Below are 223,841 nucleotides of genomic sequence, written 5' to 3' on the forward strand. Positions count from 1 at the left end.
GTGCGCTTGCCAGCCGCGGCCGGGACGGAAGAAAATTGTGGCGGAATCGGCCGTTTCTGGAACCACCCGGGTAACCACACCGCGCAACTGGCGGGCGGAAAACACAGGATTGAACAGCGACAGAATGTCTTCTGGAGCCAGTGGGGTGGTCAGTACAGATGCGGCGCGCGCCAGCTTACGGAGCCGGATCATTTATCAATCTTATGTCAAAGGGGGCCACAGTTCTTCATCCAAGGCATACGATCGGTTCGAAGAAACTATCTCCCCGAAACAACTTATGGGACCGCCTAATGAACGCCTCCTCGGCCAGCACCGCTTCGTCACCCGCCTATGACCCTCCGTGGCTGGCACTGCCGCGCGAGGTCAGCGACATGCTCCGGCCGATGATGCCCGGCATTGTCGAGGCAATCATCGACGCAGTGCCGCAGCTCGTGCCGGCCTATGCCAGGCCGATCGAGGGCCGGTTCGGGCGGGGCCTGCGCCGGGGCGTGGCTGCCGCGCTGGACCGCTTCCTGCAGCTGCCCGGAACGCGGCTGCCAGCCTTGTCGGAGGAGAGCCGGCAGCTCGTGGCGGGGCTGGGGAGCGGGGAATTCCGGCAGGGCCGGAGCATGGATGCGCTTCTGAGCGCGTACCGGATGGGCGCCCGCGTGACCTTCCGGGAGATGTCCCGGGTGTCCGTGGAGCACCACCTCGGCCAAAGTGTGGTGGTGGATCTTGGCGAGTCGATCCTCGCCTACATCGACGAACTTTCCGCTGTCAGCGCCGAGGCGTATGCCTTTGAACAGTCGGAACGGGCCGGCGCGGTGGACCGGCGGCGCACCGAACTGCTGGATCTGCTGCTCCTGGGGCAGGCGGATGAGGCGGCCCTGCGCCAGACGGCAGCAATGGCGGACTGGTCCCTGCCGCAGCGGATGGTCGTGGTCACCCTCCCGTTGGACCGGTCCGCGGGGCTGCGGCTCAGGCTGGGGCCGGGCACGCTGGTCATCGAACGCGAGACCGACGCAGTCGCCCTGGTTCCGGCCCGGACGTCAAAGTCCGCACGTGCGGACCTGGAAAAGGCGCTGCGCGGCCGGGGAGCGGCCGTGGGGCCGGCCGGAGGCTGGGAAAAAGTCCCCGAGTCGCTGCGCCTGGCTGTGCTCGCAGCCTCGGTGCTGCCGCCCCGTGAAGGTCCGGCGGACCCGCCGATCTGGGCCGACGAGCACTTGGCCGAGGTGATCCTCGGTGCGGAGCCGTCCGCGATCGCGGAACTGGCCAACCGCCGCCTGGCGCCACTGGAGGGGCTTCGCCCGGCCCAGCGGGAGCGGCTCGCAGAGACGCTGCTGTCCTGGCTGCGGCACTGGGGCCAGCGGGCCCCGGTTGCGGCTGAGCTCGGGATCCACCCGCAGACCGTGGGTTACCGGGCGGCGCAGCTGCGCGAGTTGTTCGGCGATACCCTGGAGGACCCGAAGGCCCGGTTCGAACTGGAACTGGCGCTCCACGCCGGCAGGCGTTGAACACGGCAGGCGTTGAACACGGCAGGCGTTGAACACGGCAGGCGTTGAACACGGCAGGCGTTGAACACGGCCGGCTAACTGGCGATAGCTTCCCGGCTCTGCAGCCGCATCTCCAGGTCGTTCATCACGATCGCGGCCAGGTCCTGCAGCGTCCGGGCGTCCTCGGCGCTGAATTCCCGCGGTTCCCGGTCCAGGATGCAGAACGTGCCCAGGTTGTAACCGTCAGGTGTGCGCAGCGGGACGCCGGCGTAAAACTGCAGGCCGAACTCGCCTGCCACCAGCGGGTTGGCGAGGGTGCGGGGGTCCCTGGCCGCATCCTCAATCACCCAGACGTCGTCCTGCAGGATCGCGGAGGCGCACAGCCCCGGGTCGCGGCCGATCTGGCTGACCTCGGTGCCGTGGTGTGCCTTGAACCAGATCCGGTCATGGTCCACCACGCTCACGATCGCCACCGGCACCGAGAACATCCGCGCCGCGAGGCCCGCTATCCGGTCGAAGGCCCCGTCCGCCGGGGTGTCAAGGATCCGGTACCGTTCGACGGCGCGCATCCGGCCTTCCTCGTCCGAGGGTGCCGGTGCCGGGTCCATGCGGTGGCGCGCCGCGGTGTTGATCACTTCCTGGCGCAGGGCCAGTGATACTTCCCGGGCCGGGGGGCGCTGCGCCGGGTCCCGGGCCAGCATGGAGGACAACAGCGCAAACCACATGGGGGCGAGCTCCTCGGGAATCTGCGGGTCTTTGAGCAGCCGCGCGACGGCGGACTGGATCGGCGCGCCGGGGTACGCCATCTTTCCGGTCAGGCCTTCCAGCAGCACCAGGCCAAGCGAGTACACGTCGCTGAGCGGTCCGACGGGTTCGCCGGCCGCCTGCTCGGGGCTGAGGTAGGCAGGTGTCCCGGAGGTTCCGCCGTCGTCCGATACCGGGCCATTGCCCATCACGACGGCGACGCCAAAATCAGTCAGCTTGGCCCGCGGGCGCCGGTCGTCGTTGCTGTAGTCCACTAGCAGGATGTTCGCGGGTTTGACGTCCCGGTGCACGATGCCGTGGTGGTGGATGTAGGAAAGCCCGTCCGCCAGGTCGTAGCCGATGTGGGCCATGTGCGCGGCCGAGAGCGGGCCCTGGGCCCCGCGGTGGCGCAGGTCACGTCCGTGCACCAGTTCCGTCACAAGGTAGGTGAGCCGGTCGGCCGGGTCGCTCAGGTCGGCGCCGGCGTCGAAAAGCGTCACGAGGGCGTGATGGCTCATTCCGGCCAGGATCCGGATTTCCTCGCCCTGCCGGCGGGTTTGTTCCAGATCATCCGAGACGTTGCGGAAAAGCTTGACCGCCACCTCGCGCTGCAGGAGCTCATCGTAGGCCCGGAAGACGGTGGATTGGCTTCCCCTGCCAAGAAGGTCCGCGATCCGGTACCGCCCGCTGAGCAGGTAGCCGGGTTCCATGCGGTGCTTTGATGCGGCCGGTATGGAACTGGCCGGAGGTGAAATGAGCTCTGTCAACTGGTGTTCGCTGTCCCTTATAGCGGGGCCCGCCGGTGGCGGATCAGTCCAATACCGGAATCAGAAGAAGGTCCGGCGCCCGCATAATTAGCAAGGTTACTTATGATACCGCGATTCCCGGATTCAGGAAGACCCCCGGGCGATCCTTTTGTCCCGCCCGCAAGCCCATCCCGGCCACTACTTTGCGGGATTGTGCGTGCCAATCGGCAGGAGCGTCAGGTCCGGATGGTTCTTCTCAATCCGGCGCAGGGCCCACACATCGTTGAACAGCGCGAGGTATTCGCCGTCGGAGCGCAGCAGGACCTCGGCGCCGGGAACGTTGGCCAGTGCCGGCATGGCATCCGCCGTCGAAATCCTGGCGATGGAATAAGGCAGGCGCTCCAGCCGCATCGGCGCGCTGAAATCGTGGGCCATGCGGTCCTCCACGACTTCGAACTGCATGGGGCCGACGGCGGCCAGCACCGGGGCCTGATCGCCGCGGACGTCCGAGCGGAGCACCTGGATGACTCCCTCATGTTCCAGCTGTTCGATGCCGCGGCGGAACTGCTTGAACCGGCTGGGGTCCTTGGACCGCGCCACCTGGAAGTGCTCCGGGGCGAACAGCGGGATGGCGGGGAACTCCACCGGCTGCTCAAGGAAGAGGCTGTCGCCGACCCGCAGCGAAGACGCGTTCACGAGGCCCACAACATCTCCGGGGAACGCTTCGTCGATGACCTCGCGTTCACGGCCGAAGACCTGCTGGGCGTACTTGGTGGCGAACGACTTGCCGGTCCGGCCCTGCGTCACCACCATGCCGCGTTCGAAGATGCCGGAGCAGACCCGGATGAAGGCGACGTGGTCGCGGTGGGCCTTGTTCATGCCGGCCTGGACTTTGAAGACGAAGCCGGAGAAGGGCGCATCGACGGGCCGCGCGGCGCCGTCGACGTCGGGCCGCGGGGCGGCCGGCGGGGCGAAGTCCACGAGGGCGTCGAGGATCTCCTTCACGCCGAAGTTCAGCGCGGCGGAGCTGAAGAGGATCGGCGTGGCTTTGCCGGCATGGAAGGCGTCGACGTCGAACTCCAGGTTGGACTCGATGACGAGGCCGGCCTCATCGACGGCGTTGGACCAGTCATCCCCCTGGCTGGCCGCGGCCTGCTCCGGTGTGAAGTACTCGGTGAGGGCGATGTTGGCGCCGGCGTTGTTGCGCTTGAACTGGGCGAAGCGGTCATTGCGCAGGTCCCACACTCCGCGGAAGTCACCCGAGATGCCAACGGCCCAGGTCAGCGGCATCGGCTGGAGGCCGGTGCGCTCGGTGAGCTCATCCATGAGGGCCAGTGCGTCGAGGCCGGGCCGGTCCCACTTGTTGATCACGGTGATGATGGGCAGGTTGCGCTGCTTGCAGACCTCGAAGAGCTTCATGGTCTGGGTTTCCAGGCCCTTGGCGGCGTCCACCAGCATAACGGCGCAGTCGACGGCGGCCAGCACCCGGTAGGTGTCCTCGGAGAAGTCCGCGTGGCCGGGGGTGTCCAGCAGGTTGATCACGGTGTCCCGGTAGGAGAACTGCAGGGCCGCGGAACTGATCGAGATGCCGCGGTCCTTTTCCATCTGCATCCAGTCCGAGACCGTGTCCTTGCGGTTGGCCTTGCCGCTGGAGGCGCCGGCGGTGCCGATCACCTTCGCGTGCAGCGCGAGCGCCTCGGTCAGCGTGGACTTGCCGGCATCGGGGTGTGAAATGACCGCGAATGTCCGACGCCGGGCCGCCTGCTTGTGAATCTCCTGGACTCGGGCGGGGCTAAGGACTTCTTGGGACACGGTGCTACTTTCGCTGCGGCTTTGAGTGGTTGCGGTCCCGGGCCTGCGGGAATCAGGCTGGCCCGGCGGGGTCGCTGGTTGTTCTGCTGGGAGTTCTGCGTGACTGCTGGGGCGATTGTGGGGGCGCGGCGGCGGGGAGCCGACGGTACACCCCAGGATTCAAGTTTATCGCAGCCCGCGCCGCCGCCGCGATGTCGGTGCAAAGCCAGGGCAAAGCCGGACCCCTGCCCCTCAAAAATGCAGCCCCGGGGCGGGACCTTCGGGGGCATTCCCGAGGCGTTCGCGCGAAGGTACTAATGGGCCACTTTGGGGCTTGTCCGTGCGGAAGTTGGCCCGCTTTACCTTTACTATGGTGAGAGCGGGGAACCGAGTACTTTTGATCCTGCCGGGAAACACTGGAAACCGGCGCACTTGCAGGCTGAGGCCTGCACCTTTGAAGGGAAGATCTATGGCTCGGAGCCCTGAAGATTCACTCAAGGCGACCTTGGGCCGAGTGGCACCGGGCACCCCCCTCCGGGACGGCCTGGAACGCATCCTCCGCGGACGGACCGGCGCCCTGATTGTGCTGGGCATCGACAGGACCATCGAGTCCATCTGCTCCGGAGGCTTCGACATCGGAATCGATTTCTCGCCCACCCGGCTGCGGGAACTGGCCAAAATGGACGGCGCCATCATCTGCGACAAGGATGCCAGCAACATTCTCCGCGCGGCCGTGCAGCTGGTCCCCGACTCCAGCATCGAGACCCAGGAATCCGGCACCCGACACCGGACGGCGGAGCGTGTCGCCATCCAGACCGGCGTCCCGGTCATCTCGGTCAGCCAGTCCATGCAGATCATCGCCCTCTATGTGAACGGGCTGCGGCACGTCCTGGAGGGCTCGGAAAAGGTCCTGGCCCGGGCCAACCAGGCCCTGGCAACGCTGGAGCGCTACCGGTCCCGGCTGGACCAGGTGACCAGTTCCCTCTCGGCCCTGGAAATCGAGGCCATGGTGACGGTCCGCGATGTTGCGGTCACCCTGCAGCGCCAGGAAATGGTCCGCCGTATCTCGGAAGAGATCTCACAGTATGTGCTGGAACTCGGCGAGGACGGCCGGCTGCTTTCACTGCAGCTGGACGAATTGACCGTGGGCCGCGGCCCCGGCAGCGATGTGATCATCCGCGACTACTCCGGCCCCGATACCTCCGCCGAGGATGTCGATAAGGCCGTGAAGGCGCTCGTGAGCCTGGGCCCCACGGAGCTGATCGATCTGGGGAAGATTGCCGGGATTGTCGGTTTCGCCGGTGGTGAGGCCAACCTCGACGCCGTCGTGCAGCCGCGCGGATACCGGCTGCTGTCCGGGCTGAAGGCCGTACCCAAGGCCGTCGCTGACCGGCTGGTGGACCACTTCGGCGGCCTGCAGTTCCTGATGGCGGCCACGATTGATGACTTGATGACGGTGGACGGGATTGGCGACCAGCGCGCCCGGACGGTCCGCGAGGGCCTCAGCCGGATGGCGGAGGCGAGCCTGCTGGACCGGTTCCTCTAACCACCATGGGGGTCAGTTGAGCTGGAAGACGGCTTTGGCACTGGTTTTGTTCGCCAGACGCGCAGTAAAGACGTAATACGCGCCGCCCGCTCCGGGTTTGGCGTCGATCGCCGCGCAGCCCTGGACCGTGCGGTTGCGCTGCCAAGGGAAGTTTGCCGTCTCGCTTTGCCCGGGCGCGATGGTCTTCACCAGGTCGGTCGGGTCCGTCTGGCAGTCAGTGGAGGAGAAGATCCGGTCCGAGCCGCTCGTGACCAGGAATTCCATCTGCGAAGTCCCGATATTGACCTCGCACGGCACCTTGTTGCCGTTCGTCACCTTGAGCGTGAGCAGCGGGTTCTCGCCGGCGGCGTAGGCGGGCTTGTCCGTGGCGGCCGTGACGGTCACCAGGTTCTGCTCGCAGCCGTTGCCGGTCGGGGCAGCCGAAGGGGAAGCCGTGGGTTCCGGGCTTGTGGCCGTCCCCGTTTCCTGGCCCGAGGGAGCCGTTCCCCCGCCGGAGCCGGACTGACCGGCATTGAGGACGCCCGAGGCAGCGGCAAATCCCCCCAAGGCGACGGCGATGACGAGCAACAAGGCGGCGCCGACGAAAAGCCGCCGGCGGCGGTAAACGGGGCTGACCTTTTTTCGGGCAGGCTTGCGCGCAGGTTTGCGCTCCGAATGGCTTACGGAATTGCGTCCCGCGGGTGCTCCGCTGCCGGAAGCCCTCGGCCGGGAACCCTGGGTTCCGGAATTATCTTGCCTGCCCATCCTTCTAGGCTAGAGAACAGCGCCGGGTATGCGGCCCTCCCACGCCGCAGGCGGAGTGTGGCCCTCATCTATTACGCTGAATCCATCAAAGCTCTCGCCGATTCCCCCGCCGCCCCAGCAGCCGCCCGCGCGGAAGAAGCTTCCGCTGCCCTTCCGCTGCCCGCCCTCCATGAGGCCCTCGCCACCTGGTTCGAGTCCAACGCCCGGGAACTGCCGTGGCGGGCCACTGAATGCACCCCGTGGGGTGTGCTGGTCAGCGAAATCATGCTGCAGCAGACGCCGGTGGTTCGTGTGCTGCCAGTCTGGCGGGAATGGCTGCGGCGCTGGCCGGAGCCTGCTGACCTGGCCCGGGAACCCGCCGGGGAAGCGGTCCGGGCCTGGGGACGGCTCGGCTACCCGAGGCGCGCGCTCCGGCTGCACGCGGCCGCCGTCGCCATCTGTTCCGACCATGGCGGAGAGGTTCCCGGAACGCACCCGGAACTGCTGGAGTTGCCCGGAGTGGGCAGTTACACGGCGGCAGCCGTCGCCGCCTTCGCCTTCGGGCGTCGCGAAACCGTGGTGGACACCAATATCCGCCGCGTGCACGCCCGCCTGTTTTCCGGTTCAGCCCTGCCTTCGCAGTCGCTGACCGCCGCGGAGATGCGGCTCGCCGCGCAGGCGCTGCCGGACGGGGCCGGCTCCTCGGTCCGTTGGAACGCCTCCGTCATGGAACTGGGCGCCCTGGTATGCACGGCGCGGTCGCCCAAGTGCGGGCAATGCCCGGTCAGTGGCGCCTGCGCCTGGCTCGCAGCGGGTGAGCCGCCGCCAACGTACACGCCCAAGGGGCAGTCGTGGCACGGAACGGACCGCCAGGTGCGGGGAGCGGTGATGGCGGTGCTGCGCGCGGCCGAGTCGCCGGTGGCCCCGGAACTGTTCCAGCGGGCCCCGGCGGACCTTGGCTTCGAACCGGCCGGGATCGGAATCCCGCTTGCCGCCCTGCACCGGCTCAACGCCCCTCCCGAGCAGCTGGAGCGCGCGCTGGCCGGACTGCTGGGTGACGGGCTGGCCGAACTGCAGCCCGCGGGCTTGCAGCTGCCCGCCTGAATCCGGCGCCGCGCCCTAGCCGGAAAGGCCAGCCGGAACTACCCTGAAGGATGCGCACGTTCGCGGCGCTCGTGGGCATGGCTTGCACCGCACTGCTGGCCACCGGGTGCCAGCCCCAGGAGGTGGTGTGCCCGGCAATCGCCCAGGCACCGGTGGTTGCGCTGACCGTGGCCCGGGAGTACGCCGGTTCGGTCAAAACACTCCGGCTCAAAGCCTGCCAGGACGGGCGCTGCAAAGAGGCTGATCTTGAGCTGCTCCCGGGGACTACCACTGTGGATCAGGGATGTGGACAAGGCGCGGACAGCAACGACGGTCCCTGTTCCGCAACCGCCTCACCTGACGGCACCCTGACGGGGATGCTCATGCTGGATCAGCTCACTGAATCCCCCATTGAGGCCACCGTGGGCGGCACCGGCGCCAGCGGCCTCCCCCTGCCGGTCCGGACCCTGACGTTTACCCCGCGGGTTGCGTACCCGCACGGCGCGCAGTGCGGCAGGTTCATCTCAGCCGGGGTGCTACTGGACGCGGACGGGCTCCGGCAGGCAGCCTAGACCGCGTGGAGAAAGGCGAACGCGGTGAACCCGGAAAACATCAGCCGCTGGATCCGAACCATCTCAGCCATTTGATCGGCGTGCTGCCGGAGCCCGGCGGGCCCCGGTGGCATCTGATCTGACCGCGGCCGGCACGGTGTGAACGTGGCTTAGGGTTCGCCGAAGCCGGCCGTGATCAGTCCGCGCAGATAGTCCACGGCTTTCGCGGCGTCCGGGCCGCTTGCTTCAACGTGCAGGACCGTTCCCTTGGCCGCTCCGAGCATCATGAGTTCCGTCATCGACGCTCCGTCGACGCCGTTGAGGGTCACCTCGGCGTCCATGCCGGACAGGCCGCCGGCAATCTTCGCGGCTGGACGGGCATGCATGCCGGCCTGGTTAACGAGTTCAAAGTCCCCTGTCGCCTCGGGGGGCCGGTGCTCGTGCGCGTGCTGCGGCGCTGCCGGCGGCCGGTACACGGCTTCCGCGGCTTCCTTCACGCCCTCGGCATCGGCTCCGGCCTGTGCCGCCACTGCAGCAGCGACCAGGCCTTCGACGAGGGGCGCATCTGCCAGCAGCACGGAGGAGGGGTCCGCCATGAATTCCCTCGCGGACTCGGCTGTCATCACCGCCGAGCCGAGGTCTGTCAGGACGACGACGCCGTCGCTGTTGGCGTCACCTGCCTGTTCCAGCGCGGCCATGACCCGCTCCAGGCTCGTGCCGATCCGGCCGTCGTCGGTGCCGCCGGCAGGAAGGATCAGCACGTCGGGCGCCATCTCGGCGGCAAGCTCGGCGGCGCCGTCGGCGATCTTGTCGCTGTGGGAGACGACGACGAGATTGACCGTCATTCGGCTGCCCCGGCGGCGGCGCGCAGGATCAGGGCGCTGGAGACCGCGCCGGGATCCCGGTGGCCGATGCTGCGTTCCCCGAGGTAGCTGGCGCGCCCCTTGCGGGCGAGCATCGGGTCGGTGGACACGGCCCCGGCTTCGGCCGCCTCGGCGGCGGCCGCCAGGACCTTGTGCACATCGCTGTCTCCGGCGGCGGCAGCGGCCGCGTCAACCGCCGGGGTCCAGGCGTCCACCATCGTCTTGTCGCCAGATTCGGCCTTTCCGCGGGCCACGATCCCGTCCCTCGCGGCCTGGAAGGCCGAGGCCAGGGTGGCTGCGTCGATGTCGGCCGTCTCGCCCAGCGCCGTGGCCGCCCGGAGGAAGGCGGTGCCGTAGAGCGGCCCGGCGGCTCCGCCGACCTTGGACATGAGGGTCATGGCGGTAAGTTTCAGCGCCGCCCCTGCAGTTTCCGGTGGCGCCTCGGCGAGCTTGGCCATGACCGCTTTGAAGCCGCGGTCCATGTTCTCGCCGTGGTCCGAATCGCCGATCGGCCGGTCCAGTTCGATGAGTTCTTCCCGGTGCTCCGCCATGGCCTGCGCCGAGAGGGTCAGCCACCGGAGCGCCCAGTTGACGTCCAGCCCCACGGTCAGACGCCCCAGCGGAGGGCCGGCGTGTGGACGGGCGCATCCCAGAGCGCCGTCATCTCATCATCGAGGCGCAGCACGGTAATGGAACAGCCCTGCATTTCAAGCGAGGTGATGTAGTTCCCGACCAGCGAGCGGGCGACGGTGATGCCCTTCTCGGCCAGCTGCTGCGCGGCGCGGCGGTAGACAATGTAGAGCTCGCTCTGCGGAGTGCCGCCCATGCCGTTGACGAACAGGAGGACCTTTTCCCCGGAAGCCAGGCCCAGGTCGCTGACCACCGGCTCAAGCAGCCGGTCGGTGATGCCGTCGGCGTTCTCCATGGGGATCCGGTGCCGGCCAGGTTCCCCGTGGATGCCAATGCCGATTTCGATCTCGTTTTCCTCCAACACGAAGCTGGGCGCCCCCGCGTGCGGAACGGTGCAGGCAGTGAGCGCGACGCCCATGCTGCGCACATTCTGGTTGACGCGGTCACCGATTGCCGCGACGGCGTCCAGGTTGTCTCCCCGTTCGGCGGCGGCACCGGCGATCTTTTCCACGAGGACGGTTCCGCCCACGCCGCGGCGTCCGGCGGTGTAGAGCGAGTCCTGCACCGCCACGTCGTCGTTGACGAGCACCGTGCGGACCTTGACGCCCTCCGCCTCTGCCAGCTCGGAGGCCGTCTCAAAGTTAAGGACGTCGCCCGTGTAGTTCTTCACGATGTGCACGACGCCGGCACCTGAATTGACGGCGAGAGTGGCGGGAAGGATCTGGTCCGGTGTTGGCGAGGTGAAAACGGCGCCCGGCACGGCGGCGTCGAGCATTCCCAGGCCAACGTAGCCGCCGTGCAGGGGCTCATGCCCGCTGCCGCCGCCGGAGACCAGGCCGACTTTCCCTGCCACCGGAGCATCTTTGCGCACGATGTATTTGGGGTCCGCAAAGACGGTCACGAGGTCGGCATGGGCAAGCCCGAAACCCTCCACTGACTCGTCAACCACGGCGCGGGGATCATTGATGAGCTTCTTCATGGCGGTGCTCCCTGGATGGTGTCCTGGCTGCTTGCTTAGACCCTACTACCGGGCCCCTGCCAGCGGTAGGCTCCGGTTTTACGAGCCCCGAAGCGGAACCGGGGTGCGGCCGGACGGCACCCCGGGACCCGGATCCGCGGACCGGGGAGGTCAGGAACGTTTGTCCGTCCCCGACGGAAAGCTCGGCCAGGCGTCGCTGCCAAGCCAGGAGAACGGTGGCGCGGCCTGCCGCCCCCGGTCGATCCCGGGGGCCGGGCCGGAAACGACGCCGGCGACCGGGCCCGGCGCCGGGTCCGCGGCTGCACCGTTCCCGGCCGATTGCTCCGGGCCGCGGAGCAGTCCGGCGGCGCCGCTGATGGTCATTTGGAATGCGGAGAAATCTGGAAAAATGGCGCGCTCGTGCAAAGTTTTTGCCTTTGGAAGTCGGGGGGTCCGCCGCCTTGAACCGGGATTAGTTTATCCATCAAATTTACGGATGGGAAGACCCCGCGTTGACTCATAGAAAACCTCCGCGTAGCCGGATACGTTGCCTCAGTTGAAAACCTCCGCGTAGCGGCGTGGTTCACGGCGGTGGCAGCGGATGAGGGTTATGCCCGTTTTCATGGAGCTAACGATGGCCCAGCGCCAGGCTGTGACGAAGAAGAAAGCCCTCGCCTACAAGAGCGTCGATCGTGCAGGGAAGACCCGGATCCTGAACGAGCTGGTCGAGTTGACCGGTTGGCACCGCGACTACGCCCGGACGGCCCTGCGGGAAGCCCTGGTCCTGAAGATCGTGAAGCCCAGACCGGGCAGGACGCCGGTCTACGGTCCGGATCTGCTGCCGCCGCTGATCAAGTGCTGGGCGGTACTGCGCGCCCCTGCCGGCAGGCTGCTGGCACCGATGCTGCCGGTCCTGGTGCCGCTGCTGCGCCGGGACAAGGAGCTCGCGGTCACCGATGACCAGGCCGCACTGCTGATGCGCATGAGCGCCGCAACCATCGACCGCAAGCTCGCCGGCGAACGGGCGAAACTCTTCCCGCGGGGACGCTCACACACCAAGCCCGGCACCCTGCTGAAATCCCAGATCCCGGTCCGGACCTGGGCCGAATGGGACGACGCCGTGCCGGGATTCGTGGAGATCGATCTGGTCGGCCACGAGGGAGGCAACAGCTTCGGGGAGTTCTGCTTCACCCTGACCGTGACCGATATTTCCACCGGATGGACGGTGAACCGGTCCGTGCGGAACAAGGCGGCCAAATGGGTCTTCGAGGCCCTCGAGCACGTCACCGCCGTGTTCCCGTTCCCGATCATCGGAATCGATTCGGACAACGGCTCGGAGTTCATCAACGACCATCTGCTGGCCTACTGCCGTGCGCACCAGATCACCTTCACCCGGTCCCGGCCCGGGAACAAGAACGACGGCGCCCACGTGGAGCAGAAGAACTGGGCCAGGGTCCGTGAACTGGTCGGATACCTGCGCTACGACACCCCCGCGGAGCTGGAGAAACTCAACGAGATCTGGGAACTGGACCGGATCTTCACCAACTACCTGCTGCCCCAGCAAAAACTCATCGAGAAAGAGCGGCACGGCGCGAAAGTGACCAAAAAGCACGACGCACCGGCCACACCCCACCAGCGCGCGGTCCGGCACGAGAAGATGAGCAAGCGCCCAATCATCCGGATGAACGCCGCCTTCAAACAGATCAAACCCGGCGCTCTCTCACGCCAAATCATGGCACTCACCGCCCAGCTGGAAACACTGGCCAGAGCCAAACAACCGGCCACCGTCAAACCCGTCAACACAGCTTGGAACAACTGAAAGTTCCGGAAGTATTGCAATGAGGCAACGAAGCACTCATCCGGAGGTTTTCAGATGAGGCAACGAATCACCCTTCCCGGAGGTATTGCAATGAGGCAACAGGGACCCCGTGCCGCCCAATCTCCCGGCGTCGTTTTTAGGGCCGGAACTACAGCGTCTTGATCATCCGGGTGTTGCCGAGGGTGTTGGGCTTCACCCGGGCGAGGTCCAGGAACTCGGCAACGCCCTCGTCATGGGAGCGCAGCAGTTCCGAATACACCACGGGGTCGACGGCGGTCTGGTCGGCCATGACTTCGAAGCCGTGCTTCCTGAAGAAGTCCACCTCGAAAGTCAGGCAGAACACACGGGAGACCCCGAGCGCCCTGGCCTCTTCCAGCAGGCGCTCCACCAGCAGGTGGCCCACGCCCTTTCCCCGCCAGGCATCCGATGTCGCGAGCGTGCGTACCTCGGCGAGGTCTTCCCACATGACGTGGAGCGCTCCGCAGCCGATCACCGCACCGTCGGGTGATTCGGCGATCCGGAACTCCTGCAGGCTTTCGTAGTACGCCACGGTTTCCTTGGCCATGAGGATCCGCTGCTCCGCCAGCGGCGCCACGAGTGTCTTGATCGCCCCGACATCGCTGGTGCGGGCAGGGCGGATGCGGATTGTCTCAGTCACAGCCCAATCCTACGGGGACCGGGATCGCTGACCCGTTATGCGGGCCCGGCGGACGCAGCCTCCGGGCCGGCCGGCAGGCGCCTAGAGTCCCAGCTCGGCAGGGACCGGCAGGTCCTTGTCCAGCAGGTTCTTGGCGAGGAAGTGCTCGACGACGCCGTACCAGACCTTGGCGTGCTGCGGCTGCAGGATCCAGTGGTTTTCGTCCGGGAAATAGAGGAAGCGGTGCTCGGTTTCGCCGTTCTCGTCGGCCGCAAGCTGGGACTTGGAGAGGAGTTCGTACCAAAGACGCAGGCCCTCGCCGATCGGGACGCGGTAGTCCCTGTCGCCATGGATGACGAGCATCGGGGTGCTGATGTTCCCGACGTGCAGGTGCGGGGAGTTCTCCAGCGCCATCTCGGGCGTCATCTCCCTGAGCCAGTACTGCGCATCGTCGGTGGTGGGGCCGAACTGGTCCAGCGCCCAGAGGCTGGCATGGGTGATGATCGCCCGGAACCGGTCCGTATGCCCGGCCACCCAGTTGGCCATGTAGCCGCCGAAGGACCCGCCCATGGCAGCCGTGCGGGTCTCATCGATGTCAGGGCGCTGCACAACTGCGTCGGTGATGGCCATCAGGTCGGTGAATGGCGCCTGGCCCCATGCACCCCAGCCGCGCTGGATGTGGTGCTGGCCGTACCCCGTGGACAGGGCCGGGTCCGGCAACAGCACGGCATACCCCCGGGCGACGAGCAGCCAGGGGTTCCAGCGCCAGGTCCAGGCGTTCCAGGACCCGAGCGGGCCACCGTGGATCCAGAGCAGCAGTGGCGCCGGGCTGCCGGCCGAGGCACCTTCGGGGAGGGCGAGGTATGCCGGCACGCGGGTGCCGTCTGCCGCCGTCGTCTCCACGCGTTCCAGCGAGCCTTGGTAGTGCGGGCGTTCGGCGGGGGCGGGGAGCCGGACGACGTCGCCGCTGGCGAGGTCGATCCGGACGGCTTCGGCCGGGAACTCGTAGGAGCTGCGCAGCGCATAGGCGGTGCGACCGTCCGGGGCGACCACAACGTCGGTGTACGCGGCGGTATCGGCGGTCAGGCGGGTGACGCTGCCCGCTGTGTCATCGCCGTCGCCGTCGCCGGACAGTCTGATCCGGAAGACGGGTGAGGCGCCGTCCTCGTCGGCGGTGACGAGCAGGGCCGATCCGTCCGGCAGCCAGGCGGCGGGCCGCGGCCAGCGGTCCCAGCCGGGCACGAGCGGCTTCAGCGCGGCTTCCCCTGCCGTCCCTGGTCCGGACGAAGCGCCGGAAACGTCGAGCAGGTGCAGCCTGAGCTGCGGGGCCTGCTCAGGAGTGGTGTCGCTTTCGCTCAGCACGGCCAAGGTCCTGTTGTCGGGGCTGACCGGCCCGGGGAAGTAGCTCATGCCCTCGGTGTCCAACAGCACCGTGCGCTTCCCGCTGGCCACGTCGATTGCGACGAGAACAGACCGGGAATTCGCGTACGCGAGCGGCTTTGCAAAACTGCTGTAGATGGTCCTGCCGTCGGGGCTGACGACCGACTCTGCATCGCGAAGGCCGGCGCCGGCGTCGGGCGTGAGGTTGCGGAGCTTCAGCGGCGCGGCGGCGTCAACCGTCGTGGGTTTGCCCGGCTCCTTCTCCTCGCCGGGTTCGACGACGAAGAGTCTCGGCTGGGCGGGTCCCAGATCGGCGTCCCAGTAGCGGACCGGATACCCGCTGTGCAGGATGGCAGCAACTTTGTTGTCCTTGCGCGACTTGCGGCGCTCCTCGTCGCCGTCCTCGTCCGTGGCCCCCGCCAGCACGGAGGCGTTGACAAAAAGGGCGCCGGTCTCCTTCGCGGCCAGCAGGCCGCTGACACCGCCGGCCCGGGTGAGCACAACACGGGCCTCGCCGCCGTCCGCGGGCAGCGCCCACAGGGCGTTGACCGGATCCGCCTCGGGGGTTTCCGGGTCGGGGCGCGCGGAACTGAAGTACAGCTCACCGCCGGCGGCAAACACGGCCCCGGCCTCGCCCTTGGCGCTGCGGGTGATCCGGCGGGCCTGCTTCCGCCCTTCCGGGTCCAGCTCCCACAGGGCGGTGCGGTATTCGGTGCCCTTGTCGTTGAGCGTGGCCACGGTGGTGACCAGCCTTCCGCCGTCCGGACTCAGCGCCAGTCCGCTGACCCTCGGGATGGCGAGGTAGTGGTCCATGTCGTGGAAGGGTGTCTCGGGTTTTTCACTCAGGGTCTCTGAATCCGTGGAAGCCATGCACCGATTCAACACCCACCGTGGCCCGCATCACACCCCGTTCACTCAGAGTGAAACACTGCTTTCACATTGGATGGCCACGCATTGCAGGCGGCTCTCAGGGACTGTTGGCATGATGGGTCCATGAACCCTGAAAAGTCCCTGCCTCGACGCTCGCTGTTGCTCGGTGCCGGCGCCGTGGGCGGCAGCGCCCTGGCCCTCTCCGCCTGCGCCGTCTCCACGACTGACACCCCGGCTTCCACGGCCTCGGCCGGCACCTCCGTTCCGGCCGGCACTCCGGTCAGGGTCGGCAAGCTCGGCGACGTGCAGGTGGGCGGAACGGCCACCGCGAAAATGGACGGCAAGACGGTGGTGATCTTCCGGAAGGATGAGACGACCGTCCTGGCGTACGACGCGACTTGCACGCATGCCGGCTGCCCGGTGGCCCCCGCCGGAGAAGACTTCGAATGCCCCTGCCACGGTTCCTCCTTCAAGGGATCCGACGGCAGCGTGGTCAACGGGCCCGCAAAGGCGCCGCTGGCCAAGCTGAAGGCCACCATCGACGGCGAATGGATCACCGTCAGCGCCTGACACCGCCCGCGTGCCAGCGACAGAAGGCCCCGGCCGCTTCCTTGACGGAAGCGGCCGGGGCCTTCTGGCACCGCGCCTTTGGCTTGACTGCCTAGACGCTCGGAGCGATCTCCGGGATGCGCGGCTTGGTGTTGCCTGCGAAGGTGAACTTGGCGTCGTCGCCTTCGCCGTCCACATCCACTACAACAATGTCGCCGGCGTGGATTTCGCCGAAGAGGATCTTCTCGGAGAGCTGGTCCTCGATCTCGCGCTGGATGGTCCGGCGCAGCGGCCGGGCACCCATCGCGGGGTCGTAGCCGCGGGTTGCCAGCAGGATCTTGGCCGCGGGCGTGAGCTCGATGCCCATGTCCTTGTCCTTGAGGCGCTTCTCCAGCCGGCCGACGAACATGTCCACGATCTCGATGATCTCGTCCTGGGTCAGCTGCGGGAAGACCACAACATCGTCAACACGGTTCAGGAACTCGGGACGGAAGTGCTGCTTGAGCTCCTCCGTGACGCGGGCGCGCATCCGGTTGTAGCCGGTCTGCGTGTCCGTGCCGGACTGGAAGCCGGTGGCAACGCTCTTGGAGATGTCCCGGGTGCCGAGGTTGGTGGTCATGATGATCACCGTGTTCTTGAAGTCCACCACGCGGCCCTGGGAGTCCGTCAGACGGCCGTCTTCCAGGATCTGCAGCAGCGAGTTGAAGAGATCGGCGTGAGCCTTCTCCACTTCGTCGAACAGGACCACGGAGAACGGACGACGGCGGACCTTCTCGGTCAGCTGGCCGCCTTCCTCGTAGCCCACGTAGCCCGGAGGGGCACCGAAGAGGCGCGAGACCGTGTGCTTTTCCGAGTACTCGGACATGTCCAGCGTGATCAGGGCGTCTTCCTCACCGAAGAGGAATTCGGCCAGGGCCTTGGCGAGCTCGGTCTTACCGACACCAGTGGGGCCAGCGAAGATGAACGAACCACCCGGACGCTTCGGGTCCTTCAGGCCTGCACGGGTACGGCGGATCGCCTGGGACAGGGACCTGATGGCCTCGTCCTGGCCGACAACGCGCTTGTGCAGCTCGTCTTCCATCTTCAGCAGCCGCGAGGACTCTTCCTCGGTCAGCTTGAACACTGGGATACCCGTGGAATTCGCCAGCACTTCCGCGATCAGGTCCTCATCAACTTCGGAGATGTCGTCCATGCCGCCGGTCTTCCACTGGCGTTCCTTCTCGGCACGTTCGGCAATGAGCTTCTGCTCCTTGTCGCGCAGCGAGGCGGCACCTTCGAAGTCCTGCGCGTCAATCGCGGATTCCTTCTCCAGCTTCATGGCGGCGATCTTCTCGTCCATGATTTTCAGCTCCGGCGGAGCGGTCATCCGGCGGATGCGCAGCCGCGCGCCGGCCTCATCGATCAGGTCGATGGCCTTATCCGGCAGGAAACGGTCCGAGATGTAGCGTTCGGAGAGGCTCGCTGCCGAGGCGAGGGCGCCGTCGGTGATGGTGACGCGGTGGTGCGCCTCGTACCGGTCACGGAGGCCCTTGAGGATCTCGATCGCGTGAGCGACGGAGGGCTCCTTGACCTGGATCGGCTGGAACCGGCGTTCCAGCGCGGCGTCCTTCTCGATGTGCTTGCGGTACTCGTCCAGCGTGGTGGCGCCGATGGTCTGGAGCTCACCGCGTGCCAGCATCGGCTTCAGGATCGAGGCCGCATCGATGGCGCCTTCGGCAGCACCGGCACCGACCAGGGTGTGGATCTCGTCGATGAACAAGATGATGTCGCCACGGGTGCGGATCTCCTTGAGAACCTTCTTCAGGCGCTCTTCGAAGTCACCGCGGTAGCGCGAGCCGGCGACGAGGGACCCAAGGTCCAGCGTGTACAGCTGCTTGTCCTTGATGGTCTCGGGAACGTCGCCGCGGACAATCGCCTGGGCGAGGCCTTCGACGACGGCGGTCTTGCCGACGCCGGGCTCGCCGATCAGGACGGGGTTGTTCTTGGTGCGGCGGGACAGGACCTGCATGACGCGTTCCATCTCGGATTCGCGCCCGATGACAGGGTCCAGCTTGTTTTCCCGGGCAGCCTGGGTCAGGTTGCGGCCGAACTGGTCCAGGACGACGGAACCCGCAGGGGTGCCCTCGGCCTGGCCTGGGCCAACGCCGGCACCGGTGGTTTCCTTGCCCTGGTAGCCCGAGAGCAGCTGGATGACCTGCTGGCGGACCCGGTTGAGGTCCGCACCGAGCTTGACCAGCACCTGGGCGGCAACGCCTTCACCCTCGCGGATGAGACCGAGCAGGATGTGCTCGGTGCCGATGTAGTTGTGTCCCAGTTGCAGGGCCTCGCGGAGCGAGAGTTCCAAGACCTTCTTGGCGCGCGGGGTGAAGGGGATGTGTCCGGACGGGGCCTGCTGGCCCTGCCCGATGATCTCCTGCACCTGCTCACGGACGCCGTCGAGCGAAATGCTCAAGGACTCAAGGGCTTTGGCAGCAACACCTTCACCTTCATGGATCAGACCCAAGAGGATGTGTTCGGTACCAATGTAATTGTGGTTCAGCATGCGTGCCTCTTCTTGGGCAAGCACAACTACGCGACGGGCACGGTCCGTAAATCGCTCAAACATTTCGCCACACTCCTAGCTACGACGTACTTTGATGCTACGTGGCCGGGTTCAAGAATTGGGGCTTGTTCGCCACAGGGGAAACCGGGACGCCGCAGCCGCGTAACATCAGGGCGCACACGCGGCCCGGACGGCGCCCTGCAGCGCGGCCGGCGGGCACGGCGCAACCCTGCCGCCGCAGGGTCAGGCCGCCCCGGCAGGGTCAGGCCGTCCCGGCCGGCCGGAACGGCACGGGGGCCTGCAGTACCGCAGGCGCCGGCGCCACGCACGACAAAGCCCCCACCGGAAAAGCAGGGGCTTTGTGATAGGTAATGCGCCCTGGCGCATAAGGCGCCGCAGGATACTTGGCTTGACGGCTAGGAATTCGCCTTTTGGTAAGCTTCCTGAATTTCAGCCTGGATGCGGCCGCGGCTGTTTACTGCATAGCCGTTATCGCGCGCCCACTGCCGGATCTGTGCTGAGTCCTGGTTCCGGCCGGATGAGATTTTGGTGCGGGTTGCGCGGCCGCTTGAGGTCTTGCGCGCGTGGGCCACAAACCGCTCAACTGCAGAGCGCAGCTGCGCGGCATTGTCCGCCGACAGGTCGATTTCGTAACTGACGCCGTCAAGGCCAAACCGGACGGTTTCGTCCGCGGATCCCCCATCCAGATCATCAACAAGGATGATTTTTACTTTCTGTGCCATTAAAGACTCTCTTTCCAAAAGGATGAGTATTTAGGAAAAGCGGGATCTATCTGCTTAAAAGTATCCTCTGCTTAATGGCAACGAGTCAAAGCCAAATAGATTTTCCAAGGAAAACCCAAGGTTGAATAGCCCGCTATTAGTTCAGGCCGTTGGAATCGCCGTCGCTGCGGCGGGTATCGGGCGCCTGGGCATTTCCCTCGGCTTCCGCCTGGGCACGCGCTTCGGCCTGGCGCTCGGATTTGTCGGCATTGAAAATGGCTTTCATGGCGAACCAGAAAATCAGGCCGACCACCACGGAGGGCAGCAATACGGCGATGTACTCCATGGTCAGTGTCCTTCGGGCTTGAGCAGCGGGAACAGAATGGTCTCGCGGATACCGGCGCCGGTGAAGAGCATGACCAGCCGGTCGATGCCCAGGCCGATCCCGCCCATGGGCGGGGCTCCGTACTCCAAAGCGCGGAGGAAATCCTCGTCCAGCTGCATGGCCTCCACGTCGCCGGCGGCGGAGCGGCGAGACTGCTCGGTGAGCCGGTCCCGCTGGATCACCGGATCAATCAGTTCGGAGAAGGCCGTGCCCCGCTCCATGCCGCCGATGATGAGGTCCCACGCCTCGATAAGGCGGTCGTCCTCGCGGTGCTGGCGGGCCAGCGGCTGGGCCGACGGCGGGTAGTCGTACACGAAGGTCGGGTTCAACAGTGTCGGCTCCACCAGTTCGCCGAAGAGTTCCACCACCAGCTTCTCGGCATCCCAGTTGGCGTCGACTTTGACCTCATGCTTGGCGGCGAGCGCCAGCAGATCCGATGCCGGGGTCTCCGGAGTGATTTCCTGGCCGACGGTTTCGGAGAGCCCCGGGTAGACCGCCATCCAGGCCCAGTCGCCGTCGAGGTTGATCTCTCCGGCCTCGGTCTGCAGGACCCGGCCCACGCCGGCGGCATCGGCGGCGTCGAGGATGAGCTCCTTGATGCGGTCCGCCATGACGAACTGGTCGGCCCAGGCCTCGTAGCTTTCCAGGGTGGTGAATTCTGGGCTGTGGGTGGAGTCCACGCCTTCATTGCGGAAGACGCGGCCCATGTCGTAGACGCGGTCGATTCCGCCGACGACGGTTCGCTTGAGGTACAGCTCGGTGGCGATGCGCAGGGTCATTTTCTGGTCGAACGCGTTCATGTGCGTTTCGAAGGGGCGGGCCGTGGCGCCGCCGTGGACCAGCTGCAGCATCGGCGTTTCCACCTCGACGTAGCCCTGGCGGTGCAGGGTCTCGCGGATGGATCGTGTGATCGCGGCACGGGTGTAAACCATTTCGCGGGCTTCGTCCCGGACGATGAGGTCCACGTAGCGCTGGCGGACGCGGGTTTCCTCGTTGAGCTCGGCGTGCAGCACCGGCAGCGGTCGCAGGGCCTTTGAGGCCATGGACCAGGACCCGGCCATGACGGAGAGCTCGCCGCGCCGGGAGGAGATGACCTCGCCCTTGACGAAAACGTGGTCGCCGAGGTCCACGAGGCCCTTCCAGTCGGCGAGCGCATCCTCGCCGATGTTGGCCAGGCTCAGCATGACCTGCAGCCGGACAGCCTTGCCGTCAAGGCCGCCCTCCTGGAGCGTGGCGAAGCAGAGCTTGCCGGTGTTGCGGATGAAGACGATGCGGCCGGTCACGCCGACGACGTCGCCGGTGGTTTCGTCGGCCTCGAGGTGTGCGTATTTCTCACGGATTTCACCGAGTGAATGTGTGCGTTCAACACCCACCGGATACGCCTCGATGCCGCGCTCGATCAGCTTGGCGCGCTTCTCCATCCGGATGCGGGTCTGCTCGCTGGCGTCGTGGGAGTCGGCGGCGGTGTTCGGGGCGGAGGTGTTTTGGGAAGTCACAATCCCCAAGTTTACCGGGGTTTCTGCCCATTCAGGTCCCGCACAGCCAGGGCCGGTTGCGGAATAGACTCAGGGCTGTGGAGACGCGGACCATCAGCACCGACGACGGCGAAGGCGCCGGCCCTCCCCCCAGCCGCCCGGCTATTCGGCGGCCACCGAGGTCAGCGATCTCGCGGCGGTGCTGCGGGAGACCGGCTCGAACGACGTCGTGGCGCACAGCTACGGCGGTTTCGTGGCCCTGCAGGCGGCCCGGACGGTCCCGATCCACCGGATGGTGACCTACGACGCGGCGGTGTCGCTCTCCGGCAACCTCACCCGTCGCTGGCGGCCCGAGCTGGAGCGGTCGGTGGCTGCCGGGCAGCTCGATGAGGCGTGGGCGCACCTGATCCAGGGCCTCGAGACGGCCGGGCCGGTCTCCAGGCTCCCGCTGGGCGCGCTGCGGATGCTCAGCATCCTCTCCGCCCGGACCAGCACGGGCGCCGAGATGCGCGAACTGCTGCCTGCCGCCGTCGTGGAGATGCGGGCGGTGCTGGACGCCGATGCCGAGCTGGCGGACTTCGCGTCCGTGACCACCCCCACGCTGATGCTGAGCGGCGGCTGGAGCCCGGACTACTTCGCCGAGACCGGCCGCCAGCTCGCCGCCGCCGTCCCTCGATTGAATTTGCCGTGCTGCCCGGCCAGCTCCACGAAAGCCCGTTGCGGCCCGGAATCCGGCTGCCCCGGGCGGCCGCACGTTTCCTGCTGGCCGGCGAAGGGACCCTGCGGCCGCTCCCGGCGCGCAGGCCTCGGCTCAAGCTGGGCCGCTGAGGGGTGCGCCCTTACAATCGGTGGGCGACCCTTTCGAAAGGACCCCTTTGGCCAAGCTCTATTTCCGCTACGGCGCGATGAACTCCGGCAAGTCAACGGGCCTGCTGCAGGCCGCCTTCAACTACGAGGAACGCGGCCAGCGGGTCCTGCTGGCCAAGCCGGATGTGGACACCAAGGGCGACTCCGACGTCGTGTCCCGCCTGGGCATGACCCGTTCGGTGGACTTCCTGATCCCGGCCGGGGCATCCGCCCGTGAGCTGTTCACCGCCCATGCCCACGGAGACGATCCGGATGCCCTGCTGGAGCATGTGGACACCCAGCCGGTCGCCTGTCTGCTGGTGGACGAGGCCCAGTTCCTGGAACCGGGCCAGGTGGACGACCTGTTCCGGATCGCGGTCCTGGACAACGTTCCGGTGCTGGCCTACGGCATCCGCACGGACTTCCGCACCCGGGCCTTCCCGGGCTCGCTGCGGCTCCTGGAAATCGCGCACACCCTTGAGGAACTCAAGACCATCTGCCGCTGCGGCCGCAAGGCCATCTTCAACACCCGCCGGGCCGGTGACCAGGTGGTCTTCGACGGCGACCAGGTCGCGATTGACGGCCAGGACGTCTGGTACGAATCGCTCTGCGGCTCCTGCTACCTCGAGGTCTCCGGCGGGCGGCTGGGGAACTAGCCGGCCACCGCGGGGGAACCCTACTACGCCGTAGCTGCAGCCTCGGCTAGGCTCGGAGCATGACCCGCGAGAACATCAGGACCCCCGACGGTGGCACGATCGAGCTTTTCAGCACGGGTGCCGAGCTTGCCTCGGCGGGCTCCGGCGTCGTCGTAGTTGCGGCCTCAATGGTGACCGCCTCCGACTACACGCGGTTCGCCCAGAAGCTCAGCGCTTCCCTGGGCCGGCCGGTGCACACCTTCAACCGGCGCGGCCGCGGCTCCTCCTCGCCGCAGCCGGAGGACTACACCCTCGATGTGGACATCAAAGACCTCGACGCGGTGATGAAGCACACCTCCAGCACGGACGTCTTCGGGCACAGCTTCGGCGGCGCGGTGGCACTGCACGCCGCCCGCACCCTGCCGGTGGAACGCCTCGCCGTGTACGACCCGGCCGTCTCGGTGAACCACAGCGTCACCGCTGACTGGACCACCGAGTATGAGAAAGCGACGGCGGCCGGCGACGACGACCGCGCCCTCGCCGTGCTGCTCAGGGGCCTGGAGACCGGCAGCGCCCTGTCCCGGATGCCGCTGTCCATGCTGACCCTGGCGAACAAACTGGCCGCCGGCACACCGATCGGCAAACAGATGCGCGAGCTGATGAAGACCGGGGTCCGGGAGATCAAGGCCATCATCGCCGCCGACATGCCGGCGGAGCCGTTCCTGGAACTGCCGCTGGAAACGCTGATCATCGTGGGCGAGAAGAGCCCTGCGTACTTCGGTGTGGCCTGCGCCCAGATCCACGAGGTGCTCTCCGGCTCCAGCTACACGATCCTGCCAGGCATGGGGCACGACGGCGTCAACAAGGCACCGGACAAGCTCATCTCGGCGCTCAGCGAATTCTTCGCCAGCTAGCCCGCCAAGCCCGCCCCACCCCCACCACCAACCAAGCAACGCGGGGTCACTTAACGCCCGTCCCGCGGCTCCGGACGGGCGTTAAGTGACCCCGCGTTGGGGTTAAATGGGGCTAGGGGGCGGCGGGGGCGGGGTGTTCCGTTGCGGCAGTCTTGCGCATCATCGCGGCCAGGACGACGGCGGCCACGGCAATGACCGACGCCGTAAGGAACGCCGCGTGCATTCCCGCAACGATTCCCGCGCCGGCGGACACGACCGCGTAGATCGAGACGAGCAGCGCCGTTCCGGCGGCCCCTGCCACTTGCTGCAGGGTGTTCATGATGGCCGAGCCGTGTGAATACAGGTGCGGGGGCAGCGGGTTCAGTCCGGTGGTGAACGCGGGCGTGAAGATCAGGGCCAGTCCCAGGCTCAGGCCCACGTGCAGCGCGATGATCCACCCGACGGGTGTGCCCGCGTCCAGCAGGGAGAACTGGAACAGGGCCACGACCAGCAGGGATGCACCGGTGACGGTCAGCGGCAGCGGGCCGACCTTGTCGAAGAGCCGCCCGATGAACGGGCCCAGCAGGCCCATCGCGAGGCCGCCGGGCAGCAGGGTCAGCCCGGTCTCCAGCGACGTCAGCCCGCGGATTTCCTGCAGGTACAACGGCAGCAGGATCACCGCGCCGAACAGGGCGATCATGGCCACCACGAGCAGCAGCACGGACACCGTGAACATCCGGAAGGTGAACGCGCGCAGGTCCAGCAGGGGCGCCTCGGACTTCTGCAGCCGCAGCTGCCGGAGCACAAACGCGACCATGGCAATGACGCCCACGGCCAGAGCAATGACGGCGGCCGCGCCGGGACCGCCCTGGCCGCCGATCTGGCTCAGTCCGTAGACGAGGCCGCCGAAGGCAGGAACGGTCAGCAAAACGGACAGGACGTCGAGCTTGGTCTTTTCCTTCTCGCCGATGTTGGTCAGGAACCGGGCGCCGATGGCGAAAGCGGCCAGGGCGATCGGTAGGACAAAGACGAACATGAAACGCCAGGAGAAGTGCTCAAGGATCAGCCCGGAAACCGTCGGGCCCATGGCCGGCGCCACCGAGATGGCGATGCTGACGTTGCCCATCACGAAGCCGCGGCGTGACACGGGGACCAGGGTGAGGATGGTGGTCATCAGCAGGGGAAGCATGATGGCGGTGCCGCCGGCCTGGACGATCCGGGCGAGCAGGAGGATTTCGAAGCCCGGAGCCAGCGCCGCGAGCAGCGTGCCGCCGGAGAACAGTCCCATGGCCAGCATAAAGACGGCGCGGGTGGTCAGCCGCTGCAGGATGAAGCCGGTCGTGGGGATCACCACGGCCATCGTGAGCATAAAACCGGTCGACAGCCACTGCACGGTGGGTGCGGTGACGCCGAGGTCCACCATCAGCCGCTGCAGCGCGACGTTCATGATGGTTTCGTTCAGGATGACCACGAAGGTGGCCACCAGCAGTGTGCCGATGATAGTTACGGATTCCCGGGACATCTGCGCCGGCGGCGCGGCCGCCCCGTCGGCAACCTTGGCCTGCGCCGGATCGCCGGGGGGCTTTGAAGAGACGTCTGTAGACATGGGGTTCCCTCAGGGAGTTTTGAAGTGGGTCTGCGAGCGTCGTCGCTGCAACAGGTGCCAACCTGCAGCGTGCCGCCGTAATTCCCGACCGTGCAGAAAAAGTTCCTGCGCCCCGCGTCCGGCAGCCACGGGGTGCCGGCACCGCCGCGTGCCCGGCAGGACCTTCTGCCCTACTCCCGGAGGGCACAACGGCGTTCCCTGTAGGGAAGGGAGCGCCGCCGTTCAGTGCTGGTTGCTGCCTGTCACCCACATTCAGAGGAGTTTCGATGGGCCACATCCAACAAAGCATCCAGATCGACGCACCCGTGGACCGGGTCACGGGGATCGCCACGGACCCCCACCATTGGTCCTCCTGGTGGGTGAACCTCAGCGAGGCAAAGAATGTGGAGGGCGACGGCGGCCCCGGAACCGTCGTGAAGCACAGCTACCTGATGGCCGGCGTGCCGTTCCCGGTCACGACCCGGGTTGTCGAGAACGCCACAACCGGATCCGGCGGCAAGCACGTGCGCATTGAATTCGAGGGGCCGCTCAAAGGCTGGCAGACCTGGGACTACGAGCCCGAGAACAACGGCACCAAGGTATCCCTGGAGATCGAATACAACGTTCCCGGCGCCGCGATCGGCAAATTCGCCGACCGGGTGCTGGTGGAACGGCTCCAGGAGAGGGCAAGGGAGCAAACCCTCGGCAACCTGAAGCTCATGGCCGAGAGCGGGACCGCCTAGGAGTCCAGCGGGACGTTGTCGATCAGCCTGACCGGGCCCACCCTGGCCGCGATGAGCACCAGGCCCTCGCCGCGGAACGGGGTGTCCCTGCAGTTCTCGGCCAGCGGTTCGAGGGTGTGGGGATCCACAACGTCGAAGTAGTCCAGTTCCACGAGCGGCTGGGACTCCACGAGGGCCTGCGCCGAGTCGAGGTCCAACGGCTCGTGGGCGTTGGCCCGTTCCTCAATGAGCCGCAGCGCCCTCGAGAGCACCAGGGCCGCCTCGCGTTCCCCGGCGGAGAGGAAGCGGTTGCGGCTGGACAGCGCCAGCCCATCCGGTGACCGCATGATCGGTACCGGGACGATCTCCACCGGGAAGTTCAGGTCCGCCACCATGCGCTGGACAAGGGCCAGCTGCTGGGCATCCTTCTGGCCGAAATACGCCCGGTACGCCGGCAGCTGGCTGCCCGGCGCCGCTCCGGGCATTCCGTAGTGCAGCAGCTTGGCCACAACGGTCAGGGCACCGTCGAAGTGCCCGGGCCGGGAGGCTCCCTCCCACTTCCGGGCCATTGGACCGGCACTGATCCGCACCCGGGGGTCGCCGCCGGGGTAGACCTCGTCCACGTCGGGCGCGAACACCAGGTCCACCCCCACGGCGTCCAGCAGCGCCAGGTCCGCGTCCAGGGTCCGCGGGTACCGCTCCAGGTCCACCGCCTCGCCGAACTGCAGCGGGTTGACGAAGATGCTCACCACCACCACGTCGTTCTGCGCGACGGCGGTGCGCGCCAGCTCGGCGTGGCCCTCGTGCAGGGCGCCCATGGTGGGGACCAGGCCCTGCGAGGTGCCGCCCTTCTCCTTGAGCAGCCGGGTGCTTTCGGCCCGGAGCTGGGCGGCCGTGGTTACGAGTTGGATCGCCAAGTTGGGGACCTTCCTTAGGGTTCGTTGCCATCACGGTCGGGGCCCTCGAGCGCCCGCGTGATGCTGTCCTGTTCTTCCGGACTCAGCAGTCCCCGGCGTCCGGCCCGGCGGGCGGTCGCCCGGGCCATGGCCAGGTACGCTTCCAGAATATCGCCGCCGGAGCCGCCGTCGTGTTCCCGCAAGGCCTCGGCGTGCGCGGCCACGGTGCCCACGTCGCCGCGGGCCACCGGCCCGGTCAGTGCCGATTCGCCGGAGGCGAGTGCGTTCTCCAGGGTTGCCCGCAGCAGCGGCCCCAGCATGCGTTCCGGGGCTTCGACGCCGACCTCGCGAAGCAGCTGCGAGGACTGCGCCACCAGCGTCACGAGGTGGTTGGAGGCGTGCGCGAGGGCCGCGTGGTAAAGCGTGCGGTCAGCCTCGGCGATCGCGACCGGCTCTGCTCCCATTTCCACGACGAGGGCCTGGGCAATGGGCAGCATCGCGGCGTCCGCTGTGACGCCAAAGGTGCAGTCCAGCAGCCGGGTCAGGTCCAGGCTCATTCCGGTGAAGGTCATCGCAGGGTGCAGCGCCAGCGGGATGGCGCCGGCGGCCCGGACGGGATGCAGGATCCCGACGCCGAACCGTCCGGAGGTGTGCGCCACGAGCTGGCCCGGCTGCCACGCGCCGAGCTTCGCCAGGCCTTCGACGAGCGGGCCAAGCGCGTCGTCGGGGACGGCGAGGAGCACCAGTTCGGCGCGCTCGACGATGTCCGGCACGTCCAGCACCGGGACACCGGGCAGCAGGGCTTCCGCCCGTTCCCTGCTGGCGTCCGAGACAGCGGAGACACCGATGACGGCGTGCTCCGCGCCGCGCAGCGCCGCCCCCAGGACGGCGCCAACCTTTCCGGCTCCGATGATTCCGATGCCGAGTCGTCCTGGTTTAGCCATGCTGCTGCTCGTCCTGCCTGTTGGGTTCGTCGGTATGGGCGGGTCCGGCGCCGAGGGCCCGGACCTGGTCCAGCCAGTGCTCGCTGGTCTGGAGTTGGCGCGCGGCCCGGGCACGGGCCGCCTGTGCCTCCAGCAGGGCGCGCCCCTCGTCCAGGCCGGCCTGGATCAGCCGCGCGGACACCGGCCCGGCGGTGGTGTGCAACACCAGGTCCGCTACCCGGAAGCGCCTGGCCAGCGGCCCCTGCTCGAGCGCCATCGACTGGGTGCGCTGGTGCGGGACCACCACGAGATTGCGCCACCAGCGGCCCGAGCGGATCAGCAGGGCCGTGTCGGTGGCGGTGAAGCCGTTGCGCCGCCAGCCCAGCGGCGCCAGCAGCCTGGCGCGCCGCGGGGTGGTGACGAAGCCGCCGCCGTCGGTCCCGGAATCCGCCGGTGCCTCCGGAACAGCCGAGTCCACCGCCGGGTTGGCGAGGCCGTTGACGCCGGCGGTGAAGACCCGGACCGGGTCCGGGGTGCCGGGGTCGGGCAGGACGAGGGAGAGGACGGTGAGCACCTCGGGGAAGGTCCCCACCGGCAGAAGCGTGGTCCGGGATGAGGCCTCGCCGTTGTTTCCGGCGGCGCCGTAGCCGGCGACGTTAACCTGGATCCGGTACCAGCCGAAGATCCGCCAGAGCGGGGGCTGGCTGATCCGCAGCGCCTGGATCCGGCCCGGCGGCAGGGTCTGCGCCTGGGTGTCCAGCAGTCCATAGCGCAGCCGGATGCCGTCCGGGGACACAGCGGCGGTGAAGTTGTAGCCCCTGTTGACGGAGTTCCAGTACGCGGCCACCATGCCCAGCACGGCGGGGATCAGGAAAAGGTAAAAGCTGCGGTTCTCCGTAAGGGCCGAGAGCACCACGGACGCCGCGCCGCCGAGGACCACGAACACGCTCTGCTCGCTCAGGATCAGGGATCCGACCAGGCGGCCCGGCGGGACGGTCAGCACGGCGTTCTCGGGCGCTTCGGCGGCGGATGCCCCCGGGCGCGCGGGGTCCTGGGCGACGCCGGCGGCTCGGGCCAGGATCGTGGCGCGGAGCTGCCGCGCTTCGTCCATCCGGAGGTAGGCGAGCCGCACCGCGGACTCACCGGCGTCGGCCACCTCGAATTTGAGCTCGGCCAGCCCGAAGATCCGAGCCAGCAGCGGCTGCACGACGTCGATCGCCTGGACCCGGTCCAGCCGGGCCTGCCGCTGCTGTTTGAAGAGGAACCCGGTGTTCAGCCGGACATAGCCTTCGGCCACCTGGTAGCGGGTGAAGTACCAGCTCAGGATGTAGCCCAGCACGGTGAGCAGCAGGACAATGCCGCCGCCGAGCAGCAGCCACGGCGCCCGGCCGGCGATCCGCTCATCGACGAGGGGGCCGCCCTGGAGCACCCGTTCGAAACTGTCCCGGAAGAAGAAGAATCCCATGGCGGCCAGCACCACCCAGCCGCGCACGAACGGTGAGGCCGGGTGCACGCGCAGCCACGCGCCATCGGGGGCCCCGGCGTCTTTGGTCCCGGCGGCGTTGGTCCCGGCGGCGTTGGTCCCGGCGGCGCCGGCGGAGGCCTCGGGGGCAGCGTCAGGCTTCACGGCAGGACCTTCACGGCGAACCCGTCACAGCCCGGCCAGCCGGGCTTCACCGCGGGCGGAAAGCTGCTCACGGAGCCGGGCTCCCTCCGCGGCGGGCAGTCCCGGGATTTCCGCGTTGGTGCCGGCGGAGGCAGTGTGCAGTTTCAGCGTGCACAGGCCCAGACCGCGTTCCACCGGCCCGGCGCCGATGTCCACGTACTGCATCCGGCCGTAGGGGACCACGAGGGTGCGCTGGAAGAAGATGCCGCGGCGGATGAGCAGGTCATCTTCGCGCTCGGCGTAGCCGATGGCACGCACCTGGCGGGGAATGAGCAGGAGCCGCCACAGGGCCAGGATCAGCGTCACGGCGGGGATGCCGACGGCCAGCCACAGCGGGAAGGACGGCCACCAGCCGTTGACGACCAGAACCAGGGGAACGCACAGCAGCGACACGACGACGAGGTTGGCCAGCGCCCAGCCGGCAAGTCGCACCGTGACGTATTTTGGCGAGACGCGCCGCCAGCTGATGCCCGGAGGGTCAATCGCCTCGGTAGGCATATTCGCCCTCCGACTTGGGCTTGCGCTTTTCCTGCAGGCCTGGGGCCGGTTCGCCGTCTCCTTCTTCGGGCGGGATCCGGCAGAACCGCTCCACCAGCAGGCCAACCACGATCATGGCCAGGCCGCCGCCAGCCATGATGAGTGCCTGCCAGGCGAGGGTCTGGTCGCTGCGCAGGTTCCAGAGGCGCAGCTGGTCAGCGAAGATCCCGGCATGCCAGCCCAGCAGCACGCTTCCGGTGTAGGCGCAGGCCTGGGCCAGGACGAGGGTCCAGGCAGCCAGGATGGGGTTGAGCATCTTCTTTTTGTTGCCGTTGCGCCAGCGGAGCACCCGCAGGCCCAGCACGAGGGTGAGCACCACGATCACGCCCATCGTGATGAGCCCGGTGAGCGGCAGCACGGGGGTGTTCAAGCTGTAGCGGGTGGTCAGGATGGCCGCGAGCCAGCCCAGGATCCCGACGGACACGCCGATCACCAGCAGCACCACGGGGCTGGTCAGCTTCATCATTCGACTGCTCCGGCCACGCCATGGAGGTTTTCGAAGCCGTCGAAGGGCACCAGATCGGCGAAGTCGGCGGCCTGGGCGGCGAGTTCACCGACGCGTTTGCCGTCCAGCTCGGCCGCGGGGTCGATGAGTGACCACGGGTAGAGCACAAAAGCCCGCTCGGCCGCGCGGGGGTGCGGAAGGGTCAGCTCGGGGTCGGAGCTGACCAGCTCCCCGTACGTGATGATGTCGACGTCGAGGGTGCGCGGGCCCCAGTGCACGTCGCGGACCCGGAGGTGCTTCTGCTCGACGTCGTGGCAGTGCTTGAGCAGCTCAAGCGGCGACAGGGTGGTGTCCACGGCGATCACCATGTTGAGGAAGTCCGGCTGCCCGGCCGGGCCGCCGACGGCCTTCGTCTGGACGATCGGCGAGATGGCCAGGAGGCGGACCTCCGGCGGGTCGACGATGTCGGCGACCGCCGCCGAGAGGGTGTCGCTGCGCGCCCCCAGGTTGCTGCCGAGGGCGAGCACGGCCCGGGTGTAGGTCATGGCTGTTCCTGCCGGGTCCGCCGGACGCTGACGGAGACGTCACCGAACTCGACTTCGATGGGAGCCTTGGGTTTGTGCACGGTGATGTCCACAGCATCGATGGGGAACTTCCGCAGCACGTCCTCGGCGATCCGCACGGCCAGCGCCTCGATCAGGTTCAGCGGCTCCCCCGTGATCCAGCCCCGGATGCATTCGGCCACTTCACCGTAGTGCGCGGTGTCCAGCACGTCGTCCGAGGCGGCGGCGGGGCGGAAGTCCAGGTGCAGCACGGCATCGACAACGAACGGCTGACCGTTGCGCCGCTCGAAATCAAACACCCCGTGATGGCCGACGGCGGTGACGCCGCTCAGCGTGATCTGGTCCATGGTGGCCTGTCGGTTCAGTTGTGGCCGCGGGCGGCCGGTGCCTGCGGCGGGGCCAGGCGGGCGGCGACCTTGACGGCGTCGAGGCTGGGGCCGACGTCGTGCACGCGGACCGCCCAGGCGCCCCGGTAGGCGCTGATGGCGGTCACGGCGGCGGTGGCGGCGTCGCGTTCGGCCGGCGGGGCGGCCTTGCCGGCCGTGGTCAGGAGGCTGCCGAGGAAGCGTTTGCGGGAGGCGGCGACAAGGACCCTGTGGCCCATGGCCTGCAGCACGTCCAGATGCGTCAGCAGCTCCCAGTTCTGCACGTCGGTCTTGGAGAAGCCGAGGCCCGGGTCAACGATGATCTGTTCCGGGGCGACGCCCGCGGCGTAGAGCTTGTCCCGGACCCCGGTGAGTTCCGCGGCCACGTCCGCCGCGACGTTGCCGTACTCGGTGAGCGAGTCCATGGTGCTGGCGTTGCCGCGGCGGTGCGTGAGGATGTAAGGCGCCTTGCTGCGGGCCGCGAGTTCGGCCATTTCCGGTTCCATGGTCAGCCCGGAGACGTCGTTGATGATCGCTGCCCCGGCGTCCAGCGCCGCCGCGGCGGTGGAGGCGTGGATGGTGTCGATGCTGACCAGGGCGCCGGCCTTGACCAGCGCAGCGATCACCGGCAGTACGCGCCGCTGTTCCTCTTCAGGGTCCACTTCGGTTGCTCCCGGGCGGGTGGATTCGCCGCCGACGTCGATGATGTCCGCTCCGCCGTAGAACATCCGCAGTCCGGCGGCGATGGCGGTGTCCGCGGTGGAGTGCTTGCCGCCGTCGCTGAAGGAGTCCGGTGTGACGTTCAGGATCCCCATCACAAGGGTCCGGTCCGTGGGGAGGTCCTTGAACTGCGCTGCCGGGCGGGGTTTGCGCAGTACGGGAAGGGGTGAGGTCGCCGGTCCGGTTCCGGGGGCTGCAGCGAGGGAGTCCATAGTCTGGGTTCTTACCTTCCGATGATGAGGCTCATGGCCTCGGCGCGGGTGGCCGGGTCATGGAGTTGCCCGCGTACCGCGCTGGTGACGGTCTTGGCGCCGGGCTTGCGGATGCCGCGCATGGACATGCAGAGATGTTCGCATTCGACGACGACGATGGCGCCACGAGGCTTGAGATGGGTGACGAGGGCTTCGACGATCTGGGTGGTCAGGCGTTCCTGGACCTGGGGGCGGCGGGCAAACATGTCCACCAGCCGCGCCAGTTTGCTCAGCCCGGTGACTTTTCCGTCATGCGAGGGAATGTAGCCCACATGGGCGACGCCGTGGAACGGAACGAGGTGGTGCTCGCAGGTGGAGTAGAAGGGGATGTCCTTGACCAGGACGAGTTCCTCGTGGTCCAGGTCGAACTGGGTGGCCAGGATTTCCGCCGGATCGTGGTGCAGCCCGGCGAACATCTCGGCATAGGCCTTGCCGACCCGTTTCGGGGTGTCCAGGAGGCCGCTGCGGTCCGGGTCCTCACCGATGGCCAGCAGGATCTCACGGACGGCTGCCTGGATCCGTGGCTGGTCCACGGCGGAGGGGCCGGGGATGGACCCTCCCGCCGCCGAGGCATCGGTGGCGGGAGCGTCGTCGTCGTCATTGAAGAAAGAAGTCACGGAAGAAGCCTAGCCGGGATGGCCGTCAGGCCCGAGATCCGTTACACCGCCTTGGAACGGCTCCTGTCCGGAGACGCCCTGGGCGTGCGGCGGGAACGTGTCCAGCGGTTCCTCGAGGCGGGCATTCTTGGCCTCTTCCTGCGCTTCGCGTTCCGCCTTCTCGCGGCGGGATTCAACCGGGCCGATTTCCTGGATCGGGCGGGTCTCCTTGGAGAGCCAGATCTCGCGGAAATCGCGCTTGCGGATGTTGATGAAGACCTGGGCAATTTCGGCCTGGTTCAGCGTTTCACGTTCCAGCAGTTCGAGCGCCAGTTCGTCGAGGACGTCGCGGTTCTCCACCAGGATGGCGTAGGCCTCGTCGTGGGCGTTCTCAATGAGGCGGCGCACTTCCTCGTCGACGATGTAGGCGATCTGGTCGGAGTAGTTGCGCTCGTGGCCGGCGTCGCGGCCCAGGAAGGGCTCGCCGCCGCCCTGGCCGAGGCGCACCGCGCCGACGCGTTCGCTCATGCCGAACTCGGTGACCATCTTCCGGGCGATCCCGGTGGCCTTCTCGATGTCGTTGGACGCTCCGGTGGACGGGTCGTGGAAGACGAGTTCTTCCGCGACGCGGCCGCCCATGGCGTAGGCCATCTGGTCCAGCAGCTCGTTGCGGGTCACGGAGTACTTGTCGTTCTCCGGAACCACCATGGTGTAGCCCAGGGCGCGGCCGCGGGGCAGGATGGTGATCTTGGTGACCGGGGCCGAGTTCCGCAGCGCCGCGGCGACGAGCGCGTGCCCGCCCTCGTGGTAGGCGGTGACCTTGCGTTCGTGTTCCTTCATGACACGGCTGCGCTTCTGCGGGCCGGCCATGACACGGTCAATGGCCTCGTCGAGCGCGCGGTCGTCGATCAGGTTGGCGTTGGAGCGGGCGGTCAGCAGCGCGGCCTCGTTCAGGACGTTGGCCAGGTCCGCGCCAGTGTACCCGGGGGTCTTTTTCGCCACGGCCTTCAGGTCGACGCCGGGAGCCATCGGCTTGCCCTTGGCGTGGACCTTGAGGATCTGGTCGCGGCCGATCAGGTCTGGGGCCTCGACGGAAATCTGCCGGTCGAAGCGGCCCGGGCGCAACAGTGCCGGGTCCAGCACATCGGGGCGGTTGGTGGCGGCGATCAGGATGACGTTGGTCTTGACGTCGAAGCCGTCCATTTCCACCAGCAGCTGGTTGAGCGTCTGCTCGCGTTCGTCGTTGCCGCCGCCGATGCCGGCACCGCGGTGGCGGCCGACGGCGTCAATTTCGTCCACGAAGATGATGGCCGGCGCGTTGGCCTTGGCCTGTTCGAACAGGTCGCGGACACGGGAGGCGCCCACGCCGACGAACATCTCCACGAAGTCGGAACCGGAGATCGAGAAGAACGGGACGCCGGCCTCGCCGGCGACGGCGCGGGCCAGCAGGGTCTTGCCGGTGCCGGGAGGGCCGTAGAGCAGCACGCCCTTGGGGATCTTGGCGCCAACGGCCTGGAACTTCGCCGGTTCCTGCAGGAACTCCTTGATTTCCTCGAGTTCCTCGACGGCCTCGTCCGCTCCGGCGACATCGCCGAACGTGACCTGGGGCATGTCCTTATTGACCAGCTTGGCCTTGGACTTGCCGAACTGCATGACCTTGGAGCCGCCGCCCTGCATGCGGGAAAGCAGGAACCAGAAGAGGACACCGAGGAGCAGGACCGGGATCAGGAGGGAGAACAGCCCGGAGAGCCAGTTGTTCTCGATCGGCTGGTCGGTGTAGCCGCTCGGGGGCTTGGCGTCCGTGACGGCCTTGACCACGTCAGCGGCGCGGGCATTGACGTAGTAGAACTGGATGTTCTTGCCCTTGTCCTGGCCGTCAATCTGCAGGTTGTCCTTCAGGACCAGATCCACGCGGTTCTCCGCGTCGAAGATCTTGGCCTGTTCAACCTTGCCGCCATCGGTCAGCAGCGCGAGACCCTTGTCGGTGTCGATCCGGGCGGACCCGCCCGGCGACAGGGTGGCAAAGGCCAGCAGGAGCATGCCGATAACAACGACAATCCAGATGCCCGGGCCTTTGAAGAAACTCTTAGCTTTCATCTGTTCGGGGCAGGCCCCGTCCCTCCTGGTAGTGCTGCACGGCGACCGATCTGCGCGCGTGTGGTGCTGCATCAGCTTCTAGCTATACACCGTCGCACTAACTCACGCACGGTGCAGACCAAAAGTTCCCTGAGGGCGTAGCGGGGCAGGGCAGGACCGGCCCTGCCCTGTGCCTGGGCCCGGCCTGAGCCGCCGGACCCTGCGGCCGTCCGCTATTCGTAGACGTGCGGTGCCAGGGTGCCGACGAAGTCCAGGTTGCGGTACTTCTCGGCGTAGTCCAGGCCATAGCCGACGACGAACTCGTTGGGGATGTCGTAGCCGACGTACTTGACGTCGATCTTGACCTTGGCGGCCGTCGGCTTGCGGAAAGCTGTGCAGATCTCCACCGAGGCCGTGCCGCGTGATTCCAGGTTGGTCTTGAGCCAGGACAGGGTCAGGCCGGAGTCGATGATGTCCTCGACGATCAGCACATCCTTGCCCATGAGGTCCGTGTCGAGGTCCTTGAGGATGCGGACCACGCCGGAGGACTGGGTGCCGGAACCGTAGGACGAGACCGCCATCCAGTCCATCGAGACGTGGCTGTGCAGGGCGCGGGCGAGGTCGGCCATGACCATCACAGCGCCCTTGAGCACGCCGACGATCAGCAGATCGCGGCCTTCGTAGTCCTTGTCGATCTGGGCAGCGAGTTCGGTGATCCGAGACTGGATCTGCTCCTTGGAGTACAGAACGTGCTTGAGATCTGACTGGACGTCGTTTGAATCCACCAATAACTCCTGTGTAGATGCGGGGTCGACTATATTTTGGGCGGTTTTTGAGGCCGGAATACAAGCTTCCCACAGCGGGCCGCTTCGCGGGGAACACTGTCGGGGCCGGACTGCCCTTCGGCGAGGAGCTGCGCGAGCGAGAGCCGGTAGACGCTGACCCCGCCGGGAAGCTCCACGGGGCCCGCCGAACCGTGCCGGCGAAGCAGCGCCTCGGCGGCCAGCAGGCGCTGGTAGCTGGGCTGCTGGCCCCCGACGGCGGCCGCGGCTTTCGCGATGACCCGGAACCGCACGGCCGGGGCCAGTTCGCGCAGCGCTTCCTCCGGGAGGCTGATCGCGGCACCGGAGAGCTCCCTGAGCCGGAGGAAGGTGTCATTCGCCACGTCCTCGAGGTAGTCCGCATCCAGCTGCAGGATGGCGGCCGTCCGGGCGAGCGATTCGGCCACCCCGGGCCCGAGTTTCGCCTCCAGCAGCGGCAGCACTTCCACGCGGGTCCGGGACCTCGCAAAGGAGGGGTCCGCGTTGCTTGGGTCGTGCCAGGGTTCGAGCCCCTCGACCTCGCAGATCGCGAGGGTGTCCGCGCGCCGCAGCCCAAGGAAGGGCCGCAGCAGGCGGCCGCGGGCGGGCCGCATCCCCGCCAGGGACCGGGTTCCGGAGCCGCGCGCGAGTCCCAGCAGCACCTGTTCGGCCTGGTCATCCAGGGTGTGGCCGAGCAGGATCGCCCCGGCGCCGGTGTCGTCCGCCGCGGCCTCCAGGGCGGCGTGGCGGGCATCCCGGGCAGCCGCTTCGGGCCCCATGCCGGTGGAGGCGACGTCGACGGTCCTGATCTGCACGGGCGAGAGCCCCAGGTCCTGCAGGGTCGCCGCCGTGGCCGCGGCCACCCCGGCGGAGCCGGGCTGCAGCTGGTGGTCCACAACGACGGCACCCACGGAGACGGGGTGTCCGTCCACGTGCCCGCGGCGGGCGAAGTGGGCGGCGACGGCAGCGAGGGCCAACGAGTCAGGTCCGCCGCTGCAGGCGACCAGCACCCGTTCCGGGTAGCCTGCAGCCGCCAAGGCGTCCTGCAGCATTTTCCGCGCTGCGCCGACGACGGGAGCCAGCCGGCCGGGCCGGCGTCGTCCGCTGGATACGGGACGGGCAGTCACGGAAACTAGTGCCCCATCCGTTCGAGCCAAAGCTTTGAATCGTGGATTTCGGCCTCGCTGGGCAGGTGGTCCACAGACTCCCACACCTTGTTGAAACCCTCCATGCCGGCCACGGCCACGACTTCGCGGACGAACTTGGATCCGTCGCTGTACTGGCGCATCTTCGCGTCCAGTCCGAGCAGGCTGCGGATGAACTTTTCAATCACACCTCGGTCCTGGCCCCGGGAGTTGAAGCGCTGCCGGATCGTCTTCACGGACGGCACGATGCTGGCATCGACGGCGTCCATCACCACGTTGGCGTGCCCTTCGAGCAGGCTCATGAGGGCGGTCAGCCGTGAGATCGCGGCTTTTTCCTCAGGGTTCTGCAGCAGGTCAAGGACGGCTCCCCGGCTCGGGGCAGTCCCCGACGAGGTGCGGTCCCTGAGCGATTTCGCCGCGGCAGAGGCCCGCTCCATCAGGGAGTCCACATTGCCGAGCAGCTGGCCGCTGAGGTTCTCGATCTCGTCCAGCATGTGGTGCCGCAGCCAGGGCGCGGCGGCGAACTGCACCCGGTGGGTCTGTTCGTGGAGACAGACCCAGAGCCGGAAATCCTCGGGTTCGACGTTGATTTCCCGTTCGACGGAGATGATGTTCGGGGCCACGAGGAGCAGGCGTCCGCCGGCGGGGGCGGTGGAGTTCTCGGCGAGCGCGGAGAAGGGGTCGTACTGGCCCAGGACCTTGCTGGACAGGAAGGCAAGGATGGCGCCGAGCTGGCTGCCGGTGATGGCACCGCTGACGCTGGCCGCACCGGGGTTCAGCGTGCCGCGGCGGCTCTCGAGCATCTTTTCCATCGCGGGTTTGAGCATCACGGCGAAGCTCTGGGTGTTGGCCTTGGACCATGAGGCGCGGTCCACGACGAGGACCGAGGAATCGCGGAGGTCGCGGGCGGCCTCCAGGCCGGTGATGTCGTGGACGTGCGGCACGGAAATGTCCGCCATCAGCCGCAGGTTGTCCACGGCGGCGCCGATCTCCGCCGACCCCAGGGTGGGCCCGGCAGGTGTCAGGCGGGCTGCGGTGGATGCCGCAAGCTCCCAGTTGATAAGGGCTTGGGCTTGGGCTGATGTCTCGCCGGCAGAGGACTCCATAGGCTCCATCAGACCACAGGGGCCCGGCAATCCGCCTTAAATTCGTCGGGCGGCGAACGGGGAAACCGGGCGGCGGCCCTCAGCGGCACCCGCAGCCGGCCAGAACGGAGGCGGTGCGGTCCAGGGCAGCCTTGTTCTGGGCCCCCGGGGTCAGCCCGTTGCCGAGGAAGGAAAACACCAGGAGCCGGCCATCGGCGTCCACCACATAGCCGCTGAGGGCGATCACGGTGTTCAGGGTGCCGGTTTTGGCCCGGACCAGTCCCGCGCCGCGGGAGGTGGCCGCGTCCGCGTACCGGTCCCCCAGCGTTCCGGTGAGCCCGGCGACCGGGAATCCGGCCAGGCCTGCCCGCAGCCGGGTGTCCGCGCCAGACGTGATGGCCCGGACGACTCCGGCGAGCTGCCGGGCCGAGACCTGGTTGGCGAGCGCCAGCCCGGAGACATCGGCGGCGCGCAGGGTGGCGGCGGGGATCTTCAGTTCCTCGAGCTGCTGCAGCACGGCCGCGACGGCGCCGTCGTTGCTGCCGGGCTTTCCGGCCGCGAGCGCCGCCATCCGGCCCATCGTTTCGGCGAGGTAGTTATCCGAGGTGCGCAGCAGCAGGTCCACCTGCTGGCCCACCGTGGCGGACTGGACCTGGGCCAGGACCCGGGTATTGCCGTCGGGCGTGCCGGTTCCGGCCGGAACCCGCGCGATGCCGGGCGCCACCGTCAGCCCGGCCGCGGCGGCCGCGGTCGAGAGCGCGGCCGAGAACGCCTCGGCCGCGCTCATCGCGGCGTCCTGGGGGCGGGGACCGGTGGTCGTGCCCGGGTCGAAGCGGGCCGAATTCAGTGCCAGCGGGAACAGCGGCGCCGCCTCGCCAGCGGCAACATCCTCCGGATTCCAGGCCGGGTTCAGCGCGGGGCCGGTGAACAGGGAGTCGTCCAGCAGCACTGTCAAGGGGACGGAGACGCCGTCGTCCTGGAGTGCGCGGATGGTCGACTGCGCGAGGCTGGCGAGCCCGGCATGGCCCAGCACGGCGCCGGGGGCCGATTCGCCGGCGCCGAGGAGCACGTCTCCGCCGCCGGTGAGGACGACCGAGCCGGGGGCGGCGCCGGCCACGGCCTTGGTGCTGAAGCGGCGCTCCGGCCCGAGTGTGCGCAGGGCCGCGGCGGCCGTGAGGAGCTTCATGCTGGAGGCGGGAACGCGGACCGTGTCGCCGGAACGGTCGAAAAGGACCTCTCCGGTGAGGGCGTCCTGCACCACGCCGGTGAAGCTTCCGGCGCCGTCGACCTTCAGGGTTTCGTTGAGCTGGGCCGCCAGGGACCCGGGCGCCGGGACCGGGGCCGAGCCGGTGAGCGGTTCGATGCCGTCCGGGGTGCTGCCGGCGGCCGCGCCGGCGCGGGGGGCCAGCGTGCCGGGCACCTGCTGCCAGGGCGGGGTGGCCGGTGCGGGAGTGCCGGACGGGCCGGGGCCCAGGAAGGCCGGCGCGACCGCGAAGCCGGCAGGGAGGGCGAGCGCCACGACCAGCAGGGCCTGGAGCAGCAGCGGAAGGCTCCGGCGCAACGGGCCGGCCACCGGGTCCGCGCCCGGGCGGCTCGTTCTGCGTTTCATGCTGCTGCCGGTCCTTTAGTCCTGAAATGTCCCCACTAGTTCCTGAAACCAGGGCCTCTCGCTATATCCTCAATAGTAGTCGGCGGCACCGGCGCTGGCTTTTTCAGTGTCATGTGTGCCGCGAACCCCCGAAATCGTCAAGGAGTAGTCCATGAAGCATGACGTGACCATCGAGATCCCCAAGGGATCACGCGTCAAGTACGAAATCGACCACGAGACCGGCCGCGTCCGCCTGGACCGCGTCCTGTTCACCTCCATGCAGTACCCGACGCACTACGGTTTCTTCGAGAACACCCTGGGTGAGGACGGCGACCCGCTGGACGCCCTGGTGCTGCTGCAGGACTTCGACCTGCACCCCGGCGTGATCGTTGAGTCCCGCCCCATCGGCGTGTTCAACATGACCGACGACGGCGGCGGCGACGCCAAGGTGCTTTGCGTGCCGGTCGACGCCCGCTTCGATCACATCAACGAGATCAGCGACGTCAGCGAATTCCTGATCAAGGAAATCGAGCACTTCTTCACCCGTTACAAGGACCTGGAGCCGGGCAAGTGGGTCAAGGCCGAGGGCTGGGGCGACCGCGCCGCCGCCGAGGCCGAGCTCGAGGCATCCATCAAGCGTTACGTTCCGCACACGCACTAACCTCCCCGCGCACCACCTCCACCTCCAACGCGGGGTCACTTACGGCCCATCCGGACCCCGGATACGGGCCGTAAATGACCCCGCGTTGCTGTTTAACGGGGCGGGGGTTGTCAGTGGCGGGTCAGAAATGTGTGAAATCGTTGACCCATGAACGTTGCGCCTGCCTTCAACCCTCCCTGCGGTCCGATCACCGGATGGCGTGACGGCGACGTGGTGCGCGCCACCGGGATCCCCTATGCCACCGCGGGCCGTTTCCAGCCTCCGGTGAGTGCCCCCGACCGGTCCGGTGTCCTCGCGGCAATGTCCCTGTCCCCGGCGTGCCCGCAGGGTCCGGTGCCGTTCCTGGACGACATCCTGGGCACGCGCTACGGGGAACTTCCCGGCAGCGAGGACTGCCAGCGGCTCTCCGTCACCATGCCGGCCGGCCTCGACGACGGCGAACGGGTCCCGGTGATGGTGTGGCTGCACGGCGGGTCCTACACGTCCGGTTCCGGCGACCTGGCGATCTTCGATCCCAAAGCCCTCGTCGCCGAAAACCGGGTCATCGTCGTGTCCGTGACCTACCGGCTGGGCCTGTTCGGTTACCTGGCCACCGGCACCGGCCGGCCCGCGAACCTCGGACTGCTGGACCAGCTTGAGGCGTTCCGCTGGGTTCAGCGCAATATCGGCGCCTTCGGCGGGGATCCCGGAAACGTCACCGCCTTCGGGCAGTCCGCCGGAGGCGACGCCGTCGCGCACCTGATGGCGACGCCCGAAGCCCCCGCCCTCTTCCGGCGCGCCATCATTCAAAGCGCGCCCCTGGGCATCACCCGGGGCCGGGAAAAGATGAGCAGAGCCATGGGCATCGCTGCGGAGACTGTCACCGAAGACACCCCGGCCATGGACGTTGTTGCCGCCGAGGAGCAGGTGTCGCAGGCGGCCCGGAAGTTCGGGCTGATCGCCGCCATGCCGTTCGGCACGCAGTACGGGCACTCCCCCCTGCCGCCGGAGTCCGGCATAGAGGCCGCCTGGAACGCCACGGCCCCGGAGATCGAGGTCCTGATCGGGCACACCTCCGAGGAGGCGAGGATGTTCCTGCCGCGCAACCGCGCCGTCAGCCGCCTTGGCCGGGTCCCGGTGCTCGGGGCCGCCGCCGTCAGGGCCATCAACTGGGGCGTGACGGAGGCGGTGTATGGCCGGTCCGCGAGGAAATTCGCCCGGCGGCACGCCCGGGCAGGCGGCACGGCCTACAGCTACGTGCTGTCCTGGGCCGCGCCGGGAAACTTTTACGGCGCCGCGCACACCGTGGACCTGCCGCTGCTGTTCGGGGACAAAAAGACCTGGGCCGGAGCGGGGCTGCTCGCGGGGGCCAGCTGGGAGGAAATCGATGCGCACGGCCGGGCCCTCCGCGCCGTCTGGGCGCGCTTCGCCTCCGGGCAAGGCCTGGACAGCCGGGGAGGGATTCCGGGTGCCCTTCGTTACCATTCGGTCGGAGCTGCGTGAGCGGCTGATGGCGTGCCCGTTGTCCCCGGCCGCCGTCCCCGGCGGATCCCGGTGAGGACCCTCGGCGTCGACCTCGCCGCCGCCGCCAAGAAGACCGCGGCCGCCGTCATCGAATGGGGCGATGGCACCGCCCGCCTGGCGCACCTGGCCCTCGACGTCGGCGACGGGGAGATTGTGCGGCTCTTCGGCTCCAGCGACCTGACCGGGATCGACTGCCCCGTCGGCTGGCCGGACGCTTTCCTGCCGTTTCTTGCCGGGCACCTGGCCTTTGACGCGCACCCCGTACTGGACTTCGACGGAATCGACGGCCGCCGGCTCCTGGCCTACCGGGACACCGACCGCTTCGTCACCGCCACGACCGGGCTGATCCCGCTCAGCGTCTCCGCCGACCGGCTGGCCCACCCGGCGATGCGGTGCGCCGTGATCCAGGCAAAGATCGCGCGGGACCACGGGCCGCAGCCGAGGGACGGCAGCGGAAGGCTGGCCGAGGTCTACCCGGCGGCCTCGCTGAAATCCTGGGGCCTGCTGGCCCGCGGCTACAAGGGCCGCGGCGGCACGGAAACGGAACGGCTGGCCCTGGTCCTTGAGGCGCTGAGGAAGGCTGCACCCTGGCTGGACCTGGCCGGATTCGATGACCAGCTCGCCGGCTCCGATGACATGTTCGACGCGCTCATCGCCGCCCTCACCGCACGGGCCGTCGCCCTCGGAAACACCCTCCGCCCCGATGAGGGCCACGCCAAAGCAGCCCGGACCGAAGGCTGGATCCATCTGCCCGCCGGCGGCCTGGACGGGCTCAACGCCACCCGGCGGACACGGGGCGCCTAGCCCGGGCCGAGGATCCAGCCGCTGATCTCCTTCGAGTCCTCGCCGTGCTCCCGGGTCTGGTTATGGGCGCGGATCCGGCTGTCCTGGAGCGCCTGCCGCAGCAGCGAGTGCTTCTCTGCCAGTCCCGGCACCCGGTCGATCGCATCGATGGCGAGCTGGAAGCGGTCGATCCCGTTGAGCATGGCCATGTCGAAGGCCGTCGTGGTGGTGCCCTCCTCCTTGTAGCCGCGGACATGCAGACCCTCCTGGTTGGTCCGCCGGTACGCCAGCCGGTGGATCAGGGACGGATAGCCGTGGTACGCGAAGATGATGGGCTTGTCCGCCGTAAAGATCCCGTCGAAATCCCGGGACGTCAGGCCATGCGGGTGCTCAGTGGCGTCCTGGAGCCGCATCAGGTCCACCACGTTGACCACCCGGATCTTCAGCCCGGGCGCACCGGCCTTCAGCAGTTCCGCCGCGGCGACCGTCTCGACCGTGGGCACGTCTCCGGCACAGGCCAGCACGACGTCGGGCTCCTCGCCCGGGACTTCGGACCCGGCGAACTCCCAGATTCCCAGGCCGCGCTGGCAGTGGTGCGCGGCCTCGGCGGGGCCAAGCCAGGTCGGCGAGGGCTGCTTGCCGCTGACGACGATGTTGACATAGTCCCGTGAGCCGAGGCAGTGCTCCATGACCGAGAGCAGCGTGTTCGCGTCCGGCGGCAGGTAGACCCGGATGACCTCGGCTTTCTTGTTCACGGCGTGGTCGATGAAGCCAGGATCCTGGTGCGAGAAGCCGTTGTGGTCCTGCTGCCAGACATGCGAGGACAGCAGGTAGTTGAGCGAGGCGACCGGCCGGCGCCAGGGAAGTTCACGGTGCACCTTGAGCCATTTGGCGTACTGGTTGAACATGGAATCGACGATGTGGATGAACGCCTCATAGCAGTTGAAAACGCCGTGCCGGCCGGTCAGCAGGTACCCCTCCAGCCAGCCCTGGCACAGGTGTTCGCTGAGGACCTCCATGACCCGTCCGGCGCGGGCAAGGTGCTCATCGAGTTCCTCGATCCGGTACTGCCAGACCTTGTCCGTGACTTCGTAGACGTCCTGCAGGCGGTTGGATGCCGTCTCGTCCGGACCGAACAGCCGGAACGTCTCGGGGTTCTGGCTGATCACGTCACGGAGCCAGGACCCCAGCGTGATCATGGCGCTGACCCGCTCCACTCCCGGTTGCGCGACGGGAACGGCATGGTCCTCGTATGACGGCAATTTGAGGTCCTGCAGCAGGACGCCGCCGTTCGCGTTCGGGGTGGCGCTCATCCGCAGTGTGCCTTCAGGGGCATTCGCCGCGACCTCCGGCCGCAGGCGGCCGGCGGCGTCGAAGAGCTCACCGGGCCGGTACGACTCCAGCCACTCCCCCAGCTGCGCCAGATGCTCCGGGTTGGTGCGCACCTCGGACAGGGGCACCTGGTGGCTCCGCCAGGTCCCTTCCACCTGCAGCCCGTCGACAACCCTGGGCCCGGTCCAGCCCTTCGGCGACCGCAGTACGATCATGGGCCAGCGCGCGGCGGGGGCGTCGCCGGCTGGGTTGTCGCCGGCGCCGGCTGGGTTGTCGCCGGCGCCGGCTGTGTTGTCGCCGGCGCGTCCGTCCGCAGCGCTGCGGCGGGCTGCCTGGATGGCCCGGATCTCCTCGAGGCAGTTCTCCAGCACGGCGGCGAAGTCCCGGTGCGCGGCCGCCGTGTCGTCCGGATGGCCCACGGTCACGAAGTGCGGCTCGTGCCCGTAGCCGCGGAGCAGCTGCTCGAGCTGGGATTCGGGCATACGGGCCAGGATGGTGGGGTTGGCGATTTTGTAGCCATTCAGGTGCAGGATGGGCAGCACCGCGCCGTCATGCACCGGGTCCAGGAAGTTGTGCGAATGCCAGCTCGCGGCCAGCGGACCGGTTTCGGCCTCGCCGTCGCCGATCACAACGGTGGTGATCAGTTCCGGGTTGTCGAAGACGGAGCCGTAGGCGTGCGCCAGCGAGTAGCCGAGCTCTCCGCCCTCGCTGATGGAACCAGGGGTTTCCGGGGCGGCGTGGCTGGGGATCCCGCCGGGGTAGGAGAACTGCCGGAAAAGCTCAGCCATGCCCTCGACGTCGTCGCCGACATTGCTGTAGATCTCGGAGTAGGTGCCCTCAAGCCAGGCGTTCGCCACCACCGCGGGCCCGCCGTGGCCGGGTCCGGCAATGAACAGCATGCTCTGGCTGTCCCGGCGGATGACCCGGTTCAGGTGGGCGTAGACAAAGTTCAGCCCGGGGGTGGTGCCCCAGTGGCCCAGCAGCCGGGACTTGGTGTTGGCGGCACTCAGGGGTTCCCGCAGCAACGGGTTGGAACGAAGATAAATCTGCCCCACGGACAGGTAGTTCGCGGCCCGCCACCAGCGGTCCACGAGCTCCAGGTCCGCTTCGCCGGGCCGGTTAGCATTCGCCTCACGTGTCACTGCAGTCCTCGTTCCCTCGGGCCTTCGTCGGCGGCGCAGCCTCCATCCCAACATCTCCGGGCAGTCGGGGCAACCCCTCCCGGTCCGCCCGGGGATGGGCATGTGTCCCCATCGTGGAAGCCTGGCGAACCGCCTAGCCTGGCGTGGAAAGCGCGGCTGCCGCCCCCTTCATTAGTCAGCTGACGGCGCTGGACTGGCGCGTTTGCCAGCCTCTGGCCACCGGGTAGTGTGGATCCAGAATGTTCACGCTGACCATCAACCAAACAGACAGCAGGCGCGACGGCGACTGTGTGCCGCAGCTCCTCAAGGACCTGCGGCACATCCCGGCGCGCCTCGATTTCGACCGCTCCGTGGAGGACGAGGTCCAGGGCATTGTGGACAGCCCCCGGCAGGCGGTCGACGCGGCAATGATCGCGCTGCGGACCGGCAGCTGGTACGTCGGCATCGGCGTCGGGCCGGTCAATGAACCCCTGCCGAACCAGATCAAGGACGCCACCGGCCACGGGCTGATTTATGCCCGCCGGGCCGTCGACCGGCTCCGCAACGGCAAAGACAGGATTCCGGTGGCCGTGGAGGGCCCGCAGGCCGATCTCGCCGCCGAGTCCGAGGCGGTGCTGCGGCTGCTGGGCCACATCGTGCACGACCGCAGCCCAGCGGAATGGCGGGTACTTGACCTGCTGACCCCCGGGGTCCGCGGGCAGCAAAAGGCGGTGGCCGAGGAACTCGGCATCACCACCCAGGCGGTCAGCAAGGCCGTGGCGCGGGCGCAGTGGAACGAGGAACACGCGGCGCGGCCCGCCGCGGCCAGGCTGCTGGGCCTGATCCTCGAAGTGCGCTGAGCCGCGCGGTCTTCCTGCGGTCCTAGAGCAGCAGGCTGCGCAGCACGTGGGCGGCGCCGTCGTCGAAAACGGAGTGGGTGACCTCGTTCGCGGCGGCGATGACTTCCTCGGGCGCCTGGCCCATGGCCACGCCGCGGGCCGCCCAGCCGAGCATCTCGATGTCATTGCGGCCGTCGCCGACGGCGACCGTGCGGTGCGCCTCGATCTCCAGCCGGCCGCGGAGGTGCTCGAGGGCGCTGGCCTTGGTGACGCCGGCCGCGGCAATGTCCAGCCACGCCGTCCAGCCCACCGAGTAGGTCACCCCGGCCAGGCCGATGTGCCGGATCGCCGCGTTGAACTCCTCGGGGGTGTTCTCGGCGCTGAAGACCACCACGCGCACCGCGGTGGCGTCCAGCATGGTCTGGAAGTCGACGCCGATTGCCTCCACGCCGAAGCTCGCGTCCTGGAAGCGCTCGGTGGAGAGGAAGTTGCCGTCCTCGTCCTCCAGTGCGTATTTGGCCGTGGGCAGCCGCTTGCGCAGGGCGCGGAGCGCGGGGCCCGGGTCGAAGGTGGCCTTGTGCACGATCTCGTAGCCGTCGGACAGGCTGGAGTCGAGGCGCAGGGTGACACCGCCGTTGGAGCACACGGCGTAGCCGTTTTCGATCCCGATGTGCTCGATGATCGGCAGCGTCGCGTTCAGGGAGCGGCCGGTTGCGATGGTGACGTGGTGGCCCGCAGCCACGACGTCGCGGGCGGCTTCGCGGACGGGAACGGACATGTGTCCGTCGTGATCGACGAGGGTGCCGTCGACGTCGAGCGCGACCATCAGCTTGTGCGCCGTGGTGCCTGGGTAGTTCTGGTTGTTGTCTCGCCGGTCATCGTTGCCAGCGACTGAGGTTTCAGTCAATGTTGTCATCTCACAAGTAGAGCAGACACCCCCGACCGCCGCTAGGACGCAGGCCACAGCGCGCGGTGAACCCGGGGTGAACAGCTGTTGACGGACGGAGGCTCAGATGACGGGGAAGACCGTCATGCCGCCGAGGTACTTCTGCAGGGCCTTCGGGATGTTGACGGAGCCGTCCGGGTTCTGGTGGTGCTCCAGGATGGCCACGATCCAGCGCGTAGTGGCGAGGGTGCCGTTGAGCGTGGCGACGGCCCGGGTGCCCTTGGGGGCCCCGTCCTCGTTCAGCACACGTTCGCGGATGTTGAGCCGGCGGGCCTGGAACGTGGTGCAGTTGGAGGTCGAGGTGAGCTCGCGGTAGGCGCCCTGCGTCGGAACCCAGGCCTCGCAGTCGAACTTGCGGGCCGCGGAGTTGCCGAGGTCACCGGCGGCGGTGTCAATCACCCGGTAGGGCAGTTCACACTTAGCCAGCATCTCTTCTTCCCAGGCCAGCAGCCGGGCGTGCTCGGCCGCAGCTTTCTCAACGGTGGTGTAGACGAACATTTCCACCTTGTTGAACTGGTGGACCCGGATGATGCCTCGGGTGTCCTTGCCGTGCGAGCCGGCCTCGCGGCGGTAGCAGGAGCTCTGGCCGGCGTAGCGGATCGGGCCCGCGGAGAAGTCCAGGATCTCGTCCGCGTGGTAGCCGGCGAGGGCCACCTCCGAGGTGCCCACGAGGTAGAGGTCGTCCTCGGCGAGGCGGTAGATCTCGGCGTCGTGCTTGACGTCGAAACCGGTGCCCTGCATGGTTTCGGGGCGCACCAGCGTCGGGGTGATCATCGGCACGAAGCCGGCGTCGATGGCCTGCTCCATGGCCATTTGCAGCAGCGCCATCTCCAGCCTGGCGCCGGCGCCGCGTAGGAAGTAGAAGCGCGAACCGGACACCTTGGCGCCGCGTTCCATGTCGATGGCGCCGATCAGCTCACCGATCTCCAGGTGGTCCTTGGGCTCGAAGTCGGTGAACTCGCGGGGGGTGCCGACGGTCTTGACCACGATGTAGTCGTCTTCGCCGCCCTCGGGGACCCCGTCCTCGATGAGGTTGGGGATGCCGCGCAACAGTTCCTCATGGGCGGCCTGCGCGACGTCGGCCTCGGCGGAGGCGGCCTTGACCTGTCCCGCGAGAACCTTGACCTCGGCCAGCAGGGCCTGCTTCTCCTCGCCCTTGGCCTGCGCCACCTTCTTGCCGAAGGCATTCTGCTCGGCTCTCAGGTTTTCAAAGCGGATCAGGGCGGCGCGCCGGGCCGAGTCCGCGACGATGATCGCGTCCACCACGGATTCATCGGCGCCGCGGGCGCGCTGGCTGGCCCGGAACTTGTCCGGATTTTCGCTGAGGTCTTTTACGTCGATCACCTGACAAGACTATCCAATCCGGCCACCGTTCCCGGGCAATCCGGGCACCGGCCGCCGGCGGGATAGTGTGGGAGCACAATGCGCGACTGGATGCTCTACCTCGTCATCGCTGGAGTCCTGGCGTTTGCCGTCTCCAGTTGGTGGGGAGTGCGCAAGCTCAAGGCCAGGCACACGCGCAGCGCCGTGTGGGAGCAAACGCACAGTCCGGGCCTGGGGCAGCAGAAGGTGGCCGTGGTGATGAACCCGATCAAGTCCCGGTCCGATGAGGCCCGCAGCATGATCGAAAATGCCTGCTCCGCGGCAGGCTGGGTGCCCCCGCGGTTCTTCGACACCACCGCCGAGGACCCCGGATTCTCCCAGGCGCGGGCCGCTGTCGAATACGGCGCCGACGTCGTCCTCGTGGGCGGCGGTGACGGCACTGTCCGGGTGGTGGCTGACATCCTCGCCGGCACGGACGTCGCCATGGGCCTGATCCCGCTCGGCACCGGCAACCTGCTGGCCCGCAACATCCACCTGGATCTGGGTGACCTGCACGGAAGTGTCCAGACCGCACTGTTCGGCCACCAACGCTTCATCGACACGGCGCGGATGCGGGTGGAGAACTCCCGCACGAACGAGTCCGCGGAGCACACCTTCCTGGTCATCGCCGGCATAGGCATGGACGCCGAGGTTGTGGGCGACACCAACGACGGTCTCAAAAAGGCCGTGGGCTGGCTGGCCTACACCGAGGCCGGCGTGCGGCACCTCCCGGGGCGCCGCAAGAAGGTGTCCATCTCGCTGGACGACCAGCCGGAACAGAGCCGGAAGATCCGCAGCGTACTGTTCGCGAACTGCGGGCTGATCCCCGGCGGGATCGACTTCATCCCCCAGGCGATGATCGATGACGGCATGCTGGACGTCGTGGTGATGAGTCCGCGCAGTGCGATCGGCTGGCTGGCGATGTACTGGAAGATCGTGCTGAAGCACAAGAGGAACCTGCCGGTGATGACGTACTACCGTTCCGGCAAGATCACAATTCGTTGCGCGGAGCCTATGCCCACACAGGTCGACGGCGATCCGACCGGCCCCGCCACGAAGGTCGCCGTGCAGATTGCCCCCGGCTCGCTGCTCGTCCGGGTCAAGGACGGCACCGAGGGAGATTAGGCGCTGGCTTCCTTCTTGGAGGCTTCCTTCGCCGCATCCGCGGACTTTTTCGCTTCCGCTGCGGCCTTGGCGGCACGCGCTTCGGACTGCTCGCGGATCATGGCCTGCTCCTCCTCGAAGCGCAGCCGGTCTGCACGGTCGGCGTCGTCGCCGTCCCAGTCCTGGTTGTCTGCGGTCGGCTTGGGATTCACGATCATTCCCTGGCCGTCATTTTCTAGGCTGGTATCTGCCATGACCTGCTCCCTCGGTAGAGGACTTCCCCAATATGGATCAGGCAAGCATACGCACAGTTTCCAAGGGGCGGAAGTGCCTGATGTGGCATTTGTCTACGCTGTGGGCGAAGCCTTGGACGTATATTCCGGCACCACGGATGCCCCCGACAGTATGTCTTTGACCCAGGCATGCGCCGCCCGGAATGCCTGGTCCGAGGTGTGCGGCTCCACGACCGTGCGGTGCCCGTCGGCCCGGCTGTAGGACCCCAGGAAGCGGGTGGCCGGGCTGATCCGGTGCAGGCCGGCCAGGGCGTCCGCCATGCGGGCGTCGGCCACGTGGCCGTCGGCGTCGATGCTGAAGAAGTAGTGGCCCAGGTACTGGCCGGTCGGCCGCGACTCAATCCGGCTGAGGTTCACACCCCGGGTGGCGAACTGGTCCAGGATCTCCATCAGCGCGCCGGGGCGGTCTTCCGGCAGCGGAACCACCACGGTGGTCTTGTCCGCGCCGGTGGGCGCCGGCAGCTCCCCGGGCCGGCCGACGAGCACAAAACGCGTGACCGCACCGGGATTGTCGCCGATGTTCTCCGCCAGCACCACGAGCCCGGGCTGTTCGGCGGCCACAATCGGGGCGCAGATTGCCGCGTCGTAGTGGATATCGCCTTCGAGCAGACCCATCGCCGCCGCGGCCGTCGAGGATCCCGGGATATATTCCGCGTCCGGAATGGTGTTGTCGGCCCAGAGCCGGCACTGTGCCCAGGCGTGGCTGTGGGTGGAAATCCGGCGGATGTCCTCGATCCGGGTCCCGGGGCGGGCCACCAGCACGAAGCTGATCGGCACGAGGGCCTCGCGCAGGATCCGCAGCTCCTGTCCGGTCGCGATTGCATCCAGGGTGGCGGTCACGCCGCCCTCCACGGAGTTCTCGATCGGCACCATGGCCGCGTCAGCCGAGCCGTCACGGACCTTGTCCAGCGCCGTATTGACGTTGGAGGCGGGAACGCGGATGGCCTGCGCCGCATCGGGCACCTGCATCAGGGCCGCCTCAGTGAAAGTTCCCGCGGGTCCGAGGAAGGTGTACGTGACGGGTGAGGCAGGCATCGGCGCTTCTTTCTTCAACTACAGGATGACGGGTTTGAGTCCGTTGTCGGACACCAGCGGCATTCCGGTTTCCAGCCACTGGTCCATGCCGCCAGCGACGTTCAGGGCGGAATACCCCTGCCCGGTGAGCCACTGGGCGGCGCGGAAGGAACGGCCGCCGGTCCGGCAGATGACGTAGAGGTCCTCGTCCGGGTCGAGTTCCCCGAGCCGGGCGGGGAGCTGGTCCAGGGGGACGTGCAGCGCCCCGGCAGCGTGGCCCGCGGCCCACTCGTAGTCTTCGCGGACGTCGAGGATCGTGGCCCCTTCAGGGATGCCGGACACGGTCACGGTGACAAAGTCGCTCATAGTCGTCCCTTCCGCAGAATGCATGGTCTGCCTCCAGCGTATCGCCAGCCACTGGCACCGCACCCTTACCCGGCAGCAGGTTACGCTTTTGGCATGGCGCAAAGGAGATCCACGGCAACTGTTCGGCCCACCATCCCGGCAGTTCCCCGCCCTTCCCCCCGCCGGACATGCCCTCCCCTTGCCGCCAGGAATGGGCACAATCCCACTATGTCCAACCGCCGGCCCGGCCACTGGGCATGTCCCGCGGGGCGGACGGCCGGGGAAACGGGGCCGCGTTCCCTTGGCTGAGATCCATGAACTCTCCGCCGTGGAGCTGCGCGACGCCCTGCGCTCCGGCGAGCTGTCCGCAGGGCAGGCCACCGAGCATTTCCTGGACCGCATCGCCACCGAAAACCGGCACCTGGGCGCCTTCATCACAGTCACCGCGGAGCAGGCCCTGCTGGACGCAGCCGCGGCGGACAAGTCCCGCGCCCGGGCCGCGCGGGATGGAACCGGGCTACCGCCGCTGCATGGCGTGCCGGTGGCCTTCAAAGACCTGACGGACGTCGCCGGTGTTGTGACCACCCACGGCAGCGCCGCCCTGGACCACAAGCCGGCCCTGGCCGACAGCGCCATCGTCGCGACGCTCAAGAGTGCGGGCGTGGTCTCGCTGGGCAAGACCCAGGTTCCGGAGTTCGGCCTCACGGCGTACAGCGAGAACCGGATCGCGCCGCCCTCACGGAACCCGCACGCCCTGAGCCGCAGCTCGGGAGGCTCCTCAGGCGGCAGCGCCGCAGCGGTGGCCGCGGGGCTGGTCCCCTTTGCCCCCGGCTCCGACGGCGGCGGATCGGTCCGCATCCCGGCCGCCGCCTGCGGACTCGTGGGCCTGAAACCCGGCCGGGGCCTGGCGCCCGCAGGTGAAAGCACCGGCGACCCGGCGGGCCTGGTCGTGTCCGGGCCAATGGCCCGTTCCGCCGCGGACGCGGCCCTGCTGCTCGACGCGCTGGTGCCGGCTGCGCTGGTTCCCGGCCCGGCCGGGACCGGCAGCGCCGGGGTTCCCGCTGCCAGCTACCTGGAGCTCGCCCGGCAGGACCCGCCCCGGCTGCGGATCGGAGTAAGCCTGGACAGCCCGTGGCAGACGATCTTCCCCTTCACCCCGGCCCCCGAGGCCCTCGATGCCCTCGCCGGAGGCATCAGGCGGCTGGAGGCAGCAGGCCACGAAACCTCGGAAGCCTCCATCCGCTACGACAACCGATACCCGGCCGCATTCACCACAGCCTGGACCGCCGCCGTCGGGGACGCCCGGATCGTTCCCCAGCGCGAGGCGCTGCTGACCCCGCTGACGCGGACGTTCCGGCGCCGCGCGCAGCAGCGCGGACCGGCGCAACTGGCCGAGTCGCTCGGCTTCCTGCGCCTGTTCCGGCGCGACACCATCGCCCAGTACGCCGCCTTCGACCTGATCCTGACGCCCGCGCTGGCCCAGACGCCCCGCCCGGTGGGCTGGTTCACCGGTGCGGCCCACGGCGACGGCTACTGGCCGTCGGCCGAATGGACGGGAGATGCCGACGGCGACTACCGCAAGCAATGCGAGTACGCGCCGTGGTCGTCCATGGTCAACGTGTGCGGGCTGCCCGCAATCACCCTCCCGGTGCACTGGACCGGCGGGGCCAGGGGTACCGGGCTGCCGATGGGCGTGCAGCTGATCGGGCCGATGGGCTCCGAGGCGCTGCTGCTGCAGCTGGCCACCCAGCTGGGATGCTGACCCCACGACCCGCGGGATATGGATGAGTTCGGGGGCCGGTGCGGATACGGTTTAGCTGAGCAGGGTCAGGACATGTCCAGTCTGGAAACTTCCCATGAAAGGGATCAATGAAGATCACCGGTGCAGTACTTGAGGAAATCGGCCGCCCCCGGCCGTACGCGGACTCCAGGCCCATCAGCATCTCCGAACTGGACCTGGATGGCCCGGGGCCGACCGAGATCCTGGTGCGGATCGAGGCCGCCGGCATCTGCCACTCGGACCTCAGCGTGGTGGACGGCAACCGGGTGCGCCCGGTGCCGATGCTGCTCGGGCATGAGGCTGCCGGACGCGTCGTCGAGGTCGGCTCGTCCGTCACGGACCTTCTGCCGGGCCAGCGCGTCGTGATGTCCTTCCTGCCGCGCTGCGAACAGTGCACGAACTGCGCCGCTGACGGACGGCTCCCCTGCACGGCAGGTTCGAAGAGCAACGGGGAAGGCACGCTCCTGCACGGATCCATGCACCTTGACCGCAACGGCGAAAAGGTCTTCCACCACCTGGGCGTCTCCGGCTTCGCCACCCACGCCGTCGTGGACCGCGCCTCGGCCGTTCTGGTCGGCGACGACATCCCCGCGGACGTCGCCGCCGTTCTCGGCTGCGCGGTGCTGACCGGAGGCGGCGCCGTCCTGAACGCCGCCCGGCCGCGGCCGCACGACAGCATCATGGTCGTGGGGCTCGGCGGGGTCGGCATGGCCGCGCTGATCACGGCGGTCTCCCAGGGCGTCTCGCGGATCGTGGCCGTGGACACCCTTGATGAAAAGCTGGAGCACGCCCGCCGGCTTGGCGCCCACGAAACGTACACCCCGCAGCAGGTCATCGAGCAGGGCATCAAGACCAGATATGTGATCGAATGCGCCGGGAACCCCCGCGCCTTCGAAACCGCTTTCGCCGCGACTGAGGCGGGCGGCACGACGATCACTGCGGGTCTGCCGCACCCGGACGCCCGCGCCCAGATCTCGCCGCTGACCATCACGGCCGAGGCCCGGACCATCGTCGGCAGCTACCTTGGCTCCGCGGTGCCCTCCCGGGACATCCCCAAGTACGCCCAGCTCTGGCGCGAAGGAAAACTGCCGGTCGAGGAGCTGATCACGGCGCGCATCGCCCTGGCGGACATCAACGAGGCCATGGACCAGCTCGCCGACGGGAAAGCGGTCCGCCAGGTCATCATGTTCGACGCCGGCTAGCCCTCGACGGCGGCCCTCGCGGCGCCGCCCCCTCCAGCTTGCGCTGTCACTTTTGGCTGCTATTCCGCGTCAGTGGCAGCATCAACTGATAGGGCAACGGGGTGGAAACGGGGGCGGAACACCCTGCGAGTGGCTTGGTCCGGGGCGCCGCGAATGTGACAATCCCGCGTCACACTGTCAGCATAAAGTAAATGAGCACTACTCATTTATCCACGCCCCCCGCTACAACGCCGGGCGACACTTCCTTTTTTGGCCACCCAAAGATGCTGGCCAGCCTCTTCTCCGTAGAGATGTGGGAGCGCTTCTCCTTCTACGGCATGCAGGGGATCCTGCTCTATTACATGTACTTCACGGCCGATCAGGGCGGACTGGGAATTGAGCAGGGTCTCGCCGCCGGGCTCGTCGGCGCCTACGGCGGCGGCGTCTACCTCTCGACCATCCTCGGCGCCTGGCTCGCGGACCGGCTCTTCGGTTCCGAGAAGGTGCTGTTCGGCTCCGCGATCCTGATCATGGCCGGCCACATCGCCCTCGCCTCCCTGCCCGGCATCCCCGGCCTGATCGCCGGTCTGGTGCTGGTCGGCGTCGGCTCCGGCGGGCTGAAGGCCAATGCCACGGCCCTGGTGGGAAGCCTCTACCGGGAGAAGGATGAACGCCGCGACGCCGGTTTCTCCATCTTCTACATGGGCATCAATGCCGGCGCGCTGATCGGCCCGCTGGTCACCGGCTGGCTGCAGGAAAGCCACGGGTTCCACTGGGGCTTCGCCGCCGCCGCCGTCGGCATGGCCGTGGGCCTGGTGGTCTATGCGCTCGGCCGCAGGAACCTGCCCGAGCAGGCGCACCGGGTGCACAACCCTCTTCCCGCCGACGAGCGCACCAAATACGGCCTGCGCTTCGGGGCGATCGCCGCCGTGATCGCCGTGCTGCTGGCCACCGGCATCGTCAATGCCGGGAACCTGGCCATGTCCATGGCCTACGCGGCCATCGGCGTGTCCGTGCTCTACTTCGCCCTGATCTTCAGCAGCAAGAAGGTCGACGGCACAGAACGCCGCCGCGTCGCCGCCTTCATCCCGCTGTACATCGCCTCCGCCGCCTTCTGGGCGCTGTTCCAGCAGCAGTTCACCTTCATCGCCGTGTACTCGGAGGAGAAGCTGGACCGGAACCTGTTCGGCTGGGAGATGCCGGCCGCCTGGGTCCAGTCCATCAACCCGGTGTTCATCATCATCTTCGCCGGCGTCATGGCCGCCCTCTGGACCCGCCTGGGCCGCAAGCAGCCGGGCTCGGCGCTGAAGTTCTCCATTGGCCTCTTTGTGATGGGTCTGGCGTTCCTGGCCTTCATCCCGCTGGCCGGGGATGGCAAGACCCCGCTGCTGGCACTGGTGGGGATCCTGTTCCTGTTCACCCTCGCGGAACTGTTCCTGTCCCCCATCGGCCTGTCCGTGACCACCAAGCTGGCTCCGAAGGCCTTCCACACCCAGATGGTGGCACTCTTCTTCCTCTCGGTGTCCCTGGGCACCACGCTGGCCGGCATCCTGTCCGGCCTCTACAACCCGGCGGATGAACTGCCGTACTTCATCGGCATCGGCGGCACCGCCATGCTGCTGGCCGTCGGCCTGGCCGCGGCCTCGCCGGCGATCAAGAAGCTCATGGGCGGCGTACGCTGAGCCGATGAGCCCGAGGCACCGCGCACCGCTTGAGTCCCGCGTCTACGTCCCCGCCGCAGGCGAGGCGTCCGACGTCGAACTCATGCCGGCAGGCGATGTCACCGACGGCGTTGCGCGGGTCGGCGGCACCATCCGCCGCCCGCACCAGCCGCAGTCCCTGGCCGTCGCCGCGTACCTCGACTGGCTGGAAGACGCCGGTTTCGACGGGTCCCCGCGGTTCCTCGGCCGGGACTCGGAGGGCAGGGACGTGCTGACCTTCCTGCCCGGACGGTGCGCCGGCCCGGTCCCGGAGGCCTGGGTCCAGTCCGAGAAGCTCCTGTCCTCCGTGGCGGAGCTGCTGCGCCGGCTGCATGCGGCGTCGGCGGGGTTCGTGCCGGACGACCACCCGTTCCCGCCGCGCCCGGTCCGCCAGGATCCGGCAGAGCTCGTCTGCCACCTGGACGTGACCCCCCCAGAACGTGGTGGTCCGCGGCGGCCTCGCTGCCGGCGTGGTGGACTTCGACCTGGCCGGTCCCACAACGGCCTTCAAGGATTCCCTCAACGCTGCAATGCACTGGGTTCCGCTCCGGGATCCGGCTGATGCGTGGCCTGGCTGGGAGGCGGCCGACCCGTTCCGGCGGCTCCGGATCTTCGCCGACGCGTACGGCTGGGATGAAGGGGAACGACGTCGGCTGCCCGCCTTCGGGGCCGAGGCCACGGCCTTGAGCTACGAGCGGATGCGGCACAACGCAGACACACTCGGCGGCGGCTGGGCCCGGATGTGGGACGACGGCGTGGGTGGCATGATCCGCCGCCGCGGCCACTGGCTCGAAGCCAACGCCGGCCGGCTCGTTGAGGCCCTGACCGGCTGACGGAGGAGCCTAGGCCCCGTACCCCCGGTAGCTTGAGCTGCTGATGGCCAGCCCCAGCGCAATGATCACGACCACCAGTATGGTCAGCGCGATCCCCACATAGCCCAGCACCAGGCCAGCAATGGCCATGCCCCTGCCCAACGGCTCGCGTTTGAGGGCCAGGTGCCCGAGAATGACTGCCGCGAGCTGCGGCAGGAGGAAGATGCCCAGCCCCACAAAGGCGGCGATGCCGCAGCACAGGCTGGCGATGCTCAGGCCCCTGGATTCCGGCGGCACACCGTAATAGCCCGGCTGCCCGTAGGCATTGAACGGACTGCCCGGCTGGCCATACTGCGGAGGCGCACCATAGGGCGGCTGTGGTGCCGCGCCGTAGGGCGAGCCGTAAGGATCGGCGGGCTGACCGTAGCCGGGCGCGGGCTGGCGGTAGCCGGACGCCGGCTGGCCGTACTGCTCCCCGGATTGTTCCTGCGCACCGTAGGGCTGCTGACCATAGCCTGGCTGCTCGATCTTCGCCGTCGCCGGCCACGAAGGAGCCTTCGGCGGCGCGGGGACGTCGGATTCCTGCGCAGGAATGTACGACGGCGGCTGGTAGCCCTCCGGCGTCCCGTCATGCTCCGGTTTCGGCTGGTCAGTCATGGTTTTCCCCCTCTGGACATCTCTGGCTTCAGCCTACCGCCGTCCCGTGGCGCTGGGCAGGATTTTTCCGCGTCATAGGGGCCGTAATCATGTTGCCTTCCCCGCCGGTCTGGCATGCTGGTGCCATGGCTAGCCGCGCGGGCACTGTTGCCCAACCCCAAGACCTTGTTGATCTCACTGCGCTCCTGGATGCGTACTACGACGTTTCCCCCGATCTGGGCGACCCGGGCCAGCGGGTGGCCTTCGGCACCTCCGGGCACCGGGGCTCAAGCCTGAAGGCCTCCTTCAACGAACCCCACATCCTCGCCATCACCCAGGCGATTGTCGAGTACCGGGCCGGCCAAGGCATCACCGGGCCGCTGTACCTGGCCAAGGACACCCATGCCCTGAGCGAACCGGCCCAGAATTCCGCCCTGGAGGTCCTGGCGGCCAACGGCGTCAACGTGCTGATCGACGCCCGCCACGGCTACACCCCCACGCCGTCGCTCAGTCACGCCATCCTGACGCACAACAACAACACCCCCACCGGGGCTCCGCAGGCGGACGGCATCGTGGTGACCCCGAGCCACAACCCGCCCGGCGACGGCGGATTCAAGTACAACCCCCCGCACGGCGGACCCGCTGACACGGACGCCACCGGGTGGATTGCCAACCGCGCCAACGAACTGCTGGAGAACGGCCTGCGCGGGGTCAAGCGGATTCCCATCGCCGAGGCCCTCAGCGCCGGCACCACAGGCAAGTTCGACTTCCTCAGCAGCTACGTGGACGACCTCCCCTCCGTACTGGACCTCAACGCGATCCGCGAGGCCGGCGTCCGGATCGGCGCCGACCCGATGGGCGGCGCGTCGGTGGACTACTGGGGCGAGATCGGCGAACGCCACCACCTCAACCTCACGGTGGTCAACCCCACCGTCGACCCACAGTGGGCCTTCATGACCCTCGACTGGGACGAGAAGATCCGGATGGACTGCTCCTCGCCCTCGGCGATGGCCTCCCTGATCAACCGGATGGCTGTTGGTGCGGACGGGTCCGCAGCCTTCGACATCGCCACCGGCAACGACGCCGACGCCGACCGGCACGGGATCGTGACGCCGTTTGTCGATGGACAGGGCGGGCTGATGAACCCGAACCACTACCTCGCCGTCGCGATCGACTACCTCTACCGGCACCGGACCGGCTGGAACCCGCAGTCCGTGATCGGCAAGACCCTCGTGTCCTCGTCGATCATCGACCGCGTGGCCGAGAGCCTGGGCCGCAAGCTCGTGGAAGTGCCCGTGGGCTTCAAATGGTTCGTCCCCGGGCTGCTCTCCGGCGAGGGCGCCTTCGGCGGCGAGGAATCCGCCGGCGCCTCCTTTAACAAGATGGACGGCAGCGTCTGGACCACCGACAAGGACGGCATCCTGCTGGCCCTGCTCGCGTCGGAGATCACGGCGGTCACCGGCAAGTCACCCTCGCAGCTTTACAAGGGCCTCACGGACCAGTTCGGCGACCCGGTCTACGCCCGGATCGATGCAGCTGCCACCCGGGAGCAGAAAGCGGCCCTCGGCAAGCTCTCGCCGTCGGACGTCACCGCCACCGAACTTGCGGGCGAAACCATCACAGCCAAACTGACCGAGGCGCCGGGCAACGGGGCAGCCATCGGCGGGCTCAAGGTGGTCACCGAGAACGCGTGGTTCGCGGCCCGCCCGTCCGGCACCGAGGACGTCTACAAGATCTATGCCGAGTCCTTCAAGGGGGCCGAGCACCTCAAGCAGGTCCAGGCCGAAGCCAAAGCGCTGGTGGACGGGGTCATTTCCTAGCCGCCCGCACCTGGGCCGGGACCGGTCCAGGGCCGCTCAGGCCGGGACCGGTCCAGGGCCGCTCAGGCCGGGACCGGTCCAGGGCCGCTCAGGCCGGCTCTTCCTCGAGGCCGCCGGCGAGCACCGAGCGGTTCCGGCCCAGGGTCTTGGCGCGGTAGAGCGCCGCGTCCGCGGAGGCGATCAGGGCCTCCAGATCAACGCGGCCGGGCGCGGTCGATGCGATGCCGTAGCTGGAGGTGGGCAGCCGCGGAATCACAGGTGACGACGAAGCGTGCAGCCGGGCGCTGATGTCCGCGGCGATTTCCCCCGCCCGTTCCGGGGTCACCCCCGGCAGGAGCATGATAAATTCCTCACCGCCGTAGCGGCCCACCAGGTCGGTGGAACGGACCGTGGCGGCGCAGGCCTCCGCGAACGCCTGCAGCGCGGTGTCGCCGGCCGAGTGGCCGAACTCGTCGTTGATGGCCTTGAAATGGTCCAGGTCCGCCAGGATCAGCGACGCCGTGGTCCGGCCCCGGCTGAGGCGGCGCAGTTCGTCCTCGGCGAGGCCCAGGAATGCCGTGCGGTTCAGCAGTCCGGTGAGCCCGTCCACCGTTGCGCGGGCGCGGAGGTCCCGGGTCTGCTGTTCGTAGCTCAGCTCCGCCATTGTGAAGGATGCGACCACCATGATCACGGCCGAAAATACCGTCGTCACCACGGAGCCGAAGAGGGACTGGAAGACCGGCCCGTCGCTGCCTTCCGCGAGAAAGGCGGCGAGGCGGCCCAGATAGTACCCGGACAGGATGCCGGAGCCCACGGCCAGCGTGAGGTGAACGCGCGAAAAGTGCCGGTCCAGCAGGAACAGCTCCCGGCAGCCAAGGCCGATCAGCAGGCTCATGAAGCCCAGATAGGCGGGCGCACCGGACCACACGTTGGTGGCCGGGTGGTCGAGGACCGAGGCCACGGCTGTAATGGCCGGGGCCGCGGCGAGATACCAGATTCTTGGACTGGCGGTCCGCAGTGACCGCGCCCCTGCCCAGATGCTGGCCGCACCCGCCACGAGAAGCAGGTTGCCGAGCGGGTTGGACCAGATCTGGTGTGGTGTCCCGTCCAGCAGGTATGCCGCGTTGCCGGACAGGAACAGCAGCAGGGCCAGGCACCACCAGCCGCTGTACGCCGAACGCGTCCGGCGGAACGTGATGAAGTAGAAGAGCAGCAGCAGGGTCAGATCGACCACCGCCAAGGCGACCCGCAGGGTTGCGGTGTCAAGCAGCATGTAGTGGCCCCCCGGTCCGCTCGCAATACCCGATTCGCGCCGGCTCCGCGCCGCAAGTGACCTTAGTATTGCATCCCGAAGCAGAATTTGTGACCACCATCTCGGATGTGACCCGGCCCGGGGACCCTTCGATGAAGCCCCGGGGACCCTGTGGTTAAGGCCCCGAGGCGGACTAAACTGGGAAGCGGCCCCGGACGCGGCCTTGCGCTCACCCGCAGAATAACGTCCCGAATGCCTCCGGTCTGTCCCCCATGGTGCCGGAGGCACCTCCGCGCCGGAACCGCGTCAGCACCACCGGCAGGCCCGGCGGAACTGCGTCAGCGCCGCGCATCCAATCAGACCGTCCGGACGACGTCCTCGTAGGCGAACTTCGGCTTCGCGGCACCCCAGGCGTCGGCGGCGGGCTGGCCGATGTTGACCACGAGGAAGCTCTTCTGGCCGCCGCCGGGGAAGAAGGCCTCGTCGATCGCGCTGAAGTCCGCGCCCGTCATCGGTCCGGCGGACAGGCCAAGGGACCGGACAGCGAGGATAAAGTAGCCCGCCTGCAGATGGGCGTTGTTGTTGCCGGTGGCCGCGGCGAGCTCCGGAGCGGCGTCGTACATTGCCTTGGGCGCGTTGTAGCCGGGCAGGAAGTTGTCCCACTGCTCCTGCCAGGACGTGTCGTAGCTGAGCACTGCGACGAGCGGTGCGGTGGCAGTCTTGGCGCGGTTGCCGTTCGCGAGGGTTCCGACCAGGGTGGCGCGGGCTTCCTCGGACCGGACGTAGGTCACGCGCAGCGGCTGCGAGTTGAACGCGGTGGGGCCGAACTTGGTGAGTTCGTAGATGGCGCGGGCCTGCTCGTCGGTGACTTCGCCGGTGAAGGTGTTGGGGGTGCGGGCCTCGGCAAAGATGGCGTCCACTGCGGCGGCGTCGATTACTGCTTCCTCATGGGCGATGGTCATGGCGTCCCTTTCGCTGGGTGCGCCCGCCGGGCGGCGGACACTCGTTCCTGTCTATGGTTGCAACTTCAACTTCTGTCCCCTGCTTCCCGCTTCGCCCCGTGACGTCCGGCACAGGGGCGCCGACGGCGAAGCATGCCGGAAAACACCGGCGCGGTAAAGTTGCTCCGGAAGATTCCTTCCCGCCCCGCCACACATTCTCTGAAAGGCCCCGGCAATGAGCATGCTCGGTACCAAATGGAAGCTCCACGGCAACGGCAAGTCCATCCGCCCGGGCGAGGTCGTGAAGCCGGATGAGCGCCTTGCCTGGCCGCTGACCGTTGGCATCGGGATGCAACACGTCGTCGCCATGTTCGGCGCCACCTTCCTGGTCCCGATCATCACGGGCATGCCGCCGGCCACGACGCTGTTCTTTTCCGGCATCGGCACCCTGCTCTTCCTCGTCATCACCAAGGGCCAGGTGCCGAGCTACCTCGGCTCCAGCTTCGCGTTCATCGCGCCGATCATGGCCTCTCAGCAGCAGTACGGCGTCCCCGGCGCGCTCGGCGGCGTGGTGCTGGCCGGCGTCGGGCTGGCAATCATCGGCGCGGTGGTACAGAAGTTCGGTGCCGGCTGGATCAACCGCCTGATGCCGCCCATCGTTACCGGCGCCATCGTCGGACTGATCGGCCTCAACCTCGCGCCCGCAGCGAAGAACAACTTCGACGCCGCCCCCGTCACCGCCCTCATCACCCTGGCCACGATCATCGTCACCAGCGTCTTCTTCCGCGGCATCCTGGGCCGGCTGAGCATCCTGGTCGGCGTAGTAGTGGGCTATGCCGTGGCGATGATCCGCGGCGAAGTGAACTTCACCAAGGTGGACTCCGCTGCCTGGGTGGGCCTGCCGTTCTTCCAGACCCCCGAGTTCCACATTGGCGTCGTTGGCCTGTTCGTGCCGGTGGTGCTGGTGCTGGTGGCGGAGAACATCGGCCACGTAAAGTCCGTGTCCGCCATGACCGGCCAGAACCTCGACGGCGTCTCCGGCCGCGCGCTGATGGCCGACGGCGCCGCGACCATGCTTGCCGGCATGGGCGGCGGCTCCGGCACCACGACCTATGCGGAAAACATCGGCGTTATGGCCGCCACGAAGGTTTACTCGACCGCGGCCTACTGGGTGGCCGGTATCTTCGCCGTGGTGCTCAGCTTCTCGCCGAAGTTCGGCGAACTGATCGCCACTGTCCCGGCCGGCGTGCTGGGCGGCGCCGCGACGATGCTGTACGGCATGATCGGCGTCCTCGGCGTCAAGATCTGGGTGCAGAACAAGGTGAACTTCGCCAACCCGATCAACCTGACGACGGCCGCCGTGGCGCTGATTATCGGTGTCGCCGACTATACCTGGACCGTCGGCGACCTGAAGTTCACCGGCATCGCCCTCGGCACCGCAGCGGCCCTGGTGATTTACCACGGCATGAAGGCGATCGCGAAGGCCCGCGGCACCGTCTCCGAGCCGGAGACGGAAGGCCCCCTGGCCGCCGCCGCGGCCGCTTCTTCGGCCGTGAGGCGGACGCCGAAGAAGCGCCGCTAGAAACCCTGGCGCCAGCCGGCCGCAGCGAGAAGGCCGGGAACCACGCACCAATGCGGTGCGCGGTTCCCGGCCTTCGCCGTTCGGGGGCTTTCGCTGGCCGGGGTTTAGTCCGGCTTTAGCCGGCGTCGAAGGCTTCCTCGTTGTCGCTGTCCCTGTCCTTGGGGGCCTTGTCGTCAGGCAGGTCGGTTCCCGATCCGTCCGGCAGGCCGGCCGCGTCCTGCCCGGCCTCCGAGGAGAACGGTCGCCCGGCGTCGGGCTCCTCGGTGTTGGTCTCGTCCATCTCGGCCTCCGAGGAGGGCATGGCCGCCTCTGAATTTTCCGAGGCGTCGGCGTCGTAGCCGGGGGTGGTACTGGCGTTTTCTGAACTCATTTGTTCCTCCGTTCCTCCGAAGCGTCCTGCTCCGGGTTCTCCTGCACTGTCCTGGTCTTCGGCGCCGAACTGGCTCAGGTCAGGCGTCCCGGCCGGGTAAGTCTCCCCGTCCGGGCTGTCCTGGCTGAGTCCTGCGGCGTCGAACGCTTCTTCCTCGCGGGGCTGCGCGAACTTCTTTGTGTCACCGGGGGGCAGTTCCTGCTCCGCCGTCGGCGTTCCGTAGCCGCCGGCCTCCTCGATGGGGTCCTGCTGTTTCTCCTGGGTCATACCGTTCCTCCCGTGCTGGAAATTGATGATGGAAAGTTGGACTGAATGGATGCCGGAAATGGCCTGTCGGCGCGGGTTCGGCTCAGAGGCCCTTGCCGCCCGTGACGGGAACCACCGCGCCGGAGATGTAGGAGCCGTGGTCGGAGGCCAGGAGCACGTAGGCCGGGGCGAGTTCCGCCGGCTGTCCGGCGCGCCGCAACGGGGTGTCCTGGCCGAAGGAGGGCAGCTTGTCCGGCCACTCGGTCGCCGGGATCAGGGGTGTCCAGATGGGTCCGGGGGCCACGGCGTTGACGCGGATGCCCTTCGGGCCGAGCTCCTGGGCCAGGGCCTTGGTGAAGGCGACCTGTGCGGCCTTGGTCATGGCGTAGTCGATGAGCTCGGGCGAGGGGTTGAACGCCTGGATCGACGCCGTCGTGATGATGGAAGCGCCCGACTTCAGATGCGGCACTGCGGCCCGTGCGGTCCAGATCAGCGAGTAGAGGTTGGTCTTGAAGACGCGGTCGAATTCCTCGGTAGGGAGCGACTCGAAGCTGTCCCGGTTCTTCTGGTACGCGGCGTTCAGCACCACCACGTCCAGGCGTCCGAACTCGGCTAGCGCGTCGTCGACGATCCTGGTGGCGAATTCCTCACTGCGCCCGTCGCCGGCGATCAGCAGCGCCTTGCGGCCGGTTTTGCGGATCCATGCGGCGGTGTCCTGCGCGTCGGCTTCCTCCTCCGGCAGGTAGGAGATGGCGACGTCGGCCCCCTCACGGGCGAAGGCGATGGCCACGGCTTTGCCGATCCCTGAGTCCCCGCCGGTAATGAGCGCGGCCTTGCCGTCGAGGGCGCCACTGCCTTCGTAGCTCTCCTCGCCGTGGTCCGGCTGGGGGTCCATGGGCGCGGTCAGGCCGGGCTGTTCCTGCACCTGCTCCGGGAAGGACCCGGAGTAGTAGCCGCCGCGGGGATCGCGCGGCTGGTCCTGCTGTTTTCTTGAATCACTCACAAGTCCACCTACCCAACGTGTCGGTTTTCCAAGGGCATCTTCCCTGGCCGCGGGCATTGACCCAAGCCTTTGAAGCTGTCCCCGTGACGTAAACAGTTCAACCCTACCCGGAAATTCATCAGCAGCCTTAGTACCGGCTTGAATTTGGCAACGCTCAAGCCTAGGTTGAGTGTTAGCTGCCAGCGCAGTCTGATCCGCATCCACCCGGAGGCACGCCCGTGACCGATCCAGAGCCAGTGTCCGCCCCGGGAGGGGCCCCGCCGGACCAACGGAACGAGTCCGCTGTCGAGAAACTGGACCGCAACTGGATGGAACTGCTGCAGGAGCTGCGGGTGCTGCAGACCGGGGTGCAGATCCTCGCGGGATTCCTGCTGACGCTCCCCTTCCAGTCGAGGTTCGAGACGCTGGATGGTTTTCAGACCACCCTCTACCTTGCCAACGTGGCGGTGGCCGCCCTCACCACCGCCCTGATCCTGCTGCCCGTGAGCGTGCACCGCCGCCTCTTCCGCCTGCATCTTCGGGCCGCCCTCGTATCCAGCGCGGACAGGATCGCGAAGGTCGCCCTGGCCGGCATCGGCCTGCTCAGCGTCGGCACGTCAGCACTGGTCTTCGACGTCACGGCGGGCCGGACGGCAGGCCTGACGGCCGGGGCGGTGCTGCTGACTGTGCTGCTCGTTCTGCTCGTCTACGTGCCGAGCAGGCTCCGCCGGCAGGCCGCCGAAAGGAAATGACATGACGAACACCGCGAACCGAAAACGCAGCGAGCCGGCAGGAGGAACCATGGGTAAGTGGGTCAAGGAACACGGGCTGCTGCTGGCCAATATCAGCCTTTTCCTGATGTTCTTCGGCGGCATGGTCTTCAGCGGGGCCGCGGACTACAGCGAGGACCAGCTGGCCCATGGCGAGCCGGCGGTGTCGGTGCTGGGGTACCTCGGCACCGGGGCCTTCCTTGAGGCGACCTTTGAGAACTGGGAATCCGAGTTCCTGCAGATGGGCATGTACGTGATCCTGACGGTGTTCCTTTTCCAGAAAGGATCCTCGGAGTCCAAGCCGATGGACCGGGCTGCCGCGCAGGATAAGGATCCGCGGGACGCGCCACTGAAGAAATCCACGCCGTGGCCGGTGCGGCGCGGGGGCTGGGTCCTTAAGCTCTATGAACACTCCCTGTCGATCATGTTTTTGCTGCTGTTCGTGGCGTCGTTTGCGCTCCACGCCATCGGCGGCAGCGAGGAGTACAGTTCCGAGCAGCAGAGCCACGGGCAGCCGCCAGTCACCGTGCTCGGGTACCTCGCCACGAGCCGCTTCTGGTTTGAGTCGTTCCAGAACTGGCAAAGCGAATTCCTCGCCGTCGCCGTCCTCGTTGGCGCTTCGGTGTACCTGCGCGAACGGGGCTCACCCGAATCCAAGCCCGTCGCCGAGCCGCACTTTGAGACGGGCGCGTGAGCGATTGGGGCCCCTCAGGCCCCCTCGAGCACCTGGCTGGTGGCCCAGGCGAGGTACTTCGCGGCGTTTGCGACGGCGTCCTCCGGGCTTCCGGCCACGTCCAGCAGCTGCGCGGCGGCCACCACCCCGTGCTTGGCGAGGTCCTCCGGGGTGACCAGGATCCGTCCCGCGACCACAATCACCGGGATTCCGAGGCTCTGGGCCGCATCGGCGAGCGCAATCGGCGCCTTGCCGGTGAGCGACTGGGAATCCAGCGAGCCCTCGCCGGTGATCACGAGGTCTGCCTGCGCGAGCCTGGCGGCCAGGCCGGTGAGCCCGGCGACCAGCTCGAAGCCGCCCTCCAGGGCGGCGTTGCTGAAGGCCAGGAACGCTGCCGGAAAGCCGCCGGCAGCCCCGGCGCCGGCAACGTTGACGTCCCGCCCGGTGGCCTGGCGCAGCACCGAGGCCCAGTTGCGGAGCCCGGCGTCGAGCAGCTCCACGGCGTCCTCATCGGCGCCCTTCTGCGGACCGAACACGTGGGCTCCCCCGTCGCTGCCAACGAGCGGGTTCTGCACGTCGACGGCGATGCGGAAGGTCACGGCGCCCAGCCGGGGGTCGAGGCCGCCGGAATCGAGCTGCACCACCTCGGCGAGCGATCCGCCGCCGAGGGGCACCACGTTGCCCGCGGCGTCGAGCGGCTTGAGGCCGAGCGCGCGCAGGGCGCCGCTGCCGCCGTCGGTCATCGCCGAACCGCCCAGGCCCAGCACGATCTCCGTCGCGCCGGCGTCCAGGGCGGCCGCAATCAGCTGGCCGCAGCCGTAGCTGTGCGCCCGCAGGGCGTTGGCCGGGGTGGGATCCATGTGCGCCAGCCCGGAGGCCTGCGCGGTTTCGATCACGGCGGTGGCCCCGCCGAAGGCGTCCTTCCGGATCGCCCAGGCCGCGCCGACGGGGGCCAGGATGGGGCCGACGACGGCGTTCAGCCGTTCCTCGTAGCCGGCGGCCACGGCCGCCTCGAGGGTGCCTTCGCCGCCGTCGGCCACCGGAAACTGGATGGTCTCGGCCTCGGGATAGACGCGCAAGGCGCCTTCGGCGATGGCGGAGGCGGCTTCGGCGGCGGTCAGGGAGCCTTTGAACTTGTCCGGGGCGATCAGAATGCGCATGGGTCCATCCTGCCAGCCCCCGGACCCCGCCAGGCGCCGGGGCGGCGGCGACAGTGCCCGGCGCCGGTAGTAACGTGGCAGCCACACAGAAACGACCCGGACACAGGGGGCAACGGTGAATGACAACGCAAAGACCCGCCAGAGCATGACCGGCCCGCCCGGGATGACCGAGCTGCTGCTCGTCCGGCACGGTGAGAGCCAGGGAAACGTGGCCGCCACGCTGGCGCACCGGTCCGGGGCCTACGACATCAACGTTCCGGCCCGTGACGCCGACGTCGAGCTGTCCGACACCGGGCGCGAGCAGGCGCTGGCCCTGGGCCGCCTGCTCGCCGGGTTCCCCGCGGAACGGCGGGCGGCGGTGTGGTCCTCGCCCTATCTCCGGGCTGTGCAGACGGCGGAGCTGGCCGTCCGCACCGGCGGCTGGCAGACCCCGCCCCTGCTGGACGAACGTTTGCGTGACCGCGAACTTGGCATCCTGGACATGCTTACCTCCGCCGGCGTGGAGGCCCGGCTCCCCCAGGAGGCGGAGCGCCGGCGGTGGCTGGGCAAGTTCTACTACCGTCCGCCCGGCGGCGAATCGTGGGCCGACGTTGTGCTACGGCTGCGCTCCCTGGTCGCCGACCTGGACCGCCTGTATTCCGGCCAGCGCGTGTTGCTGGTCAGCCACGACGCCGTCATCCTGCTGTTCCGCTACATCCTGGAAGGGCTGACGGAGCGCGAGCTGCTGGACATGGCCGCCGCCTCCGCGGTCCTCAATGCCTCCGTGACCCGGTTCCTCCGGCCGGACGGCACCGGGCCGTGGCAGCTGGAGAGCTTCAACGTGGCGGACCACCTGATGAGCGAAGGAGTCGAAGTGACTGAACATGCCGGGGATACCATTGTCCACCCGCGGTGAACCCGCCGCACCCGGTCGCGGTCCCGGTCCCGGTCCCGGACGGGAGTCTGTCCGCCCGGAGCCCGTCACGCCGACCTTGCTGCGGGACTGGCCGTTGCCCGGCGGCGGCTCCGGCAAGGACGACCGCGGATCGGTGCTGGTGATCGGCGGGGCGCGGATGACGCCGGGCGCCGCGCTGCTCGCCGGGGTGGCCGCGCTGCGCTCCGGCGCCGGCCGGCTCACCCTGGCCGTGGCGGAATCCGTCGCCGTGCAACTGGCGGTTGCGGTGCCGGAGGCGGGCGTGCTCAGGCTGCCGGAAACCGCCTCGGGCACGGTCAAGGGCTCTTCGGCAGCCGCCGTCCTCGCCTCAGCGGTCGAAGCCGCGGACGCGGTCCTGATCGGACCGGGCCTCGACGACAAGGACGAGGCCACTGCGTTGCTCCGCGGACTCCTCAAGGTGCCGGCGGGGAATCAACCGCCGGCCATCATCCTCGATGCCTTCGCCCTGGGCAGCCTGCCCGAGCTGGCCGGGGAGCTGGGCCCCTGGGCGGGCCGGCTGATCCTGACCCCGAATGTCACCGAGGCGGGCATCCTGCTGGTGCACGACACCGGGGAGCTGGCCCGGGACGTACCGGAGCTCACGGAGAAGTACAGCGCGGTGGTGAGCTGCCAGGGTGTGATCGCGCGGCCGCTAGCGGCAGGCGGCGGCAAGGACTCCGCGGCGAGGGACCATGGGGGCGCCGGGCCCCGGGCTTCGCTGTGGGAAATCACCACCGGACACAGCGGCCTGGGCACTTCGGGTTCCGGAGATGTGCTGTCCGGGACGATTGCCGGGCTGCGGGCGCGGGGAACCACGGACGCGCAGGCCGCCTGCTGGGGCACCCATCTGCATGCGGCCGCCGGGGACCGGCTCGCGAGCCGACTGGGCGGTCTCGGCTACCTCGCCCGCGAACTTACGGAGGAGCTGCCGCCCCTGATGATGGAGCTCAGTTCCTGACCCGGCCCTGGCCGGGTGTCATCCGCCCCAGCCGCCGCGTTCCTGCAGGACCTCCTTGAGCAGGTCCGCGCGGTCGGTGACGATCCCGTCGACCCCGAGCTCCAGCAGCCGGTGCATTTCCGCAGGGTCGTTGATGGTCCAGACGTGCACCTGCAGGCCGTGCCGGTGGGCGCGCCGGACGAAACCGGGGGTCACCACCGTCACGGCACCGTAGCTGACAGGAACCTGCAGGGCGTGGACGCCGCGCAGCGCACGTCCCGCGGTGAGACGCAGCAGAGCCGCCGGGAGCACCGGGCCGAGCAGGACAAAGAGGGCGTTGGACACGATGCCGGCGGAGCTAGCGGCGGGGCGGCTCAGCTGGTCCAGCACGGCCCGGCGCCGGCGGTCCGAGAAGCTGGCAATCAGCACGCGGTCGTGCAGGCCGTGTCGTTCGATCGCGGCGACCAGGGGCTCCACCGAGTTCCAGTCCTTGACGTCCAGGTTGATCCGGACATCCGGGAAGGCCGTGGCGAGTTCCTCGAACAGCGGGATGGGCTCCGCGCCGCCGATCCGCGCCAGTGCCACAGTCTCCGCCGGAAGTTCGGAGATCCGGCCGCGGCCATCCGTGACGCGGTCCAGGGTTTCGTCGTGGAAGAGCAGCAGGACGCCGTCGGCGGTGGTGTGCACATCGGTCTCCAGGTGCCGGAACCCCAGTTCGACGGCCGCGCGGAATGCCGCCATGGAGTTCTCCAGACCGTCCAGGGAGAAGCCGCGGTGTGCCATGGCCACGGGGAGTTCCGGGCCGTCACCGGCGGCGAAGAAGGGGTGCGGGGTGCTCACTCTTGAAGCCTAGCCGAGCCCCGGATCAGTTAGCGGGCGGGAGGATCTCCACGCCGTCACTGCAGTGCAAAAGCGTGCGGCCGCGGCCGCCGTCGAGATGTACCCAGACGGCCGTGTGGTCCGCCGTGACGGCGTCCACCCGGCCTTCGGTCTCGTAGCCGGGCGCCAGCCGGACGCTGACGCGATCGCCCTGCTGCAGGCTCTTCCAGTGCGCGTCCGGCGCCACCCGGCGCAGCGGGGCGTCGTCCGTGTTGTGCGTGCGGTACTTTGCCATGAGTTCCCACCGTAAGTCAGCTGATCCGTCGTGAAATTCCAGCGTAGGGCGTCAAGGTGAACGCCAGTTGACCGTGAGCTGGGAGTCCGGTGTCTGGGCAGCGAACCGCTGCGGGCGGTGCGGGCCGGAGGCAGGACCGGTCGGGCGGACGGGTCGGGCAGGAGGGGCGGGCGGGAGGACATGCGGCCGGCAGGGACGGTCAGGGCAGCACCGGCGGCTGGCAGGACCGGTCAGGGCAGCCGGACGCCCAGGGCAGCGAGTTTGGCCTCAAAGATCTGGGCGACGCCGTCGTCGTCAAAGTGCGGCGCCTGCTGCCCGGCGGCGAGGATGGCCTCGGGGTGTCCACTGGCCATCCCGTAGCCGTCGCCGGCCCAGCGCAGCATCTCGATGTCGTTGGGCATGTCCCCGAAGGCCACCACATCGGCGGAATCAACGCCCAGGCCCGCCGCGTATTCGGCGAGCGTGACAGCCTTGTTGACGCCTGGCAGGGACAGTTCCAGAAGCGCGATGTTCGGCGCCGAGTGCGTTGCCGCGGCGAGGTGGGCGACGGCGGGCGTGACTTCGGCCAGGAACTCGTCGGCCGAACCCTCCCGGACCACGGCCAGGAACTTCACCACGGAATCGGCCGGGGTGAGGGTGGTGTGCAGCGGTGCGGGGGTGAATTCGGCGAGCAACCTGCTGGAGCCGTTCTCGATGAACCCGGGTTCCAGGTGGAAGCCGGTCAGGGTCTCGGCGGCGAAGAGTGCGGACGGGCGCAGCCGCTGGATGATGCGGCGGGCCTCGAAGACGGCGTCGAGCTGGAGGGCCCGCGCCGAGACCACGCGGTCCGCCTCCAGGTCCCAGACGACGGCGCCGTTCGAGCAGATGACGGTGCCGGTGTGGCCCAGCTGCTCCTGGAGGGGGTGCAGCCAGCGCGGCGGCCGACCCGTGACGAAGACCAATTCGATCCCGGCGTCCCTGCAGGCGTGGAACGCACGGACGGTCCGGTCACTGATTTTGCCATCGTGGCCGAGGATCGTTCCGTCAATGTCACTTGCTACGAGCCGCATACTGCCAGTCTACGTGGGCTGCGGAGGGGCGGGTTCCGGTCCGGCCGCGCTCGACAACGGTCCAGCCGGCGCCCGCCGAAGCCCGCCAGCGTCGAAATCGCGGGATCCCGTCCCGGTCGCCGTAACGTTACGGCGACCGGGCAGGCTTCCGGCGAATTCGGCGCTCCGGGTGCAGGCTTCCGGCGAATTCGGCGCTCGGGGTGGCGACGGCCCGCAGTTAGTGGCGTTCGTAGATGCCGGTCAGGCTCGCCTTGGCCAGGGTGTGCGGGGCGAGCCTGGTCTCCAGTTTCGCCGCGTGGGCTCCGGCGTCGAGCCCGGAGTGCGCAACGTCGAGGGCATGGACCGTGACGATGTACCGGTGCGGGCCGTGGCCCTTGGGCGGGGCCGCCCCCAAGTAGCCGGTGGCGCCGCCGTCGTTCTTCAGCTGGAAGGCGCCGGGCGGCAGGTAGCCGGAGTGGCGCGATCCCGCCCCGGCGGGCAGGGACGTGGTGTCGGCGGGGAGGTCGAGCACGGCCCAGTGCCAGAAGCCGCCGCGGCCCGGGGCGTCGGGGTCGAACATGGTGACGGCGTAGCCCCGCGTTCCGGAGGGGGCACCGGTCCAGCTCAGCTGCGGGGACTCGTCCTTGGCCCCCGCCCCGGTCGAGGCGCCGCGCTGGGCCGGCGGCAGGATCTGGCCGTCCTGGAATGACTCACTGCTGACGCGGAAGGAGGGGGCATCGTGGTGTGCCATGGCTGCCTTTCAGTTGCTGGGGAGTTCTGCATTTTCGGGGTCGCGGCCTACGGTTTCGGCCGGGTGCGGGGCCTGCGCGCCCAGCTCCATCCGGTTCAGTTCGGCCCGGGTGGGCGGGTTGGCGCCGGCCCGGGAAACGGTGACCGCGGCGGCCCAGGCGGCATGGGCCAGGAGGTCGCGGAGGCTTTCGGCGGAGAGCTCACGCAGATCCTTGCGGTTCTGCGCCCCGTCCAGGCCCAGGTCCACGATTGCGGAGAGCAGCGCCGCCATAAAGGAATCCCCGGCGCCGACGGTGTCCGCCACTTTCACGGACGGCGCCGGGAAATGCGCTTCGCCGGCGGCATTCACGCCCCAGGGACCCTGGGCGCCGCGGGTGACCACCACCATCGCGGGGCCTTCCGAGCCGCCGAGCGAAAGCCAGCGCCGGGCCGAATCCAGCGGATCCTCGCCGGGGTACAGCCACTGGAGATCCTCATCCGAGGCCTTGACCACGTCCGCCAGGGTGACGAACTTTTCCACCTGACCGCGCGCGTAGTCGACGTCGGTGATGATGCTGGGCCGGCAGTTGGGATCGAAGCTGATGGTCGCCAAAGGATGGGCATGCTCGACGGCGCTGAGCACCTCGGCGGCCCCGGGAGCCAGCATCGTGGCAATCGAGCCGGTGTGCAGCAGGGTCGTTGCCTGCAGCATGAACGGCAGCCGGTCCGCGAGCCCGGGCAGCTGCCAGGCGAGGTCGAAGGTGTAGCTGGCGGCGCCGTCGTCGTCGATCAGGGCGGTGGCCACGGAAGTGGGAAGCTCGTCCGGGCCCAGCGGGAGCAGCACCGAGCTGGACTTCAGGTGCGCCGCCACCGATTCACCGTAGGCGTCGCGGCCGTAGCGGCCGATGAACTGCACCGGGTGGTCCAGCCGGGCCAGGCCCACGGCGACGTTGAGGGGGCTTCCGCCGACATGGGCCTGGACACCGGAGGAACGCTGGACGACATCGACCAGGCCCTCGCCAATAACTGTGAGCATGCTCATACTCTGCCAGAGAACGCGGCCCGGCGCCCCAGTGTTTCGGAGTGGGGGTGTTTGGTTCAGGCCGGGGAGGCCGAGGAAGCCCGGGCGCTGTCCACCGGAATACCGGCGGGCCCGGCGTCGGCGAAATTGGCGTCGATGTGGACCACGTCCCTGCCGGCGCGCTGGAGCAGGCTCGCCGCGATGCCTGCCCGGTACCCGGAGGTGCAGTGCACCCACAGCTTCCCTGCGGGGACGGACTCCAGCTGGCGCAGCAGTTCGTGCAGCGGGACGTTGACCGCTCCGGCCACACGCGAGGCGGCGTATTCGTCAGCCCGGCGCACATCGACGACGGTGTCGCCGGAAGCAAGGCCCGCGAGCACCCCGTCCCAGCCCACGCGGGGATAGGAGGCGAGGGCGGCGCGGGGCGCGAGGGCGTGCGGGTCGGTGCCGAGGGCGGCATCCGGGCACTCGATGCCGATCCGGGAAAGGTCGCGGATGGCGTCTTCCACATCCCTGCGGGATCCCACCAGGGTCAGCTGCTCGCCCCAGGGCAGGATCCAGCCCAGGTAGGTGCTGAAGCTGGTGCCGTATTCGAAGCTCACGCTGCCCAGCAAGTGGTTGCTGGCGAAGGCCACGCGGCGGCGCAGGTCGACCACCCACTCACCGTCCGCAAGCCGGCGCGTGAGCTCCGCGGCGTCCAGCGATTCCGGCACCGCCAGATCAGCCGGTCCGGGGCCGGCGGCGTTGGTGACGCCCATGTGGGCGTAGTAGGAGGGGTAGGCCGTGAGGTTGGCGATGAGTTCCTGGACGAAGTGGTCCTCGTCCGGGTCCGTCAGGGCGTGGTTGCTGGCGAGCTGCTCCGCGATGGTGGAGGATCCGGCGCCGCTGGCCGGACCGGAGGAGCAGAAGGATCCGAAGCCGTGGGTCGGAAACAGCGCGGCTTCGGGCACGGCCTCCCCGACGAGGCGGCGCACGGAGGCGTACTGGTCATGGGTGAGTCCGAGAGTGTCGCCGGCGCCCACGAGGTCCGTGCGTCCGACCGAGCCATACAGCAGGCTTCCGCCGGAGAAGACCGCCTGCTGGCCGCCGTCGTCGACGATGAAGGACAGGTGGGTGTGGGTGTGGCCCGGTGTGGCAACGGCCTTGACCCTCAGCGCGCCGACACGGACGGTCTGCCCGTCCGTGATCGGCTGCCGCTCGAACCCCACCTGGTCGGCAGCGTTCACGAGGTAGCTCGCGCCGTGCGCCCTGGCCAGGTCAAGCCCGCCGGTGAGGTAGTCGTTGTGGATGTGGGTCTCGGCGACATGCGTGATTCTCACCCCGGCGGCGCTGGCGGCCGCCTCGATGCGGTCCGTGTCCCGCTGCGGGTCGATGACCAGCGCCACCGACCCGTCATGGACGAGGTAGCTGCGGTCCCCGAGCTGTGTGGTCTCGATGACGATGACGTCCATGTCTTCCTCCTGGCCTGCCGGGCGTGCCACGATCGGCCGCAAGGCCGTCAGCTGCGCACCTTCATCATCAAACCCCTGGGGTATGAACGCAAGCCTGGTTTGCTGGCGGGCAACCGGCGCGGCCGGACGCCACTGTGGGGCCAAGCGGCTACCGGCCGGTGCCTTCCTGCTGGTAGACGTCCGGAATCCCGTCGTGGTCCGAGTCGACTTTCTCCGCCTCTTCGGCCTGCCGGTACTGCCGGTTCCGGGTCCTCAGCACCAGCGTGGCGAGCAGTGCCGCCAGCATGGAGGCGGCAAGGATGCCGACTTTGGCGTGGTCGTCATGGATGCTGCCCTGGCCGAAACTCAGCTCCGCCACCAGCAGCGAGACGGTGAAGCCGATGCCGGCCAGCAGGGAGAGTCCGAAGACGTCGATCCATTTGAAGCTGGTGTCCAGCCGCGCCTTCGTGACCTTGGTGAGCAGCCAGGTGGTGCCCATGATGCCGATCGGCTTGCCGAGGACCAGCGCCATGACGATGCCGACAGCCACCGGGTCGGTGAGCGCCGCGACGAGTCCGTCCCAGCCGCCCACGGCCACACCGGCGGAGAAGAACGCGAAGATCGGGACGGCGACACCGGCCGAGATCGGGCGGAACCGGTGCTCGAAGATCTCCGCGAGGCCCGGACCGGCCTCCGGGCCGCCGCTGGCCTGGGAGCGCAGGACCGGAATGGCGATCCCGAGCAGCACCCCGGCCACGGTTGCGTGGATGCCGGAGGCATGGACCAGGGCCCAGGTGGCCGCACCTAGCGGCAGGAGGATGACCCACGCAGCGGCGGTTTTCATCCCGAAGAAGCGCCGGTATTTGTGCGCCAGAAAGGTGTACAGGGCCAGGGGAACGAGGGCCAGCAGCAACGGCAGCGGCTGGAGGTCACTGGTGTAGAAGACGGCGATGATGGTGATGGCGATCAGGTCATCCACCACGGCAAGGGTCAGCAGGAAGATCCGCAGGGCGCTGGGCAGATGCGAGCCGATGATGGCGAGCACGGCGACCGCGAAGGCGATGTCGGTCGCGGTGGGGATTGCCCAGCCGCGCAGGGTTTCCGGGCTTGTGAGGTTGACGACGGCGTAGATTACGGCCGGGATGGCGACGCCTCCCACGGCGGCAGCGAACGGAACAATCGATTTGTCGAGCTGCCGCAGGTCCCCGGCGATGAATTCACGTTTGAGTTCGAGCCCGACCAGGAAGAAGAAGATGGCCAGCAGCCCGTCGGCCGCCCAGGCCCCGAGACTCAGTTCCAGGTGCCAGGGCTCGTAGCCGAACTTGAAGTCCCGCAGGGCGAAGTAGCTCGCGGAGATTGGCGAGTTGGCCCAGATCAGGGCGATGACGGCGGCTGCAACCAGAAGGGCGCCGCCGACTGTCTCTTTGCGGAGGATCTCGCCGATCCGAAGGGATTCGGCGTAGCTGCCGCGGCCGAAGACGGTGAAGCGCGGTCGGGAGGTAGCGGGTGTGGGGCTCATGCGGGAGTCCTAAAAGTTGGGTCGACGAAACCATGCCGACCAGACTTCCCGGCGCACCTGTGACCCAGTCTAGTGGGTCAGGGCAACGTGCTGAACCGTTCGGCCTTGGCTTTGCTGCCCTGGACAATGATCTGGTCGTCGTCGTAGAGCACCGTTTGCGCCGTCGTGTGGCCCCATTTCCCGCCGGGCCGTTTGACCGCGACGATGGTGACGCCGTACTTGTCCCGGAGGCCGAGCACGCCCAGGGGCCGGTCCCGGATGCCGGAGGGCGGGCTGGTCCGGATCATCACGAAGTCATCCTCGAATTCGACATAGTCCAGAATCGAGCCGAGGACCAGGTGCGCGACGCGCTTGCCCATGTCGTGTTCCGGCCGGATGACGTGCTCGACGCCGAGCTGGGCAAGGATCTCGGCGTGCGGTTCGCTGATGGCCTTCGCCCAGATCTGCGGACGCTGGAATTTGAGGATCCGGGAGGTCGTCAGGATGCTGGCTTCGATATCCGAGCCGATCCCCACCACGGCCCGGTCGAATTCATGGACCGAGAGCTGGCGCAGCACCTCCTCCTTGGTGGAGTCGGCCCTGACCACATGCGTGAGGCGCCCGTTGAAGGACTGGACGATCTCTTCGCTGGCGTCGATACCGAGCACCTCGGTACCCTGCGCCTCCAGCTCCAGGGCCAGCGAACCGCCAAAGCGGCCCAGGCCGATGACCACCACCGAGGACGCCTTGTCACTGGCCGTGGCGGAGTGGGACGAGAAAATGTTCCTAGCCAATGAGGGGCCTTTCCTTGGGGTACTCGTAAAGCATGGGTCGTTCGCGCAGGGCCAGGGCCGCGCCGAGCGTCACCGGGCCAAGCCTCCCGACGAACATCAGCAGGATCAGCACGAGCTGACCCGCCGGAGGGATCGCGGCGGTGATGCCGGTGGACAGCCCGACGGTAGCGAAAGCCGATATGACCTCGAGCAGGATCCGTTCCTGCCCGAAGTCGGTGATCAGCATCAGGAACATCGTCGAACCGGTGACGAGGGCGATCGCCAGCAGCACCACGGTGATCGCCTGGCGGTGCACCGCGCGGGACAGCCGCTTGCCGAAGATGTTTACGGCCGTTCCACCCTGGAGTTCGGTGCTGAGAATGAAGAACAGGACGGCGAAAGTGGTAATTTTCAGTCCGCCGGCGGTACCTGCCGGGCCGCCGCCGATGAACATCAGGATGTCCATGCCCAGCCAGGACACGGGATTCATCTGGGCGATGTCGACGCTGTTAAAGCCGGCGGTGCGGGTGATGGCGGACTGGAAGAAGCCGGCCAGCACCCGCCCGGCCGGGTTGAGTCCGCCCAGCGTGGCCGGGTTGGCCCATTCGACGGCGGTGAGGAACACGGTTCCGCCGGCCAGGAGGATGGCTGAGCCAACAAGGACGAGTTTCGTGTTCATGCTCCAGTGGATCGGACGCCGGTACTGCCGGCCCAGTTCGAAGAGGACGGGGAATCCGAGGCCGCCGATGATGACTGCGGCGGCGATCGGCAGGCAGACCCAGGGGTCCCCGACGAACCCCATCAGGTTGTCCGAATACAGGGCAAAGCCGGCGTTGTTAAAGGCCGAGATGGAGTGGAACACCCCGTGCCACACAGCCTGGCCCAGCGGATAGCCGTACCCGGCCATGAAGTGGATCGTGAGAATCAGCGCCAGCGCAGCTTCCACGACGAGGCTGATGAGCAGGACTCCGACCAGCACCTGGCGAACGTCCCCGAAACCGTTGCTCTTGGTCTCTGCGGCGGCAGAAATCCGGGACCTTAAGCCCAGCCGGCGGGCGGTGAGGACCCCGAGCAGCGTGCCGAAGGACATCACGCCGAAGCCGCCGATCTGGACCAGCACCAGGATGACCACCTGGCCGAATCCGCTCCAGAAAACCGGGGTGTCCACGGTGATCAGTCCGGTAACGCAGACGGCGGAGGTAGCGGTGAACAGCGCATCCAGCGGGCTCGCCCCGCCGCCATCGGCCGTGGCCGCGGGGAGCAACAAGAGACCCGTGCCGGCGGCGACTGCAGTGGCGAAACCGAGCACGATGACCTGGGCCGGGTGGCGGGGCGCGAAGGCCCGGAGGAACTTGGTGAAGCCCGCTGCCAGGGCGCGCAGGATCGCAGGAGCTTCGACTTGCATAGGGGTCACGCTACCACCGGCCGGCGGCTCGGGCGGATGGGACTCAGCCGAGCAGGAGTTGCACGAGTTCGCGGCACTTCCGGTACGCGGCGGCCTTCGGGTCGATCAGCGCGAAGTGGTCGCCCGGGACCTTCAGGAGCTGGACGGGGGCGCCGGCAGCCTTGGCCGCCGCGGCATAGGAGTCGGACTGGCTCACGGGGACCGTGTCATCGTCCGTGCCGTGGACGGCATAGACCGGGACCGTCAGCGGCACCGCGCTCATCGGGTCCGCATATTTATGCCGTTTCGGGTATTTTTCGGAGGATCCGCCCAGCAGGTTGCTGACCGCGCCGTTGCTGAGGTTCAGCCGTTCGGCTTCCGCGAGGTTGAGCACCCCGGACTGGCTGACGACGCCGGTGAGGTGCAGCGCGCCGTCGTCGGCCCGGCGCAGCAGCTGGCGGTCCGCGTCCGGGGCGCCGAGCTGGGAGAGGCGGCGGCGTCCCGCAGCCCAGACGGCAAGGTGGCCGCCGGCCGAGTGTCCCAGCGCCACGACCCGCTCCAGCCCGACGCCGTGTTCACCGGCAATGTCGCCGAGCTTGTCGATGCCGGCGAGCACGTCGGCGAAGGTGTGGGGCCAGCCGCCTCCGTTGCCGGCCCGGCGGTATTCCAGGTTCCAGGCGGCCATGCCGTGCGCCGCGAGGTCCTTGGCCAGGGGCTCGCCGAGTTCCGCACCGTACTGCGAGCGCCAGTAGCCGCCGTGGATCACCACCACCACGCCCTGGGTCGCGGCGGCATCCGGCAGGAAGAGCTCGCCCCACTGGCTGGGGTCATCGCCGTAGCTGTACCTATGCCGCTTCACAGTTTCCTCCTTGGGGCCCGGTGAACAGGCGGCGGAGACTGCCCCCAGAGTCACCGTCGCTGCGGCCGCGATCAAAGCCCGACGCCGCACATCAGCCATGTGCCGAGCCTACCTTGAGCGCCTCGCGGCACGGCGTAAGGCGGGCCGGCCCAGGGGTGTCAGCCCGCCGCCGTCGTACCCCGGCCGTAAGCTGGAAGCATGGCGAGCAACTGGGATCGACTGGACCCGAGCCTGCGCGAATCGGTGCAGGACAATGTGGAACTCTACGAGCGGGTGCGCCCTGCCCTGAAGCTGGTCACCCGCGAGGTCCTGCTGACGCTGCGGACCATGCTCAAGGGCACCGAGGTGACTCCGCTGTTCGTCACGGGCCGGACCAAGACGGTCGAATCCTTCCGCGAGAAGATCTCCCGCATTGAGGAGCCGCTGGAACCGGGCGGTCCGCCGGTGCTGAAGTTCCCGGACCCGTTCCGGACCCTGAATGACATGGTGGGCATCCGGGTGATCACCAAGCTGCCGGCAGAAAACGCGGTGGTGGCCAACCTGATCAAACGCCAGCGCCAGCTCTTTGACTGCCGTGGTGACCGCGAGAAGGACATCGGCTCCATCGAGTCGGGAACCTACGGCTATTCCAGCCGCCACCTGATCCTTCGGACGATCCAGAACGACGCCGTCAAGGAGTACCAGCAGGCCTTCAACCCGGAGGTCCCGCCGAACGGCAGCTACTTCTTCGAATGCCAGATCCGCACCGTGTTCGCGCACGCCTGGAGCGAAATCGAACATGACATCCGATTCAAGGCCGAGGACCCGCGCGCCTGGACCCCGCACTTCGACCGGCAGTTCACCGCCACCGCCGCCATGCTGGAAACAGTGGAAGGTGCGTTCGCTGACCTGCACGAACGCTACGAAGAGGTCCGCAGCTATTGGGACATGGACGGTGAAGGCGCCGCCCAGCTGACCCCGAACCGGATCCGCGACGTCTGGCGCACGCTCCTGCCGCACGTGGCCCGGAAGGTCGACGACGACTGGGGCTGGGCCGCCGAGCTGATGGCCGCCCACGGCCTCAACCAGACCATGCAGCTGGCCGGGCTGCTCAGCGCCAACCGGATCACCGAGGTCCGCAAGGCCCTGGACCACCGCTACTCCCCCGGCCCGGACCGGCTCCTGGACGACCTGCTGCTCTGGCAGTACGGCACCAAACACATCGACCTCACCGCCGAACCGGCCGACGCCGTCCCGCACCCGCGGCGCGACAGCCTCCAGCGGCGGCTCAAGCAGATCGAGCGCTACCGCCTGACCCAGGGGTAGGGCCACGGACGGGTGAGCCTAGAGCCCGGTTGGCTCCAGCCGCTCCTCGACCACTTCAGCCTCCGGGCCGTCGGCCGGGACCAGCCGCACCCGGTAGGCGGCCTTGCCTGGCAATTCCGTGACCGCCCCGACCAGTTCCGTCCCGCGGTAGAGCAGGCCCACACCGTCGTCGGTGCAGTGGGTCTCGCCCAAGGTTCCGTCCGCCACCAGTCGGTGCACGAGCGGCCGGCGTGCGGCTTCGGAGTCGTAATGGACCCCGTTGTCATACGGCAGCAGGCCCAGGCCGTTGCTCACGGCGCGGAGTTCAGGGCCAAACGAATCGGTCGTCCCGCCGTTGAACCAGCAGATCGACCCGGCCGAGACTCCGGCCAGCACCACCCCTGCCTCCCAGACGCGCCGGAAGATTGCATCCAGCCCGTGGGCGCGCCAGACGGCGAGGAGGTTGACCACGGAGCCGCCGTTGACCCAGACCACATCCTGGCCCAGCAGGTAGTCCTCGACGTTTTCGACGTTGGGCATCGTGAACAGGTTCAGGTGGCTGAGCTGGAAGCCTGCGACGTTCCCCGCTTCGCTGATCTCGTTGTTGAACCACCGCTGATCGCCGCTGGCCGTGCCGACGTGGGCGACCCTGGGCGCCCGTCCGGCGACACCGGACAAGTCCACCGCGTAATGGACCAGCTTGTTGAATTCCAGGCGTGTCCGCGCCCCCGGTCTGTAGCCCCCGGAGGTGGCAAGGATTGTCGGTTGCTCGGCGGCCATGGTTCTCCTTCTACGGGAAGTGAAGTCTCGCTGCTGAGACTACCCATGCCCGCGGAATTTCCGAGTTTCCGGCAAGTCAGCAGCTGTCGCGGCGCCATCGCATCCTCGAGGCGGGAATTTCCGGGCGCTAGCGGCATTCGGGCGCGCCTGGAAATGGGCGCGTCGCAGTGCGGCTGGCGCGTCACGGTCGGGTTGGCGGGTCGCAGTGCGGCTGGCGCGTCACGGTGCGTTGGGCGGGTCGCAGTGCGGCTGGCGCGTCACGCCTCCGGGCCTCGGAAGCGGGCGACGTACGCCCGCTGCCACGGAGTCTCGACGGCGCCCCGGCGGTAGCGTGCGCGCACGAAGGCTACGGCCTCCGCAGGCGGGACGCCGTCCAGGACCGCAAGGCAGGCCAGCGCGGTGCCGGTCCGTCCGCGGCCGCCCCAGCAGGCAACTTCAACCCGCTCGGTCCCGGCACGGCGCAGGGCCTCCGTCAGCGCATCCAAGGTATCGGCGTCGTCGGCCGGAACGCGCAGATCCCGCCAGCGGACCCAGCGGGAATCCCAGCCCACCGGGGCCGGGCGGTTCCCCAGCAGGTACAGGCCGCGGCCCGGCGGGAAGCGGCCTGAGCAACGCGCGACCGCGGATGAGCAGGCCGGACGGAAGTTCAAGGATTCCCGTCTGGCCCGGGTCCCAGGTCTGCCTCATGTTCCCGAGCGTAGACCTTCCGCCGGCGACACGCACCGGTCCAATTCCGAGCTAACCCGGATGAACCACGGGTGCGTCGCCCTGTGTTCCGGTGAAGACCTTGCGGTCGATGTTGATGAGCAGCAAAGCAATCGGGGCAATCAGGATCGCGAAGTCCGCAGCCCACAGGAAGACCATGGAGTAGCCGGCGGAGAGGGCGGCCAGCGAGACACCGCCGGCCGTGGCGGCGGCAGCGATGGTGCTGAACAGGGCGAGTTCGCCCTGCAGGCACTCGGCATCCCCTGGTCGACCCCGCGGGCGCGGCAACACCCCACACGGGTTCGGCCGCCACGGCCTAACCGCGCCGGCGGCGCCGCCTAGTCGCCGGAGCCGAGCTTTCCGGCGAGGCGTTCGCGCATCAGGAGGCTGGCGTCATTGAGGCCCACGACGTCCACGGTCTTGCCGTGGTGCCGGTACTTCTCGGTGATGGCATCGAGCGAGGCGATCGTGGAGGCATCCCACAGGTGGCTGGCGTGCATGTCGATGACCACCCGGTCCGGATCCAGGGCGTATTCGAACTGGGTGTAGAGGTCGTTCGACGAGGCGAAGAAGAGCTCGCCGTCGACTGTATAGGTGGCGACCGGACCGCAGTCGACCTCTGCCACGGTGCGGTCCACCGTGACGAAGTGCGCGACGCGGCGGGCGAACAGCACCGTCGCCACCAGCACGCCGACGCCGACGCCGATCGCCAGGTTGTGCGTCGCCACGGTGACGCTCACGGTGGCCGCCATCACGAGCGTTTCGCTCTTGGGCATTGCCTTCAGTGTGGACGGCCGGATGCTGTGCCAGTCGAATGTGGCCACGGAAACGAAGATCATCACGGCCACGAGGGCGGCCATGGGGATGAGGGACACGATGCCGCCGAGGGCCACCACGAGGATGAGCAGGAAGACGCCGGCCAGGAACGTGGAGATCCGGGTGCGGGCGCCGGAGGCTTTGACGTTGATCATGGTCTGGCCGATCATCGCGCAGCCGCCCATGCCGCCGAAGAACCCGGTGACGATGTTGGCGACACCCTGGCCCCAGGCCTCGCGCGTCTTGTGGGAGCGGGTGTCCGTGATGTCGTCCACGAGCTTCGCGGTCATCAGGGATTCGAGCAGCCCCACAAAGGCCATCGCCAGGGCGAAGGGGAAGATCACCTGCAGCGTCTCGAGCGTGAAGGGGACGTTGGGCAGGAACAGGGACGGCAGCGAGTCCGGCAGTGCACCCTTATCCCCCACCGTGGGGACGGCGGCGGAGGCCAGCACGGTGACGATCGTCAGGACCACGATCGCGACGAGCGGGGCCGGCACAGCTTTGGTCAGTCTGGGCAGGCCGAAGACAATCAGCAGGCCCGCCGCGGTGAGCGGATAGACCAGCCAGGGGACGCCGATCAGCTCGGGGACCTGGGACAAGAAGATCAGGATGGCCAGGGCGTTGACGAATCCCACCATGACCGAGCGCGGGATGAACCGCATCAGCTTCGCGACACCCGAGAGGCCCAGGATGATCTGGAAGAGGCCGGCCAGGATCACCGCGGCGACGAGATAGTCCAGGCCGTGGGACTTCACCAGCGGGGCGATCACCAGGGCGACGGCGCCGGTGGCCGCCGAAATCATGGCCGGGCGGCCGCCGACGAAGGCGATCGTGACCGCCATGGTGAAGGAGGCGAAGAGCCCGATCCGGGGGTCGACGCCGGCAATGATCGAGAAGGCGATGGCCTCGGGGATGAGGGCCAGCGCGACGACGAGCCCGCCAAGGACCTCGGTCTTCAGCCGGCGCGGGGAACGCAGGGTGCCGCGGACAGACTGGAGCTGCTCCGGGGTGGGGGCAGGGGTGGTTCCGGCGGTTTTGGTGGCCATTGCGGCAACTTTACCGGCAGGACACTGAGGGGCGTTTCCCGCGCACCGGACACCGCAAAGAAATCTGACGTATTTGCAGGCGGAGCGGTCACGAACTGGCTTCGGAGCGGCCGCAGTGGCACCATGCTTGGATGCTTGAGGCAACCAAATCCCCGAAGTCCGCTCCCGAGACCAGCACTGTCGCGGTCCCGGTCAACCCCGCCCTCGCCGCCGAGGCCAAGATCGCCCGCATTGCGGTGACAGTGTTCCCGCTGCTCGTCGTCATCGCAGGCGTCGCCGGGTACCTGCTGCCGGACGCCTTCAAGCCGATGGGGCCCAGCGTGCCGTACCTGCTGGGCATCATCATGTTCTGCATGGGCCTGACGCTGACGCCGCCCGACTTTGCCTCTGTGGCCAAGCGTCCCGGGGCCGTGGTCCTGGGCATCGTGGCGCACTATGTCATCATGCCCGGCGCCGGCTGGCTGATCGCCGTCGGCCTGAACCTGTCGCCGGAACTGGCGGTGGGCCTGATCCTCGTCGGCTGCGCGCCCTCGGGCACCGCATCCAACGTGATGGCGTTCCTGGCCAAGGGCGACGTCGCCCTGTCGGTCGCCGTCGCCTCCGTGTCCACCCTGATCGCCCCGATCGTGACGCCGCTGCTGGTGCTTTTCCTGGCCGGCTCCTACCTGCAGATCGACGCCGGCGGCATGGTGCTGGACATCGTCAAGACCGTGCTGCTGCCGGTGATCGCCGGCCTGCTGGCCCGACTGTTCCTCAAAAAGCTCGTCGCCAGGGTGCTTCCGGCGCTGCCCTGGGCCTCCGCCGTCGTCATTTCCCTGATCGTGGCGATTGTGGTGGCCGGAAGCGCCAGCAAGATCGTCGCCGCCGGCGGGATCGTGTTCCTCGCCGTGGTGCTGCACAACGGCTTCGGCCTGGGCCTTGGGTATCTGGCCGGCAAGCTCGGGCGCCTGGACGACAAGGCCCGCCGGGCGCTGGCGTTCGAGGTCGGCATGCAGAACTCCGGGCTGGCCGCCACCCTGGCCACGGCGCACTTCAGCCCGCTGACCGCGCTGCCCTCCGCTGTGTTCTCGCTCTGGCACAACATTTCCGGCGCGATCGTCGCGGCCTTGCTGGCGCGGCGTCCCTTGCGGGACGAGTAGGGGCCGGCGCCTCCCTGGCGCTTAGGCGGACAGCCGCGCCAGCAGCCTCGCGACCGCCTGCTCGAAAAGTGTCCCGGCCCCCGCCGCCCCCGCAGTTCCCGGCGCCAGGACGTCGACACCGCCCGGCTGCGCCGAGTCCGAGAAGACCAGCAGGGCCACGCCGCGCTCGGCGAGTTCCTTCATCGTCTCAAGGTCGGCGGCGGTGCGTTCCGCCGGCTGGGAGCCGAGGATGACGCCGTCGGCGCCGCCGGAGAGCATGAACTGCCGCCAGCTTTCGCCCACCAGGATGACGGGCTGGTAGCCGTGCCGGGGCAGGATCGTGGCGGCTGCCGCCGCGAGCGCGCGGTCCCAGGCATCGTCGAGGTCGCTGATGGCCACGGCCACGACGTCGGTGCGTCCCCGCCGCATCCCGCGGGCCGCCCGGTTCGGTACATAGCCCAGCTCATCGGCCGCGGCGTGAACGCGGTCCTGGGTGGGCTGGCTGATCCGGGTATTGCCGCCGGGGCGGCCGGACAGCACGTAGGAGACGGTGGTCAGGGACACTCCTGCGGCCTCCGCGACGTCGCGGATGGTGGGCTTGGATCCGTGCCGCACTGATGACTCCCGGGTACGTCTGCGCCGCGGATTCGTGGCGATGGCCGAAAACTTCCTCGCGGGGTGTGCCCCCGGTCTGAACTCTAACCCCCACCCCAACGCGGGGTCACCTAGCGCCCATCCCGGGTCGCCGGACGGGCGCTAGGTGACCCCGCGTTGGGGTTGGACGGGCGACGGCGGCGCCTGCACCTTCCGTGGGACCAGCCTGCTTAGCCGTCGCAGGTGCAGCGCTGGTCCTGGGGCACGTCGGCCATGACGGAGTCGACATGCTCGCCGCAGCCGGCCCAGGTGATTTTTCCGCAACGATTACAACGAACTGCAGCACACATAGGATCTCCAAAATAGGGGTGCCGCGGATGCAGCACCTAATACAACAATAATACCCCATGGGGTATATTGAAAGGGTCCCCGGCCGCAGGGGCCATGCCGGGAACGCAGAAGGATCACAAATGAGCACAGATGAACGGCCGGAGGGCCTGCAGCCACGGCAGGCCACCAGGCCGGAAAATATCACCCCCTCAGCCGGGCCGGGCCTCGAAAATCCCGGCCTGCAACGCCGCGTCGTCTCCGTTCTTGTCGGCGGCCAGATCCTCGGCGGCATCGGCATGGGGGCAACGCTATCCCTGGGCTCCCTGCTGGCAGCGCAGCTCTCCGGATCCAACGCCTGGTCCGGCATGGCCGCCACGATGAGCACCCTTGGCGCCGCCTTCGCCGCCGTCCCCCTCGCCAGGCTGGCCCAGGCCCGAGGCCGGCGGATCTCGCTGTCCACCGGCGCACTGATCGCCGGCGCGGGCGCCGTCACGGCAATCACCTCAGCCTCGCTGGGCCTCTTCCCGCTGCTGCTGCTCGGCCTCATGCTCCTCGGCGCAGGCTCCGCAGTGAATCTGCAGGCGCGTTTCGCCGCAACCGACCTGTCCCGCCCCGGATCCCGGGGCCGTGACCTCTCGATCGTGGTGTGGTCCACAACCATCGGCGCCGTCTTGGGCCCGAACCTGTTCGGTCCCGGCGAGATCGTCGGAGCCTCCCTTGGTCTCCCACCGCTGACGGGCGCCTTCGCCTTTTCCGTGGTCGCGCAGCTTTCGGCCGCCGTCGTCTATGCGACGGGACTGCGGCCGGACCCCCTCCTCACCGCGATGGCCTCCCGGGTGCCCGATCTCCAAGCGCCCCGGCCCAAGAGCGGCCTGCGGATTCTGCGCAGCAACCCCCGGGCAAGGTATGCGGTGGCCGCCGTCGCCCTCAGTCACGCCACGATGGTGGCGCTCATGTCCATGACGCCCGTGCACCTGCGCGACCACGGGGCCAGCCTGACGGTGGTGGGCCTGACGATCAGCCTGCACATCGCCGGCATGTACGCGTTTTCTCCCGTTTTTGGCTGGATGGCGGACAAAGTCGGGCGGCTGAGCACCATCCTGCTGGGCCAGACCATGCTGCTGATGTCACTGGTGCTGGCCGGACTCGCGCCGGATTCCCGCACCGCCGTGACCACGAGCCTGATCCTGCTGGGGCTGGGCTGGTCCGCCTCCGTGGTTGCCGGCTCTGCCTTGGTGGCCGAATCGGCGCATGTTCAGGACCGGCCCGCGATCCAGGGTGTGTCGGACCTGAGCATGAACGCAGCCGGGGCGACCGGCGGAGCGCTGGCCGGACCGGTACTGGCCGCCGTCGGGTATTCCGGGCTCGGCTTCCTCTCCATCTCCCTGGTGGCCACCGTGGTCATCTGGACCTTCCTGCAGCCACGACGTCCCATCCAAGTCCAGGAGCAGCCATGACAGCCGACAGCGAGCGCAAACAGAACATCGGCGCGGGCACCCTGGAGGCACCCGAAAGCCGCGGCCGGGTGCGGCAGCTCGCGGAGGTGCTCCGCAGCTGGTCCCGGGAACGCGTGGCCACGACCGTCGTGGCGGCCGGCCTCGCAGCCGTCTTCCTGATGGCCGCCAACGGCATGATTGCCGGCGCCGGCACCGGTTGGACGGGCTACGCCCTGGTGGGCGCGGGCTCGATCCTGGCCGGGTTCCTGGCAGGCAGCTATGTGAATGCACCGATCGGCGCTGCCGCCACGCTGTGCGATCTGCGCTGGCCCGCCCTGGGCCTCTTCGGCGCGGTGTGGGCGAGTTCGGCGAGGGAAGCGCTCCCGCCAGTCCAGATCGCCGTCGGCCTGCTGTCCCTGGCCGTGATGGCATGGGCCCTGCATGGCCGCCTGGAGCTGGAGCGCAAGGTGACGCTGGGCCGCAACGGATCAGCGGACTCCGATGTCGAGGCCTGCACGGACTGCCGCCCGCTGTTCCCCACCAGGCCGCGGGACTGAGCCTGCAGCCACGGCGGCCGAGCACCGGTTAAAGGCGGATGTAGGCCCAGCCGTCCCATTGACGTTCGGCAAGGTGCGCGATGGCCGCCGGAACGATATCGACGCCGGGCAGCAGGCGCTCCGCCGGCACCCCCGCCGAACGCAGGCTGTTCCCGCACGCCAGCACCCGGACTCCGCCGGCGACGGCGGCGGAAACGGCTTCACCAAACCCCGAGCCCTCCACCAAGTGGGCCACGCCGGGCCCCTGGATGACGGCCTCGACGGGAACCTCTGCTCCGAGGGCCGCAACAGCGTTTTGGCTGCTCCGGAGCACCCCGGCAAGTGCTCCATCCGGCAACGGACCGGCCGAATGGGCCACGAGACCGCGCCGGCCCTGCCCATTGCGCTTCTCCGGCGGGGTCCCTTCATTTTCGACGGTCCGCCCGGCATGGTGTTCGGCTGCGAATTCAGACATGCAATCTCCGTCGGCTCGGTTGGGCCCGCCCGCTCCCGAGCCGGGCCGGGCTTGGCCGTTCCCTGCATGCTAGCGGCCGTCCTGCAGAAATGTACAAACATTCCTCCGAAGCGGGGCGGAGTCAAAGCGGCCAGGCCTCCGGGCCGGGTTTAGCATCTGAATTCCGGGTGTTTTACAACAGCACTCAGGTCACGTAGCCTCGCACACTACTAAATGTCTAAACATTTCGTTCCTCGACGGAACGCCTGAGGAGCCCGGATGCCCACCTTGACCAAGCCCGAGCCTGCAGCCGCCAAGCCACGCCGCCGCACCGCGTCCATAGTCTTGCCTGCACTTGGCATCGCCGTGCTGTTGCTTTTGGTGGGACTACTCTCGTACCAGGGGGCAGCGGCCCAAAAAGACGAAACCGAACAACGGCAGCAGGCCCAGGACCCCAAGAGTCCCGCCGGCGAAAAACTGGACATGTCCCGCCGGAGAGCGGACGATCCGACAGCGGTCGGAAGCCCGGATGCTCCGGTCGTCCTGGTGGAGTACGCCGACTACCGCTGCCCTTTCTGCGGGCTATTTTCCCGGGACACCCTGCCCCCGCTGGTGGCGAAATACGTCGACCGCGGCGACCTGAGAGTGGAGTGGCGTGACCTGCCGGTCTTCGGGGCGCAGTCATCCGCCGCCGCCGTCGCCGGACGCGCGGCGGGCGAGCAGGGCCGGTTCTGGGAATACAACAAGGCCGTCTATGCCATCGCGCCTGAGCGCGGCCACGCCGAGCTGACCCGGGAGCGGCTGATCCAGCTTGCCGGCGACGCAGGAATCCCCGACTTGAAGAGGTTCGAAGCGGATCTCGACTCCGCCGAACTCAAGGAGGCGGTGTCGAAGGATGCCCAGGAGGCCGCGTCCCTGGGCGCAACCGGCACACCCATGTTCCTGGTGAACGACACCCCTCTCGTTGGTGCACAGCCGCTGGCCACCTTTGAGAAGGCCATCGATGCCGCCCTGAAGTCCGCCAAGGGCAATTGATATGGACATCGGCTACGCGGGCGCATTCCTGGGCGGCGTTCTTACCCTGCTGAGCCCTTGCTCAGCCCTCCTGTTGCCCGCATTCTTCGCCTACGCGTTCTCCACGAAGACCCGGTTAGTGGCACGGACTGGGCTGTTCTACCTGGGCCTGCTGAGCACCCTGGTGCCGCTGGGGGTATTTGCCGGGGTACTTGGCTCCCTTGTCACGCTGCACCGGCCGGTCCTGGTCGGCGTTTCGGCGGCCCTGGTGATCCTCCTGGGCTCCGCCCAGATCGCGGCAATCCGGCTCCCCTCCGGGCTCACGCCGACGGCGGGCGCCGGCTCCTCGCGGCTGTCCGTCTTCGCACTGGGGACCGTCTACGGGGTCGCTGGGGTCTGCACCGGCCCCATCCTGGGCTCCATCCTGACCGTGGCCGCAGTGGGCAGCAACGCCGTCTACGGTGGCGCGCTGCTGGCAGTCTTCGCGCTTGGGATGGCTTTGCCGCTCTTTGTCCTGGCCCTCCTGTGGGACCGGCTAGGCATCTCCGGTCGCCGCTGGTTGCGGCCGCGGCCGCTCACCATCGGTACGTGGTCGAACTCCTGGCTGATGATCATTTCCGGCCTCATTTCCGTCGGCGTCGGCGTGCTGCTGCTGATCAGCGACGGGACGGCGGGGCTGGGCGGTGTGCTGACTGTTCAGGACCAGTTCCGCACAGAATCGGCCGCCACTGAGGCTGCCGCCGGCATCCCTGATCTCGTGGTCACCGGGGCCGCTGCCCTCGTTCTCGCGATCGGCACGGCACTGTATTTCAAGAGCCGCCAAAGCGGGCAAACCATGCCCCCAGAAACGCCCCCGGAGCCGGCGACCCACAAAGTGCGCCGGAGACCGTGACCAACCGGACAGCCGGCGCCCCTGGCCCGGCCAAAGACAGGAATGCCCGATGATCCGCAGAAAATCCGAAGACCTGATATCTGCCGTGGCGCAATGGCCGGCGCGGCGCTGGCTGGCTGCGGCCGGCGCCGCCGCCGCCACCTACCTCGTGGTGGCCGTGCCCACGGACCTGATCGACACACCGCTTTTCAGCCGTGAGGTCCCGCCGACCTGGTGGTCCTTCCCGGTCCTCGGCGTTACGGCCGTCCTCACCGGATTGCTGCTGGCCACCTATGTCTCCCGCGAACCAGCGGCCGACGGCGGGCCCGGCGACAGAGAGCCCGACAGCAAAGGCCGGTTCGGGGCTGCAGGCGCCATCGTTTCATTTTTTGCCGTGGGCTGCCCGGTCTGCAACAAGCTCGTCCTGCTGGCCCTCGGCACCTCCGGCGCCATGCAGTACTTCGAACCGATCCAGCCCCTGCTGGCGGCCCTCTCCATCGCCCTGCTGCTGTGGGCATTCGTGAAGAGGGCAACCTCTGAGGATCACTGCCCGATGCCTCGCGTTCAGGCGGCGCCCTAGGCCCGACGGGGCGGAACGGCCTTACAGCCAAAGGCTGTCACGATTGCCACCCTGTCGCCAAGGACATAGCTGCGCCGGAACTCGAGGTCGCGCGCCCGGTGGCAGCCGGTCCGCTCGATCAGCAGGAGCGGGGAGCTCTCCGGGCACCCAAGCAGGGCCGCCTGCGCGGGGGTGGCGAGCACGGCAGTGAGCTGCTCCGTACCGCCGTCCAGCACGACGCCGCAGCGCCGGTCAAGCTCCCCGTAAAGAGACGCGTCACGGAAGTCTGCTTCAAGCAGCTTCCCGGCGGCCCCAGCGGGGAGCCAGACCTGGTCCAGTCCAATCGGCTCGCCGTCGGCGAGGCGCACCCGCGAGAGGTGGAAGAGTTCCGCGTCCGGATCCATGGACAGCTTTACCGCCACCTCCGGATTGACCACGAGGTGCTGCTCCAGGACCACACTGCGGTGTTTCATCCCGGACTCCCGGATGGACGCCAGCACGCTGTAGATCGGCCCGTACGCCGTACTTCTCCCGGCGACCACTGTTGGTTTCTTTCCGGGGTGGGCGGTGATGTGCCCGGCATCACGCAAGGGTTTCAAAGCGGCCCGGATCGTGCCCCGGCTTACCCCGTAACGCTGCGCCAGTTCCAGTTCCCCGGGGAAACCCGCTACAAACTCCCCGGCGAGGACTTCTTCCAGGAGCACGGCGCTGACAGTCTTCCAGAGCGGGCCGCCCTTGGCCCGTTCCACGGCGGCCTCCGCGTGGGTCGCTGACTCTGGGTCCTGGTGGTCCTTCACATTGCTCCCGACCGATTTACTGCACAAAGCTGCTGGCATTAAGACGTTACTGCATCACACACGCCGGCATCTGGGCCGGGCTCCCCCGCACGCAGCAGGTTCCGGCAGCTTCTATACCCCCACGGGTATGTGAGATACTGGCGTACGGACTTATTCGCCGCTGGGCACTGAGGGGTCACTCCCTGACGAACCCCGGGTTCCGAGGAGGAAGAATGACGGCACGCGGCCTGCGCCTTGTACGCGGCTGGATCGGCGCCGTCGTCGCGACCTCCATCGCAGCGGGTTCGCATTCCCTGGCCGGTGGGAACGCTCCCGAACTTCCGTTGCTCCTGTTGGCGCTGGCTCTGTCCGGGCTGGTCTGCACCGCTCTCACGGGGCGGGGGCTGTCCCTCTGGCGGCTCTCCGCCGGTGTTGCTTTGAGCCAGGGACTTTTCCACTGGCTGTTCAGCGGGGCCACGGCTCCGCATGGGTCCAGTGCTCCGGCCGGCGGCCATCTGGCACACTCGTCCGCACTGGAACCCTCCGGTACATTCCTCTCCGCCGCGGCGGACCATACCTCACCACTGATGTGGCTGGGACACGCCGTGGCCGCCGTCCTGACCGTGGCCGTCCTGCGCCGCGGCGAGACCGCCGTCGTCCGGCTGGTCCAGGCCATGCGCCTGCGCGTGACGGCTCTCCTCCCGCTTTTCCTCCCGTTGCCGGTGCGCCCGGCCCCGGCCGCTCTGCCGGCCAACCGGCCCGTCAGGCCGCTGCGCAACCTCGGCGCACCGCTGCTGGTGATGCGCCACCGCGGGCCTCCTCTGCTTCCGCTCGTGTCCTAGGCGTTCGCGCCTTTCACCCGATACGCCCCGCAGCGCTGCCGGACAGCGCCGGGGCGGGAAGCAGCCATGACAAGAAGACCCTTGAAAACATGGCGGAATCCTGGCTTGGGAGCAACACTGCTCGCCGCCCTCTTGCTCTGCGTAGGCATCAGCCTCCCTGCAGCGCCGGCGGCGTTCGCCCACGACCAGCTGATTTCGTCCAGCCCGGCGCCCGACGAGGGCCTGGACAAGACGCCCGCCAGCATCATCCTGACCTTCGGTTCGCCCCTGCTGACGCTGGGCCACGAGGTCCGCGTCGTCGATGACAACGCCAGGAACTGGGTAACCGGCGCCGCCGTACTCACCCGGCAAACACTGACCCAGGCGCTCCCGGAACTCCCCGACGGCGGCTACCAGGTCAGCTGGCGGGTGGTCTCCGCGGACGGTCACCCGATCAGTGGCGGCTACCGGTTCCACGTCGGCAAACCTGCCGCCGCGGCACCGGCGGCAGCCTCTCCCAGCCCTCACGACGGCGTTCATACCGGCGTTGAAACCAGTGCAGCCGCCGCGAGCGCCACCGGTGACGGTGCCGGCACACCCGGCTGGCTCCCTGCCGCAGGAACCGCTGCGGCCGCAGGTCTCGTCATTTACCTGGCCTTTGCAGGCCTCCGGCGCATCAAGCGCAACACGCTATCCCCCAGCGAATAACACTTTCCGGGCCGGCCCGCCGCGGCCGCCTGCCACGATTCAGGAGTACCAGCATGTCCAAGAAGCTCGTTTACCCCGCCCTTTCCGTTCTCGCCGCCGCATCCCTGGCCCTCGCCGGCTGCGCCCCCTCAGCCTCGACGCCGTCCCCGTCGTCCACCGTCACCATCCCGGCCAGTGCCGCCGCCGCGCTGGCGGTCAGCCAGCCGTGGGTCAAGGCCGCCGAATCAGGTATGACCGGCGGATTCGGGGTCATCAAGAACACCTCCGACGCCGACATCACTGTCACCGGCGCCACCACCCCGGCGGCCCGGTTCGTCGAGCTGCACGAAACCGCAGCGGGACCCAACGGCGCCATGCAGATGCGGGCCAAGCAGGGCGGCTTTGTGATCCCGGCCCGCGGCGAACTGAAACTGGAGCCGGGAGCCAACCACCTCATGCTGATGGGGCTTAGCGCGCCCATCGCCGTCGGCGCTGACGTCACGTTCACCCTGGAACTGGCGGGCGGCGGCAGCTTCGAGTTCACCGCCGTGGCCAAGGACTTCAGCGGCGCCAACGAGAACTATGTCGAAGAAGGAGGCGCCGGCATGTCGCACGGCCAGCCTTCCGGGGCCGCCGGCAGCGCGACCGCTGCCGCGCCGTCGCCGACCGCGAAGTAATGGCTGGCTCCCAGCAGCCCGGCGGTTCACCCGCCGGCAGTGAAGAGCGCGGGGTGCCGAGGAAACTGCCGCGGCGCGGGCTGCTCTTCGGCGGGGCTGCCGCAGGGCTGGGGGCGCTGGCCGCGGCCGGCGTCCAGCTCGCCGGGGGCGGCGTCCAGCTGGCGGACACTGCAGCGGTTGATCCCGTGGAGGGCATCCACGGCAGCGGCGTGGTTCCGTTTCACGGCGACCGCCAGGCGGGCATTACGACGCCGGCGCAGGCCCACGGTGTTTTTGTCGCCCTGGATCTGCGGCCCGGAACGACGCGCGCCGGGGTCAGGGCGTTGCTGCGGCTGCTCAGCGACGACGCCGCGAACCTCTGCGCGGGACAACCGGCACTGGCCGACACCGAGGGCGAACTCGCCCAGGTGCCGGCCCGTCTGACGGTCACATTCGGATTCGGACCCGGGCTCGTCGCCGCGGTGGACCCCGCCCGGGCACCGGGCTGGCTGAAGCCGCTGCCGGCGTTCAGCATCGACCGGCTGCAGCCCGGGTTCTCCGACGGTGATCTGCTGCTGCAGATCTGCGCGGATGATCCGTTGACCGTGGCGCATGCCCAACGGATGCTCCTGAAGGACAGCAGGAGCTTCGCAACCGTCCGCTGGGCGCAGACCGGCTTCCGGCGGGCGTACGGCAGCGAAAAGTCCGGGACCACCATGCGGAACCTGTTCGGCCAGGTGGACGGGACTGCGAACCCGGCACCGGACAGCGCGGAGTACGAGCGCGTGGTCTGGGGCGGCGGGGAAATTCCGGCGTGGACGGACAACGGCACCTCCGTCGTCATCCGCCGGATCGCGATGAACCTGGACAAGTGGGACGAGGTGGACCGCGTCGGCCGGGAGGAATCCATGGGCCGCCGGCTCTCCAACGGCGCGCCCCTGACCGGGACGCACGAGCACGATGAACCCGACCTGGCCGCCGTGTCCAGGCTCGGGTTCCCGGTCATCTCGGACGTCTCGCACCTGCGCCGCGCCCGGCCCGAGGACAGTTCCCAGCGGATCTTCCGCCGGGCCTACAACTACGATGCCTCTCCCGGCGCCGGCGGGGTCTCGGACTCGGGGCTGATCTTCGTGTCCTATCAGGCCGACGTCGACAGGCAGTTCACGCCGATCCAGCGCCGGCTCGATCAAATGGACATGCTCAACCAGTGGACCACCCCGGTCGGCTCGGCTGTGTTCGCCATCCCGCCGGGCGCCCGTGAGGGCGGTTTCGTTGGGGAAGCCCTGTTCACCTGATCCAAAGCAACGCGGGGTCACATCGCGCCCATTCCGGGGCCCCGGACGGGCTTGAAGTGACCCCGCGTTGGGGCGCCGGGAGGTGCGGACGCGTTCTGCTTAGCTAAACCGGGGCAGGCGCAGGGAGATGGTGGTCCCCACTCCCGGCGTGGACGCGGCGTGAACGGTTCCGCCATGGCTGGTCACGATTTCGCGGACCAGGGCGAGCCCGATTCCGGAGCCCGCGATCTGCTCTGCGGCCCTGCCCCGCCAGAGCCGGTCAAAGATATGAGGCAGCTCCTCGGCGGGGATGCCCGGGCCGGTGTCGGCGACAGTCAGGACGGCATCGCCGCCGTCGACCAACGCCCTCAGGGTGACCTTGTCGCCGTTTCGGCAGTAGCGCGCGGCGTTGGCCAGCAGATTGCCGACCGCCTGGTGCAGGCGGTCGGCGTCGGCCCTGACCCATACGGGACCGGCGCTCTCCAGCTCCGCCGCCAGGCCGGCCGCCCGCAACTCCGGTTCAGCACGGGCCAGGGCATCGGCAGCGAGCGCGGCAAGGTCCACCGGTGCCAGATCCAGGGACAGCGCCGCCGTTTCGACTGCGGAAAGCTCGGCGAGGTCGGCCACCACCCGGCCAAGCCTGAGAGATTGGTCGTGCAAACCGGCCAGACCGGCAGGCGTCGGTTCAATGAATCCGTCGCGCAGTTCCTCGAGCCCGGCCTGCAGGGCCGCGAGCGGAGTGCGCAACTCGTGGGCCACATCCGCGGTGAGGTTGCGCCTTTCCGTATCGGACCGGACAACCGCATCCGCCATGTCATTGAAGGCGCGGGCGAGGTCGCCGAGTTCGCCAGGCGCGTCCCCGGCCGTGCGCACGTTCCGGTCTCCCGCGCCGAATGAACGCGCCGCCTCCGTCATGCTGCGGATCGGCCGGACAAGCCTCCGGGTGACGAACCAACTCGCGGCGGTAGCCACCGCCAGGGCAACCAAGGCAGCGACGGCGATCCAGGTCCAGGCGACGTCGAGGATCCTCGTTCCGCTGTTTCCTCCAAGGTTCACCCGCACCAAACCGACGCGAGTGCCGTCGGCGATCACATCGGCGGTCGCCGCTCCCGGGCCGCTGGCATCTGCCTGGCCGCCGTTTCCCCGGGCCTGGTTGCCGGAGCCGGCCAGCACTTTACCGCTGGCATCGACGATACTCAGGCGGGCCGATGCGGCATCACCGATGGCCAGGGCCCGACCCAGGTCGGCGCCGTCCCAGCCCCCGGCCTGCTGATAGGCGTCCGCGGCGGCAGCGGCCGCAGCGGCGGCCACCTGTTCGCGGTCCGCCTGCTGCGCAGCGTGAACACCACGGTCCACCCCAATCAGTGCAGCCGCGACCAGCACGAGGACCGACGAAACGGCCACCAGAACAAACGCCAGCAGGAGCCGATTCCCAAGTTGACCAAGGCCCTTCCCTGCGAGCCTCATTGTCGCCCGTCCCGGCGCAGGCCCAACCGGTAGCCCACGCCGGTCACCGTTTCCACGACGTCTGAGGCTCCGGGTCCGAGCTTCCGGCGGAGGTTCTTGACGTGGGAGTCGATGGTGCGTTCGTAACCGGCATATTCATAACCGCGGACGCGGTTCACCAGCTCGTACCGCGAGTAAACCCGTCCCGGAGATGCCGCCACGGCGTCCAGCAGGTCCCACTCTGTGGGGGTCAAATCCAGCAGCTTCCCATCCAGCCACGCCTTGTGCAGGCCCGGGTCGATTCGCAGCCTGCCGTCACCGTAGCTCGCCGCCTCGCCCGCGGCAGGAACACCGCCGAAGCGGTGCAGGACTGCCTGCACCCGCAGGACCAGTTCGTGCGGGCTGAAGGGCTTGGTCACATAGTCGTCGGCCCCCAGTTCAAGACCCCGGATCCGGTCCTCCGTGCTGCTGCGGGCCGTCAGCACTATCACCGGAAGGCTTCCGAGCGCGTGGATCTCACGGAGGACGTCGGTGCCGTCGACATCGGGCAGTCCGAGATCCAGCACCACCAGGTCGGCGGAGGGCAGAAGCCGCATGGCCTCGGCGCCCGAGCGAGTGGTCAGGACCGAGAACCCGGCCCGTTCAAGGTAGCGGCGCAGCACTTCACGGATGTCTTTTTCGTCCTCGACGACCAGCACGGTGGGCATAGGGCTAACACTAATGCCAGCTTTTGCGCGGTGAGGCAGGGCGGAACGAATCTCCACACAATCTGCACACCGTCACCAGCTGCGCTGCACACGCCGGCGGCATTCTGTATCTACCAGCTGATTTTCCAGCAACGAACAAGGAGCCCACGATGCGAAAGAAGACCATGATTGCAGCTGCAATCGCCGGCGGGACCGTGATTACCGCTCTTATTGCAGGGCCCAGCGTGGCCGCCGTCGTGCAGGGCGGGCAGAACAGCCAGAACGGCCAGCACCCGCAAAGTGGGCAGGCGCAGTCCATGAACGGCCATGGCCGGGCCACTGGCGACCAGGCCGGCGACCACGCGGCGGGCAACCATGCCGCCGGCAGCCCAATGGGCCACGGCAAGGCTGGCGGGCAGGGCGCGGATCAGGGCCCAGGACAGGGCTCGGGTCTGGACTCCGGGAGCACTGCCACCGGCACCATGACGGATGGGCAGCGGGCAGAACTTGGGTATATGGCCGAAGAGGAACTGGTGGCCCATGATCTGTACACCGCCTTTGCCGGCCTGTACGACAACCCGGTGTTCAGCCGCGTCGCCAATTCGGAGTCCAAGCACCTCGAGGCCGTCCGGAACCTGATGGAACGTTACGGCGTCGCGGATCCCACCGTCGGCCACACGGCGGGCGTGTTTTCGGACGACAGCCTGCAGAAGCTCTACGATGAGCTGCTCACGCAGGGCCAGGCCAGCCAGGACGGCGCGCTTGCGGCCGGACGGACCGTCGAAACGACTGACATTGAGAGCCTGACCGCCGCGGCCCAAGGCGCCATCACGGCACCCGATGCAAAGGCCGTCTTCACCCGTCTCCTGGAGGCATCTCAGCACCACCTCACCGCGTTCGGCGGTTAGGAAAGCCCGTCAGAGGGAATGCCCGCCACGGTGGGCATTCCCTCTCGTCGTGTCGGTATGTGCACGGCTCCGGCCTCCGGGGAACCGGCGGCTAGGGTGTATCCCAGCCGATGCTGGCGGCCTCGTCCAGGGTGCGCGCCTCGAAATGCTCCAGCATCTCGCGCATGCCGTCCATGCTCTGCTTGAACATCTCGGTCGCCCGCCACGCTTCAGCCTGCTCCAGGGACTCCCACGGGCCGGTGCTGATGAACCGGTTCCGGACATTCCGATCATGCATCAGCACGGCCTTCGCGTGCGGGAAGTCCTCCTGGGTCTTCCGGGCCAGATCCCGCCAGGCCTGCACGAAATCATTTTCCCGGCCCGGGTGTACCAGCCAGATTCCCAGCGTATAAACCGACACGTCGATCGCCTCCATAGTCTGCACGGGGTGGATACCCCCGATTATGGGCCGGGGCCGCAGACGCCGGTAGGGCCGATCTACCCGATGCAGGGATGGCCTCCGGCGCCAGAAAGCCCGTGCGCAGAGGCAACGCGGGGTCAGTTAGCGCCGGTCCGGGACCTCCGGATGGGCGCGATGTGACCCCGCGTTGCTGTTAGTGGACGACGGCGGGGCCGGACGACGGCGGGGCGGGGCTACGGCGGGGCGGGGCTAGACCTTCCGGTGAATCGACTTGTAGCTCAGGTAGGCGTTGAGCCCCTCTATGCCGTATTCGGTGCCGAGGCCCGAGTCATGCCGGCCTCCGAAGGGTGCCGCGTGGTTGGAGGCAAAGAAGTTGATCCCCACCGAGCCGGTATCCATCCGGTCCGCGACGGCCAGGGCCACCTCCTGATCGGCCCCGAACACCAGCCCGCCGAGGCCGAATTCGGTGTTGTTCGCCAGCTCCACGGCCTCATCAACACTGCCGCCGGCGTCGTTGTACTTCAGAATGCAAAGGACCGGGCCGAAAATCTCCTCACGCGAGATCCGCATGTCCGGAGTGACGTCCGCGAACACGGTGGGTTCCACGAAGTACCCTCCCTCCAGCCCGCCGCCGAGCGACGCCGCGCGGCCGCCGGTGGTGGCGCGGGCGCCTTCGGCCAGGCCGGCGTCCACGTATTCCAGTACGGTCCGGTACTGCGACTCGGTGGCGCAGGGCCCGAAGACCGTGTCCGGGTCCAGCGGGTCGCCCTGTTTGCCGGCGGCGATGGTCCTGGTGACCATGTCCACGACTTCCTCGTAGCGGCTGGCGGGGGCCAGGATGCGGGTCGAGATGTAGCAGGTCTGACCGGTGTTGCGCATCGAGGAACGGATCAGCACCTTGGACATCGCGTCCAGGTCTGCGTCCGGCAGCACGATCGCGCTGGACTTTCCGCCCAGCTCCAGGGTGACGGGGCGCAGCAGTTCGCCGCAGGCCGCCGCGATTTTCCGGCCCACCGGGGTGGAGCCGGTGAAGGCGACCTTGTCCACACCGGGGTGCTTCACCAGCGCATCGCCCAGCCGCCCGGAACCGGTGACCAGGTTGACGACGCCGGCCGGCACACCGGCGGCGGCCACGGCGTCGATGACCACCCGGAGCGACAGCGGGGTGGGCGAGGCCGGTTTAATCACCACGGTGCAGCCGGCAAGGAGCGCCGGGGCGAGCTTGATCACCACGAGGTTGATCGGGAAGTTCCAGGGCGCGATCAGCGCGCACACGCCGATCGGTTCGCGCCGGACCACGGATTCGCCGCCGCCCTTGGGGAAGGGCCGCACGTCCTCGCGCTGGAGATAGTCGGCGAGGGTGGCGAAGTACCGGAAGATGCCTGCGGCGTTGGCGGCCGCCCCGGCGGATTCGGAGACGGGCGAGCCATTCTCGCGGGTGTTGGTCAGCGAGAGTTCCCCGGCGCGCTTCTCCACTTCCTCGGCGATGCGCAGCAGGTAGGCGGCACGTTCGGACGGCGCCAGCCGCGGCCACGCGCCGCCGTCGAACGCCCGGCGGGCGGAGGCGACGGCGGCGTCCACGTCTTCGGGGGTGCCGTCCGGGACGGAGCCCCAGACTTCGCCGGTGGCAGGGTCGGTGACCGGGTTGCGGCCGGTGCCGCGTGCGGGGGTCCAGGCACCTTCGATGAAGATGTCGTCCACGTGCGTGTACGGGAGTTTGAGCGCGGCGCGGGCGGCCACCGCGGGGGCGTCGTGCGTGGCGGCGATCACCGGATCACCGCCGTCTTGAGCAGCGCGGTGGAGCGGTTCAGGTCCGCAGTGGCCATGTCGTGGGCGGCCTGTGTGATGAGCTCGGGGATGATTTCGGTGGCCAGCCGGTCGGTGTAGGCGGCCGGATCCATCTTGAACCAGGACGAAGCCAGGGCGATGCCGGCCTGGTCGAAGCGCCACAGCCGGTCGGCGTCGCGCATCAACGCGTCCTCCAGTGACTGCGCCACCGGGCGGGTGTCGTGGCCGTCGATGATCGCGCAGACACGCTCGATGAATTCCGCGGAGTAGCCCAGGCCCGGCAGCACCCGGCGGGCGACGGCGCAGCCCTGTTTCTCGTGTTCGTAGCGGATCGTGGCCTTCCGCCAGTCGCCCGTGAAGCCCTCGGAGATGATGCGGGATTCGTCCACGTGGGCCCAGCCGGTGTCGTGCAGCAGGGTGGCCACCCGGACCAGTTCGGCGTCGGCCTCGGGGTAGGCCCGGCAGAGCCGCTCGGCGAAGGCGAGGGAGATGGGCAGGTGGATGTCGTTGCCGCGGGTGCGGGTCTCGTTCACCACGGCCCGCCAGAGGCTGTCGAGTTCCTCTAGTGCGGCCGGGCTGGTGGCGATCGGGGCGGTGTCCACCGGCCCCGGCGCGGGGACCGGCCGGGCCGGGTACGCGGCGGCGAAGGCCGCAGCCGCGGGATTGGCGGCGACCGGGTTCGCAGCGCCGGCGTCGGCGACGGCGACGGCGACCGGGGTCTTGGGGGTGGTCATAATGCTCCTTCGGGTGGGGCCGACTCACTGTCTGAGTGGAGTTAGCTGTCCGTGGTGATCGTCTTGAGGGGTGTGGCCGGGTCCGCGGCGGCGTCGGCGGGGATATTCTCGCCTTTGGCGAGGGCGTTTTTCACGGCCATGAAGTCCAGCGGGGCGTTGACGCAGTCCGCGGCGATGACCTGTCCCTGGCGGTAGTAGAGGACGCTGAATTTCCCGCGTTCCTCATCGCGCCGCAGCACGGTCTGGTCGTAGCCGTTGCACAGTCCGGCGATCTGCAGTTTGAGGTCGGCCTGGTTGGACCAGAACCACGGGATGCCGGCGTATTCCTCGCGCCGGCCGGTGAGCGAGTAGGCGGCCACTTTGGCGTGTTCAATCGCGTTGTTGACGCTTTCCAGCCGGATCCGCTCCCCCGGCGCCGAGCCGGGCACGGGGTTGGGCATGTTGGCGCAGTCGCCGATTGCCACCGTGGTGCCGTCCGAGGCCAGCGCGAAACGGTCCACGACGATCCCGTTGTCCACGGTCAGGCCGAGCTGTTCGGCCAGCTGGGTGTTGGGGATGACCCCGATGCCCACCAGCACGATCTGCGCCGGCAGCACTGTGCCGTCCTGGAGTTCGACGCCGGCGACGGCCGTCTGTTTTTCACCTGCGGGGCCACCTGCGCCCCCCGTGAAGCGTTTGGCGCTCGTGTTGAGCCGGATGTCCAGGCCCCGGGCCCGGTGCGCCTGCAGGAAGTACTCGGCGGTTTCCTCGCCGACGGCGCGGCCCACCAGGCGCGGGCCGAATTCCAGCACGGTGACGTTCTTGCCCATCTTCTGCAGGCTGGACGCGGCCTCGAGGCCGATGAAGCCGCCGCCGATCACGACGACGTCCTGCGCGTCCCCCACCCTGGCCTTGAGTGCCAGGGCGTCGTCGGCGTTGCGCAGGTAGAGCACGCCGTCGAGGTCCCCGCCCTCAATCTCCAGTTTCCGGGCACGGGCGCCGACGGTGAGGGCCAGGCGCTTGAACGGGAACTGCCTGCCCGAGGAGGAGTGCGCGACGCCGGAACCGTCGGCTTCCCTGTCGATCCTGACGATGTATTCGCCCTTGACCAGCTCCACGTTGTGCTCGGCCCAGTACTCGTTGGAGCGGAAAATCAGGGATTCGCTCTCTACCGTGCCCTGCAGGAACTCCTTGGACAGGGCGGGGCGCTGGTAGGGGCGGTGGTCCTCGTCGCCGAGCAGGGTGATGTGCTCGTCGAAACCGAGCGCACGGAGGGAGACGGCGAGCTGGACGCCCGACTGGCTCGCGCCGATGATCAGCAGGCCGGTGCGGGTGGTGCTGTCCGGCCGCGCTGCGCCGCCGGCGGCGGTCTGCGCTGCGGGGACTTGCTCAGCGGAGGTCTGCGCAGCGGGGACATGCTCAGTGGCGGCGGTCCGGGTGCCCATCACTACACCTGGGTTTCCGGGGTGGTGACGAACAGTTCGAGCTCGTCCGTGAGCCGGAGCTGGCAGGACAGCCGCGAGTTGTCCTCGCGGTCCACGGCGGTGCCGTAAAGCATCTCGTCCTCCATGTCCTCCATCGGCGGGAGCTGCGCGAGGCAGTCCTCGCGGACAAAGACGTGGCAGGTGGCGCAGGACAGCGAACCGCCGCATTCGGCCACGATGCCGGGAACGCCGTTGCGCACTGCGGTTTCCATGACGGAGTCGCCGGGATTGCCCTGGACGTCGCGGACGGCGCCCTCGGCGTCGGTGAAATGAACCGTTGGCATTGGTTCTCCTTGGGGTTGAAGTCGGAAAGTTGAGCGGGAAGTGGGGCGGTCAGATGAACTGGCGGCCGCCGTCGACCACCATGGTCTGCCCCGTGTAATAGGAACTGTCCGGCCCGGCCAGGAAGAGCGCCGCGCCCACAATGTCCTCCGGCTGGCTGGACCGCTTGATCGCACCGCGGTCCACACCGTAGTTCTCGGCGTTCTCCATCAGCCCGTAGCTGGCCTCGGTGAGGGTGAAGCCGGGCGCGATCGCGTTGACCGTGATCCCCCGGCGGCCCAGTTCCTTGGCCATGACCCGGGTCAGGGCCACCACACCGCCCTTGGAGGCGACGTAGTGCAGCCACTGCTCCGAGCCGCTGAAGATTGTGGCACTGGAGAGGTTGATGACGCGCCCGCCCTCGGGCAGGAACGGGCTCGCCGCGCGGGTGACCAGCCAGGGGCCTTTGAGGTTCACGTTCATGACCAGATCCCATTCGGCCGGGTCGATGTCCTCGAACGGGCTGCGGGTCACCCCCGCGTACACCGCAGCGTTGTTAATCACGACGTCGATGCTCCCGTTTCCGAAGTCCGCGCAGCTTTTCGCGAGGGCTTCGGTGGAGTCGACATTCGTGACGTCGGCGTGGAAAGCGGCTGCGTGGGCCCCGGTGTCCCGGACCAGCCTGGCGGTTTCCTCCGCGCCGTCGAGGTTCACGTCGGCCACCGCCACGCGGTAGCCGCGGCGGCCGAAGCCGAGCGCGAACGCCCGGCCGAGGCCGCCGGCGGCACCGGTGATCAGGACGGTGCGGGCCGACTGGCCGGCCTGGCCCGCACCGTCATATTCCCCGGCAGGCATATTCGGGTCAGACATGGCTGTGGCTGTGCGCCCCGGGCCCGGCGACCAGCAGTTCCGGTTCCTCAGCGTCGGGAATCAGCGCGTCGAGGATCTGGACCGTTCCCTTGGTGCCGTCCACGCGCAGCCGCTGTCCGGTCTTGATCGTGGTGGACGCCGAGCCGGTCCCGGTCACCGCCGGGAGGCCGTACTCGCGGCACACGATTGCTGCGTGGCTCATCATGCCGCCGATGTCCGTGACGGTGGCCTTGATCTTGCCGAAAATCGGTCCCCAGGACGGCGCCGTGACCGTGGCGACCAGGATCTCGCCCTGCTGGACCTCGGAGAGCTGGTCCGCGTCGGTGATGACGCGAGCCAGGCCTTCGACGACGCCGGGCGAGGCTGCCATGCCGCGCAGGCCGCCGCCTTCGACCGCCTCGCCGGCGCCCAGCCACTGCTGGACCTGCTCCGTGGTGATGCCCCAGAGCATCCGGGTGAAGGGTTCGGTGATGATTTCCGGCGGGGTGTTCAGGGCCGGGGCCGGGCGGGCGGTCTTGAGCGCGTCCACGATCCCGCGGCGACGCTCGATCTCCTCCGGCCAGTAGTCCGGGCCGATCGGCTTGGCGCCGACGCCCCAACCGGTAACCAGGTCGAAGAGCGCGTCGCGGACCTCGTTGCGGCCCAGGTAGAGCAGGTCGTCCGGCTCGGTCCAGAAGCCCTCGGCCTGCATCATGCGGCTGAGTTCGCGGATCTTGCGCCAGAAGACGCCCATGGTCCAGTGCTCGATGTAGAAGTTGTGGTTCTCCACGTACGGGTACGCGGTCGCGGCGAGTCCGCGCTTGGCGTCGAAGAGGCCCTGGTTTTCGCCTTCCAGCAGTTCCCGGTATTCCTCGATGATGCGGTCACGTTCGATGATCAGGGCCTCGACGGGGCGCATGATTTCCTGGCCCTCGTCCACCCTGCGGATGTAGTCCGCGATGTAGCCGAGCGGGATTTCCTGGTGTTCGTTCCAGTACTTGTCGTGGCCGTAGAAGCCGTTGCCCACGGTGAAGTTGAACCACGGGTCCTTGGCAGCCTCGTACTGGGCCGTCCAACGGTCCCCGCCGGGGGCTGCCGCGATGGCAGCCAGGGTGGCAGCGACGTCGTCCGTGTTGCCGAAATGCCCCTGCAGCTGCAGTTCAACAGCCAGTTTGGCGAGCTGCTTGAGCTCGTCATCCGGGCGGAAGAGTTCCATGTCCACGCCCTGGACCATGGTGGCGATGGACTGGTCCGGGATGTTGGGGAAGACCTGCTTGCAGAAGTTGAAGAAGTCCAGGTAGGCGATGTACCCCAGGTTGAGGAACTCGAAGTGGTACTGCCAGTTCTGGTAGGCCAGCTGGATCAGCCGGTCGTAGCTCTCCAGCAGTTTTTCGGAACCATCCTTGCCCTTGCCGGAGAGGATGTCCTCCATTGGAACCATGTCAGGGAGCCTGGCGAAGGAGATGGTTTCCATCTCGTCGATGGTGCCCTTGACCTTGACGTGCCACTGCTTGAGCAGCTGGTCCCAGTTCTGGAAGTAGTGGCCCACCCGCTGTTCGAACAGGGGCACCCGCGCGGCGATCTGGTCCTCCGGCACCGGGATGGGCGACATGTAGAGGTAGCCCAGGTGGACGCGGAACTCGATGCCGTTGGCGTTGGGGATCATCAGGTGCCGGGCGTTGTACTGGCCCAGGCACTTGACTGCGAATTCGCCGCCGATCGTCTCGAAGGGCTTGAACACGGTGGGCCAGTGCTGGCTGTCGCAGAACCAGAACTTGGCGTCTTCCTGTTCCTTGAGCTTGTCCTGGAAGACCAGGTAGTACGGGTAGATCTTTTCCCAGCCCTCGGCGCCGGCGGGGACCGCAAGCTCGGAGGGTTTGGGGAAGGACTTCAGGGACATGGCGGTCCTTTCAATTCGGGCTCGGCATTGAGCCTGGGGTGACGAAGCGGACTAGCTGGTCAAGATTTGTTAGACGGCGGGCTTCAGCAGGGACGCGGTGATGCTGCCGAGGCTGAACCCGGCAGGTGCGGCGGGAGCAGCGGACGACGGCGCCGGGCCGGCCGGCGGGGCGGTGGAGGCGGGGGCGGGGCTGGCGGGGCTGAGTCCGCTGAAGTAGCCGCCGGCGGCGGCAGTCGACGGGAGCGCCGGTTTGGAGGAGTGCACGGTTTCGGGCCGGGATTGCAGCAGGAGCAGGTTGTCGCCGTCGGGCAGGTCCGTGTCGAGGGCCCATTCGATGTCCTGCGGGCACTTGTAGTGCTTTTCCGCGCGCTTGGCCATCTGGGCGACGGCGGTGAGTTCGGCGTCGCTGAGGCTGCGGCGGCCGCGGCGTTCGGCGTCGACCTCCCGCTCCACGAGGCGGCCGGCCGCGGCGTCCGGGATGAGTTCCGCATGCTTGTCGCCGAGGTGTTCGGAAATGACCGTCAGGGTGACCTTGTCCAGCATGATGTTGTCCGGGGTGACCTGGCCGGAGACCACCATTTCACCGACCCCGTAGGAGGAGTCGATGGTGATCTTGGAGCGGTCGCCGTTGGTGGGGTCCATGGTGATGGCGACGCCGGAGACACGGGCGTTGACCATCTTCTGCACCACGACAGCCATGGAGAGACCCTCGTTCGGGATGTTGTTCTTGAGCCGGTAGATGATGGCGCGGGAGGTGAAGAGCGAAGCCCAGCACTGCCGGATGTGCTCGGTGACGGCCTTGACGCCGTCGAGCCAGAGGTAGGTGTCCTGCTGGCCGGCGAAGGAGGCGTCCGGGAGATCCTCGGCGGTGGCGCTGGAGCGGACGGCCACCGGGACCGGTGCCCCGAAGCGGGACATCAGGGACTCGTAGGCGGTGATGGTGAGCTCGCGGAGGGCCTCGGGCACCGGGCGGGAGCAGATGTCCTCCCGGATGGCGGCGGAGACCTTGTCCACCTGGCCCATGTCCTCGGGGTCCAGATCGGCAAGGAGCTGGTGGATATGCCGGGTGATGCCTGCTTCTTCCATAAACGCGTCGAACTGGGCCGTGGTGACCACGAAGCCGGGCGGGACGGGCATGCCGGCGGAGGTCATGGTGACCAGCGAGGCGCCCTTGCCGCCAAGGTTTTCGAGTTTCGGTTCGATGCCGCCGTCGAAGAATTGGATGTATTCGTTGCTTTGCATATTTCTCAGGCCTTCCAGCTGACGGGGACGGTCTCGGGGACGCGGAAGGAGAGGTTTTCCCGGAAGGCGATGGCTTCCGGGTTCTCCAGCTGCAGGCCGGGGGCGAGCCGGGCCACTTCCTCGAGCGCGATTTTGGCTTGGAGTTTGGCGAGCATATTGCCCAGGCAGTAATGGATGCCGAACCCGAAAGAGAGGTGCTCGCGGGCGTTGGGGCGGGTGATGTCGAAGTCCTCGCCGGCGGCGAATTTGTTCTCGTCGCGGTTGGCGGAGCCCATCAGGAGCAGCAGCTGCGCGCCCGCTTCGACGGCAACGCCGCCAACTTCGGTGTCCTTGAGGGCCTTGCGGCGCCAGCCGACGATCGAGCCGGCGTAGCGCAGGACCTCGTCGATGGCGGCGGGGATCTTCTTGGGGTCCTCGACGAGCTGCTGCCACTGCTCGGGCCGGGCCAGCAGTTCGCGGAGGGCGTTGGAGATCAGCGTGGTAGTGGTTTCGTGGCCGGCGAAGAGCAGGCTATAGAGGACGGAGGCAATCTCGTGGTCGGAGATCTCCGCACCTTCCTGCTGCGACTTCACGAGGTCCGCGGTGAGGTTGTCGCCGCCTTCCTCGTGGGCCACCTTGACCAGGCGCAGGCACTCCTGCCAGTACGCCACGAGGTTGTGGGCGTGCGGGATCTGTTCCTCGTCGCTGAGGTCACCCCAGGTCATGGCCGCGCGGGAATCGCTCCAGCGTTTGAAGGTGTCCACCTGGGAGACGTCCGCGCCGATCAGGGTGAGGATGGTGATGGTGGGGACGTCGTAGGCGAGATCCTTGACCATGTCGCCGTGGTGGTCCGGCCGGGCCAGCATCTTTTCGAGCAGCTCGACGACGTTCTGCCGGATGAACGGTTCGAGCGCCTTGTAGCGGCGGGGCGTGAAGGCCTTCTGGACCACGGCCCGGATGCGGGTGTGCTCCGGGGGGCGGCGGGCGGAGAGGCCCGAGTAGGCGGTGAAGCCGCCGTCTTCCATGATCTTCTTCGCGGCGGCGCCCCGTTCCCGGACGGGTGCCTGCGCGTTTTCGCTGGAGAAGGTCTGCCAGTCCTCGAAGACGGCCTTGATGTCGTCGTAGCGGGAGACGACGTAGAGGCCGACCCGCTCGTCGAACATCACCGGTTGTTCGGCCCGGAGTTCAGCGTAGGCCGGGAACGGATCCTTCATCTGGAACGGCTCGTAGCCGTGGTGCCCTGCGGGTGCCTCGGCGCCGTGTCCAAAGGGACAGCGGCCGGCCGTATCCGTCGACGATGACATCTAAGCTCCTTGGTTTTTGGTCCCGCCGGCTGCGCCAGTGCATGCCGGGGTTCTTATTCACCAGTGTGGCCCCGATCACTCTCGGACGGCAGGGCTGCCTTCCGCTGAGCGGAAGCGAGTTGTTTTCCGCGCCCCCGCAGTACGGGCTGGCCGCGGGCCGGGGGCAGTTCAACACGGACACGCCGCCAACTGAGCCGCCGACGTCGGATATTGGCACCAAAGTGCCCCCGGACGGACGCTACCGGCCGCAACGCAAGGCCGCCGACCACCCCGAGGCAGCCGGAAGCCGTGCGGCGGGGTGCAAGGCCAATGCGAGGGCCGTGCCGGGGTCAGTCCGTGCCGGCGACGTGGCTGCCCAGCAGCGTCTCCAGCGGGATCCGGGCCGTGGCGCGCTCGATCTGGGCGGCGATGCCGCGCAGGACGGGAAGGTGCCGGGTCATCGTGGCGGCCTGGCTGGTGGGCAGCACGAGTCCGATCGACGCGCCGATCCTGCCGGTGTGGAAGACCGGAACGGCGATGGAGCAGGAGCCCAGCCGGACTTCCTCCAGGGTGGTGGCGTAGCCCTGCTCGCGGATCCGGATCAGCTCCGCGGCAAGTTTTTTGGGGTCCACGTGGGTGTGCGCGGTGTGCCGCTCCAGCTGCCGGTTCAGGTAGGCGTCCCGGACCCAGTCCTCCTCGAAGGCGAGGAGGACCTTCCCGACGGCGGTCGCGTGCATGGGCAGCCGGCCGCCGACCCGGCTGGCGCGGGGCACCCGCTTGGAGCCGTAGACCCGGTCGATGTAGAGCACCTCGTGGCCGGCCCGGACCGCCAGATGTGCGGTTTCGCCGGTGAGTGAGAACAGGTCCTGGATGTAGGGCCGCGCCGCGTCGCGCAGTTGCCGCCCGGTGTTCTGGGCGAGCTCCCAGAGCCGGATGCCGAGCTGGTAGCGGCCGTTGGGCTCGCGCGAGAGGAACCCCCAGTCGGTGAGCTCGTTGACCAGGCGGTGGGCGGTGCTCAGGGGCAGGCCGGATTTTTCCGCGATGTCGGTCAGGCTGAGCGCGCCCCGGGACGTTTCGAAGGTCTCAAGGATGGCGAGGACCTTCGAGGTAACGGTCCTGCCGGGTTCGCGGTTGCCGCCGGCCATCGTGACCTCCTTGTCGCGGGCGTGGTACCCGGTCTGCCATCGGCCGGCCGGCGGGCCCGAAATCGAGTGTAGCCCGCCAGTGCCCGCACCCGGACGGCCGGTCCGCAAACCCAGCAACGCGGGGTCACTTAGCGCCCATCCCGGGGCCCGGGACGGGCGCTAAGTGACCCCGCGTTGGGGTTTCGGTTCGCTTGCTACCCTCGTGTCCCCCTGGGCAGTGCCGTGACACGAAGGCGCCGCGGGAAAGTTGCCCCGCGGCGCCATAGTTTTATTGGGTGAAGCGCGTTCCCCGTGTGATCCCCTACGCCAGAACAACCGCAGGCGGCACGGAAAGAACTGCAGGCGCGGGTCCACGCACCAGTTCACTCCCGAGATCGAAGGCCAAGTCTCTGACGACCTGTCCGTATAGCAGCTTCCCCTTGGCTGCGCTGGAGCCAGCGGCCGATGACAGGCAACCGGTGGCCGGTGTCCGCTCCGGAACCACCGGGAGCCTGTCGAAGCGCGGGAGGACCGCGGCTGGACCGTCGACCACGCGGTCAATGCCTACCCGGGCGGGTTCGAGGTGGAGCATGAGCGAGGTTTCCAGGACCCCGCCGTGCTCGATGTCCCAGCCCGGGAAGCCACCGGGATAGACCTGACTTAGCGTGTCCTCGCTGACGAAGTCCCAGTAGGAGAGCAGCAGCACGCCCTGCTCTGCTCCGGGCTTAATGCCCAACTCGTCAAGGGCAAGATCGATGCCCTCGTACAGGAACTGGTAGTTCTCAAAATGGCCGTTGATGAATACCACGTGCCGGACGCCCTGATTGAGGAAGGACTTGACCAGGTTGCGGGCCACGCCAATGAGGGTGGCGCCATCCAGGCTGGTTGTACCGGAGAGGTGGTTTCCTCCGCCGGACTTCTGCTGCGATTTGTACCCGTAGGCGATCGGCTGGGCAACAAGTCCACCCAGCCGCCGGGCAACACCCTCCGCGAAGTGGGAGGACAGGATGGTGTCCGTTCCCAGCGGAAGGTGTGGACCGTGCTGCTCCAGGGACCCGACGGGAATGAGGACGATCGCGTCCCCGGATGCCAAGACCTCGCGGTAGGCGAAAGCATCCAGGTCTTCCAGAAGTACTGACTTGTCCATGCTGGTGGTGCTCCTCGTTATGTTCAGTGTGCAAATGGCGCCGTCGGCCGCCGCCAATTAGGCGCTGACGTTGGTGCGGGGCCGGCCGGCGGGGAATCCGGTGGCGTTTTCCCCGCCGTCGGGTGATCTCCTGGTCAGAGGCCCGTGGAGGAAGCGGACACGGCGGGGACGTCGGCCCTCCCGATGGCGGCCACCTCGGGTGCGGCAGCAGGGGCCGGAACCGTCATCGCATCGGCGCTGGTCAGGTGCAGGAACTTCCGGTGGTACCGCGGCCCCATAAGGGCGTACGCTCCGGCGCTGGACAGGCCGCCGGCCAGCCAGGACAGGTCCCATCCGCCCAGGGCGACGGCGACCGGCCCCTGCATCGCGGGGACCAGCCCGTACATGAACAGCCAGGTGGCGAAGATTCCGACCAGCAGGGAGACGACGCCGGCCGGATTCACGCCGGGCAGGCGCTTGGTGCCTACAGCGTCGAACAGCCGGGACGGGTCGCCGGGCCAGCGCTTTTCAAGCCAGAAGTAGTGCACCAGCATGACGCCGCCCCAGGCGGCAACCCAGGCCACGAGTCCGATCAGCCACGCGTCCAGGACGGAGGCGAAATCCTCCTGGTAGATGAAGAAGATCACGGCTGCCAGGGAGAACACGCCCACGAAGAGGTTGAGCTTGCGGCGGCTGATGGAGATGTCCAGCGCCTGGGTGGCCACGGAGAAGGTGTAGATATTCAGGATGTTGGTCGCGATCGGGCCGTGCAGGACCATGAGCAGCACGGGAAGTGCCAGCGCGCCGAAGTTGAGGACGATGAGTTTTCCGGGGTCGATTTCCCCGGTGTTGGTGGCCAGGCTGGCCCCCAGGATGCCCAGCCAGACGACGGGGATGAACTGGCCCAGCACCGAGGCGAGGTAGACCTTGTGCTTGGGCACCGAGGTGCTGACGAAGCGGGAGTAGTCTGCGGCGTAGGTGAACCAGGTGATGCCCCAGCCGATGCCGATGGCCGTCATGACGGCGCTCATCGCGGCGATGCGTTCGGAGCCTTCGAGGACGTGGCCTGCGGGGCCGGCGTAGGTCCAGTTGATCTGCATGCCGAACCAGGCCACTGCCGACATGACGGTGAGGATGATGATGGTGGGCGGGACGGTCCATTTCTCGAAGGCGGCGATCGCCTTGTAGCCGAACCAGGCAATGGCCACCTGGGTCGCCATGATGAAGGTGGCGATGCCGATCTTCCACGCGTAGTTGTGGGCCTCCGGGTCAACCCAGCCCAGAGTTCCGAACAGCGCCATGACCAGGTCCAGGATGATCCAGGTGTTGACCGCGCACCAGCCGATCACCAGCAGGGCCTGGATGGCCGCCGGCAGGTAATTTCCGCGCCGGCCAAAGGCGGCGCGGGCGAGCACCATGCCGGTCGCTCCGGTCTTCTGGCCCAGCAGGACGAAGCAGCCAAAGAGCAGCATCCCGATCAGGTTTCCGAGGACGAGGACGGTGACCGTGTCCGCGAATCCCAGGCCGAGCTGGATGCCGAGCGCGCCGAGCACCCAGTTGATCGGGGCGAGGTTGGCGCCGGCCCAGATCCAGAACTGGCCGGACACTTTGCGGGTCCGTTCTGATTCGGGGATGGGGTGAAGCCACGCTTCGTGGTCTTCGCTGGCCGCTGGAGCGGTGCTGGCCGAAACCGTTGGGGATGTTTCACGCATTGGAGCCTCCGTGAGCGATTGGGGTGCTTCAAGATTATGTGGCCCATGCCACATCGCCTATATAAGATGTGTATAGTTAATGCCCGCCTTACACGACGGAGTGTCATGCCTATACGTCTCATCGATGTGCTCAACCACCCGACCTTGGCGGCGGCTGATCCGGTGGTGCGCGCGGCCAGCGGCAGGGCTGCCCGGACCCAGCTTCGGTGGGTGCACTCCAGTGAGATCCTGGACATCGCTCCGCTGCTGGACGGCGGGGAGCTCCTGCTGACGGGAGGGGAAGCACTTGCACTCGCGTCCGACGACCGGCGGATCACGTACGTCCAGCAACTGGCCGAGCGGGGGGTGGCCGCCTTGGCTATCGAAACCGGCTTGGCCCTTCCTTCGCTGCCGTCCTTGATGATCTCTGCCGCCGAGGCAGCCGGGCTTCCGCTGATCGAGCTTCGCAAGGTGGTGCCTTTTGTCAGTGTCATGCAGGCCATCAACTCCGCACTGGTCAGCGAGTCGGTGTCGCAGTTACGGCAGGCAGATGAAGCAAGTCACGCGATGGCCGTTGAGCTGGCACACGGCGGCGGCCTGGACCGGATTCTGGCCGTGCTCGCGCGGATTACTCACGCCGAGGTGGCCCTGGCGTCCCTCACGGGCGTGACCCTGGCCAGTGCGGCGCCAGTGAGCACCGGCACCGGCGATGCGGCCGGCAGCTCTGCCCCCGCCCCGCAGGAGCATGCGCGGCTGATCCGGATCGACGTTCCGGTGCGCGGAATCCTCGCGGCCCAGCTGGTACTCCGGGTCCCGGCGGACCAGGATGAGAACCTTGCGCGGACTGCCGGAAAACGCTCGGTGGATATCCTGGCGCTGGCCATGCTGCAGCGGATGTCGCCCGGTCTGCGGGAGGTTGCGGGAGCTGCCTTGATCCGTGCCGTCGATTCCGGCAGCCAGCCGTGGCGGCTTCAACAACTGGCATCAGCAGCCGGAATTCCGGTCTCCTCCCCGCTCGTGGCCATCGCGGTCCGGTCCGACACCTCGCAGCAGCTGCGGACATCGGTGGAACAGGTACTGGCCCGGACAGCCCAGTCGCACGCCACCTACGTCGATAACGCCGAGCTTCTCGCAGTGGCCGGCCTCGGCAGCGATGCACCGGAGGAACGCCGGCGGAGGCTCCTGGCAGGGCTGCTGGAGCTGCCCGCCATTGTAAGGACGCTCGCCGCGGTGGGGCCGTTGGTGACGGGAATTTCGGACGCTCCATGGTCGCTCTCCGAAGCCAAGCTCACCCTGGAACTGGCAGACTCCCCGGAGCCGTCCCGTTCCGAAACCGGCGGCGCACGCCGTCCGGTCGTCGACGCGGAGGAATTCGCCGTGGAACGCCTCGCCGTTCAATCACTGGACCCTTATCAGCGGCGGAACTTCGTGCGCCAGCAATTGGGGACCCTCCTGGACCATGACGCACAGCGCAATTCGCGGCTGCTGGAAACGCTGGCAACGTGGATGGATTGCGGATGCAACACCGCGCACGCAGCCAGGGAACTCCATCTGGAACGGCAGTCGATGCACCAGCGGCTGCGTCGGATCTTTGAGCTGTGCGGCGGTGACCCGCGGGACACTGGCCGGCTGGCGGCCTTGCACCTGGCCACCCGGCTTGCCGGACTGATCTGAGTCGCCGGACCCGTCCGGGATTCAGCCGGGGAGGGTTGCCCCTGCGCTCCCGGCCGGCCGGCCGCCCAGCCGGGTGGTGATCTTGCGGGCCGAGGCTGCGCAGGCTTCGCCGAGGCTCTGCAGTCTTTCCCGTGAGACGCGGAACCGGGGCGCGGAGATCAGGACGGCAGCGACGATGTCGCCGCGGTGGTCGTAGACGGGGGCGGCGACGCCGACTTCGTCGAGGGAGGATTCGCCGTAGTTGATGGCCCAGCCGCGGGCCGTCGCATCCTTGAGTTTGATCTGGTAGGCGTCCAGGCTGGCATCATCGAGCCCCGGATAGGTGATGGCTCCGCTGCGGAGCAGGGCCCGGACGCGTTCGTCGGGTTCGGTGGAGAGGAAGATCTGCACGGAGGCGCTCATGGCGTCGGTGTACCGGGCTCCGAGGGGGGTGGTGTGCTTGATCTGGTGGTGGCTGGCGATCTGTTCCACGCACATTGACTCGGCGCCGTTCCAGACCATCAGGGCGCTGGTTTCGCCGGTCTGTTCGGTGAGTTCACGCAGGACCGGGTAGGCGACGCGGCGTTCTTCCAGTTCGGCCAGCAGCGGCCCGGCGACGGCGATGAGTCCCAGTCCGAGACGGAAGCGGCGGGTTTCCGGGTCGCGTTCGACCAGGTGTTCCTGTTCGAAGGTGGCCAGGATCCGGGAAACGGTGCTTTTGTGCAGGCCGACGCGGTTGGCGATCTCGGTGACTCCGAGCAGCGGTTCGTCGGCGGTGAAGGTCCGCAGCACGGCGATGGCGTTGACGATGACGGAGGTGCCCTTGGTGTCGCCGCTTCCGGTGGTCTCGGGAGTTTCTGCTGGGGTCATGGTGTCCACCATCATTCCGTATTAAGGGCCGGAAGCGGCGCCACGTGGGACGTGGCGCCGCTTCTTGCGGAGTCAGGGCGGGGTCAGGGGGCGGTCAGGGGGCGGTCAGGGGGCGGTCAGGCGCCCACGATGTTGTACTCGGGGCCGAAGGGGAACTTGGTGATGTTCTCGGCTCCGTCCTCGCCGACGACCAGGATGTCGTGCTCGCGGTAGCCGCCGGCGCCGGGCGCACCGTCCAGGACGGTGATCATCGGTTCCATGGAGACCACCATGCCCGGTTCCAGCACGGTGTCGATGTCCTCGCGGAGTTCCAGTCCGGCTTCGCGGCCGTAGTAGTGGCTGAGGACGCCGAAGGAGTGCCCGTAGCCGAAGGTCCGGTTGGCGAGCAGGCCGTGGCCGACGTAGATTTCGTTCAGTTCCGCGGCGATGTCCTTGCAGACCGCTCCGGGCTTGATGAGTTCGAGGCCGCGTTTGTGGACTTCGACGTTGATGTTCCACAGTTCCAGGGAGCGGGCGTCGGGTTCGCCGTAGAACAGGGTGCGTTCCAGGGCGGTGTAGTAGCCGGAGGTCATCGGGAAGCAGTTCAGGGACAGGATGTCGTGTTCCTGGATCTTGCGGGTGGTGGCCCAGTTGTGGGCGCCGTCGGTGTTGATGCCGGACTGGAACCAGACCCAGGTGTCGCGGATTTCCGAGTCGGGGAAGGTCCGGGCGATTTCGTGGACCATGGCTTCGGTGCCGATCAGGGCGACCTCGTATTCGGTGATCCCGGCGGTGATGGCGTTGCGGATGGCTTCCCCGCCGAGGTCGCCGATGCGGGCGCCGTGCTTGATGACCTCGATCTCTTCGGCGGATTTGATCATCCGCTGGCGCATCGCTGCCTGGGCGACGTCGACCAGGGTGGCTGATTCGAAGGCTGCCTGGATCTTGTTGCGGTTGTCCAGCGGGAGCGAATCGTCCTCGACGCCGATCCGGCGCGGGTTGATGCCGCGGGTGCGCAGCACCTCCTGGATGGCGAAGATGTAGTTGTCCCGGCGCCAGTCCGTGTAGACCACGTTCTCACCGTAGCTGCGGCGCCACGGCATGCCGGCGTCGATGTTGGCCGTGACGGTCACGGTGTCGTCCTTGGTGACCACCATGGCGTAGGAGCGGCCGAAGTAGGTGAACAGGAAGTCGGAGTAGTACTTGATGGAGTGGTAGCTGGTCAGGACGACGGCGTCCAGGTTTTTCTCGTCCATGATCCGGCGCAGGCCGGCGAGCCGGCGCTCAAATTCGGCGTTGGAAAAGGTCAGCTTTTCCTTCTGTCCGTTGTGCAGGACCTTGAGGCGCTCGAGTTCGGCGATGGACGATGCGTTGTCGGTGGTGGTGGTGGTCATGGTGGTGCCTTTCTGCAGTGCTTTTCTGAAGGTGAAGAGGTCAGGGCGGGGGCTACTCGTGGCGCAGCGGTTCCTTGCACGTTTCGCGGGAGAGCGCGACGGCGATCAGGGAGACGACTGCCGATCCCACCAGGTACCAGGCCGGGGCCAGTTCGTTGGCTGTCGCGGCGATCAGGAGGGTGGCCATGAAGGGTGCGGTGCCGCCGAAGAGCGCGTTGGAGAGGTTGAAGCTGACCGCGAAGCCGCTGTAGCGGACACGGGTGGGGAACATCTCGGCCAGGAAGCTCGGCAGGGTGCCGTCATTGAGGGTGAGCATGCCGCCCAGCAGGATCTGGACCAGGATGATGACCAGGAAGTTGCCGGTGCCCAGCAGGGCGAAGGCAGGCACGGTCAGCACGATGAAGCTGAGGGACGCCGCGATCAGCACCTTCTTCCGGCCGTACCGGTCAGAGAGCATGCCGGTCAGGAAGATGAACCCGATGTACGTCACCAGCGCGATGGTGGTCGCCAGGAACGATTCGGTCTTCCCGAGGCCCAGTTCCGAGGACAGGTACGTCGGCATGTAGCTGAGAATCACATAGAAACCCACGGCGTTCAGCAGCACCGCGCCGACCGCCCGCAGCAGCAGCCGCCAGTGGTTGCGGAAGAGGCCAACGACCGGGGCCTTGATGGTCTCGTCCTCCGCCGCGAGTTCGCGGAACACCGGGGTGTCTTCGAGCTTCGTGCGGATGTAGCGTCCGATCAGGCCCATCGGGGCCGCGAGCAGGAACGGCAGCCGCCATCCCCAGCTTTGCATCGCCTCGGAGCTGAGCAGCGTGGTCAGCAGGCCCGCGAGCAGGGAGCCCAGCAGCAGGCCCGCGGCCGTACTGGCCGGCACGACGGCGGCGTACAGTCCGCGCCTGTTGGCCGGGGCGTACTCCACGAGGAATGCGGAGGCGCCGGCGTACTCGCCCGAAGCAGAGAAGCCCTGCGCGACGCGGATGATCAGGAGCAGGATCGGAGCCCAGATCCCGATCGTGTCGTAGCCGGGGATCAGGGCGATGCAGAACGTCGCTCCGGACATGATCAGGATGGACAGGGAAAGTGCCGTCCGGCGCCCCACCCGGTCTCCGATGTGGCCCCAGACAAAACCTCCGAGGGGCCGCACCAGGAACGAAATGGCGAACAGGGCAAACGTCAGCAGCAGCCCCGTCTGGGGATTGGATTCAGGGAAGAAGACCGCGGCGATGGTGACTGCGAGGTAGCCGTACACCGCGTAGTCAAACCACTCCACGAAGTTACCGATGAAGCTCGCCGCAATCACCCGCCGGCGGGTTTCCTTGCTGACGCCGCTGCCGTTGCCGGGTTCGGCGTGGCCGTCCGGGTTCACGCGGCCACTCAATGTTGTTGGTCCGGAGGAAGTACTGCCATGCCCGCTATTCGACTCCGGGCTGCTCGGCCCCGCAAGTGTGGCGGGGGAGGGAGTTTCGTTACTCATGTGTCCACCAAAGGGTTTTGGAGTTGCATTCACTGCAACGCTGTTGCACCAGATTAGACGTGATCTGCGACACGGTCAATGCTTTTCTGGTTGACGTGGATTAAAGCTGGTCCAACAGCGGCGACTCGCTATTTCCGTCCCTGGAAGGATCCATCCAAATGCTGCATCGGATGGAAGCGTGTTGCGTCAAGAAGTGGACCAGGGTGCTTCAGCTGAGGGACGGCGGGGCCCTGGGCTGGATCCATTGACACCCCCAGCAGGGGCTGGCATATTTTCAGTACGCGCTATCTGCATCGTGTTGCGTAATGCGCAATTTGGCGGGTCGGAAAAATCTGGCACCGCTGCCACCCTCTGGAGTCCCGGGGATCAGGAAAGGAACGCAGTGGTTCACAAGGTAAAGGCAGTCATTGCCAGGGAGAAGAACGGCCCGGTTTCCGTCGAGACCATTCTGGTTCCGGAACCGGGACCGGGCGAGGCATTGGTGGACATCCTCACGTGCGGGGTCTGCCATACCGACCTGCACTACAAGCAGGGCGGCATCACGGACGACTTCCCCATCCTGCTGGGCCACGAGGCCACCGGCGTGGTCAGCGCGGTGGGCCCGGATGTCACGGAAGTGGCGCCCGGGGACAGGGTCATCCTGAACTGGCGTGCCGTCTGCGGCCAGTGCCGGGCGTGCGCCAAGGGACAGCCGCAGTACTGCTTCAACACGCACAACGCGACGCAGAAGATGACCCTTGAGGACGGCACCGAGTTGTCGCCCGCCCTCGGCATCGGCGCCTTCGCGGAGAAGACACTCGTCGCCGCCGGGCAGTGCACGAAAGTGGACGACGACGCCGATCCCGCCGCCGTCGGCCTGCTCGGCTGCGGCGTGATGGCCGGCATCGGCGCCGCCATCCACACCGGCGAGGTCAAGCGTGGCGAGTCTGTGGCCGTGATCGGCTGCGGCGGTGTGGGCATCGCCGCAATCGCCGGGGCAAAGCTGGCCGGCGCCACCACAATCATTGCCGTGGACATCGACGCCAACAAGGTGGACATGGCCAGATCCCTGGGCGCCACCCACGGCGTCGACTCGAGCCGGGAGGATCCTGTCGAAGCCATCCGTGCACTGACGGGAGGCCACGGCGCCGACCTGGTGATCGACGCCGTCGGACGTCCCGAAACCTTCAAGCAGGCGTTCTATGCCCGCGACTTCGCCGGCCGCGTGGTGCTCGTGGGTGTTCCGTCGCCGGACGCGAAGATCGAGGTGCCCCTGCTGGATGTCTTCGGCCGGGGAGGGTCCCTGAAGTCCTCCTGGTACGGGGACTGCCTGCCCTCACGGGACTTCCCGATGCTGGTGGCGCAGTACCGGCTTGGCAACCTGGACCTGGACGCCTTCGTGACCGAACGGATCAGCATGGACCAGGTGGAGGAGGCCTTCGCCAGAATGCACGAGGGCAAGGTCCTTCGTTCGGTCGTTGAAATCGCTGCAGCGCCCGGAAGGGCCTGAGCATCACCAGCGGGAAGCAAGTCGCCCTCCGACGGATTTCCGTCGGAGGGCGACTTTCCTGGCTAACGCTATTCGGTGGGTGCGCGGACGGCCCGGCTAGCTGAGCCAGGCATCCACAGCCTGCTGATGCGCGTCCACCCACTTCTTGGCAGCGGCCTCCGGCGTCATGCCGCCCTGGATGTCCGTGGCGACCGAGTTCTGGTCCTCGTTGGTCCATTTGAAGGCCTTGGCCAGCTTGGCCGCCGGCGAGCCGCTGTCCTCGAACTTCTTGGAGATCACCTTGTTGAGCTTGTAAATCGGGTAGTCACAGGCCACCTTTTCCGGGTTTGCGTCGCAGCCCTCACTCCACGCCGGCAGGTTGACCTTCTTGAGGGAAACCTCGGACAGGAACCACTGCGGCTCGTAGAAATAGCCCAGGAGCGGCGTTTTGTTCTGCTCCGATGTCCGGAACGACTGGATCAGGGCGGCCTCCGAGCCGGAGAACACCACCTTGTAGTCCAAGCCGAGGTTCTTCACCAGCGCCTCGTCGTTTGTGACGAAGGCGGGATCGCCGTCGAGGACCTGTCCCTTGCCGCCGGATTCGGACGTGGCGAACATCGAGGCGTACTTGTTCAGGTTTGCCCCGTCCGTGATGTCCGGGTATTTTTCTGCCATCCATGGCGCGACGTACCAGCCGATGCGGCCTTCATTGCCTGTGGGGCCGGCGTCGACTGCCACCTTCTGCTGGCTGATGTACTGTTTGGCCAGATCATCATGGCCCCAGTTTTCCATCACGACGTCAACCTCCCCCGAAGCGAAACCCTGCCAGGAGATCTGCTCGTTCAGGTCCTTCTGGACCACGGTGCAGCCAAGCTTGTTCTTCGCCACGTAGCTGTAGACGGCTGCATTCGCCGTGTAGCCCACCCAGGCGTTGAGCGCCACATTGACAGACCCGCAGGGCGCCGCACCCGCGGCGGCCGGGGCAGCAGCCGCCTGGTTCACGGAAGCACCGCCGCAGCCTGCGAGCAGCAGGGCGGCGGCAGCGGCCCCCGCAACCGCCGGGACGGTTCGTTTCAACAGCAGTCCAGCTATATTCATCGTTAGATCTCCTTGTTCGGGGTGCGGGTCTCGGGGTCAGGGTGCTGTGGTTTTCGGGGAGGGGATTTTCCGCACCGGAGTGGCTGCGGCAGCCTGGGTCATCCTGTCCAGCAGGATGCCGAGGAAAACGATGGCAAGACCAGCGGCGAGGCCCTTGCCGAAGAGCGCGCTTTGGACGAAGCCGGCGACGACGTCGTACCCGAGGCCGCCCGCGCCCACGAGCGCCCCGACCACCACCATGGCCAGAACGTAGATCAGGCCCTGGTTGGCGGCGAGGGCCAGGGTCTGCCTGGCCATCGGCAGCTGGACCTTGGTGATGACCTGCCAGGGGGTGGAGCCGCTGGCGACGGCCGCTTCGACCACCGTGGGGGAAATCGCCGAGATGCCGTCAGCCGTGATCTTGATGGCCACAGGGGCGGCGTAGATGATCCCGGCGATGATCGCCGTGAAGCGGGTGGCGCCGAAGAGCCCAAGGAACGGGACCAGGTACACGAACGCCGGCATGGTCTGGCCGGCGTCCAGCATGGGCCGCATGATCTGGTCCATCCGCTCGGACCGTCCCATGGCGACGCCGAAGACGATGCCCAGGATCATGACCACCACGGTGGCGACGAGTGTCCCGGCCAGCGTGACCATCGAGTCGCTCCAGAGGCCGAGGTAGATGATCGCGCCCAGGCACGCCGTGGTCAGGGCCGCGAGCTTCCAGCCGCCCAGGGCGTAGGCGGCCATGGCAATGACGGCCACGAGGATGTAAAAGGGGGTGTCGGTGAGCAGCGACTGGAACGGGTTGAGGATCCCGGTGGTGACGGCTTCCCGGAAGGACACGGTGAACAGGGAGAGGTTGGCCTGCATCCATTGGCTGGCCGAGCCCACCGCCTGGACGATGACCGGGCCGATGTTGAGCTCTGCCGGGAAGGCCGCTGCCCATAGCATCGTCCGGGACAGCTGCACCATAGCCAGTACCAGGACCAGGCTCACGCCCAGGAGGATGTACCTGGTCCTGCGGGAGACCCTGCGGTTCCTGGCCGCACCCGGCTCCGCGCGGCGGCTTGCCGCGGTGGTCACCCGGTCCAACACGATCGCCAGCAGCACGATGGAGAGCCCGGCGTTGACGGCCGTGCCGACGTCCAGAGACTGCAGCGCCCGGACCACGACCTGGCCGAGCCCGGGTGCTGCGATCAGCGCGGCGATGGTGACCATGGACAGTGCCGCCATGGTGCTCTGGTTGATTCCCATGACGATGGTGCGGCGGGCCATCGGAAGCTGCAGGTTGACGAGCCGCTGCAGGCCGGTTGTGCCCAGCGAATCGGAGGCTTCGCGGGTGTTCTCCGGGATGCCGCGGATGCCGTGCGCCGTCAGCCGGATCACAGGCGGGGCTGCGTAGATCACCGTGGCGATGACGGCTGACGCCGGGCCGATCAGGAAGATCAGGGCAAGCGGGGCCAGGTACACGAACGTTGGCAGCGTCTGCATGAAGTCCAGCACCGGCGTGATGACCTTGGCGACGCGGCCGTAGACGCCGGCCAGGACACCGAGCGGGATTCCTACCAGAAGGGTCAGCAGCACAGCGGTGAGGACCAGGGCGAACGTGTAGGTGGCCTCGACGAACAGGCCCTGGAAGCCGAAGAACATAAAGACGGCCACCGTCAGCACGGCGACCCGGGCGTTTCCGATCGCGAACGCGATCCAGCCCAGCACGCCCACCGTTCCGAGCCAGCCGATTTCCGGCAGGCGCAGGCCCGTGGAACTCGCCGCAAAGGTGGTGATGAACAGGTTGGCCACGGCGTCGACGGCGGCCCGCAAGGGAGTGAAGACGTACAGGAAGACGGGGTTGTCTGCGCGGTTTGCTGCCACCCAGGCGTTGAACTGGTTGAGGGAGCGGTGCAGGTCCGTCAGCTCCGAGGCAGGCAGCGTCAGGGTGGAGGTTCCATGCAGGATAACGAATCCCAGGATCCAGACGAGGGCGGCGCCTGCCAGCAGGAGGGTGCGCAGGCTGGGCCGCCGGCGGGGCTCAGGGGTGGCCGGGGCGGGCGGGACCCGGACACGGTCTCCGACAAGGGTGGACATTAGGCCGCTGCTTCCGTGGGCCGCAGCACCGACAGGATGCTGTCACGGTCGATCTGCCCGGTGATCCGCCCCGAATCCTCCACCAAGACGGGGCAGGAGGAGTGCATGACCGCCGCGATGGCATCGCGGATGATCATCCGGGAACTGAGGACCGGCGCGTCGGCCGGCGTTCCGGCCGCCACTGGCCCGGCGATCCACTTCAGGGTCAGGACATCCGCGCGGGGCACTTCGGACACAAAGTCCTCGATGTATTTGTCCGCGGGGGACCCCACCAGTTCGTCTCCCGTGCCGCACTGGACGGTCTCGCCGTTCCGCATGATCAGGATGCGGTCGCCGAGCTTGAGCGCCTCGGAGAGGTCGTGGGTCACGAAGACCATGGTCTTGCCCATTTCCTTGTGCAGCCGGATGACTTCGGCCTGCATGTCGCGGCGGATGAGCGGATCCAGGGCGGAGAAGGGCTCATCGAAGAGGATGGTGTCCGGATCGCCGGCGAGGGCCCGGCCCAGGCCCACGCGCTGCTGCATCCCGCCGGACAGCTGGTCCGGGTAGTGCTGCTCGTAGCCTTTGAGGCCCACGAGTTCGATGATCTCCCGGGCCCTGGCGTAGCGTTCGTTTTTGGCCGCCCCGCGGATCTGCAGGCCGTAGGAGACGTTGTCCAGCACGGTGCGGTGGGGCAGGAGACCGAAGTGCTGGAACACCATGGACATTTTCCGGCGGCGCAGTTCGCGCAGCTCCGCGGTGCCCGCCTGCAGGACGTCCTTGCCGTCCACCAGGACCTGCCCGGAGGTGGGTTCGATCAGCCGGGTCAGGCAGCGGATCAGGGTGGATTTGCCGGATCCTGAGAGTCCCATGACGACGAAGACCTCGCCTTTGGCGACGTCGAAACTCAGGTCGCGGACCGCCGCCACGCAGCCGGTGCGTTCCAGCAGCTCCGCGGAGTTCAGGGCCGAGAGTTCAGGGTTGTCGGGGATCTTGTCACCCCCTGGCCCGAAGACCTTCCATAGCTTGCGCACTGAGATGTCGGGACTGTTCATTGCTGTACTCCTGCCTGTGGAGGCTCGAACCAGTGGCTGGGCTTGGGATTGATGTTCTGCCAGATGTGCTTGGTTTCGCGGTACTCCGCGAGGCCCTGCAGCCCCAGCTCGCGGCCGTTTCCGGACTTGCCGAATCCGCCCCACTCAGCCTGGGGAACGTACGGGTGGTAGTCGTTGATCCACACGGTGCCGTGCCGGAGGGCCCCCGCCACCCGCTGCGCGCGGGAACCGTCAGTCGTCCAGACGGCGCCGGCCAGCCCATAGGCGGTGTCATTGGCCAGTCTGATGGCTTCCTGCTCGGTGCTGAAGGTCTCCACGGTCAGGACCGGCCCGAACGACTCCTCCTGGACGGCCTTCATGGAGGTATGGCAACCGTCCAGGATGGTGGGAGGGTAGTAGCTGCCGGTTGCCAGCTCGCCGGTGTCCGGGATGTAGCCGCCGCACAGCAGCGTGGCTCCTTCCGCGATGCCGGCCTGGACGTGGGCATGGACCTTGCCGCGGTGCGCGGCCGAGATGAGCGGGCCGGTCTCCGCGCGCTCGTCGAAGGGGCCGCCAAGCCGGATGGCCTGGGCGCGCCGCACGAGTTCGGCCACGAACCCGTCGTGGATCGATTCCTCGACGATGAGCCTCGTCCCGGCCGAGCACACCTGCCCCGAATGCAGGAACACCGCGGTGAGGGCGTTGTCCAGTGCCGACTCGCGGTCGGCATCAGCAAAGACGATGTTGGGGTTCTTCCCGCCCAGTTCCAGGGCGACCCGCTTCACGGTGTCGGCTGCGGTCTTCATGATGCTGATCCCGGTGGCCAGGCCGCCGGTAAAGGAGACCAGGTCAACGTCCGGGCTTTCGCTCAGCACGGCGCCGACCTCCGGGCCGGTGCCGGTGACGAGGTTGGCGACGCCGGGCGGCAATCCGGCCTCGAGAAGCGTGTCCATCAGCAGGATGGACGTGGAGGGAGTCAGTTCGCTGGGCTTCAGGACGAAGGTATTGCCGGCCAGCAGGGCCGGGGCCACCTTCCATGAGGCCTGCAGGAGGGGGTAGTTCCACGGCGTGATCAGTCCGCAGACCCCTACCGGGGCGTGCACCACGCGGCTGATGGTTCCGGGGTTTCCGGTGTCGATCACGCGGCCGGCGTCCGTCCCGGCGATCCCGCCGTAGTACCGGAAGCAGGCGGCGATATCGTCGATGTCGTATTCGGCCTCGACGTAGCGTTTGCCCGTGTCGAGGGCTTCGGCCCGGGCATAGAGTGCCTTGTCGCGTTCCAGCAGTTCGGCGGTGCGGAGCAGGACCTGGCCGCGGTCCTTCTCGCTGGTTCCGGGCCACGCTCCGGCGTCGAACGCGCGGCGGGCGCTGGCGACTGCTTCCGCGGCGTCGGCCGCCGTGCATTCGGCGACCTCGGCGACCTGCTCGCCGTCCGCCGGGCAGCTGATGACCCGGGTGTTTCCGGCGGCCGGTTCACGCCACCGGCCGTCCACGAAGAGGCCCCGCAGCGGTGCGGCACCGGGGCCCGTCACGGTCCGGCCGCCGGTCCCGGCCAGCTCGACCCCCTGGACGCAGCTCATGCGCGGACCACGCCGGGTGCGGCCTCGGGTGCCGCTGCAGGTGCGTGCCGGTAGAAGTCGGCGTGCTGGGGTGCCAGCGGCGTACGCCCCAGGATGAGGTCCGCTGCCTTTTCGGCGAGCATCATGACCGGCGCGTAGATGTTGCCGTTGGTCACGTAGGGCATCGCGGAGGCATCGGCCACGCGGAGCCCCGAGGTCCCGTGCACCTTCATGGTGAGCGGGTCCACCACTGCCAGGGGGTCAGCGGCCGGGCCCATCTTGGCGGTGCAGGAGGGGTGGAGCGCAGTCTCGGCGTCCCGGGCCACCCAGTCGAGGATCTCCTCGTCCGTCTGGACCGACGGGCCCGGCGAGAGTTCGCCGCCGCTGTAGGGCGCGAGGGCCGGCTGGGCAAGGATGTCGCGGGTGACCCGGATGGCCTCGACCCATTCGCGCCGGTCCTGGTCCGTGGAGAGGTAGTTGAACTGCAGGGACGGGTGCTTGGCCGGGTCCGTGGAAGTGATTTTCACGCTGCCTCTGGTGTCGGAGTACATGGGGCCGACGTGGACCTGGTACCCGTGTCTGGCGTCGGCCTTCTGGCCGTCGTAGCGGACAGCCACCGGCAGGAAGTGGAACATCAGGTTGGGGTAGGCGACGTCGTCGTTGGAACGGACGAATCCGCCCCCTTCGAAGTGGTTGGTGGCGGCCGGGCCCTTGCGGCCCAGCAGCCATTGGAGCCCGATCAGCGGGTAGCGCCAGAGGCTGAGGCTCGGCTGCATGGATACGGGCTGCGTGCAGGAGTGCTGGACATAGACCTCAAGGTGGTCCTGCAGGTTTGCGCCCACGCCGGGCAGGTCCACCACGGGCCTGATGCCGAGCGAGGACAGGTGCGCCGATTCACCGACGCCGGAGAGTTGCAGCAGCTGGGGCGTGTTGATGGCCCCGCCGCACAGCACCACTTCCTTGGCGGTGACGGTGTGCTGCCGTCCGTTCCGGCGGTAGCTGACGCCGGTTGCCGTTGTGCCCTCGAAATTGACCTTGGAAACGAGCGATCGGGTGCGCACGGTCAGGTTCTTGCGGCCCTTGTTGGGGCGGAGGTAGGCGCGGGACGCGGACAGCCGCTGGCCCTTGTGGACATTGCGGTCAAACGGGCCGAAGCCCTCCTGCCGGTACCCGTTGACGTCGTCGGTGCGCTGGTGCCCTGCTTCCCCGGCGGCCCGGAAGAAGGCCTGGAACAGGGGGTTGCGGGCCGGCCCGCGCTCCAGCACCAGGGGTCCGTCATGGCCGCGCAGGTCGTCGTCCGGCGCTGCGGCGAGCGCGGTTTCCATGCGCTTGAAGTAGGGCAGGCAGTGCGCGAAGTCCCAGGTTTCCATGCCGGCGTCGGCTCCCCAGCGTTCGTAGTCCAGCGGGTTGCCGCGCTGGAAGATCATCCCGTTGATGGAGCTGGAGCCGCCCAGCACCTTGCCGCGGGCGTGCGCGATCCTGCGGCCGTGCATGCGCGGTTCGGGGTCGGACTGGTATTGCCAGTCATAGAACCGGTTGCCGCTGGGGAACGTCAGGGCCGCCGGCATCTGGATGAAAAGATCCCACGGGTAGTCGCTGCGGCCTGCTTCAAGGACCAGCACGGTGTGCGTTCCGTCCGCGCTCAGCCGGTCGGCGAGGACCGATCCGGCGCTTCCGCCGCCGACAATCACGTAGTCGTAGCTCTCGTTCGTCATGGGGTGAATCTCCTTGGGGCGTGGTGTCGCGAGTTGTGGTGGGAGGCCTGGACTGGCCGGGGTCAGCCGCGCAGGCGCTCCATGCCCGGGTCCACCAGCGGCTCCGCTGCAATGGTGGCGGCGATCCTGGTGCCGAAGTATTCGATTTCCACAGCATCGCCCTCGGCGGCGTCGGCGGGGAGCCAGGCATAGGCGATCGGGCGCTGCACCGTGTAGCCGTAGGCGGCACTGGTCACGTAACCGGCGGCTTCGCCTTTGAAATACACGGGTTCCTTGCCCAGCACCACGGAGGTGCCGTCGTCGACGGTCAGGCAGCGCAGTTGCTTGGACGCGGGCGTTGCCCGACGCCGGGTGAGCGCATCGGCGCCCACGAAGGACTCCTTGGTCTTGGCGATCGAGAAGCCCAGGCCCGCCTGGTACGGCTCGTGTTCGGGCGTCATGTCGGTCCCCCAGAGCCGGTATCCCTTTTCCAGGCGGAGGCTGTTGAAGGCACCGCGGCCGGCGGCGATGATGCCCTGCTCCTGGCCGGTCTCGAAGAGGAGGTCCCAGAGCTTCAGTCCGTGTTCGGCGGTGGTGTACAGCTCCCAGCCCAGCTCCCCCACATAGGACAGGCGCATGGCCGTGACGGGGATGCCGCCGATCCGCACCTGCTTGGTGCGGAAGTACCGCAACCCGTCATTGCTGAAATCGTCGGTGCTGACCTTGGCCATGACTTCCCGTGCCTGCGGACCCCAGAGGCCGATGCAGCAGGTGGAGCCCGTGATGTCGCGGACCTGCACCCACTGGCTGGCGTCCGCGGCGGTCTGGTTCCGGGCCTCGCGGGTGAAGTAGTCGAGGTCGATGTTGCCGTTGGCACCGACTTGGAACGAGGTCTCGGTGAGCCGTGCGATCGTGATGTCGCTGCGGATGCCGGCGTCGTCGTTCAGCAGCAGGCAGTAGGTGACGGCGCCGGGCTTCTTGTCGATCTGGCCGGCACTGAGCCGTTGCAGCAGGGCGAGGGCGCCGGGTCCGCTGACTTCGAGCCGCTTGAGTGCAGTCATGTCGTAAAGTGCGACGGCGGTACGCGTCTTCCACGCCTCGGCCGCGGAAATGGGCGAGCTGAACTTGGCCGCCCAGGGGCCGCGTTCCGGCGCCCGCCATTCGGCCGGCATCTCCTCCAGCAGGTTCCGGTTGGCCTCGAACCAGTGCGGGCGTTCCCAGCCGCCGGCCTCGAGGAAGAATGCTCCCAGGTCTTTCTGCCGGCAGTTGAACGGGCTGACGCGCAGGTCCCGGGGGGATTCGCGCGGCTGCAGGGGGTGCAGGATGTCGTAGATTTCGGCGAAGTTCTGCTGGGAGGTTTCGCTGACGTAGCTTTCGGCGGTCTGGACGGCCTCGAAACGGGTGACCTCGCATTCGTGGAGCGGGGTGCGGGACTGGCCCTCGATCAGCAGTTCGGCGACCGCGCGGGCCACACCCGCCGAGTGCGTCACCCAGACCGCTTCCGCGACGTAGAAGCCGTCAAGCTCCGGCGCCTGCCCGATCAGCGGGCCGCCGTCCGGCGTGAAGGAGAAGATGCCGTTGAAGCCGTCGGCGATCTCCGCGCCGCGGAGTGCCGGCAGCAGCTGGCGACTGTCCTCCCAGCAGGGCAGGAAATCCTCCGCGGTGAATTCGAGCCGGGACGGCATCCGGTGCTCGGACATCTGCCCGGGAGCCACCTCGGGCAGGGTGGCCAGGTCCACGGGCATGGGCCGGTGGGCGTAGGAGCCGATGCCGATCCTGTCTCCGTGCTCACGGAAGTAGAGGTCCTTGTCCTGGTGGCGGAGGATGGGCATGCGCGCGCCGTTGGAGGGGTCCAGCGGATTGGTGCCGAGGTTCGTGCCCACCAGTTCCGGCACCGTGGTGGTCTTGACGTACTGGTGGGCGAGCGGCAGCAGCGGAACGGCCATGCCGGCCATCGCGCCGATCTTGGGACCCCAGAAGCCGGCGCAGGACACCACGATGTCGGCCGGGACCACGCCGTCGGGAGTCTGGACGCCGGTGACCTTTCCGCCGGACTGCTCGATCCCGGTGACCGGTGTTGATCCGAGGAACGTGACGCCGGCTGCGGTGGCCTTGCGGATCAGGAGCTGGACGGCTCGGGCTGCCGAGGCGAGGCCGTCCGAGGGGACGTAGAGTCCGCCGAGCACCATCTCCGTGTTCAGCAGCGGGTAGTAATGCTTGGTGCACTCGTCGGGGTCGATGATGCGGCCTTCGATGCCCCAGGAGCTGGCGTAGCCGAGCTTGCGTTTGAGGTCTTCAAGCCGTTCCGGGGTGGTGGCGATCTCCAGTCCGCCCACCTGGTTGAAGCAGGCGGCGCCCTCCTCGCTCAGGGAGAGGAGCTTGTCCACCGTGTAGGCGGCGAACTGCGTCATGGTCCTGGACGGGTTGGTCTGGAAGACCAGGCCGGGTGCGTGCGACGTGGAGCCGCCGGCGAGGCCGAGCGGTCCCTGCTCCAGCACGGTGACGCTGGTCCAGCCTCGGGTAGCCAGTTCGTCCGCCAGATTCGCACCGACTATGCCGGCACCGATGATAACGACGCGGGGTGTAGCGCTCATACAGGAGCTCCTGTTCGTGACTTGCTGCGTGCGTGGACGGTGCCCGCTCGGGGCCCCGGTGTGGCTCTAGCGGAAGACGACGGTCCGGCAGCCGTTGAGGAGGACGCGGTGCTGGCAGTGCCATTTCACCGCTCGGGACAGGGCGATCGCTTCGGCGTCGCGCCCGGCCGTTACCAGGGATTCCGGGTCGACGCTGTGGTCCACCCGGAAAACTTCCTGCTCGATGATCGGTCCCTCGTCGAGGTCCCCGGTGACGTAGTGGGCAGTGGCCCCGACGAGCTTGACGCCGCGCTCGTAGGCCTGGTGGTAAGGCTTGGCGCCTTTGAACCCGGGGAGGAAAGAATGGTGGATGTTGATGGCCCGGCCGTTGAGTTTTCCGCAGAGGTCGTCGGAGAGTACCTGCATGTACCGTGCCAGGACCACGACGTCCGCCTCGTAGTCGTCGACGAGTTCCAGCAGCCGGGACTCCGCCTGGGCTTTGGTGGCTGCGGTTACCGGCACGTGGATGAAGGGAAGTCCTGCGGCTTCCGCCATCGGACGCAGGTCCTCGTGGTTGGAGACGACGGCGGCGATGTCCGCGCCCAGGCTCCCGGCGCGCCAGCGGAAAATCAGGTCATTGAGGCAGTGGCCGAACTTGGAGACCATCACCAGGATGCGCTGCGGCCGGTCGTCGTGGAAGGTGTAGGTCATGCCGAATTCGCCGGCGATTTCGGCGAAGTCGGCGGACAGGGAACCTGACGTGCTGTCCTGATCGATGCTGCTGGCGCCGCCGGCCGCGGTTCCGGTGAAGGCGGTGCGCAGAAAGAGCCTGTTGCTGACGTGGTCGTCAAACTGCTGGTGTTCGGCGATGTCGAAACCGCGCATCGCCAGGAAGCTGGACACCGCATGGACGATTCCACTGCGTTCGGGACAGGCCACGGTGAGGACGAACGGTGTCGCCTGCTGCCCGGATGCCGCCCGGGGCTGCCCGGCGGGGGCCGCGGAACGGGGGCGTTCCTGCAGCTCGTTGCTCAGTTGAAGGGTCAAAAACTTCACCTCTCGGCTTGTAGCGGAGTAGTGCCTGGTGGTGCCTAGACGTGACCGTTGATGCTCAGGCCCGGTGGAAGGTTGGGCGTCTCGCTGGACTCCTCGACCATGATCTGGCCGTCCACGACAGAGACCTTGTGGACCCGCACAGGCAACTTGGCCGGCGGCGAGTCAACTTCACCGGTGCGGAGATTGAACTTGGAAGCATGAAGCGGACACTCCACTTCGCAGCCGTCCACCCAGCCGTCCGCGAGGGACGCATCCTGGTGGGTGCAGGTGTCGTCCAGGGCGAACAACTCGCCGTCCTCCGTGTGGAACACGGCGATCGGGGGGGAGGTGTCGAGCCGGACGGCGTCTCCGGGGGCCAGTGCGGCGAGTGGACAGGCGATGTGCATCTGATAAACCTCTTTCCCGGTTGAAGGGCCCAGCCCGGTCGGCGGGTTGTGCCATCATCAACGGCGATCACAATACGCAACAGAGTGATCTATGCCACTCTCCCTTGTCAAGGGTTTGCCTATTGATGAGGCGGGCCCTTGACACTCCCCGTGGCATGCGCCACGCTGTTTCGCATACAGAGAGTTGTTGCGCTATACGCAATTTGTTGCACTTAGTAACGGGAAGGCAGCCATGCAGACACTGGCAATAGTGGGGGCATCCCTGGCGGGAATCTCGGCCGCCCGCTCCGCCCGCGCCCAGGGCTTCACCGGAAGGCTGGTCATCATCGGGGACGAGGCGCACCGGCCCTATGACAGGCCGCCGCTGTCCAAGGATTTCCTGGCGGGAAAAGTCACTCCTGGACACCTCCTGCTGGAGAATGCCGGTGAGGGCGACGCCGCAGACCCGCTGCAGGCCGAGTGGATGCTGGGCCGGGCTGCCCGCAGTCTGGACGCAGCTTCCCGGAGGGTCACCCTCGACGACGGCTCCGTAATAGCGGCCGACGGCGTCGTCATCGCCACCGGGGCATCCGCCCGGACCTTGCCGGAACTTGCCGGTCTGGCAAACGTCTTTACCCTGCGCACCCTGGAGGACGCGCAGGACCTCGCACCCGAACTGGTGCCCGGAACGCGGCTCGTCATCGTAGGCGCCGGGTTTATCGGGGCCGAGGTGGCCTCCACCGCCCGCGCCCTTGGGGTTGAGGTCACGGTCATCTGCAGCGGCACCGTTCCGCTCAGCCGTCCGCTGGGCGTGGAGATGGCGGCCACCCTGGCTGCGTTACATGGCATTAACGGGGTGGAGCTGGTTTGTGACGCTACCGTTGCGTCCTATTACAGCGGCGAGGGAGTGGTCAGCGGGCTGCGGCTGGCGGATGGCCGTTACCTGCCCGCCGACGTCGTCCTGGTGGCCATCGGCGCCGTGCCCAACACCGCCTGGCTTGCCGGCTCCGGGATCGAACTCGGCGACGGCGTCCTGTGCGATCCGATGGGCCGCACCAATGTTCCAGGCGTGGTGGCCGTCGGCGACTGCGCCGCCTGGCTGGACGAGGAATCCGGAAGGCACCGCCGCGTGGAGCACTGGAGCTGCGCCACGGAGCGCCCCTCGCTCGCCGTGACCGCGCTGCTGGATCCCGGAGCCGCCCGCCAGCCGCTGAACCTGCCGTATTTCTGGTCCGACCAGTACAACGTGAGGATCCAGTTCGCCGGCCAGGCACGTGACACCGATCGGGTGTCCATCGAGGCCGGAGACACCGCAGCGCACAGCTTCCTGGCCGTCTACTACCGTGGCGGCGAGCCGGTGGCCGTCCTCGGTGCCAACCAGCCGCGCCTGTTCAACAAGTGGAAGCGGCAGCTCAACGCTGCACGATCGGCGAGCACCCCGGCCGCCGCAGGCCACGCCGGCGCCGGCCCAGCCAGCGTTGCCGCAGCAGGCGCTACGCCAGCGAGCCCCACCCCAACCAGCGCGGCCCCCACATGCGCCGCCCGGCCTGTACTGGCAGTATCCGCCAGTTTCGCCTGACCCCCTACCGCCACACCCCCGACGTCAGTCACCGCAGAGGAGTAACGAATGACCACCGAAGTCTTCACGCCCAGCCTGATCCCCACTCTCCCGGGCCAGGCATACGTCAGCGAAGAGATCTTCCGCGCCGAGCAGGAGCGAATTTTCGAGCAGATGTGGTTCTGCGCAGTGCGGTCCGCGGACCTGGACAAGCCCGGGGCCTGGCGGACGGCGCAGGTGGGACGCGAGAGTGTGCTGGTCAGCCGCACCCGCAAAGGCGGCATCCGCGCCTTCTACAACGTGTGCCGGCACCGGGGCGTCAAGCTGTGCATGGAGGAGCAGGGCGAAGCTGCGCGCTCATTCCAGTGCCCGTACCACGCCTGGACCTACGACTTCGAAGGCAAGCTCATTGCGGCCCCCAACCTGACCAAGATGCCGGATATCGACCGGGACGAGTACGGCCTCGTCAAGGTCCACACCCGCGAGTACCTCGGATACGTTTGGGTCTGCCTGGCCGACGAGCCGCCGTCGTTCGAAGAGGACGTTATGGGTGCCATCGAGGAACGCCTCGGGGACCTGCAGGCGGTGGAGGACTATGACATCGCCAACCTGAGCCTGGGCCGCCGCATCAGGTACGACGTCAAGGCCAACTGGAAGCTCATCATCGAGAACTTCATGGAGTGCTACCACTGCGCCACCATCCACCCCGAGCTCACCGAAGTGCTGCCTGAATTCGCCGACGGCCTGGCCGCCCAGTACTTTGTGGGCCACGGCGCCGAATTCGGCGAGGACATTAAGGGCTTCACCATCGACGGCTCGGAAGGGATGGACCGCATTCCCGGCGTGGGCGAGGACCAGGACCGGCGCTACTACGCCGTGACCATCAAGCCCACGGTCTTCGTCAACCTGGTTCCGGACCACGTGATCATCCACCGCATGTTCCCCATGGCCGCGGACCACACCATTGTTGAATGCGACTGGCTCTACCTTCCCAGCGTCGTGGAAAGCGGAAAGGATGTCAGCGCCTCGGTGGAACTCTTCCACCGCGTGAACGAACAGGACTTCGACGCCTGTGAGCGCTGCCAGCCGGCCATGGGCTCGAAAGTCTATGCCAAAGGCGGGGTGCTGGTCCCCAGTGAGCACCACATCGGCGCTTTCCACGACTGGGTCCAAGCGCGGGTGGGCGAGGTTACCCCGGGCCACTGAGCGCTGCCCCTGCAGCCGGAGCCCGTCGAAACCCTTGTTTCGGCGGGCTCCGTCTCTTTCTACCGCCGGGTGTAGCCCATGTTCTTACTGATCTGGAGCCCAGCCTGCTTCAGTGCTTCCGGGAGCCCGGGCGTTTGGTCCGGATCAAATCGGAAGGCCGGCCCGGAGATGCTGACGGCGCCGATCACTGCTCCCATATGGTTGTAGACCGGCGCGGCAATGGCGTTGAGCCCGATCTCGAACTCTTCGCGGACGACGCAGTAGCCGTCGCGGGAAATGTCGAGGAGCTGGTTCTCCAGCTTGCTCCGGCTGGTTACGGTGCGTGGGGTCCGGGCGGGCAGCCCCGCCTCCGTCAGGATCCGATCCCGCTCATCCGCGGAGAGCGCCGCCAGCAGGACCTTTCCGCTGGAGGTTGCATGCAGCGGGGTCAGGCTGCCCACCCAGTCGTAGGTGGCGAGCGTCGACGGCCCCATGGCCTGGTCCACGTTGACCGCGTAATTGGACCGCAGCACTGCCAGGTTCACGGTTTCCTTAAAGTCCTCAGCCAGGCTTTCCAGGACGGGCCGGCCCTCCCGGACAATGCTGAGCCTGCCGGGAACGGAGCTTGCCAGCCGCAGAATGCCGAAGCCGAGCTGGTACTTTCCCCGTTCACTGTTCTGGTGGACGATGTCCCGGCTCACCAGCGAGCCGAGCAGCCGGGACACGGTGGACTTGTGGATGCCCATCTCCTCGGCTATTTCGCTCACCCCGGCCTGGCCGTCCCGGGCAAGGATCTCCAGCACGGCAAGTGCCCGGTCCACGGACTGGACGCCGCCGTGCTGCGCGCCATCAGGCCCGGTATCGGATTCGGGGTCAGTGTTGGAAGCCATGATTCATACTAACGAGTAGTTTCTGCGGCTAGAGCACGCTGCGGACGGCCTGTTCAAAGCTTCTGACGTGCTCCACCGCGAGCTGGGCGGCGCTTTCCGCATCGCCGGCCGCAATGGCCTCCAGCAGTTTCACGTGCTCGGTGACGTGTCCTTCCACCGAGGGAAGCTTGTCCAGCACCAGGCACCAGATGCGCGTCGCCAGGTTGTCGTAGCGGATCAGGGTGTCTTCCAGGTGGGGGTTGCCCGCGGCGCGGTAGATCAGCCGGTGCACGGTCAGGTCGTAACGCATGAGCTCGCGCTTGTCGCGCGGCGTGGTGTCGATGCCGGAGATGGTCCGGGCCACCTCCCGGAGCTCCGCGCGCATATCTGCGCTGGCGTTGGTTGCGGCGCGGCGGGCCGCCAGCGGCTCCAGCAGCTCGCGGATATCAGAGACATCTGCCAGTTCAGTGATGTCAACAATGGTGGCGAACGTTCCCCGGCGGGGGTAGGAGACAACCAGGTGGTCAACTTCCAGGCGCTTGATGGCCTCCCGGACCGGGGTCCTGCCCACCCCGAGCTCTGCGGCCAGCTGGCCGTCGTTGATCGGGGCGCCGGGCTTGATCTCCAGCATGATCAGCTTGTCCCGCAGTCGACGGTAGGCCGCCTCGGCCAGGGAGATCTCCCCCTCCTCGGGTGCCGGCATGAGGTGTGCTGCGCTCAACGGATGTCCCCTTCCCCAGCGGCCCGTCCGGCCGTTATGGCCGCGAACCTATTGACTCTCTTGTGACTTCCATCATACCATTGTTCACACACTGATATATCAATTAGTCAGAAGTAGTATTTCAAAGGAGCAGTCGAATGGTTGGGCAGCTGAATCACCGGTTATCAGAAGTGGACATCGAAGTGGCGGAAGCCGTGGACAGGGAACTCCTGCGCCAGCAGTCCACCCTTGAGATGATCGCCTCGGAGAACTTCGCCCCTGCCTCGGTCATGGAGGCGCAGGGCTCGGTCCTGACGAACAAGTACGCCGAGGGCTACCCGGGCAAGCGCTACTACGGCGGCTGCGAACACGTTGACGTGATCGAACAGCTCGCCATCGACCGGGTCAAAGCCCTGTTCGGCGCGGAAGCCGCCAACGTCCAGCCCCATTCGGGCGCCCAGGCCAACGCAGCCGCCATGTTTGCCCTGCTGGAACCGGGCGACACGATCATGGGCCTCTCGCTGGCGCACGGCGGACACCTCACCCACGGCATGAAGATCAACTTCTCCGGCAAGCTCTACAACGTGGTCCCGTACCACGTGAGCGAACACAGCCACCTGGTGGACATGGCCGAAGTCGAGGCCCTGGCCCTAGAACACCGCCCCAAAATGATCGTGGCCGGCTGGTCGGCCTACTCCCGGCAGCTGGACTTCGCCGAGTTCCGCCGGATCGCCGACCTCGTGGGCGCCTACCTCATGGTGGACATGGCCCACTTCGCCGGCCTCGTCGCCGCCGGGCTGCACCCGAACCCGGTGCCCTACGCCGACGTCGTCACCACCACCACGCACAAGACCCTCGGCGGCCCGCGCGGCGGGGTGATCCTGAGCAAGGAGGAGTACGCGCGCAAGATCAACTCCGCCGTGTTCCCCGGCCAGCAGGGCGGCCCGCTGGAACACGTGATCGCGGCCAAGGCCGTTGCCTTCAAGATCGCCGCGTCCCCGGAGTTCAAGGAACGCCAGGAACGCACCCTTGAAGGCGCCCGCCTCCTCGCCGCCCGGCTCCTGAAGGATGACGTCGCGGCCGCCGGGATCTCAGTGGTCAACGGCGGTACCGACGTGCATCTGGTCCTGGTGGACCTGCGCAACTCGGAGCTGGACGGACAGCAGGCCGAAGACAGGCTGCACCAGATCGGCATCACGGTCAACCGCAACGCCGTTCCCTTCGACCCCCGCCCTCCCATGGTCTCCTCCGGGCTGCGGATCGGCACCCCCGCCCTGGCCACGCGCGGCTTCGGCGCCCGGGAATTCACGGAGGTGGCGGACATCATCGCCTCCGCCCTCACCTCACCGGCAACAGAGAACACACTCAGCGACGAAACCGCCGGCGGCCTCCGCCGACGCGTCAGCGCCCTGGCGGGACAGTTCCCGCTGTACCCGCACCTTGGCGGGACGACGGCGGCGCCGGCGCTTGAGGCAGAACTGATTGGAGCAGCACAATGAGCACGGAACAGCTTCCGGAGCACCCGGAATTCCTCTGGCGCAACCCGGAGCCCAAGTCCTCCTACGACGCCGTGATTGTGGGCGGCGGCGGGCACGGCCTCGCCACCGCCTACTACCTGGCCAAGAACCACGGGATGACCAACATCGCCATCCTGGAAAAGGGCTGGCTCGCCGGCGGCAACATGGCACGGAACACCACGATCATCCGCTCCAACTACCTCTGGGACGAGAGCGCGGCCATCTACGAGACAGCGCTGAAGCTGTGGGAGATCCTGCCGGAGGAACTTGAATACGACTTCCTGTTCAGCCAGCGCGGGGTGATGAACCTGGCCCACACCCTGGGGGATGTCCGCGAGAGCATGCGCCGCGTCGGGGCCAACAAGCTCAACGGCGTCGACGCCGAGTGGCTGGACCCGCAGCAGGTCAAGGAACTCTGCCCCATCCTGAACATCAACGACAACATCCGTTACCCGGTCATGGGCGCGACGTACCAGCCCCGCGCCGGCATCGCCAAGCACGACCACGTCGCCTGGGCGTTCGCCCGCAAATGCGATGAGCTCGGTGTGGACATCATCCAGAACTGCGAGGTCACCGGCTTCCTCAAGGACGGGAACCGCGTCGTCGGCGTCAAGACCAGCCGCGGCACGATCCACACCGAGAAGGTCGGCCTCTGCGCGGCCGGACACAGCTCGGTGCTCGCGGAAATGGCCGGTTTCCGGCTGCCCATCCAGTCCCACCCGCTCCAGGCCCTGGTGTCCGAACTCCACGAGCCCGTCCACCCCACGGTGGTCATGTCCAACCACGTTCACGTCTACGTCTCCCAGGCCCACAAGGGCGAACTGGTGATGGGCGCCGGCGTCGACTCGTACAACGGCTACGGCCAGCGCGGATCCTTCCACGTGATCGAGCACCAGATGGCAGCCGCCGTCGAGCTCTTCCCGATCTTCGCCCGGGCCCATGTGCTCCGGACCTGGGGCGGGATCGTGGACACCACCCTCGACGCCTCCCCCATCGTCGGCACCACCCCGGTGGAGAACATGTTCGTCAACTGCGGCTGGGGAACCGGCGGATTCAAAGGCACCCCGGCTGCCGGAATGACCTTCGCGCACACCATCGCCACCGGAACACCGCACACCCTCAACAAACCCTTTGCCCTCGAGCGCTTCGAAACCGGCGCCCTGATCGACGAACACGGCGCGGCCGCCGTGGCCCACTAGAAAGAGGTACGGACATGCTCCTGATTCCCTGCCCCAACTGCGGCCCCCGGGACGAGACCGAATTCCACTACGGCGGCCAGGCCCACATCGCCTACCCCGAAAACCCGGCGGAACTCACGGACCGTGAATGGGCCGAGTACCTGTTCTACCGCGACAACACCAAGGGCGCCTTCGCCGAGCGCTGGCTGCACAGCACCAGCTGCCGCCAGTGGTTCAACATGCTGCGCGACACGCTCACCTACGACATCCAGGCCGTGTACCCGATGGGCCAGCTTCGCCCCGCCACCGGACCCACCGCCCCCACCGTCACCACCCCCGTCTCCCCCGAAGGAGCCATCAAATGACCGCTCAGCCGCAGCCCGCGCGCCTCAGCGCCGGCGGACGCATTGACCGAAGCGTCACCTGGCGCTTCACCCTGGACGGCCGTGAATACACCGGCCACCCGGGCGATACCCTCGCCTCCGCCCTGCTGGCGAACGGCCGGATCGCCGCCGGCAACTCCCTGTACGAGGACCGCCCCCGCGGCATCATGTCCGCCGGCGTCGAGGAATCCAACGCCCTCGTCAAGGTCGCCGCCCGGTTCCCGGGCCACGTGGCCGAGTCCATGCTCCCCGCCACCACGGTGACCCTCGTGGACGGGCTCAGCGCCGAACTCCTCAACGGACTCGGAAAGCTGGACCCGGACGAGGACCGCGCCGAGTACGACAAGAAGTACGTCCACACCGACGTCCTCGTGGTCGGCGGCGGCCCCGCAGGCCTGGCCGCGGCCCGCGAGGCCGTCCGTGCCGGCGCCCGCGTCATCCTCATCGATGACCAGCCTGAGCTGGGCGGGACGCTGCTGTCCGGATCCACCGCTCCGGAACTGGCTCAGAGCATCGAAGGCAAACCCGCCCTGGACTGGGTGTCCGACGTGGAAGCCGAGCTGATCTCCGGCCCCGAGTGCACGGTCCTGAACCGCACGTCCGCCTTCGGCTCCTACGACGCCAACTACGTCATCGCCGTCCAGAACCGCACCGACCACCTCTCCAGCCCTGCCGCCCCCGGCGTATCCCGCCAGCGGATCTGGCACATCCGCGCCGCCCAGGTCATCCTGGCCCCGGGCGCCCATGAACGCCCGCTGGTCTTCGAGAACAACGACCGCCCCGGCATCATGCTCGCCTCCGCGGTCCGCAGCTACCTCAACCGCTACGCGGTGGCCGCCGGCACGCGCGTGGTCATCAGCACCACCAACGACAGCGCCTACGCCCTGGCCGCGGACCTGGCGGCCGCCGGCATCCGCGTCGAAGCCGTCGTGGACGCCCGCCCGCAGCTGAGCGAAACAGCCGCCGCAACCGCCGCCGCCGGCACCCGGGTGCTGATCGGCAGCGCCGTCGCCGACACCGCCGCTGCCGGCTCCGGCGACGGCCGGCTCGCCGGCGTCACCGTCCGGAGCATCAACGACGACGGCGAACTCACCTCCGGCGTCGAAGAAATCGCCTGCGACCTGCTCGCTGTCTCCGGCGGCTGGTCCCCCGTGGTGCACCTGCACTCCCAGCGCCAGGGCAAGATCCGCTGGGACGATGACCTGGCCGCCTTCGTGCCCAGCAGCATCGTCCCCAACCAGCAGGTGGCCGGTGCCGGCCGCGGCAGCTTCGACCTCGAAGACTGCCTGACGGAGGGCATCTCCGCCGGGGCAGCGGCTGCCGGCGCCGCCGGCTTCGCGTCCGCCGTCGAACCCTCCGCACTTTCCGAGCCGAAGGCGTCCGCCCCGACCCGCCAGCTCTGGCTGGTGCCCGGGCAGGAAGGCGGCCCGGATGACTGGCACCACCACTTCGTCGACTTCCAGCGCGACCAGTCCGTGGCCGACGTCCTGCGCTCCACCGGCGCCGGCATGCGTTCGGTGGAACACGTCAAGCGCTATACCTCGATCAGCACCGCCAACGACCAGGGCAAGACCTCCGGGGTGAACGCGATCGGCGTCATCGCGGCGGCACTGCGGCAGGCCGGCGAAGCGTCCCGGGGCATCGGGGAAATCGGCACCACCGCCTACCGCGCCCCCTTCACCCCCGTGGCGTTCGCCGCGCTGGCCGGGCGCCAGCGCGGGGAGCTCTTCGACCCGGCCCGGCTGACTTCCATCCACCCCTGGCATGCCGCCCGCGGTGCCCTCTTCGAGGACGTCGGGCAGTGGAAGCGTCCCTGGTACTACCCGCAGGCCGGTGAGGACATGGACGCCGCGGTGCTGCGCGAATGCGCCGCGGTCCGGGAATCGGTGGGCTTCATGGATGCCACCACGCTGGGCAAGATCGAGATCCGAGGCAAGGACGCGGGCGAGTTCCTGAACCGCATCTACACCAACGCGTTCAAGAAGCTGGCGCCGGGTTCGGCCCGCTACGGCGTGATGTGCACCCCCGACGGCATGATCTTCGACGACGGCGTCACGCTCCGCCTCGATCCGGACCGGTTCTTCATGACCACCACCACCGGCGGCGCCGCCAAGGTCCTGGACTGGCTGGAGGAATGGCTGCAGACCGAATGGCCGGAACTGGACGTGCACTGCACCTCCGTCACGGAACAGTGGACCACCATCGCCGTCGTCGGGCCCAAGTCCCGCGCCGTCGTGGCGAAACTGGCCCCGGAACTGGCGGCCGACGGCGGCCTCGAGGCTGAGGCTTTCCCGTTCATGACGTTCAAGGAAACCACCCTCGCGTCCGGTGTCCGGGCCCGGATCTGCCGGATCTCCTTCTCCGGTGAGCTGGCCTACGAAATCAACGTCCCGTCCTGGTACGGGCTGAACACCTGGGAGTCCGTGGCAGCAGCCGGTGCGGAATTCAACATCACCGCCTACGGCACCGAAACCATGCACGTGCTGCGAGCGGAGAAGGGGTACCCGATCGTCGGCCAGGACACCGACGGGACCGTGACCCCGCAGGACGCCGGCATGGAATGGGTCGTCTCCAAGGTCAAGGACTTCATCGGCAAGCGGTCCTACGCCCGCAAGGACGCCGGCCGCACCGACCGCAAGCACCTGGTCAGTGTCCTTCCCGTGGATGGCACGATCCGGCTGCCGGAGGGCACCCAGCTGGTGGAGCAGGGCATCACCGTCAATCCCGCCTACGGCCCCGTTCCGATGCAGGGATTCGTGACCTCGAGCTACCACAGTGCGGCGCTGGGCAGATCGTTTGCCCTCGCCCTGATCAAGAACGGCCGCAACCGCATCGGCGAAACCCTGGTGGCCGCCGCCGGGGACCAGCTCGTGGACGTTGTCGTCGCAGAAACCGTACTTTTTGACTCCGAAGGGGCCCGCAAAGATGGCTGACACAGCAGCACTCGAAAATTCCAAGAAGATCCAGACCCTCCGGAAGAGTCCGGCGTCGCCGCTCAGGACAGCCTTCGAGGCCGGATCCGTGGCCGGCACCGTGGAGCTGCGGGAAGTGCCGTTCCTGACCATGGCCGGGCTCCGGGTCGACCCGGCCGGCGACGCCGGGGAACGGCTCGGCACCCTGACCGGCGCCCTGCCGTCCGCGTCAGGGGAGGTCACCGGCAGCGCCAGCACCGCAGTGCTGTGGCTGGGTCCGGGCGAATTCCTGCTCGTGGCCCCCGCGGAATCCCATGAAAGCCTGGGCGGAGACCTGCCCGGCGCGCTGGTCGAGGCCCTGGGCGACGGCGCGGGCCAGGTGGTGGATCTCTCCGCCAACCGCACCACGTTCGAGCTCTCCGGTCCCCGGGCGCGGGCTGTCCTGGAGAAGGGCTGCTCCCTGGATCTGCACCCCCGCGTCTTCACCGCCGGCACGGCGCTCTCCACGGAGATCGGCGGCATCCCCGCCATTCTGTGGAAGACCGCGGAGCAGAGCTACCGGATCTTCCCGCGGGCCTCCTTCGCCCAGTTCCTTGGGCGCTGGCTCCTGGACGCCATGCGCGAATACGCGTCCCCCGAGGTCCCCTGATGGCCCTCAGCGTCCTGGATCTGTTTTCTGTTGGCATCGGGCCGTCCTCCTCCCACACAGTCGGCCCGATGCGGGCGGCCAAAAGGTTCGCCGACGGCCTCAAAAGCGATGGGCAACTGAGCGCGACCGCGAGGGTGCAGGCCGAACTCTTCGGTTCCCTCGGCGCCACGGGCCGGGGCCACGGCTCGGACAAGGCCGTGGTCCTGGGCCTCCAGGGCCAGGCCCCCGAAACGGTGGACACCGGAACCGCCGATGACCAGGTGGCGGCCGCCGCCCTGGACGCCGAACTCCGGATCGGCGGGGACCACCGGGTGGACTTCAACTGGGACGAGGACGTGGTGCTGCACCGCCGCAAGTCCCTGCCGGCCCACCCCAACGGCATGACCTTCCGGGCACTGGACCACACCGGGACAGTGCTCACGGAACGCAGCTACTACTCGATCGGCGGCGGCTTCGTCGTTGACGGCACCGCACAGGGCGCTGACCAGGTGGTGGCGGATGACACCGTGCTGCCGTACCCCTTCACCACAGCCGACGAGCTCCTGGCAATCTGCCGGCGGGAGGACATGTCCATCTCCGACGTCATGCTCGCCAACGAACTCGTTTGGCGCAGCGAAGCCGAACTCCGGGACAGGCTCCTGGCACTGTGGGCGGTCATGCGCGAATGCGTGGACAACGGCTGCGCTGCCGAGGGAGTCCTCCCGGGCGGGCTGAACGTCAAACGACGCGCCCCGTCCCTGTTCCGGACGCTGGCAGCATCAGCGGTCAGCGCCGACGCGGCAGCCCGGAACCCCTCCCCGGTCCAGGTGCCCGCCGACCCGCTGCTCGCCATGGAATGGGTGAACCTGTTCGCCCTGGCCGTCAACGAGGAGAACGCCGCAGGCGGGCGGATCGTCACCGCCCCCACCAACGGCGCCGCAGGCATCGTGCCGGCCGTGCTGCAGTACTACATCAAGTTCGTCCCCGGAGCCAACGACGACGGCGTCATCCGCTTCCTGGTCACGGCCGCCGCCGTCGGTATCCTGTTCAAAATCAACGCCTCCATCTCCGGGGCCGAGGTCGGCTGCCAGGGCGAAGTCGGCTCAGCCTGCTCCATGGCGGCCGCCGGACTCTGCGAAGTCCTCGGCGGCACCCCCGCACAGGTCGAAAACGCGGCCGAAGTCGGCATCGAACACAACCTCGGACTGACCTGCGACCCCGTCGGCGGACTGGTGCAAATCCCCTGCATCGAACGCAACGCCATCGCCAGCGTCAAAGCCATCAACGCCGCCCGTCTCTGCCTGCACGGGGACGGCAGCCACAAAGTATCGCTGGACAAAGCCATCAAAACCATGCGGGAAACAGGAGCGGACATGAAAACCAAATACAAGGAAACCTCCCGCGGAGGCCTCGCCGTGAACGTCATCGAGTGCTGAGCGTGGATACCTTGAACAGCACCGCGAATAGCCCCGCCGTCGATTACGTTCTGACCCTCGATTGCCCGGAGACCCGGGGAATCGTGCACGCCGTGTCCGGCTTCCTGCTGGAGCAGGGCTGCGACATCCTGGAGAGCAAGCAATTCGACTCCCAGGACGACGGCCACTTCTTCATGCGGCTCCACTTTGCCGCGTCCGGAGAGGCCCCCGGCGGACCGGCCACCCTCGATTCGCTCCGCGAGGCCTTCGGACCCGTGGCCGAAAAGTTTGGCATGCAATGGCACCTCCGGGCCCAGGGGACCAAATGCCGGGTCCTGATCATGGTGTCCAAATTCGAGCACTGCCTCAACGACCTGCTGTTCCGCGCCCGCATCGGCGAGCTGCCCATCGACATTGTCGGGGTCGTCTCGAACCATCCGGACCACCGGGGGATCGTGGAATGGCACGGCATCCCCTTCTTCCACGTGCCCGTCACGGCAGCCACCAAACCGGCGGCCGAGGAGACCCTGATGGAACTCGTCGACCGGCTCGACGTGGAACTGGTGGTGTTGGCCCGCTACATGCAGGTCCTCAGCGACGATCTCACCCGCCGCCTCGATGGCCGCGCCATCAACATCCACCACTCCTTCCTGCCCAGCTTCAAGGGCGCCAAGCCCTACCACCAGGCCCACGCCCGCGGCGTGAAGACCGTCGGCGCCACCGCCCACTACGTCAACGCGGAGCTCGACGAGGGCCCGATCATCTCCCAGCAGGTGGTGGAGGTGGACCACACCTACACCGCCGAGGACCTCGTCGCCGCCGGACGGGACACCGAGCGCAAAGCACTCTCCAACGCCGTCCGCTGGCACTGCGAGGGACGCGTCTTCCTCCAAGGCAACCGGACCGTCGTGCTGAAATAGCGGCGGATCCCCCGTTCCCTGCGGGGGTCCCGCCGTGGCACACTGGGGTGACTATCGAGTGACTGGGGGGATTCCAAGTCAGGAGATTGTCATGGGCATTCTGATGCACCCCCGCGCTGCCGGCTGTCGGTCGGCGGTGAACAACTCATGATGATCGGCTGGGCCTACCTCATGGCCGCAATTATGACCATCGACGCGCTCCTGCTGGGACTGCTGCTGATGAACGTCAAGTGGCCCAAGCAGTGGAAGTAGCACAGCGAAAATATCTGACGCCCCGGAAGTAATTTTTGTGCGTGGTCCGCACAGCGGCTACTGTGTGAGTTGTGTCACCCACAAGCGACACATGCTTATGATCTGCGGCGGGAGAGTCCTGCCGGTACGTTCTGCAGGCGCCGTAGGAGCAAATCCTCCCCAGGAATCTCTCAGGCCCACGTACCGCCGCGGCGAGGCAACTCTGGAAAGCAGTCCGTTACGCGGGCTCACCGACGGTGCAAGCGGCACCCTGTAAGCGCAGGGCCGCGGAAACTCTCAGGTCACATACAGAGCGGGGAGGAACCCGAATCATCGTCGCGCCCTCGGTGCGACCTGAATTATGGAGTTCCCCGTGACGAACAAGCCCTCCCTTTCCACCCTGGCTCCAGAAGGCCGGAAAATGCTGCGGATCGAGCAGCGCAATGCGGCCACCCCGGTGGAACGCAAGCCGGAATGGATCAAGGCCAAGGTCCAGATGGGCCCCGAGTACGTCCAGCTCAAAAACCTCGTCAAAAAAGAGGGCCTCCACACCGTCTGTGAAGAGGCCGGCTGCCCCAACATCTTCGAATGCTGGGAAGACAAGGAAGCCACCTTCCTGATCGGCGGCTCCGAATGCACCCGGCGCTGCGACTTCTGCCAGATCGACACCGGCAAACCCTCCCCCGTGGACGTCTTCGAACCCACCAAGGTCGCCCGCTCGGTCCAGGCGATGCAGCTGCGCTACGCCACCGTCACCGGCGTGGCCCGCGACGACCTCGCCGACGAGGGCGTCTGGCTCTACGCCGAAACGGTCCGCAAGATCCACGAACTGAACCCCGGCACCGGCGTCGAGCTCCTGATCCCGGACTTCTCCGGAAAACCCGAACACATCGAAGCGATCTGCGAGTCCAAACCCGAGGTCTTCGCCCACAACGTCGAGACCGTCCCGCGGATCTTCAAGCGCATCCGCCCCGCCTTCCGCTACGACCGCTCCCTGGACGTCATCACCCAGGGCCGCAAACTCGGCATGGTCACCAAATCCAACCTGATCCTGGGCATGGGCGAGACCCGCGGGGAAATCTCCGAAGCCCTCCAGGACCTCCACGACGCCGGCTGCGACCTGATCACTATCACCCAGTACCTGCGCCCCTCCGAACGCCACCTCCCCGTGGACCGCTGGGTCAAACCCCAGGAATTCGTGGACCTGCAGCACGAAGCCGACGAAATCGGCTTCCTCGGCGTCATGTCCGGACCCCTGGTGCGGTCCTCCTACCGCGCCGGCCGGCTCTGGGCCACCGCGATGCGCAAGAAAGGCTGGGACATCCCGGGCCACCTCGCCCACATCGAGTCCTCCGGCACCACCCGCCAGGAAGCCAGCTCACTCCTCGCGGCCCATGCCGGCGCCTGACACCCGTAAAGGACCCAAGATGTTCCCCACCCGACTGGAAATCATCCCCTCCGAGGGCATCGTCGACAAAGTCACTGCGGCCGTGCCCCTGGGCACAACACTCAGCATCACCTGCCTGCCCCACCACGGCATCGGGCGCACCATGCGTGTGGCAGTCGAGCTGGCCCAGCTGGGCTACACGGTGGTCCCGCACCTCGCGGCGCGTGCCCTGCAGGAGCGCCCCCAGCTCGTCGGAATCCTGCGCGAGTGCGACGCGGCCGGCATCAGGGAGGTCTTTGCCATCGGCGGGGACTCCCAGCGGGCCGCAGGACCCTACGGCACGGCGGCGGAGCTGATGGAAGACATCGCCCACTACACCGGCGGCGGCATCTCCATCGGTGTCGCCGGCTACCCCGAGGGCCACCCCTCCGTCGGCGGGCTCGACCTGCTGGATGCACTGCTGGCCAAGCAGCACCTGGCGAGCCGCATCGTCACGCAGATGTGCTTCTCCGCCCCGAAGATCGTGGACTACGTGGGCCTGCTGCGCCGCGAAGGCGTGGAACTGCCGGTCTGGGCGGGTGTCCCCGGTGCCGTACCCAGAACCAAGCTGGTCGCCCTTGGCACCCAGATCGGCGTCGGCGCCTCGCTGAAATTCCTCAGCCGCAAGGGCCCGCTGGCCCGCCGGCTCCTCAGCGGGGAACGCTACCAGCCTGCGAGCCTGATTTCCGGGCTGGCTGAACACCCGGGCAAAATTGCAGGCATCCACTTCTACACCTTCAACCACCTGACCGCGGCAACCGACGGGGCAACCCCGCCGCCCGGCCCCGCGGCAACCGTACTCGCGTCAATTTCAGGAGCAGCAAAATGAAGACCCAGGCTGAAACGCTGGCGCCGTCCCCCCACCTTGACCGGCAGCTCAGCAACCGCCACATCCAGCTGATCGCGATCGGCGGCGCCATCGGCACCGGGCTGTTCATGGGCTCGGGCAAGACTATTTCGGCGGCCGGACCCTCCGTCATCTTCGTGTACGCGATCATCGGTTTCATGCTGTTCTTCGTCATGCGCGCGATGGGCGAGCTGCTCTTGAGCAACCTGAACTACAAGTCCTTCAGCGACTTCGCCGCGGACCTGCTCGGCCCCTGGGCCGGGTTCTTCACCGGCTGGACCTACTGGTTCTGCTGGGTGATCACCGGAATCGCGGATGTCATTGCCATCGCCGGCTACTCCAAGGAACTCTGGCCGACCCTCCCGCTGTGGATCCCCGGCCTGGTCACCATCGCCATCCTCCTGCTGCTGAACCTGACCACGGTGCGGGCGTTCGGCGAGACGGAGTTCTGGTTCGCCCTGATCAAGATCGTTGCCATCGCGGCCCTGATCGTGGTCGGCCTGTTCATGATCCTCAGCGGGTTCAGCTCCGACGCCGGACCGGCCAGCTTCAGCAACCTGTGGAGCCACGGCGGCTTCTTCCCGAACGAATTCATGGGCTTCGTGGCCGGTTTCCAGATTGCCGTGTTCGCCTTTGTGGGAATTGAGCTCGTGGGCACCACGGCCGCCGAGGCCAAGGATCCGGAGAAGAACCTGCCCCGGGCGATCAACTCCATCCCCGTGCGTGTGCTGCTCTTCTACGTGGGCGCACTGATCATCCTGATGTCCGTCACACCCTGGACCCAGTTCAGCGCCGGACACAGCCCCTTCATCGCCATGTTCTCCCTGGCCGGCCTGGGCGCCGCCGCCACGGTGGTCAACCTGGTGGTGCTGACCTCGGCGATGTCCTCCGCCAACTCCGGCATCTACTCCACGTCCCGCATGGTGTACGGGCTGGCCCAGGAGGGCGACGCCCCGGCCGCGTTTGGCGCGCTCTCGAGCCGCAAAGTGCCCCGGAATGCCCTGTTCCTGACGTGCGTTCTCCTGCTCTCCGGCGTTGTGCTGATGTACGCGGGACAGGACATCGGCAAGGCCTTCGACATGGTGACCACCGTATCCGCGGTCTGCTTCGTCTTCGTCTGGTCCATCATCCTGGCCAGCTACATTGCCTTCCGCAGGCGCCGTCCGCAGCTGCATGAAGCCTCCAGGTTCAAGATGCCCGGCGGCATCCCGATGGTCTGGGTGGTCTTCGCCTTCTTCGCCTTCGTGCTCTGGGCACTGACCACCCAGCCCGACACCCTCCTGGCCCTGCTGGTCACGCCCATCTGGTTCGTCCTGCTGGGCATCGCCTGGTACATCCTGCGCCGCCGCCCCGCACACCTGGCCCGCTACGCGGCGTTCCAGGCCGAGCTCGCCCAGGACCGGGTACAGCAATAAACACCCCACAGACTCCGGGCCACCTCCAGCAAAGGCCCGCTTCGGCGCTCACACCGGCAGCGCCGGCTCCGCAGCGGGCACGACGACGGCGCCGGTCGCCGTCGAGTCCGGGTTCAGCATCCAGCCGACCCGCTTGGCGGTGTTGAGCACCACCACACTTTCCACGAGCTGAATTCCGGGGATCCGCAGCTGGAGTGCCTGTTCGGCGCTCATAACCTCCGCCAGGGAATGCAGCCACATCAGGATCACAAAGTTGGTGCGGCCCGTGGTGGAAGCGCTGAGCCGGACGTTGCGGAAGCTGCGCAGCTCGGCAGCGGCGGCTTCATGCTGGCCGGGCGGGACGTTGGCGAACCATTGGCAGCTGACCGGATATCCCGAGTAGTTCTGCGCGATTTCGCACCGGAACGAGAGAATCTGGCTGGCCAGCACACGATTCAGCTGCCGTTGGACGGTGGCCGGGCTGCGTCCCAGGGCGCGGGCAATGTCGGCAGCCGCCGCTCGCCCGTCCATTGCCAGGAACGGGATCAACTCCAGATGGCTCGGCGGCAGCGGCGGACCCTGGTTGCCGGCCGGCGCCGGCCCGGCAGCCTCGGGTCCCGCGAGCGCCTGAAGCGCGGCCTTCTGCGACTTGTCCAGCACGTTCAGCCGCCACGCGTAACCGCCGGAATGCAGACGCGTACACAGCGACGTCTGGTACTTGGTCAGGCCCGGGATCACTTTGAGCTGCGCAAGCACGACGTCGTTGAACTGGTCCAGGGTGGGCGTGATGACGGTCAGCATCAGGTCACGGTTGCTGGCAGCCTCCTCCACGGTGACCACTTCGGGGATGGCCGCCAGCGCTGCTGTGACCTCGGCGCGCAGCTTCATCTCGCAGTCCACATCCACCAGCGCCAGGCACATCTGCTTCGGATCTCCCATCAGATGGGCCGTGCTCCAGGCGGCACCGGAGGACTTCAGCCGCTCCCAGCGGGCGGCCAGCGTGGTGGCGTGGGCGCCCAGAATGCCGGCGGCATCCGACCAGCTGATCCGCGGCGCAATCTGCAGCGCATTGATCAGCTGAAGGTCTTCCTCACCGATCTCCACCGGAACCTCCTCCGCCACTGCATGAATCCTGTCCCAGCAATCATACTTCTGCGCGTTTCCAGCCATTTCCGGTCCTGTGATCCCAGTCACCCCACAATGGGTGCAAGGCACTTACCAATCGTTCGGAAAGCGGGAACATATGTCGGTCACAGAGGACGCCAGGGAACTGCACGGCGAGATCACCCGGCTGCGCCACGAGCTGCACCGGGAACCGGAAATCGGCCTCCAGATCCCCCGGACCCAGGAAAAAGTCCTAAAAGCCCTCGACGGGCTGCCGTACGAGATCACCCTCGGCGACACGACGACGTCGGTCACCGCCGTCCTCCGGGGCGGCGCACCACACACTTCGGCCGACAAACCCGTTGTCCTGCTGCGCGCGGACATGGACGGCCTTCCGGTCCAGGAGCGCACCGGCGCCGACTTCACCTCCCGGGTCGACGGCGCCATGCACGCCTGCGGCCACGACCTCCACACCTCGATGCTGGCCGGCGCCGCCACCCTGCTGGCCGAGCGCCGCGGGCAGCTCGCCGGCGACGTCGTCCTGATGTTCCAGCCGGGCGAGGAGGGCTGGGACGGCGCCGGCCATATGATCCGCGAAGGGGTTCTTGACGCCGCGGGCCGCCGCGCCGACGCCGCCTACGGCATGCACGTCTTCTCATCCCTGGAGCCTTACGGCCAGTTCGCCACCAAGCCGGGCGTCATGCTGAGCGCCTCGGACGGATTGTTCGTCACGGTCCTGGGCGCCGGCGGCCACGGCTCCGCCCCGCACGCGGCCAAGGACCCCGTCACGGCAGCCGCCGAGATGGTGACCGCGCTGCAGGTCATGATCACGCGGCAGTTCAACATGTTCGACCCCGTAGTCCTGACCGTCGGCGTCCTGCACGCGGGCACCGCACGGAACGTGATCCCCGAATCGGCGCGCATCGAGGCCACCGTCCGGACGTTCTCGCACGCCTCCCGCGAACGGATGATGTCCGCCGTTCCCACGCTCCTGAAAGGCATCGCCCACGCCCACGGCCTGGAGGTGGAGGTCGAATACCGCGGGGAATACCCGCTGAGCATCACGGACGAAAACGAGACCCTCACCGCCGAGAGGACCATCCAGGACCTGTTCGGCGACGCCAGGCTGACCCGCTGGGCCACCCCGCTCAGCGGGTCCGAGGACTTCTCCAGGGTGATGGAAGAGGTGCCGGGCACCTTCATCGGGCTCAGCGCCGTCGCCCCGGGGGCGGACCATGCCTCCACGGCGTTCAACCACTCCCCGTACGCCACGTTCGACGACGGCGTCCTCGCCGACGGGGCAGCGCTTTACGCGGAGCTTGCCATTGCCCGCATCGCCGCGCTTGCCGCCGGCCGCCCCATTTCCGCCGCTTCCTAGCCCTACTTCCCCGGAGAAATCATGTCCACCATCGTTAACCCGCAGCTCGCCACCCGGGCGGCCACGCGGAAGACCCTCCTCGGCACGGGCATCGGAAACGCCGTCGAATGGTACGACTGGGCGATCTACGCCACGTTCACCCCCTTCATCGCCAGCCAGCTGTTCAGCAAGGCGGACCCCGCCTCGGCGGTGCTGGCCACCCTGGCCATCTTCGCCGTCGGCTTCGTGGCCCGGCCGGTCGGAGGGTTCCTGTTCGGCTGGATCGGCGACCGCGTCGGCCGCAAGACATCCATGACGCTCGCCGTCGGCCTCGCATCGCTGGGCAGCCTCATGATCGGCGTCGCCCCGTCCTTCGCGACCGTCGGGGTCTGGGCGTCGCTGACGCTGCTGCTCGCCCGGCTGATCCAGGGCCTGGCCCACGGCGGCGAGCTGCCGTCGTCGCAGACCTATCTCTCAGAAGTCGCACCGAAAGAGAAGCGCGGCCTGTGGGCCACCCTGATTTACACCTCGGGAACGGTGGGAATCCTGGCCGGCACCCTGCTGGGCGCGATCCTGAACATGACGCTGAGCACCGATGCCATGAACGCCTGGGGCTGGCGCGTCCCGTTCCTCGTCGGAGCCGTCATGGGGCTGTATGCCCTGATCATGCGCTCCAAGCTGCACGAGTCCGAGGCCTTCGAGGGCGAGTCGACCTCCGAGAAGCGCGCCGCGATCTGGCCGCAGATTGTCCAGCACCGCAAGCAGGCCCTCCAGGTCGTCGGGCTGACCGTGGGCCTCACGGTGATCTACTACATCTGGGGTGTCGTGGCACCGAGTTACGCCGCCACCGTCCTGAAGATCGACCGCGGTGAAACCCTGTGGGCCAGCGTGGTCGCGAACCTCGTGTTCATTGCCGCGCTGCCCTTCTGGGGCAAGCTGTCCGACCGGATCGGCCGCAAGAAGGTGCTCTGGGCCGGAGCGGCCGGAGCCGCCGTCATGCACTTCCCGATGACCTGGCTGCTGAAGGACTCGGCCTGGCAGCTGGCCGTGGCCATGTCCGTCATGCTGATCTTCATCGCCGCCAGCGCCGCGATTGTTCCGGCCGTCTACGCGGAACTGTTCCCCACCAGCATCCGGACCATCGGCGTCGGCGTCCCGTACTCCATCTGCGTGGCCGTGTTCGGCGGGACCGCCCCGTACCTGCAGACCTGGCTTGGTGGCATCGGCCTCGCCAACGCCTTCAACCTGTACGCCGTGGTGCTCCTGATCGTCAGCGCATTGTTCGTCTTCACCATCCCGGAGACCAAGGGCAAGGACCTGACGCACTAGGCGCACAGCGCCGGGGCCCCGAGCCCGATCGGCTCCATGCGCGGCATGTCTGAATATCACGCCGGTTCCGGGCAGCTCGCATTGTGCGGAGCTGCCCGGAATTGGCGTTTGTGTGTCCGGGGCCCTTCAGAACACCTGGGTTTCGAGAAACTTGTAGATGGGGGACCCTCTTAGGCCGGGTGTCCCACAGCCGACAGGTAGCCCTCGATGGCGTCGGCGGCGGCCGCCGGGCCTCCGGACCCGCGGATGCGCTGCTTCATGGCCCGGACGTTGCGCCGGATTTCCTGATCGTCGCTGACTTCGGTAATGACCGTTCGGATCAGTGCCGGTGAGAGCGCTTCTGCGGGGAGCCGGCGTCCCAGTCCCAGTTCCTCGACGCGACGGGCGTTGGCTTCCTGTTCCGGCTGCAGCGGGAAGGCCACCAACGGAACCCCGTAGTACAGGGCCTCCATGGTGGAATTCATCCCTGTGTGGGAGAGAAACACGTCGGCATGGCCCAGGACATCCAGTTGCGGGAAGAACGCGCGGACTTCAACATTGTCCGGGATCTGCCCCAGCTCGGATACCGTGATGCGGTCGCCGACGGCCATGGCCACCTGCCAGGGGGTGGCGGCGAAGGCCTCCAGGCACATCCGGAAGAATTCCGGGCGGTCGTTCAACGGTGTGGTGCCCAGCGAAATGAAAACCAGCGGGCGGTCTCCCCTGCGGGGCTGCCAAGCCTGCTCAGCGCCTCTGGGGCCCAGGCAAGGCCCGACAAAGCGGAAGCTCGCGTCAAAGGTCTCCCCCGCTGGCTGGAATTCCCGCGGGATGAAGCAGATGTTCAACGAAGCCGACGGCCCTTCCATGAAGTTGAATTGGGCCAGACCCTGTTCGGCGGCGAAATCATCGATCAGCTGGCGGACCTGCTTCCAGGCCTTAATCATTTCGGCCGGCGGGCGGGCCGGCATCAGCTCCCGCAGGGAGAAATATTCGTTGGCGGCGTAGGTCGGCAGCAGCGCAATGTCGGGCACGGCGAGCTTCATGGCGGCGATCTTCCCTGCCAGGGTCATGGCGTCGTAACACACCGCGTCCGGCGGGTCCGCGGTCAGCCGGGCCATTAGGGCAGGGAATTCCTCCCTCGCCCTCTCCAGCAGCCGCTCCAGGAGACCGGACATCATCCCTGATCCCAAGCCCGCCAACATCCCCGTCCGCGGAGGCGCCGCCCCGTCGCCAGGCGGGCTGCCGACCCGGGGAAACTGGGAGGCGAGGTCCTCGCCGCTCTCAAAGAAGACGGCGCCGGCGGACTCGACCGCTCCGGCGTACCTCGCCGAGGTTGCATAGGTGACACGGTGGCCCCGCCGGACAAGCTCGGCAACAACCGGCAACGTGGGATTCACATGGCCCGCAGCAGGCAGACAAATGAAGGCAAAATGCATGTTCGCTGCTCCTCCGACGGGCAGGGGCTACCCCGTCCACCGGCGAGGCCAGCCGGATTGCGGGTTTTCCATCATCGTACGTACGTGGCATCCGGATGGCCATGAGACTTCAGCCCGGACACGGTAAATCCCGACTCTTCAGGGAGCCTGCTCAATAAGCTCCGGGCCGTTGTTTCGGACGCTGTTGACCCGGTCGGTGACCACCCTGGGGGTCAGGACTGGCTCCGGGATGGCTTCGAGCAGCTCCTGCACTTTGTCCCTGTCCGTTGTTTCCGGATCCAGCCACCGGGCATACATCCCTGGTGGAACGATGAGGGGTGCCCTGTCGTGGACGTGGCCGAGGGAATCATGGGCCGTGGTCGTCAACACTGTGCAGCTGAGCAGCCACCGGTGCGGGTCACCCTCAGGCAGAGACGGGTCCGGCCAGAACTCATATAGTCCGGCGAAGGCCAGCACATCATCAGTCTCGGAGTACAGATAATTCGGGATCTTCGTCCCGTCCTCGGCCTTCTGCCACTCGTAATATCCCTCCGCGGGAATCAGGGCCCGGCGCTTGATGACCGCCTTCCGGAACGAGGGCTTGTCCAAAATCGATTCACTGCGGGCGTTGATAAGCCGCGAGCCGATCTTGGTGTCCTTGGCCCAGGACGGGACCAGACCCCAGCGTGCGATCAACAGCCGGCGGTCGACCCCGTCGTCGTCCAGCTTCTCGGCGATGATGGGCACGTCCTGGGTGGGGGCCACATTCCAGCTGGGCGGCGGCGGGCTGCCCTCGGCCTCCTTGGCTTCGAAATGGCTGAGGAGGTCGCCTGTGGCTTTGGACATCACATATCTGCCGCACATGGGTTTATTGTGCCCACGGGACCGCGTGAGGTCCATTGTCCGGACTGAAACCTGGCCCTTCACGGGCCGACGCGATGAAGACGGCCCGGGCCATTGCATGACACTAAGCATGCTGATAGAACCGTGGTTACGGCCGCCTTCCACGACCGTGAATCGAAAGGACGTGCAGTCATGGGTTTTCTCGCGTTTCTCATTCTGGGTCTTATCGCTGGCGCTATCGCCAAGGCGATCCTTCCCGGGCACCAGGGAGGTGGCTGGGTGATCACGCTTGTTCTCGGCGTCGTGGGCGCAATCCTGGGAGGCTGGATCGGTTCACTGATCTTCGGCGGCGGCCTTGGTGACTTCTTCGATCTTCGGACCTGGCTCCTCTCCATCCTGGGTGCCGTCATAGTCCTTCTGATCTATGGCGCCGTGGCCGGCCGCAGAAGCAGGGCATAGAGGCCACGTCCGGCACCATCCTTCCCAAGGCGCATTAGGTTTCCGGATGGTCGGTCCGCGTTCCGCCCGCCGGCAACCCTGACGAGGTCTGCGAACCAGCGGCCGCTTTCCGAGGCGGCCCACGACTAAAAGCATCACTGCTGCAGAACTCAACGCGGTGACGGCATTCGTCGTCGGCTCGGGTCTCGAGGTCGAGGGGAGGACATTCGTGGAGGGCGAGTTCCTCGACACGGTCATCGGCATCCCCGACTCCCGCACTGAGATCATCATGCTGCGGCCACCCGACGGAGGTACCCGGCTGGAGCTCGCGAGCTTGCCCGGCCCGCCCACCGGCCCGGATCGCCCGCGGCAATGGCGAATGAGCTGGGGCTGCGCAGCGTGGCCTTCGAGGTCGACTATCTCCAGGCGACCGTCGACCCGGCCCCCGGCACGTGTTGCGGCGGTCAACTAATCGCCACGCCAACCGACCTTCGTGGGAAACCCAGCACCGTTTCGACTGCCTATTTGCCGGCCGTCCTTTTCGGTTCGGCGGCCGGAGGACGTTCCCCGCCTGCCCGGCCTGGAGGCGTGGATTCCTGCAACCTGACCCGGGCATGCAGGACGTCACCGATGAACCAGTCGTAGATCAGCACCCCGATCACGCCGCCGACCAGGGGTCCGACGATTGGGACCCAGAAATACCAGCTGAAGGCCCCTTCGACGGTGCCCGGCAGCGCCGTCTGCCCCCAGCCGGCCAGCCAGGCAAACAGCCGCGGCCCGAAGTCACGGGCGGGGTTGATGGCGTAGCCTGCGTTCGCGCCGATCGACATGCCGATGGCGGCCACCGCCAGCCCGATCATGAACGGACCCAGGTTCGCCTGGACGGCCGTATTGCGCATGTCGATAATGGCCACCACGAACATGACAAGGAACGCGGTGCCGACTATCTGGTCGACCAGCGGGCCCACGGGGTTGCCGTTGAAGTAGGGAGCGGGGAAAGTGGCGAAGATGGAGTAGCTGGCAAGCCCTTTGGGATCCGCACGGCCAGTGCCGACAGCCTTGTTGAACGCGTCGATAGCATCGTGATAGAGCAGGTACACCATCGCGGCCCCGGCGAAGGCCCCCAAGACCTGGGCCACGATATAGGGGCCGACCTTGCTCCAGGGAAATTTACGCCGGACCGCGAATGCCACGGTCACGGCCGGATTGATGTGCGCGCCGCTGACGCCACCGGCAACATAGATCGCCATGGTCACAGCCAGGGCCCATCCCCAGGTAATCAAGAGCCAGTCTCCGGCGGCCATGAAGATCGTCGTGGACGTCGCAGCCCGGCCAGATCCTGGCAAGGCGGCGACAGCCATAGCCACGACGCCGTCGCCGAAGGAGATCAGGACAAAAGTGCCTAGAAACTCTGCAAGAAGTTCACCCCAAGTCCCACCTAATCGTTTGAGGCCACTGCCGTTACGGACCGCATTCCTTAGCGGACTGATATCACTCATCGCGAGTGCCTCCCTTGAGTCATCTGCTTCACCTGCGTAAATTGACAACCCCAGCAGCCATATGCTACGCGGGATAGCTGCAGGACGCCATGGACTGAAGACCTGAGCTCCGGGAACCCCATCAAAGCCAGCGAGCCCGCACCGCGTCCGCTCCCCCTGACCGGCAGGCCTCGTCAGTGAGGGGGCGATCTGTCGTGATTGCGCAGCCCTCGCTAGACTTGAATTGCGCCGCAGAAGACGCAGAGTTCGTTTCGGGAAAGGCACGATCATGACCGACAACAGCGGCTTCGAACACACCCCGGGTGAGACAGGCCCGGAAGAGAAGCCGGAAGAACCAGACCTGCGGGGCCGGTACGTCGAAGGCGACTTTGGCAAGGCCGGCGTCGAGCGCGGCCGTCATGCCGACGACGAGGAGGGCCAATACATCGAAGGGGACTACGGGACGGCAGGAAGCGAAGGCGGCCTGCCAGAACCTTTGGGAAACAAGGCCAAGGCATCGGGACGCTACGTCAAAGCCGATTACGGGGATGCGGGATCGACCTCGGAGCGCACCGCTGAATCCGAAATCGGGCAGTACTCCGAAGGCAACTACGGGACGGGTGGTGCCGTAGATCCCCTCCGCAAGAAGAGTGCCGGCCCAGAACCGAAAAGCAGCTCAGACAAGTAAAAGTGGTGCAGCAAGCGCCGGACTGCGCTATGGCCTCTTAGCCACGCAGGACTCGAGGTCCCGTCGGTCCTCGACGCCTCGGAACGTTCGCCGGGGAACACTATCCCGAGCTGGTTCCTGATGGCGTCGGCGGTGGCCATGGTCCGGTTGGATTCGGCGAGCGGCCGTTGCGGGGCCTCCAGGTGCCCTGCCGCAATCCCGGGCGACGGCGGCGGCCTCGTAGTGCAGGCCCTCGAAGTGCGTTCCGGCCGGCTCCTCATCTCTTGCTCCTGGGTCACTTCACCCTCTTCACCTACATCGCCCCGTTCCTTCAGGCCTCCGGACTGCCGGATACCTTCACTGGCCTGACCCTGTCCGTCGTGGGCGTCTCCAGCCTGGTGGGGATCAGGATTGCGGGCCCCACGGCGGATTCCCGTCCGCGGCGCTCCTTGATGTGCGCGGTTGCCCTGCTCGTGGGCTCCTTCGCGCTCTTGCCCCTGCTGGGCGGCACCTGGGCGGGCGAACTCGTGCTGGTGACCCTGTGGGGAACCGCATTTGGGGCCATCGGCATCTACAATCAGGCAGCGATCCTCCGCGACGGTGGTGAACACAAGGATGCGGCTAACGGCCTGACGGTCGTCACCATCCAGCTGGGCATCGCCGTCGGCGCGGGCTACGGCGCCCTGGCCCTAACCACCGTCGGGGCCCAGTTCGTCCCGCTGGCAGCAGCAGTCCCGACGGCGGCAGCAGTCCCGACGGCGGCAGCCCTTGCGATCATCATGGCCAGCCGCCGCGGCGGCTACCCCGCCGGCCCCCGTGAAAAATCCGCCCACGCCGGGCACTCATCGACCCCAACGCCTTAGGTCCCTCCAACACAGCCGGTTTCGCTCCGTTGATCAGACGTCGGTCAGGCTGTCCTCTGGAGTGCTCCGCTTTTGCGATCCCAAAGCCTTGCCCGCATTACGCGCCATGCGGTGGCCAAGATTCAAAACACGGAGCGACAAGTCCTCCGGCTGCAACTGCGCTGCCGCCAAGTCTCCAGCCGCCAGGACCCCTTCCTCCAAGCCGCCGGTGCGCGCGGTGGCGCCGGAACTTTCCGAAGCACCTGGGCCGTCCCCGACACGATGCAGATTCGACAGCGCCGCTCCCGGGCTGCTTGGGAGAACAGCGGACCACAGCGCTTCCACCGTCGCGACGGCCACGGTGGCACCCGTGGGTCCCGCAACCAGCCAGCCGTCGCCGGTGGCAGCCACTTTCGGGGCCCCGGGCCACGATCGGCAGACGTCGTTAATCGTTTGGGCGACAACCAGGTGCTGCCGCATCGTCCGGACCGGCCCCAGTACGGGGTCGCTCACGACACTTCGCCCGCACGCACCGCACATGTGAGTGACCCCCTCCCTAAGGCATGACGTCGCCGGAATTCGGCCCCAGCGTCTGACCGACATACAGGTTGCCCCCCGGATCACTGGCGAGAAGCAGCGCCGTGGGCGCGACCTCGGCCGTAAGACCGAAGCGCAGCAGCGGCAGTCCGGCACGCTTCGCCGCCTTCCAGTCCTCTGAAATGCCGTCAACCAGGGGCGTCTCGATGGGGCCGGGGGCGATGCTGTTGACCAGCACGTTGTCACCGGCCACTTCCAGGGCCAGAGCCTTGGTCAGTCCCACCACCCCGGCTTTGGCGGCGCTGTAGTGACTGAGCCCGGTGCCGCCCTTAATGGCCAGCTGGGAGGCGATGTTGATAATGCGGCCCCACTTCTGCTGCCGCATCTGTCCCACCACCTCCCGGCAACACAGGAAGACCCCCGTCAGGTCAACGGCAATCGTCTCGTTCCACATGGCCAGGGTCATGTCCTCCAGCGGTGATTCCGTCAGAAGACCCGCGCTGTTCACGAGAATATCTATGCTCCCAAGCTCGGCGCGTGCGGCGTCGAAACCAGCCCTCACGCTCGCTTCGTCTGAGACGTCGACGGCGATGGTTCCCGCCGCGCCGGACCGGTCGAGGACCGCCACTCTGTCGCCGTTGGCGGTGAAGGCTTCGGCAATGGCCTTACCTATGCCGCTGGCTCCGCCGGTGACCACAACAGCGCGGCCCTCCGCGTGACGGGAGGCGTCAGGGTTGTTCATTCTTGTCCTTCCGGGGCGTTTTCAGGCGCGCATCTTGATGGTGAGGCCGCCGTCGACTATCAGGGATTGGCCCGTGACATAGACGGCGTCATCGGAGGTCAGGAAGCCGATCACGCTGGCGACCTCCTGGGGTCGTCCCACCCGGCCGCAGGGGATCTCCAGCCCGGCGCGTCTCAGCCCTTCGGGCCCCAGCGAGTTCACCGGGTCCAGGGATTGCGGCGTCTCGATGAGTCCGGGGATGACCGCGTTGGCGCGGATGCCGCGCGGTCCAAGCTCGGCGGCCACGCTGCGGACCAACCCCAGGACGCCGGCTTTGGCGGCCGCGTAGTGGGCATGTTCCTCCCACCCGTAGACACCTCCGGCAATGGAGGACACGGCAACCATCGCTCCTCCGTCGGTCATCCTTGCGGACCCGGCACGCAGGGTCCGCAGCACGCCGGTGAGGTCGACGTCGAGCATGTCGTGCCACCGCTCATCGGTCATCTCGCCCAGCGGCGAGTTGCGGAGGATTCCCGCGTTGGCCACCGCGTAGTCCAGACGGCCATACTCTTCGACGGCGCGTTCGGCGAACGCATCGACGGACGGTGTGCTGCGGACATCCACTTCGTGGATAACCCCGCGGCCACCCGCGTCCTTCACCAGGCGGAGGGTCTCTTCCGGGTCGTGCGGGTCACCGGGAAAGGTGCCGATCACCGAATGCACGCCGCGGTGGGCGTAGTGGACCGCGAGGGCCCGTCCAATGCCACTGGCCGCTCCAGTGATAACAGCCACCCTTGTCTCCGTTGTCATACTTCAACCTCGTGCGGGTGGTCCTCGAGCAGTGCCTCTTCCGGCGGCTTGGCGGCGATCATCAGGAGGCCGGAGAACAGCGTGCCGGCCGCGCCGACCCACAGGGCCGCTGCGCCGGTTCCCGCGCTGGCTGCCGCTGCCGTGAACAGCGCGCCGCCAAGAATGGTGCCGGGCTGGCTCATGGCGCCAATGAAGGCGGTGCCGGTGGCGCGGCAGCTGACGGGGTAGCACTCGGCCATGAAGTACTGGATTGCCGCGTACGGCCCGACCAGGAAGAACAGTCCCGCACCGTAGGTGAGGATAATCATGAAGGGGCTCGTGGCGATGGGGCTGAGCATGATCGAGAAGGAGATGCCCGAGAGAATCCAGCCGCCGATGATGGTCCGTTTGCGGCCGATCTTGTCACCGAGCCATCCGTGGAAGACGTAGCCGAAGTACGCCAGCAAGTTGATGACAATCAGCATCCAGAAGGCGTCCGAGAGTTCAACACCCTTGGCGTTCTTCAGGACGGAGCTGCCAAGGATGCTGAAGATCATGATGCCGAAGAAGTTGAAGATCCAGGCCAGCGAGAAGACGATCGTGTTCCGGCGCAGGTGCGGTTCCCAGATGCGCTTGAGCGGGGCCGCGGAAGAGTGTTCGACGCCGTAGGCGTGGGCCAGGGCGTGGGCTTCGTCGGGCTGGCCGCTCTTCTCAAGTTCGGTCAGCTTGTGGTGCAGTTCGAACTGGGGGGTCTCCTTGAGCTTCTTGGCTATGACCCAAACGATGACCGCTGCCGGGACAGTGGCCATGAGGTACAGGGCTCGCCACCCGAGGGACGGGAGGAAGGCCAGGGCGAGTGCACTGGCGAGCAGGAAGCCGAGGGGCCAGCCGCCCTGGATGAAGGAGTAGTGGAAGCCGGGGCGCTTGCGCTTATCGGCGACTTCCGTGACCTGGTAGACCTCGTTCATGTAGGTCGCGTTGACTGCCTGCTCCGAGAATCCGAGTCCGCCGAAGGAACGGACCAGCACAAGCAGGCCGTTGCTGAGGAACGGGATTCCGGTGGGGATCAGGGCCGTCAGGCCGGAGACGATTGCGGTGCCGCCGATGGTCGTCATCATGCCCTTGCGGCGGCCGAGCCGGTCAATGACGGGACCGATGCCGAAGCAGACGATCGCGGTACCGACGGCGATCCAGGTATTGATTGCGTAGGCTTCAGTCGCACTCCAGCCAAACTCCTCCTGCATGGCCGGCAGGAGGGTGCCGAAAAGTCCGTAGTCGAACACGGCTACGGTCCAGGCCAGCAGGGCCAACACGGTGGCGGTGGTCGTATGGCGCTTGGAGAAGACCGGGAACCGGCGCTTCTCGTTGGGTGCGGGTTTCGTCAGGTCGACGGCGGGCTGCTGGATGGTCATTACTGGTTTTCCTTTCGGGGGCTGCGTGCGAGGAAGGAGTCCGCGATCTGGTCGAACGTGAGCCAGCTGACGCCCTCGTGAGAATTGATGTGTTCGATGAGGCGTTCAAGCATGAGCAGGACCTGGGGGCGGCCCGAGACATCCGGGTGGATGGTCATGGTGAAGACTGCCTGGTCCATCTCCCGGTACACCCAGTCGAACTGGTCGCGCCACATCTGTTCGATGTCCCGGGGGCTGACGAAGCCGTGGGAGTTCGGGGCCGCCTTGATGAACATCATGGGAGGAAGATCGTCCAGATACCAGTTGGCCGGGATCTCGACGAGGTCGGTCTCCTTGCCACGGACGAGCGGCTCCATCCAGGTCTCCGCGGCCTTGGTGTAATCGATCTTCTTCCAGCTGTCACCGACCCGCACGTAGTAGGGCTCGAAATCGCGGTGCATCAGGGAGTGGTCGTACTTGATCCCCCGTTCCAGGAGGATCTCGTTGGTGACCGGGGAAAATTCCCACCATGGAGCGACGTAGCCTGTGGGGCGACGGCCGGACACCTTTTCGATGAGTTCGATCGACCGGTCCAGGATGGCCGTCTCCTGATCGCGGGTCATGGCGATGGGGTTTTCATGCGAGTATCCGTGGACGCCGATTTCGTGTCCCGCGTCCACAATCATCCGGGTCAGGTCCGGGAAAGTCTCGATGGAGTGGCCGGGCACGAACCACGTGGCTGGCAGGCCGTACTTCTCGAAGAGACGGATAAGACGCGGGCCGCCGACCTCGCCGCTGAACAGGCCGCGGGAGATATCGCACGGGGAATCCTCGCCCCCGTAGGAGCCGAGCATTCCGGCTACGGCGTCCACGTCTACGCCGAACGCGACTTGGATGTCCTTAGTCATGAGTTCAACCTTTCATTGCGTTTTTGCTGGGTTATCTTGAGGGGTTTTGGTTTCGGGGTGGTCCGGGGCCGCGCCCCGGAGGGTGAAGCTTTCCGCGATGCGGGCCGCGGGTGTGCCGAGCCGGAGCAGCAGGCTGAGGAGGACCAACGACTGGGATGGCCTGAGCAGCCCCGAAGAGATGGCACCCGCCGCACGCAGGTCGTCACCGCCGCCGTCGCCATACAGGGGCACGACGGCGCCGGCCTCCACCCGGGTGCTCGTCACCACCACGACGCCGGCCGCGGTCGCCTGGGCGACCTCCCGGCATATCTCGCCGTTGGCGTTGCCCGATCCCGTTCCCTGGAGCACAATCCCCGCCGCCCCGGCCTGAAGGGAACTTCGCAAGAGGGCGGCATCCGCCCCCGGATAAGCAGCGACGAGGTCCACGCGAGGCGAACCGGCCCCGCTGCCAGGTAATGGCAACGGGGCAATTGCGGGCCGTGCTGGCTTCAAACTGACCTCGCCCGATTCGCTCACCGATCCAGCCGTTCCGAAATCCGGGTTAGCGAAGGCATCAAGCCTCGTTGTGTGGCACTTCCGCACTCCGGCCGCAGGGAAGATGGTCCCGGCAAACGCCAGCAGCACACCCTTCCCCCGGGACTCCGGGGAACCGGCGACTGCGATCGCACGGGCCAGATTGCCGGGGCCGTCGGGGGCCCGGGAATCGGCAGCCTGCTGCGCTCCGGTGAAGACGACCGGGCGGGGATCATCATGTGTGAGATCCGCCAGATATGCCGTCTCCTCCATCGTGTCCGTGCCGTGGGTGACTACGACACCCAGAACCTGCGGGTCGGTGAAGGCCTCGCGGATCCTGGCGCAGATAGCGATCATGTCGTCGACGGTCAGCAGGTACGAACCCTTCCGGAAGACGTCGACTACACGGACCGGATGGGGCGCTGGCACGCCCAAGCTGGCGAACACCTGCTCCCCCGTGTCCGACGCCACCGCGCCCCCTCCGGCCTCGGAGCCGCGGGAGGAAATCGTTCCTCCCGTGGCGAGTAGCACCACATGGGTGCTGCCCGAATCTGTGACGGTCATTTTCGCTCCATTAGTCCTGCATCTGCTCCCAGACGCCTACCCAATCGATTGGGTTGTTGGATAAAAAGTATCTTCGCGATGTTTCCCCCAGATGCCGCACGGTGTTTCGGCGCGTAAACACTCCGCCGCTTTGCCGGCGTATGCCCGCCTACCCAATCGATTGGGTTAGGGGGGTAAAATGACTATAGAATGTGAGCTGAGACACGTCAAGGGTCCTAGGGCCAGATTTCCGCACCTTATCGGGCAGTCTTGATGATGACGTCTTCTTGAGCTGCAGCAGGGGAACTAATGAAGGAAATCACGGCCGATGGCCGCACAGTCACGCTGAAGGACCTTGCCAATGAGCTCGGCATCCACCCGTCGACCGTGTCCAGGATCCTGCACTCGGGCTCCGACGTGGCGCGGGGGGCGGCCTCCGTTGCAACTGCCGAACGCGTGCGCGATCTGGCACGGAAGCGGGGCTACTCCCCGGACCCACAGGCCGCCGGCCTGCGGACGCGACGGACCCGGCTCATGGGCGTGATCGTTCCCCGGCTTTCGGATCTTGTCCTCGCCATCATGTACGAGGGCATTGAAGAGGCCTCAGCTGAGCTTGGCTATTCCACGTTTGTCATGAACTCCCGGGACGACCCGGAGGAACAACGCCGGAAAACGGACACCATGCTGGCCCGCCGGGTGGACGGGCTGATCATCGGAGACGCACATCTGGACAGCAGCCTGTTGCGGGATCTGACCGCCCGCAAGGTCCCTTTCGTGCTCATGAACCGCCGCGTACCCGGTTACCCGTCCGCCACCTGCGACGACGTCCTCGGCGGCCAGCTTGTGGCCGACCATCTGTGGAGCAAAGGGCATCGGAACGTAGCCGTGATCGCCGGTGAGCCCTACGCGAGCACCGCCGTCGACCGGACAGCCGGTTTCGCCGACCGATGGCAATCCCTGGGGGGCAAGATTCCCCAGGAAGCCGTGGTCTGGTCCCGGTTCGACACTGCCGGCGGAAGGAAAGCGGCCGAGACAATCCTGACCGACGGCAATCCCCGTCCCACTGCCGTGTTCGCCGTTAATGACTTCGCAGCGATCGGCGCCATGGGAGCACTTCGGTCCCACGGCCTCACTGTCGGCCATGACATGGCGGTCGTGGGTTTCAATGACACATCCCTGGCCTCGGAGCTTCCGATCCCGCTGTCCTCGGTCCGTTCCCCCATGCTGGACATCGGGCGGACGGCGGTACAGCTCCTGCAGCGCGTCCTTGACGGCGAACACGTCGAATCCATCAGGTTGAAACCAACCCTGTGCGTGCGGGAAAGCAGCGCCCGGACGGAGCCCCCGGCCGCGGTTCCGGTGCCACCGGGCAGCATTTGATTCAGCCTCCGGAACATGGCCGACCAACCGGCACAGGGGCGTCGCCGCTGCGGGCATATTCGTCCGGGTTTCACTGTTGCTACGACTTTCAACCGCATCCATTCCCTCACGTGCCGGGGCCTGGGAAGACTCGTGAGCGCACCGATAGAACGGCGTCCCGCCTTCAAGAGCGTCGCCGTCGCGGGCCCCCGGACCCATCTCGGGCACACGAAATGCCAACGAGATCAGAAGACTTACGCGCATCGGGCCACGGTGCGACCACAGGATTATTGAAGCGCCGTGGTGATGCTCAGGGCGAGCACGCAAGTGGCGCGGACTTCGCCGTCTGACAAATCCAGTTTGAGAAGCTCCCCGATTTTCCGCAGCCTGTAGCTGAGCGTATTTCGGTGGATAAAGAGCTCGTCGCAGATCTTCGCGGAATTCCCACTGTGGCGCAGGTAAGCGTCGAACGTCTCCCGCAAGGCGCTGCGGCCGTCGGCGGCCAACGGGGCCAACAGCCGCTGGCACATGGCCACCAGGCCTGGGCTGGGCAGCCCCTGCACAATGCCGGCGAGATCGGCCAGCGGCGCCTGGTGCACGCCGGCCGGCCCAACGTGACGGCGGGCAAGCTGCAGCGCCAGCGGCAATTCGCTGAGGCTTAGGGATTCGGAGACGACGACGGACAGCTCCGGGGCGTCCGTAAAAAACCCCCGTGTGGCATCCAGCAGATCGGCTGCTCCGTGCCGGTGCTGCAACAGAAGAGTCGTGAGCCCGGATTCCTCCATGAACCTCACCGTGCTGAACCCGGCCTGCAGCCCCACGCGTGCGCGCCAGGCGATGGCACGCAGCTTTGCCGGGGCTACTTCTTCCGAACTGCCGATCAGCACCGCGACCCAATCGCCGTCCGGATCAAATCCGGATTCGAGGGCGTAGCGGCGCAACGGCGCCGACGGCTCACCGCGGTCCTCATACAGGGCCTCCACAAAGCGTGAGGCCTCCCGGGAATGCAGGGGCGAATGCGAGCCCAGCGTGTAGCTCAGCTGCATCGCGATGACTGCAGCCACGGGGCCAAGAATGGGCTGCAGCACGATGTCGCTCCCGATTCCCTCGATGGCAAGCCGGAATTGCTCGGATTCGCCGCTGGGCAGGCGCAGCGCGGTCCGCGTGGGCCCGCCGTGGGCCGCCCCCGCGGAAACAAGCTCGAACGCATTGCGGTCGATCACGGCCACCCTCGCGTTGACGGCGTCCGCCACCCGCTCTAGAACCTCAAAGAGGGAATGCCCGTCGGCCGCCAACCGGGTGCATTCATCGGCCAGCTCCCAGCCCTTTCGCAGCTCCTCGTAGCGCTCGGCGGCGATGGCCTGCTCCACATGGCGCATGATCAGCACGAAGGGCACCTCAGGAGGCAGTTCCAGCAGGGGCAGGCCGTGCGCCTCGCAGGCCTGGATAAGGCCGGCCGGCAACTCGCTGTGCGCGGCGCCCAGCCCGAATGCCAGCCCGGAGACCGGCACGGCCGCCAGCCGTTCTACGTACGCGTCCCAGATCCTGAAGTCCGTGACGTTCAGGCCCATGCCGTTGGTCAGCACAAGGGCATTCACGCTGAGGAAGGGCGTGGGGTCCATATGTTCCGTCGGGGCGCACCAGGTGATGGGTCGAGCCAGGCGACCCTCGCCGCCCGTAACGCGCAGGCGGATATTGAGGTCGGCGTCGTCCGCCAGATCTGAGATACGCAAGGAGGCCTCCAAGGATGGCGGGAGTCACCCGCTGCACAGTGCAATAAGCATAATTCAAGCCGCCAGATTCAGCGGCCTGCACAATATCGGCAACTCGAAATGCTGAGTAGCGTTGCACCCATGCAAACCACTGTGACCTCAGACACTCCAAGTCGTGTGCTCTTGAACTCCGATATGGGCGAAGGCCTCGGTCTTCACGAGTTTGGGCACGATGATGAACTTATGCGGATTATCGACGTCGCCAACGTCGCCTGCGGCTATCACGCCGGCGATCCGGACGTCATGAACCGGACCGTGGCTCTGGCCGCTGAGCATGGCGTGGCAGTGGGAGCCCACCCCGGCCTGCCTGACCTCGTGGGATTCGGACGCCGTCGAATGGTGCTGACCCCGGCTGAGGTCGAATCGATCATCCTCTTCCAGACCGGAGCCCTGACGGCATTTCTCGGCAAGCACGGGCTTGAACTGAACCACATCAAACCCCACGGCGCCCTCTACGGAATGCTGGCTGGCGATGAGGAACTGATGCATGCCGCTGCCGGAACTGCCGCGCAGTTTGGCGTCCCGTTCTACGGACTCGCGGGAACCGCCCACGAATCCGTGTGCCGGGCCATGGGGGTGGAGTTCGTGCCGGAACTCTATGTTGATCTCAATTACGGCTCGGCCGGCGAGCTGCTGATCCAGCGCCGGCCGGCTCCCACGGACCCCGACGCCGCCGCCGAGCGCGTCACCCGGGCCCTGGCCGGCCAGCCGGTGCTTGCTGTTGACGGCACCGAATTGGACATCCCGTTCCGAAGCATCTGCGTCCACTCCGACGCACCCAACTCTGTTGCTGTAGCCACCGCCGTGCGCGCGGTCTTGGGCTGAACCGATCCATCCAACCATCTGAAAGCGAGCAACCCGTGGCAACCATCGTTTCCCCGCTCCCCGGCATCTTTTACCGCAAGCCTGGCCCGGGCAAACCGCCTTTCGCCAATGAAGGCGACACCATCGAGGTCGGACAGACCCTGGGCATTATCGAAATCATGAAGCAGTTCACCGAAATCCAGTCTGATGTGGCCGGAACCCTGGAGTCATTCGAAGTCAACGAGGGCGACATGGTCAACCCGGGCGATGCAATCGTCGTCGTCCGCGAAGGATAACCATGAAGAAACTACTGATCGCCAACCGCGGCGAGATCGCCGTGCGGATTGCCAGGACCGCCCGTGAAATGGGTATCGAGACACTCCTGGTGGCCAGCGAACCCGACGCCGAATCCATGGCCGCTCTTTCCGCTGACAACGTCGTCGTCGTGGGTCCGGCTCCTGCCCCCGCCAGTTACCTGAACCAGGACGCCATCATCGCCGCGGCCTTGGACAACGGCTGCGACGCTGTCCACCCGGGCTACGGGTTCCTCTCCGAGAACGCTGTATTCGCACGGAAAGTCGCCGATGCGGGCCTGATCTGGGTTGGGCCGAACGCGGACGCCATCGAGATGATGGGGAACAAGTCCATGGCAAGGGAATCCGCCCGGAAGGCGGGAGTCCCCGTGCTGCGCGGTTCGGACGGCCCCCTGGATCCCGCGGCCGACGCCGTTGACGTGGCCCTCGGGATCGGCTATCCGCTGGTGGTCAAAGCCTCCGCTGGCGGCGGCGGCCGGGGCATCCGCTTTGTGCAAAGCGAAGCCGAGCTCTTAGCGACGATCGAGATGGCGCGCGGCGAAGCGGCATCCGTCTTCGGCGATCCGACGGTGTATCTTGAACGATTTGTCCAGCATGCCCGGCACGTGGAGGTACAGGTCCTCGGCGATGGAAAGAGCTTCATCCATCTCGGCGACCGCGACTGCTCCATGCAGCGGCGGTCCCAGAAAGTCATGGAGGAAGCCCCGGCACCGGACCTCCCGGACGGCGTCCGCCAGACGATCCGGGAATCCTCCGTTGAGCTCGCCCGCGAATGCGGCTACAGCGGCGCCGGAACGGTCGAATTTCTCTATGACCCGGACAACCAGGAGGCCGCGTTCATTGAGATGAACACACGCATTCAGGTTGAGCACCCGATCACCGAGCAAATCACGGGGATCGACCTCATCCGCGAACAGCTGCTGATCGCCTTCACCGGAGCGATGTCCTTCAGGCAGGATGACGTGAAGTTCAGCGGCCACGCTATAGAGTGCCGCATCAATGCCGAAGACCCGGACAACAACTTCTTCCCCAGCCCGGGCCTCATCACGGCGATGGAATGGCCCTCTGGCGTCGGCATCAGGGTGGACACGGGGGTCGAGGCCGGCTCCACTGTCAGTCCGTACTACGACTCCATGCTTGCCAAGCTGATTGTCCATGCTGACACCCGCGCATCCGCCATTGAGGCCATGCTGGCTGCGCTGGACGAGACCCGGATCGAAGGGGTCAAAACCACCATCCCGGTGCACAAGAAGCTGCTGGGCCGGCCTGAATTCGCAGCCGTCAGCCACCACTCGAAGTTCATTGAAACCGTCGCCGATCTGATGGAGGCAAAATGAGTAGCCCGGAACCCGCCGTGTTGGAGGCCCGCTATACCTGGGGTGGAGACGAATTCCTGTTCGTCGAGGTCTCGGAATCGATGAGCCTGGCCGCCAACTTTAAGGTCATGTCCATTGCCGCGAAGCTTTCAGCCTTGGAGCTGCCGGGCATCGTGGACGTCTGTCCTGCCAATGCCTCACTGCTCGTGAGGTTCGATCCCGACGTCCTGCCGCCGTCGACCCTGGAAGAAACCGTCCGGACGATTGAAGGGGACCTGACGCACCATCAGGATCAGGCCCTGGAAACCCGGATCGTCGAAGTACCGGTCTGGTACGACGATCCGTTTACGAAAAAGGTGGCGGAGCGATTCCGCGAAGGTTTCCATCAGGAGCCCGGCGGCACCGACATAGACTACGCAGCCAAGGTCAACAACCTCAAGGATGCCGCGGAATTCATCCAGCGCCACCACGAGCAGCCATGGCTTGTCTCGATGGTCGGATTTGTCGCAGGACTGCCGTTCCTCTTCCAACTGGTTGAACGGGAAAAGCAACTGGAAGTGCCCAAGTATTTGAGCCCCCGCACCGATACCCCCAAGCTGACCGTTGGCCACGGCGGCTGCTTCGGCTGCATCTACTCCGTCCGGGGTGCGGGCGGTTACCAGATGTTCGGAGTCGCTGCCGCGCCGATCTTCGACCCCACACAGTCCTTGGCCGACTTCAAGGACTTCATGGTGTTCTTCAAACCCGGCGACATCGTGAAGTTCAAACCGGTCAACGAGGCCGAATATAACGGCATCCAGGACGAAATCACGGCGGGCACCTTCCGCTACCGGCAGGTGCCCGTGACCTTCGATCTGTCCAAAGCGCTGGGGAATCCCGAAGGCTACAACCAGGAACTCATGGAGGCCCTCAATGGCGTTTGACATCAAGAACCCCGGACTGGCCACCACGGTCCAGGACCAAGGACGCAGAGGCCACTACAACGTGGGTATCCCGCAGAGCGGGTCCATGGACCAGTACTCTGCAGAACTCGGCAATGTACTGGTCGGCAACACGGCCCAGGAAGCCGTTCTTGAATGCACCTACCTGGGCCCGGTATTGACCACCGATACGGATGCCGTCATCGCCGTCACCGGTGCCCCGGTTGAGGTCAGGATCAACGGGGAAGCCCGGCCGCAGTGGACCCGGCTGCAGCTGCACGCCGGCGACGAGCTCAGCTTCGGGGTCATCAGGGGCGGCACGCGTTACTACATTGCTGTCCAGGGCGGCATCGATGTTCCCGAGGTGCTTGGCAGCCGGTCCACCTACAGCCTGGGCGCAATCGGCGGATTCCACGGCCGCAAGCTGGAAGCGGGCGATCAGGTTCCCGTCGGGAGTCCGCTCAACGGCGGAGCCCTGCCTGACGCTGATACGGTGCCGGAGGAATTCCGTCCCGTGTTCGAGAAGGAACAAGCTGTCAGGATTGTCCTTGGCCTGTACGACCACCGACTCACCGACGAAGGGCTGGACAACCTTCTGAACGGCGAGTGGAAGGTGACGCCGGTGGCCGACCGGATGGGATTGCGGTACTCCGGCCCCGGCGTGAGCTGGAAGGAACGCGAGCAGCCTTTCGGGGCAGGTTCCGATCCGTCCAACATTGTGGATGCCGGCTACGCCGTCGGGTCCATCCAGATTCCGGGCGGAACGCAACCCATCATCCTGCACCGCGATGCCGTCTCCGGTGGCGGGTACGCCATGGTGGGCACCGTCATCAGCGCCGACATGGATTTGGTGGCCCGCGCCGCTCCCGGCACATCCACCAGGTTCATAGCAGTCAGCCTGGAGGAGGCCCTTGTGGCGCGCAAGGAACTTGCTGAACGCAAGAAGAACGCGCGGGCTGCCCTCGGCGCGGACAGCTGAGGAGCAGCAAGGTGATGGCGGCGGCCGGTTAGCGGCAGGCGCTCCACTCCCTCGGAAGCCCTTGGCACTCAGTGTCAACAACGCGGCTCCGAGTCCTGCTCGCCAAACTCGACAGGGACTAACCGGTGACAATCCGGGTTCTTTGCTCCACCGTCTGCTCGGCGCTGGTTGCGGGGCGGTCGGGCCTCGTGGCCGTGCGCGCACGCGCAGCCCCGGGCCGGAGTGCGGCCGCCGTCATCCGGTAGGCGCGTTTGCCCTCTAGGGGTCGGGGCTCTATCCACACCTCATAGCCCTCTGCGGCTTCAATCAGCACCCGGTTCGTGGACCCGTCCCCGGCGATCCAGAGCGCCGATGAATCCGGCATGACGTCGTCCACCAGTCCTTCGCGGACGATCCTGCCACCCTTCCGGACTTCCACGATGGCCCCCCTGAGGTTCTGCCAGGCGTCATGCCGGTAGAAGCTCATGAGCGTTCCCTCCCTTCAGGGGTCGCTGCGGGGCGTGCCGGCCTCACCGGGCGATGATGACGTCGAGCTTCCGGGGGCCGTGAACACCCTCGACGCGTTCGAGTTCAATGTCGCTGGTGGCGCTCGGGCCGCTGATCATGGTGAGCGGGCGGGTGCCGTCGATCCGCCGCAGCGCCTCGGGCAGGATGCCGGCGATGTCGGTGGCGTTCACGACGCAGATGTGATGGTCCGGGACCAGGCTGATGGCGCGGCGGCCCTGGTTGGGGCTGCCGTCCAGGATGATGGTTCCGGTTTCCGCGACGGCGACGGCGCTGCCGGTCACCACGGCGTCAATGCCGTCGAGCTCTGCGACACTCAGCGGCGCGGCGGTGGAATCCAGGTGGCGCCGGCGCCCACCGGACTCATGGTCGAGTCCGGTGAGCCAGCCGGCGTCGATGCCTGTGGGCACAACGTAGCTGCGCGCGCCGCCAAGGAGTTCCGCGATCCGGGCCGGCACCCCGGCCGCGTCCACCACGGACACCTGCGCCTTGTAGTCGATGAGGCGGTCCACCAGTAGCTCGATCAGCGCCGACTCATCCAGCGGGGATGTTTGCCGGTATTGGCGCGGGATCTGCGGCGCCTCGGGGTTGTCCTTCAGGGCGGTGCGGATCCGGCCGAGGATTTCTTCGCGGGCGCTCATGGCTGGTCTTCCTTGTCTTGGGACGGCTCGGGGGCGCTGGACGTGTCCGGTTTCCGGTGTTCCTTGGCCCACCAGCTGCGGAAGGATTCCTGCGGGGGCGCCGGAATGTCCCGGCTTTGCGTCCAGCCGGCGGCGATGCCGGGCAGTTTGGTGATCTTCTTATCGGGGCCCGCAACCAGGCGTCCAAGCGGAAGCCCTTTTTCGATCAGCCCCAGCCGCTTGCCGGAGGACAGCGCCCAGGACGCGGCCTTCATCCCGGCGTCCATCTGGCTGGGCAGTTTCTTCTTCCCCCGTTTGCTGTCCACATCCACGCTGCGCAGGTGCACCAGGATGTCAGGGATGTTGATCTTTACCGGGCAGGCGTCGTAGCAGGCCCCGCAAAGGGAGGACGCGTAGGGGAGCGAGTTGTTCTCTTCAGCCTGGATGCCGGTCATCAAGGGTGAGAGGATCGCGCCGATCGGTCCGGGGTAGGTGGAGCCGTAGGCGTGGCCGCCGGTGCGCTCGTAGACGGGGCAGACGTTCATGCAGGCGCTGCAGCGGATACAGTGCAGCGCGGAGCGTCCCATTTCGTCGGCCAGCGCGGCACTGCGGCCGTTGTCGAGCAGCACCAGATGCATGTTCTGCGGTCCGTCGCCTTCGGTGACGCCGGTCCAGAGCGAGGTGTACGGGTTCATCCGTTCCCCGGTGGAGGAGCGGGGCAGCAGCTGCATGAACACTTCGAGGTCCTGCCAGGTCGGCAGCAGCTTCTCCACGCCCATCACCGTGATCAGGGTCTCCGGCAGCGTCAGGCACATGCGGCCGTTGCCCTCGGATTCGACGACGGCGAGGGTGCCGGAATCGGCGAGGGCGAAGTTGGCGCCGGAGACGGCCACTTTGGCGGAGAGGAACTTGCGCCTCAGGTGCGCGCGGGCGGCCATGGCCAGCACTGCCGGGTCGTCGGTGAGCTGGGGATCGGCCCCCGGCATTTCGCGCAGGAAGATGTCGCGGATTTCCGTGCGGTTCTTGTGGATCGCCGGGACCAGGATGTGGCTGGGCTTATCGTGGTCGAGCTGGACGATGAGTTCGGCGAGATCGGTTTCGAAGGCCGTGATGCCCTGCTCTTCGAGATACTCATTGAGCCCGATCTCCTGGGTCGCCATGGACTTGACCTTGACGACTTCGGTTTCCCCGGTGTCGCGGACCAGTCCCGCGACGATGGCGTTGGCCTCGTCGGCATCGCGGGCCCAGTGGATAACTCCGCCGCGGGCTGTGAAGTTCTCTTCGAACTGTTCGAGGAGTTCGGGAAGCCGTGCCATCACGGATTCCTTGATCGCGCTGCCGGCGTCCCGCAGCTGCTCCCAGTCCGGCAGTTCGGCAACCATTTTCAGCCGCTTGTCGCGGATGGTGTGGGTGGCGTGTCCGAGGTTTGCGCGCAGCTGGGCGTTGCCAAGCTCGCGGTTCGCCGCCGTGGGAAACGATTCGGACGCGAACAGATTGCCCGTGCCGTAGACAGGCAGGGAGGGCATGCCCAGGAAGGTGCTCATCGGGTTGCCTTTCCGGTGGAGACGCGGACTTCGCCGCTGACGGACGCCGGTTCCTCCGCGGTGCTGGCGAGGATTTCGGCGAGGTGGAGGGTGGTGACGGCGCTTCCCTGGCGGGACAGGCCTCCACCGATGTGCATCAGGCACGAGGCGTCCCCGCCGGTGCACAGTTTGGCGCCGGTTGCCGCGATGTTGGCCGTCTTGTCCTCGAGCATGGCCGAGGAGACGTCGGCGTTCTTCATGGAGAAGGTGCCGCCGAAGCCGCAGCACTGGTCTGCCTCCGGCAGATCCGCCAGGTCGATTCCCTGGACGCTGCGCAGCAGCTGGGCCTGCCGGTCCCCCAGCCGGAGCAGGCGCATGCCGTGGCAGCTCGGGTGGTACGTGACACGGTGCGGGAAGAATGACCCGAGCTGCGCCCCGGCGTCAGTGACACCGAGAACGTCGACCAGCAGTTCGGAGAGCTCGTACGTTTTGGCGCCGACGGCGGCGGCCCGGGCCTCGAGGGCCTTGTCCCCGCAGGAGCGGGCCACCATCGGATGCTGGTGTTTGACGGAGGCAACACAGGAGCCCGACGGCGCGACGGCGACATCGTAGTCCTCGGTGTCGAAGGCCGCGACATGGTTGGCGACGACGGGGACCGCTTCTTTGAGGTAGCCGCTGTTGACGTGCATCTGCCCGCAGCAGGCCTGGCCGGACGGGAACACGACCTCGTGCCCCAGCCGTTCCAGAATTTTCACGGTGGCACGGGCTGTGGCCGGATACATCGCGTCCACGATGCAGGTGGCGAACAAGGCAATTCTCATGACAGCCCTTTCGAGGAGCCTAGAAACATGTGGTCAGACCATAGTACAACACGTGATTACCGCCACTTCCAGCCCCGGATCGGGAGTGAATCCGCTCACATCCGCGGTGAGATATGCGCTACACTCTCATGGTCCGACCACAGTGGTCTGACCATAGACCAGTCGTCTCTCAACGTGGAGGAACTCCGTGGACCACTTCACCCCCAGCACCGACCCGGTGCTTAACAGCGTGGCCTGGTCGGCCATCGTGGCCCTGCTGCCGCTGCTTACCTTCTTCATCCTGCTCGCCGTCGTCAAGACCAGGGCGCACGTGGCAGGGGCCTTCGCGCTGCTGGTGGCCCTCGTGGTCGGCATTGTTGCCTTCCACATGCCGCCGGGCCTGGCGATCCTCTCCGCAACGCAGGGCGGGGTCTTCGGCGCGTTCCCCGTGCTGTGGATTGTCATCATGGCCGTCTGGCTCTACCAGGTCACGGTGCTCAGCGGACGCTTCGAAGACCTCCGCCGCGTGTTCGACGTGATCGGCGGCGGCGACGTGCGCCTGCAGGCGCTGCTGATCGCGTTCTGCTTCGGCGGCCTGCTCGAGGCACTGGCCGGATTCGGCGCACCGGTCGCCATCACCGCCACCATGCTCCTCGCCCTGGGACTGCCGCCACTGCGCGCCGCCGCCGCCGTCCTGGTGGCCAACACCGCCCCGGTAGCGTTCGGCGCCATGGCCATCCCGATCACCACCGCCGCCGGCCTTACCGGACTGCACGCCACGGACATTGCCTCCATCGTGGGCCGCCAGGCACCGCTGCTGGCAACGTTCGTGCCGCTGATCCTGCTCTTCATCCTTGACGGCCGCAGGGGCCTGAAGGACTGCTGGCCCGCCGCGCTGGTCGTCGGTTTCTCCTTCGCCATCGCACAGTTCCTCTGCTCCAACTACTTCTCCTATGAGCTCACCGACATCATTGCCTCCCTCACCGGCCTGGGCGTGGCAGTGCTGTTCTTCCGCGTCTGGACACCGAAGGGCAGCATCGCGGCACGCGAGCGTCTCGGCGTAGCTTCCGCCGCCGCCGCGCAGAACGCGGCCCCCACGCCCGCCGGAGGCTCAGGCAGGGCAGCGGCCGTGGCCGTCACGGAAAGGCCCGCCGGCGGCCTGACGCCGACGCGCACGTGGCTCGCCCTGTTCCCCTACTTCCTCGTGATCGTCGTCTTCGGCATCGCGAAGCTGTGGAAACTGGGCGTCGATATCCCGGCATTCCTCGCCTCGACCGACGTCAAGATCCCCTGGCCCATCCTGCACGACGCTCTGGTTGATGCCGCGGGCAAACCCGTGTCCTCCACCGTCTACTCCTTCCAGTGGCTCTCCACTCCCGGCACCCTGCTGCTGATCACCGGACTGATCGTCGCCTTTGTGTATTCGAAGTACGACGACGGCGGCCGCTTCCGCGTCACGGTCGGCGACGCTGTGATGGAAATCGGGCGCACCATTTTCCGCATGCGCTGGGCAGGCCTGACCATCATCACCGTCCTCGCCTTGGCCTACGTGATGAACTTTTCCGGGCAGACGGTCTCAATCGGCACCTGGCTGGCCGGCACCGGCACCTTCTTCGCGTTCCTCTCCCCCGTCCTGGGCTGGATCGGCACCGCCGTCACCGGCTCGGACACCTCGGCTAACGCGCTGTTCGCCAAGCTGCAGCAGACCGCCGGGCTGAAGGCCGGAATCGACCCGAACCTTCTGGTGGCCGGAAACACCTCCGGCGGCGTGGTCGGCAAGCTCATCAGCCCGCAGAACCTCGCGATCGCGGCGTCCGCGGTGAACCTTGAAGGCCAGGAGTCGGTGATCCTGCGTAAAGTAGTCGGGTGGAGCGTGGCTCTGCTGCTGGTGCTCTGCACCCTGTCCTACCTGCAGTCCACCCCCGTCCTAAGCTGGATGCTTCCCTAGCCTCCGGCCCTCCCGCAACGGGGAGTGCGGGCGGGCCTCCTGCCCGCACTCCCCCGCCCCGAAGGAAACGCCCGTGACCACCGCTGAAGCAGGAGCAACCCCCCGCCGCCGAACCCATGACGCGCTCCTGAAAGACATCGAAGCGGACCTGCGCTCGGGCAAGATCAAGGTCGGGGACCGGCTTCCGGGCGAACGCACACTGGCAGAGACGTACGGAATTTCCCGGGCGTCCGTGCGGGAGGCCATCCGGGTCCTTGACGCCATGGGCGTGCTGCGCAGTTCGGTCGGATCCGGCCCCACGTCCGGGGCGATCGTCATTTCCGACCCGTCCGCGGGATTGTCCTCTGCCCTGCGGCTGCACGTGGCCAGCAGCCGGCTCCCGGTCGCGGACATCGTCCAGACCCGCGTCCTGCTCGAAACCTGGACGGCCCGGGCCGGCGCGGACCGGACCGGCGGAAATGAGGACCTGGAGCAGGCAGCCCGGTTGCTGCAGGCGATGGACGACCCGGAAATGGACCGCGACACCTTCCACGAACTCGACGCGCGGTTCCACGTGGCGCTGAGCTCACTCGCCGGCAACACTGTGGTCGCCACCATAATGGAATCCCTCAGCGGCTCGATCGTCGGCTACGTCAAGGGGGCGATGGACGCGATGGAGGAGTGGCCGGAGGTTCTGTCCGTGCTGCGGACCCAGCACCACGGCATCTTCGACGCCGTTCAGGCACACGACGGGGAGCTGGCCGCCCGCCTTCTGCGCGAGCACATTGAATGGTTCTACCGGCAGGCGCAGGAAGCGACAGCCGCCCAGGCCGCGCCCTGAAACAGGCCTGAAGAACCGAGTCCCGGACGGAGCGCCTACCTGCCGAGGAACGTCCGTCCAGCACCCCTTCCAGCGGCGAGCCGGGAATCTGTCTAGACTGGCGCGATGAGGTCGAAGTGGGGGATCTTTCGCTCTGGCGTGGTGTTCATGGTTGCCGGCATCCAGGTGACGGCCTGCGGCACGGCCGACGTCGTTTGCCCCGCGGTTGGCTGGGTCAGCACCATCACCGTGAGACTCGAAGGCGACGTCACGGCGGCATCCGACGTGGAACTGTGCACCGCGGAAGGCTGCTCCGTCCCTGATCTGGCCTCGCCGCAGCCCGCATCACCGAAATCAGCGGTTCCCGACTTGCCGGGCGGTCCTTCACCGTCGAGAGCCCCGTTCGCCGCCTCCCAGACGGCGGTCAATGCCTGGCTGTTTACCGTCCGGGGCCCGCTGCCGCGCGAAGTGGCAACCCGGATGCTCGCCAGCGACGGAAGCCTGCTCGCCCAGCGGCAGTCCCGGCTGGAATGGACGAGGGCCGGCGGCTCAAAGGAATGCGGCGGGCCCCTGACAACACAGCCCATCACCCTCCAGCTCTCCGGACGGCCGCAGTGACCGCGCGCACCCACCGATGAAAGGATCACCCATGACCTTCTTCCAGGATTTCCCGGTGCCCCCCATCCCTCCGCGCGGACGGGCAGTGAAGTACGTGCCGCCGGTGTGGGCCGGCGCCCCGGAGTACGAACTCCCGGCCGTCATACACATTGGCCAGTTCCTGCACCTGAGCCCGACGATGATGGTCGCCGTCAAGAGCGCGGCGGCGTTTTCCACGGGTTGTACGTTCGATGTGATCTGGACCATCCGCCGGGGCGAACGGACCGACGAGGAGTGGGCGGATCTCAACGAAGTGTTTTTCCGGCCCGGACCCGGCCCCCGCAGGGGCGCCGGCGCGGGTTCGATGCTCCTGTTCGGCGCGGCTTTCCCAGACGGTTCAAAGTCCAGTACCGGCGCGCACCCCCACGGGTTCTTCGAGGGCACGGAGGAGCCACCATCGCCGGTGCTCCTGCTGAGAAACGGCGGCGGGAGCGGCGGCGACGACGAGTTCTCCGGCTCGGGAACACTCTGGCTCTGGCCGCTGGCGCCGCCGGGGGAACTCCGCCTGGTGGCGCAGTGGAAGGACTTTGGCTTGGAGGAGTGCTCCATTGCCCTTGATGGCGCCCAACTCCGGGACTCCGCCTCCGGCGTGCAGAAGTTCTGGTGAGGGGCGTGTCGGGCCGATGAGCGGTGTCATGGGAGCACCGGGGCTTTCCCGACGGAGCCTGCTGGGGCTCGGAGCCGGGGCCGTGGTCGCCGTGTCGGTCGCGGGATGCGCCGGCGGGACCTCCTCCGGCCACGCCCCGCCCGTCGCCATGCGCACCGGCAATTTCACTTCACGGTTCCGGCCGCAGGAACCGACCGGCTGGTCCATGGCCGTGCCGGAATCCGCTGGCGGCACCTCGTCCGGGCCCCTGCCCGTAGCGCTCTTCCTGCATGGCACGGACGCGGACCACCGCATGGTATTCGAGGACCTGGATGCGGCTCAAGTTTTGGCACAGCACATATCGCGGGGAGGGACGCCGTTCGCGATCGCAGCCGCGGACGGAGGCGAAACCTGGTGGCACCGCCGCGCGTCGGGCACAGACACGCAGTCCATGCTGGTCGACGAGTTCCTCCCCCTGCTGGCCGGCCAGGGAGTCGGCACCGGCAGGGTCGCCGTTTTCGGGCTGTCGATGGGCGGGTTCGGCGCCCTGCTCCTCGCCGCCCAGCACCGCCTCCCCGGTCTCCGCGCCGTGGCCGCGATGAGCCCGGCGGTCTGGAGCCAGTACGACCCCGGCCGGTCCGACAACTTTGACAGCGCCGCGGACTTCGCGGCCAACGACGTCTTTGCCCTGCGCCCGGAACTGGAGTCACTGCCGAAAAGAATCGACTGCGGCACAGCCGACAACCTGCTCTTCAGCGTGCAGGACTACGTGAAGGACCTTCCCGGTGAACACGAGGGAGGCTTCCAGCCGGGCGGCCACGACAGCGGCTACTGGCGCTCCATCCTCCCGGACGTCATGGCGTTCCTGGGCCGGAACCTGGCGTGATGCCGGCGCCGAGGGCCCCGGTCAGCTGCCGACGTAGGCCGCCAGGTGCTCACCGGTGAGGGTGGAGCGGCCCGCGACAAGGTCCGCGGGGGAACCCTCGAAGACGATCCGTCCGCCGTCGTGGCCGGCGCCGGGGCCGAGGTCGATGATCCAGTCGGCGTGCGCCATGACGGCCTGGTGGTGCTCGATGACGACGACAGACTTGCCGGCGTCGACGAGCCGGTCGAGCAGGCCCAGCAGGTTCCGGACGTCGGCAAGGTGCAGGCCGCTGGTGGGTTCGTCGAGGACGTAGACGTCACCCTTCTCTGCCATCTGGGTGGCCAGCTTGACGCGCTGACGCTCGCCGCCGGACAGGGTGGTGAGCGGCTGGCCGAGAGTGAGGTAGCCGAGCCCCACGTCCACGAGCCGGTCAAGGATCTTGTGCGCCGCCGGCGTGCGCGCCTCCCCGTCGCCAAAGAACCCCTCGGCTTCGGTCATCGACATTGCCAGCACCTCGGAGATGTTGCGGCCGGCCAGCTTGTATTCGAGGACTGACGCCAGGAACCTCCTGCCCTCGCAGTCCTCGCACGTGGACTCGACGGTGGCCATCACTCCGAGTTCGGTGAAGAGGACGCCCGCGCCGTTGCATGTGGGGCAGGCGCCTTCCGAGTTGGAGCTGAACAGCGCCGGCTTCACGCCGTTCGCCTTGGCAAACGCCTTTCGGATCGGCTCGAGAAGGCCCGTGTACGTCGCAGGGTTGCTGCGCCGCGACCCCTTGATGGCACCCTGGTCGATCAGCACAACACCGTCGCGGCCGGCCACGGAGCCCTGGATCAGCGAGCTCTTGCCGGACCCGGCCACGCCCGTGAGCACGCAAAGCACGCCGAGCGGGATGTCGACGTCGACGTTCCGGAGGTTGTTTGTCGACGCGCCGCGTACCTCGAGCGCGCCCGACGGCGTCCGCACCGTCTCCTTGACCGTGGCCCGGTCGTCGAAGTGGCGGCCGGTGATGGTGTCGCTGACCCGCAGGTCCGCCACGCTTCCTTCGAAGCAGACGCTGCCGCCCTCGGTGCCTGCGCCGGGGCCGAGGTCAACGACGTGGTCCGCGATGACGATGGTCTCCGGCTTGTGCTCGACGACGAGCACCGTGTTGCCCTTGTCCCGCAGCTGCAGCAGCAGCTGGTTCATCCGCTCAATGTCGTGCGGGTGCAGGCCGATCGTCGGCTCGTCGAAGACGTAGGTGACGTCCGTCAGGGACGAGCCAAGGTGCCGGATCATCTTGGTGCGCTGCGCCTCTCCGCCGGACAGGGTGCCCGCCGGCCGGTCCAGCGAGAGGTAACCCAGCCCGATTTCGGCGAACGACTCGAGCAGGTGCCGCAGGCCTTTGAGGAGCGGCGCGACCGATGGCTCATTGAGCTCGCGGACCCAGCTGGCCAGGTCGCTGATCTGCATCTGGCACAATTCGGCGATGTTCTTGCCCCGGATTTTCGAGGACCTGGCTTCCCGGCTCAGCCGTGTGCCGTTGCACTCGGGGCAGGCTTGAAACGTGATGGCGCGGTCGACGAAGGCCCGGATGTGGGGCTGCATCGCGTCGACGTCCTTGGAGAGTATGGACTTCTGGATCTTCGGGATCAGTCCCTCATAGGTGAGATTGATGCCCTCGACCTTGATCTTGGTCGGCTCCTTGTAGAGCAGATCGTTCATTTCCTTTTTGGTGTACTTCGCGATCGGCTTGTCCATGTCGAAGCCGGCGCCGCTGAAGATGCGGCCGTACCACCCGTCCATGCTGTAGCCGGGAATCGTCAGGGCACCCTCGCTGAGGGACTTGCTGTCGTCGTAGAGCGCTTTGAGGTCGAAGTCGGAGACCGAGCCCATGCCCTCACACCGCGGGCACATGCCCCCCAGGTAGACGGCGTTCTGGACAACGCTCTTCTCCACCCGTCCGCTCTTCTCGGTGCTCATCACCCCGCTCGCTTTCCGCGTCGGGACGTTGAAGGAGAACGCGGTGGGGGGTCCCACGTGCGGGGAACCCAGCCGGCTGAAGAGGATCCGGAGCATGGCGTTGGCGTCGGTGGCCGTCCCCACGGTGGAGCGGGGGTTCGCGCCCATCCGCTCCTGGTCGACGATGATCGCCGTCGTCAGCCCCTCCAGGAAGTCGACGTCGGGCCTTGCCAGGCTGGGCATGAAGCCCTGCACGAAGGCGCTGTAGGTTTCGTTGATCATCCGCTGCGATTCCGCCGCGATGGTGGCAAACACCAGGGAGCTCTTCCCCGAGCCGGAGACGCCGGTGAAAACGGTCAGCCGGCGCTTCGGGATCTCAAGGGTGACGCCCTTGAGGTTGTTCTCACGCGCGCCGACCACCCGGATCAGGTCGTGGGTGTCGGCGACGTGCGGGTGCCCGTTTACGGAGCAGTCTGTGCTGGCGGTGGCTGCGATCGCCGGGGTGATGCCCATGACGGTCATGCTAGCAGCGGATCAGGCGGCGCAGGCGGCCTTGCGGGGGTCCATTCTGGGGACCTATTTCAAAGGACCCCCGCCGAGCAGCGCCTGGCGCTGCGGCCACAGGGTCACCGACTCCAGGGCGGACAGTGCCCGGGCCATCGCCTGTGCCTCTGCGGTGAACAGATGCCCGTGGACGCGCTGGCTGCAGAGGCGGAGGGCCTGGCCGCGGTCCAGGCCGAACCAGTCCATCACGGTGTCGAGGCCGTGCGGGCTGAGCCGCCAGGTCTTGTCCGCGTCCTTGACGATGGCGTCCTCGATGGAGAGGGCCTCGCGGCGGGAGTCGTGGCCATCGATGATGTCCAGGATGGCCGGCACCTTCCCGGCGTCGTACCGGGCCGCGGCGAGGATTCCGGCGGCGAGCCGGGCGCCTTCCTTCTCGTGCAGCAGCACCAGGTCCGGCCGGCCGCCGCCGGGCGCGATCGCTGCCAGGACTTCGGCCGGGGGCACCTGCGACCAGCCGATGTCGTGCAGCATGATCGCGGGGAGGACGACGGCGGCGTCCGCCTCCGGGTGCGCATCGAGCAGGGCGCGGGCCAGCCCGAAGGCGTAGAGCGTGTGGGCGTCGTTGTCGCGGACTGACAGGTACGGTGCCGCAAGGTTCCAGATGGCGGCCAGTTTCGGGTCCAGGACGAGGACGCCGTCGGGCTCAGCCTCGATGCCCGCGGAGATGTCCAGGCCGGAAAGATTGGCGTCGGGCTGCAGTTTGGTCATCCTGCCAGCGTGCCCGCCGAGAAAGCTCCGGGCAAGGCCGGGCTTCCGCCCAGCGGAACCTGCCCGGCCAAAGAAAAGGGCCCGGCCAGCGGCCGAGCCCTTTCCATGCCTGGAACTACACCAGGGTGGAGGTGTCAATCACAAAGCGGTACCGCACGTCGGAGGCCAGCACGCGCTCGTAGGCCTCGTTAATCTTCTCTGCCGGGATGACCTCGATCTCGGCGCCGAGGTGGTGCTCGGCGCAGAAGTCGAGCATTTCCTGCGTCTGGCGGATGCCGCCGATCATGGAACCGGCGAAGGACCGGCGTCCGGCGATCAGCGCGAACGCGTTCACGGGCAGCGGTTCGGCCGGGGCGCCGACGTTCACCAGGGCGCCGTCGAGGGTCAGCAGCTGCAGGTAGGAGCTGATGTCGATCGAAGCGCTGACCGTGTTGATGATCAGGTCGAAGCTGCCGGCGAGCTCGGTGAAGGTGTTCTCGTCGCTCGTGGCGAAGTAGTGGTCCGCGCCGAGGCGCAGGCCGTCTTCCTGCTTCTTCAGCGACTGCGAGAGCACGGTGACCTCGGCACCCATGGCGTGGGCGATCTTGACGGCCATGTGGCCCAGCCCGCCGAGCCCGACGATCGCGACTTTCTTGCCGGGACCGGCGTTCCAGTGGCGCAGCGGCGAGTACGTGGTGATGCCGGCGCAGAGCAGGGGTGCGGCGACGTCGAGCTCGATGCCCTCGGGGATGGTGACGACGAAGTCTTCGGTCACGACGACGTGGGTGGAGTAGCCGCCCTGGGTGATGGTGCCGTCACGGTCGACGGCGCCGTAGGTGCCCGTGTTGCCCTTGAGGCAGTACTGTTCCTCGCCCGCGAGGCAGTTGACGCACTCGCGGCAGGAGTTGACCATGCAGCCGACGCCGACCCGGTCGCCCGCCTTGTGCTTGGTGACGGCGGAGCCGACCTCGGTGACGATACCGGCGATTTCGTGGCCCGGTGCCAGCGGGTAGGACTGCGGTCCCCAGTCGCCGCGGACGGTGTGGATGTCCGAGTGGCAGATGCCGGCGAACTTGATGTCGATCAGGACGTCGTGGGGGCCAACGTCCCGGCGCTCGATGGTGGTCGGAACGAGGGGTTCCGTCGCCGAGGTGGCGGCGTAAGCGTTAACGGTAAGCATGAGTCTCCTGCTTGTGGATGGTTCAGGGGAGGTTGCCCCGGCGTCCGGCACCGGTCAGGTGCGGCCTTTCGGCCCGGTCGTCATCGGGGGCACTACCATCAAACACTAAACAGCGGCCGGCGAGGGAGTCCCTGCTGATAGGGGTACTGGCAGTGACTCCCTTACGGCGCCGCACCCTCTAACGTTGATGGCATGGACAACCAGAGCGAGACCCGGGACTTCCTGGCCACTCGGCGGGCGAAAATCACCCCCGAACAGGCGGGACTGCCGGTCTACGGCGGCAACCGCCGCGTCCCCGGGTTGCGGCGCGGGGAAGTGGCGATGCTGGCCGGAGTCAGTGTCGAGTATTACACTCGGCTGGAACGCGGAAACCTGTCCGGAGTGTCAGAGGGCGTCCTGGAAGCACTGGCGAGGGCGCTGCAGCTGGATGAGGCGGAGCAGGCCCACCTGTTCGACCTGGCCCGGGCCGCCAGCACCAACCGCAGGCCACAGCGGCGCCGCGCCACCGCCCAGCCGGTCCGCGCGAGCATCCAGCTCATGCTCGACGCCATCACCAACGCCCCCGCGTTCGTGCGCAACGGGCGCCTGGACATCCTGGCCGCCAACCAGCTCGGCTACGCCCTTTACTCCGAGATGTACGCCGGTCCGGTCCGGCCGGCCAACCATGCCCGGTTCATCTTCCTGGACAACCGTTCCTACGGTTTCTATCCGGACTGGGACCGCGCCGCGAATGACACGGTGGCGATTCTGCGCACCGAGGCCGGCCGCGACCCCTACGACCGCGGTCTGACCGACCTGGTGGGGGAGCTTTCCACCCGCAGCGAGGAATTCCGCACCCGCTGGGCGGCCCATAATGTGCGCCAGCACTACACCGGCATCAAGCATCTGCGGCACCCGGTGGTCGGGGACCTCCACCTCCTGTACGAGGCCCTGGAGCTTCCGGCCGACGACGGGCTGTCACTGCTCGTCTACGCCGCCGAACCCGGTTCAACCACCGCGGACGCCTTGCGGCTGCTCGCCAGCTGGGCCGCGACTCAACAGTCGGAGACGCAGCAGGACCAGACGCAGCAGGACCAGGTACAGCACTCCGCCGCTAGCCAATCAGGGCAAGCACCGCTCCAGCAGTAACGACGCCGCCGGCCTCCGCGCGGAGGCCCGTGACTGTCCCGCCGCGGTGGGCGGCGACCTGGGTTTCCATCTTCATCGCCTCCAGCACCACGACGGGATCCCCCGCCGAGACTTCGGCGCCCGGTGCGACGAGCCACTTCACCACGGTGCCGGCCATGTCGGCGCGCAGCTCCCCGGGATCAGCGCCGGCAGCTCCATCGTCGGAGGCTCCGTCCACGGAAACCCCGGCAGGAAGCGGGCCGCCCGAGCGGGCCCAGCCGTCCAGCAGGTCCGCGGGCAGGCCGACGGCCATCCGGCGGCCGTCCACCTCGACCGTGATGGTGCGGCGTTCGCCGTCGGGCGCGGTGGTGCTGAAGCCCGGATCGGCGGGGATGGAGATGTTGTCGGCGAAGTCGGTTTCGATCCAGCGGGTGTGGATGCCGAGACCGGCCTCGGAGGTGAAGTCCGGGGATTCGAGCACCGCGCGGTGGAACGGCAGCACGGTGGCCACCCCGGTAATGCTGATTTCGGCGAGGGCCCGGCGGGCGCGGCGCAGCGCCTGCTGCCGGTCGGCGCCGGTAACGATCAGTTTCGCCAGCAGCGAGTCGAACTGGGGCGGGACGAACGAGCCGGCGCGGACGCCGGTGTCGAGCCGGATGCCGGGGCCGGTGGGGCCGTGGAACTCCTCGACGGTGCCGGGCGAGGGCAGGAACCCGCGCCCGACGTCCTCGGCGTTGAGCCGGAATTCGAAGGAGTGCCCGCGCGGCGCCGGGTCCTCCGTAATGCGCAGCGGTTCCCCGGCGGCGATGCGGAACTGCTCCTGGACGAGGTCGATCCCGGTGGTTTCCTCGGTGATGGGGTGCTCCACCTGCAGGCGGGTGTTCACTTCGAGGAACGCCACGGTGCCGTCGGCGGCGACCAGGAATTCCACGGTGCCGGCGCCGGAGTAGCCGGCTTCGCGGCAGACGGCCTTGGCGGCGTCGTAGATCTGGCGGGTCTGCTCGTCGCTGAGGAACGGCGCGGGGGCTTCCTCGACGAGCTTCTGGTGCCGGCGCTGGAGCGAGCAGTCGCGGGTTCCGACGACGACGACGTTGCCGTGGCTGTCCGCGAGGACCTGCGCTTCGACGTGCCGCGGACGGTCGAGGTAGCGCTCCACGAAGCATTCGCCGCGGCCGAAGGCGGCGACGGCCTCGCGGACGGCGGAGTCGAAGGCTTCCTCGACCTCGTCCAGGGCGCGGACCACCTTCATGCCGCGGCCGCCGCCGCCGAAGGCCGCCTTGATGGCCATCGGCAGGCCGTGCTGTTCGGCGAAGGCGCGGGCCTCCGCGGCGGTTTCCACCGGGCCGTCGCTGCCGGCGACGAGCGGTGCGCCGGCGCGGACGGCGGTCTCGCGGGCGGTGATCTTGTTGCCGAGCAGCCGGATGGCGTCCGGGGTGGGCCCGATCCAGGTGAGCCCGGCGTCGAGGACGGCCTGGGCGAATTCGGCGTTCTCGGACAGGAAGCCGTAGCCGGGGTGGAGGGCGTCGGCGCCGGATGCGGCCGCGGCGGCGAGCAGCTTGGGGATGTTGAGGTAGGTGTCCGCGGGCGAGTTGCCGCCCAGGGCGTAGGCCTCGTCCGCGGCCGAGACGTGCAGGGCGTCGGCGTCGATGTCCGCGTAGACGGCAACGGAGGCCAGCCGGGCGTCGTCGCAGGCCCGGGCGATCCGGACGGCGATTTCACCGCGGTTGGCGATCAGGACCTTGCGCATCAGTAACTCGCTTCTTCTTCGGGGGTGAGGGTTCGGGGGGTGGCGGGTTCGGGGGTGGCCGGTCCGACGGCGGGGTCGGCCCAGCGGAAGCGGATCCTGCCGCCGATCGGGACCTGGGCGGCGAGGTCGAGCTGGGAGTCGACCACCACGGCGATCACCGGGTAGCCGCCCGTGATGGGGTGGTCGGCCAGGAACAGCACGGGGAGTCCTTCGGGCGGGACCTGCAGGGCCCCGGCGACCGTGCCCTCGCTGGCGAGTTCGCCCTGGCGGCTGCGCTGCAGCGGGTTTCCCCGCAGGCGCATGCCCACCCGGTTGGACTGCGGCGTCACTTCCCAGTCCTGGCCCGTGAAGGACGCCAGCGCGGCGGCGTCGAACCACTCGGCGCGCGGGCCGGGGACGACGTCGAGCACGGTGACGCCGGCACCGGGAAAGTCCGGCTGCAGTTCCGGGTGCCCGACGACGCCGGAGTCGGCCTCCCCGCCGGCGGCGAAAAGCTGCCCGGCGGCCAGCGGCGCGGGGCCGATCCCGGACATGGTGTCGGTGGAGCGGCTGCCGAGCACGGGGGCGGTGTCGACACCGCCGCGGATGGCGAGGTAGCTGCGGAATCCGCGTTCCGGGGCACCAATGGTCAGGGTTTCGCCGTCGAGCAGGGCGAATGGGGTGGCCATCGGGACGGTCCGCAGGAACGGTCCGGAGTCCTCCCCGGAAGGCGTCCCGATGGTCAGTTCCGCGGGCGCCCCGGCGACGGCGAGGACCTGGTCGCCGATGGCCTGCACGGAGAGGCCGCCGGCGACGGTCTCCACCGCGGCGGCCGATGGCGCGTTCCCGACGAGGCGGTTGGCCCGGCGCAGCGAGGCGCGGTCCAGCGCGCCGGCCTTGGAAACGCCCAGGCCGGAGTGGCCGTGGCGTCCGAGGTCCTGGACCAGGCTTTGCAGCCCCGGCGAGACGATCCGCAGGCCGGACGTCAGCTCCGGCGCAGGGACCCGGGCAGGGTGTTCCGGCGCCAGCGCCACGACGTCCCGGACCGCGCGGAACTGCACGCGGTGGCCGGGCGCTGCCAGCGCGGGCTGCTCCCGGTCCAGGTCCCACATCCTGGCGCCGGTGCGGCCGATCAGCTGCCACCCGCCGGGCGAGCGGCGCGGGTAGACGGCCGAGTAGTTGCCGGCCAGCGCCACGGAGCCAGCGGGGACGGCGGTGCGCGGCGAGCTGCGCCGCGGCACTTCGAGCACCTGGTTTTCCCCCACCATGTAACCGAAGCCGGGGGCGAAGCCGGCGAAGGCCACGGTCCAGATCTGCCCGGTGTGGGCGGCGATCACGCCGTCGGCCCCGAGGCCGGTCAGCTTGCCCACCTCGGCGAGGTCCTCGCCGTCGTACACGGTATCGATGAGCACCAGCTCGCCGTCCCGCTGCACGGGCGCGGTGAGGTCAAGCTGGAGCAGCCGGGCGGCGATCCGCCTTGCAGCAATCGGCGAATCGGCCGTGACCAGGACCGTCTCGGCCGCGGCCAGGACGTCCAGCTGGCCCGGCAGCGGCTTCTCGAGGAGCAGCCCCTGCAGTGCCAGCACGTCATGGGTTCCGGAGAGCTCGGCGAGGACCGCGCGGGTTCCCACTGCCCGCACGGAGCGGACCTTTTGTACTGCCAGGGTTTCCATAGCTGCCTTCATCGTTGCCGGTGCGTCGGGTCGGGTCCGCGCCGCTTAGGCGTGGGTTTCCTGCAGGAGGCGTTCTTCTTCCTGGGTCTGCGGGTTCCTGCCGATGGCCAGGCCAATCACAGTCACGACGGCGGCGACGGCCAGGTAGCCGGCGATCAGGTACCAGTTGCCGGTCGCGGCGAAGAGGGCCGTGAAGACGAGCGGTGCCACGGCGCCGCCGATCACACCTGCCAGCGTGTAGGCCAGCGAGCTGCCGGCGTAGCGCAGCCGGGCCGGGAACTGCTCAGTGATGAAAGCGGCCTGCGGGCCGTACATGAAGGCGTGGAAGGCCAGTCCGATCACGACGCCGATGGTCAGCATGAGCACGGACTTGCCCTGGATCATGACGAAGAACACCGGGATGTACAGGGCGGTTGCGACGGTGGCAATGCCATAGACGAGGCGGCGGTTGAAGCGGTCCGTGAGGGCACCAGCCACGGGGATCAGCACCAGCTGGAAGGCGGAGCCGATCAGGATGGCGCCGAGGACGTTGCCGGTGGTCATGCCCAGCTGCTTGGTGGCGTAGAGGGCCACGAAGACCGTGAAGAGGGAGTAGAGCACGTCGGGGCAGATGCGGGACAGGGCCGCTGCCACCAGGGCGCGGGGTTCCTTGGTGAAGACCTCCTTGATGGGGGCCTTGGGTGCCTCGCCGTGGGCCTGGATGGCCTTGAAGACGGGGGTTTCTTCGAGCTTGAGCCGGATCAGGAGACCGAAGACCACCAGCAGGGCGGAGGCGAGGAAGGCCACGCGCCAGCCCCAGGAGAGGAACGCCTCAGTGCTGAGGGTCGCCGCGAGGAGGGCCAGGACGCCGTTCGCCATCAGGTTGCCGGCCGGCGGCCCGATCTGGGCGGCCGAGGACCAGAAGCCGCGCTTGTTGGCATCGCCGAATTCGCTGGAAAGCAGGACCGCCCCGCCCCATTCGCCGCCGACGCCGATGCCCTGGGCCAGGCGCAGCAGCACCAGGATGATGGGGGCCGCGATGCCGATGGCCGAGTAGTCGGGCAGCACACCGATGAGCACGGTAGCGACGCCGATCAGCATCAGGGTGACCACCAGGACGTGCTTGCGGCCGATCTTGTCGCCGAGCCGGCCGAAGATCACGCCGCCGATGGGGCGGGCCAGGTAGCCAACTGCGAAAGTGGAGAAGGACAGGAGCAGGCCGACGAGTTCATCGCCCACGGGGAAGAAGATCTTGGGAAAGATCAGCGCCGAGGCCACGGAGTAGATCGCGAAGTCGTAGTATTCCAGCGAGGTGCCGGTGAGGCTGGCGACATAGGCCTTGAGGGCGCCGGGCGGCAGCTTCCTCTTACTGGCGGCCGGGGTGGCCTGCTGTGGTGCGGTCATGATTTTCCTCCAGGGTGCGGGTGCTGCCTGTGCGGGGCGGGTGTGGTGTGGCAGCGCCGGTTGGATAACGCGGCGCCTGTGAAGCTGTGCTTTTTGGCGACCGGGCTAGACGAACGCGGCCGTGCTGATGCCGGCGGCGGTGAGGGCCGCGCGGACTGCGGCGGCCATGGTGACGGCCCCCGGGGAGTCGCCGTGCACGCAAATGCTCTCTGCGCGGATTTTCAGGATGGAGCCGTCGATCGTGCGGACGGCGGAATCGGAGGCCATCCGGAGGACATGCTCCGTGACCTCCGCGTGGTCGTGGAGGACGGCTCCGGGCAGCGTGCGGGAGACGAGGGTGCCATCCGGGTTGTAGGCCCGGTCCGCGAAGGCTTCGGTGACAGCGCGGAGGCCGGCGGACTCGGCCAGCCGGAGGACCTCCGAGCCCGGCAGGCCCAGGATGGGCAGGTTCGGGTCAACGGACTTTACGGCGTCGACGACGGCTTGCGCCTGTGCGGTGTGCGTGACGATCGCGTTGTAGAGGCCGCCGTGCGGCTTGACGTAGGTGACCCTTCCGCCTTCCGCGGCGGCCAGGGCCTGCAGTGCACCGATCTGGTAGACGATGTCGTCCGCCAGTTCGATCGGGTCGATGTCCAGGAAGCGGCGGCCGAAACCGGCCAGGTCCCGGTAGCCGACGTGGGCGCCGATCACGACGCCGGCAGCAACCGCCTCGCGGCAGGTCTTCCGGATCACGCTGGGGTCCCCGGCGTGGAATCCGCAGGCCACGTTCGCGCTGGAAACCGAGCGGAACATCGCCGTGTCGTCACCCAGGCTCCAGCGTCCGTAGGACTCGCCGACGTCGCTGTTCAGGTCGATGGTTGCCATTTGTGATCCTCGTCTCATTGGTTCCCCCTATCTAGGATGCACCAAATCTACGGATTGTTCAACAATTCTTCGATTCCACGATGTGACGATCGTGTAAATTCTCAAGTATGACGAGCCCCGATGCAGGAATCCGCGACCTTTCCGGCACCACCCCCGGCGGGGTGAAGCGGCCAGGTGCCGCCGGCGCGGCTGTGGCACCGGCGCTGGGGGCGGCAGCCCGGCTGCGGGTGGCCATCCCCTCCGTTGCGGACCGGGTGGCGGCGGAACTGCGGCTGCAGCTGGCCGAAGGGCTGCTGCTGCCCGGCGTCAGGCTGACCGAATCAACCCTTTCCGAGGAGCTGGGCGTCTCGCGCAACACGGTCCGCGAAGCCTTTGCCGAACTTGCGGCCGAGCGGCTGGTGGTCCGCCATCCGAACCGGGGAGTCTTCGTTGCGAGCCTGGGGCCGGGCGACATCCATGACGTTTACACCGTGCGCCGGTTCATCGAAGTGAGCGCCATCCGCGGCGGAGGGAGCCCCGAGCGGGTGGCCGCCGTCCGGGCCGCGGTGGAGGAAGGCCGGGCCGCGGCGGCAGCGGACGACGAGGAAGCCCTGGGCAACGCCAACCAGCATTTCCACGGCGCCATCGTGGCACTGGCCGGGAGCCAGCGCCTCAACACGATCATGGCCCAGGTCCTCGCCGAGATGCGGCTGTTCTTCCACAAGGCCACCGTGGACGCGCATTTCTACCGCAGCTACCTGGACGACAACGAGGAAATCTGCCAGGCCCTGGAGGCCGGCGACCTGGAGCGCGGCGGGGAGCTGCTGCTGGCCTATTTGAACCGCTCGGAAGAGAAGCAGAGCGCGGTCCACGGGGACTGAGCGCCCGGGCAGTGCAGGCCAGCGCGGGCCGGGCCAGGTCAGTCCTTGGACCGGTGTGCCGGCCGGAATTCCCCGGGCCAGTCGGCTGTCCGGATCCGCTTGAGCTCGCTGACCGGGCCCGTGGCACCCCATTCATCGAGGCCCAGCCGCGAGAGCGGGTCGAGTTTGGTGATTGCGGGATGGGATCCCTGCAGGGCTCCTGAAGCGACCGCGGCATGCGTCACCTCGCCGAAGACCAGGACGCAGTCGCCCATCTCCAGCGTGCTGTGGAGCTTGCACTCCAGCGCCACCGGTGATTCCGCGACCCGCGGGACCTGCACTGTGAGGCCTGCTTCGCGGGTCAGGCCGGCGGCATCGAACTCGCTCACTTCCGGCGGGAAATTCGTGCCGGTGGCGTTGACCTCGGCGATGAGGTCCGCCGGAGCCAGGTTCACGATGAACTCTCCCGTTGCGAGGATGTTGCGCAGGGAGTCCTTTTTGCCGACCGAGGTGAACTGAATGATGGGCGGTGTCACCGAGGCCACCGTGAAGAACGAATGCGGGGCAAGGTTGTCCACCCCGTCGGCGGACGTACTCGAAACCCAAGCGATGGGCCGGGGAACGATGACCGCCGTCAGCAGGCGGTAGAAGTCCCCGGAGGGAAGTTCTTCAGGGCTGAAGTCCGTGCGCATGGATCCACCTTACGGCCACGCCCCCGGGCTCCCGGCCGGCTGGCTGCCCGCTGCTCGGCCGCGGCCAGCGTCCAGTCAGCCCCGCTTGTTAGGGTTAATGAATGAAACTTCGCCTCGCCGTCCTTGCCGCTGCCACCCTTACGATCGCGCTGACGGGCTGCGGCCAGGTGCAGGACGCTGCGAACAAGGCCGTCAGCGACGGTGCGTCCCAGGTCGCGACCGCAGCCGGCAGCGAAGTGAAAAAGCAGGCCTGCACGCTGGTGAAGGACGGCCTGGTCAGCGTCAAGGACAAGGAAGCGCTCGGCGGCCTGGTCGCCGGCGCAGAAACCTCAGGGGTTCCTGCCGAGATCACCGCCCCGCTGCGCCAGATCGCCGAGTCCGGCGACCAGGCTCCGGCGGAATCCATCAAGGCCCTGCAGGACGCCTGCGCCAAATAGCGCCCGGCCCGTTACGGCAGCGCCTTAGCGCTTCCCCTTTTTCCGGGACCCTTTGCCGCGGCCCTTGTCAGGGTTCGGTGCGTAGCGCTGGGCCACCTTCGGTTTCTTGACGGCCGGTCCCCGGCGGTCCGGCTTTGGCTCCTTCTTGGGCTTTTCCTGCTGGGCGGAGGGCTGGCGGGAGCTCGCGGCGGTGCGGCCGCGGACAATCCCGATGAACTCCTCAATGACTTCGTCCGTGGTGTCGCTGGGCCACGCCAGGGCGATCTCGGAAGTGGGCGCCCCTGTGAGTTTCCGCGCCACGGTGTCTTTGACGTTGAAGTGGCGGGCCACGGACATCGGCAGGATGACCAGGCCGGCCCCGGTGGCCACGACCTGCAGGGCCATCTCCGGCCCGCCGAGTTCGGCCACGTCCAGGAACGTCTCCCGGCCGAGGTCGGCCAGGGCCACCTCCTCGAACAGCGAGATCTCGTGCCCCTTGGGCGCCACCACCACGGGCTGTTCCTCGTACAGGGGGATGACATTCAGGCCCTCGCGCTCCACGGGCAGCCGGACGAAGCTCAGGTCCGCGGACCCGTCGCGCAGAACCGTGAGCTGCTCGCCGTCGTCGGACATAAAGGAGTGCAGCGGAACATCCGGCATCCGCTCTTCCCAGCGCCTGGTCCACTTTCCCGGCGTCACGCCGGCGACGTAGGCAAAACGCAACTCCCGCACAACAGGCACAGGGGTTTCGTCGGGGGTCTGGGATGCTTCTTCTGCTGCGGACACATGTTCACAGTACCGCCCGGGCTGGCGTAGGCTTCCGCCCGGCCGGCCGTTTGGTGCTGATTTAGTGCCCCGCCGGATACCCTTGAAGCATGACCTCTGCAAACTCCCAGTCCATGAAGCCGGCCACCGTTGCCAAGAAGCTTGGCATCTACCTGCCCGCAACACCCCAGGAGTTCCAGGATTCGGTCATCAGCCGCGCCGATTTCGCCGAGCTCCAGGCCAACCCGCCGGAGTGGCTCGCGGAACTGCGGCGCAACGGCCCGCACCCCCGCCCGGTGGTCGCGCAGAAGCTTAACGTCTCCATCAGCGGCCTGGCCCGCGGCGGGATTGAGGAAGCGCTGACGACGGCGGAAATCACCGCGCTGCTGCAGGCTCCCCCGGCATGGCTGGTCGCCGAGCGCTCCACCCACGCTGCCGTGCGCGCCGAGGCCCAGCGGGTCAAGGACGAGGCTGCGAAGAAGGACGCCAAGAAGGAACGCACCGCGGCCGAGTAGCCGCCCTGGCCGGCGGGCGCCGGTCCCGGCTCAGTCCTGGTGGAGCTGCACGAAGTTCCCGCAGCCGTCGTCGAACACCGCCGTCGTGCCGCCCGGTCCCACTGAGGGCTCGCCCTGGAACATCACGCCCTTGGCGGTGAGCCGCTTGAACTCGGCCCGGACATCGGTCACCCCGAAGACGATCGCAGGCAGCCCGGCGTCGTGGCAGCCGTTCATGTAGGCGGCACCGATCGGGTTGTCGCTGGGCTCCAGCAGGAGCCCGACCGATCCGCCGCCGGCGCCGGCCGGATCCTTGACGATGTACAGGTTGTGCTCCGGGATGGCCATGAGGCTCTCGAAGCCCAGGATTCCGGTGTAGAACTCGAAAGCAGCGGCGGGGTCCTTGACGTGGATGCTGCACATTTTCAGTCGCATGCGGCCTAGGCTACGCCGGGACGGGCCCGGGTGGGAACCGGACCCCGGCAACGGCCGAAGGGCCATTGACGGCCCGCCCTCGATGGATTCCAATGGAATCAGGGAACCTCGCCCGCCCGGACGGGATCCCTGGAGGTGTTGGAATGCCGTCTCTGTTCGACCCCGCCCCCGTTGCGCTCTGGCAACTACTCGCCCTGGCCTGCCTTGTCGTGTGCGCTGCGGGTACCTCGGTCTATTTGCTCCGGAAACATCTGGCCGACGAAGACGGCCTGCCGGATGCCGTCTTCTGGGACGGTTTCGCCGGACTCGCCATCGTTGCGCCGGCCGTGATCCTCCCCGCCCTGGTGGCGCCGTGGTCCGGGCTGCTGCTCGGCGTCATCGCCGCGGCCGCGGCGGCCGCCACCTACCTCTGGACTCCCAGGATCTTCAGCTGGCAAGCGGAGCGGCGCTCCACCCGGGACACGGCAGCCAGCAACGAGGCGGCCGCGGCCCGGCACCGCAGCGCCCTGGCCAGATGGCAGCGCTACGAAATGGACCCCGCGCACGCCATCGACTACCCCGCCATGAGTGACCCGCGGCAGCCGGAGACGGCCGCCCTGATCCGCGCAATGAAGGCCGCGGATCAGCTCCGCAGCGGGACGGACGCCGGCTATGCCCGGGCGGTCGAGCGGCTGGAGGAAGCCCTCGCCGAGGCCGAAAGGGCCGCAGGCGTCGGACGCGACGCACCGACCCGCGACGCCGGATTTCCCGCCGCGGACCCGGCGCTCGGCTGACACGTCTTAAAGCTCACCTGCCTGGCTTTGTCCCTGAGTTCCGGCGTCATCCTTGGAAGGAAGCACCATGACAGACATCACCATCATCGGCAGCGGCAACATGGCACGCGCGATCGGCACCCGCGCCGTGGCAGCCGGACGCTCACTCCAAATCCTGGACCGCACCCCGGAGCACGCGGCCAAACTGGCTGCCGAGCTGGGCGGCGGTACGACGTCCGGTGGACTGGGCGATATCCCGGAAGGCGACATCGTGGTGCTGGCCCTGCACTTCGGACCGGCCAAGGAAGTGGCAACACACTACGGTGACACCCTCAGCGGAAAGACCGTGGTGGAGATCAGCAACCCGATCAACGGTGACACCTTCGATTCGCTGACGGTGGACCCGGGGTCCTCAGCGGCCGAGGAAATCGCCGCGCTGCTGCCGGGCGCAGCAGTCGTCAAGGCCTTCAACACCACGTTCGCCGGTCCTCTGACGGCCGGCGTGACGGGCGGGATGCCCCTGGATGTCTTCATCGCCACGGACTCGGCGGAAGCCGGCAACCAGGTCGCCTCGTTCGCGGCAGCAGCCGGTCTCCGGCCACTGCGGGTCGGCGGGCTGCGGCATGCCCGGGAACTGGAGGGATTCCAGCTGCTCGTGACGGCACTGCAGGCCAATCCCGCCTACGCGGCCTTCAACTGGGGCACCGGGCTGAAGATCATCGACTAGGGCGTGTCTCCCAAATAGGCTGACCGCTGGCTGGAAAACTTGGGGACGTGTCTCGTTTCCAAGTTTTTACCGATGATCAGTGGGCCCGAGTTGAGCCGTTGCTGCCCAGTTCCGATGGCCAGCGAGGGCGCCCGTTCCGGAACCACCGCCAGGTCGTGGAGGGCATTGCATACCGGTATCGGTGCGGGATCGCTTGGCGGGACCTGCCGGAGCAGTTTGGTCCGTGGCAGACGGTGTGGAAGCGCCACCGCCGTTTCGCCGCAGACGGGATCTGGGACCGGATCCACTCCATGCTGCTGAGCGAGGCCGACGCCGCCGGGGAGATCGACTGGACCGTGTCGGTGGACTCCACGATCAACCGCGCCCACCAACACGGAACCAACCTTCCCCGCAACACAGGGGGACGAACCGAATTACAAGAAACTCTGGGCAGAGCCTGACGACCACGCCGTGGGGCGTTCCCGGGGCGGGCTGAGCACCAAGATCCACCACGCCTGCGACGGGAAAGGCAGGCCCCTGGCGTTCATCATCGGGCCGGGCCAGGGCTCTGACTCACGGATGTTCCCGCACGTCATCGACGCCATCAATGTCCCGCGCGCCGGAACGGGCCGGCCGCGGACCCGCCCTGACGTGGTGATGGGTGACAAGGCCTACTCCTCCAGGGCCAACCGTTCGCTCCTTCGGGCCCGGAAGATCAAGGCCGTCATTCCCGAACCCAGAGACCAGATCGCGAACCGAAAACGCAAAGGCACCCGTGGCGGTCGGCCGGTGGACTTCGACAGCGAGGCCTACAAAGGCCGGTCCGTCGTCGAGCAGTCCTTCAACATTTTCAAGCAATGGCGCAGCATCGCCACCCGATACGACAAGCTCGCCATCACCTACCGCTCCGGAGTCGCCCTCCACGCAGTCCTGATCTGGCTACGCCAATAAGGAGACACGCCCTAGGGCGGCGCCGGCGCGCGCGGCGGATCCGCGGACCCCCGTCGCGGCGCGGGAGTGCACAGGACTTAGAGTTCCACCGTGCCGCTGTCGCCCACACTCATCCGGCTGTGTGTGACCTTGGATTTGACCCACTGGAGCACCGACGCCGCGGTGCCTCCGGGGCTGGTCCAGTACTCGGCGGAGTCGGAGTCGACGTGCAGCAGCACAACGTCCGGGGTGTCCGGGCCGTCCGGGAACCAGGCTTCGACCATCTGGTTCCAGAGTTCGTGGATTTTCTGGCGGTCGGTGACAACTTCTGCCGTCCCGGCCACCGATACCCATTCCGTTCCTTTGCCGAAGGAGACGTTGACGCCCGGGTGCGCCCGGACGTGGGCGACCTGGGAGGTGGCGGCGGACGTGAAGAACCACATGTCGCCGTCGTCCAACACGTCCTGCACAGCCAGCGGGCGGCTGACCAGCGCGCCCTCTTCATTGACGGTGGTGAACATCCCGATCCGCGAATCGTTGATGATGTCCGTAACTTTGGTGATGTTTGCTGCGTCCGACATGCTGTCACCTCGTTCTGGTTCCGAAGGGGGAAGGTCCCCCTCCCGTCAGCCTATTGGTAAGTGTGCTTACTTTCCAATGGCTGCCAGAAGAAGGACCTTCCCGGCTCGCTGCCGGCGGCTCATTTTCCGCGGGCCAGCACCTCGCCCTTGAAGAACTCGGGCCGGAGCTTCGCCATGATCAGCATGAGCACCACGCCCAGCAGGATGACGCCCGTGCCGAGGATGAAGACCAGGCCCAGACCACCGATCGACGAGCCCGACCCGTACGCCGGGTCCATGGAGTCATAGGCGGTTTTGAAGAACATGACCAGCAGGATGACGCCGCCCAGGAGGGGCGCAAGGAACTTGAAGAAGAACGCCTGCGCTCCGCTGAACGCCTCGGCCCGGAAAAACCAGACACAGGCCAGTGCCGTGATGCCGTAATAGAAGCAGATCATCATGCCCAGAGCAGTGATGGTGTCCCAGAGCGCATTCTCCGACGTCGTGCGGGTGATGACGTAGAACGCGGCGGCGGCCACCGCCGAGGCGATCGTGGCGTAGCTCGGCGACTTGTGGGTGGGGCTGATCCTGCTGAACTTCGTCGGCAGTGCCCTGTAGTGGCCCATCGACAGCAGGGTCCGCGCCGGCGAGACGAACGTGGACTGCAGCGACGCCGCCGAGCTGCTCAGGATGGCCAGGGACATCAGGATGGCGAAGGGGCCCATCACCGGACCGGCGAGGACGGCGAAGATGCTGGCCTGGTTCTCCGGGTTCCCCGCACCCAGGCCTTCGGTGCCGATTCCGGCGAAGGACAACGTGGCCAGGGCAACGGTCATGTAGATGATCACGATGACCAGTACGGTGACGGTGGCCGCGCGGCCCGGGGTCTTTTCCGGGTTCTTGGTCTCCTCATTCATGGTCAGCGTGACGTCCCACCCCCAGTAAATGAAGATGGACAACGAAACACCGGCGGCAAAGGCGGTGAAAGATTCCACCGCGAAAGGATTGAACCAGTCAGGTGAGATGGCTGTGGCGTCAAAGGCGGTTCCGTTTGCGACGTGGCTGAACGCGGCCACCGCGAACCAGCCGAGCACCAGAAGCTGGAATCCCACGAGCACATACTGGACCGTCTTGGTGGTTTCCATGCCGCGGTAGGAGATCCAGCATGCGAGGGCGATGAACACCAAGGTGGTGGCAATATTCAGCGGCAGGTTCTTGGTCAGATCGGCGAGGTCCGGATTGCCGAAAATCTGCGACAGCATCAGGTAGAAGAAATCCACTGCGACGGCGGCCAGATTCGAGAGCACGATGATGGTCGCTGCAATGAGCCCCCAGCCTCCCATCCACCCAAGCCACGGGCCAAAGGCTTTCGAGGCCCAAGTGAAGGACGTGCCGGCGTCGGGCATGGCGTTGTTCAGCTCGCGGTAGCCGAACGCCACCAGCAACATCGGGACAAAGCCCACCAGGAAAATCGCCGGCAGGTGGACGCCGACTTCAGCCACGGTGGGGCCAAGTGCCGCAGTCAACGTGTAGGCCGGGGCGATACAGGAGACGCCGATGACGACAGCGCCAATCAGCCCCACAGATCCTGCCTTCAGGCCCTTCTCGCTCAGTCCGTGCTGGTCTTCGGTGTGCTGTCCGGCGTGCGAGGTCTTGGCCATCGCGTGGTCCGCGCTCATTTTTGTGCCTCTCGGGTGAAGTCATTCGACGCTGGCTGGTTGGGATGTTTGAGCTCATAGTCACTCGGGACCACAATCATCGGCACCGGCAGGGCACGCAGAATGCGGTTGGCCGTGCTGCCCAGAAAGATGGAATGGCTCGTGGCAAGCCTGCTCGATCCGATCAACAGGACCTCGCCGTCTTCCCAATCGAGACGGTCCACCGCTTCCTCGACGCTGCGGCCCTGTGCGATGACAACTTCCGCCTTCGCCTCCTCCCGAACCCCCTGCCCGCCGCCCGGCAGGGCTGCGGCAAGATGCTTCGCCGCATACGCCCGCGCCGCTTCGGCGGCTTCCGCGGCACCTGCCGCGTCTCCGCCGTCGATCGCCAGAAGTGACACCACGCGCAGCGGCACTTCGCGGTTGGCGGCCATCCCAAGGGCGAAATCGAGCAGCTTCCCGGCGCCCGCCCGGTTTCCGAGCCCGCAACTGATCCGGGTCAGGGCCTCCTGGCGGTGGTAGCCATGCGGCGCCAGGGCCACGGGAACAGTCGAGGCGTGGAGCAGTGCGCTGGCCACCGACCCGATCGAGAACCGCTTGAAGATCCCGTTGCTTGTGGCGCCGATGATGAGCATGTCCGCCCCCAACTCCTCGGCGGCCTGGATCAGCGCGTGGGCATCGGAATCCCCGCTGCGGACGTGGGCCTGGGCAGGGATACCGGGCGGAACCAACGCCAGCGCCTGGTCGAGCCACTCCTGGGCCTGCTCATTGAGCAGGTGCTCGAAGCCGGCCCTGGGCGCGTGGGCGGCCCCGAACTGCTGCACTTCGGGGACCACCAGCACCAGGTCCAGGCTGGCCCCGCGCCCGAGCGCCAGTGATACGGCCAGGTTCACGGCATCGCGGCCTCTGGCATTGGCTGAATACCCCACTACATAACGCATCTGGCCGATCCTTTCTGAGCTGTTGGGCGGATTAATTGGTGGCGGCGGAGGCACGGTCTGCCGCTGCGACGATCCGGACTGCCGTGTGGCGCCCCATCCGCACCGCGCCGTCGACATGCTGGTAGCCCTCGGCAGCGAGGTCAGAGGAGGACCAGTAGATCGGGCCGACCGGCGCGTGCTGGTCCTTGCCGTAGCGGTGCAGTCCGCCGAGGTCGTAGCTGGAGGCATAAGCGCCGCGGGTCCATTCCTCAGAACCCCAGTCCGACTCGTAGTAGACCTCCGGCTCAAGGGCCTTGTCACCAAGGAATCCGGCGATCGATTCGAGGATGGCGCGGCGGCGCTCCTCCGCGCTGAGCTCGAACATGGCGTCGGCCTTCTCATCCGAGACAAAGCCGACCAGGGTACCCCGGGGGTCCTGATGGTTGGTGTTGTCGTAGACCTCCTGAACCAGGGCGCCGGCACCGAAGCAGGTCCCGGAGAGTCCGGCCTCGCGCCAGAACGGGGTGCTGTAGACGGCGTGCACCTTAATGACCAGGCCCAGGGACTGGTGCTGGTGCATCTGGTGCTGGCGCCGCGGCAGCGGCGGGTTGAAGGAGACCCTGGAGTAGAGGTTCGGCGGCACGGCCATGATCACGAAGCGCGCGTTCACGGTGGCACGCTCCGAAACGGCCGTCACGCGCTGCTCCCCGCCGGCATCCACCCCCCAGTTGATGGTGCGCACCGGGCTGCCCAGTACGACGTCCTCACCCAGTTCGGCGGCAAGCAGCAGGGAGACCTGCTGCATTCCGCCGACGACGCGCTTGTCGAGGATGAAATCCTCGTCGGTGAGGTGGGTGAAGGATCCGGCGGACGCAGCCATCAGCACTGCCTGCAGGGCGGAGAAGGCATGGGCGGGCTTGGTCAGCATGCCGCCGGCGATGAAGAGGCCGATGTTGTTGCAGGCTTCCTCGTCCGCGGAGTTTTCACGCAGCCAGTGGTGGAAGGAGATGGTGTCCAGTTCGCGGGCCTTGGGGTGCGCCCACGGTTCGGTGGGGCCGATTTCCGCGGCGAGGGTATCCAGCAGGGCGGTGAGCTTGTCCATTTCCGCGGCGGTGGTTTCGTTGACCGGGAAGGTATCACCCGTATAAAACGTGCGCTTGCCGTCGGAGCCGATGTAGACGGATTCGCCGTCGCGGTAGCGCGAGTAGGTCTTCAGGCCGAGCTCCTCGAGGAGCGCCAGCAGTTCGGTCTGGTCCGGGGAGACCCACTGGCCGCCGATTTCCAGCACGGCGCCATCGACGGTGTCGGTCCAGGTGCGGCCGCCCACCCGGTCGCGGGCCTCCAGGACGGCCACGCTCAGGCCGGCTTTCTTCAGTTCCCGGGCTGCGGTCAGCCCGGCGGGGCCTGCTCCGACAATTACGACGTCGCGGTCAAGTTCCAGCATGATGTCCTCTCTCTGGCCGCTGAAGTGATGCGGCCCACTAAATGAATGCCATTCATTTAGAACCGACTATAGACCCTTCCGGTACGCCAGGGAAGACCTCCTGCCGAAGAAATTCCGCCGGTAAAGTGGGGGCACAATGGGAGGACCCAGGGACACCGACAGCAGAAGGGCCAGCAATGCCGGCACCAACCAGAGCCCCAGCAGATCCACTCCACGACGCGAAACCGCGCCGCCGGGCGGGCAGGCCGGCTGCCGCCGTCCTCGACCAGGACGGCATCACCGCGGCGGCTCTGCAGCTCATCGGGAAGAGCGGGTATGACGGCTTCACCATGGCGGCTTTGGCCCGGACGCTGAACGTGGCGCCGTCGGCCTTGTACAACCACGTCTCCTCCAAACGGGACGTGCTGGTCCTGGTCCAGGACCACCTGACATCGTTTGTTGATGTGTCCGCCTTCGGGTCCGGACCGTGGGACCAGGCCGTGCGCAGCTGGGCCTGGAGCTACCGCGACGTCTTCTCCAAGCACACGCCGCTGATCCCGGTGATCGCCGTGCTCCCGGTGACCGACGCACCCAAGACCCTGGCCATGTATGAGGCCGTCAGCGCCGGATTCAGCCATGCGGGTTTCCCGCAGGAGCGGATCATTTCGGCGATTGTGGCCCTGGAGTCTTTCATTTTTGGCTCAGCGTATGACGTCACGGCCCCGGCGGACATTTTTGACTCCGGAAGCATGGCTGACTCGACGCCGAACTTCACTGCGGCAGTCAAGCAGCAGGACCTGGAAGGCTACGAAAGGCCCGCCGACGTCGCGTTCAACCTGGGCCTTGAGGCGATGATCGCCCGCTTCGGGGCGCTCCGCGGCTGACCGCGGCGCATGCCCTCAGGTCAAACCAACGCGGGGTCACTTAGCGCCCAAGCCGCGCCCCGGGATGGGCGCGATGTGACCCCGCGTTGCGGGGTTCGGATTGGGTTCGGGGCACCCTTCGGAGGCCGGGCGCAGAACACGCCGGGAAGGGAGCCCACAGCTTCGGCACCGCCCGGGTTAACAAAAAAGAACCCCGGTCCGAAGACCGGGGTTCTTTCATATTTGCGTGCGCGAGGGGGGATTTGAACCCCCACGCCCTTTCGGACACTGGCACCTGAAGCCAGCGCGTCTGCCGTTCCGCCACTCGCGCGCAACTTCTTTCACACAATTGTTGGCCCGGAATCCGGACCGCCAACCTCGTAAAAGCAGCGAGATCAAGCATAACGGACAACTGCGGGAAAACACCAATCGGCTTCCGCGGGGGCCGCGCAGGGAGCTCCGGAGGCAGCCCGCAGGCGTCCCGCCCCGGCCCGCCTCGGGCCCCTCCCCGCTACATGAAGTCCCTCTCCGCCCGGTCGGTTGGGGCAATGTCAGAGCCATGTCGGGGCAGGTCAGGGCCGGCCCGCAGCAATTTCCCGGCACGGGGTGGCGACGGGCATTAAGGCCATTCCCAGACTCGCCCAGTAGTATCTGGTGTAGGAGTGCCCGTTACCTGCGGGCTCCCGCAAATTTGGGAAACCGAGTTCCGGAACGAACGCTGTCCTGCAGCCGTCACGAAAGGAGAAGGACCATGGGATTGCTGGACAAAGTCGAGCGCGGCATCGAAAAGGCCGTCCGCGGAGTCTTCTCCACCGGTTCCCGTGCCCAGGTCGAGCCGGTCGAGATCGCCAGCCACCTCCGCCGCGAGGTGGACAACAAGGCCATCACCATCGCCGCAGGACGAACCCTCGCCCCCAACGTCTTCGATGTCCTCCTCAGTGACGACGATTTCCAGCGGGCACAGGAATGGGGCACCCCGCTCGCGGAAGAACTGTGCGACGTCGTCATCAACCATGTGCGGAGCCAGGGCTACACCCTCCAGGGTCCGGTGCGGATCAGTTTCCGCCGGGACGAGGGACGCCGCGCCGGAGACTTTGAAATCAAGTCCCGGACCGAAAAGTCGTCCTCCCCCTCCGCGCCCGCCCAGCCTGCGCCGCACGCCGGCATGCCTGCCGCACCGACGCGACAGCCGGCCCGGTTGCAGCCCGTCCTCGATATCGACGGGCAGCGGTACTCCCTGAACGCGCCGTCAATCATTCTGGGGCGCTCCTCCGAAGCGGACATCCTGGTTGACGACACCGGCGTTTCCCGCCGCCATCTCGAAATCCGCACGGGGCCGGGCACCGCCCAGGCCGTGGATCTGGGCTCCACGAACGGCAGCTACATCAACGGCCACAAGATCGCCGGCTCCTCGGAACTCACCGACGGCGCCACGATCACTATGGGACGGACCAAGATCATCTTCCGCCTTTTGCCCGCCAACCCTGGCGGCCGCCAGTGAGCGAACTGACCATCACCGCCCTGCGGTTCGGCTTCCTGCTGCTCCTGTGGGTCCTGATCTTCAGCATCGTTGCCGCCATGCGCCGAGACCTTATGATCGGCCGCAAGGCGGCCGCGGGAGCCCCGACGGCACGGCAGGTGCGCAAGAACCCTGCGCTGGCCGAACCGGCCGCCCCGGTCAAGCAACAGCCGCGCCAACTGGTGGTGACCGAGGGTCCCCTCAAGGGCACCACGATTCCGCTGGCAGCGAGCCCCATCCTGCTTGGCCGCGCCCAGGAAGCCACGCTGGTGCTGGAGGATGACTATGCCTCCGGCCGCCATGCCCGCCTGTTCCCGCAGGGCAGCCGGTGGTTTATCGAGGATCTTGGCTCGACCAACGGCACCTACCTGGCCGACCAGCAGCTCACCAGGGCCCTGCCCGTTGAGCTGGGTGTCCCCGTGAGAATCGGCAAGACGGTCATCGAATTGAGGCCGTAGCCGTGGCTGTCCCGGATCGCCCGGCAGACAGGGCCGAAGGCAAAACACCTGCACCGTTGCGGCCGCTCATCATGCGCTACGCCGCGCGGTCCGACGTGGGCCGTGTGCGGGCGAAGAACGACGACTCCGCGTATGTTGGCCGCCACCTCGCCGTCGTCGCGGATGGCATGGGCGGACACGCCGGCGGCGATGTCGCCTCTGCCGCCACCGTGCTGGACATGATCCATCTCGATAAGGACGACTACGACGGCGACGCCGGCACCGTCCTGGCCGACGAGATCCAGACGGCCAACTCGCTGCTCTCCGAGCTCGTTCATATGAATCCCAAGCTGGCCGGCATGGGCACCACCGTCACAGCCCTCCTGCTGGCCGAAGGCAAACTGCACTTCGCCCACATTGGCGACTCCCGCGCCTACCGGCTCCGGAACGGCGAATTCGAACAGGTCAGCGTGGACCACACCTTCGTCCAGCGCCTCATCGACGAAGGCCGGCTCCGCCCCGAAGAGGCGGAAACCCACCCGCACAAGAATGTCCTCATGCGCGTCCTCGGTGACGTCGACGCCAGCCCGGAACTGGACCTGGCTACGCTTGACGTCGAACCCGGGGAACGCTGGCTGCTCTGTTCCGACGGTCTGAATTATGTGGCCGGCCATGTTGTGGAACGCACCGTCCGGGAGACCCCGAACCTGCGTGAATGCGCGGAATTGCTGGTAGACCTCACCCTTGAGGCAGGGGCTCCGGACAACGTCACCGTTGTGATGCTGGAAATCGCCGAACAGACGAGCGATGACGTGCGGACCGCCGCCGTCGAAATTGTTCCGGCCGCGTCACCTTCCACCGTGACCGCCACTGCGTCCGAGGGCCCCGTCCCGCTGCCCGGAAGCACCGCTGGTGCAGCACAGACGCCCGCAACGACGCCGAAGACCGGCGACCCCGGCGCGGCGGACGTCACGCCGGAGGTCAGTGCCGCCGAAAAGGCAGAGCCTGCCACCTCGACCGATCCACACCTTGGCGAGCACCTTTCCGCCGAGGTGCTCCGCGAGGACCTGGCCGGTCGCCCCCACGAACTCGTGGGCGCGGCCGCCACTGCCGCGGAGACCGGTTCCATTCCCACCATCGCGGGGCGCACCCTGGCCCGCCGTGCGGCGACCGTGCTGACCCACAAGTCTGAACAGTCGAGGGAAGAAGCCGACGACGACAAGGCGGCGCGCCCGCCGCGTCGCTGGCTGACTGTCGCCATCGCTGCGGCCATCGTGGCACTTCTCGCCTTGGGTCTGTGGCTCGGCTACGCCTGGACCCAGACCCGGTACTACATCGGGGAACAGGACCAGCACGTCGCCATCTTCAACGGGGTCTCACAGCGGCTGGGACCCATTCAGCTTTCCACCCTCGAAACGGTAACCGATATCCGGATGTCAGATCTCCCCGAATTCTCCCAGCAGCGGGTGCGCCAGACGGTTCCGGCCCGGGACCTCTATGACGCCCAGCGGATCGTCAAAAACCTGGAACGCACCGGTACCACAGCGCCCGCGGATGAATGCATCACACCGTCCCCGACCCCGGGCGAGACCGGAACCCCGGGCACATCAGCGAGCCCGGGGGCAACAGCAGTTCCCGGCGGAACCGCAAGTCCCGGGGCAGCCGTGACCGGGGCACCGACGCCGGCGGCGACGGCTCCCGTCTGCGAGGTCGGCAAATGACCCCCATCGATCCCACGCCCAAACCGCGGCGGAATGTTGAGCTCGTCCTGCTGGTGCTGGCCCTCGCCGTCGGCATTGGCGCCCAGGCCCTCGTCGGCGTGGACCAACAGAAGGCTTTCGACACCGATTTCTGGTTCCAGTCGAGCCTGCTGGCCGCGGCCGCCCTCGCCTTCCACATCGTTCTCCGCATCCGGGCGAAATATGCCGATCCGGTAATGCTTCCACTCGTGGTGGCCCTCAACGGACTCGGCCTCGCCATGATCCACCGGCTGGACCGGGTCGGGGAAGACACGGGCAACAACCAACTTCGCTGGACCCTCGTCGCCATGGGGGTCGCCATCGCTGTCATCTGGTTCCTGAAGGATCACCGGATCCTGCGCCGCTTTACCTACATATCGCTGGCGGTCAGCGCGGTACTGCTGGTCCTGCCGCTGGTTCCGGGCATTTCCGCCGGCGAGGTCCTGGGCGCCAGCGTCTGGATCAAAATCGGCTCCATGACCTTCCAGCCGGGTGAGATCGCCAAGATCACGCTGGCCATATTCTTTGCCGGCTATCTGTCCTCGAACCGGGACCTCATCCTGCTGGCCGGGCGCAAGATCGGGCCGTTGCAGTTCCCGCGGTTCAAGGACATGGGCCCGATGATCACCGCCTGGCTGGTCAGCATCGGCGTGCTGGTTTTCCAACGCGACCTCGGGACGTCGATCCTGTTCTTCGGTCTCTTCCTCGTCATGATCTACGTCGCCACGAGCCGCATCAGCTGGGTGATCATCGGCGTAGGGCTCATGGCTGCCGGCAGCTTCGTTGCATCCCGAGCCTTCTCCCACGTGGCCCTGCGCATCGACGGCTGGGTCAACGCCTTCACCCCCGAGGTCTACGGACGGGAATTCGGCGGCAGCCTCCAAATCGTCGAAGGCCTCTTCGGCATGGCCAACGGTGGCCTGGTCGGCACCGGCTTCGGCCAGGGGCGCCCCAATCTGGTCCCCTTCGCCAACAGCGACATGATCATTGCCTCCTTCGGCGAGGAACTGGGGCTGATTGGCCTCTTCGCGGTCGTCCTCATGTACCTGCTGCTCTTCACCCGCGGCTTCCGGGCGGCGCTCGGCACCCGGGACGCGTTCGGAAAACTGCTCGCCACCGGGCTCTCCTTCGCCATTGCGCTCCAGTGCTTCGTCGTTATCGGCGGCGTCACCAGGCTCATTCCGCTCACCGGCCTCACGACCCCGTTCCTGGCCGCTGGCGGCTCCTCGCTGCTGGCCAACTGGATCATCGTCGGACTCCTGCTCATGATCTCGCACACGGCACGGGGCCCGGTGGACACAACACCGCTGGCCCCCGGCGACGAACCCGACCCACAGAAAGTAACTCCAGCCATGCCCTCGAAGCCGGCCACCGCGCCCGGCACTGGACGGAACAGTCCGGACGCCCCCACCGAGGCGGTGAAGCTGTGAACCAAGCCATACGCAACGCCTGGATCGCCGCTATCGCCATGTTCGTGCTGATCTTCGGGGCCCTCAGCTATGTCCAGGTGATCGGCGCGGACGAGCTGCAGGCAAACGCGTGGAACAAACGCACCCTTCTGCAGAATTACTGCAACGACCGCGGCGCGATCATCGTCGGCGGCACCCCGGTGGCGGAGTCCGTGGCTGCGGATGAAAGCTGCGCGTTTCAGCGCACCTACACCCAGCCGGAGCCCTACGCCGGGATCACCGGCTATTTCTCCAGGAGCTACGGGGTGACCGGCCTGGAGAAGACCATGAACAAGGAGCTCGCGGGCAGCTCGGACCAGCAGTTCCTCGACCGTGTGGGCCAGCTCTTCCTGGGCAACCAGCCCAAAGGCGCATCAGTGGAGCTCACGCTCGATCCGAAAATCCAGAAACTCGCGTACGACCTCATCCCGGAGGGCCGGCGCGGATCGATCGTGGTGACCAATCCGAAAACCGGGGCGATCATTGCCATGGTCTCCAAACCGTCCTACGACCCCAATCTGGTCGCCACCCAGGATCCGGCGGCCGAGGCGGCCAACTTCGCCGAGCTGAACAAGGTCCCGGGGATCAACCTGAACCAGAACGTCAGCGGACCCACAGGCGCGCTGCTGGCCCCCGGCTCGGTTTTCAAGCTCATTGACACGGCCGCTGCCCTCAACTCGGGCAAGTACAACAAGGACAGCATTCTGCCCAACCCGGCCGAAATGTCCTTCCCCGGTATCCAGTACAAGCTGCCCAACTACGCCGGCGGCAACTGCTATACCCGCGACACCGCAACTTTTGCCTTCGCCCTGCAGCAGTCCTGCAACACCCCGTTCGCCAGCATCGCCCTGGATCTGGGACAGAAGGCCATCGCCGACCAGGCCGGGAAATTCGGTTTCGGGCAGGACTTCGGCGACCAGCTGAAGCTGGACTCCGCCCCGAGTTTCTTCCCGAGCGAGCCGCTGGACGACGCCAGCCTGGCCCAGTCGTCCATTGGCCAGCGGGACGTCCGGGCCACCCCGCTCCAGATCAACCAGATGACCGCCGCGATCGCCAACGGCGGGGTGCAGATGCAGCCGAACCTGATCAAGGCCGTACGCTCCCCGGACCTGCGGCCGATCAGTGAGCCGAAGCCCCAGGTACTGCAGACCTCCACGACGCCGGAGATCGCCCGGCAGATCAACGAGTGGATGGTCAGTGTGGTCAGCGACGGCATCGCCCGCGGGGCGGCCGTACCCGGTGTCAAAGTGGCCGGCAAGACCGGTACCGCGGAACTCGGCAACGGCCTGAACAACTCATGGTTTACCGGGTTTGCCCCGGCGAATGACCCGCAGGTGGCTGTCACTATCGTCATGGAAAGCGTAGACATCACCACCGGCGCACAGCTAACCAGTCCGAACGCGAAGAAGATTTTTGAGGCGGTGTTGAATAAGTGAGGCCTTCATCAGGAACCACCCTCGGCGGCAGGTTCCAGCTGACCACACGTATTGCGATCGGCGGTATGGGGGAAGTCTGGAAAGCCAAAGACCTGATCCTTGGCCGCATCGTCGCTATCAAGGTGCTCAAGGAGGAGTACACCGGCGATCCCGGGTTCCTCCAGCGCTTCCGCGCCGAGGCCCGCCATACGGCGCTGCTGAACCACGTGGGCATCGCCAACGTCTTTGACTATGGCGAGGAAGAAGGCTCCGCCTACCTCGTCATGGAGTTGGTCCCCGGCCAGCCATTGAGCAGCATCATCGAACACGAACAGGTGCTCTCCCCGGACCGCACGCTGTCCATGATCGCCCAGACGGCGCGGGCCCTCTCGGTCGCCCATGCCCAGGGCCTGGTCCACCGGGACATCAAGCCGGGCAACCTGCTGATCACCCCGGACGGCCGTGTCAAGGTGACCGACTTCGGCATCGCCCGGCTGGCGGACCAGGTGCCGCTCACCCAGACCGGACAGGTGATGGGAACTGCCCAGTACCTGGCTCCGGAACAGGCCACCGGCCAGTTGGCTACCGGCGCTTCGGACATCTATGCCCTCGGCGTGATCGGCTACGAGTGCCTCACCGGGCACCGCCCGTTCTCGGGCGAATCCCAGATTGCCATCGCGCTGGCCCAGGTCAACGATGCCCCGCCGCCGCTGCCGGAAACCCTGCCGAAGCCGGTCCGGGCCCTGCTGATGTCCATGCTGGCCAAGGACCCCAAGAACCGCCCGGCCGACGCCCTCAAACTCTCCGAGGCCGCCGAAGCCATCCGCAACGGCGACATCGCCGCAGCGCACGCCGCCGTTCCGGGCATGCTGCTCTTCGAGGCAGCCACCGGACCCATCACGGCGCCGGTGGACATTCCCACCGCCGCGACCGGTGTCATCGGTGCGGCAGACCGTTCGACGTCGGCCACCTCGGCGTTGCCTGTCGTCGGCGCCGCCGGCGCGGGTGCCGCGGCAGGGCTGGCGGCCGGGGCCGCGGCCGCCAGCGCATACGGCGCCCGCAACACGCTCTCGCGCGCCGACGCCCTCGCGGCGGAACGCAATTGGGTCCAGGAAGACGACGACTACGACGACGAGCCGGTCCACCAGCCCGAACGGCGCGGCCGCAGTCCCTGGACCTGGCCGCTGATTGCCCTGATCCTGCTGGTGCTGTTCGCCCTGGTGGGGGTCATGCTCAGCCAGGCCGGAATCTTCACACCGCAGGCCCCCGCGAGCAGCAGCGCCGCCACCAGCGCGGCGCCGACCACCACCAGCGCCTCCCCGACCACCACGAGCGCCAGCCCCACGAGCAGCTCCGCGGCCCCCACCCAGTCCACGCCGGCTGCCATCAATCTGATTCCGGAAAGCTATCTGGGCCGCCCCTTCAATCAGGTGCGCAGCGAACTGATTGGTCTGGGCCTTGTCGTCACGGGCGTCGAGGTGTTTGACGACTCCACCCCCGGAACGGTTGTCCAGATCGACCCCGCCGGGCGGGTCCAGCCCGGCACAACCATCAAGGTGTCCTACTCCAAGGGCCCCGAAGCCGTTACGGTGCCTACCCTGGCGTCAGGTGCCAGCGAAGCCGCTGTCCAGCAGGCCATCGAGAATGCCGGCCTACGCTGGGCCAAGGGTGATCCTGTCAGCCCCACCGGCAAAAAGGAACAGCCCGGCACGTTCGTCAGCTCCGAGCCTGCCTCCGGCAGCAAGGTGCCTGCCGGTTCGCTCGTGACCTACCACCTGGCCAAGGCCGCGGCCACGCAGTCAACCCCGAGCCCGACGGGAACGTAGGCCACCATGCCCAATTCACCCCGCACCCCATCGCACCGGGAGGACCGCGGCCCCGTGAACACGCAGCGCGTCCTCAGCGGACGCTATGAGCTGGGTGAGCTGATCGGCCGCGGCGGCATGGCCGACGTCTTCCGCGGCGTCGACACCCGGCTGGGACGCACCGTCGCCGTCAAACTTCTGCGCCCGGACCTGGCCCGGGACCCCCAGTTCCAGGCCAGGTTCAAGCGCGAGGCGCAGGCGGTGGCCGCCCTGAACCACCCCTCGATCGTTGCCATCTATGACACCGGCGACCATGCGGTTCCCGGTGACCACGAGGACACCGTCCGGGTGCCGTACATCGTGATGGAGTTCGTGTCCGGCAGGACGATCCGCGATCTGATCCGGGCCAAGGAAGTCAGCATCGACCAGGCGATCGATTTCACGCTCGGGGTTCTCGCTGCCCTGGACTACAGCCACAAGGCCGGGATCGTGCACCGCGATATCAAACCGGCCAATGTGATGTTCTGCCCGGAGAACAACAGCGTGAAAGTCATGGACTTCGGGATTGCCCGCGCCATGGCCGACTCGGCAGCAACCATGACCCAGACCCAGGCCGTGGTGGGCACCGCCCAGTACCTTTCACCGGAGCAGGCCCGCGGCGAGACGGTGGACGCCCGCAGCGACCTCTACTCCGCTGGCTGTCTCCTGTATGAGATGCTGACCGGCCGCCCGCCTTTCATCGGCGACAGCCCCGTTTCCGTCGCCTACCAGCATGTGCGTGAGATCCCCGGACTGGCCAGCAGCTTGAACCCTGATGTCTCCGAGGCGCTGGACAGCGTGTTGATGAAGGCACTCCAGAAGAACCGTGCGGACCGCTTCCAGGATGCGGCAGCCTTCCGCCGCGCTCTTCGGGCCGCACGCAGTGGCGTGGGCGTCGCCGCGCCGGCCGCGAGCGAAGCCCCCACCGATCCCCATGACACAATCCCGACGCCGGACAGCGCAGCGACCGCCGCGTTCTCGGTGACCGGCGCGAAGTTCCTCGATGAGACCCCCACGGGCAGGCTACGTCCGGTGCCGGAGGCCTCGGCCGAGGATGAGAACGCTCTGATGGCACAAGGGGTTGCCTATGGCGCCGAAGACACCGGCAGCCTGCCACTGGTGCTGCCGCCCGAACGCGAGCACACCGCGCGGCAGCGGTCGCGACGCCGGACGTGGATCTCCGCACTGGTGATCGTCACCGTCCTGGTGCTGGCGGGAGGCGGCCTGTGGCTTTACAACATGATGAACCAGGCACCGCCGCCCGTAGCCAAGGTCCTGGTCCCGTCGGTGACGTCGCTGACCGAGACCGAGGCCCTCCAGAAGCTCTACAACGCCGGGCTTAAACCCCAGCTCAGCCGGATGCAGCACGAGACGATCGCCAAGGGCATCGCTGTCGGCACCGTCCCCACGACGGGGACCTCACTGGAGCCCGATTCGGCCATCACGCTCAACATCTCAGAAGGCCCCAGCGTCATCACCATACCCGCGGACCTGCCCGGGCGGACGGAGGCCGCCGCCCGCGATGTCCTGCGCCAGAAGGGCCTCGCCGGAGCACCCGGCACCACCATGGCGAACAGTCCGACGGTCCCGGCCGGCATTGTGATCACAACCAACCCTGCCCCGGGCCAGAATGTGGCCGCAGGCAGCACCGTGGAAATCATTGTCTCGACCGGCAAGGTGGCGGTTCCGCAGCTCATTGGGCTTCCGCAGGCAGAGGCTGAGGCCGCCCTGAAGGCTGTTGGCCTCGGCATGAACGCCACGGAAGTTGAAAACTCCCAGGTGGAGCCGGGAAAGGTCACCGGGCAGGCCGACGCCGCCGACGCCCTGGTGGAACAGGGCAAGACGGTCACCGTCACTGTGGCCAAGGCTCCGCCGCCACCGCCGCCGCCGGCCCCGAGCCCCAGCGCCACGCCGACCCCGACGCCCACTAAGAGCTCGAAGTAAGTCGACGCTGGCCGGGCGGCTTTTCGGCTAGTGCTTGATGAGCGGGCTGAGCCCGGCCGCGCGCTGGGCCGCTCCGGCCATGCCGAGCGATTCCAGCCAGTTCCCGAGCATCTGGTAGCCGCCTTCGGTCAGGACGGACTCCGGGTGGAACTGCACCCCGCACAGGGGCGCGGTCCGGTGCTGCAGCCCCATCACCACACCGGTGCCCGTCTCGGCGGTGATCTCCAGGACATCCGGGATGCTCCCTCGGACGGCAGCGAGGGAGTGGTAGCGGGTCGCTGTGAAGGGCGATGGCAGCCCGTCGAAGACACTGCCGCCGCGGTGCTCCACCAGGGACGTCTTGCCGTGCATCAGCTCGGGCGCGTGGGTGACGGTTCCCCCGTAGGCCTCGGCCAGTGCCTGGTGGCCCAGGCAGACGCCCAGCATCGGTTTGTTGTGGCTGCCGCACCACTTGATCAACTCAATGCAGACCCCTGCACCCGCGGGGTTTCCGGGGCCGGGCGAGATGAGGACGCCGTCGCGCGCTTCCGCCAGGTCAATAGCCTCGGCCAGGGTGACGTCGTCGTTGCGGACGACGGTGGTCTCTGCGCCCAGTTCCTGGAGATACCCCACCAGGGTGTACACAAAGCTGTCGTAGTTGTCGACGACGAGGATCTTGGTTGTGCTCATGGGTGCCTTGCTGAACCAATCGTTGAATCAGTGAACTGGGTGGATTGTGCCATCCAGGAAAGCGGGACGTTCGCGGCGGACGCCCCGGCGGCCTGAACAACAGCTAGAATTGGCTCCGAATAAGAACTCAAACGTGACCAGGAGCGCGTTGACCGCCGGTGTATTCCTTCTTGCAGGATATCAAGCCAGGTCCCGCTCCTGTTCCAGCCGCCTAGGAGGACCCGTGCCCGAGTCAAAGCGCCGCAAAAGGACCATTCCCGCCACGACGCAGACTTCCACGGCGCACGCGCACAAGCCGAACCCGGTCTGGTTCAAGCCGGTGATGTTCGGCCTGATGATCATCGGGCTCCTTTGGATCATCACCTTCTACATCAGCCAGGGCGCCTTCCCCGTCGCCGCCTGGGGATCCGCGAACATCATCGCCGGCTTCGGCATCGCCATCATCGGCTTCCTGATGACCACCCGGTGGCGTTCCTGAAGGCCGCTGCAACTGAGAAAAGACCGGCACACCGAGTGTGCCGGTCTTTTGCGTTAACGCCGGGGCCCCCAAGCGGTCGATAATGCTGGAACGAAGAATTGGGCGAGCGAAGGAATCACAATGGCCCCGGCAGCATCCGGCTCGGTCCTCGGCGACGACGGCCTCGCCCGGCCCCCGTGGGCGGCCGTGGACCCGTTGCTGCGCGCTTACTACGACACAGAGTGGGGGCTCCCGGTACGGGACGAGCAGGGCCTCTTCGAGCGCATCAGCCTCGAGGCGTTCCAGGCGGGGCTGTCCTGGGCCACGATTCTCCGGAAGAGGCCGGCATTCCGGACAGCCTTCCACGACTTCCATCCCGAGACAGTAGCCGCTTTCACTGAAACGGATGTCGAGCGTCTGCTGCTCGATAACGGAATCGTCCGCAACCGGCTCAAGATCCGGGCCGCCATCACGAACGCCCAGGCCACCATTGCTTTGAGGGACGACGGTGGGCTGCCGGACTTCGTGTGGTCCTTCCAGCCGGAGTCCACGCCGGAGCCGGTCTCCCATGCGGACATCCCAACCACCTCAGCAGAGTCAGTTGCCCTGTCCAGGGCGCTGCGGAAACGGGGTTTCGCCTTCGTCGGGCCCACTACGATGTACGCCCTGATGGAAGCGATCGGCATGATCGACACACATCTCCTGGACAGCCACCGCCGGGGCAGCTCAGGCGTCTGGCCGCGCTGACGCAGCAGCGCTGTGCACAACTCCGCCAAAGTTATCCACAATGTTGATAACTTTCATGCGGCTCTGTCCGGCCTGCACGGCCTCCCCGCGGGTGCTGGCCCCAGGATGCCCCCGGAACGCCCTCCCGATAAACGCCGAGCGGACCCTTTCGCTCCCGTGAGTTATTAACAAGTGTGGATTCCCTGTGGATAACTTCGCGGGCGCGGGGCCGCTCCGGACGCGGCAGCCGTGGCATGCGGTGTCCGCGTGGTCTCCAGGCCAGTGTGAGGCCGGGCAAAGTTATCCACTTAACAACAATGCAGTACCCACAACTTATCCACAGTTGGGGATAACGTGCCCGGGAGAGCGAATTTCCTTGGTTTCCGGCGCCACACAGCGCCAATTCCGCCCGGAATGCTTCGAGCGACAAGTTATTAACATTGTGAATAACCCTGTTGAAATCTGATTTGTGCCCGGAGTGGCCCGAAGGGGACAGGACTGCTTCCCTGCCCACCCACGCCGGATACCCCGACCGAGTCCGGCTTGCGGAGTCTTCACCGGCCGTGTTGTCCACTTAACCACAGGGCCGCTCACAGGAGTTATCCACAATTGTGGAGATCGGGACATGCCGTGGAACAAAATTGCCCGGTGTGGCCCTCAGATCCACTATGCCGCCATGAACTACAGCCGTGTAAGTTACCAACAGTGTGGATAACACCTGTGGACAACGCCCGCAGGGTGGGTGGGGATTGCCCTCCAGTGTCGAGGGAAGGCCGCGGGCGGCGGCGGCAGGCCGCCAAAAGGCACGTCCGACGCGCTGTGGCCACGCTGTGGAAAACGGCACACGGTGGGAAAGCCGCCGGGGAGGCAGACGGGCCGGGCGGAGGAGGAAAGCGGCAGCGCGGTCAGGCGCCGGCGACTCGGAGTGCGGAGGCCGCGATGAGCAGGGCCAGTACCACTGCCAGGCCACCGGCTTGCAGCAGCCCCTGTCGCGGACCGCGGGGCGTGTAGGCGATGACAGCCGCGCACAGGGCACCTGTGAGTGCTCCACCAAGGTGCGCCTGCCAGGCAATTGAGGGGACCACAAAGCCAATGACGCCGTTGATGATAATCAACACCCACAGCTGTCTGGTGTCGCCGCCGCGGCGGCGCTGGACCACCAGCATGGCGCCGAAGAGGCCGAAAATGGCACCGGAAGCGCCCACCACGCCCGTGGGGATCTGGCCCGGGACGTACCCGGGTGTCAGCAGGAGGAAGCCTACCGATCCGCCGAAGGCGGACAGCAAATAGACAGCCAGGAAGCGGATGCGGCCCAGGAGCGGCTCGAGTGCCTGGCCAAAAATCCACAGCATGTACATGTTGAGCACGATGTGGAGAATGAAGCCCTGGGAATGGAGAAAGGCAGACGTCACCATCCGCCACGGTTCGAACACCCCGTATTCCGGGGAGGCATAGACAGTGGCGAAAGCCAGGTTCTGGTAGATCAAATCGTCGGGGACGAGCCACTGGAGCACATAGACCAGGGCGCAGAGCCCGATGATGAAGTAGGTGACCAGCGGCTTGCCGGTGGTCACGGCACCGCCGTATACGGTCCTGACGTCCGGGGTCGTGCGTTTTGTTTCGTTGACACAGTCAACGCACTGGAATCCGACGGCTGCCGCCCGCTGGCAGTCGGGGCACGCAGGGCGCCCGCAGCGCTGGCAGCGCACATAGGCGGGCCGGTCCGGGTGCCGGGGGCACACCGGAATCTGCGCGGACGGCTCTGCCGCCGGAATTCCGTAGCTCATGCGCTGGGCTTAGAGCTTTTCGACATCAATGCTGTTGATGGTGACGTCCTCGACCGGGCGGTCGCCCATCCCGGTGCGGACACCCTCGATGGCGTCAACGACCTTCTTGGAGTCCTCGTCTGCCACCTCGCCGAAGATGCTGTGCTTGCCCTGCAGCCAGCCGGTGGGGATGGTGGTGATAAAGAACTGCGAACCGTTGGTGCCGCGGCCCATCTGGATCCCGGCGTTCGCCATGGCCAGCTTGTAGGGCTCGTTGAAAGTCAGCTCCGGGTGGATTTCATCATCGAACTTGTAGCCCGGTCCGCCGACACCGCGGCCCAGGGGGTCGCCCGCCTGGATCATGAAGTCCTTGATGATGCGGTGGAAGATGGTGCCGTCATACAACGGCGTCCCCGTCTTGTCCTCGCCGGTCTCCGGGTGCGTCCAGGCCTTCTCGCCGGTGGCCAGCCCGACGAAATTCTCGACGGTCTTGGGGGCGTGGTTGCCGAAGAGGTTGACGACAATGTCGCCCATGCTCGTGTGGATGGTTGCTTTTGCAGTTGCGATGGCAGTCATAGGCCCTATTCTTCCATGACAGCCCACTCCACACCTGGCCGGTCCGCCAGTTCCGCGCTGGGTGAAATCCGGCCCAAATCGGCCTGAAGAATAGCCGGTGAGGTCCGGGACACGTAGGCTAACTGCAGAACCGTCACATTAATCGGGAGGTAGTTGTGAAGAAAACGGATCGTATTGCCCGGGAGCTGGAGCAGTCCGTCAGCACCGGAGTAGAGAACGCCAGGGAATGGGCTACCCCGCGGGTTGAAGCAGCAGTCAACTGGGCTGTGCCGCGCCTGCAGCAGGGCCTGGATACCGCTTCTCCCAAGATCCAGGAAGGTCTCAAGTCGGCGGCCTACAACCTCGCCGACGGCGTTGCGACGGTAACCCCGCGCATTCAGGACAGCCTGGCCCACCTGGCACCGAAGATCCACGACGCCGTTGAGGGTGCGACCCCGCGCCTGCATGAGGCACTGGACAAGGCGACGCCGGTCATCGCCAACGCGCGCGACCGGGTTGTCGTCGACTATCTGCCGAAGCTCTCGGACCAGATCGGCCAGGCATCCGAAGCTGTGCACCGGACGCTCGAAAGCGCTCCCGCCCATGTGGATGCGGTCGCCCAGAAGCTCGGCGACGTGGGAATCATCCACACCGTGCAGGAGCAGGCGAAGACGGCCGGAAGCCGCGTCAAGGTCGCTGCGGGCCACGCCGGCAAGGCAGTCATCGGCAAGCCGCAGAAGCCCAGGCACCGCGGATGGCTGGTCTTCGGCGTCATTGCCGCAGCCGTGGCCGCCGGAGTTGCCGCCTGGAAGGCTTCCCAGCCGGTCGAAGACCCGTGGAAGACGCCGGCGCCGGTAACGCCCGCCCCTGTGCCGGCCACTACGGTCAACGAGGTCAAGGATTCGGTCAAGGAAGCCGCCGACAAGGCCGCCGAAGCAACGGTCGCAGCCGCGGACACCGCAGCGGACGCTTCGGCTGATGTTGCAGAATCCGCCGACGACGCCGCGGACAAGGCCAAGCACGCCGCAGAGGACGCTGTCGAGGACATCAAGGACGCATCCGCCAAGGTTGCCACCGATGCCAAGACTGCGGTCCAGAACATCGCCGCCAGCCGCAACAACGGCGCGGACAAGAAAACCGGCCTCTAAAACAGCTGGCGGGCTGCCCGGAAGCAGCCACTGAGGGAGGGATTCCGCCATCGGCGGGATTCCTCCCTTTTTCGCGCGATGTTTACCAGTTCGTATCCGGGGCAATGCCCGGCTGCGGGCCGGAAAAATGTCACGGGTGCTAAATTTAGGGGAATGTCACCCGAAAAATCCTCTGAGGATGCCTTACACGATGCTGTGCACACACCTGCTGTGTCCATTGTCATCCCGGCCTTCAACGAGGAAAGCGTCATCCGGCAGTGCCTCATTGCTGCCGTGTACCAGTCCGTCCCGGCCCACGAGATCATCGTGGTGGACAACATGTCGAAGGACCGCACAGCCGATATCGTCAGGCAGATGCAGTCGGAATATCCGGAGAGCCCCATCATCCTGCTCAGCCAGGACCGGCACCAGGGTCTGATCCCCACCCGCAATTTCGGCCTGGACCATGCCACGGGAGACATCCTCGGGCGGATAGACGCCGATTCCGTGCTGGAGCCCGACTGGGTCGAGGAAGTGCAGAAGGCCTTCCGCGACCAGTCCGTGCACGCCGCGACCGGACCGGTGGTCTACTACGATATGCCGATGCGGCGCTTCGGCCTCAAAGCCGACGACAAGATGCGCCAGCTGATGCTCAAGCTTGCCAAGCACCAGTACCACTTCCTCTTTGGGTCCAATATGGCCCTCCGCCGTTCAGCGTGGGAAATCATCCGGACCGAAACGTGCCGCGACGAAAAGGACGAGATGCACGAGGACATCGATCTGTCCCTGCACCTGGCCGACCACGAGCTCCGGATCCAGTACTGGCCGCAGATGGTCTCCGGAATGTCCGCACGCCGCCTCGAAGACTCTCCCCGCGACTACCGGTACTACGTAACGCGCTTCGACCGCACGTACAAGGCGCACAACGTCAAGAAGATGGCGCTCAAGGCCCCTATGGTCGTCTTCTTCTCCGTCTATTTCCCGGCCAAGCTCCTCCGTGCGATCCACACGGTCAATACGGCCCAGCCCGCCCGCCGCGGCGGCCAGTAGCGCTGGCAGCGGCCGCCCATCAGTCGGTCCCCAGCTCGGCCAGCGGGGCTGCACTGCGCCGCACAGGACGGGAGCCGCGCTGCCCCACGACGACGACGGCGAGCCCCACCAGGATCAGCACGAGGCCGGCGTAGGTCCCGGCTGGCAGGGTCTCGGACAGGAACGCCGCAGCGAGCAGCGCGGCACCGGGAATCTCCAGCAGGATGATCATGGATACCAGCAGCGGGCTCATCGTGGCGAGCAGGTGGTTGAAGGCCGTGTGGCCGATCAGTTGCGCGCACACCGTAATCGCCAGGATGCCGAACCAGCCGGCGGCTTCGAATCCTGCCAGCGGCTGCTGTGAGAACAGTGCCAGCAGCGCGACGACGGCGGCGCACATGCCGTAGCAGAGGGTCGTGTAGACACCCGTCCCCATGGTCTGGCGTGCCTTGCCGCCGGCAAGGGTATAGACGCCCGCGAGGGCACCGCCCGCTACCGCCAGGAGGTCGCCCAGCAGCGCCTTCGGCGAACCCCCCATGTCGAAACCGGTAATCACGACAACGCCGCCGAAGGCAATGCCCAGCCCCAACAGGACCGGCCAGCGGTGCCGGACTCCCCGGAAGAGCAGGAAAATTGCGATCCAGCCGGACTGGAGGCAGACGAGGGCGGTGGCCGCCGCGACGGAGGTCAGCTGCAACGAGGTGATAAAGCAGGCAAAGTGCAGGGCCAGCGCGACGGCAGCCGCAAGCGACCAGCCAAACTCCCTGCCGGTAACCCGGCCGAAGTGGCCGGGGTTGCGCACCAGCACGGGCCCGGCCATGACCACCGACCCGATCGCGTTGCGCCAAAAGGCGATTGCCAGGGCACTTACCGAGGTGGCCCCCAGAGTAGCGGCAATGAGGGGCCCGGAGGAGGCCACTCCGAGGACGCCCAGGGCGGCAATGAAGAAGTTCACGGTCCCACAGTAGTGGGGGCGGGGAGCGGGCCGCTCACGCCCGCGCATCCTTGACCGCGGCCGGCGGCAGTGACAGGCTTAAATCCGGTCTCACCATCATCCACAGAGGAGACCATCATGGCTGCAACCATCCGCAAGAGCCTGGACAATCCGGAGGAGACCCGCCCCGTCAAAGACGGGATGGGCCACGTGGAGCTCGTCAATCTCGAGGCCGGCGCCGTGTCACGTGTGACGTTCCTGCCCGGCTGGAAGTGGTCCCAGCACGTCAAGCCGATAGCCCAGACGGACAGCTGCATGATTGCCCACAAGGGATACACCGTTTCGGGCCGTCTCAAGGTCGTCATGGACGACGGCGAGGAAAACGAGTTCGGCCCAGGTGACTTCGGCATTATCCCGCCGGGTCACGATGCCTGGGTCGTCGGCGATGAGCCGTACGTCTATATCGACTGGCAGGGCATGGACGACTATGCCAAGCCCAAGGAATGACGCCGGCAGCTCCCAGCCTTGGGCGGACTCAAGGGGCGGCCCAGCCGGAATTGAGTGGGAACCGGCTCGGAAAGTTCCCGGGCATGCAAAAGGCCCCGGACCGCGTTTCCGCGGTCCGGGGCCTTTCCTATGGTGGAGGCACGGGGACTCGAACCCCGAACCCCCTGCTTGCAAAGCAGGTGCGCTACCAATTGCGCCATGCCCCCATAAGAAGCAACCCGGCAATCATACCCTAGTTCGGCGAGCCGTTTTCCAGCTCCCGAACCCGGGAATCAGAGCTAGTCAACCGTATCGGTTGATTCGCTCCAGACCGTTTTCCGGGCCTCGGATTCCTGCACCTTCCTGTAGAGCAGGACACCTGCGATCGTAGCTGCAACAACGAGCAACTTCTTCACATGCACCCCGTTCCGGTCCGGCGATAATCAAATATCAACCGAACCTCCACATGAATCTGTACAGATTCCGTGGGCGTACCAGGACTTGAACCTGGGACCTCTTCGTTATCAGCGAAGCGCTCTAACCGCCTGAGCTATACGCCCCGATGCCTCATCGGGCCGAGATATGACTGTACAGCACATCCCGGCCCGATCTCAAATCGAGGCATTTCCCCGGGAAAAGTCCGGGAAAACTACGGGTTCTAGTCGTCCGTAAGGGTGACGCCGATGCCGCCCACGAGGGTGGCGGAGATGTTGTACAGAACCGCTGAGAGCATCGACAGCGCCGTAAGCAGGACCACGTTGATGACGGCGATGATGGTGGCGAAGGATGCCACCTGTCCCAGCGAAGCGACCTTCTTCAATTCGAAGCCGCCTCCTTCCGAGCCGGCCAGGGTTCCGAGCAGGCCATCGACCTGGTCGAAAATTCCGGTCAGGTCCAGGACCGTCCAGAGCACGATCGCTGCCACTACCGTCACGATGCCCAGGGCTACGGAGAGCAGGAACGCCATCTTCAGCACGGACCAGGGGTCAACCTTGCTCACCAGCAGGCGGGCACGGCGCACCTTGGCCTTGGGTGCCGGCTTGATCAGCCCGGCGTTATTCTGGCCCGTCCGCTGTCCCGGCGTCACCGGACGCTGTCCCGGAACCGCAGGGCGGCCCTGTACGGGACGCTGGCCCGGTGCCAGTGGCCGCTGGACCGATCCGTTGGCGCTTCCGGGCACGCCGGGGCGCTGCTCGGGACGGGCCGGCGCGCTTACCCGCGGCGCGGAGGCTGGCTGCCGCATTCCGCCAGGAACGCCGCTGTTCGACTTGGGATATGAGTCGGAATTACTCACTCGTTACCTCCGGTGTTGTCTTCGTCCAGCTCGGCATTGCCTGATGACTCATCTGACTCCGGGGCCGGTGCTGATTCTTCCGCTGCGGACCCCTCATGTGATCCGGTATCTTCAGCCAACGTTACGTCATCCGGCGCGGATGACTGACTTTCGGCCGCCACCTCTGCGTCTTCACCCGTGTCCCCGCCTGTATCTTCGCCTGTATCTTGTCCTTCGGACGAATCGTCGGTTTCGAGGCCGCGTTCGCTGTTGCGCGCCACCTCGATGATGCGGTCGTTCTTGTCCGGCTTGGCGAAGATGACGCCCATGGTGTCGCGGCCCTTGGCCGGCACTCCGGCCACGGAGGAACGGACCACCTTGCCGCCTTCCATGACCACCAGGACCTCGTCTTCTTCCTGGACAATCAGCGCGCCCACGAGGTGGCCGCGCTCCTCCTGGTACTTGCCGACTTTGATGCCGAGGCCGCCACGGCCCTGGAGCCGGTATTCCTCCACGGCGGTGCGCTTGGCGTAGCCACCCTCGGTGACGATGAAAACGAAGGAGCCGTCGGTGACGACGTCGGCCGCCAGCAGCTCGTCGTCCTCGCGGAACTTCATGCCGGTGACACCGGAGGTTGCCCGGCCCATCGGACGCAGGGCCTCATCGGTGGCGGTGAAGCGGATGGACTGCCCCATGCGTGAGACGAGCATCAGGTCATCCGTCTCCGAGACCAACTGGGCGGAGACCAGTTCATCCCCGTCGCGCAGGTTGATCGCGATGACTCCTGCGGAGCGGTTGGTGTCATAGTCCTCAAGGCGGGTCTTCTTCACCAGGCCCCGCTTGGTGGCCAGAACCAGATACGGTGACTGCTGGTAATCCCGCAGGTCCAGCACCTGGGCGATGTGCTCGTCCGGCTGGAAGGCCAGCAGGTTCGCGACGTGCTGTCCCTTGGCGTCGCGCCCGGCTTCCACGAGTTCGTACGCCTTCGCCCGGTAGACCCGGCCCAGGTTCGTGAAGAACAACAGCCAGTGGTGGGTTGTGGTGACGAAGAAGTGCTCGACGACGTCGTCGCCGCGCAGCTGCGCGCCCTTGATGCCCTTGCCGCCGCGCTGCTGCGAGCGGTAGTTGTCACTGCGGGTGCGCTTGACGTAGCCGCCGCGGGTGATCGTGACGACCATTTCCTCCTCGGGGATCAGGTCCTCCATGGACATGTCGCCGTCGAAGCCCAGCAGGACCCTGGTGCGGCGGTCATCGCCGTGCTTGGCCACGATTTCGGCCAGCTCGGTGCTGATGATCCCGCGCTGGCGTTCCTCCGAGGCAAGGATCGAGTTGAACTCGGTGATCATGGCTTCGAGTTCGGAGTGGCGGTCCTGGATCTTCTGGCGTTCCAGGGCCGCGAGGCGGCGCAGCTGCATGTCCAGGATGGCGCGCGCCTGGAGTTCGTCGATGTCCAGGAGCTGCATCAGCCCGTCGCGGGCAGCTTCGGTGGTGTTCGACGCCCGGATCAGCGCGATGACCTCGTCAAGCGCGTCGAGCGCCTTGAGGAGGGCACGCAGGATGTGCGCTTCCTCCTCGGCCTTGCGCAGGCGGTAGCGGGTCCGGCGGGCGATGACGTCCATCTGGTGCGTGACCCAGTGGCGGATGAACGCATCAAGGCTCAACGTGCGGGGCACGCCGTCGACGATCGCGAGCATGTTGGCGGCGAAGTTGTCCTGCAGCTGGGTGTGCTTGTAGAGGTTGTTCAGCACCACCTTGGCGACGGCGTCGCGCTTGAGCACGATCACGAGGCGCTGGCCGGTGCGTCCCGAGGTTTCATCGCGCAGGTCGGCGATTCCCGAGATCTTGCCGTCCTTGACGAGCTCGGCAATCTTGATCGCCAGGTTGTCCGGGTTGGCCTGGTAAGGCAGCTCAGTGACCACGAGGCAGGTGCGGCCCTGGAGTTCCTCCACATTGACCACGGCGCGCATGGTGATCGAGCCGCGACCCGTGCGGTAGGCGTCCTCGATCCCCTTGTGGCCCAGGATGGTGGCGCCGGTCGGGAAGTCGGGTCCCTTGATGCGGACGATCAGCTCTTCGAGCAGTTCCTCGCGGCTGGCGGTCGGGTTGGACAGGTACCACTGGACGCCGTCGGCGACCTCCCGGAGGTTGTGCGGCGGGATGTTGGTGGCCATGCCGACGGCGATGCCCGAGGAGCCGTTGACCAGGAGGTTCGGGAAGCGAGCCGGCAGGATGGTGGGTTCCTGGTTCTTGCCGTCGTAGTTGTCCTGGAAATCGACGGTTTCCTCGTCGATGTCCCGGACCATTTCCATGGCCAGCGGGGCCATTTTCGTTTCCGTGTACCGCGGTGCTGCAGCGCCGTCGTTGCCCGGGGAGCCGAAGTTGCCCTGCCCCAGCGCCAGCGGGTAGCGCATGGTCCAGTCCTGGATCAGGCGGACCAGCGCATCGTAGATGGCGGTGTCGCCGTGCGGGTGGTACTGGCCCATGACTTCGCCGACCACGCGGGCGCACTTGTTGAAGGACCGCTCCGGGCGGTATCCGCCGTCGAACATCGCATAGAGCACCCGGCGGTGAACGGGCTTTAGTCCGTCGCGGACGTCCGGAAGGGCGCGCCCCACAATGACAGCCATCGCGTAGTCAAGGTAGGAGCGCTGCATTTCCGTCTGCAGGTCCACCTGTTCCACACGGTCGGTCAGGACATCGGTGTCAAGGACAGTGCCCTCAATAACCGGCTCGACATCGGCCGGTCCGGCCGGAACTTCTGGTGTTTCGTCACTCATAGTCTATATTTTCCGTTTCAGGTATATATCAGTCCGGGAATATTCAGGGCGCCTGGCGACCGCTAGATATCGAGGAACCGAACGTCCTTGGCGTTCTGCTGAATGAAGTTTCGGCGGGATTCGACATCTTCGCCCATGAGGGTGGAGAAGGTCTGGTCCGCGGCCAGGGCGTCGTCCATGGTGACTTGCAGCAGGGTGCGGTGGTCGGGGTCCATGGTGGTGTCCCAAAGCTCGGTGTAGTCCATTTCACCGAGGCCCTTGTAGCGCTGGATGCCGTTGTCCTTGGGGATGCGGCGGCCGGCCGCCTGGCCGGAAAGCAGCCGGGCATCCCGTTCCCGGTCGCTGTAGACGTAGTCGTGCGGTGCGTTGGACCATTTGATCCGGTAGAGCGGCGGCTGGGCGAGGTAGACATAACCGTTCTCGATCAGCGGGCGCATGTAGCGGAACAGCAGCGTCATCAGCAGCGTGGTGATGTGCTGTCCGTCGACGTCGGCATCGGCCATCAGGACGATCTTGTGATAACGCAGTTTGCTCAGATCGAAGTCCTCGCCGATCCCGGTCCCGAACGCCGTGATCATGGACTGGACCTCAGCGTTGCCCAGGGCCTTGTCCAGCCGGGCACGCTCCACGTTCAGGATCTTGCCGCGCAGCGGAAGAATGGCCTGGGTCTCGGGGTTGCGGCCGCGCTTGGCGGAGCCGCCGGCGGAGTCGCCCTCCACAATGTAGACCTCGCACTTCTCCGGGTTCTTCGAAGAGCAGTCGGAGAGTTTGCCGGGCATGCCGAAGGATTCCAGCGGGCTCTTGCGGCGCGCGTTGTCGCGGGCCTTGCGCGCTGCCATCCGGGCCTGCGCGGCAGAGATGGCCTTGCGGATCACGTCGCGGGCCGGGCCGGGGTTGCGTTCCAGCCAGTCGCCGAGTCCGTCGGTGACGACGCGCTGGACGAAGCCCTTAACCTCGGAGTTGCCGAGTTTGGTCTTGGTCTGGCCCTCGAACTGCGGTTCGGCCAGCTTGACCGAGATGACGGCGGTCAGGCCTTCGCGGATGTCGTCACCGGTGAGGTTGTCATCCTTCTCCTTGATGATGCTCTTCTCCCGCGCATAGCGGTTGATGAGCGAGGTCATCGCGGCGCGGAAGCCCTCTTCGTGGGTGCCGCCCTCGTGGGTGTTGATGGTGTTGGCGTAGGTGTGGACGCTCTCGGAGTATGCGTTGGTCCACTGCATCGCCATTTCCAGGGCGATGTGCCGTTCGGTATCCTCGGTTTCGAAGGCGATGACGTCCTCGTGGACCACATCGACCTTCTTGCCGGAGTTCAGGTGCTTCACGTAGTCCAGCAGGCCGTCGTCGTACTGGTACACCACGGTGTGGAACTCTGCGGGGACTTCCCCTTCGGTCGGAACAGCGTCGAGGTCAAGGTCGCCATCCTCGGACGGTTCCGCCGCGGCGCGCCTCTCATCAGTCAGCGTGATGCGCAGCCCCTTGTTCAGGAACGCCATCTGCTGGAAGCGGGCGCGGAGCGTTTCGAAATCGAATTCCGTGGACTCGAAGATGCTGGCGTCCGGGTAGAACGTCTGGGTGGTGCCGGTTTCGGTGGTTTCTTCGCCCTGGATGAGGCCGCCCTGGGGCTTGCCGCCATCGGCGAAGGACATCCGCCAGAGATGGCCCTGCCGGCGGACCTCGGTGTCGACGCGGCTCGAAAGCGCATTCACGACGGAGATGCCCACACCGTGCAGTCCGCC

At 67.3% G+C, this 223,841-nt stretch carries 209 protein-coding genes, 3 tRNA genes, 1 pseudogene and 1 riboswitch (2 of these 214 cut by a window edge); of the genes and pseudogenes, 88 read left to right on the forward strand and 125 right to left on the reverse strand.

All coding sequences use genetic code 11. The annotated features are described in order from the left end of the window. Positions 1 to 192 carry the beginning of a ferredoxin reductase gene (locus AC1MFL_RS08100; RefSeq protein ID WP_479814641.1) on the reverse strand. It extends 882 nt beyond the left edge of the window, so only the first 192 of its 1,074 coding nucleotides appear in the window; the start codon lies at positions 190 to 192; the stop codon falls past the left edge of the window. A gap of 98 nt (positions 193 to 290) precedes the next feature. Between AC1MFL_RS08100 and AC1MFL_RS08105 the strand changes: the two genes are divergently transcribed. Beyond that, positions 291 to 1,493, forward strand: coding sequence for a PucR family transcriptional regulator (locus tag AC1MFL_RS08105; protein ID WP_479814643.1), 1,203 nt, complete (start codon positions 291 to 293; stop codon positions 1,491 to 1,493). Between the two features lie 74 nt (positions 1,494 to 1,567). Here AC1MFL_RS08105 and AC1MFL_RS08110 read toward each other — a convergent pair whose 3' ends face one another. Both AC1MFL_RS08110 and AC1MFL_RS08115 read right to left on the reverse strand, forming a co-directional pair. Beyond that, positions 1,568 to 2,926: a GAF domain-containing serine/threonine-protein kinase gene (locus AC1MFL_RS08110; protein WP_479814645.1), complete on the reverse strand. Its 1,359-nt coding sequence runs from the start codon at positions 2,924 to 2,926 to the stop codon at positions 1,568 to 1,570. Between the two features lie 234 nt (positions 2,927 to 3,160). Further along, positions 3,161 to 4,774: a peptide chain release factor 3 gene (locus tag AC1MFL_RS08115; protein WP_479814647.1), complete on the reverse strand. Its 1,614-nt coding sequence runs from the start codon at positions 4,772 to 4,774 to the stop codon at positions 3,161 to 3,163. A gap of 448 nt (positions 4,775 to 5,222) precedes the next feature. Between AC1MFL_RS08115 and disA the strand changes: the two genes are divergently transcribed. After that, a complete protein-coding gene (disA, locus tag AC1MFL_RS08120; RefSeq protein ID WP_301227051.1) occupies positions 5,223 to 6,299 on the forward strand; it encodes a DNA integrity scanning diadenylate cyclase DisA in 1,077 nt (358 codons plus the stop codon). Positions 6,300 to 6,311: 12 nt separating this feature from the next. On the opposite strand, the gene AC1MFL_RS08125 is transcribed toward disA, so the two are convergent. Then, complete coding sequence (locus AC1MFL_RS08125; protein ID WP_479814649.1) at positions 6,312 to 7,043, reverse strand: hypothetical protein; 732 nt, start codon at positions 7,041 to 7,043, stop codon at positions 6,312 to 6,314. 246 nt (positions 7,044 to 7,289) lie between these two features. Here AC1MFL_RS08125 and AC1MFL_RS08130 point away from each other — a divergent pair, with 246 nt between their 5' ends. Together AC1MFL_RS08130 and AC1MFL_RS08135 are read left to right on the forward strand one after the other, a co-directional pair. Continuing rightward, positions 7,290 to 8,126, forward strand: coding sequence for an HhH-GPD family protein (locus AC1MFL_RS08130; protein ID WP_479815388.1), 837 nt, complete (start codon positions 7,290 to 7,292; stop codon positions 8,124 to 8,126). A gap of 50 nt (positions 8,127 to 8,176) precedes the next feature. Continuing rightward, positions 8,177 to 8,677 carry a hypothetical protein gene (locus AC1MFL_RS08135; RefSeq protein ID WP_479814651.1) on the forward strand — a complete coding sequence of 167 codons (501 nt, stop codon included), beginning with the start codon at positions 8,177 to 8,179 and terminating at the stop codon, positions 8,675 to 8,677. Positions 8,678 to 8,826: 149 nt separating this feature from the next. Here AC1MFL_RS08135 and dhaM read toward each other — a convergent pair whose 3' ends face one another. The 4 genes from dhaM to AC1MFL_RS08155 all read right to left on the reverse strand — a co-directional run bounded on the left by dhaM (position 8,827) and on the right by AC1MFL_RS08155 (position 11,491). Then, positions 8,827 to 9,501: a dihydroxyacetone kinase phosphoryl donor subunit DhaM gene (dhaM, locus tag AC1MFL_RS08140; protein ID WP_479814653.1), complete on the reverse strand. Its 675-nt coding sequence runs from the start codon at positions 9,499 to 9,501 to the stop codon at positions 8,827 to 8,829. Beyond that, a complete protein-coding gene (dhaL, locus tag AC1MFL_RS08145) occupies positions 9,498 to 10,124 on the reverse strand; it encodes a dihydroxyacetone kinase subunit DhaL (RefSeq protein ID WP_479814655.1) in 627 nt (208 codons plus the stop codon). The genes dhaM and dhaL overlap by 4 nt, the downstream gene beginning before the upstream one ends. 2 nt (positions 10,125 to 10,126) lie before the next feature. Next, the gene (dhaK, locus tag AC1MFL_RS08150) at positions 10,127 to 11,128 is read right to left on the reverse strand and encodes a dihydroxyacetone kinase subunit DhaK (RefSeq protein ID WP_479814656.1); all 1,002 of its coding nucleotides are present in this window, start codon (positions 11,126 to 11,128) and stop codon (positions 10,127 to 10,129) included. Positions 11,129 to 11,278: 150 nt separating this feature from the next. Then, on the reverse strand, positions 11,279 to 11,491 hold the full coding sequence (locus AC1MFL_RS08155) for a hypothetical protein (RefSeq protein ID WP_479814658.1): 213 nt from the start codon (positions 11,489 to 11,491) through the stop codon (positions 11,279 to 11,281). 250 nt (positions 11,492 to 11,741) lie between these two features. On the opposite strand from AC1MFL_RS08155, the gene AC1MFL_RS08160 reads away from it, so the two are divergent. Beyond that, a complete protein-coding gene (locus tag AC1MFL_RS08160) occupies positions 11,742 to 12,926 on the forward strand; it encodes an integrase catalytic domain-containing protein (protein ID WP_479813534.1) in 1,185 nt (394 codons plus the stop codon). Between the two features lie 148 nt (positions 12,927 to 13,074). Here the strand turns inward: AC1MFL_RS08160 and AC1MFL_RS08165 are convergent, their stop codons facing one another. Then, complete coding sequence (locus tag AC1MFL_RS08165) at positions 13,075 to 13,584, reverse strand: amino-acid N-acetyltransferase (protein WP_479814659.1); 510 nt, start codon at positions 13,582 to 13,584, stop codon at positions 13,075 to 13,077. A gap of 81 nt (positions 13,585 to 13,665) precedes the next feature. Next, on the reverse strand, positions 13,666 to 15,813 hold the full coding sequence (locus AC1MFL_RS08170) for a S9 family peptidase (RefSeq protein WP_479814661.1): 2,148 nt from the start codon (positions 15,811 to 15,813) through the stop codon (positions 13,666 to 13,668). Positions 15,814 to 15,936: 123 nt separating this feature from the next. Between AC1MFL_RS08170 and AC1MFL_RS08175 the strand changes: the two genes are divergently transcribed. After that, positions 15,937 to 16,383: a Rieske (2Fe-2S) protein gene (locus tag AC1MFL_RS08175; RefSeq protein ID WP_479814663.1), complete on the forward strand. Its 447-nt coding sequence runs from the start codon at positions 15,937 to 15,939 to the stop codon at positions 16,381 to 16,383. Positions 16,384 to 16,474: 91 nt separating this feature from the next. On the opposite strand, the gene AC1MFL_RS08180 is transcribed toward AC1MFL_RS08175, so the two are convergent. The 4 genes from AC1MFL_RS08180 to lysS all read right to left on the reverse strand — a co-directional run bounded on the left by AC1MFL_RS08180 (position 16,475) and on the right by lysS (position 21,507). Then, positions 16,475 to 18,967: an ATP-dependent Clp protease ATP-binding subunit gene (locus AC1MFL_RS08180; protein ID WP_479814664.1), complete on the reverse strand. Its 2,493-nt coding sequence runs from the start codon at positions 18,965 to 18,967 to the stop codon at positions 16,475 to 16,477. 353 nt (positions 18,968 to 19,320) lie between these two features. Next, positions 19,321 to 19,647: a histone-like nucleoid-structuring protein Lsr2 gene (locus tag AC1MFL_RS08185; protein ID WP_226759157.1), complete on the reverse strand. Its 327-nt coding sequence runs from the start codon at positions 19,645 to 19,647 to the stop codon at positions 19,321 to 19,323. Between the two features lie 136 nt (positions 19,648 to 19,783). After that, positions 19,784 to 19,972, reverse strand: coding sequence for a hypothetical protein (locus AC1MFL_RS08190; protein ID WP_479814666.1), 189 nt, complete (start codon positions 19,970 to 19,972; stop codon positions 19,784 to 19,786). A 2-nt stretch (positions 19,973 to 19,974) separates the two neighbouring features. Then, positions 19,975 to 21,507 carry a lysine--tRNA ligase gene (lysS, locus tag AC1MFL_RS08195; protein ID WP_479814668.1) on the reverse strand — a complete coding sequence of 511 codons (1,533 nt, stop codon included), beginning with the start codon at positions 21,505 to 21,507 and terminating at the stop codon, positions 19,975 to 19,977. A gap of 136 nt (positions 21,508 to 21,643) precedes the next feature. On the opposite strand from lysS, the pseudogene AC1MFL_RS08200 reads away from it, so the two are divergent. From AC1MFL_RS08200 to AC1MFL_RS08210, 3 genes and pseudogenes are all read left to right on the forward strand, one after another. After that, positions 21,644 to 22,102: pseudogene (locus AC1MFL_RS08200) on the forward strand (alpha/beta fold hydrolase); the annotation flags it as partial. Between the two features lie 259 nt (positions 22,103 to 22,361). Continuing rightward, positions 22,362 to 22,988 (forward strand): thymidine kinase, encoded by a 627-nt coding sequence (locus tag AC1MFL_RS08205; protein WP_226759162.1) that lies wholly within the window; start codon positions 22,362 to 22,364, stop codon positions 22,986 to 22,988. Positions 22,989 to 23,047: 59 nt separating this feature from the next. Continuing rightward, complete coding sequence (locus tag AC1MFL_RS08210) at positions 23,048 to 23,881, forward strand: alpha/beta fold hydrolase (protein WP_226759163.1); 834 nt, start codon at positions 23,048 to 23,050, stop codon at positions 23,879 to 23,881. 112 nt (positions 23,882 to 23,993) lie between these two features. On the opposite strand, the gene AC1MFL_RS08215 is transcribed toward AC1MFL_RS08210, so the two are convergent. Then, complete coding sequence (locus tag AC1MFL_RS08215; protein WP_479814671.1) at positions 23,994 to 25,466, reverse strand: DHA2 family efflux MFS transporter permease subunit; 1,473 nt, start codon at positions 25,464 to 25,466, stop codon at positions 23,994 to 23,996. 266 nt (positions 25,467 to 25,732) lie between these two features. Between AC1MFL_RS08215 and AC1MFL_RS08220 the strand changes: the two genes are divergently transcribed. Next, entirely contained in the window at positions 25,733 to 26,188 is a 456-nt protein-coding gene (locus AC1MFL_RS08220) for an SRPBCC family protein (RefSeq protein WP_479814672.1), read from the forward strand. On the opposite strand, the gene panC is transcribed toward AC1MFL_RS08220, so the two are convergent. The 14 genes from panC to dacB all read right to left on the reverse strand — a co-directional run bounded on the left by panC (position 26,185) and on the right by dacB (position 39,844). After that, positions 26,185 to 27,084, reverse strand: a complete 900-nt coding sequence (gene panC, locus AC1MFL_RS08225; protein WP_479814674.1) for a pantoate--beta-alanine ligase — start codon at positions 27,082 to 27,084, stop codon at positions 26,185 to 26,187. The genes AC1MFL_RS08220 and panC overlap by 4 nt on opposite strands. 14 nt (positions 27,085 to 27,098) lie before the next feature. Next, positions 27,099 to 28,007, reverse strand: coding sequence for a Rossmann-like and DUF2520 domain-containing protein (locus tag AC1MFL_RS08230; RefSeq protein ID WP_479814676.1), 909 nt, complete (start codon positions 28,005 to 28,007; stop codon positions 27,099 to 27,101). Continuing rightward, entirely contained in the window at positions 28,000 to 29,613 is a 1,614-nt protein-coding gene (locus AC1MFL_RS08235) for a PH domain-containing protein (RefSeq protein WP_479814678.1), read from the reverse strand. The genes AC1MFL_RS08230 and AC1MFL_RS08235 overlap by 8 nt, the downstream gene beginning before the upstream one ends. Before the next feature lie 24 nt (positions 29,614 to 29,637). Further along, on the reverse strand, positions 29,638 to 30,150 hold the full coding sequence (locus tag AC1MFL_RS08240) for a PH domain-containing protein (RefSeq protein ID WP_479814680.1): 513 nt from the start codon (positions 30,148 to 30,150) through the stop codon (positions 29,638 to 29,640). Next, a complete protein-coding gene (locus tag AC1MFL_RS08245) occupies positions 30,131 to 30,652 on the reverse strand; it encodes a DUF3180 domain-containing protein (protein WP_479815389.1) in 522 nt (173 codons plus the stop codon). Before AC1MFL_RS08245 ends, AC1MFL_RS08240 begins: the two co-directional genes overlap by 20 nt. Further along, positions 30,652 to 31,179: a 2-amino-4-hydroxy-6-hydroxymethyldihydropteridine diphosphokinase gene (folK, locus tag AC1MFL_RS08250; protein WP_301227088.1), complete on the reverse strand. Its 528-nt coding sequence runs from the start codon at positions 31,177 to 31,179 to the stop codon at positions 30,652 to 30,654. The genes AC1MFL_RS08245 and folK overlap by 1 nt, the downstream gene beginning before the upstream one ends. Next, positions 31,176 to 31,544, reverse strand: coding sequence for a dihydroneopterin aldolase (gene folB / locus AC1MFL_RS08255; RefSeq protein WP_301227090.1), 369 nt, complete (start codon positions 31,542 to 31,544; stop codon positions 31,176 to 31,178). Before folB ends, folK begins: the two co-directional genes overlap by 4 nt. Positions 31,545 to 31,558: 14 nt before the next feature. Beyond that, positions 31,559 to 32,494: a dihydropteroate synthase gene (gene folP / locus AC1MFL_RS08260; protein ID WP_479814682.1), complete on the reverse strand. Its 936-nt coding sequence runs from the start codon at positions 32,492 to 32,494 to the stop codon at positions 31,559 to 31,561. Between the two features lie 11 nt (positions 32,495 to 32,505). Next, positions 32,506 to 33,150 (reverse strand): GTP cyclohydrolase I FolE, encoded by a 645-nt coding sequence (gene folE, locus AC1MFL_RS08265; RefSeq protein ID WP_479814684.1) that lies wholly within the window; start codon positions 33,148 to 33,150, stop codon positions 32,506 to 32,508. 9 nt (positions 33,151 to 33,159) lie between these two features. Further along, positions 33,160 to 35,226 (reverse strand): ATP-dependent zinc metalloprotease FtsH, encoded by a 2,067-nt coding sequence (gene ftsH / locus AC1MFL_RS08270; RefSeq protein WP_479814686.1) that lies wholly within the window; start codon positions 35,224 to 35,226, stop codon positions 33,160 to 33,162. Between the two features lie 212 nt (positions 35,227 to 35,438). Beyond that, entirely contained in the window at positions 35,439 to 35,990 is a 552-nt protein-coding gene (gene hpt / locus AC1MFL_RS08275) for a hypoxanthine phosphoribosyltransferase (RefSeq protein ID WP_226760873.1), read from the reverse strand. Positions 35,991 to 36,019: 29 nt separating this feature from the next. Further along, positions 36,020 to 37,057, reverse strand: a complete 1,038-nt coding sequence (tilS, locus tag AC1MFL_RS08280; RefSeq protein ID WP_479815391.1) for a tRNA lysidine(34) synthetase TilS — start codon at positions 37,055 to 37,057, stop codon at positions 36,020 to 36,022. Positions 37,058 to 37,137: 80 nt separating this feature from the next. Next, a complete protein-coding gene (locus tag AC1MFL_RS08285) occupies positions 37,138 to 38,256 on the reverse strand; it encodes a zinc-dependent metalloprotease (RefSeq protein WP_479814688.1) in 1,119 nt (372 codons plus the stop codon). Between the two features lie 79 nt (positions 38,257 to 38,335). After that, positions 38,336 to 39,844, reverse strand: coding sequence for a D-alanyl-D-alanine carboxypeptidase/D-alanyl-D-alanine endopeptidase (gene dacB, locus AC1MFL_RS08290; protein ID WP_479814690.1), 1,509 nt, complete (start codon positions 39,842 to 39,844; stop codon positions 38,336 to 38,338). Positions 39,845 to 39,995: 151 nt separating this feature from the next. On the opposite strand from dacB, the gene AC1MFL_RS08295 reads away from it, so the two are divergent. The 3 genes from AC1MFL_RS08295 (at position 39,996) to AC1MFL_RS08305 (ending at position 42,791) form a co-directional block, all read left to right on the forward strand. Continuing rightward, a complete protein-coding gene (locus AC1MFL_RS08295) occupies positions 39,996 to 40,484 on the forward strand; it encodes an inorganic diphosphatase (protein ID WP_463900883.1) in 489 nt (162 codons plus the stop codon). Between the two features lie 147 nt (positions 40,485 to 40,631). Further along, positions 40,632 to 41,966: a carboxylesterase family protein gene (locus tag AC1MFL_RS08300; protein WP_479814693.1), complete on the forward strand. Its 1,335-nt coding sequence runs from the start codon at positions 40,632 to 40,634 to the stop codon at positions 41,964 to 41,966. A gap of 51 nt (positions 41,967 to 42,017) precedes the next feature. Next, a complete protein-coding gene (locus AC1MFL_RS08305) occupies positions 42,018 to 42,791 on the forward strand; it encodes a DUF429 domain-containing protein (RefSeq protein WP_479815393.1) in 774 nt (257 codons plus the stop codon). Here the strand turns inward: AC1MFL_RS08305 and AC1MFL_RS08310 are convergent. Then, a complete protein-coding gene (locus AC1MFL_RS08310; RefSeq protein ID WP_479814695.1) occupies positions 42,788 to 45,298 on the reverse strand; it encodes a phosphoketolase family protein in 2,511 nt (836 codons plus the stop codon). The two genes, AC1MFL_RS08305 and AC1MFL_RS08310, sit on opposite strands and share 4 nt — an antisense overlap. 185 nt (positions 45,299 to 45,483) lie before the next feature. Between AC1MFL_RS08310 and AC1MFL_RS08315 the strand changes: the two genes are divergently transcribed. Further along, the gene (locus AC1MFL_RS08315) at positions 45,484 to 46,083 is read left to right on the forward strand and encodes a MarR family transcriptional regulator (protein ID WP_301227108.1); all 600 of its coding nucleotides are present in this window, start codon (positions 45,484 to 45,486) and stop codon (positions 46,081 to 46,083) included. Between the two features lie 22 nt (positions 46,084 to 46,105). On the opposite strand, the gene AC1MFL_RS08320 is transcribed toward AC1MFL_RS08315, so the two are convergent. Together AC1MFL_RS08320 and serS are read right to left on the reverse strand one after the other, a co-directional pair. Beyond that, positions 46,106 to 46,978, reverse strand: a complete 873-nt coding sequence (locus AC1MFL_RS08320) for an HAD family hydrolase (RefSeq protein ID WP_479814698.1) — start codon at positions 46,976 to 46,978, stop codon at positions 46,106 to 46,108. Positions 46,979 to 47,071: 93 nt separating this feature from the next. Then, positions 47,072 to 48,352, reverse strand: a complete 1,281-nt coding sequence (gene serS / locus AC1MFL_RS08325) for a serine--tRNA ligase (protein WP_479814700.1) — start codon at positions 48,350 to 48,352, stop codon at positions 47,072 to 47,074. 78 nt (positions 48,353 to 48,430) lie between these two features. Between serS and AC1MFL_RS08330 the strand changes: the two genes are divergently transcribed. Then, on the forward strand, positions 48,431 to 49,495 hold the full coding sequence (locus AC1MFL_RS08330) for a diacylglycerol/lipid kinase family protein (protein WP_479814702.1): 1,065 nt from the start codon (positions 48,431 to 48,433) through the stop codon (positions 49,493 to 49,495). Here AC1MFL_RS08330 and AC1MFL_RS08335 read toward each other — a convergent pair. From AC1MFL_RS08335 to AC1MFL_RS08345, 3 genes are all read right to left on the reverse strand, one after another. Continuing rightward, positions 49,492 to 49,728: a hypothetical protein gene (locus tag AC1MFL_RS08335; RefSeq protein WP_226760864.1), complete on the reverse strand. Its 237-nt coding sequence runs from the start codon at positions 49,726 to 49,728 to the stop codon at positions 49,492 to 49,494. The two genes, AC1MFL_RS08330 and AC1MFL_RS08335, sit on opposite strands and share 4 nt — an antisense overlap. Before the next feature lie 93 nt (positions 49,729 to 49,821). After that, positions 49,822 to 50,802: a prephenate dehydratase gene (pheA, locus tag AC1MFL_RS08340; RefSeq protein ID WP_479814705.1), complete on the reverse strand. Its 981-nt coding sequence runs from the start codon at positions 50,800 to 50,802 to the stop codon at positions 49,822 to 49,824. A gap of 18 nt (positions 50,803 to 50,820) precedes the next feature. Then, positions 50,821 to 51,147 carry a rhodanese-like domain-containing protein gene (locus tag AC1MFL_RS08345; protein WP_479814707.1) on the reverse strand — a complete coding sequence of 109 codons (327 nt, stop codon included), beginning with the start codon at positions 51,145 to 51,147 and terminating at the stop codon, positions 50,821 to 50,823. A gap of 280 nt (positions 51,148 to 51,427) precedes the next feature. Here AC1MFL_RS08345 and AC1MFL_RS08350 point away from each other — a divergent pair, with 280 nt between their 5' ends. The 5 genes from AC1MFL_RS08350 to AC1MFL_RS08370 all read left to right on the forward strand — a co-directional run bounded on the left by AC1MFL_RS08350 (position 51,428) and on the right by AC1MFL_RS08370 (position 56,620). Continuing rightward, a complete protein-coding gene (locus AC1MFL_RS08350; RefSeq protein ID WP_479814709.1) occupies positions 51,428 to 52,888 on the forward strand; it encodes an amidase in 1,461 nt (486 codons plus the stop codon). A gap of 107 nt (positions 52,889 to 52,995) precedes the next feature. Then, entirely contained in the window at positions 52,996 to 54,108 is a 1,113-nt protein-coding gene (locus AC1MFL_RS08355; protein WP_479814711.1) for an alcohol dehydrogenase catalytic domain-containing protein, read from the forward strand. 191 nt (positions 54,109 to 54,299) lie between these two features. Beyond that, positions 54,300 to 55,769: a peptide MFS transporter gene (locus tag AC1MFL_RS08360; protein ID WP_479814713.1), complete on the forward strand. Its 1,470-nt coding sequence runs from the start codon at positions 54,300 to 54,302 to the stop codon at positions 55,767 to 55,769. A gap of 4 nt (positions 55,770 to 55,773) precedes the next feature. After that, complete coding sequence (locus AC1MFL_RS08365; RefSeq protein ID WP_479814715.1) at positions 55,774 to 56,349, forward strand: aminoglycoside phosphotransferase family protein; 576 nt, start codon at positions 55,774 to 55,776, stop codon at positions 56,347 to 56,349. Further along, the gene (locus AC1MFL_RS08370; protein ID WP_479814717.1) at positions 56,318 to 56,620 is read left to right on the forward strand and encodes a hypothetical protein; all 303 of its coding nucleotides are present in this window, start codon (positions 56,318 to 56,320) and stop codon (positions 56,618 to 56,620) included. Before AC1MFL_RS08365 ends, AC1MFL_RS08370 begins: the two co-directional genes overlap by 32 nt. Before the next feature lie 9 nt (positions 56,621 to 56,629). On the opposite strand, the gene AC1MFL_RS08375 is transcribed toward AC1MFL_RS08370, so the two are convergent. Continuing rightward, positions 56,630 to 57,256 (reverse strand): DUF4190 domain-containing protein, encoded by a 627-nt coding sequence (locus AC1MFL_RS08375; protein ID WP_479814719.1) that lies wholly within the window; start codon positions 57,254 to 57,256, stop codon positions 56,630 to 56,632. Positions 57,257 to 57,381: 125 nt separating this feature from the next. Here AC1MFL_RS08375 and pgm point away from each other — a divergent pair, with 125 nt between their 5' ends. Then, positions 57,382 to 59,055: a phosphoglucomutase (alpha-D-glucose-1,6-bisphosphate-dependent) gene (gene pgm, locus AC1MFL_RS08380; RefSeq protein ID WP_479814721.1), complete on the forward strand. Its 1,674-nt coding sequence runs from the start codon at positions 57,382 to 57,384 to the stop codon at positions 59,053 to 59,055. Positions 59,056 to 59,143: 88 nt separating this feature from the next. Here pgm and AC1MFL_RS08385 read toward each other — a convergent pair whose 3' ends face one another. Both AC1MFL_RS08385 and AC1MFL_RS08390 read right to left on the reverse strand, forming a co-directional pair. Continuing rightward, positions 59,144 to 60,307: a GGDEF domain-containing protein gene (locus AC1MFL_RS08385; RefSeq protein WP_479814723.1), complete on the reverse strand. Its 1,164-nt coding sequence runs from the start codon at positions 60,305 to 60,307 to the stop codon at positions 59,144 to 59,146. A 335-nt stretch (positions 60,308 to 60,642) separates the two neighbouring features. Further along, positions 60,643 to 61,248 carry a malonic semialdehyde reductase gene (locus AC1MFL_RS08390; protein WP_479814724.1) on the reverse strand — a complete coding sequence of 202 codons (606 nt, stop codon included), beginning with the start codon at positions 61,246 to 61,248 and terminating at the stop codon, positions 60,643 to 60,645. 214 nt (positions 61,249 to 61,462) lie between these two features. On the opposite strand from AC1MFL_RS08390, the gene AC1MFL_RS08395 reads away from it, so the two are divergent. Beyond that, complete coding sequence (locus AC1MFL_RS08395) at positions 61,463 to 62,809, forward strand: uracil-xanthine permease family protein (RefSeq protein ID WP_479814725.1); 1,347 nt, start codon at positions 61,463 to 61,465, stop codon at positions 62,807 to 62,809. 115 nt (positions 62,810 to 62,924) lie between these two features. Here AC1MFL_RS08395 and AC1MFL_RS08400 read toward each other — a convergent pair whose 3' ends face one another. Both AC1MFL_RS08400 and AC1MFL_RS08405 read right to left on the reverse strand, forming a co-directional pair. Beyond that, positions 62,925 to 63,446, reverse strand: a complete 522-nt coding sequence (locus AC1MFL_RS08400) for a hypothetical protein (protein ID WP_479814727.1) — start codon at positions 63,444 to 63,446, stop codon at positions 62,925 to 62,927. Between the two features lie 82 nt (positions 63,447 to 63,528). Continuing rightward, positions 63,529 to 64,428 carry an SDR family oxidoreductase gene (locus AC1MFL_RS08405; RefSeq protein WP_479814729.1) on the reverse strand — a complete coding sequence of 300 codons (900 nt, stop codon included), beginning with the start codon at positions 64,426 to 64,428 and terminating at the stop codon, positions 63,529 to 63,531. Between the two features lie 218 nt (positions 64,429 to 64,646). Between AC1MFL_RS08405 and AC1MFL_RS08410 the strand changes: the two genes are divergently transcribed. Next, entirely contained in the window at positions 64,647 to 65,159 is a 513-nt protein-coding gene (locus tag AC1MFL_RS08410) for a DUF6328 family protein (RefSeq protein WP_479814731.1), read from the forward strand. A gap of 1 nt (position 65,160) precedes the next feature. Further along, the gene (locus AC1MFL_RS08415; RefSeq protein ID WP_479814733.1) at positions 65,161 to 65,871 is read left to right on the forward strand and encodes a DUF6766 family protein; all 711 of its coding nucleotides are present in this window, start codon (positions 65,161 to 65,163) and stop codon (positions 65,869 to 65,871) included. A gap of 14 nt (positions 65,872 to 65,885) precedes the next feature. Here the strand turns inward: AC1MFL_RS08415 and AC1MFL_RS08420 are convergent, their stop codons facing one another. Continuing rightward, entirely contained in the window at positions 65,886 to 67,010 is a 1,125-nt protein-coding gene (locus AC1MFL_RS08420; RefSeq protein ID WP_479814735.1) for a glycerate kinase, read from the reverse strand. 145 nt (positions 67,011 to 67,155) lie between these two features. On the opposite strand from AC1MFL_RS08420, the gene AC1MFL_RS08425 reads away from it, so the two are divergent. Together AC1MFL_RS08425 and AC1MFL_RS08430 are read left to right on the forward strand one after the other, a co-directional pair. Further along, positions 67,156 to 67,905 carry a histidine phosphatase family protein gene (locus AC1MFL_RS08425; RefSeq protein WP_479815394.1) on the forward strand — a complete coding sequence of 250 codons (750 nt, stop codon included), beginning with the start codon at positions 67,156 to 67,158 and terminating at the stop codon, positions 67,903 to 67,905. 76 nt (positions 67,906 to 67,981) lie between these two features. Continuing rightward, positions 67,982 to 68,881, forward strand: coding sequence for an ADP-dependent NAD(P)H-hydrate dehydratase (locus AC1MFL_RS08430; RefSeq protein WP_479814737.1), 900 nt, complete (start codon positions 67,982 to 67,984; stop codon positions 68,879 to 68,881). A gap of 18 nt (positions 68,882 to 68,899) precedes the next feature. On the opposite strand, the gene AC1MFL_RS08435 is transcribed toward AC1MFL_RS08430, so the two are convergent. From AC1MFL_RS08435 to AC1MFL_RS08480, 10 genes are all read right to left on the reverse strand, one after another. Continuing rightward, positions 68,900 to 69,643 carry a glycerophosphodiester phosphodiesterase family protein gene (locus AC1MFL_RS08435; RefSeq protein WP_479815396.1) on the reverse strand — a complete coding sequence of 248 codons (744 nt, stop codon included), beginning with the start codon at positions 69,641 to 69,643 and terminating at the stop codon, positions 68,900 to 68,902. Between the two features lie 82 nt (positions 69,644 to 69,725). Then, complete coding sequence (locus AC1MFL_RS08440) at positions 69,726 to 69,974, reverse strand: hypothetical protein (RefSeq protein ID WP_479814739.1); 249 nt, start codon at positions 69,972 to 69,974, stop codon at positions 69,726 to 69,728. Positions 69,975 to 70,204: 230 nt separating this feature from the next. Further along, entirely contained in the window at positions 70,205 to 71,023 is an 819-nt protein-coding gene (locus AC1MFL_RS08445; RefSeq protein WP_479814741.1) for an HAD family hydrolase, read from the reverse strand. 217 nt (positions 71,024 to 71,240) lie between these two features. Continuing rightward, entirely contained in the window at positions 71,241 to 71,753 is a 513-nt protein-coding gene (locus tag AC1MFL_RS08450; protein ID WP_479814743.1) for a YbhB/YbcL family Raf kinase inhibitor-like protein, read from the reverse strand. Positions 71,754 to 71,762: 9 nt separating this feature from the next. Further along, on the reverse strand, positions 71,763 to 72,767 hold the full coding sequence (locus AC1MFL_RS08455; protein ID WP_479814745.1) for a carbohydrate kinase family protein: 1,005 nt from the start codon (positions 72,765 to 72,767) through the stop codon (positions 71,763 to 71,765). A gap of 62 nt (positions 72,768 to 72,829) precedes the next feature. Continuing rightward, positions 72,830 to 74,203, reverse strand: a complete 1,374-nt coding sequence (locus AC1MFL_RS08460) for an MBL fold metallo-hydrolase (protein ID WP_479814747.1) — start codon at positions 74,201 to 74,203, stop codon at positions 72,830 to 72,832. 148 nt (positions 74,204 to 74,351) lie between these two features. Continuing rightward, on the reverse strand, positions 74,352 to 75,701 hold the full coding sequence (nhaA, locus tag AC1MFL_RS08465) for a Na+/H+ antiporter NhaA (RefSeq protein WP_479814749.1): 1,350 nt from the start codon (positions 75,699 to 75,701) through the stop codon (positions 74,352 to 74,354). A 77-nt stretch (positions 75,702 to 75,778) separates the two neighbouring features. Further along, the gene (locus AC1MFL_RS08470) at positions 75,779 to 76,474 is read right to left on the reverse strand and encodes a potassium channel family protein (protein ID WP_479814750.1); all 696 of its coding nucleotides are present in this window, start codon (positions 76,472 to 76,474) and stop codon (positions 75,779 to 75,781) included. Next, complete coding sequence (locus AC1MFL_RS08475) at positions 76,467 to 77,858, reverse strand: TrkH family potassium uptake protein (protein ID WP_479814752.1); 1,392 nt, start codon at positions 77,856 to 77,858, stop codon at positions 76,467 to 76,469. The genes AC1MFL_RS08470 and AC1MFL_RS08475 overlap by 8 nt, the downstream gene beginning before the upstream one ends. A gap of 43 nt (positions 77,859 to 77,901) precedes the next feature. Beyond that, positions 77,902 to 78,696, reverse strand: coding sequence for an alpha/beta hydrolase (locus tag AC1MFL_RS08480; protein WP_479814754.1), 795 nt, complete (start codon positions 78,694 to 78,696; stop codon positions 77,902 to 77,904). A gap of 198 nt (positions 78,697 to 78,894) precedes the next feature. On the opposite strand from AC1MFL_RS08480, the gene AC1MFL_RS08485 reads away from it, so the two are divergent. Continuing rightward, on the forward strand, positions 78,895 to 80,001 hold the full coding sequence (locus AC1MFL_RS08485; protein WP_479814757.1) for a GTP pyrophosphokinase: 1,107 nt from the start codon (positions 78,895 to 78,897) through the stop codon (positions 79,999 to 80,001). An 18-nt stretch (positions 80,002 to 80,019) separates the two neighbouring features. Here the strand turns inward: AC1MFL_RS08485 and AC1MFL_RS08490 are convergent, their stop codons facing one another. The 4 genes from AC1MFL_RS08490 to AC1MFL_RS08505 form a co-directional block, all read right to left on the reverse strand. Then, entirely contained in the window at positions 80,020 to 80,760 is a 741-nt protein-coding gene (locus tag AC1MFL_RS08490; protein ID WP_479814759.1) for a Type 1 glutamine amidotransferase-like domain-containing protein, read from the reverse strand. A gap of 257 nt (positions 80,761 to 81,017) precedes the next feature. Beyond that, positions 81,018 to 81,410 (reverse strand): protein-tyrosine phosphatase family protein, encoded by a 393-nt coding sequence (locus AC1MFL_RS08495; protein WP_479814761.1) that lies wholly within the window; start codon positions 81,408 to 81,410, stop codon positions 81,018 to 81,020. An 88-nt stretch (positions 81,411 to 81,498) separates the two neighbouring features. Continuing rightward, positions 81,499 to 81,756 (reverse strand): hypothetical protein, encoded by a 258-nt coding sequence (locus tag AC1MFL_RS08500; RefSeq protein WP_479814763.1) that lies wholly within the window; start codon positions 81,754 to 81,756, stop codon positions 81,499 to 81,501. Positions 81,757 to 81,803: 47 nt separating this feature from the next. Continuing rightward, positions 81,804 to 83,327 carry a SulP family inorganic anion transporter gene (locus AC1MFL_RS08505; RefSeq protein WP_479814765.1) on the reverse strand — a complete coding sequence of 508 codons (1,524 nt, stop codon included), beginning with the start codon at positions 83,325 to 83,327 and terminating at the stop codon, positions 81,804 to 81,806. Positions 83,328 to 83,458: 131 nt separating this feature from the next. Between AC1MFL_RS08505 and AC1MFL_RS08510 the strand changes: the two genes are divergently transcribed. Continuing rightward, positions 83,459 to 84,466, forward strand: a complete 1,008-nt coding sequence (locus AC1MFL_RS08510) for a bile acid:sodium symporter family protein (RefSeq protein ID WP_479814767.1) — start codon at positions 83,459 to 83,461, stop codon at positions 84,464 to 84,466. A gap of 21 nt (positions 84,467 to 84,487) precedes the next feature. Here AC1MFL_RS08510 and AC1MFL_RS08515 read toward each other — a convergent pair whose 3' ends face one another. Beyond that, positions 84,488 to 85,060 carry a LacI family DNA-binding transcriptional regulator gene (locus tag AC1MFL_RS08515; RefSeq protein ID WP_479814769.1) on the reverse strand — a complete coding sequence of 191 codons (573 nt, stop codon included), beginning with the start codon at positions 85,058 to 85,060 and terminating at the stop codon, positions 84,488 to 84,490. Positions 85,061 to 85,509: 449 nt separating this feature from the next. Here AC1MFL_RS08515 and AC1MFL_RS08520 point away from each other — a divergent pair, with 449 nt between their 5' ends. Beyond that, positions 85,510 to 86,826 carry an MFS transporter gene (locus AC1MFL_RS08520; RefSeq protein ID WP_479814771.1) on the forward strand — a complete coding sequence of 439 codons (1,317 nt, stop codon included), beginning with the start codon at positions 85,510 to 85,512 and terminating at the stop codon, positions 86,824 to 86,826. After that, entirely contained in the window at positions 86,823 to 87,362 is a 540-nt protein-coding gene (locus AC1MFL_RS08525) for a hypothetical protein (RefSeq protein ID WP_479814773.1), read from the forward strand. Before AC1MFL_RS08520 ends, AC1MFL_RS08525 begins: the two co-directional genes overlap by 4 nt. 28 nt (positions 87,363 to 87,390) lie before the next feature. On the opposite strand, the gene AC1MFL_RS08530 is transcribed toward AC1MFL_RS08525, so the two are convergent. Then, positions 87,391 to 87,816 carry a DsrE family protein gene (locus AC1MFL_RS08530; RefSeq protein ID WP_479814775.1) on the reverse strand — a complete coding sequence of 142 codons (426 nt, stop codon included), beginning with the start codon at positions 87,814 to 87,816 and terminating at the stop codon, positions 87,391 to 87,393. Between the two features lie 258 nt (positions 87,817 to 88,074). Here AC1MFL_RS08530 and AC1MFL_RS08535 point away from each other — a divergent pair, with 258 nt between their 5' ends. The 3 genes from AC1MFL_RS08535 to AC1MFL_RS08545 are packed head-to-tail and all read left to right on the forward strand — an operon-like array spanning position 88,075 to position 90,260. After that, positions 88,075 to 88,830 (forward strand): DsbA family protein, encoded by a 756-nt coding sequence (locus AC1MFL_RS08535; RefSeq protein ID WP_479814776.1) that lies wholly within the window; start codon positions 88,075 to 88,077, stop codon positions 88,828 to 88,830. A gap of 1 nt (position 88,831) precedes the next feature. Beyond that, positions 88,832 to 89,701: a cytochrome c biogenesis CcdA family protein gene (locus AC1MFL_RS08540; protein WP_479814777.1), complete on the forward strand. Its 870-nt coding sequence runs from the start codon at positions 88,832 to 88,834 to the stop codon at positions 89,699 to 89,701. Positions 89,702 to 89,750: 49 nt separating this feature from the next. Further along, positions 89,751 to 90,260, forward strand: coding sequence for a hypothetical protein (locus tag AC1MFL_RS08545; RefSeq protein ID WP_479814778.1), 510 nt, complete (start codon positions 89,751 to 89,753; stop codon positions 90,258 to 90,260). On the opposite strand, the gene AC1MFL_RS08550 is transcribed toward AC1MFL_RS08545, so the two are convergent. Next, positions 90,257 to 91,036: a GntR family transcriptional regulator gene (locus tag AC1MFL_RS08550; RefSeq protein ID WP_479814780.1), complete on the reverse strand. Its 780-nt coding sequence runs from the start codon at positions 91,034 to 91,036 to the stop codon at positions 90,257 to 90,259. The two genes, AC1MFL_RS08545 and AC1MFL_RS08550, sit on opposite strands and share 4 nt — an antisense overlap. 212 nt (positions 91,037 to 91,248) lie before the next feature. On the opposite strand from AC1MFL_RS08550, the gene AC1MFL_RS08555 reads away from it, so the two are divergent. The 4 genes from AC1MFL_RS08555 to AC1MFL_RS08570 all read left to right on the forward strand — a co-directional run bounded on the left by AC1MFL_RS08555 (position 91,249) and on the right by AC1MFL_RS08570 (position 94,474). Then, entirely contained in the window at positions 91,249 to 91,857 is a 609-nt protein-coding gene (locus tag AC1MFL_RS08555; protein ID WP_479814781.1) for a hypothetical protein, read from the forward strand. A gap of 105 nt (positions 91,858 to 91,962) precedes the next feature. Then, entirely contained in the window at positions 91,963 to 92,544 is a 582-nt protein-coding gene (locus AC1MFL_RS08560; RefSeq protein ID WP_479814783.1) for a copper resistance CopC family protein, read from the forward strand. Positions 92,545 to 92,597: 53 nt separating this feature from the next. Beyond that, positions 92,598 to 93,200 carry a copper chaperone PCu(A)C gene (locus tag AC1MFL_RS08565; protein WP_479814785.1) on the forward strand — a complete coding sequence of 201 codons (603 nt, stop codon included), beginning with the start codon at positions 92,598 to 92,600 and terminating at the stop codon, positions 93,198 to 93,200. After that, complete coding sequence (locus AC1MFL_RS08570; RefSeq protein WP_479814786.1) at positions 93,200 to 94,474, forward strand: Dyp-type peroxidase; 1,275 nt, start codon at positions 93,200 to 93,202, stop codon at positions 94,472 to 94,474. The genes AC1MFL_RS08565 and AC1MFL_RS08570 overlap by 1 nt, the downstream gene beginning before the upstream one ends. Before the next feature lie 99 nt (positions 94,475 to 94,573). Here AC1MFL_RS08570 and AC1MFL_RS08575 read toward each other — a convergent pair whose 3' ends face one another. After that, positions 94,574 to 95,857: a sensor histidine kinase gene (locus AC1MFL_RS08575; protein ID WP_479814787.1), complete on the reverse strand. Its 1,284-nt coding sequence runs from the start codon at positions 95,855 to 95,857 to the stop codon at positions 94,574 to 94,576. Between the two features lie 59 nt (positions 95,858 to 95,916). After that, positions 95,917 to 96,606, reverse strand: coding sequence for a response regulator transcription factor (locus tag AC1MFL_RS08580; protein WP_479814789.1), 690 nt, complete (start codon positions 96,604 to 96,606; stop codon positions 95,917 to 95,919). 149 nt (positions 96,607 to 96,755) lie between these two features. Between AC1MFL_RS08580 and AC1MFL_RS08585 the strand changes: the two genes are divergently transcribed. Beyond that, positions 96,756 to 97,493, forward strand: coding sequence for a DUF2202 domain-containing protein (locus tag AC1MFL_RS08585; RefSeq protein ID WP_479814791.1), 738 nt, complete (start codon positions 96,756 to 96,758; stop codon positions 97,491 to 97,493). A gap of 91 nt (positions 97,494 to 97,584) precedes the next feature. Here the strand turns inward: AC1MFL_RS08585 and AC1MFL_RS08590 are convergent, their stop codons facing one another. From AC1MFL_RS08590 to AC1MFL_RS08645, 12 genes are all read right to left on the reverse strand, one after another. Beyond that, positions 97,585 to 97,908, reverse strand: coding sequence for an antibiotic biosynthesis monooxygenase (locus AC1MFL_RS08590; RefSeq protein WP_479814792.1), 324 nt, complete (start codon positions 97,906 to 97,908; stop codon positions 97,585 to 97,587). A 234-nt stretch (positions 97,909 to 98,142) separates the two neighbouring features. Next, a complete protein-coding gene (locus tag AC1MFL_RS08595; protein ID WP_479814794.1) occupies positions 98,143 to 99,663 on the reverse strand; it encodes an aldehyde dehydrogenase family protein in 1,521 nt (506 codons plus the stop codon). After that, positions 99,660 to 100,415 carry an HD domain-containing protein gene (locus tag AC1MFL_RS08600; protein ID WP_479814796.1) on the reverse strand — a complete coding sequence of 252 codons (756 nt, stop codon included), beginning with the start codon at positions 100,413 to 100,415 and terminating at the stop codon, positions 99,660 to 99,662. The genes AC1MFL_RS08595 and AC1MFL_RS08600 overlap by 4 nt, the downstream gene beginning before the upstream one ends. A gap of 41 nt (positions 100,416 to 100,456) precedes the next feature. Further along, on the reverse strand, positions 100,457 to 101,839 hold the full coding sequence (locus AC1MFL_RS08605; RefSeq protein ID WP_479814798.1) for an NAD(P)/FAD-dependent oxidoreductase: 1,383 nt from the start codon (positions 101,837 to 101,839) through the stop codon (positions 100,457 to 100,459). 2 nt (positions 101,840 to 101,841) lie between these two features. After that, positions 101,842 to 102,162, reverse strand: a complete 321-nt coding sequence (locus AC1MFL_RS08610; RefSeq protein WP_479814800.1) for a 2Fe-2S iron-sulfur cluster-binding protein — start codon at positions 102,160 to 102,162, stop codon at positions 101,842 to 101,844. Between the two features lie 49 nt (positions 102,163 to 102,211). Beyond that, a complete protein-coding gene (locus AC1MFL_RS08615; protein ID WP_479814802.1) occupies positions 102,212 to 103,009 on the reverse strand; it encodes an SDR family NAD(P)-dependent oxidoreductase in 798 nt (265 codons plus the stop codon). Next, positions 103,002 to 104,888: a PEP-utilizing enzyme gene (locus AC1MFL_RS08620; RefSeq protein WP_479814804.1), complete on the reverse strand. Its 1,887-nt coding sequence runs from the start codon at positions 104,886 to 104,888 to the stop codon at positions 103,002 to 103,004. The genes AC1MFL_RS08615 and AC1MFL_RS08620 overlap by 8 nt, the downstream gene beginning before the upstream one ends. Before the next feature lie 69 nt (positions 104,889 to 104,957). Further along, the gene (locus AC1MFL_RS08625; protein WP_479814806.1) at positions 104,958 to 106,130 is read right to left on the reverse strand and encodes a PEP/pyruvate-binding domain-containing protein; all 1,173 of its coding nucleotides are present in this window, start codon (positions 106,128 to 106,130) and stop codon (positions 104,958 to 104,960) included. Between the two features lie 5 nt (positions 106,131 to 106,135). After that, positions 106,136 to 107,413 carry a cytochrome P450 gene (locus AC1MFL_RS08630; RefSeq protein ID WP_479814808.1) on the reverse strand — a complete coding sequence of 426 codons (1,278 nt, stop codon included), beginning with the start codon at positions 107,411 to 107,413 and terminating at the stop codon, positions 106,136 to 106,138. 329 nt (positions 107,414 to 107,742) lie between these two features. Then, positions 107,743 to 108,537, reverse strand: a complete 795-nt coding sequence (locus tag AC1MFL_RS08635) for an IclR family transcriptional regulator (protein ID WP_479814810.1) — start codon at positions 108,535 to 108,537, stop codon at positions 107,743 to 107,745. 301 nt (positions 108,538 to 108,838) lie between these two features. Next, complete coding sequence (locus tag AC1MFL_RS08640) at positions 108,839 to 109,663, reverse strand: creatininase (protein ID WP_479814812.1); 825 nt, start codon at positions 109,661 to 109,663, stop codon at positions 108,839 to 108,841. A gap of 134 nt (positions 109,664 to 109,797) precedes the next feature. Next, entirely contained in the window at positions 109,798 to 111,354 is a 1,557-nt protein-coding gene (locus tag AC1MFL_RS08645) for a purine-cytosine permease family protein (RefSeq protein WP_479814814.1), read from the reverse strand. 105 nt (positions 111,355 to 111,459) lie between these two features. Here AC1MFL_RS08645 and AC1MFL_RS08650 point away from each other — a divergent pair, with 105 nt between their 5' ends. Then, the gene (locus tag AC1MFL_RS08650) at positions 111,460 to 113,007 is read left to right on the forward strand and encodes a PucR family transcriptional regulator (protein ID WP_479814816.1); all 1,548 of its coding nucleotides are present in this window, start codon (positions 111,460 to 111,462) and stop codon (positions 113,005 to 113,007) included. A 21-nt stretch (positions 113,008 to 113,028) separates the two neighbouring features. Here the strand turns inward: AC1MFL_RS08650 and AC1MFL_RS08655 are convergent, their stop codons facing one another. From AC1MFL_RS08655 to AC1MFL_RS08665, 3 genes are all read right to left on the reverse strand, one after another. Beyond that, entirely contained in the window at positions 113,029 to 113,856 is an 828-nt protein-coding gene (locus AC1MFL_RS08655) for an IclR family transcriptional regulator (RefSeq protein ID WP_479814818.1), read from the reverse strand. 116 nt (positions 113,857 to 113,972) lie between these two features. After that, the gene (locus AC1MFL_RS08660) at positions 113,973 to 115,229 is read right to left on the reverse strand and encodes an aminopeptidase P family protein (RefSeq protein ID WP_479814820.1); all 1,257 of its coding nucleotides are present in this window, start codon (positions 115,227 to 115,229) and stop codon (positions 113,973 to 113,975) included. A 52-nt stretch (positions 115,230 to 115,281) separates the two neighbouring features. Beyond that, positions 115,282 to 116,706: an MFS transporter gene (locus AC1MFL_RS08665; RefSeq protein WP_479814822.1), complete on the reverse strand. Its 1,425-nt coding sequence runs from the start codon at positions 116,704 to 116,706 to the stop codon at positions 115,282 to 115,284. A gap of 382 nt (positions 116,707 to 117,088) precedes the next feature. Between AC1MFL_RS08665 and AC1MFL_RS08670 the strand changes: the two genes are divergently transcribed. Next, positions 117,089 to 118,195: an S-(hydroxymethyl)mycothiol dehydrogenase gene (locus tag AC1MFL_RS08670; RefSeq protein ID WP_479814824.1), complete on the forward strand. Its 1,107-nt coding sequence runs from the start codon at positions 117,089 to 117,091 to the stop codon at positions 118,193 to 118,195. 96 nt (positions 118,196 to 118,291) lie between these two features. Here AC1MFL_RS08670 and AC1MFL_RS08675 read toward each other — a convergent pair whose 3' ends face one another. The 8 genes from AC1MFL_RS08675 to AC1MFL_RS08710 all read right to left on the reverse strand — a co-directional run bounded on the left by AC1MFL_RS08675 (position 118,292) and on the right by AC1MFL_RS08710 (position 129,620). Next, positions 118,292 to 119,272 carry an ABC transporter substrate-binding protein gene (locus AC1MFL_RS08675; protein WP_479814826.1) on the reverse strand — a complete coding sequence of 327 codons (981 nt, stop codon included), beginning with the start codon at positions 119,270 to 119,272 and terminating at the stop codon, positions 118,292 to 118,294. Positions 119,273 to 119,308: 36 nt separating this feature from the next. Continuing rightward, complete coding sequence (locus AC1MFL_RS08680) at positions 119,309 to 121,339, reverse strand: ABC transporter permease (protein WP_479814828.1); 2,031 nt, start codon at positions 121,337 to 121,339, stop codon at positions 119,309 to 119,311. Further along, on the reverse strand, positions 121,339 to 122,373 hold the full coding sequence (locus AC1MFL_RS08685) for a quaternary amine ABC transporter ATP-binding protein (RefSeq protein WP_479814830.1): 1,035 nt from the start codon (positions 122,371 to 122,373) through the stop codon (positions 121,339 to 121,341). The genes AC1MFL_RS08680 and AC1MFL_RS08685 overlap by 1 nt, the downstream gene beginning before the upstream one ends. Next, positions 122,370 to 123,932 carry an aldehyde dehydrogenase family protein gene (locus AC1MFL_RS08690; protein ID WP_479814832.1) on the reverse strand — a complete coding sequence of 521 codons (1,563 nt, stop codon included), beginning with the start codon at positions 123,930 to 123,932 and terminating at the stop codon, positions 122,370 to 122,372. The genes AC1MFL_RS08685 and AC1MFL_RS08690 overlap by 4 nt, the downstream gene beginning before the upstream one ends. Next, positions 123,929 to 125,626, reverse strand: coding sequence for a choline dehydrogenase (betA, locus tag AC1MFL_RS08695; RefSeq protein WP_479814834.1), 1,698 nt, complete (start codon positions 125,624 to 125,626; stop codon positions 123,929 to 123,931). Before betA ends, AC1MFL_RS08690 begins: the two co-directional genes overlap by 4 nt. A 62-nt stretch (positions 125,627 to 125,688) precedes the next feature. Continuing rightward, a complete protein-coding gene (locus AC1MFL_RS08700) occupies positions 125,689 to 128,199 on the reverse strand; it encodes a GcvT family protein (RefSeq protein WP_479814836.1) in 2,511 nt (836 codons plus the stop codon). 66 nt (positions 128,200 to 128,265) lie between these two features. Further along, a complete protein-coding gene (gene purU, locus AC1MFL_RS08705; RefSeq protein WP_479815398.1) occupies positions 128,266 to 129,213 on the reverse strand; it encodes a formyltetrahydrofolate deformylase in 948 nt (315 codons plus the stop codon). A 56-nt stretch (positions 129,214 to 129,269) separates the two neighbouring features. Then, the gene (locus AC1MFL_RS08710) at positions 129,270 to 129,620 is read right to left on the reverse strand and encodes a bifunctional 3-phenylpropionate/cinnamic acid dioxygenase ferredoxin subunit (RefSeq protein WP_479814838.1); all 351 of its coding nucleotides are present in this window, start codon (positions 129,618 to 129,620) and stop codon (positions 129,270 to 129,272) included. 232 nt (positions 129,621 to 129,852) lie between these two features. Between AC1MFL_RS08710 and AC1MFL_RS08715 the strand changes: the two genes are divergently transcribed. Together AC1MFL_RS08715 and AC1MFL_RS08720 are read left to right on the forward strand one after the other, a co-directional pair. Then, positions 129,853 to 131,178, forward strand: coding sequence for an NAD(P)/FAD-dependent oxidoreductase (locus AC1MFL_RS08715; RefSeq protein ID WP_479814840.1), 1,326 nt, complete (start codon positions 129,853 to 129,855; stop codon positions 131,176 to 131,178). 48 nt (positions 131,179 to 131,226) lie between these two features. Then, a complete protein-coding gene (locus AC1MFL_RS08720; RefSeq protein ID WP_479814842.1) occupies positions 131,227 to 132,363 on the forward strand; it encodes an aromatic ring-hydroxylating oxygenase subunit alpha in 1,137 nt (378 codons plus the stop codon). A 59-nt stretch (positions 132,364 to 132,422) separates the two neighbouring features. On the opposite strand, the gene AC1MFL_RS08725 is transcribed toward AC1MFL_RS08720, so the two are convergent. Beyond that, on the reverse strand, positions 132,423 to 133,232 hold the full coding sequence (locus tag AC1MFL_RS08725; protein WP_479814843.1) for an IclR family transcriptional regulator: 810 nt from the start codon (positions 133,230 to 133,232) through the stop codon (positions 132,423 to 132,425). Positions 133,233 to 133,260: 28 nt separating this feature from the next. Further along, a complete protein-coding gene (locus tag AC1MFL_RS08730; protein WP_479815400.1) occupies positions 133,261 to 133,914 on the reverse strand; it encodes a GntR family transcriptional regulator in 654 nt (217 codons plus the stop codon). 155 nt (positions 133,915 to 134,069) lie between these two features. On the opposite strand from AC1MFL_RS08730, the gene glyA reads away from it, so the two are divergent. The 10 genes from glyA (at position 134,070) to AC1MFL_RS08780 (ending at position 146,783) form a co-directional block, all read left to right on the forward strand. After that, complete coding sequence (gene glyA, locus AC1MFL_RS08735) at positions 134,070 to 135,410, forward strand: serine hydroxymethyltransferase (RefSeq protein WP_479814845.1); 1,341 nt, start codon at positions 134,070 to 134,072, stop codon at positions 135,408 to 135,410. Continuing rightward, positions 135,407 to 136,627, forward strand: a complete 1,221-nt coding sequence (locus AC1MFL_RS08740; RefSeq protein WP_479814847.1) for a sarcosine oxidase subunit beta family protein — start codon at positions 135,407 to 135,409, stop codon at positions 136,625 to 136,627. The genes glyA and AC1MFL_RS08740 overlap by 4 nt, the downstream gene beginning before the upstream one ends. A gap of 14 nt (positions 136,628 to 136,641) precedes the next feature. Next, entirely contained in the window at positions 136,642 to 136,971 is a 330-nt protein-coding gene (locus AC1MFL_RS08745) for a sarcosine oxidase subunit delta (RefSeq protein WP_479814849.1), read from the forward strand. Next, positions 136,968 to 139,922 carry a 2Fe-2S iron-sulfur cluster-binding protein gene (locus AC1MFL_RS08750; protein WP_479814851.1) on the forward strand — a complete coding sequence of 985 codons (2,955 nt, stop codon included), beginning with the start codon at positions 136,968 to 136,970 and terminating at the stop codon, positions 139,920 to 139,922. Before AC1MFL_RS08745 ends, AC1MFL_RS08750 begins: the two co-directional genes overlap by 4 nt. After that, positions 139,915 to 140,550, forward strand: coding sequence for a sarcosine oxidase subunit gamma (locus tag AC1MFL_RS08755; protein WP_479814853.1), 636 nt, complete (start codon positions 139,915 to 139,917; stop codon positions 140,548 to 140,550). The genes AC1MFL_RS08750 and AC1MFL_RS08755 overlap by 8 nt, the downstream gene beginning before the upstream one ends. Further along, positions 140,550 to 141,965: an L-serine ammonia-lyase gene (locus AC1MFL_RS08760; protein ID WP_479814854.1), complete on the forward strand. Its 1,416-nt coding sequence runs from the start codon at positions 140,550 to 140,552 to the stop codon at positions 141,963 to 141,965. Before AC1MFL_RS08755 ends, AC1MFL_RS08760 begins: the two co-directional genes overlap by 1 nt. Next, entirely contained in the window at positions 141,959 to 142,864 is a 906-nt protein-coding gene (purU, locus tag AC1MFL_RS08765) for a formyltetrahydrofolate deformylase (RefSeq protein WP_479814855.1), read from the forward strand. Before AC1MFL_RS08760 ends, purU (AC1MFL_RS08765) begins: the two co-directional genes overlap by 7 nt. 350 nt (positions 142,865 to 143,214) lie before the next feature. Continuing rightward, a riboswitch (glycine riboswitch) is annotated at positions 143,215 to 143,312 on the forward strand. 204 nt (positions 143,313 to 143,516) lie between these two features. Then, a complete protein-coding gene (lipA, locus tag AC1MFL_RS08770) occupies positions 143,517 to 144,503 on the forward strand; it encodes a lipoyl synthase (protein WP_479815402.1) in 987 nt (328 codons plus the stop codon). 19 nt (positions 144,504 to 144,522) lie between these two features. After that, the gene (locus tag AC1MFL_RS08775) at positions 144,523 to 145,350 is read left to right on the forward strand and encodes a methylenetetrahydrofolate reductase (RefSeq protein ID WP_479814857.1); all 828 of its coding nucleotides are present in this window, start codon (positions 144,523 to 144,525) and stop codon (positions 145,348 to 145,350) included. Beyond that, entirely contained in the window at positions 145,347 to 146,783 is a 1,437-nt protein-coding gene (locus tag AC1MFL_RS08780) for an amino acid permease (RefSeq protein WP_479814859.1), read from the forward strand. Before AC1MFL_RS08775 ends, AC1MFL_RS08780 begins: the two co-directional genes overlap by 4 nt. A 48-nt stretch (positions 146,784 to 146,831) precedes the next feature. Here AC1MFL_RS08780 and AC1MFL_RS08785 read toward each other — a convergent pair whose 3' ends face one another. Further along, complete coding sequence (locus AC1MFL_RS08785; RefSeq protein WP_479814861.1) at positions 146,832 to 147,884, reverse strand: Lrp/AsnC family transcriptional regulator; 1,053 nt, start codon at positions 147,882 to 147,884, stop codon at positions 146,832 to 146,834. A gap of 121 nt (positions 147,885 to 148,005) precedes the next feature. On the opposite strand from AC1MFL_RS08785, the gene AC1MFL_RS08790 reads away from it, so the two are divergent. Both AC1MFL_RS08790 and AC1MFL_RS08795 read left to right on the forward strand, forming a co-directional pair. Continuing rightward, positions 148,006 to 149,244: a M20 metallopeptidase family protein gene (locus AC1MFL_RS08790; protein WP_479814862.1), complete on the forward strand. Its 1,239-nt coding sequence runs from the start codon at positions 148,006 to 148,008 to the stop codon at positions 149,242 to 149,244. 21 nt (positions 149,245 to 149,265) lie between these two features. Continuing rightward, complete coding sequence (locus tag AC1MFL_RS08795; protein ID WP_479814863.1) at positions 149,266 to 150,552, forward strand: MFS transporter; 1,287 nt, start codon at positions 149,266 to 149,268, stop codon at positions 150,550 to 150,552. 170 nt (positions 150,553 to 150,722) lie between these two features. Here the strand turns inward: AC1MFL_RS08795 and AC1MFL_RS08800 are convergent, their stop codons facing one another. After that, positions 150,723 to 151,967 (reverse strand): macrolide family glycosyltransferase, encoded by a 1,245-nt coding sequence (locus AC1MFL_RS08800; RefSeq protein WP_479814864.1) that lies wholly within the window; start codon positions 151,965 to 151,967, stop codon positions 150,723 to 150,725. 138 nt (positions 151,968 to 152,105) lie between these two features. After that, a complete protein-coding gene (locus AC1MFL_RS08805) occupies positions 152,106 to 152,810 on the reverse strand; it encodes an SOS response-associated peptidase (protein ID WP_479814865.1) in 705 nt (234 codons plus the stop codon). 171 nt (positions 152,811 to 152,981) lie between these two features. On the opposite strand from AC1MFL_RS08805, the gene AC1MFL_RS08810 reads away from it, so the two are divergent. Beyond that, the gene (locus AC1MFL_RS08810; RefSeq protein ID WP_479814867.1) at positions 152,982 to 153,248 is read left to right on the forward strand and encodes a GlsB/YeaQ/YmgE family stress response membrane protein; all 267 of its coding nucleotides are present in this window, start codon (positions 152,982 to 152,984) and stop codon (positions 153,246 to 153,248) included. 500 nt (positions 153,249 to 153,748) lie between these two features. Here AC1MFL_RS08810 and AC1MFL_RS08815 read toward each other — a convergent pair whose 3' ends face one another. Beyond that, positions 153,749 to 154,726 carry an MIP/aquaporin family protein gene (locus tag AC1MFL_RS08815; protein ID WP_479814869.1) on the reverse strand — a complete coding sequence of 326 codons (978 nt, stop codon included), beginning with the start codon at positions 154,724 to 154,726 and terminating at the stop codon, positions 153,749 to 153,751. A 268-nt stretch (positions 154,727 to 154,994) separates the two neighbouring features. On the opposite strand from AC1MFL_RS08815, the gene AC1MFL_RS08820 reads away from it, so the two are divergent. Together AC1MFL_RS08820 and AC1MFL_RS08825 are read left to right on the forward strand one after the other, a co-directional pair. Beyond that, the gene (locus AC1MFL_RS08820; RefSeq protein ID WP_479814871.1) at positions 154,995 to 155,393 is read left to right on the forward strand and encodes a hypothetical protein; all 399 of its coding nucleotides are present in this window, start codon (positions 154,995 to 154,997) and stop codon (positions 155,391 to 155,393) included. A 263-nt stretch (positions 155,394 to 155,656) separates the two neighbouring features. Next, positions 155,657 to 156,235 (forward strand): MFS transporter, encoded by a 579-nt coding sequence (locus AC1MFL_RS08825; RefSeq protein WP_479814873.1) that lies wholly within the window; start codon positions 155,657 to 155,659, stop codon positions 156,233 to 156,235. 33 nt (positions 156,236 to 156,268) lie between these two features. On the opposite strand, the gene AC1MFL_RS08830 is transcribed toward AC1MFL_RS08825, so the two are convergent. The 6 genes from AC1MFL_RS08830 to AC1MFL_RS08855 all read right to left on the reverse strand — a co-directional run bounded on the left by AC1MFL_RS08830 (position 156,269) and on the right by AC1MFL_RS08855 (position 161,637). After that, positions 156,269 to 156,625, reverse strand: coding sequence for a hypothetical protein (locus AC1MFL_RS08830; protein WP_479814875.1), 357 nt, complete (start codon positions 156,623 to 156,625; stop codon positions 156,269 to 156,271). Positions 156,626 to 156,770: 145 nt separating this feature from the next. Further along, positions 156,771 to 157,493 carry an SDR family NAD(P)-dependent oxidoreductase gene (locus AC1MFL_RS08835; protein ID WP_479814877.1) on the reverse strand — a complete coding sequence of 241 codons (723 nt, stop codon included), beginning with the start codon at positions 157,491 to 157,493 and terminating at the stop codon, positions 156,771 to 156,773. A gap of 21 nt (positions 157,494 to 157,514) precedes the next feature. After that, the gene (locus tag AC1MFL_RS08840; protein ID WP_479814879.1) at positions 157,515 to 158,282 is read right to left on the reverse strand and encodes an SDR family NAD(P)-dependent oxidoreductase; all 768 of its coding nucleotides are present in this window, start codon (positions 158,280 to 158,282) and stop codon (positions 157,515 to 157,517) included. Then, a complete protein-coding gene (locus AC1MFL_RS08845; protein ID WP_479814881.1) occupies positions 158,279 to 159,673 on the reverse strand; it encodes an MFS transporter in 1,395 nt (464 codons plus the stop codon). Before AC1MFL_RS08845 ends, AC1MFL_RS08840 begins: the two co-directional genes overlap by 4 nt. Beyond that, on the reverse strand, positions 159,673 to 160,560 hold the full coding sequence (locus AC1MFL_RS08850) for a polysaccharide deacetylase family protein (protein WP_069949753.1): 888 nt from the start codon (positions 160,558 to 160,560) through the stop codon (positions 159,673 to 159,675). The genes AC1MFL_RS08845 and AC1MFL_RS08850 overlap by 1 nt, the downstream gene beginning before the upstream one ends. Before the next feature lie 12 nt (positions 160,561 to 160,572). Continuing rightward, positions 160,573 to 161,637, reverse strand: coding sequence for an asparaginase (locus AC1MFL_RS08855; protein ID WP_479814883.1), 1,065 nt, complete (start codon positions 161,635 to 161,637; stop codon positions 160,573 to 160,575). A gap of 288 nt (positions 161,638 to 161,925) precedes the next feature. Between AC1MFL_RS08855 and AC1MFL_RS08860 the strand changes: the two genes are divergently transcribed. Further along, entirely contained in the window at positions 161,926 to 162,996 is a 1,071-nt protein-coding gene (locus AC1MFL_RS08860) for a LacI family DNA-binding transcriptional regulator (RefSeq protein ID WP_479814885.1), read from the forward strand. 266 nt (positions 162,997 to 163,262) lie between these two features. On the opposite strand, the gene AC1MFL_RS08865 is transcribed toward AC1MFL_RS08860, so the two are convergent. Continuing rightward, on the reverse strand, positions 163,263 to 164,708 hold the full coding sequence (locus tag AC1MFL_RS08865) for a PucR family transcriptional regulator (RefSeq protein ID WP_479814886.1): 1,446 nt from the start codon (positions 164,706 to 164,708) through the stop codon (positions 163,263 to 163,265). A gap of 120 nt (positions 164,709 to 164,828) precedes the next feature. Between AC1MFL_RS08865 and pxpA the strand changes: the two genes are divergently transcribed. Genes pxpA through AC1MFL_RS08890 form a run of 5 tightly spaced genes read left to right on the forward strand, consistent with a single transcriptional unit; the run spans position 164,829 to position 169,080 of the window. Continuing rightward, a complete protein-coding gene (gene pxpA, locus AC1MFL_RS08870) occupies positions 164,829 to 165,572 on the forward strand; it encodes a 5-oxoprolinase subunit PxpA (protein ID WP_479814887.1) in 744 nt (247 codons plus the stop codon). Positions 165,573 to 165,607: 35 nt separating this feature from the next. Beyond that, positions 165,608 to 165,847 (forward strand): acetyl-CoA carboxylase, encoded by a 240-nt coding sequence (locus AC1MFL_RS08875; RefSeq protein ID WP_185262745.1) that lies wholly within the window; start codon positions 165,608 to 165,610, stop codon positions 165,845 to 165,847. Positions 165,848 to 165,849: 2 nt separating this feature from the next. After that, positions 165,850 to 167,202 carry an acetyl-CoA carboxylase biotin carboxylase subunit gene (locus AC1MFL_RS08880; protein WP_479814890.1) on the forward strand — a complete coding sequence of 451 codons (1,353 nt, stop codon included), beginning with the start codon at positions 165,850 to 165,852 and terminating at the stop codon, positions 167,200 to 167,202. Beyond that, positions 167,199 to 168,104 carry a 5-oxoprolinase subunit B family protein gene (locus tag AC1MFL_RS08885; RefSeq protein ID WP_479814892.1) on the forward strand — a complete coding sequence of 302 codons (906 nt, stop codon included), beginning with the start codon at positions 167,199 to 167,201 and terminating at the stop codon, positions 168,102 to 168,104. Before AC1MFL_RS08880 ends, AC1MFL_RS08885 begins: the two co-directional genes overlap by 4 nt. Continuing rightward, a complete protein-coding gene (locus tag AC1MFL_RS08890) occupies positions 168,094 to 169,080 on the forward strand; it encodes a 5-oxoprolinase subunit C family protein (RefSeq protein ID WP_479814894.1) in 987 nt (328 codons plus the stop codon). The genes AC1MFL_RS08885 and AC1MFL_RS08890 overlap by 11 nt, the downstream gene beginning before the upstream one ends. A gap of 118 nt (positions 169,081 to 169,198) precedes the next feature. Here AC1MFL_RS08890 and AC1MFL_RS08895 read toward each other — a convergent pair whose 3' ends face one another. From AC1MFL_RS08895 to AC1MFL_RS08910, 4 genes are read right to left on the reverse strand one after another with little or no spacing between them, the layout of a single operon-like run. Next, complete coding sequence (locus AC1MFL_RS08895) at positions 169,199 to 169,546, reverse strand: hypothetical protein (RefSeq protein WP_479814896.1); 348 nt, start codon at positions 169,544 to 169,546, stop codon at positions 169,199 to 169,201. Positions 169,547 to 169,589: 43 nt separating this feature from the next. After that, on the reverse strand, positions 169,590 to 170,225 hold the full coding sequence (locus AC1MFL_RS08900; protein ID WP_479814898.1) for a LutC/YkgG family protein: 636 nt from the start codon (positions 170,223 to 170,225) through the stop codon (positions 169,590 to 169,592). Beyond that, positions 170,222 to 171,748 (reverse strand): LutB/LldF family L-lactate oxidation iron-sulfur protein, encoded by a 1,527-nt coding sequence (locus AC1MFL_RS08905; protein ID WP_479814900.1) that lies wholly within the window; start codon positions 171,746 to 171,748, stop codon positions 170,222 to 170,224. Before AC1MFL_RS08905 ends, AC1MFL_RS08900 begins: the two co-directional genes overlap by 4 nt. After that, positions 171,745 to 172,548 carry a (Fe-S)-binding protein gene (locus AC1MFL_RS08910; RefSeq protein WP_479814901.1) on the reverse strand — a complete coding sequence of 268 codons (804 nt, stop codon included), beginning with the start codon at positions 172,546 to 172,548 and terminating at the stop codon, positions 171,745 to 171,747. Before AC1MFL_RS08910 ends, AC1MFL_RS08905 begins: the two co-directional genes overlap by 4 nt. Positions 172,549 to 172,735: 187 nt before the next feature. Here AC1MFL_RS08910 and AC1MFL_RS08915 point away from each other — a divergent pair, with 187 nt between their 5' ends. The 5 genes from AC1MFL_RS08915 (at position 172,736) to AC1MFL_RS08935 (ending at position 177,403) form a co-directional block, all read left to right on the forward strand. Next, positions 172,736 to 174,475: an L-lactate permease gene (locus AC1MFL_RS08915; protein ID WP_479814903.1), complete on the forward strand. Its 1,740-nt coding sequence runs from the start codon at positions 172,736 to 172,738 to the stop codon at positions 174,473 to 174,475. Positions 174,476 to 174,548: 73 nt separating this feature from the next. Further along, positions 174,549 to 175,295: a FadR/GntR family transcriptional regulator gene (locus AC1MFL_RS08920; protein WP_479814905.1), complete on the forward strand. Its 747-nt coding sequence runs from the start codon at positions 174,549 to 174,551 to the stop codon at positions 175,293 to 175,295. Positions 175,296 to 175,400: 105 nt separating this feature from the next. Next, a complete protein-coding gene (locus AC1MFL_RS08925) occupies positions 175,401 to 175,892 on the forward strand; it encodes a hypothetical protein (protein ID WP_479814907.1) in 492 nt (163 codons plus the stop codon). 31 nt (positions 175,893 to 175,923) lie between these two features. Next, the gene (locus AC1MFL_RS08930) at positions 175,924 to 176,538 is read left to right on the forward strand and encodes a hypothetical protein (RefSeq protein ID WP_479814909.1); all 615 of its coding nucleotides are present in this window, start codon (positions 175,924 to 175,926) and stop codon (positions 176,536 to 176,538) included. 28 nt (positions 176,539 to 176,566) lie between these two features. After that, positions 176,567 to 177,403, forward strand: a complete 837-nt coding sequence (locus AC1MFL_RS08935) for an alpha/beta hydrolase (RefSeq protein ID WP_479814911.1) — start codon at positions 176,567 to 176,569, stop codon at positions 177,401 to 177,403. A 21-nt stretch (positions 177,404 to 177,424) separates the two neighbouring features. On the opposite strand, the gene AC1MFL_RS08940 is transcribed toward AC1MFL_RS08935, so the two are convergent. From AC1MFL_RS08940 to AC1MFL_RS08950, 3 genes are all read right to left on the reverse strand, one after another. Beyond that, positions 177,425 to 179,836, reverse strand: coding sequence for an ATP-binding cassette domain-containing protein (locus AC1MFL_RS08940; RefSeq protein ID WP_479814913.1), 2,412 nt, complete (start codon positions 179,834 to 179,836; stop codon positions 177,425 to 177,427). Positions 179,837 to 179,899: 63 nt separating this feature from the next. Continuing rightward, positions 179,900 to 180,595, reverse strand: coding sequence for an HD domain-containing protein (locus AC1MFL_RS08945; protein WP_479814915.1), 696 nt, complete (start codon positions 180,593 to 180,595; stop codon positions 179,900 to 179,902). Between the two features lie 115 nt (positions 180,596 to 180,710). After that, positions 180,711 to 181,754 carry an NAD(P)-dependent alcohol dehydrogenase gene (locus tag AC1MFL_RS08950; RefSeq protein ID WP_479814917.1) on the reverse strand — a complete coding sequence of 348 codons (1,044 nt, stop codon included), beginning with the start codon at positions 181,752 to 181,754 and terminating at the stop codon, positions 180,711 to 180,713. A gap of 192 nt (positions 181,755 to 181,946) precedes the next feature. Between AC1MFL_RS08950 and AC1MFL_RS08955 the strand changes: the two genes are divergently transcribed. Beyond that, positions 181,947 to 182,882 (forward strand): helix-turn-helix transcriptional regulator, encoded by a 936-nt coding sequence (locus AC1MFL_RS08955; protein WP_479814919.1) that lies wholly within the window; start codon positions 181,947 to 181,949, stop codon positions 182,880 to 182,882. Here the strand turns inward: AC1MFL_RS08955 and AC1MFL_RS08960 are convergent. From AC1MFL_RS08960 to AC1MFL_RS08975, 4 genes are all read right to left on the reverse strand, one after another. Continuing rightward, entirely contained in the window at positions 182,848 to 184,608 is a 1,761-nt protein-coding gene (locus AC1MFL_RS08960) for an acetyl/propionyl/methylcrotonyl-CoA carboxylase subunit alpha (RefSeq protein WP_479814921.1), read from the reverse strand. The genes AC1MFL_RS08955 and AC1MFL_RS08960 overlap by 35 nt on opposite strands. Continuing rightward, entirely contained in the window at positions 184,608 to 186,272 is a 1,665-nt protein-coding gene (locus AC1MFL_RS08965) for a 5-oxoprolinase subunit B/C family protein (RefSeq protein ID WP_479814923.1), read from the reverse strand. Before AC1MFL_RS08965 ends, AC1MFL_RS08960 begins: the two co-directional genes overlap by 1 nt. A gap of 33 nt (positions 186,273 to 186,305) precedes the next feature. Beyond that, positions 186,306 to 187,643: an MFS transporter gene (locus tag AC1MFL_RS08970; RefSeq protein WP_479814925.1), complete on the reverse strand. Its 1,338-nt coding sequence runs from the start codon at positions 187,641 to 187,643 to the stop codon at positions 186,306 to 186,308. 105 nt (positions 187,644 to 187,748) lie between these two features. Beyond that, positions 187,749 to 188,507, reverse strand: coding sequence for a LamB/YcsF family protein (locus AC1MFL_RS08975; RefSeq protein ID WP_479814927.1), 759 nt, complete (start codon positions 188,505 to 188,507; stop codon positions 187,749 to 187,751). Positions 188,508 to 188,614: 107 nt separating this feature from the next. On the opposite strand from AC1MFL_RS08975, the gene AC1MFL_RS08980 reads away from it, so the two are divergent. Beyond that, positions 188,615 to 189,367, forward strand: a complete 753-nt coding sequence (locus AC1MFL_RS08980) for a GntR family transcriptional regulator (protein ID WP_479814929.1) — start codon at positions 188,615 to 188,617, stop codon at positions 189,365 to 189,367. Positions 189,368 to 189,405: 38 nt separating this feature from the next. Here AC1MFL_RS08980 and AC1MFL_RS08985 read toward each other — a convergent pair whose 3' ends face one another. Then, entirely contained in the window at positions 189,406 to 190,038 is a 633-nt protein-coding gene (locus AC1MFL_RS08985; protein ID WP_479814931.1) for a flavin reductase family protein, read from the reverse strand. 101 nt (positions 190,039 to 190,139) lie between these two features. Between AC1MFL_RS08985 and AC1MFL_RS08990 the strand changes: the two genes are divergently transcribed. After that, the gene (locus AC1MFL_RS08990) at positions 190,140 to 190,475 is read left to right on the forward strand and encodes a hypothetical protein (RefSeq protein WP_479814933.1); all 336 of its coding nucleotides are present in this window, start codon (positions 190,140 to 190,142) and stop codon (positions 190,473 to 190,475) included. A 24-nt stretch (positions 190,476 to 190,499) separates the two neighbouring features. Here AC1MFL_RS08990 and AC1MFL_RS08995 read toward each other — a convergent pair whose 3' ends face one another. Then, the gene (locus AC1MFL_RS08995) at positions 190,500 to 191,240 is read right to left on the reverse strand and encodes a LysR family substrate-binding domain-containing protein (protein WP_479814935.1); all 741 of its coding nucleotides are present in this window, start codon (positions 191,238 to 191,240) and stop codon (positions 190,500 to 190,502) included. An 89-nt stretch (positions 191,241 to 191,329) separates the two neighbouring features. On the opposite strand from AC1MFL_RS08995, the gene AC1MFL_RS09000 reads away from it, so the two are divergent. Further along, complete coding sequence (locus AC1MFL_RS09000; protein ID WP_479814937.1) at positions 191,330 to 191,734, forward strand: DUF5997 family protein; 405 nt, start codon at positions 191,330 to 191,332, stop codon at positions 191,732 to 191,734. A gap of 30 nt (positions 191,735 to 191,764) precedes the next feature. Here the strand turns inward: AC1MFL_RS09000 and AC1MFL_RS09005 are convergent, their stop codons facing one another. Beyond that, positions 191,765 to 192,148, reverse strand: a complete 384-nt coding sequence (locus AC1MFL_RS09005; protein WP_479814939.1) for a VOC family protein — start codon at positions 192,146 to 192,148, stop codon at positions 191,765 to 191,767. Positions 192,149 to 192,291: 143 nt separating this feature from the next. Here AC1MFL_RS09005 and AC1MFL_RS09010 point away from each other — a divergent pair, with 143 nt between their 5' ends. The 3 genes from AC1MFL_RS09010 (at position 192,292) to AC1MFL_RS09020 (ending at position 194,557) form a co-directional block, all read left to right on the forward strand. Beyond that, positions 192,292 to 192,921: a hypothetical protein gene (locus AC1MFL_RS09010; protein ID WP_479814941.1), complete on the forward strand. Its 630-nt coding sequence runs from the start codon at positions 192,292 to 192,294 to the stop codon at positions 192,919 to 192,921. Positions 192,922 to 192,988: 67 nt separating this feature from the next. Further along, the gene (locus tag AC1MFL_RS09015) at positions 192,989 to 193,627 is read left to right on the forward strand and encodes an NADPH-dependent F420 reductase (protein WP_479814943.1); all 639 of its coding nucleotides are present in this window, start codon (positions 192,989 to 192,991) and stop codon (positions 193,625 to 193,627) included. 47 nt (positions 193,628 to 193,674) lie between these two features. Then, positions 193,675 to 194,557 (forward strand): IS5 family transposase gene (locus AC1MFL_RS09020; protein WP_479809945.1). Its coding sequence is split into 2 segments (ribosomal slippage): positions 193,675 to 194,039 and positions 194,038 to 194,557, totalling 885 coding nucleotides; the frame shifts between segments, so codons are not numbered across the junction. A 77-nt stretch (positions 194,558 to 194,634) separates the two neighbouring features. Here the strand turns inward: AC1MFL_RS09020 and AC1MFL_RS09025 are convergent. The 4 genes from AC1MFL_RS09025 to AC1MFL_RS09040 all read right to left on the reverse strand — a co-directional run bounded on the left by AC1MFL_RS09025 (position 194,635) and on the right by AC1MFL_RS09040 (position 199,118). Then, positions 194,635 to 195,117 carry a pyridoxamine 5'-phosphate oxidase family protein gene (locus AC1MFL_RS09025; RefSeq protein ID WP_479814945.1) on the reverse strand — a complete coding sequence of 161 codons (483 nt, stop codon included), beginning with the start codon at positions 195,115 to 195,117 and terminating at the stop codon, positions 194,635 to 194,637. Positions 195,118 to 195,236: 119 nt separating this feature from the next. Further along, entirely contained in the window at positions 195,237 to 196,757 is a 1,521-nt protein-coding gene (locus AC1MFL_RS09030) for an APC family permease (RefSeq protein ID WP_479815404.1), read from the reverse strand. A gap of 14 nt (positions 196,758 to 196,771) precedes the next feature. After that, complete coding sequence (locus tag AC1MFL_RS09035; protein ID WP_479814947.1) at positions 196,772 to 197,695, reverse strand: universal stress protein; 924 nt, start codon at positions 197,693 to 197,695, stop codon at positions 196,772 to 196,774. 31 nt (positions 197,696 to 197,726) lie between these two features. Beyond that, positions 197,727 to 199,118 carry a flavin monoamine oxidase family protein gene (locus AC1MFL_RS09040; RefSeq protein ID WP_479814949.1) on the reverse strand — a complete coding sequence of 464 codons (1,392 nt, stop codon included), beginning with the start codon at positions 199,116 to 199,118 and terminating at the stop codon, positions 197,727 to 197,729. A gap of 176 nt (positions 199,119 to 199,294) precedes the next feature. Between AC1MFL_RS09040 and AC1MFL_RS09045 the strand changes: the two genes are divergently transcribed. Then, positions 199,295 to 199,981 carry a TetR/AcrR family transcriptional regulator gene (locus tag AC1MFL_RS09045; RefSeq protein WP_479814951.1) on the forward strand — a complete coding sequence of 229 codons (687 nt, stop codon included), beginning with the start codon at positions 199,295 to 199,297 and terminating at the stop codon, positions 199,979 to 199,981. Positions 199,982 to 200,208: 227 nt separating this feature from the next. On the opposite strand, the gene AC1MFL_RS09050 is transcribed toward AC1MFL_RS09045, so the two are convergent. Then, positions 200,209 to 200,291 (reverse strand) — tRNA-Leu (locus tag AC1MFL_RS09050). Positions 200,292 to 200,711: 420 nt separating this feature from the next. Here AC1MFL_RS09050 and AC1MFL_RS09055 point away from each other — a divergent pair. From AC1MFL_RS09055 to pknB, 7 genes are read left to right on the forward strand one after another with little or no spacing between them, the layout of a single operon-like run. Further along, the gene (locus tag AC1MFL_RS09055; RefSeq protein WP_479814953.1) at positions 200,712 to 201,461 is read left to right on the forward strand and encodes an FhaA domain-containing protein; all 750 of its coding nucleotides are present in this window, start codon (positions 200,712 to 200,714) and stop codon (positions 201,459 to 201,461) included. Next, a complete protein-coding gene (locus AC1MFL_RS09060) occupies positions 201,458 to 201,937 on the forward strand; it encodes an FHA domain-containing protein FhaB/FipA (protein WP_024368146.1) in 480 nt (159 codons plus the stop codon). The genes AC1MFL_RS09055 and AC1MFL_RS09060 overlap by 4 nt, the downstream gene beginning before the upstream one ends. A gap of 2 nt (positions 201,938 to 201,939) precedes the next feature. Continuing rightward, positions 201,940 to 203,637: a PP2C family protein-serine/threonine phosphatase gene (locus AC1MFL_RS09065; protein WP_479814955.1), complete on the forward strand. Its 1,698-nt coding sequence runs from the start codon at positions 201,940 to 201,942 to the stop codon at positions 203,635 to 203,637. Beyond that, complete coding sequence (locus AC1MFL_RS09070) at positions 203,634 to 205,085, forward strand: FtsW/RodA/SpoVE family cell cycle protein (protein WP_479814957.1); 1,452 nt, start codon at positions 203,634 to 203,636, stop codon at positions 205,083 to 205,085. Before AC1MFL_RS09065 ends, AC1MFL_RS09070 begins: the two co-directional genes overlap by 4 nt. Further along, positions 205,082 to 206,539: a peptidoglycan D,D-transpeptidase FtsI family protein gene (locus AC1MFL_RS09075; RefSeq protein ID WP_479814959.1), complete on the forward strand. Its 1,458-nt coding sequence runs from the start codon at positions 205,082 to 205,084 to the stop codon at positions 206,537 to 206,539. Before AC1MFL_RS09070 ends, AC1MFL_RS09075 begins: the two co-directional genes overlap by 4 nt. Further along, a complete protein-coding gene (locus AC1MFL_RS09080) occupies positions 206,536 to 208,344 on the forward strand; it encodes a protein kinase domain-containing protein (protein WP_479814961.1) in 1,809 nt (602 codons plus the stop codon). The genes AC1MFL_RS09075 and AC1MFL_RS09080 overlap by 4 nt, the downstream gene beginning before the upstream one ends. Before the next feature lie 6 nt (positions 208,345 to 208,350). Beyond that, on the forward strand, positions 208,351 to 210,306 hold the full coding sequence (pknB, locus tag AC1MFL_RS09085) for a Stk1 family PASTA domain-containing Ser/Thr kinase (RefSeq protein ID WP_479814963.1): 1,956 nt from the start codon (positions 208,351 to 208,353) through the stop codon (positions 210,304 to 210,306). Positions 210,307 to 210,333: 27 nt separating this feature from the next. On the opposite strand, the gene AC1MFL_RS09090 is transcribed toward pknB, so the two are convergent. Further along, positions 210,334 to 210,975: an anthranilate synthase component II gene (locus AC1MFL_RS09090; protein ID WP_479814964.1), complete on the reverse strand. Its 642-nt coding sequence runs from the start codon at positions 210,973 to 210,975 to the stop codon at positions 210,334 to 210,336. Between the two features lie 223 nt (positions 210,976 to 211,198). Here AC1MFL_RS09090 and AC1MFL_RS09095 point away from each other — a divergent pair, with 223 nt between their 5' ends. Continuing rightward, positions 211,199 to 211,453, forward strand: coding sequence for a cell division protein CrgA (locus AC1MFL_RS09095; RefSeq protein WP_226758718.1), 255 nt, complete (start codon positions 211,199 to 211,201; stop codon positions 211,451 to 211,453). 120 nt (positions 211,454 to 211,573) lie between these two features. After that, positions 211,574 to 212,179: a DNA-3-methyladenine glycosylase I gene (locus tag AC1MFL_RS09100; protein WP_479814966.1), complete on the forward strand. Its 606-nt coding sequence runs from the start codon at positions 211,574 to 211,576 to the stop codon at positions 212,177 to 212,179. 884 nt (positions 212,180 to 213,063) lie between these two features. Here the strand turns inward: AC1MFL_RS09100 and AC1MFL_RS09105 are convergent. Beyond that, entirely contained in the window at positions 213,064 to 213,945 is an 882-nt protein-coding gene (locus AC1MFL_RS09105; RefSeq protein ID WP_479814968.1) for a rhomboid family intramembrane serine protease, read from the reverse strand. 9 nt (positions 213,946 to 213,954) lie between these two features. Further along, positions 213,955 to 214,500: a peptidylprolyl isomerase gene (locus AC1MFL_RS09110; RefSeq protein WP_479814970.1), complete on the reverse strand. Its 546-nt coding sequence runs from the start codon at positions 214,498 to 214,500 to the stop codon at positions 213,955 to 213,957. 155 nt (positions 214,501 to 214,655) lie between these two features. Between AC1MFL_RS09110 and AC1MFL_RS09115 the strand changes: the two genes are divergently transcribed. Beyond that, the gene (locus tag AC1MFL_RS09115; RefSeq protein ID WP_479814972.1) at positions 214,656 to 215,627 is read left to right on the forward strand and encodes a hypothetical protein; all 972 of its coding nucleotides are present in this window, start codon (positions 214,656 to 214,658) and stop codon (positions 215,625 to 215,627) included. Positions 215,628 to 215,780: 153 nt separating this feature from the next. After that, on the forward strand, positions 215,781 to 216,656 hold the full coding sequence (locus tag AC1MFL_RS09120) for a glycosyltransferase family 2 protein (protein ID WP_479814974.1): 876 nt from the start codon (positions 215,781 to 215,783) through the stop codon (positions 216,654 to 216,656). A gap of 19 nt (positions 216,657 to 216,675) precedes the next feature. On the opposite strand, the gene AC1MFL_RS09125 is transcribed toward AC1MFL_RS09120, so the two are convergent. Further along, a complete protein-coding gene (locus AC1MFL_RS09125; RefSeq protein WP_479814976.1) occupies positions 216,676 to 217,590 on the reverse strand; it encodes a DMT family transporter in 915 nt (304 codons plus the stop codon). A 117-nt stretch (positions 217,591 to 217,707) separates the two neighbouring features. Between AC1MFL_RS09125 and AC1MFL_RS09130 the strand changes: the two genes are divergently transcribed. Next, positions 217,708 to 218,076 carry a cupin domain-containing protein gene (locus AC1MFL_RS09130; protein WP_479814978.1) on the forward strand — a complete coding sequence of 123 codons (369 nt, stop codon included), beginning with the start codon at positions 217,708 to 217,710 and terminating at the stop codon, positions 218,074 to 218,076. 130 nt (positions 218,077 to 218,206) lie between these two features. Here the strand turns inward: AC1MFL_RS09130 and AC1MFL_RS09135 are convergent. From AC1MFL_RS09135 to gyrB, 6 genes are all read right to left on the reverse strand, one after another. Next, a tRNA-Ala gene (locus tag AC1MFL_RS09135) sits at positions 218,207 to 218,282 on the reverse strand. A 72-nt stretch (positions 218,283 to 218,354) separates the two neighbouring features. Then, entirely contained in the window at positions 218,355 to 218,477 is a 123-nt protein-coding gene (locus AC1MFL_RS09140) for a DLW-39 family protein (protein WP_479814980.1), read from the reverse strand. 64 nt (positions 218,478 to 218,541) lie between these two features. Then, a tRNA-Ile gene (locus tag AC1MFL_RS09145) sits at positions 218,542 to 218,615 on the reverse strand. 98 nt (positions 218,616 to 218,713) lie between these two features. Next, positions 218,714 to 219,349 carry a DUF3566 domain-containing protein gene (locus AC1MFL_RS09150; RefSeq protein WP_479814982.1) on the reverse strand — a complete coding sequence of 212 codons (636 nt, stop codon included), beginning with the start codon at positions 219,347 to 219,349 and terminating at the stop codon, positions 218,714 to 218,716. Next, on the reverse strand, positions 219,346 to 222,105 hold the full coding sequence (gene gyrA / locus AC1MFL_RS09155) for a DNA gyrase subunit A (RefSeq protein WP_479814984.1): 2,760 nt from the start codon (positions 222,103 to 222,105) through the stop codon (positions 219,346 to 219,348). Before gyrA ends, AC1MFL_RS09150 begins: the two co-directional genes overlap by 4 nt. A 62-nt stretch (positions 222,106 to 222,167) precedes the next feature. Then, a protein-coding gene (gyrB, locus tag AC1MFL_RS09160) for a DNA topoisomerase (ATP-hydrolyzing) subunit B (protein WP_479814986.1) crosses the window boundary here: on the reverse strand, positions 222,168 to 223,841 show its 3' portion. The gene runs 411 nt beyond the window's last position; only the last 1,674 of its 2,085 coding nucleotides appear in the window; its start codon lies beyond the right edge, outside the window; it ends in the stop codon at positions 222,168 to 222,170.

This window comes from Arthrobacter sp. BG3, assembly GCF_056680185.1.

Bases quoted from the DNA above. Each gene is read 5' to 3' on its own strand.
- AC1MFL_RS08750 (WP_479814851.1), top strand. From the start codon at position 136,968: ATGACCGCTCAGCCGCAGCCCGCGCGCCTCAGCGCCGGCGGACGCATT.
- AC1MFL_RS08180 (WP_479814664.1), bottom strand. From the start codon at position 18,967: ATGTTTGAGCGATTTACGGACCGTGCCCGTCGCGTAGTTGTGCTTGCC.
- AC1MFL_RS08190 (WP_479814666.1), bottom strand. From the start codon at position 19,972: ATGGAGTACATCGCCGTATTGCTGCCCTCCGTGGTGGTCGGCCTGATT.
- AC1MFL_RS08555 (WP_479814781.1), top strand. From the start codon at position 91,249: ATGACGGCACGCGGCCTGCGCCTTGTACGCGGCTGGATCGGCGCCGTC.
- pgm (WP_479814721.1), top strand. From the start codon at position 57,382: ATGGCTAGCCGCGCGGGCACTGTTGCCCAACCCCAAGACCTTGTTGAT.
- nhaA (WP_479814749.1), bottom strand. From the start codon at position 75,701: ATGAGCCCCACACCCGCTACCTCCCGACCGCGCTTCACCGTCTTCGGC.
- AC1MFL_RS08900 (WP_479814898.1), bottom strand. From the start codon at position 170,225: ATGAGCGCCCGCGAAGAAATCCTCGGCCGGATCCGCACCGCCCTGAAG.
- AC1MFL_RS08700 (WP_479814836.1), bottom strand. From the start codon at position 128,199: ATGAGCGCTACACCCCGCGTCGTTATCATCGGTGCCGGCATAGTCGGT.
- AC1MFL_RS08600 (WP_479814796.1), bottom strand. From the start codon at position 100,415: ATGACCACCCCCAAGACCCCGGTCGCCGTCGCCGTCGCCGACGCCGGC.
- gyrA (WP_479814984.1), bottom strand. From the start codon at position 222,105: ATGAGTGACGAAACACCAGAAGTTCCGGCCGGACCGGCCGATGTCGAG.
- AC1MFL_RS08665 (WP_479814822.1), bottom strand. From the start codon at position 116,706: ATGAGTAACGAAACTCCCTCCCCCGCCACACTTGCGGGGCCGAGCAGC.
- AC1MFL_RS08960 (WP_479814921.1), bottom strand. From the start codon at position 184,608: ATGCGCAAGGTCCTGATCGCCAACCGCGGTGAAATCGCCGTCCGGATC.
- AC1MFL_RS08320 (WP_479814698.1), bottom strand. From the start codon at position 46,978: ATGACAACATTGACTGAAACCTCAGTCGCTGGCAACGATGACCGGCGA.
- AC1MFL_RS08110 (WP_479814645.1), bottom strand. From the start codon at position 2,926: ATGGAACCCGGCTACCTGCTCAGCGGGCGGTACCGGATCGCGGACCTT.
- AC1MFL_RS08895 (WP_479814896.1), bottom strand. From the start codon at position 169,546: ATGAGCTTCTACCGGCATGACGCCTGGCAGAACCTCAGGGGGGCCATC.
- AC1MFL_RS08565 (WP_479814785.1), top strand. From the start codon at position 92,598: ATGTCCAAGAAGCTCGTTTACCCCGCCCTTTCCGTTCTCGCCGCCGCA.
- AC1MFL_RS08475 (WP_479814752.1), bottom strand. From the start codon at position 77,858: ATGCAAGTCGAAGCTCCTGCGATCCTGCGCGCCCTGGCAGCGGGCTTC.
- AC1MFL_RS08310 (WP_479814695.1), bottom strand. From the start codon at position 45,298: ATGTTGGGATGGAGGCTGCGCCGCCGACGAAGGCCCGAGGGAACGAGG.
- AC1MFL_RS08590 (WP_479814792.1), bottom strand. From the start codon at position 97,908: ATGGAGGCGATCGACGTGTCGGTTTATACGCTGGGAATCTGGCTGGTA.
- AC1MFL_RS08880 (WP_479814890.1), top strand. From the start codon at position 165,850: ATGAAGAAACTACTGATCGCCAACCGCGGCGAGATCGCCGTGCGGATT.
- dacB (WP_479814690.1), bottom strand. From the start codon at position 39,844: ATGAAACGCAGAACGAGCCGCCCGGGCGCGGACCCGGTGGCCGGCCCG.
- AC1MFL_RS08440 (WP_479814739.1), bottom strand. From the start codon at position 69,974: ATGGCAAAGTACCGCACGCACAACACGGACGACGCCCCGCTGCGCCGG.
- AC1MFL_RS08820 (WP_479814871.1), top strand. From the start codon at position 154,995: ATGACCGACAACAGCGGCTTCGAACACACCCCGGGTGAGACAGGCCCG.
- AC1MFL_RS08650 (WP_479814816.1), top strand. From the start codon at position 111,460: ATGCCTATACGTCTCATCGATGTGCTCAACCACCCGACCTTGGCGGCG.
- AC1MFL_RS08755 (WP_479814853.1), top strand. From the start codon at position 139,915: ATGGCTGACACAGCAGCACTCGAAAATTCCAAGAAGATCCAGACCCTC.
- AC1MFL_RS08545 (WP_479814778.1), top strand. From the start codon at position 89,751: ATGATCCGCAGAAAATCCGAAGACCTGATATCTGCCGTGGCGCAATGG.
- AC1MFL_RS09070 (WP_479814957.1), top strand. From the start codon at position 203,634: ATGACCCCCATCGATCCCACGCCCAAACCGCGGCGGAATGTTGAGCTC.
- AC1MFL_RS08835 (WP_479814877.1), bottom strand. From the start codon at position 157,493: ATGAACAACCCTGACGCCTCCCGTCACGCGGAGGGCCGCGCTGTTGTG.
- AC1MFL_RS08690 (WP_479814832.1), bottom strand. From the start codon at position 123,932: ATGAGCTGCGTCCAGGGGGTCGAGCTGGCCGGGACCGGCGGCCGGACC.
- AC1MFL_RS08945 (WP_479814915.1), bottom strand. From the start codon at position 180,595: ATGACCAAACTGCAGCCCGACGCCAATCTTTCCGGCCTGGACATCTCC.
- AC1MFL_RS08490 (WP_479814759.1), bottom strand. From the start codon at position 80,760: ATGGCCGCCGAGCAACCGACAATCCTTGCCACCTCCGGGGGCTACAGA.
- AC1MFL_RS09045 (WP_479814951.1), top strand. From the start codon at position 199,295: ATGCCGGCACCAACCAGAGCCCCAGCAGATCCACTCCACGACGCGAAA.
- AC1MFL_RS08530 (WP_479814775.1), bottom strand. From the start codon at position 87,816: ATGTCTGAATTCGCAGCCGAACACCATGCCGGGCGGACCGTCGAAAAT.
- AC1MFL_RS08345 (WP_479814707.1), bottom strand. From the start codon at position 51,147: ATGAGCGACTTTGTCACCGTGACCGTGTCCGGCATCCCTGAAGGGGCC.
- AC1MFL_RS08675 (WP_479814826.1), bottom strand. From the start codon at position 119,272: ATGAATATAGCTGGACTGCTGTTGAAACGAACCGTCCCGGCGGTTGCG.
- AC1MFL_RS08975 (WP_479814927.1), bottom strand. From the start codon at position 188,507: ATGGCAACCATCGACCTGAACAGCGACGTCGGCGAGTCCTACGGACGC.
- AC1MFL_RS08810 (WP_479814867.1), top strand. From the start codon at position 152,982: ATGGGTTTTCTCGCGTTTCTCATTCTGGGTCTTATCGCTGGCGCTATC.
- AC1MFL_RS09110 (WP_479814970.1), bottom strand. From the start codon at position 214,500: ATGACTGCCATCGCAACTGCAAAAGCAACCATCCACACGAGCATGGGC.
- AC1MFL_RS08905 (WP_479814900.1), bottom strand. From the start codon at position 171,748: ATGAGCACCTTCCTGGGCATGCCCTCCCTGCCTGTCTACGGCACGGGC.
- AC1MFL_RS08980 (WP_479814929.1), top strand. From the start codon at position 188,615: ATGACGAGCCCCGATGCAGGAATCCGCGACCTTTCCGGCACCACCCCC.
- AC1MFL_RS08630 (WP_479814808.1), bottom strand. From the start codon at position 107,413: ATGTCATCGTCGACGGATACGGCCGGCCGCTGTCCCTTTGGACACGGC.
- AC1MFL_RS08720 (WP_479814842.1), top strand. From the start codon at position 131,227: ATGACCACCGAAGTCTTCACGCCCAGCCTGATCCCCACTCTCCCGGGC.
- AC1MFL_RS08240 (WP_479814680.1), bottom strand. From the start codon at position 30,150: ATGCCTACCGAGGCGATTGACCCTCCGGGCATCAGCTGGCGGCGCGTC.
- AC1MFL_RS09100 (WP_479814966.1), top strand. From the start codon at position 211,574: ATGGCCCCGGCAGCATCCGGCTCGGTCCTCGGCGACGACGGCCTCGCC.
- AC1MFL_RS08365 (WP_479814715.1), top strand. From the start codon at position 55,774: ATGAGCCCGAGGCACCGCGCACCGCTTGAGTCCCGCGTCTACGTCCCC.
- AC1MFL_RS08525 (WP_479814773.1), top strand. From the start codon at position 86,823: ATGACAGCCGACAGCGAGCGCAAACAGAACATCGGCGCGGGCACCCTG.
- AC1MFL_RS08780 (WP_479814859.1), top strand. From the start codon at position 145,347: ATGAAGACCCAGGCTGAAACGCTGGCGCCGTCCCCCCACCTTGACCGG.
- AC1MFL_RS08215 (WP_479814671.1), bottom strand. From the start codon at position 25,466: ATGTCTACAGACGTCTCTTCAAAGCCCCCCGGCGATCCGGCGCAGGCC.
- AC1MFL_RS08355 (WP_479814711.1), top strand. From the start codon at position 52,996: ATGAAGATCACCGGTGCAGTACTTGAGGAAATCGGCCGCCCCCGGCCG.
- AC1MFL_RS08125 (WP_479814649.1), bottom strand. From the start codon at position 7,043: ATGGGCAGGCAAGATAATTCCGGAACCCAGGGTTCCCGGCCGAGGGCT.
- AC1MFL_RS08715 (WP_479814840.1), top strand. From the start codon at position 129,853: ATGCAGACACTGGCAATAGTGGGGGCATCCCTGGCGGGAATCTCGGCC.
- AC1MFL_RS08890 (WP_479814894.1), top strand. From the start codon at position 168,094: ATGGCGTTTGACATCAAGAACCCCGGACTGGCCACCACGGTCCAGGAC.
- AC1MFL_RS08295 (WP_463900883.1), top strand. From the start codon at position 39,996: ATGAAGCATGACGTGACCATCGAGATCCCCAAGGGATCACGCGTCAAG.
- AC1MFL_RS08220 (WP_479814672.1), top strand. From the start codon at position 25,733: ATGGGCCACATCCAACAAAGCATCCAGATCGACGCACCCGTGGACCGG.
- AC1MFL_RS08885 (WP_479814892.1), top strand. From the start codon at position 167,199: ATGAGTAGCCCGGAACCCGCCGTGTTGGAGGCCCGCTATACCTGGGGT.
- AC1MFL_RS08105 (WP_479814643.1), top strand. From the start codon at position 291: ATGAACGCCTCCTCGGCCAGCACCGCTTCGTCACCCGCCTATGACCCT.
- AC1MFL_RS08680 (WP_479814828.1), bottom strand. From the start codon at position 121,339: ATGTCCACCCTTGTCGGAGACCGTGTCCGGGTCCCGCCCGCCCCGGCC.
- AC1MFL_RS09030 (WP_479815404.1), bottom strand. From the start codon at position 196,757: ATGGCCAAGACCTCGCACGCCGGACAGCACACCGAAGACCAGCACGGA.
- folP (WP_479814682.1), bottom strand. From the start codon at position 32,494: ATGGACTCCCTCGCTGCAGCCCCCGGAACCGGACCGGCGACCTCACCC.
- tilS (WP_479815391.1), bottom strand. From the start codon at position 37,057: ATGCTGCAGGACGCCTTGGCGGCTGCAGGCTACCCGGAACGGGTGCTG.
- folB (WP_301227090.1), bottom strand. From the start codon at position 31,544: ATGGACCAGATCACGCTGAGCGGCGTCACCGCCGTCGGCCATCACGGG.
- AC1MFL_RS08815 (WP_479814869.1), bottom strand. From the start codon at position 154,726: ATGAGTGATATCAGTCCGCTAAGGAATGCGGTCCGTAACGGCAGTGGC.
- AC1MFL_RS08445 (WP_479814741.1), bottom strand. From the start codon at position 71,023: ATGCGGCTCGTAGCAAGTGACATTGACGGAACGATCCTCGGCCACGAT.
- AC1MFL_RS08315 (WP_301227108.1), top strand. From the start codon at position 45,484: ATGTTCACGCTGACCATCAACCAAACAGACAGCAGGCGCGACGGCGAC.
- AC1MFL_RS08390 (WP_479814724.1), bottom strand. From the start codon at position 61,248: ATGACCATCGCCCATGAGGAAGCAGTAATCGACGCCGCCGCAGTGGAC.
- AC1MFL_RS08335 (WP_226760864.1), bottom strand. From the start codon at position 49,728: ATGGCAGATACCAGCCTAGAAAATGACGGCCAGGGAATGATCGTGAAT.
- AC1MFL_RS08855 (WP_479814883.1), bottom strand. From the start codon at position 161,637: ATGACCGTCACAGATTCGGGCAGCACCCATGTGGTGCTACTCGCCACG.
- AC1MFL_RS08790 (WP_479814862.1), top strand. From the start codon at position 148,006: ATGTCGGTCACAGAGGACGCCAGGGAACTGCACGGCGAGATCACCCGG.
- AC1MFL_RS09055 (WP_479814953.1), top strand. From the start codon at position 200,712: ATGGGATTGCTGGACAAAGTCGAGCGCGGCATCGAAAAGGCCGTCCGC.
- AC1MFL_RS09035 (WP_479814947.1), bottom strand. From the start codon at position 197,695: ATGCGTTATGTAGTGGGGTATTCAGCCAATGCCAGAGGCCGCGATGCC.
- AC1MFL_RS08615 (WP_479814802.1), bottom strand. From the start codon at position 103,009: ATGTCTGACCCGAATATGCCTGCCGGGGAATATGACGGTGCGGGCCAG.
- AC1MFL_RS08930 (WP_479814909.1), top strand. From the start codon at position 175,924: ATGACCTTCTTCCAGGATTTCCCGGTGCCCCCCATCCCTCCGCGCGGA.
- AC1MFL_RS08455 (WP_479814745.1), bottom strand. From the start codon at position 72,767: ATGCTCACAGTTATTGGCGAGGGCCTGGTCGATGTCGTCCAGCGTTCC.
- AC1MFL_RS09130 (WP_479814978.1), top strand. From the start codon at position 217,708: ATGGCTGCAACCATCCGCAAGAGCCTGGACAATCCGGAGGAGACCCGC.
- AC1MFL_RS08155 (WP_479814658.1), bottom strand. From the start codon at position 11,491: ATGACCATCAGCGGCGCCGCCGGACTGCTCCGCGGCCCGGAGCAATCG.
- AC1MFL_RS08520 (WP_479814771.1), top strand. From the start codon at position 85,510: ATGAGCACAGATGAACGGCCGGAGGGCCTGCAGCCACGGCAGGCCACC.
- AC1MFL_RS08800 (WP_479814864.1), bottom strand. From the start codon at position 151,967: ATGCATTTTGCCTTCATTTGTCTGCCTGCTGCGGGCCATGTGAATCCC.
- AC1MFL_RS08840 (WP_479814879.1), bottom strand. From the start codon at position 158,282: ATGACAACGGAGACAAGGGTGGCTGTTATCACTGGAGCGGCCAGTGGC.
- AC1MFL_RS08805 (WP_479814865.1), bottom strand. From the start codon at position 152,810: ATGTGCGGCAGATATGTGATGTCCAAAGCCACAGGCGACCTCCTCAGC.
- AC1MFL_RS08760 (WP_479814854.1), top strand. From the start codon at position 140,550: ATGGCCCTCAGCGTCCTGGATCTGTTTTCTGTTGGCATCGGGCCGTCC.
- AC1MFL_RS08610 (WP_479814800.1), bottom strand. From the start codon at position 102,162: ATGCCAACGGTTCATTTCACCGACGCCGAGGGCGCCGTCCGCGACGTC.
- AC1MFL_RS08505 (WP_479814765.1), bottom strand. From the start codon at position 83,327: ATGGCCACCAAAACCGCCGGAACCACCCCTGCCCCCACCCCGGAGCAG.
- AC1MFL_RS08230 (WP_479814676.1), bottom strand. From the start codon at position 28,007: ATGGCTAAACCAGGACGACTCGGCATCGGAATCATCGGAGCCGGAAAG.
- AC1MFL_RS08570 (WP_479814786.1), top strand. From the start codon at position 93,200: ATGGCTGGCTCCCAGCAGCCCGGCGGTTCACCCGCCGGCAGTGAAGAG.
- AC1MFL_RS08685 (WP_479814830.1), bottom strand. From the start codon at position 122,373: ATGAACAGTCCCGACATCTCAGTGCGCAAGCTATGGAAGGTCTTCGGG.
- AC1MFL_RS08585 (WP_479814791.1), top strand. From the start codon at position 96,756: ATGCGAAAGAAGACCATGATTGCAGCTGCAATCGCCGGCGGGACCGTG.
- AC1MFL_RS08710 (WP_479814838.1), bottom strand. From the start codon at position 129,620: ATGCACATCGCCTGTCCACTCGCCGCACTGGCCCCCGGAGACGCCGTC.
- pknB (WP_479814963.1), top strand. From the start codon at position 208,351: ATGCCCAATTCACCCCGCACCCCATCGCACCGGGAGGACCGCGGCCCC.
- ftsH (WP_479814686.1), bottom strand. From the start codon at position 35,226: ATGAAAGCTAAGAGTTTCTTCAAAGGCCCGGGCATCTGGATTGTCGTT.
- betA (WP_479814834.1), bottom strand. From the start codon at position 125,626: ATGACGAACGAGAGCTACGACTACGTGATTGTCGGCGGCGGAAGCGCC.
- AC1MFL_RS08420 (WP_479814735.1), bottom strand. From the start codon at position 67,010: ATGCGCATTCTGATCGCCCCGGACAAGTTCAAAGGCTCCCTGACCGCC.
- AC1MFL_RS08725 (WP_479814843.1), bottom strand. From the start codon at position 133,232: ATGGCTTCCAACACTGACCCCGAATCCGATACCGGGCCTGATGGCGCG.
- AC1MFL_RS09105 (WP_479814968.1), bottom strand. From the start codon at position 213,945: ATGAGCTACGGAATTCCGGCGGCAGAGCCGTCCGCGCAGATTCCGGTG.
- folK (WP_301227088.1), bottom strand. From the start codon at position 31,179: ATGACCTACACCCGGGCCGTGCTCGCCCTCGGCAGCAACCTGGGGGCG.
- AC1MFL_RS08645 (WP_479814814.1), bottom strand. From the start codon at position 111,354: ATGCGTGAAACATCCCCAACGGTTTCGGCCAGCACCGCTCCAGCGGCC.
- AC1MFL_RS08400 (WP_479814727.1), bottom strand. From the start codon at position 63,446: ATGACCCAGGAGAAACAGCAGGACCCCATCGAGGAGGCCGGCGGCTAC.
- AC1MFL_RS08850 (WP_069949753.1), bottom strand. From the start codon at position 160,560: ATGACTAAGGACATCCAAGTCGCGTTCGGCGTAGACGTGGACGCCGTA.
- AC1MFL_RS08795 (WP_479814863.1), top strand. From the start codon at position 149,266: ATGTCCACCATCGTTAACCCGCAGCTCGCCACCCGGGCGGCCACGCGG.
- AC1MFL_RS08845 (WP_479814881.1), bottom strand. From the start codon at position 159,673: ATGACCATCCAGCAGCCCGCCGTCGACCTGACGAAACCCGCACCCAAC.
- AC1MFL_RS08245 (WP_479815389.1), bottom strand. From the start codon at position 30,652: ATGAAGCTGACCAGCCCCGTGGTGCTGCTGGTGATCGGCGTGTCCGTC.
- AC1MFL_RS08450 (WP_479814743.1), bottom strand. From the start codon at position 71,753: ATGGCACACCACGATGCCCCCTCCTTCCGCGTCAGCAGTGAGTCATTC.
- AC1MFL_RS08740 (WP_479814847.1), top strand. From the start codon at position 135,407: ATGAGCACGGAACAGCTTCCGGAGCACCCGGAATTCCTCTGGCGCAAC.
- AC1MFL_RS08745 (WP_479814849.1), top strand. From the start codon at position 136,642: ATGCTCCTGATTCCCTGCCCCAACTGCGGCCCCCGGGACGAGACCGAA.
- AC1MFL_RS08955 (WP_479814919.1), top strand. From the start codon at position 181,947: ATGGACAACCAGAGCGAGACCCGGGACTTCCTGGCCACTCGGCGGGCG.
- disA (WP_301227051.1), top strand. From the start codon at position 5,223: ATGGCTCGGAGCCCTGAAGATTCACTCAAGGCGACCTTGGGCCGAGTG.
- AC1MFL_RS08185 (WP_226759157.1), bottom strand. From the start codon at position 19,647: ATGGCACAGAAAGTAAAAATCATCCTTGTTGATGATCTGGATGGGGGA.
- AC1MFL_RS08415 (WP_479814733.1), top strand. From the start codon at position 65,161: ATGACGAACACCGCGAACCGAAAACGCAGCGAGCCGGCAGGAGGAACC.
- AC1MFL_RS08965 (WP_479814923.1), bottom strand. From the start codon at position 186,272: ATGAAGGCAGCTATGGAAACCCTGGCAGTACAAAAGGTCCGCTCCGTG.
- AC1MFL_RS08935 (WP_479814911.1), top strand. From the start codon at position 176,567: ATGGGAGCACCGGGGCTTTCCCGACGGAGCCTGCTGGGGCTCGGAGCC.
- AC1MFL_RS08625 (WP_479814806.1), bottom strand. From the start codon at position 106,130: ATGCAAAGCAACGAATACATCCAATTCTTCGACGGCGGCATCGAACCG.
- AC1MFL_RS08135 (WP_479814651.1), top strand. From the start codon at position 8,177: ATGCGCACGTTCGCGGCGCTCGTGGGCATGGCTTGCACCGCACTGCTG.
- AC1MFL_RS08460 (WP_479814747.1), bottom strand. From the start codon at position 74,203: ATGGACGTCATCGTCATCGAGACCACACAGCTCGGGGACCGCAGCTAC.
- AC1MFL_RS08535 (WP_479814776.1), top strand. From the start codon at position 88,075: ATGCCCACCTTGACCAAGCCCGAGCCTGCAGCCGCCAAGCCACGCCGC.
- AC1MFL_RS08435 (WP_479815396.1), bottom strand. From the start codon at position 69,643: ATGGCACACCGCGGCTTCTCCCTGGACGGTCTGGAGAACTCCATGGCG.
- AC1MFL_RS08510 (WP_479814767.1), top strand. From the start codon at position 83,459: ATGCTTGAGGCAACCAAATCCCCGAAGTCCGCTCCCGAGACCAGCACT.
- AC1MFL_RS08425 (WP_479815394.1), top strand. From the start codon at position 67,156: ATGACCGGCCCGCCCGGGATGACCGAGCTGCTGCTCGTCCGGCACGGT.
- dhaM (WP_479814653.1), bottom strand. From the start codon at position 9,501: ATGACGGTCAATCTCGTCGTCGTCTCCCACAGCGACAAGATCGCCGAC.
- AC1MFL_RS08330 (WP_479814702.1), top strand. From the start codon at position 48,431: ATGCGCGACTGGATGCTCTACCTCGTCATCGCTGGAGTCCTGGCGTTT.
- AC1MFL_RS08385 (WP_479814723.1), bottom strand. From the start codon at position 60,307: ATGCTGCTTGACACCGCAACCCTGCGGGTCGCCTTGGCGGTGGTCGAT.
- AC1MFL_RS08985 (WP_479814931.1), bottom strand. From the start codon at position 190,038: ATGCGCACGGACTTCAGCCCTGAAGAACTTCCCTCCGGGGACTTCTAC.
- AC1MFL_RS08210 (WP_226759163.1), top strand. From the start codon at position 23,048: ATGACCCGCGAGAACATCAGGACCCCCGACGGTGGCACGATCGAGCTT.
- glyA (WP_479814845.1), top strand. From the start codon at position 134,070: ATGGTTGGGCAGCTGAATCACCGGTTATCAGAAGTGGACATCGAAGTG.
- AC1MFL_RS08910 (WP_479814901.1), bottom strand. From the start codon at position 172,548: ATGAGAATTGCCTTGTTCGCCACCTGCATCGTGGACGCGATGTATCCG.
- AC1MFL_RS09040 (WP_479814949.1), bottom strand. From the start codon at position 199,118: ATGCTGGAACTTGACCGCGACGTCGTAATTGTCGGAGCAGGCCCCGCC.
- pheA (WP_479814705.1), bottom strand. From the start codon at position 50,802: ATGCCTGCCTCACCCGTCACGTACACCTTCCTCGGACCCGCGGGAACT.
- AC1MFL_RS09005 (WP_479814939.1), bottom strand. From the start codon at position 192,148: ATGCGACTGAAAATGTGCAGCATCCACGTCAAGGACCCCGCCGCTGCT.
- AC1MFL_RS08360 (WP_479814713.1), top strand. From the start codon at position 54,300: ATGAGCACTACTCATTTATCCACGCCCCCCGCTACAACGCCGGGCGAC.
- AC1MFL_RS08940 (WP_479814913.1), bottom strand. From the start codon at position 179,836: ATGGGCATCACCCCGGCGATCGCAGCCACCGCCAGCACAGACTGCTCC.
- dhaK (WP_479814656.1), bottom strand. From the start codon at position 11,128: ATGAAGAAGCTCATCAATGATCCCCGCGCCGTGGTTGACGAGTCAGTG.
- AC1MFL_RS08285 (WP_479814688.1), bottom strand. From the start codon at position 38,256: ATGGAGTCCTCTGCCGGCGAGACATCAGCCCAAGCCCAAGCCCTTATC.
- AC1MFL_RS08605 (WP_479814798.1), bottom strand. From the start codon at position 101,839: ATGGGCACCCGGACCGCCGCCACTGAGCATGTCCCCGCTGCGCAGACC.
- AC1MFL_RS08970 (WP_479814925.1), bottom strand. From the start codon at position 187,643: ATGACCGCACCACAGCAGGCCACCCCGGCCGCCAGTAAGAGGAAGCTG.
- AC1MFL_RS08990 (WP_479814933.1), top strand. From the start codon at position 190,140: ATGAAACTTCGCCTCGCCGTCCTTGCCGCTGCCACCCTTACGATCGCG.
- AC1MFL_RS08375 (WP_479814719.1), bottom strand. From the start codon at position 57,256: ATGACTGACCAGCCGAAACCGGAGCATGACGGGACGCCGGAGGGCTAC.
- AC1MFL_RS09025 (WP_479814945.1), bottom strand. From the start codon at position 195,117: ATGTCGGACGCAGCAAACATCACCAAAGTTACGGACATCATCAACGAT.
- AC1MFL_RS08395 (WP_479814725.1), top strand. From the start codon at position 61,463: ATGAGCATGCTCGGTACCAAATGGAAGCTCCACGGCAACGGCAAGTCC.
- AC1MFL_RS08655 (WP_479814818.1), bottom strand. From the start codon at position 113,856: ATGACCCCAGCAGAAACTCCCGAGACCACCGGAAGCGGCGACACCAAG.
- AC1MFL_RS08580 (WP_479814789.1), bottom strand. From the start codon at position 96,606: ATGCCCACCGTGCTGGTCGTCGAGGACGAAAAAGACATCCGTGAAGTG.
- AC1MFL_RS08370 (WP_479814717.1), top strand. From the start codon at position 56,318: ATGCACTGGGTTCCGCTCCGGGATCCGGCTGATGCGTGGCCTGGCTGG.
- AC1MFL_RS08950 (WP_479814917.1), bottom strand. From the start codon at position 181,754: ATGCTTACCGTTAACGCTTACGCCGCCACCTCGGCGACGGAACCCCTC.
- AC1MFL_RS08730 (WP_479815400.1), bottom strand. From the start codon at position 133,914: ATGCCGGCACCCGAGGAGGGGGAGATCTCCCTGGCCGAGGCGGCCTAC.
- AC1MFL_RS08860 (WP_479814885.1), top strand. From the start codon at position 161,926: ATGAAGGAAATCACGGCCGATGGCCGCACAGTCACGCTGAAGGACCTT.
- AC1MFL_RS08660 (WP_479814820.1), bottom strand. From the start codon at position 115,229: ATGACCACCACCACCACCGACAACGCATCGTCCATCGCCGAACTCGAG.
- AC1MFL_RS08775 (WP_479814857.1), top strand. From the start codon at position 144,523: ATGTTCCCCACCCGACTGGAAATCATCCCCTCCGAGGGCATCGTCGAC.
- pxpA (WP_479814887.1), top strand. From the start codon at position 164,829: ATGCAAACCACTGTGACCTCAGACACTCCAAGTCGTGTGCTCTTGAAC.
- AC1MFL_RS09090 (WP_479814964.1), bottom strand. From the start codon at position 210,975: ATGAGCACAACCAAGATCCTCGTCGTCGACAACTACGACAGCTTTGTG.
- AC1MFL_RS08620 (WP_479814804.1), bottom strand. From the start codon at position 104,888: ATGTCCCTGAAGTCCTTCCCCAAACCCTCCGAGCTTGCGGTCCCCGCC.
- AC1MFL_RS08300 (WP_479814693.1), top strand. From the start codon at position 40,632: ATGAACGTTGCGCCTGCCTTCAACCCTCCCTGCGGTCCGATCACCGGA.
- lipA (WP_479815402.1), top strand. From the start codon at position 143,517: ATGCTGCGGATCGAGCAGCGCAATGCGGCCACCCCGGTGGAACGCAAG.
- AC1MFL_RS08485 (WP_479814757.1), top strand. From the start codon at position 78,895: ATGGCGAGCAACTGGGATCGACTGGACCCGAGCCTGCGCGAATCGGTG.
- AC1MFL_RS08635 (WP_479814810.1), bottom strand. From the start codon at position 108,537: ATGGCCGGCGGCAACCGCGAACCCGGCAGGACCGTTACCTCGAAGGTC.
- AC1MFL_RS08640 (WP_479814812.1), bottom strand. From the start codon at position 109,663: ATGGACAAGTCAGTACTTCTGGAAGACCTGGATGCTTTCGCCTACCGC.
- AC1MFL_RS09120 (WP_479814974.1), top strand. From the start codon at position 215,781: ATGTCACCCGAAAAATCCTCTGAGGATGCCTTACACGATGCTGTGCAC.
- AC1MFL_RS09015 (WP_479814943.1), top strand. From the start codon at position 192,989: ATGACAGACATCACCATCATCGGCAGCGGCAACATGGCACGCGCGATC.
- AC1MFL_RS09000 (WP_479814937.1), top strand. From the start codon at position 191,330: ATGACCTCTGCAAACTCCCAGTCCATGAAGCCGGCCACCGTTGCCAAG.
- AC1MFL_RS08175 (WP_479814663.1), top strand. From the start codon at position 15,937: ATGAACCCTGAAAAGTCCCTGCCTCGACGCTCGCTGTTGCTCGGTGCC.
- AC1MFL_RS08540 (WP_479814777.1), top strand. From the start codon at position 88,832: ATGGACATCGGCTACGCGGGCGCATTCCTGGGCGGCGTTCTTACCCTG.
- AC1MFL_RS08160 (WP_479813534.1), top strand. From the start codon at position 11,742: ATGGCCCAGCGCCAGGCTGTGACGAAGAAGAAAGCCCTCGCCTACAAG.
- AC1MFL_RS08170 (WP_479814661.1), bottom strand. From the start codon at position 15,813: ATGGCTTCCACGGATTCAGAGACCCTGAGTGAAAAACCCGAGACACCC.
- AC1MFL_RS08925 (WP_479814907.1), top strand. From the start codon at position 175,401: ATGAGGTCGAAGTGGGGGATCTTTCGCTCTGGCGTGGTGTTCATGGTT.
- AC1MFL_RS09010 (WP_479814941.1), top strand. From the start codon at position 192,292: ATGCCGTCTCTGTTCGACCCCGCCCCCGTTGCGCTCTGGCAACTACTC.